Raw genomic sequence first — 225,263 nt, forward strand, 5'->3', positions numbered from 1 at the left:
GTCGGTGATTGCCTCCACCGTGCTCATTACCTATGCGTGGATGACGCTGCAGTGGTGGCAGGGGCTTGGTGTAACTGTTTACGGAGTGGGGCTGGTCGGGCTTTTCGGCGTCTCGGCGCTCTACCACCGCTACCCCTGGGCTAGTGCGCGTGCCGTGCAGTGGTGGCGGCGAGCGGACCACGCGACCATCTCGGTGTTTATTGCCGCGACATATACGCCGCTGTGCCTCATCGTGTTATCGCCGGTTCAGGCGGCATGGATGCTAGGCGTTGCCTGGGGTGGGGCCATTTTGGGTGCGGTGCTCAACTTGGTGTGGATTAACCACCCGCGCTGGTTGGACGTGATGGTCTACCTAGCGCTGGGCTGGCTGGTGCTACCGCTCTTGCCCACGCTGTGGACGCAGGCTGGTGCGGCCGTCGTCTGGCTGCTCTTCGCCGGCGGCGTGGTGTACTCGCTAGGCGCGCTGGTCTATGGCTTTAAGTGGCCAGGCCGCAATGCGCGTTACTACGGCTACCACGAGCACTTCCACACCGCGACCATCGCGGCGGCGGTGGTGCACCTTGTCGCGGTGTGGATGGTCGTGGTTCAGGGGGCTGCTTAATCGATGTGCTGATTCGTCGGCGCCACCACTAGCGGCTTCGGTGAATACTTGGCGCGCAGCCCGCGCAGGAGAGTGGCGTGCTCGGCCAGGCGCTTGTCTTCCTCGGTATGCGGGTGGAAGGGGCGGGCCACCTGCGGCTGTCCATCGTGGTCCAGGGCGATATAGGCTACGGTGGCATGAATGGCGGTCTGCAGGTTATCGCGGCCGCCGCGGGGGTTGCCCGAGCGGACGTGGATGGACATCTGCATGGAGCGGGTATCGGTGCGCATCATGCGGGCGTCGACCTCAATGAGGTCACCGATGGAAATCGGGCGGTAGAAGCGGATGCCGCCGGCATAGACGGCTACGGTGCGCTCCGCGGACCACTCCATGGTGCAAGCTGCACCGGCCTCATCGATCCACTGCATAGCCGTGCCGCCGTGGACCTTGCCGCCCCAGTTGACGTCGGTGGGCTTGGCCAGGAAGCGGTTGACCATGCGCGGGGCGTCGGAAGGCCCGTTGTAGGTTTGCTTTTCCATCTCCGCCTCGATGGCCTGGCGCAGCTCAATGCGGGACTTGGCGGCCTCCTCGACGCGGCGCTGCTCATCGGTCTCCGGAACGAAGGGCGGCACCGGGGTGGACTTGCCGGTGGCAGGGTCCTTGGCTACGAAGATGACCAGGCAATCGCAGGCGCGGGTAAAAATGCCTTCGCGCGGGTCGGCAGAGAGCACTTCGTTGACGATGTGCATGGAGGAACGGCCGGTCATGGCGATGCGGGAGCGTACCTCCACGATGTGCCCGGAAGGGATGGGGCGGGTGAAGTGAATATGGCCCACATATGCGGTCACGCAGTATTGGCCGGACCACTGCACGGCGCAGGCATAGGCGGCCTTATCAATCCATTCCAAGACGCGTCCGCCGCTGATGCCGGGGGCGCCGGCCATGGTGACGTCGGTTGGCGATGCCATAAAGCGCAGCGTCAGCGCCGGCGATTTCTGATTTTCCGCAACGGAAGGCGTAGGTGACATAAACAACAAGATAACAGTAGCTATGATGTAGCTATGAAAAAGCCCGTCGATCCCGCAGCCACCCGCGCGGCCGTCATGGCCATCAAAGACTGGATTGCCGCCCCGGCGGAGCACGATAAGCCTGGTAGGGCCCTGCTTGCCGACGCCGTCCGTCGCACCGCCCGCACCCTCGAGGCTGACGCGCCGGGTCACTCCGTGGAACTGCGCGTACCCCCATTTGTTGCGGTGCAATGCATTGAAGGACCCCGCCATACCCGCGGCACCCCACCCAATGTGGTGGAGACCGACCCGGAAACCTGGCTGCGCCTTGCCACCGGATTGGCGGACTGGGAAGAGGCCGTAAACACTGGTCGCGTCGATGCTTCCGGCTCCCGCGCGGGCGAAATTGCGCAGTGGTTGCCGCTTATTCCGTTAGTTTCCGGCGGCGCGACAGGCTAATATAAACGCCGTGGTAGAAGTACATACTCCTAGTATCACCAATCTTGACGATCATAATGAGCAGGAGCCCCGCGAAGAGTGCGGCGTCTATGGCGTGTGGGCTCCCGGGGAGGAAGTCTCCAAGCTGACCTATTTTGGTCTCTTCGCCCTGCAGCACCGTGGCCAGGAGGCTGCCGGCATTGCGGTGGGCGATGATGACCGCATCGTCGTCTTCAAGGACATGGGCCTCGTAGCCAATATCTTTGATGAGTCCACCCTGTCCGCCCTCCAAGGAAACGTAGCGGTGGGCCACACGCGCTATTCCACCGCCGGCGGCAAGGAATGGTCCAATGTCCAGCCGATGTTTTCTACCTCCTCGACTGGGGTAGACATCGCCCTTGGACACAACGGCAACCTGATCAACTACCTGGAGCTGCGCGAAGAAGCCGTGCAGCGCGGCTTGATTAAGCCCCATGAGGAGTCCGTATCTGACTCCATGTGCTTGTCTATGCTGCTTGCTGACGGCGTGGATGAAGACACCTCCGTCTTCGACTCCGCCCGTGACTTGCTCCCGCGCGTTAAGGGCGCATTCTGCCTGACCTTTACCGATGGTCACACCATGTACGCCGCGCGCGACCCGCACGGGGTGCGCCCGCTGGTCCTCGGCCGCTTGGCTAAGGGCTGGGTGGTGGCCTCCGAGACCTGTGCGCTCGATATCTGCGGCGCTCAGTTCATCCGTGAGATTGAACCTGGCGAGCTCGTCGCCATCGATGAGGCCGGCATCCGCTCCGTGAACTTTGCACCCGCCAAGCGCCATGGCTGCGTCTTCGAATTCGTCTACTTGGCCCGCCCGGATAGCGATATCAAGGGCCGCTCCGTCAACGCCTCCCGTGTGGACATTGGCCGCCGCTTGGCCCGCGAATACCCGGCCGAGGGCGCGGACCTGGTCATCCCGGTTCCCGAATCCGGCAATCCGGCAGCCGTGGGCTATGCCCGCGAATCCGGCATCACCTTCGCCCACGGCTTGGTCAAGAACGCTTATGTGGGCCGCACCTTCATCCAGCCCACCCAGACCCTGCGCCAGCTGGGCATCCGCTTGAAGCTCAACCCGCTGCGTGAGGTCATCAACGGCAAGAAGCTCGTCGTGGTGGATGATTCCATCGTCCGCGGCAATACCCAGCGCGCGCTCATCCGCATGCTGCGCGAGGCCGGCGCCGCCGAGGTGCATGTGCGCATCGCCTCCCCACCAGTGAAGTGGCCGTGCTTCTACGGCATCGACTTCGCCTCCCCGGGCGAGCTGATCGCTAACGCCAGCCCCTCCGACGATCCGGAAACCGTCTGCGCCACAATCTGTGACACCATCGGCGCCGATTCCCTGGGCTTTGTCTCCATTGAGGAGATGGTGGCCGCCACCGAGCAGCCCCGTTCCGAGCTGTGCACCGCCTGCTTCTCGGGCGAGTACCCGCTTGGCCTGCCCGCCGGAAACTCCAATGCAGACGCCGTGCGCACCCTGCTCGGCACCGAATAACAAAGGACACCTGAAACCATGAGTGACAATACTTACGCAGCAGCCGGCGTCAGCATCGAAGAGGGCGACCGTGCCGTTGAGCTTTTCGCCCCGCACGCTAAGCGCGCCACCCGCCCTGAGGTTCTGGGCGGTCTTGGCGGCTTTGCCGGCCTGTTCAAGCTCGGCGATTACAAGGAGCCCATCTTGGCCGCCGGTTCCGACGGCGTCGGCACCAAGTTGGCCGTGGCCCAGGCCATGGATAAGCACGACACCATCGGCATCGACCTCGTCGCCATGTGCGTGGACGACCTGGTTGTCTGCGGCGCGGAGCCACTCTTCCTGCAGGACTACATCGCCGTGGGCAAGGTCGTGCCGGAAAAGGTAGCCGAGGTAGTCAAGGGCATCGCCGAGGGCTGTGTGCAGGCCGGTGCCGCGCTGCTGGGCGGCGAGACCGCCGAGCACCCCGGCATGATGGAAGAAAACGAATACGATGTTTCCGCCACCGCGGTCGGCGTCGTTGAGGCCGATGGCGTACTTGGCCCAGACAAGGTTCGCGATGGCGACGTGCTCATCGCCATGGGCTCTTCCGGCCTACACTCCAATGGTTACTCCCTGGCCCGCCACGTCCTGCTGGAGCAGGCCGGCATGCCTCTCGACGGCCACGTGGAGGAGCTTGGCCGCCCCCTCGGTGAGGAGCTGCTGGAGCCTACCCGCATTTACGCCAAGGACTGCCTGGCTTTGGCCAGCGAGTGCTCCGTATCCACCTTCTGCCATGTCACCGGTGGTGGATTGGCTGGCAATCTCGAGCGCGTCATTCCAGAAGGCCTAGCGGCCGATATTAACCGCGCCACCTGGACCCCAGGCCAGATCTTCAAGCTCATCTCCTCGGTGGGCAAGGTGGAGCTGGCAGAAATGGAGAAGACCTTCAACATGGGTGTCGGCATGATTGCCGTAGTCAATCCCGAAGACCGTGACCGTGCCCTGGCAATGCTTACCGCACGCCACATCGATGCGTGGGAGCTGGGCACCGTCCGCTCCGCTTCCGGCGAGGAGCCGCGCGTGGTCATGCACGGCGAGCACCCCAACTTCTAGCAGGGCCCTGCCCCTGCCAGGGGGGAGGGTATGAGGAAGGGCCCTAGGAGATTTCCTAGGGCCCTTGAGCTATCCGGCGGCGAGCGGAAGATTAGCGTTCGTCGCGGTCGTCATCGTCCCATTCGTCGACGTAGTCGGCGTATGGGTCATCCTCTTCATAATCGCGGGAGTCACCCTCTTGCTGTGCGGCGAGTTCCCGTTGTAGGGACTCGATATCCATCTCGGGTGAGTTGTACTTGAGCTGGCGTGCAACTTTGGTCTGCTTTGCCTTTGCGCGTCCGCGTCCCATGTGCATGACCCCCTTGGGTTAGTAGGGCGCGCCAGGGATTCTTGGGCGCCCCATCGACTTGTCTATTGAGTATCTTCCTGTAAGACACAATAGCCTGTGTGACGAAAAAATTCCGCACCGCCCCCTAGCTAGTGGGAGATCTAACGCCCGCGCAGCCGGTTTACTGCCTCGCGCCCAGCCTTGGGGCCCTCATCCTCGGGGATGGAGGAAGGATCGATAGACGCCGCGGTATCGCCCACTTCTAGGGTGCCGGCGTCCAGCGCAGAGCGCTTCACTAGGCCTAGGGCGATGGGGCCGAAATCGCAGTCATCCACAATCGTGCCGATGCGGCCTACCTTACGTCCATTGAAAGTAATGTCATCGCCCACATTTGGACGTTGTGGCGCGGAGCCGTCGAGGTGCAGCTGCGCCAATAGGCGAGGGGAGCGGCCCAGATTTTCTACGCGCGCCACCGTTTCCTGGCCGCGGTAGCAGCCCTTATTGAGGTGAACGTGGGCCGGATTAGCGGCGCTGCGGCTGATCCACTGCGGCACCTCGTGGGGGATGGACTTATTATCCAGGTCCGCTGCCAGCTCCGGCTCGCGGGCACGCACGCGCTCGGCGGTAAACGCCATGAGCCCCGCTAGCCGTGCACCGGATTCCTCCAGGTGTTTCGTTGCCTCGACCAAGGATTCGCGCGGAATGCCCAGGTCAACGCGCTTGATTCCCGGCCACTGGACCTGGCGGGAAAACTCCACCATGGGTGGCAGCGAAACATCGGCCTCACCCAGGAGGGTAAGGATGGCGATATCGGCTTCCTCTACGGTGACCTCGGACCAAAAGACCATCATGGTGAGGAACTTAAAGAGGGAGTCGAATTGCGCCCCGGGGACGTCAATAAGAAAGGCGTCGTCGGTCCGCACGATATCCATGTGGTGGAGGATGTGGCCTTGGATGTCCAGGTCGAGGGCGCCGGCGGTGAAACCCACGGGGGCGTCGTCAAGCTTCTGTGAAAGCAGATTATTCAGAAACTCGGCGGCATCCTTGCCGCTCACGCGAATGACGCGGCGCTGGGAGCGGTCAATGACGATGGTGCCGCCATCGGCGGCCCGTTGCTCGCCCAGCGGATTGCCATAGTGCCAGGCTACGCCCTGGGCATCGAGTACGGTCGCGTCCTGGTGCTCCGCGGCACCGGCGCGCTGCAGAAGAGGCGAAGAATAACTCACAACTACCGATGGTAGGGCATAATCAAAAGTATGAAGTTTTCGCCGCGAAAAGAGCCGGTCATCTACGTTGTGGAGCCCTTTGGAGGGTCGGTACGCAGGCACATGCCCACGCTGCCTCTCATCTATGCCGACGATGCCGCGGTCACCCGCGGCGACGGCATCTTTGAATCCCTGCTCGTGCGCGGAGGCAAAGCCGCTAACCTGCAGCGCCACGCGCAGCGCTTCTGCGATTCAGCTCGCACGATGAACCTGCCGGAGCCGCCCATGGACAAGTGGGAAGAAGCCACCCGGCTCGCCATCGCGGACTTCTGCGGGGACGAGCAAGGCGATGCTAAATGCACGTGGACCTATACCCGCGGGCGCGCTTCTACGGGGCGGCCGAGCGCGTGGGTTGTGGTGCAGCCGATTGAGGAGAAGGTGCTAGAGCAGCGCGCCCACGGCGTCGCCGTCATGACAAGCCCCCGCCTGTGGCACGTAGCGGAGGAATTGCCCGCCAAGACGCTCAATTACGCGGCCACCATGGCGATGCTGCGCATGGCGCGGGAGAAGGGCTTTGAGGATCTCATCCTCACCGATCCGGACACCGGAGAAATTCTCGAGGGCGCCACCTCTACCGTGGTGGCCGTCAAGGGCGAGAAACTGCGCACCGCGGCCGGGCGCGGGATCCTGCCCGGCACCACGCAAGCGGCGCTCTTCGCCCATGCCAAAGAGAAAGGCTATCGCTGCAAGGCCAAGCCGCTGACCGTGGAATATCTGGAAAAGGCGGACTCGGTGTGGTTGGTGTCCTCGGTGCGCGTTGCCGCGCGCGTAACTAGGCTCAATGACAAAAAATTAAAGGCCCCGGACAACGTGGACGTCATCCGAGACCTTATTGATGCAGCGCTTGGAGTTTAGCCTGCGATGCGGGTGAGCTCCGCCGACATGTAGGGACGCATCTCGCCATCAACCATGCGCTCGTCTACCCAGCCCAGGTTGTTATTGGGCATGAGGCCGTACATGCGCTTGCCTGGGCCTAGGTTCTTCGGGCCGGTTTCAGTGACCATGGTGGAGGCGGATTCCAGCTGCCATGCGCGGTCATTGAAGGGTTCGCCGTAGAAGATTTCCACGATGCCGGTAGAAGAGGTGTAGGTGACCTCGATTTCATCCTTTTCCGAGATGCGCCAGAAGCCGGTCTCGCGCACGGATGGGCCTTCCGGCTTGCCTTCGGTATCGATCTTCCAGGTGCGGGAGCTAAAGGTCAGGTAATTCTCGCCGTCGTGGGCGATGACCAGCTGCTGGCCAAAGGTGTATTCCTGGCCCTTCGTATCGTGGGCTTGGCCCTCGCCCTGCCAGACGCCCACAAGGGGGAGTAGTCCCAGCAGGCCGTCGTGCAGCGATGGGCCCTGGCGCAGGTTCGCGGTATCGTCCGGTACCGGGGTATCGCCCAGCTCGAGAGCGGGGATATTGCGGCTAGCGGCGTCCTTCCACTGCTCGGCAGCCTGGTTCACGGCATCGTTGCCATTGAGTTTTCCTGGATCGTTTTCCGGGTGGGAAGCCGCGGTGGTCTCGATGTTTTCAGGGGTGGTTTCATTATTATTTTCGCTCATGGGCGTCCAGCCTAGTCGTGCACCCGCCTTTTTAACTACTAGACTTGGACCTCGTGCACGCATTGATGATCTCGAATCCAAACTCGACCTCACAAACCAACGCCCTCTTCCGCCAAATCGTTCCCTGCCTACAAGCGGTAGAGGGCCTGCACCTCAAGGTGCAATTTACGCATTACCCTGGCCATGCAGAAGAGATGGTCAAGGGAATGACCAGGGATGACTACGACGTCATCATTGCTGTGGGCGGAGATGGAACCGTCAACGAGGTAGTCAACGGGCTCCTCGGTCCGGCGGATGAGCAGCGTCCCGATCCGCAGTCCATCCCGGCGCTGGCCGTAATTCCTACCGGCTCCGCCAATGTCTTTGTGCGCGCTCTAGGGTTCCCCAACACCCCAATGGAGGCCACCCATGTGCTGGCACGCATGCTCGACCGGGATCTGCGCCGCACCATTTACCTAGGAACGTGGAACGAGCGGTGGTTTGCCGTCAATGCCGGCTTCGGTTTGGACGCGGATGTCCTGGCCCGCGTGGATCGTGCCCGCGAACAGGGATTTTCGGCAACTCCGCTGCGCTACCTCAACGTCGCCATTCGGGCCTGGAGCCGTGCGCGGAAGAACCCACCGCATATCGCGGTAACGGCCGAATCCAGCAGCGGCGATCAGCTGCACAAGGACGATGTGCCACTGCTGTTTACCTCCAATACCAACCCGTGGACCTTCCTAGGCCCGCTGCCGGTAGTAACTAATCCGCGCAATTCCTTTGACGAGGGCCTTGCCCTCTTTGGGCTGGAGGAATTTAGCGGGCTCGGTGGCGTCGTCGGCCTGCTGCACCTCTTCGGTGCCGATAAGCGCGGATGGCTCAATAAGCTCACCAAGGAAAAGACGGTGGCCTTCGACGATGCCATGCGGGTAGAGCTCGTCTGCCGCGAACCGCAGCGCTTCCAAGCCGATGGAGAATCGGAGGGGCGCTTTGATGCGGTCACCTTGGCCTCCGTGAAGGATGCCATCGAGGTATTCGCCCCGCAGGATAGGCGGGAAGCCCATCAGCGCACGATGAAGGAAGTTCTCCGGGACTTTATTCGCCTGCGCTAGTCTGCGGCGCGGGGCCGACCCGGTGCTTGGTATCGGCGGCCTTCTTTTCCGCCTCTTCTACGGCCTTTTGCTCCGAGCCTTCAATCTCTAGCGGGGAGAGCTGGGCCAGCTGCACCTTAATATTGCGGCGCTGTACCTCGAAGGAAATGGTGCCTCCCTGCATCTTTACCGCGGTCGCTTGGGCCGGAAGCGGTAACTGCCGGGTATCGAAGTTGAGGGAAAAGGCCTTTTGCAGGCGCTCATCGTCCGTGTCATAGACCTGCATGCGAAACTCCGGACCAACCAGGCGGAGGGTGACCTTGGCGGTGGACTTGTGGGCGTCGCCAGGCAAGGTGCCCGTTAGCTCTGCTTCTGCGGAGGTGCCACCGGAGGGGGAAATATCGTCCGGGTTGGCAATGGAGAGGTCGGTGATCCCCAGCAGGCGGCCCAGCGCCACACCATCCAAGGAAATGCCGCGCGAGTAGGTGGAAACCGGCGCGCCCTCAATATCGCCGTTCATGACCTGCTCTGGGGTGACGGTAATATCGCGCAGCACGGTCGAAGCATTGACCATGCCCAGCTTGGGCACCTCCACGTCCAGGGCCTTGACCTCGAGATAGGGGATTTCCTTCGAAGCCGCCGCCCACACGTAGGGGGTGCCGCCGATGAAGACATCCGGCGTATTATCCAGCCGCGAATTGGCTTTCACGGCTTGAGCCACCTTGTGTTCCGTGTGCATAGCCACGCAGGCATCCGCCACCCAGGCCGCAATCAGCACGCACACCACGAGGAGGACGTGCACGATGCGCCGGTCAATCTCTAGAACACTCACCCTTTCATTCTTACCCTACGTATTCTGGGGCCTATGACTAGCAATGCCTTTAAGATTACGGAAGAAAAACTGCCGGACGCCCCGGAGCTGGCTCGCCGCGTAAAAGCGCTGGCTGAGCAGGCCGAACGCCAGGATGGGATGGCGCCGCTGTCGGAGCAATTCCTCAACGGTCTTAGCGATTCCCGCTTGCAGCACCGCCACTTGGTGGCCTGGGTAGGGGAGGAGCCGTGCGGCGTAGCCGGTCTGGAGGGCTCTACCGCCGAGCTATTCATTGCCCCCGATTACCGCGGGCAGGGCTATGGTGCCGCGCTTTACGACGCCGCCGCTAAGACCCCCAACCTCCACGCCTGGGCCCACGGGAACCTGCCGGCGGCACAGGCGCTGGCGCACTCCCGTGACCTGCAGGTCACCCGCAAGCTGGTGGTCATGGGTATCGGGGGAGAAGAGCTCGCAGCGGCCGCCCGCCCCGAAGGCTTGCCACTGACCGCCCTGAATTACACCGAGGCGGTGGATAAGTGGGGCAAGGACTTTGTGGAAGAGCAGTGGCTCAAGGTCAATAACGAGGCCTTTTCCTGGCATCCCGAGCAGGGCGGCTGGGATCTCGATCGCCTGCACCGCGGCATGGAGGCAGACTGGTTCGACCCCGCAGACCTGCTTTTCTTGTGGGATACGGCAGATGAGCCGGCTCTGGCCGGCTTCCACTGGACCAAGTGGCATGCGGAGGAAACTCCGGGCTTCGGTGAGGTCTACGTGGTGGGCTTGGCGGAAGACTACCGCGGCAAGAAGTTGGGTGGTCCGCTGCTGCAGATTGGCCTGCGCCGCATGGTGGAAAAGGGAGCTCAGCGGGTAATTCTTTATGTAGAAGCGGATAATGATCCGGCGCTAAAGGCGTACGAGCGCCTAGGCTTTGAGGTTGATGAAGAACACGTCGTTTGGGGCGTGTGTGACTAACGTCATGGGGTGTACGACGTTTGTTCACCCAGTGTTCACCTCTTGGCACCCTTTTGGTCAGATCCTGCGGATAGCTTTACACCCTGTGAGTTAACCGCACCTGTGCGCCTGCATCTCGCCCCAGAAGGCGGAGCGGGATGCAGGAAGTATCTCTCTAGGAGATGCGGTTTCCTCGGACAATCAATCTCTGATCTGCACCGGAAAGGGTTTTCCCGTGATTCGCAACTTCAAGCGCACTGCCGCAATCTTCGGCATCGTAGCCGCAACCTCCACCGCTCTCGTAGCTTGCTCTGAGGAGTCTGGCTCCTCCTCCGATTCCGCTGGTGGCGAGGACGTCTCCGGCGAGCTCGTCGGTGACGGCGCATCCTCCCAGCAGAACGCAATGTCCTACTTCCAGACCGCGTTCTCCGAGGATCACCCAGACGCTTCCCTGTCCTACAACGCTTCCGGTTCCGGCGCCGGCGTTGAGGCCTTCACCAATGGCCAGGCTGACTTCGCTGGTTCTGACTCCGCTCTGAAGGAAGACGAGGGTGAGGTCGAGGCTGCTGCTAAGCGTTGCGATGGCAACGAGGCATGGCACCTGCCAACCACCATCGGTCCGGTTGCAATCGCCTACAACCTGGGTGACACCGAGATTAACCTCTCCACCAAGACCCTGGGCAAGATCTTCAAGGGCGAAATCAAGAAGTGGAACGACAAGGCCATCGCTGCTGATAACGAGGGCACTGACCTGCCGGACAAGGACATCACCGTCATCTTCCGTTCTGACGAGTCCGGTACCTCCGCAAACTTCCAGAAGTTCCTGAAGGCCGCTACCGGTGACTGGGACTCCGAGGGCAAGCAGTTCCCAGACTCTGTTGGTGAGGGTGCTAACGGCTCCTCCGGCGTTGCTGACCAGGTTGCAAGCATCGATGGTGCTATCACCTACGTCGAGGCTGGCTTCGCAGACCAGAAGGAAGGCGAGGGCGTCAAGAAGGCCAAGATCGACTTCGGCCACGGCCCGGTTGAGCTGTCCACCGAGTCCGTCAACAAGGCTCTGGAGAACCTGGAGTTCAAGAAGACCGACTCCGAGCACAACATGGTTGTTGACTCCGAGGCACTGTTCTCCTCCGACAACGAGGGTGCATACCCGCTCATCCTGACCACCTACAACATCGTCTGCTCCAAGGGCTACGATGAGGAGACCTCCAAGCTGGTCAAGTCCTTCTTCACCACCGTCCTGGATCACCAGGATGACCAGCTGGCTGAGCAGGGCTTCATCCCAGTTGAGGGTGCTCACCTGGACAAGCTGAAGGCTGCTGTTGACGCTCTGCAGTAAGCGCTAAAGCTGTAAAAGCTTAATACCTCCCGCCCCCACTGCCGCACACGATTCGCGCTTTGGGGGCGCAGGTATGTAACGATATTTTCCATTCTTAACGCTGAAAAGGATTAACAGTCTCATGGCAGACAATAATCTCACCACGGCTCCAGAGCAGACGGATGCAAACGCCACCTCTGCCGAGCGAGTCTCCAACAGCGGACACGACGAGGTAGCTACCACCAGTTCCAATAGCGGCGTTAAGCGCCCAGGCGACCGTGTCTTTGAATTCCTGTCCACTGCTTCGGCAACCCTCATTACCGTTATGATTGCCGCCATTGCCGCCTTCCTGCTGTGGCGTGCGGTGCCCGCATTGGCCGTTAATGACGGCGGCATCATGGGCTTTTTCACCTACGGCGGCCGCTGGGAGACCACCGATACCTCTGCGATGAAGTTCGGTATCCCGACCATGTTCGGCACCACCGTTCTCATCTCCGTCTTCGCCCTTCTGCTGGCTATGCCGGTGGCCCTAGCCATCGCCATCTTCCTGTCCAACTACGCGCCTGCCCGCTTGGTTAAGCCGCTCGGCTTCCTCGTGGACATGCTCGCTGCAGTTCCGTCCATTGTTTATGGTCTGTGGGGCTGGCAGGTTCTTGGCCCGGCACTGTCCGGCTTCTACTCCTGGATGGAATCCTGGGCGGGTGGCTTCTTCCTGTTCCACGTCTTCGATAACTCGCCGTCCTTTGCAACCGGCCGCAACCTGTTTACCGGTGGCATCGTGCTTGCCGTGATGATTCTGCCGATCATCGCCGCTACCGCGCGCGAGGTCTTCGTGCAGACCCCTCCGGGCCAGGTGGAATCCGCCCTGGCTCTGGGCGCTACCCGTTGGGAAGTTATCCGCATGACCGTTCTGCCGTTCGGTATGTCCGGCTACATCGCCGGCTCCATGCTCGGCCTGGGCCGTGCACTGGGTGAGACCATGGCGCTGTACATGGTTGTCTCCCCGTTGATCGACTTCCGCTTCTCGCTTTTCGACGGCGGCACGACCTTCGCCACGGCCATCGCCTTGGCATCTGCCGAGTTCGGTAACGAGATGCGCGCTGGTGCCTACATCGCCGCCGGCCTCATGCTGTTCTTGCTGACCTTCGTGGTCAACGCCATTGCCCGCGCCATCGTGAAGAATAAGTAAGGAGGGGAGGATCAATGACTACGACTACTAATGCCAAGCCTGCCTCCCAAGGCGGCGCGACCTTCCTGGACATCTCCAGCTCCCGCAAGATGACCAATAACATCGCCACCGCGGTGGTCTGGGGCGCAATGATTCTGGCCATGGTTCCGCTGGTGTGGGTTCTGTGGGAACTCATCGCCCGCGGCAGTGGCGTCATCCTCAACCCTGAGTGGTGGACCGCCTCCCAGCGCGGCATCATGAATAGCTCTTCCGGCGGCGGTGCCGCTCACGCCATCGTGGGTACCTTCGTCCAGACCATTCTGGCCTCCGTTATCTCTATCCCGATCGGCATCTTTACCGCCATCTACTTGGTGGAGTACTCCAAGGGCGGCTGGCTCGGCCGCATCACCACCTTCATGGTGGACATCCTGTCCGGTGTGCCTTCCATCGTTGCGGCCCTGTTCATCTTCGCCATGTGGATCACCCTGTTCGGCTTCGGCCGCTCCGGCTTCGCCGTGGCGCTGTCCCTGGTGCTGCTGATGATTCCGATTGTGGTGCGCAATACCGAAGAGATGCTGCGCGTGGTCCCCATGGACCTGCGTGAAGCGTCCTACGCACTCGGCGTTCCGAAGTGGAAGACCATCGCTCGCATCGTTCTGCCTACCGCCCTGTCCGGCATCGTCACCGGTATCATGCTGGCGATTGCCCGCGTGATGGGTGAGTCCTCGCCGGTGCTGGTCTTGGTTGGTTCCTCTTCCGTCATCAACTGGGACGCTTTCAAGGGCTCTCAGTCCTCGCTCCCGCTGATGATGCTGGATATGTACAAGGCCGGCGCACAGCCCGCCGTACTGGACAAGCTCTGGGGAGCAGCGTTGACGCTGGTTATCCTCATCGCCGTCCTCAACATTGCGGCCCGCATCGTTTCCGCGAAGTTCTCGGTTAAGAAGTAAACGCCGTACCCACTCGATTCCGCCATACACTTGCTAGAGGAGAAACTCCCAAATGTCTAAGCTCGCGCTCAATGACGTGAACATTTTTTACGGCGACTTCCACGCCGTGCAGAACGTGAATATGCAGATTCCGGCCCAGGCCGTGACCGCATTCATCGGCCCTTCCGGCTGTGGTAAGTCCACCGTGCTGCGCACCATCAACCGCATGCACGAGGTCATCCCCGGCGCCTACGTTAAGGGCGAAATCCTGCTCGATGGCACCAATATTTACGGACCGAAGGTCGACCCGGTATCCGTACGCAACACCATCGGCATGGTCTTCCAGAAGGCTAACCCGTTCCCCACGATGTCCATCGAGGACAACGTCGTGGCAGGCCTGAAGCTGTCCGGTGAAAAGAACAAGAAGAAGCTCAAGGAAGTCGCGGAGAAGTCCCTGCGCGGCGCCAACCTGTGGGACGAGGTTAAGGACCGCCTGGACAAGCCAGGCGGCGGCCTCTCCGGTGGTCAGCAGCAGCGTCTGTGCATCGCCCGCGCTATCGCCGTGGAGCCAGAGGTGCTACTCATGGACGAGCCTTGCTCCGCACTGGACCCGATTTCGACCCTCGCCGTGGAGGACCTCATCCACGAGCTGAAGGAAAACTTCACCATTGTCATCGTGACCCACAACATGCAGCAGGCAGCCCGCGTGTCCGATAAGACCGGCTTCTTTTCCCTAGAAGCAACCGGCAAGCCGGGCCACCTGGTGGAGTTCGACGACACCACCAAGATCTTCGAGAATCCTTCCCAGAAGGAGACCGAGGATTACATCTCTGGACGCTTTGGCTAAAGAGTAAGAGAGATTGTCCGAGAGAAGGGGGCCGGTTCGAAAGAACCGGCCCCCTTCTTTGGTGCTTAAATCCGTCTAACGGCGGAATTGACGCTCTAGATCTGCCATCCGTGCTTCAAATTCGGCGTCCTTCTTGTCCTCTTCTAGTTTCTTGGCATAGTCATTGGGCAAAAGACCCGTGGTCAGATAGATGATGTGGCCGGCCACGGAGACGCAGTGGTCTGCATAGCGCTCGTAGTAACGCGTAATTTGTGAGGACTCAACTGCTTCACGCACGCTGCCTTCCCATTCGCGCTGAGTCAGGATGCGCAGAATATGGGAGTTGATATCATCCACCGCATCATCGTCGGCACGGAGGTTGACGGACAAATCCGCATCAGGGGTGACGAGGATATCGTGCAGGACCGACCCCATTTCTTCAGTGAGACGGTACATTTCCTCGAAGTAGCCGATGTAATTCGCCGGTACCACGGCGTCAGGGTGGCGGCGGCGCGCGGAGTCCGCGATGTGCTGGGAAAGCCGGCCCATCCGGTAGAGATCCTCCACGATATAGATGGAGGAGACAACCTGGCGGAGATCCTGTGCCATGGGGTTTTCCAGGGCCAAGAGTTTTACGGCACGCTCAGAGCACCGAGCGCGGATCTCATCTAGCTCCTCAGCCATGGTGAGAGCATCTTCCGCGGAGTCCAAGGCGCCTTGCAGCAGCGCCAGGGAGGCCTTATCCATGATGTCGCGTACGGTATCGCACATCACGATGAGGTCGTGGGAGAAATTGTCTAGGTGTTCCCTGTAAGCGGCACGCATGCCAAAGATAATAGCGAAAAATTTCGGCGCTTGCGCAACTTAAGTAGAGCATAAATGCAAGTTTCCTGTGTGCCCCTAGCTGCTCTTATACCTTTGTTAGATTATCCGCCGGAGTTCATAATGTCAGCGGCAACCGGAACGCAGTCGTCTTCTGGATCGTCGAGCCAACCATCCGGCAAAGCCACCTTGGATGGCGAGCCCTGGCGGCCGCGGGCTCCGTCGGCGTCGGCAGCCAGGGCGTCGGACTCTGCCCAAGGTGCAAGGAGCTCACGCAAGGCATCGAGGGAATTGACCTGGGCTAAGCCCGCGCGGACCTGGCCACCAACCGGGAAACCACGCAGGTACCAACCGATGTGCTTGCGGATATCGCGGGAAGCATTGTCCTCGCCATCGTGCTCCGCCAGTAGCTCTGCGTGGCGGAGGATTACCTGGGTGACCTCGCCCAGGGTGGGCTCTGCCGGAATGGACTCGCCGCGCAGTGCGGCGCCGAGCTCGGCAAAAAGCCACGGACGGCCGAGGCAGCCGCGGCCTACCTGCACGCCGTCGCAGCCGGTTTGTTCCATCATGCGGCGGGCATCCTCGGCACGGAAGATATCGCCATTGCCCAGCACTGGCACGCCAGTATCTGCCAGATGCTCTTTGAGGCGTGCGATTTCGTCCCATCGTGCTTCGCCGGAGTAGCGCTGAGCGGCGGTGCGGCCGTGCAGGGTAACGGCGGCGGCACCGGACTCGACGGCGATGCGCCCGGCGTCGAGATGCGTATGGTGCTCGTCGTCAATGCCCACGCGCATCTTCACCGTGACCGGGATAGTGGTTCCCTCGGTGGCCTTGACCGCGGCGGAGACGATATTGCCAAAGAGGCGTCGCTTATAAGGCAGCGCGGAACCGCCGCCGCGGCGGGTCACCTTGGGAACCGGGCAGCCAAAGTTCATATCGATGTGGTCCGCCAGGTTTTCGTCGACGATCATCTTTGCGGCTTTGTAGGTATATTCCGGATCCACCGTATAGATCTGTAGGGAACGAGGATCTTCCTGCGGCGCAAAGGTGGTCATGTGCAGCGTCTTTTCATTGCGCTCCACCAAGGCGCGGGCGGTGACCATCTCGCAGACATAGAGGCCCGACACCGTGCCGGTGCGTTGCAGCTCCTGCTCTCGGCACAACGTGCGGAAGGCAACGTTGGTTACCCCCGCCATCGGGGCGAGGATGACGGGGGAGGAGAGAATCGTAGTGTCCAATGCGCAAATTCACGCCCCAATTGTGCTAGTTAACGGGGGAAAATAGCAACCGGGCCCACAGTGGCGACGTACCCTCTTTTGGCTTTATGGGGTAGGGGTCACACAAAAGTGGTGGAAATCTTGCAAAGATTCGCTAATGTGGGCTGTGTAACTATTTAGGACGGCCGTTATTTTGGCTGGCCCCTTAATGAAGGAGGATTACCCTTGTCCGAGAGAATCGCGTACGCCCCATTCGAGAAGCTCGTAGTTTCCGCAGAAGAGGCTGCTCAGCACGTCAACCACGGTGACCGCGTGGGCATTTCCGGCTTCACCGGTGCTGGCTACCCCAAGGGCCTGCCCACCGCCATTGCAGAGAAGGCCAAGGCTCTTCATGAAAAGGGCGAGGAATTTAAGATCGACGTCTTCTCCGGTGCTTCCACCGCCCCGGACTGCGATGGTGTTCTGGCGGAAGCTGAGGCGATTCGCTTCCGCTCTCCTTATAACTCCGATCCCACCCTGCGTAAGCAGTTCAATGATGGCACCGCGCTTTACCAGGATATCCACCTGTCTCACTCGGGCCAGCAGGTAGAGGAGGGCTTCTATGGTGACTTCCAGGTAGCCATTATTGAGGCGGTCCGGATCACCGAAGGAGGCCACGTGGTGCCGTCCTCCGCGGTGGGCAATAACCTCGAGTTCATCGAGGCTGCCGATAAGATCATCATCGAGATCAATGAGTGGCAGTCCATCAACCTCGAGGGCATGCACGATATCTACCGCATTGAAAAGCTGCCTAACCGCCAGCCAATCCCTATCACTAAGCCGGGTGACCGCATTGGTACCACCTACATGGAGGTGCCGGAGGACAAGGTTGTTGCAGTGGTCAAGACCGATGCCCCAGACCGCAACGCACCATTCAAGGAACCGGACGAGGTTTCTGAGAAGATCGCTGCCAACTTCATCGAGTTCCTCGAGGGGGAGGTCGCTGCGGGCCGCCTGGAGTACGACAAGTTCATCATGCAGTCTGGCGTGGGCAATGTCCCCAACGCCGTGATGGCCGGCCTGCTGGATTCCAAGTTTGAGAATATTCAGGCCTATACCGAGGTCATTCAGGACGGCATGCTCGATCTCATCGATGCGGGCAAGATGACCATGGCTTCCGCCACCTCCTTCGCGCTGTCCCCGGACTACGCGGAGAAGATGAATGAGGAGGCGGAGCGCTACCGCAAGCACATCATCCTCCGCCCGCAGCAGGTTTCCAATCACCCAGAGGTCATTCGCCGCGTCGGCCTGATTTCCTCCAACGGCATGATTGAGGCCGATATCTACGGCAATATCAACTCCACCAACGTATCCGGCTCCCGCATCATGAACGGCACCGGTGGCTCGGGTGACTTCACCCGCAATGCTTATATCTCCACCTTCGTTTCCCCGTCCGTGGCCAAGGACGGCGCAATTTCCGCGCTGGTTCCGTTTGTGTCCCACACGGACCACACCGAGCACGACACCATGGTCATCATTACCGAGTACGGCGTGGCTGACCTCCGCGGCCTGGCGCCGAAGGAACGCGTGGAGAAGGTCATCTCCGTCGCGCACCCGGATTACCGTCCGTTGCTCGAGGAGTACTTCAACCGTGCCAAGGAAAACAAGTTCCAGCACACCCCGCACGACCTGAAGACCGCCTTTGACTTCCAGGTCCGCTTCATGGAGAAGGGCGATATGCGCGGCTAATCTAGCCACGCCCCGGCAGGCGCTCAGCGGCGAGCTGGGCGCCTTTCGCTTGCCGACGCCCCCTAATTAGGACTTTGCAAATACCGCAAGCTAAAATGTAGCGACGTTGGGCCTTTAGCTCAGTTGGTAGAGCTACGGACTTTTAATCCGCAGGTCGTGGGTTCGATCCCCACAGGGCCCACAACTGGAGCCACCTTTTCGGGTGGCTCCTTTTAGTTTTTCACCATCTTCTTAATGGCGCGCATAGCCTCTTCTAGCTTCTCGGTGGCTACCTCGCCATCCTCGGCGGCGGCACCGGCCACACAGTGCTCAATATGGTCTTCTAGGAGCGCTAGCGAGACATTTTCCAGCGCCGACTTCACCGCCGAAATCTGGGTGATGATGTCGATGCAGTATTGGTCTTCCTCGACCATCCGGTGGATGCCGCGAGCCTGCCCCTCAATGCGCTTGAGTCTGGCGAGGTAGCGATCCTTGCTCTTAGAATCCGCGTTATATCCGTGCACGTGCGGCTCGTGGCAGGAGCACGTTTGATGCTGGTCAGACATGGTTCCTAATCTTTCTGGGGGAGCGATTTTGTAACTCGGTGAGGTCTCCAGTATATTTCTAGAAGTCGCCTTAGCGCGACGGGCCCCCATCGTCTAGCGGCCTAGGACACTGCCCTTTCACGGCAGCGGCACGGGTTCGAATCCCGTTGGGGGTACCAACACGAAAGTGTTGGTTCGAATTGAATATTCGATTGGCCTTGTGGCGCAGTTGGTTAGCGCGCCGCCCTGTCACGGCGGAGGTCGCGGGTTCAAGTCCCGTCAAGGTCGCAGAATGAGCAGCAATCGCTTCGGCGGTTGCTGCTTTTGGTTTTGTTAGGCTGGCGCCATGGAACCATACGTCGGAATCGCTGTCTTTGAGCTCGCCTCCGAAAGCTCGGAGCATTCTAACTTCTTCCGAGAGGACTTCTTTCTCATCTATGCAGATTCGGATGAGGAGGCGCACCGCAAGGCCGTTGAATGGACTCGCGAGCAGGAATATGAGGGCCTGAAGCTGCGCCACATTGTCGACGTCGCACCCGCCCTCTACGGCCATGTGGATCGAGATTGTGACCTCTATTCGCGGCACTTTTCCTCGCTGGAAGACTACAAACGATTCGAGATGAACTTGGGCGGAAACGATCCGCTTTCACCGCCTAAATAGCGTTCTGACGTGCTGATTTGGTGAGTCTTGGGAGTCTTCTGTAAAGTATCTATCCGTGCCCAAGAGCACACACATAATTAAAAATGGCCCTGTGGCGCAGTTGGTTAGCGCGCCGCCCTGTCACGGCGGAGGTCGCGGGTTCAAGTCCCGTCAGGGTCGCGGAAACCTTCGGGTTTCTGGCCAGATAGCTCAGTCGGTAGAGCACACGCCTGAAAAGTGTGGGGTCGCCAGTTCGATCCTGGCTCTGGCCACAATAATGGCTCCTCGTAAGAGGGGCCATTTTTGCTTAGTATGGGCACATGGAACATGCTATTGCACACCAGACAGATAAGTCCCGCTACGTCCTTACCGTGGACGGTGTCGAGGCGGGCGCGTGTTACTACGTAGATGCCGGCACGACCCGCGAGTTCAACCACACCGTCATCAAGGATGCCTTCCGCGGCCAAGGATTATCGGCGCCGCTGATTAAGGCAGCGCTTGACGACGTCCGAGGCGTCGGCAAGCAAGTCATTGCTTCCTGCTCCGCCGTGGCGCACTTTATCGAAAAGAATCCCGAATACCGCGACCTGCTGCGCCCAGAAGGCATATAAAAAGCGGCCCGCAGTTGCCTGTGAGCCGCTGGGAGAGAATTTAGATGTAGTAATCAGGGTCGACCAGTTTGATGCGCTCATTCGGGTTGCGCGGACGGTTCTTGGCCGGAATGCCCACCGCGATATTTTCGGCCGGAACGTCCTTCGTCACCACGGCATTGGCGCCAATGGCCGATCCTTCACCGATCGTAATGGGACCGAGCACCTTGGCGCCCGCACCGATGGTCACATTGTCTTCGATAGTGGGGTGGCGCTTGGTCTGGGTAAGCACCTGGCCGCCGAGGGTGACACCGTGGTAGAGCATGACACCATCGCCAATCTCTGCGGTTTCACCAATGACAATGCCCATGCCATGGTCAATAAAGAAGCGGCGGCCGATTGTGGCGCCCGGGTGGATCTCCACGCCGGTAAAGAAGCGGTTAATCTGCGCCAAGATGCGCGCGGGCCCGCGCAGCCCACGCTTCCACATCCAGTGCGAAATGCGGTGAGACCACACCGCGTGGAGGCCGGAGTACACTACTGCATTTTCGACGTCGCCACGCGCGGCCGGATCGTGATCTCTTGCATTTGCTAAGTCTTCACGGATGTAGCTCATAATGTTCATGCCCACATAGTACTGGCATAAAAAAGGCACCCGCCAAGGTTGGCGGGTGCTTTTATTCAAGCGAAGTAATTTAAGCTTCGCGGATGTCCTCGAAGAGGATGGTGGAGACGTAGCGCTCACCGAAGTCCGGCAGGACAACCACGATGGTCTTGCCCTCGAACTCTGGGCGCTCCGCCAGCTTCAGGGCTGCGGAAACGTTCGCGCCGGCGGAGATGCCAACCAGCAGGCCTTCCTGGGTAGCCAGGTCGCGGGATGCCTTGATGGACTCCTCGGTGGTGGCGGTAAAGACTTCGTCGAGAAGCTCGCGGTCAAGCACCTCAGGAACGAAGTTGGCGCCGATGCCCTGAATCTTGTGCGGGCCAGCGTGGCCTTCAGACAGGACAGGGGAGTCGGACGGCTCGACCGCAGCCAAGTGCAGGTCTGGGTTCTTGGACTTCAGGAAGCGACCCACACCGGTAACGGTGCCGCCGGTGCCTACGCCAGCAACGAAGGCGTCAACCTTGCCCTCGGCGTCTTCCCAAATCTCTGGGCCGGTGGTTTCCTCGTGAATCTTCGGGTTCGCCTCGTTAGCAAACTGTGCGGCAAGGATGGCGTTATCGGTCTCGGCGACAATTTCATTCGCCTTGTCGACGGCGCCCTGCATGCCCGCAGCGCCCGGGGTCAGCACGATTTCTGCGCCGTAGGCACGCAGCAGCACCTTGCGCTCATTGGACATGGTCTCCGGCATGGTCAGGATGACCTTGTAGCCCAAGGTGGCGCCAGCCAGGGCTAGGGCGATGCCGGTGTTGCCGGAGGTGGCCTCCACGATGGTGCCGCCTGGCTTGAGCTGGCCGGACTTTTCAGCGGCCTCAACGATGGCCTTGCCGATGCGGTCCTTCACGGAGTTAGCCGGGTTAAAGGACTCGACCTTGGCAAGCACGGTGGCGCCCTTGCCCTCGGTGAGGCGGTTCAGGCGGACCAGCGGGGTGCCGCCGACGGTTTCCATAATGTTGTTGTAGACAGCCATTCTGTGGACTCCTTCAGGAATCAGATTTGGGTTCAAATCGCGTACAACGCAAGCGTACACTACACAAGTAGACCAGTCAGTATATACATTCTAGACCGGGCATTCGGGCATTCCATGTGGGATTGCAGTGCCGGATAAGCCGAGGGCGATTTCGAATTACCCCCACATGCTGTCTATACTTCCACTCAGTTGCCCGCTGGTCCCCAAATTCCCGGGGGAGGACGGGTACACCTGCTTGGTTACCCCCGACGAGGAAAGAGTCTCATGGAGTCGCATCGCCTCAAAGATGATGAAGAATCCGTACGCGCGGCCCTGTCGTCCCTGAAGACCGCTACAGGTATTCCGGTGACGATGTACGCCACGCTGCTGCCCGATAATCGCCTGCAGATCACACAGTGGGTGGGGCTACGCACCCCAGCGCTGCAGAATCTGATCATTGACTCCGGCGTCGGTGTAGGTGGCCGAGTGGTCAGCACTCGCCGTGCGGTAGGTGTATCCGACTACACGCGTGCCACCACCATCTCGCACGAGAACGACCGCGTAATCCAGGACGAGGGCCTGCACTCCATTGTGGCCGTGCCCGTTACTGTGCAGCGCGAAATTCGCGGCGTCCTCTACGTAGGCGTGCACTCCCCAGTTCGTTTGGGCGACAAGGTCATTGAAGAAGTGACGATGACCGCGCGCACCCTCGAGCAAGACCTGGCCGTTAATTCCGCCATGCGACGTGCCGATGGGTCCAAGGGCGGAGCGGCTCGCGGCCACGTCATGAACGGTGCCGAGTGGGAACAAGTGCGCTCCACCCACTCCAAGCTGCGCATGCTGGCCAACCGTGTAGAAGACGAAGAGCTGCGCAAGGAGCTAGAGACGCTGTGTGACCAGATGGTCTCGCCGGTGCGCGTGAAGCAATCCACCAAGCTCTCCGCCCGCGAACTCGACGTTCTCTCTTGTGTGGCCCTAGGCCACACCAACGTAGAAGCGGCCGAGGAAATGGGTATCGGCGCAGAAACCGTGAAGTCTTATTTGCGCTCGGTAATGCGTAAACTCGGTGCGCATACCCGCTACGAGGCGGTTAATGCCGCCCGTCGCATCGGCGCGTTGCCTTAAGAACCGGTAGCGTAGGCAGTTGTGAAAGATCAGTTTATTGTTTCCGGCGGTGCCCGCCTGGAGGGCACCGTTAAAGTAGATGGCGCGAAAAATAGCGTCTTGAAGCTCATGGCCGCATCCTTGCTGGCGGAGGGCACTACGACGCTGACCAACTGCCCAGAAATTCTGGACGTCCCCCTCATGAAGAAGGTCCTCGAGGGGCTCGGCTGCGAGGTAGTCATCGAGGGCTCTGAGGTCCGGATTACTACCCCTGCACAGCCGCAATCCAACGCGGATTTTGATGCGGTCCGCCAATTCCGCGCATCCGTCTGCGTGCTTGGTCCTTTGACCTCTCGCTGTGGCCACGCGAAGGTAGCGTTGCCCGGTGGGGACGCGATTGGTTCGCGCCCGCTCGATATGCACCAAACCGGCCTAGAAAAGCTCGGCGCCACCACCCGTATTGAACACGGTGCCGTCGTGGCAGAGGCTACGCACCTGCGAGGTGCGAATATCCGCCTGGACTTCCCGTCCGTAGGCGCAACCGAAAATATTCTTACCGCTGCGGTCCTCGCCGAAGGGGAAACCGTTCTCCATAACGCGGCTCGCGAGCCGGAGATCGTCGATCTGTGCACCATGCTCAAGTCCATGGGTGCCGATATCGAGGGCGAGGGAAGCTCGGTGGTAACCATCCGCGGCGTCGATAAGCTGCAGCCCACCCAGCATGAGGTTATTGGTGACCGAATTGTGGCCGGCACGTGGGCGTACGCTGCTGCCATGACCCAGGGCGATATCACCGTGGGTGGAATTTCCCCGCGCCACCTGCACCTGCCGCTGGAAAAGCTGAAGTCTGCCGGTGCGGAACTAGAGACCTATGAGAATGGTTTCCGCGTGCGCATGGATCAGCGACCACAGGCTGTGGACTACCAGACCCTGCCATTTCCGGGATTCCCCACCGACCTGCAGCCGATGGCTATTGGTATCTCTGCCATTGCGGACGGAACGACCGTCATTACGGAGAATGTCTTTGAATCCCGCTTCCGCTTTGTGGATGAAATGCTGCGCTTGGGTGCCGACGCCCAGGTTGACGGTCACCATGTAGTAGTCCGCGGTAAAGAACGACTCTCTTCTACTCACGTGTGGAGTTCCGATATTCGTGCGGGTGCGGGTCTTGTACTTTCTGCACTGTGCGCGGATGAGACCACTACGGTCCACGATGTCTTCCACATCGACCGCGGATACCCCAACTTTGTAGAAAACCTGCAGCGCCTCGGCGCCACAATTGAAAGAACTCAAGAAGAAGAGCTCTTTTAACGACGCCCCCAGCACACCGTTTTCCGTCGTGTGCTGGGGATTTGTCATTGTTGGTGGGGTTGGACTACATTAATCCAAGTCGCCGCGAGGTAGCCGGTTGGTTACGTTTGAGCGAATTTCGTGCGGACTTGGTTCAAGGATTTGACAGGGTTCATTGAGTTGAGTAAGTTTGTACGAGCCGCCAACGAGAGGTTAACGGTAGGTTAATTTTCTTGTGGTGTGCGGATGATGTTTGAGAACTCAATAGTGTGCCAATGTACTTTTTATTTTTTGTGTGCATGGTTGTGTGTTGATTGGTTTGTCTGCCAACAGGCCTAGGTGGTTTGTTGGTTGGTGTGTGCCGGTTGGGTATGTGGAACACGTACTCATTTGAATGCTGTTTGGTGTTTCGGCTGCATTGAGATGGATTGGTTGGCATGTGATTGTGTTCAACTTTTTTGGTTTCCTCTTTTTGACCCCGTCGGGTTGAGGGAACTGTATTTTTTCTTTGTAGTAATTTTTTGGACGCCAGCATGGGCTGCATTTTTGTGTGGTTTGTGGTGGTTTGTTCTTTTGTTAGGTTTCGGGCTTTTCACGGCCTGTTTCGGATGTTGTTCTGAAATTTTTTTGTGGAGAGTTTGATCCTGGCTCAGGACGAACGCTGGCGGCGTGCTTAACACATGCAAGTCGAACGGAAAGGCCCTGCTTGCAGGGTACTCGAGTGGCGAACGGGTGAGTAACACGTGGGTGATCTGCCCTGCACTTCGGGATAAGCCTGGGAAACTGGGTCTAATACCGGATAGGAGCCATTTTTAGTGTGATGGTTGGAAAGTTTTTTCGGTGTAGGATGAGCTCGCGGCCTATCAGCTTGTTGGTGGGGTAATGGCCTACCAAGGCGGCGACGGGTAGCCGGCCTGAGAGGGTGGACGGCCACATTGGGACTGAGATACGGCCCAGACTCCTACGGGAGGCAGCAGTGGGGAATATTGCACAATGGGCGCAAGCCTGATGCAGCGACGCCGCGTGGGGGATGACGGCCTTCGGGTTGTAAACTCCTTTCGCTAGGGACGAAGCTTTTTGTGACGGTACCTAGATAAGAAGCACCGGCTAACTACGTGCCAGCAGCCGCGGTAATACGTAGGGTGCGAGCGTTGTCCGGAATTACTGGGCGTAAAGGGCTCGTAGGTGGTTTGTCGCGTCGTCTGTGAAATTCCGGGGCTTAACTCCGGGCGTGCAGGCGATACGGGCATAACTTGAGTACTGTAGGGGTAACTGGAATTCCTGGTGTAGCGGTGAAATGCGCAGATATCAGGAGGAACACCGATGGCGAAGGCAGGTTACTGGGCAGTTACTGACGCTGAGGAGCGAAAGCATGGGTAGCGAACAGGATTAGATACCCTGGTAGTCCATGCCGTAAACGGTGGGCGCTAGGTGTGAGGGTCTTTTCACGACTTTCGTGCCGTAGCTAACGCATTAAGCGCCCCGCCTGGGGAGTACGGCCGCAAGGCTAAAACTCAAAGGAATTGACGGGGGCCCGCACAAGCGGCGGAGCATGTGGATTAATTCGATGCAACGCGAAGAACCTTACCTGGGCTTGACATACACTGGATCGGGCTAGAGATAGTCTTTCCCTTTGTGGCTGGTGTACAGGTGGTGCATGGTTGTCGTCAGCTCGTGTCGTGAGATGTTGGGTTAAGTCCCGCAACGAGCGCAACCCTTGTCTTATGTTGCCAGCATTTGGTTGGGGACTCATGAGAGACTGCCGGGGTCAACTCGGAGGAAGGTGGGGATGACGTCAAATCATCATGCCCCTTATGTCCAGGGCTTCACACATGCTACAATGGTCGGTACAACGCGCAGCGACACTGTGAGGTGGAGCGAATCGCTGAAAGCCGGCCTTAGTTCGGATTGGGGTCTGCAACTCGACCCCATGAAGTCGGAGTCGCTAGTAATCGCAGATCAGCAATGCTGCGGTGAATACGTTCCCGGGCCTTGTACACACCGCCCGTCACGTCATGAAAGTTGGTAACACCCGAAGCCGGTGGCCCAAACTTGTTAGGGAGCCGTCGAAGGTGGGATCGGCGATTGGGACGAAGTCGTAACAAGGTACCCGTACCGGAAGGTGCGGGTGGATCACCTCCTTTCTAAGGAGCTTTTATTTTTCGGGTGCAGTTGCACCCTGTGGTTGGTTGAGTATGCGAGTGTCATGCTGCCAACTTTTATTATTGAAAATTGTCCGGGTGAAACACACGCTCAAGAGACGAACTAAGTGTTTGAATGGCGCTTTGTGACACACGTTGTCCGTGCACAGTGAAAAGTAATTGTTGTTTGTATGTTGGTGCATTGTTGGGTGTCTGGGGCATTATCCCCTTTTTTGTGCCTGACCATAAGGCTTGTTGACATTTTTTGTGTTGGCAGGGTGTGGTTGGGGTGTTGTGTGAGAACTGTATAGTGGACGCGAGCATTAAACACACTAGATAGGCTGCTTTTGTGGTTTGTTTGTGTGTGTTTGTGTGATTTCTTTTTTCTTTAATCAATTTTTGTCAAGTTCACTTGTGTGGCCACCCGCATGTTTGTGTGTGGTGGTTTGTGTGTTCGTTATTAAGGGCGCATGGTGGATGCCTTGGCATGCTGAGCCGATGAAGGACGTGAAAGGCTGCGTTAAGCCTCGGGGAGTTGTCAATTGAGCGTTGATCCGAGGATGTCCGAATGGGGAAACCTGGCCCTGGTTATGTGGGGTTACCCTTCAGTGAATTCATAGCTGTTGTGGGGGTTTACGCGGGGAAGTGAAACATCTCAGTACCCGTAGGAGGAGAAAATAATAATGATTCTGCTAGTAGTGGCGAACGAACGTGGATGAGGCTAAACCGTGTGCATGTGATACCTGGTAGGGGTTGTGTGTGCGGTGTTGTGGGCCCTAATTGACGGTGACTACCATCATCGTGCTCGTGTGTTGTTGTTAGGTGAAGTGGTTTGGAATGGCCTGCCGGAGAAGGTGAGAGTCCTGTAGTTGAAGACAATGGCATGTGGGTTGTTGGGTTGCCCGAGTAGCAGCGGGCTCGTGGAATCTGCTGTGAATCTGCCGGGACCACCCGGTAAGCCTAAATACTCAGTGTGACCGATAGTGTATGAGTACCGTGAGGGAATGGTGAAAAGTACCCCGGGAGGGGAGTGAAATAGTTCCTGAAACCATGTGCTTACAATCCGTCAGAGCACCGTTTGTGTGTGATGGCGTGCCTTTTGAAGAATGAGCCTGCGAGTCAGCGGCATGTCGCGAGGTTAACCCGTGTGGGGTAGCCGTAGGGAAACCGAATCCTAATGGGGTGTATAGTGGCATGTCCTGGACCCGAAGCGGGGTGATCTACCCATGGCCAGTGTGAAGCAGCTGTAAGAGGTTGTGGAGGCGCGAACCCACGTAGGTTGAAAACTGCGGGGATGAGCTGTGGGTAGGGGTGAAAGGCCAATCAAACTCCGTGATAGCTGGTTCTCCCCGAAATGCATTTAGGTGCAGCGTCGTATTATAGCTTGGTGGAGGTAGAGCGACTGGTTGGTTGAGCGGGACTACAATCTTAGCAATGTCAGCCAAACTCCGAATGCCACTAATTGTGTTGTACGGCAGTGAGACTGTGGGGGATAAGCTTCATAGTCGAGAGGGAAACAGCCCAGATCGCCGGTTAAGGCCCCTAAGGGTGTACTAAGTGGAAAAGGATGTGGGATCGCGAAGACAGCCAGGAGGTTGGCTTAGAAGCAGCCATCCTTGAAAGAGTGCGTAATAGCTCACTGGTCGAGTGGTTCTGCGCCGACAATGTAGTGGGGCTCAAGTACACCGCCGAAGCCGCGGCAAGCATTTTTTGTTTGGGTAGGGGAGCGTCGTGCATGGGTGGAAGCGTTACCGTAAGGAGGCGTGGACTGTGTGCGAGTGAGAATGCAGGCATGAGTAACGAATTGATAGGTGAGAATCCTATCCGCCGGATGACTAAGGGTTCCTGGGTCAAGTTCGTCTTCCCAGGGTGAGTCGGGACCTAAGGCGAGGCCGACAGGCGTAGTCGATGGATAACCAGTTGATATTCTGGTACCCGTACATGCGCGCCCATGATAAAGCACTGATACTAACCACCGCGGATGCACTACTAAGACTCTTTGAGTGTTGGTGGTGTTGATGTCGTGGGGCCTGATGTGTGGTTCAAGTGATGGGGTGACGCAGTGAGGTAGCCACGCCACTTATTGGATTGGTGGTGTAAGCGTGTAGATCGTGTGGTAGGTAAATCCGCCGCACATTGTGGTTGAGACGTGATGCGTAGACCCATTGGGGTTGATGGTGGTGATCCTGTACTGTCGAGAAAAGCCTCTAGCGATGTGTGTGTATGGCCCGTACCCTAAACCGACACAGGTAGTCAGGTTGAAAATACTAAGGCGTTCGGGTGAACTGTGGTTAAGGAATTCGGCAAAATGCCCCCGTAACTTCGGGAGAAGGGGGGCCTTACGACGTGAAGGCCCAAGCGGCTGGAAGCGTTGTGGGGTCGCAGAGAATAGAGGGAAGCGACTGTTTATCAAAAACACAGGTCCATGCGAAGACGTTAAGTTGATGTATATGGACTGACGCCTGCCCGGTGCTGGAAGGTTAAGAGGACCGGTTAGTCAACTTTGTTGGCGAAGCTGAGAATTTAAGCCCCAGTAAACGGCGGTGGTAACTATAACCATCCTAAGGTAGCGAAATTCCTTGTCGGGTAAGTTCCGACCTGCACGAATGGCGTAACGACTTCTCTGCTGTCTCAACCACAGGCCCGGTGAAATTGCACTACGAGTAAAGATGCTCGTTACGCGCGGCAGGACGAAAAGACCCCGGGACCTTCACTATAGCTTGGTATTGGTGTTTGGTTCGGTTTGTGTAGGATAGGTGGGAGACTTGGAAGCTATCACGCTAGTGGTGGTGGAGTCGTTGTTGAAATACCACTCTGATCGGATTGAGCATCTAACCTTGGCCCATGATCTGGGTTGGGGACAGTGCCTGGTGGGTAGTTTAACTGGGGCGGTTGCCTCCCAAAATGTAACGGAGGCGCCCAAAGGTTCCCTCAGCCTGGTTGGCAATCAGGTGGTGAGTGTAAGTGCACAAGGGAGCTTGACTGTGAGACAGACATGTCGAGCAGGGACGAAAGTCGGGACTAGTGATCCGGCACCTACTTGTGGATGTGGTGTCGCTCAACGGATAAAAGGTACCCCGGGGATAACAGGCTGATCTTCCCCAAGAGTCCATATCGACGGGATGGTTTGGCACCTCGATGTCGGCTCGTCGCATCCTGGGGCTGGAGTAGGTCCCAAGGGTTGGGCTGTTCGCCCATTAAAGCGGCACGCGAGCTGGGTTCAGAACGTCGTGAGACAGTTCGGTCTCTATCCGCCGCGCGCGTTGAAACTTGAAGAAAGCTGTCCCTAGTACGAGAGGACCGGGACGGACGTACCTCTAGTGTGCCAGTTATCCCGCCAGGGGTATCGCTGGTTGGCTACGTACGGAAGGGATAACCGCTGAAAGCATCTAAGCGGGAAGCCTGTTTTAAGATGAGGTTTCGTTAAGGTCCCCTAAAGACGATAGGGTAGATAGGCCAGACCTGGAAGCACTGTAAGGTGTGAAGGCTACTGGTACTAATTGACCACAACAAACACCAACACACTCGGTGTAACACAACAAAAAAGTAAGAAGAAGAAACAGTCACTGTCGTGACCGCGTCCACTATGCAGTATCTGACACAACACCCGAAAGCACACCTAAGGGTCTGAATGCTTCGTATGTTTGTCGGTGGTCAATAGCTGCAGGGAAACGCCCGGTCCCATTCCGAACCCGGAAGCTAAGCCTGCACACGCTGATGGTACTGCAACCGGGAGGTTGTGGGAGAGTAAGTCACCGCCGACACCAAACAACAAACACAACAAAATACAACAAGAAGAGGACGGCACACCACCGTCCTCTTCTTTCGTTTTGCTAGCCTCGCCGGCTGGTACAAGCCGTAGGAGCCGGCTTAAGGGACATTTCGTGTGGATTTAGGCGCGTCCGGCCCAGCCTTTTCTTATGCCTAAGCTGGGGTTCCATTCGCTGTCGATGTGGGTGTCATATGTGGCTGGTCGCCCGTCTGGGTGGCCGTGTCGTTTAGGCTCTTCTTTCGCCCAGGCTGCGCGTGCGGCTTTTTCTCCTTGGCGTCCGAAGTCTTGTTGCTTGGCTATATCCAGTGGCGGTACAGGGTCTTCGGTGTGGGACCTGACCCCCATGTGGTGGACACCTGATATCCAGCCCAGTCGAGCTGGGAAGAAAGGTAATCTACCACCATGTCCAGGTACTCCGAACAGTTCAAACGCGATGCCGTAGCCCTCTATGAGAACAACGAGGATCTCTCGCTGAACTCAGCATCAGCTGAGCTCGGTATCAACCGTACCTCGCTACATTCTTGGGTCAAAAAGTACGGCACTGGCAAACGTGCCCGCACGAAGGCCGTGCACGATCAAGCCCAAGCGGCGAATGATTCTGGTTGCGTCCCCTAACGTGGTGTATCTGTAGCCCGCGGTAAGTCTTGTGCCGGTGTGCATGAAGGCGACCATCGCGGGTACCTTTCGAATCAACTCTTACCTATCCTCGAAAGGAAGTACCCTGCGATGGCCGCTGACCCTCATCATATCGATCCGACCGCGTATCTCGAAGAGCTACTGACTCAAGCGTCCCCAGATTTGATGCGCCAAATGCTCACTGACTTCATCAACCAGATTCTTTCCGCCCAAGCAGACACCGTCTGCGGGGCTGATTACGCCACCGTGTCAGCCGAGCGCACCAACACACGTAATGGCTACCGTCATCGCCAACTTGATACCCGAGTCGGCAGCATTGATGTGGCAATCCCGAAGCTACGCACCGGCGCATTTTTCCCTGACTGGCTGCTAGAGCGCCGCAGCCGCACCGAGCGTGCCCTGACCACAGTCATCGCCACCTGCTACCTGAAAGGAGTCTCCACTCGCAGGATGAACGACCTGGTGGCCACCCTTGGGATCAACAACTTGTCGAAGTCTCAGGTCAGCCAGATGGCCAAAGAACTCGATGACATGGTCGATGACTTCCGCACCCGCCGGCTTGACCAAGGCCCCTACCACTTTGTCTCCTGCGACGCGCTGACAATGAAGGTGCGGGAAGGCGGACGTGTCGTAAAGACCAGCGTGTTGCTGGCCACAGGTGTCAACGCTGACGGCTACCGAGAGCTTTTGGGCATGCAGGTTGCCACCGCGGAATCTACCGCGTCGTGGACCGGGTTCTTTCGGGACCTCATCGCCCGTGGCCTGACCGGGGTATTCCTCGTTACTAGTGATGCCCATCTTGGTATTCAAGCAGCCGTGGGTGACTGCCTGCCGCAGGCTAGTTGGCAGCGGTGTCGAACACACTTCGCGAAGAACCTCTCGGCCCAGGTTCCCAAAACCCAATGGCCGACTCTGTCAGCGATGTTTCACACAATCTTTCAGCAACCCGATGCCGCTAGTGTGTGGGCCCAAGCTCGTGAGGTTATTGAATTCTGCCAGCAGAAATTCCCTCACGTTGCCACCTACCTCGAGGAGTGTCTCGACGAGCTGTTGGCGTTTACCGCTGCGCCGAGAGCGGTGTGGACCAAAATCTGGTCGAATAACCCCACTGAACGGCTCAATAGGGAGATCCGCCGGCGTACCGATGTCGTAGGAATCTTCCCAAACCGAGACGCTGTTGTGCGCCTTGTTGGGGCGGTTTTGGCCGAACAGCACGATGACTGGATCCAACAGAAGCGTTATATGTCACTGACCAGCCTGGCACAGACCAAAGAGATCATCGCCGCTGGGGTCATCGACGAGGACCGCGACAACAACCAGGAGATCGCCGCGTGAATACCCTCACCCCTTATCCCCGAGATGGCCCCTAAACCACCGCCATGAAACTAACCCCAGATTCGAAAACAGATACACCACTACCCAGGACTTGACCATGATTCTGCGCGAATCCGTCAGCTGGAAAAAGAAGTCTCTAAGCTGCGCGAAGAACGCGACATCCTGCGTAAGGCCGCGAAATATTTTGCCGAAGAGACTCACTGGTGATCCGCTTCCAGTTTGTCGATGACCACCGAACCGAGTACTCGGTTAAGCGGATGTGCGATGTGTTAAAGCTGAATCGTTCCTCGTTTTACAAGTGGGTGAGCACCCGTAAAAACGCTGGTTAAAGATGTATTCTGATGCCGTTATTGGTGCAAGAATCAAGACCATCTTCGATGATGAGCACGGGCTTTATGGTGCTAAACGCATCGCCGCAAGCCTCAAGGAGGACACGACGTATACCCCGATCAATCACAAGAAAGTTGCACGCATCATGAAATCCATGGGGTTAAAAGGCTTTAGCAAACGGCGTCGATGCATTACTACCAGGCGTAAGCCTGGTCACCGTGTCATGCCAGATCTAGTAGGCCGCAAGTTCACAGCTGGCGAGCCAAATCGTGTGTATGTCGGTGACATTACTTACCTGCCGTGTAGGGGAGGCAAAAACATGTACCTTGCCACAGTCATTGACACGTATTCACGTAAACTTGCAGGTTATGCACTCGCAGACCACATGCGGGTCTCACTAGTTATCGATGCTCTAGCCCACGCACACGGCGTGCGCGGCAGTCTTGACGGGACTATTTTCCATTCCGATCACGGCAGCGTGTACACCTCACAAGCCTTTAGGAACTACTGCTCGTCGTTAGGTGTGCGCCAGTCCATGGGCGCGGTTGGAACGAGTGCCGATAATGCCCTGGCAGAATCCTTTAACGCCACCTTAAAGCGGGAAGTGCTGCGTGATCGGAAAGTCTTTGACAACCCAATTAGCTGTCGTCAAGAGGTCTTCCGGTGGTGCATGCGCTACAACACGCGCAGGCGGCACTCCTGGTGCAATCTCGTAGCTCCTGATGTCTTTGAAGCCGAGACTTCGGCTATACTGACCACAGCAGCATAGCTAGCCCCCGATGTGTCCACTTTCCGGGGGTCGGGCCCAACTCATCTAGCTGGCGGTTTTGCCAGACCATGACCTCATCGAGCACGGCGTCAGTAACCGCAGAAATCGTCTCATGGGAAATATCAACACGCATCGCCGTTGCCATATGGTGCTGGATGTCCCTAATTGTCATCCCACCGGCGTACAAGCTGACGATCATGTCATCAACATCGGTCAATCTCCTCGAGCCTTTAGGGACCATAGTCGGCAAGAATGTTCCAGCCCGATCTCTCGGCACATCAACGGTGACTGGCCCGTAGTTAGAATCCACGGTCTTTGGATACGATCCGTTGCGGTGATTGTCTGTTCCAGCAGCAGCTTTAGCGCTCCTGTCGCCAGACTCGTAGCCCAAATGGGCATCCATTTCAGCGTTGAGTCCCCTGGTAATCGAGGCCTGTAACATGCCGCGAACCAGGTCATTGGCATCCGTTGTGGACGTGCCTAGGTCATCAATCAGTTTCGCGATTTCAGGGTTAGCAAGAAGCTTCTTTTCAATCGCATCAATCTTGGCCTTATCAGCCGGATCTCGTCTCGCCACAGTAGTCATTCTGGTTCATCTCCTTATGCGGGTTAGGTACCCACACACAAACCATCAGACACTCTCCGGCCGTCGTGTGACATGTGCGGCCACGGACTGGTTAAGAACGGCAAGACAGCTGCAGGAACCCAACGCTGGCTGTGCCCGCAGTGCCAAGCATCGTCGATTAATACTCGCGCGCACACCAGCGAGATTCGGCACTTTAAAATCTTTATCGACTGGATTCTTTCCGGCGAATCCGCAGACCATCTCGCCACACGTCTCGGGGTAACAAGGCGCACTTTGACCCGGTGGTTCACACTGCTGTGGTTTATCACCGTGCCCACAGCAACAGATCCCCATCGTGTGTATGACCAAGTCTTTATCGACGGCACCTACTTTCACAAAAAATGCCTGCTTGTAGCCTGCACCCAAACACACGTCATCGCCTGGCATTGGTGCCTGCGCGAAAGCTCGTATGAGTACCTGAAACTGCTCGACAAAATCGCGCAACCACTCGTTGTCACCACCTGTCGATTTGGGGTAGTTGGTACCGCGAGTCTGCGTAGTTGGTACCGGTGTTCCGCGTACCCGGTACTGCAAGGGGTTTTCTTTCATAGTTGATGTTGGCGACACCACAATCCGCTGGTGTTGCGTCAACTTCTACTTGGAAGGAGCCGGTCCTTGTGGCTAACTTCAAACAGATCATCGCGATGTGCCTTGATGGTGCTAGCTACGCGCAGATCACACATGCATTGGGATGTTCACGACGAGAAGTATCCCGAGCAAAGAAAGTCATCAACGATGAGGCACTAACTCCAGAGCGTTTCCGTCAGCTCCCACCGGGATGGTTCGATGATCGATTCAGTGATGGCCGGAGTAAGCGGTCGTTGCCCTACGACCAGCCTGATTTTCATGCTCTTGCACGCAAGCTGAAAGGTACGAAGCATGTGACCAGGCATAAGCTGTGGATGGACTACGTGTCGAAGCCTTGTCCGACGGATAAGACAAAGTACCAGTACTCCCAGTTCTGCAGTGGGCTCAATGAATTTCTGCGTGCCAACGATCTCGTCGAAGTTATCACCCATGAGCCAGGGCAAGAGCTTTATGTCGACTGGGCCGGTGACAAAGTGCCTGTAGTAGATCAGGCCAGTGGTGATACCGTGTTCAAGGCGTCATTGTTTGTCTCGGTCAGCCCGTACTCAGGGCTGATGTACGTTACTGCTGCTGCGAATGAGAAGATGTCGGCGTGGATTGAGTGCCATGTTAAGGCGTTGAATTATCTTGGCAAAGTACCAGCAATCATCGTGCCAGATAATGCTTCTACGGCGACTTATCGGCCGAAGAAGACCTCTACATACCGGATGGTCACTGACCGCTACGCAGCGTTTGCTGACTATTACGGGGTCACGATTGTGCCGACTAGGCCCGGCAGGCCTCGTGACAAGGCAGCGGTAGAGCGTGCCGTGAAAATCGCCTACACCAAAATCCTGGGTTACTTTAGCAACGAGGTCTTCTATAACCTTGATGAGCTTAATGAGGCGATCGCTTGCCGTCTTGCTGTTATCAACGGCGCAATGACGCGGCCTGATGGCTCAACACGGCAGATGCGCTTTGATAAAGAAGAAGCACCAATGATGCGGGATCTTCCGCCGACGCCGTTTACGGAAGTGTCTTATAAGCGGCTTAAAGTCGATCGCAACTGGCACATCACCTGTGACTACCAGTACTACTCAGTGCCATTTCAGCTGGTAGGAGAGTCGGTAACAGTCAGGCTCACCCCGCAACTGGTGAGCGTCTTCAACGGGGAGCAGCTTGTTGCTGAACACACGCGCCTTCACGGATTCAAATACCGGTATTCCACCAACCCTCAGCATGGGCCGCGTGGCGATGATGAAGGCCACAAGGCGCTTACCCGTGATGAGCTTTTGGCCTGGGCCTCGTCGTTTGGGGCAGCAACGCACGCAGTCATAGCGATGATCCTCGACCGCAATAGTGCCGCCGTACCCCGCGGACTCATCCAGGCACGCAACGTGTTGGCCAACCTGGGCAAAAAGCACAACAAAGCCACCCTGGAACCTGCCTGCCAGCAGGTCGTGGACAAGAAGCTGGCCCCAACGATGGCAGTGATCAAACGCCTCCAGACTGACATTGCCCACGCCCAACAACATCCCGGGGAACCAGGGCCAAAAACACAGCCTGTGGCCAAGCGCCAACCACGCCCAAGTACCCCGCTTACCGGCGACGTGGCCGATGCCGTCTTTATCCGGCCTGCTGACCACTACGAAAACTAGAAGGAGTGTGAAAAATCATGAGCAGCATCGACGACGAGATTGTGCGGGCAAAAATGCGCAAGCTTCGTGTATCAACCTTCGCTGACATCTTCTACGAGGTTGTCAACGACGAGGCCTATGCGGATGCGCTACCAGAAGACATCTTCCTCGCCGCAGTCGAAGAAGCCTACACACAACGCCAACAGCGCAATATCGCCAAGGCCATCACCCAGGCACAATTCCGATACCCGGATGCAAGCCTGGCTGAAATCACCCGGGCAGAACAACGTGGTATCAACATGCGCCAGCTGAAACGAATCGCAGCAACCAACTGGCGGGAAAACCCGACCAACATACACATCCTCGCACCGACCGGAACAGGCAAGACATACATTGCCTGCGCCATCGGCATCGCCGCATGCAAAGCCGGATATTCCGTGGCGTACTACCGGCTGGATCAACTTGTAGACATGCTGGCGGTCTTCTCACCGACTGACCAAAACTACCTCGATAAGATGCGGAAACTGATCAACGTCGATGTCCTTATCATCGACGACTTTATGACCATCAGCATCAACCAGCGCGGGCAAGAAGACCTAGCCAAGATCATATTCGACCGCGACGGAAGGCTCCCAACACTGATCTCTTCCCAATCAGCTGCCGCCTACTGGGTTGAAACACTGCCAGACAGAGTCGGAGCCGATTCACTCGTAAGCCGCCTCAACAACGGCCACCGAATCCATATCGGAGACTTCGACATGCGTAAAGCCACCGCCCCGACCACCCCAGACGACTAAGACTAACGGCCCGGGCCGACGTACCCCTCGGCCCGGTACCAACTACCCGGAACACGACAGTACCGAGTCCCCAGAACACCGGTACCAAAAACTCGCATCTGACACCCCACCGACGGAGCAGGTGGAGCCTTAAAAGCACTACAGGCTAAATGGCCCGATGTGACCATCCAGCGATGTCTTGTTCACGTCCAGCGCAACACCTTCGCCGACATCAGCCGCAATCCGATTCATCCAGCACATAAAGCAATCCGGAAACTGGGCTGCATGCTTGTTAAGGTATACAGTCCCGAAGATGCTGCACGGTTTACCACTGCAGTCCACCACACCCGCATCACCTTTGCTGATTGGCTTAAAGAGCGAACCTATCGCAGCACCATACCGCCAGGCCAAGTACCCAAATGGGTCAGCCCTAACCAGAAATGGTGGTACACCCACCGCAACGCCCGCAGGGCCCTCAAACGGTTAGAGAAACTCATCCACGCAAGACAACTATTTGTCTTTCTTACCCCGCCTGGTGGTGTCACCCAGGACTTAAAATCCACCACGAACCTGCTGGAAGGCGGCATCAACAAACAGCTTAAAGACTTAGCAGGCAATCATCGTGGCATGTTCGATGAGCATCAGCGCATCACCATGGACTGGTGGCTTTTCACCCACGGGCCCGACCCCCGGAAAGTGGACACATCGGGGGCTAGCTATGCTGCTGTGGTCAGTATAGCCGAAGTCTCGGCTTCAAAGACATCAGGAGCTACGAGATTGCACCAGGAGTGCCGCCTGCGCGTGTTGTAGCGCATGCACCACCGGAAGACCTCTTGACGACAGCTAATTGGGTTGTCAAAGACTTTCCGATCACGCAGCACTTCCCGCTTTAAGGTGGCGTTAAAGGATTCTGCCAGGGCATTATCGGCACTCGTTCCAACCGCGCCCATGGACTGGCGCACACCTCACGACGAGCAGTAGTTCCTAAAGGCTTGTGAGGTGTACACGCTGCCGTGATCGGAATGGAAAATAGTCCCGTCAAGACTGCCGCGCACGCCGTGTGCGTGGGCTAGAGCATCGATAACTAGTGAGACCCGCATGTGGTCTGCGAGTGCATAACCTGCAAGTTTACGTGAATACGTGTCAATGACTGTGGCAAGGTACATGTTTTTGCCTCCCCTACACGGCAGGTAAGTAATGTCACCGACATACACACGATTTGGCTCGCCAGCTGTGAACTTGCGGCCTACTAGATCTGGCATGACACGGTGACCAGGCTTACGCCTGGTAGTAATGCATCGACGCCGTTTGCTAAAGCCTTTTAACCCCATGGATTTCATGATGCGTGCAACTTTCTTGTGATTGATCGGGGTATACGTCGTGTCCTCCTTGAGGCTTGCGGCGATGCGTTTAGCACCATAAAGCCCGTGCTCATCATCGAAGATGGTCTTGATTCTTGCACCAATAACGGCATCAGAATACATCTTTAACCAGCGTTTTTACGGGTGCTCACCCACTTGTAAAACGAGGAACGATTCAGCTTTAACACATCGCACATCCGCTTAACCGAGTACTCGGTTCGGTGGTCATCGACAAACTGGAAGCGGATCACCAGTGAGTCTCTTCGGCAAAATATTTCGCGGCCTTACGCAGGATGTCGCGTTCTTCGCGCAGCTTAGAGACTTCTTTTTCCAGCTGACGGATTCGCGCAGAATCATTCGCCGCTTGGGCTTGATCGTGCACGGCCTTCGTGCGGGCACGTTTGCCAGTGCCGTACTTTTTGACCCAAGAATGTAGCGAGGTACGGTTGATACCGAGCTCAGCTGATGCTGAGTTCAGCGAGAGATCCTCGTTGTTCTCATAGAGGGCTACGGCATCGCGTTTGAACTGTTCGGAGTACCTGGACATGGTGGTAGATTACCTTTCTTCCCAGCTCGACTGGGCTGGATATCAGGTGTCCACCACATGGGGGTCAGGTCCCATCGATGCCATGCTTGCTGCCATCCACGAACAGACCGTATCCATTGCCGGCGCAGAATACGCCGAACTTGGCGTAGCAATGTCCGCCACAGATGCACTAACCAAACTCGAGCATCGTAAAGAAATCGAAGCGCAGGTACTCAAGCTGATTCAGGACATTCCGCAGACCGAGATTCTTTTATCCATGCCTGGTATCGGCCCGCGTAGCGCAGCGCAGATCCTCATGACTGTTGGCGATATGTCCGACTTCCCCGATGCAGCGCACCTAGCATCCTATGCAGGGCTATCACCGCGGACGAATCAGTCAGGAACGTCTATCATGTCGAATTCGCCTAACCGGGCTGGCAACAAAAAATTAAAGAACGCCCTATGGCAATCGTCTTTTGCATCGATCAGATTCCACGAGCGTTCCCGGCAATTCTATGAACGAAAACGCAAAGAAGGCAAAAGACACAACGCCGCAGTCGTCGCACTCGCACGCCGGCGCCTCAACGTTCTCTTCGCCATGATGCGAAACGGCGAGCTCTACCGAGACATCTCCACAGTCCAGGAGGCCGCAGCAGCCTAGAACCAACAGACCCTCACCTCAAGCCGATTGCACAGCAAGCCCAATCGGCTCCTCACCGTGCCCGAAAACAACATCCACAAGGAAAAGCAGAAACCCTTCACACCCCCCAACAAACTCACCCACGGAATTGACAAACTATATAGGAACACCTCCCTGGGCGATGGTGCAGGCGCGGAGAGCGCCGCTGTTGCCGATGCCGCGCCCAACACCGCGACGGTAGTAGAGTACCCGCTGCCGGTGCAGGAGTTTGCGGTGACCCGCTACGATTTGCCCGCCGGCACCACGGTTTCCACGCAGCTTCCCGGACCGGCCATCGCCCTGGCTACTTCTGGTGTGGTCACGGTAAACGACCTGGAGCTAGCCCCGGGCGAGGCCGCCTGGTTGCCGGTAACCGGCGGCGACACTACCCGCCTTAGCGCGGCCGCGGGTAAAGATTCGCAGCTCTTTATCGCGGCGGCGCGCCCTGCGCGGCAAGTAGCGCTACCGCGCCGCTGGGGACGCCGCCGCGCGACAAGTAGCACTGTCGCGCTAACCGGCGCTATTTACGACATGGTGGGGCGGCGGAACGCAGCTGCGGCGGCTAGCAGCACTACGGTGAGTGCTACCATCCAGGCCACGAAAGCCCAGACTGCGGTGCCGGGCTGGCCGGTGACAAGGATTTCGGCGCTTGGCGTGCCGTCGATGGCGGCGCCGGCGCGGGCGGCGAAGGTAAGCGGATTCCACCGGGCGATGGGTTGAACCACACCAGCGAATTGCTCCACGGGCACGAGGCCGCCGTTAAGTGCCATGGCCGCCATGATGATGGGGGCCGGGCCAATGGCGGCCTCCGGGGTGGCGCACATCGCGCCCACCATGGCCGATAGCGAGGCGGCCACCACCGCGCCGAAGATGATGACTAACAGCACCCAGCCAAACCCGGCCAGCGTGTGAATACGCAGGCCAGAAGCCACGGAAGCCAGCAGCACCGCGCAGCCGGAGATAAGGCTGCGTAAGGAATCGAAACACCAGCGGCCGAAGATCTCCGGGCTGGTGCCGTAGCGCGTGGTCGCGATGCGGGTGGTGATACCGCGTTGGCGTTCCTTAATTATCTGCGCGGCGGCGGAGGTGCCATTCATCAGTTCGCTGGAAAGGATGAGCGCGATGGTAAGCGGTAACGCGTCGAGCGTGGCAGAGCCTTGCGAGGCCGCCATGAGGTCGCCAAACAGCCACCGCATGACCAGGAACATCAAAACGGGACCAGCCACGGTATTGGTAATTACCGCGCTATCGCGGCGGGCGGCGCGCAGGTGCCTTCCAAAATGCGTGGCGACAGTGGACAGCCAGGTGGTGTCGTGCGACACGGTGGCGGTGGTGTGGTTAGTCATGTTTCCTCCCCTGGAAAGCGGTGATAAAGCCCCATACGCCAACGACGGTCATGGCGATGAGCCAGCACAGTGCTTCGACTCCGCGCGCCCCCAGGGCAGCGCCACCTAGTAGGTTGCGGGCGGTGTCCAAGATGGGAGATAGCGGTACGTGCCGGATGATGGGGCCAATGCCGCCGGGCAGCGCATCCGCAGGCACGAATGCGGTGGAGAACATCACCATGACCAGCACGAGGTTTTGGAAGAGCAAGGACGCCGAGGTGGGCTTGGGGGCCAACAGGCAGGAGCCATCGATAAACGCGGAGAGGATGATGGTGAGGGCGGCGAAAAGGGCGATGGTAAGGATAATACGACCCGGTCCGGCAGCGTAGCGGGCACCGAGCAGGATCGTGGTGAGGACGACGATGCTGCACGACCACGCGGCGCGGGTGAGATCTGCCAGCAGCCGGCCGACGACCGTGGCCCAGGCGGGCGTCCCGGTGGCGCGGATGCGGTCGTGGATGCCGTTTTCGGCGTCACGCGTAATCGCCAAGGAGGAGCCCCCGGCGGCGAACACAATCGCCTGAATAACGCCGGCGGGCAGGAGGAAGGCGGCGTAATCGATGCCGAGTTCCGTCGAAGCCTTGGCGAAGGTGGCGTAAAAGATGACCATGAACAGGCTGGGTATTGCCACGGCGGAAACCATTACGGCCTTGTTGCGGACGGTGCGCAGGACATTGCGGTGCCACGAGGCAGCGACTGCTCCGAGCGCGTTCACTGGGAGCCTCCACCGGTGTGGGGAGCCTGCTGCGCGATGTCGCCGGACCCGGCGATAGCGAAGTAGACATCGTCCAAGGAGGGCGGAACCAAGGAGACGTCCGCGACCGAGGTGTCGTCGCCATCCCACAAGGCCAGCGCCCGGACTAGGGTGCGGTGGCCATCGGGCGCATCGACGCGCAATACGGTGTCCTCTTGGCGGCAGTCGATGCGGTGTTCTTGCAAGGTGTGGGTGAGGCGTGCGGCATCGTCCGGGCTAGACATCGTGATGAGGCACACCGTGGTGCCATAGCGGTCCTTGAGCTCGGCGGGGGTGCCTTCGTCGAGCACCTTGCCTCCGGCGAGCACGGCGACGCGGTCTGCGAGCTGGTCAGCTTCTTCCAGGTATTGGGTAGTAAGCAGGATCGAGGTGCCGTCGGCCGCCAGCCCGCGGACGGTATCCCACACGGAGCTGCGCGCGGCGGGGTCGAGGCCCGTGGTCGGCTCGTCGAGGAACAGCAGCGCGGGCGGGACAGTGAGGGAGGCGGCGATATCTAACCGCCGGCGCATGCCGCCCGAGTATGCCGAAACCAGGCGGTCGGCGGCGCCAACCAGATCGAAGCGCTCAAGAAGTTCCGCGGCGCGGGCCTTCGCATCGCTAGCTTTAAGCCCTGCCAGGCGGCCAAAGAAGATGAGGTTTTCCTTGCCGGTAAGCTCCTCATCCACTGCGGCGTATTGCCCGGTCAGCGCGATGGAAGCGCGCACCTTGGAAGGATCCGTGGCTAAGTTGTGGCCATCGATGATGGCGGTTCCGCCCGTGGCGGGCAGCAGCGTGGAAAGGACATTGACCAAGGTTGTCTTGCCGGCACCATTGGCGCCTAGGACGGCGAGGATGCCCCCGCGCGGAATGGCGAGGGTCACACCGCGCAGGATTTCCGTTCGCTTCTTGACTTTTCCCAGGCTACATCGCAGATCTTGGACATCAAGCACCAGGTCGCGGCCTTTTGCGTGGGCGCTGGTTGAGGGGACTGCGGTGGCGCTGGGGTCACCGCTAGCGGTTGCCGTGGTGGGGGTTTCTTTCATGATTCATCCCTGGATATACGTCAACGGTCTATTAGACGGCGCACCGATTCTCCTACCGCAGAAGGAAAACCGATTATTGCCCGCGAACGATGGATTGTGGTCCACGGAGCAAGCGCCTGGGGTAGTGCCAACTAATCCTTAGAAAATGATGTATGTCTAGCGGCACCGGGTCGTGCACAGCGCCCCGCAGGAGAGGGCTGCACAGGTCGGCTGATCGGCGGCGACGCTGCAGGTTGCTGCAAAGTTGAGCATACCATAATTAGGCATGGCATGCTTGACAATTAAGTCGAAGGCCTGTAAGATACCAAGTGTGAGCTAAGAATCTGGGTATTCCGACTAGTCAGGGTCAAACCGCGTGGCTGACCGTAATTCGTATTGTGGCCCGCGCCTCTCAAGCACAAAGGAGTATCCATGGATTCTCGAGAGCAAATCGAAGATAAGATTCTCTGCGGTCAGCCCTTCCGCCCTATTGAGGACCCGGATCTCTATTACGAGATGATGGAGGCGGCGGAGAAGTGTCACGATCTCAACCAGCTTCGTCCACTTCAAACAGCGGAGAAGCAGGCAGTGATGGCAGACCTGCTTGGTGAACTGGGGGAGCGCTTAATGGTTTTCCTGCCATTTCATGTCCAATATGGCTCGAAAATCAAGGTCGGAGATGGCGTGACCTTCAATCGAGGAACGACGGTACTTGATATGGCCCCGGTGACATTTGGCAATGAGGTCATGGTTGGTCCATGGTGTTCCTTCTTTGCTGGCAATCACGCCTTAGACCCCGTAGAGCGGCAATACATGGTGTGTACCGGGGGTGCGATCACCATACAAGACCATGTGTGGCTTGGTGGCAATTGCACGGTAACTGCGGGTGTCACGATTGGGCATGGTGCAGTAATTGGTGCTGGCAGTGTTGTGACAAGAGATATTCCGCCCATGGTACTCGCAGCCGGTAATCCGTGCCGAGTCATTCGTGATATTGGCCCGGAAGATAAGCTCATGGGGGAGTCTTGGGTTCCTGAGTGGCCTAGTTGGATTACGGATTGAGACGGCTGTGAAAGTTCTCGCGGTCGTCCTGGGTTCTGAGGGTGATATGCTGCCATTTGCGCACCTTGGTGTCGCACTTCGAGATCGTGGCCACCAGTTTGTTTTGGCTGGGTTTAGCGAATTCGGCGGGAGTTTTCGTGCAAACGGGGTGGACTACATCGAGTTACCCGGTGATTACCGGGCGTTAATGAAGCGCCTTTTGGGCGATAGTAAAGGCATGATGGACACTGTCTTAGGTATCCGTGAGATGATATCTGACGCCCACGTTTTCGATGTGTTAGAGCATGCCATGGATGGCGTTGACGTGGTCATGTACACCCAATTCAGTGAAGTTGCTCGGTTGTTAGGGGCTGCACGCGGAGTCCCCAGCGTTCGGGTGCAGGTTTTCCCTACCGAACCCTGCCTCCGTTACAGCCTCGTGGATCCGCGAAAACTGGACGGCTCTGTCGGAGCTCTGGTCACCCACTGGATGTCCAATACTCTGATGGCTTGGGCGATGCGCCCAGTGATAGCGGCATGGCGCCGTAGGTTGGGGCTGCGTCAGCGAGCGCTCTCCTCTCCACCAACCACGATCTACCAATTCAGTCCCGCGTTGAGTCCGCCGGCGCCGGAATGGAAAAACCACATTCACGTCACTGGCGAGTGGCTTGACCCGCACCACAGTGAACTCGCCCTAGACCCAGCAGTCGAGGAGTTTGTGGCTGCCGGCTCGGCCCCGGTTCTGGCAAGCTTTGGGAGTATGGTCTCAGATCGCGTTTATGACCTTCAACGATGGACTCGAGACGCGTGCATCGAGCATGGTCTGCGGGCGATAATCGTCGATCCCGATCATGAGCCTGGTGTGAGAGAAGGAATCCTCACCGTCGCCCGGGTCCCGTTCGCGACTGTGCTTCCGTGGTGCCGTGCAGGCATCTACCACGGCTCACTGGGCACCACCGGGGCGATCCTGCGCGCCGGCAAGCCGTGCCTTGCGGTTGCATTCGGTGGTGACCAACACTTCCATGCCAACGCAGTTTGTCGAAACGGTGCCGGGCCGAACTATATTGACGCCCAGCGAGGCGAACTGAGTGCCCAGTCCCTGGCCGCCGGAATTGCCGATTTGGTAAGTGGAGCATACGACTCCGCAGCCCGCAGGATGCCCGAGTTGCTTGCCACAGACCCGGGTACCGTCGCAGCAGTAGAAATCGTGCTTAATCAGTCCGACCTAGCGAAAGGCGAAAAATGACAGAAATCAGCTGCGAGGGAGTCTTTCCGTTTGTGGCCGGACATCGCACTGGAACCCTCTTGTTTTGCTTCCATCACGCAGGAGGCAGCGCTTCCGTCTATCGTGGATGGGTGGGGGTCAACCCAAGCATTGACGTGGTGCCGGTGGAGCTTCCCGGAAAGGCAACCCGTCGCCGAGAGAAATGGGTAAGCGACTTTGACAAGCTCGCCGATATGTGCGCAACCGAGATAGTAGATCTGGCGGCGGGCGCGCCGATTGCGTTGTACGGCCACTCCATGGGGGCAGCGCTGGCCTACCAGGTTGCTGCCTGCCTGCAGCAGATGCATCGGCCCACTATACCGGAAGCCGTGGTGGTGGCCGCACGGCAGGCGCCCGGAGAAACCGTGCCTGGGGAATACCACTCGTCAATGGGGTTCGGTGCGCTGCGCAGGGAGTTTGAGAAGGTAGGTGGCACACCACCTGAGATCCTTGCCAATGATGATGTGATGAAGCTGCTGCTCGCTGACATTCGTCGCGATTATGTGTTACACGAGGGCTTTCACCATGCAACCACGGTGCTTCGCTCTCCTGTGCTGGCATTGGCGGGGGATAGCGACCCAGCTGTCAGCCCAGAGATGCTTTCCCGGTGGGAAAATTTTACCAGCGGTAGTTTTGAACTGAAGGTCCTGCCGGGTGGGCATTTCTTCCCGCTCGATACTGGAACCGAGTTCCTCGACCTGCTTGCCGGTTTTCTAGCGGGAATTACTGGGAACACTGCCTGGTTAGCGCGGAACAATGCGTGATTGTGACTGTTAAGTAAAGAGGCCCCGATGACCGAACAAAAACCACCCATTACATTTAGGCAAATATCTCAACCTGCCCACCGGCAGATCACGGTGTCGCTGCTATTGGCGGTGCTGGCGGCGGTTTTGTCGCTGGTGCCGGTAATCGTGCTGGTTGAGCTGGTGCGCACCGTAATGCTGTCCTTCCAGGGAGAGCCGATAGATGCGTCAAAGCTGTGGCTGCTAGTCGCGGCGCTCATGGTGGCCACCGTCCTACATGGACAGGCAACCGTGAAGAGCCTCCAGGTAAGCCACCAGGCCGACGGCCTTTTGGGCGAGCACTTACGCCAGCAGCAGATTACCAAGCTGGGTAGGCTCCCGCTGTCTTGGTTTACGCGGACACCTTCGGGGACTGTGAAAACCTACATCGAAGACGACGTCACCAAGATCCACCAGCTCATCGCCCACGCGCCGCACGATTATTCGGCCGGTGTACTCGTACCGCTATTGAGCCTGGGATACATGTTCGTGGTGGACTGGCGGATAGGCCTGCTGGGCCTGGTACCACTGCTGTTGGCAGTGGCCACCATGCCGTTTATGATGCGCGAGTTTCAAGAAAAGGCGGAGAAATTTAAGTCCAGCCAGAAGCAGCTAGACGCCGCCGTCGTAGAGTTGGTGCGCGGCATCCCGGTTATCAAGGTGTTTGTTCCGGAAGGCTACGACGAGAGCATTTTCCTTAGTCGTTCCCGGAGTTTTGGTGGGTTCTATCGCGAGTGGTTGCACGCCACCGTACACCCCACCGCTTTGATGAAGATCTTCACCTCCACCGGGTTTGGCCTGCTGGTGGTAGCCGCGGCCAGCCCGTGGCTCATCACGTCTGCGGGCGTACCAGTGGCCGATGTGCTGGCAGCGTTTTTGTTCATCAACAACATCGCCGCGCCTCTGCTTATGCTTTCGCGCACTAACATCATGTTTTCGGAGGCGAAGGCTGCCGCGGCGGATCTCACCGAGTTCTTCAACATCCCGGTATTGCCGCCCGCTGCTGGCGGCAGGGAGCCTGCAAACGCCGGAATTGAGTTGAAAGATTTAAGCTTCTCCTACGTGCCGGACACCCCGGTGCTTTCCGGCATTAACCAAAAACTTACCGCCGGCAGCATCACTGCGGTGGTGGGACCTTCCGGCTCGGGGAAGTCCACGTTAGCCGCGCTCATCCCCCGGCTATTAGACCCCACGGAGGGGTCGGTGCGCATTGGTGGCGTCCCTAGTACTGATCTCCGATCTGACCAGCTCTACCGTAGGGTAGGGTTCGTCTTCCAGGACCCTTACCTTATGCGGATGAGCGTGCGGGATAACATTCGCCTCGCTCACCCGGAGGCCACCGACGCAGACGTGGTTCGCGCCGCCCGCGCCGCCCAGATTCATGAGCGCATTACCCATCTGCCGCGCGGCTACGACTCGGTGGTGGGAGAGGACGCGCAGCTTTCCGGTGGCGAGCAGCAGCGGCTGGCTATTGCCCGGTCCATCTTGCTCGACGCGCCGATCCTCGTGTTGGATGAGGCCACCGCTTTTGCGGATCCGGACTCCGAGGCCGCGATCCAGCGGGCCATTACCGAGCTGGTGGCCGGGCGCACGCTAGTAGTTATCGCACACCGGCTCCACACGATCACCGGCGCTGACCGGATCCTCATGCTGGAAAACGGTGAGGTCACCGAAGCAGGCACTCACGAAGAGTTAGTGGCGGCAGGCAAGGGCTACGCCACGATGTGGGCACGCTACCAAACCGCGCAGGCGGGCATCCAAGGGGAGGAAAATAATGATCCGCACGCTCTATTCACTGGGCAGTCCGGCTGATCGTCGCCGTCTGGTGCTGGTCCTTACGCTAATTGGGATTTCCGCGGTGGCGTTGGCCATTGGCCTTATCCTCATTGCACTGTTTTTGGACACGCTGTTTAGCGAAGATCCCGCGCAGGCCGCAGCATGGTTGCCCTGGATCATTATCTCCGTCCTCGTCTACGCCGCCGCAGACTGGCCCACTGAGGTTATTGCCCAGGACCTGGGGCATGATTACGTGCTGCGCATCCACCGGCTTATCGCCGATCGCACGGCACAGCTACCCCTGGGCTATTTTGAAGAAGATCGCGCCGGCCAGATCGGTGTTGTAGCCACCAGCGGTGCGCTGTTTGCCGCTAACGCGCCGGCAATGATGCTGCGGCCCATGCTGCACGGTGCTGCCTCGGCCGGTTTGGCTTGCGTGTTTCTCATCGCCGTGGACTGGCGGCTGGGGCTGGTTACCGTTGCAGTGGCTGCCGTGGTGTGGTTCGCCTATAACCGCCTAATGCGGCAGTACCGCGTGGCAGAGCGCCAGAAGGGCGAGCGCAACGAGCACGGCGCCGCGGAGGTGCTGGAGTTCGCCCAGGTGCAGCCGGTGCTGCGCATGGCTGGGCCGGATTCGCTGGGGGAGCGCGCCGTGCGCGCCTCGATTCGAGAGCAGCTTAGCGCCCAGCAGCACACCCAGAAGACAGGTGAGATGATCATGGGTCGTCTGGCTTTAATCATCATGGTCGGTACCGTGGTCATTGATGCCCTGGCCACCGTGCTACTTCTCAACCACTGGCTAGAAGCAGGCACCTACATTGGCGTCATTGTGTTGGTGTTCATCCTGGCTCGCGTTGCTATGTCGGGCATACCCTACGGCGAGGGCTTGGAATCCGCGCGCAATACCTTAGATGAGATCCAAAAGATCCTCGATGCGCGGGTGTTGCCGGAGCCTGCGGTTCCGGCGGCGCCACGCGACTATGGCATCGAGTTCGATGGGGTGGGCTTTGGCTACGAACCCAACACCCCAGTGGTCCGCGACGTGAGTTTCCGCGTGGCGCCCGGAACTACTACTGCGTTGGTGGGTCCCAGCGGCTGCGGCAAGAGCACCTTGCTAAAACTTGCGGCACGCTTCTATGACGTTGACCAGGGGACCATCCGTATCGGTGGTGTGGATATTCGCGATCTTGGCTCCCGGGCGGTGTTGGATTCGCTGGCTATGGTGTTCCAATACGTGTACCTCTTCGAGGACACACTGTATGAAAACATCCGCCTGGGCTGCCACAATGCAACGCGGGAGGAGGTGCTCCGCGCAGCGGAGTTGGCCGGTGTCACCGAGATTGCCCGGCAGCTGCCGCAGGGGTTTGACACCCTGATTAGCGAGGGCGGGCAGAATCTCTCCGGTGGTGAGCGTCAGCGTGTCTCCATCGCTCGTGCGCTACTGAAGGACGCGCGGATCGTGCTGCTTGATGAGGCGACTAGCTCTCTAGACGTGCAGAATGAGCACCTTGTGATGCGCGGTATGAAAACGCTTTCTGCCGAGCGCACCATCGTCGTCATTGCGCACCGGCTGCACACCATCCGCGACGCGGACCAGATTGTGATGATGAGTCCCTCCGGCACCGTGGAGTCTATCGGCAACCACGAGGAACTCATGGAGAGTTCCCCACGCTACCGCAGCTTCTGGGGTGAAAAGAGCGACGCCACCAGCTGGAAGCTGTAGGGACTAGCTGTCGCGGCCGCGTAGATACCGCACCGTGCGCGCCAGTGCGAGATCATCGCACGGTTCGCAGGCGGTAAGGCGGCCTTTTTCCACGCGCAGGAGAAGATCGCAGCACCGCGCCACCAGCTCCATGTCATGGGTTACTACCAAAACGGTCTTGCCCTGCCGGGCTAGGGCGTCTAGCAGGTGGGCCACCCGGTGCATGCGGCACAGGTCCAGCCCGCTGGTGGGTTCATCGAAGACGATTACCTCGCGCTCACTTAGGACTGCTGAGGCGATGGCCACGCGCTGGCGTTCGCCGCCCGAAAGCGACATCGGGTGCCGGGCCCGCTTGTCCGCGAGATCAAGTGCACCAAGCACCTCGGTAAGGCGCGCTTCGTTTTTCCCATCCGGTCCACTGGTGCCGATGATTACGTCGGACTCCACGCTCTCCCCGAAAAGCTGGTGGTTTACGTCCTGCATTACTAAATAGGACTGGCGCAGGCGCTGCCGGGGACCCGAGAGCGAGCGGTTATTGATGTCCACCACGCCGGTGGCCTTAGATTCCAGGCCAGTCAGAACGCGCACAAAGGTAGATTTTCCGGCCCCGTTGCGTCCTACCACGCCGATGACTTGTCCTTGCGGCAACTCCGTGTGGCTGATGCTCAGGGATGGCTTTGTAGCCTTGGGGTAGGTGAACTGTAGCTTTTTGAGCACCATCGTGCCACTTGAAGGGCGTGGCTCGCGGGTCACCTCGGGGACCTGCTGCGCTGAGCGCAAGCCCATGCGGTACAGTTCGGCCTTGTCTAGGGTGCGAAACTCCGAGCCGCTGAGATCATGAGCGATCTGCCCGTCCTGCATAACCAGCACTCGGTCCACGATGTCAACTAGGTAGGAAAGCCGATGCTCAGCGATCAGGACGGTGCGGCCCTGTGTCTTCCACTGCGCGACGATGCGGCGCAGCTCATCGACGGCGGCGAGGTCGAGATTTGATGATGGTTCGTCTAGTAGTAGTACCTGTGGGTGCATCGCGGCCACTGAAGCGCATGCTATTTTTTGTTTCTGGCCGCCGGAAAGTGTGAACAGGTGCCGGTCGAGGAGATGAACCATGCCGAAATCTGCGGAAAGTTCCCCAATACGCTGTCGAATCTCGTTGGGCGCCACGCCGAGGTTTTCGCAGCCAAAGGCGAGTTCGCTGGCTACTTCCAGCGTGAAAAATTGCGACTTGGGGTTTTGGAACACTGAGCCTACGCGTTCGGCGATGTCGTGTGGGTGGGCATGAGTGATGTCTTCGTCGTCCAGCAGCACCTCCCCCGAAATCTGGGCGTCGCAGAACGTGTGCGCCACGCCGTTTATCAGGCGTAGCAGGCTGGACTTACCGCAGCCTGATTCGCCACACACTAGAACTAGTTCGCCCTTCGCCACGGTGAGATTTACGTGGTGCAGCACCGGCTCCGCTGTGTTTTGACCATAGGATAGTGACACATCGTGCAGCTTTATCACGGCAGCATCACTATATTTACCAGTAGTAGGATCAGGGACACGACGAGCACGCTTATGACTATTGCGTCGCCTACGCGGAAGCCTATCTCGCACAGCGTGGTTCGTCGGCGAGGCGAGCCCAATCCGCGGGTCACTGCAGACATAGCCAGCTCGTTGCCGATGCTCACAACGGACGCCAACAGTGGCACAAAGCGGTATTCGAGCATAGCGATCGGGTTGCGCAGGCCCGAGATGCCACGCATCTGCATGGCGGTGCGGATATCGCGGTATTCCTCGAGAATCGTCGGGAAGAACCGGAACATGATGGACGTGGGGATGGTCAGGGCGTCGGGGCTCCGCATGCGCTGCATCGCGGCCATGAATTCGCTGGCCGAGACGGTGCGTAGTAGGTACCAGCAGCACGTGATGCCAGGGAGGATGAGCGAAAGCCCTGCGAACCACGTAGCGCACACGTCCACGATGATGTGGCGCTCGGGCAGGGCCTGTACCACCACCGCAGGAAAGCCGGCGAGCACCGCGAAGGTGAGTGCGTATCGCAGTGCAGCGGCCACCATGCCGGAGGCGAGGAAAAGTGCCCCGGGAACGGCAATGAGCATCCACCGGGCGGTGCTGCCCAGCGCCCCACTGGACCCGGCCGGTGAGATGAGCACCGAGGACACCACGAGGATGACCAGCACCGTGGTGCGTGGGTCCAGATGGAGTCCCGCTGTGTGCGTGCCTGATCCGGGCAAAGTGGGCGACATCAGGCGATTCCTGCTCGCTGGAAGTGCTTGGTGAAGATGCGCCGGCCGAGGATCCCGCCGAGGATCCCGCAGACGAAGGTTACTATCACAATGATGAGGAATAGCCAAGTCATCTGGCCAATAGAGGTGAGGCCATCCGCGAAACTAGCACCATATTTGGTCTGCATGCCGCTGCTCTCTATGTAGCGCCGAGTGGTGAAGAAAAGCGGAATATATGATGCGGTGGGTGACACTGCTATAAAGGCATAGGCGATCACACTGTGTATTGCGCTCGTATACTTGCCGGCGCGCAAAATTAACTCGGCAAACACGGCCATGACCAAGCTGAGCAGCAGTGGCCATATGTCTAAACCAAGCAGCAGGCTGGCGAGGCCGCTGAGAAGAAGGAATATGAAGACCATGCCGGGCTTGTGCACCTTGGCCAAGAACAGCATCATCGGGATGCCCAGGATGAGGGCCTGAACGCTGGTGATCATCACGTAGGTGATGGGGGTGATGCCGATGAAGGCGATGGCCACGCCGGCTACCAAGTTGATGACGAAGAAGATGCCGATGTTCATCAGGTCGGTGATGTTCAGCCGTCCTGCTTTTGCATCTTTCGGGGTGGTGTGGGGAGTACTGGGCATGATGTTTCCTTTCAGATTAGGCTGCTTGTGCGTAGCACTGGGTTGGGGGCAAGTGGCTTGTCAGGTGAGTGAAACAGGTGTGGCATGAACTCTAAATTTCGCCTTCTTCTACGTCGCTGCCGACGATGTCGGCGATCAGGTCGGACAATTCTCGGACCGTTGGATGGTTGAATACGTCACGTATGGAGATCTCTACTGACATTTCTCGACGAATCGAGTTAGTAAGCCGCACGGCCGTGAGCGAGTCGGCACCGATGGTGAAGAAGTCATCGTCGATGCTGATCTCCTTGGGCCCGAGGAGTTCTTGCAAGATGGTAATGATACCCGAATCTCGGTGATTACGAGAGCGTTCCCTTGTTTGTGGTTGTTCAAAGGTTTTTCCTTCTAAACTCTTGCGATCAATCTTGCCGTTCCAAGACCGTGGTAGCCCATCAATGCGTGATATCACGCGTGGACGCATATAGGCAGGGAGAGACTCGGCGAGGTGGTTATTGAGTGCTGCCATGTTAAAGCCCTCATGCGTAACAACGTAGAGAACAATGCCATGGTCGTTGACAGCGACGCAATCGCGGAGTTCGTTGAATTTTCGTGCTGTTGACTCGATCTCACCGAGTTCGATGCGGTAGCCGTTGACCTTAACCTGACCGTCCTCGCGCCCCAGGAAGATGATGTGACCAAGGTGATTGTAGAGGGCCTTGTCGCCCGTGCGGTACATTCGTTCGCCGGTGCGGGGGTGGGTGATGAATGATGCTGCGGTCTTCTCTGGGTCCTTCCAGTACCCCATGGCCAGGCCACGTCCGGCAATGTAAAGGTCTCCCGGCACATGCGTGGGTCGGGGGTTCAGGGCCTCATCGAGGATGTACATTCGCTGATTTGCCAGCGGCGTTCCATAGGGAATGCTGGTACGCGAGGCATCATCGACGCCTACCTCGTACCAGTTTGACCATATCGATGCCTCGGTAGCACCCCCAGCAGCGAAAACTGTGCAGTCCCGGAAGAGGGTGCTGACCTGGTAAGCGATATTTACAGGTATCCAATCTCCGCTGAGTAGTGCCGACCGTACGGAGGAACCAATGAGGCTCCGTTCGCGGAGGTGTTCCACGTACATCGAAAAAAGTGCTGGCACAGAGTTCCACAGCGTCACCGAGTGCGTAGTTACGGCATCTGCCCAGCACTGCGGATCACGTTTGTCTGCTGGAGATGGCAACACCAAGGTAGCACCCCGCGCGAACATCCCGAAGATGTCGTATACCGATAGATCGAAGTTTAGCTCTGAAATCCCCAATATCCGGTCGGTCGGAGTCACCCCGAGGCGTTCGTTGACATCGACAATCGTATTGACCGCCGACTCGTGGGTGATGGCTACTCCTTTGGGAGTGGGACCTGACCCCCATGTGGTGGACACCTGATATCCAGCCCAGTCGAGCTGGGAAGAAAGGTAATCTACCACCATGTCCAGGTACTCCGAACAGTTCAAACGCGATGCCGTAGCCCTCTATGAGAACAACGAGGATCTCTCGCTGAACTCAGCATCAGCTGAGCTCGGTATCAACCGTACCTCGCTACATTCTTGGGTCAAAAAGTACGGCACTGGCAAACGTGCCCGCACGAAGGCCGTGCACGATCAAGCCCAAGCGGCGAATGATTCTGCGCGAATCCGTCAGCTGGAAAAAGAAGTCTCTAAGCTGCGCGAAGAACGCGACATCCTGCGTAAGGCCGCGAAATATTTTGCCGAAGAGACTCACTGGTGATCCGCTTCCAGTTTGTCGATGACCACCGAACCGAGTACTCGGTTAAGCGGATGTGCGATGTGTTAAAGCTGAATCGTTCCTCGTTTTACAAGTGGGTGAGCACCCGTAAAAACGCTGGTTAAAGATGTATTCTGATGCCGTTATTGGTGCAAGAATCAAGACCATCTTCGATGATGAGCACGGGCTTTATGGTGCTAAACGCATCGCCGCAAGCCTCAAGGAGGACACGACGTATACCCCGATCAATCACAAGAAAGTTGCACGCATCATGAAATCCATGGGGTTAAAAGGCTTTAGCAAACGGCGTCGATGCATTACTACCAGGCGTAAGCCTGGTCACCGTGTCATGCCAGATCTAGTAGGCCGCAAGTTCACAGCTGGCGAGCCAAATCGTGTGTATGTCGGTGACATTACTTACCTGCCGTGTAGGGGAGGCAAAAACATGTACCTTGCCACAGTCATTGACACGTATTCACGTAAACTTGCAGGTTATGCACTCGCAGACCACATGCGGGTCTCACTAGTTATCGATGCTCTAGCCCACGCACACGGCGTGCGCGGCAGTCTTGACGGGACTATTTTCCATTCCGATCACGGCAGCGTGTACACCTCACAAGCCTTTAGGAACTACTGCTCGTCGTGAGGTGTGCGCCAGTCCATGGGCGCGGTTGGAACGAGTGCCGATAATGCCCTGGCAGAATCCTTTAACGCCACCTTAAAGCGGGAAGTGCTGCGTGATCGGAAAGTCTTTGACAACCCAATTAGCTGTCGTCAAGAGGTCTTCCGGTGGTGCATGCGCTACAACACGCGCAGGCGGCACTCCTGGTGCAATCTCGTAGCTCCTGATGTCTTTGAAGCCGAGACTTCGGCTATACTGACCACAGCAGCATAGCTAGCCCCCGATGTGTCCACTTTCCGGGGGTCGGGCCCTCACCACAACATCAAAACCGACCGTCGAGTCCACTACATCCTCGACCCCATCACCGGTACCATCGCCTGGCTCCACCGAGACGGCACCTACCAACTAGACCACGCCACCGGGCCCCTAGCCACACCCCAAACACACTGGAACCACACCTGGGCACAATACCTCGCACTACAACAACAGAGAACAAAAAGAGGAACGGCAACAGATTAGGTTGATGGCAACCGGAGTACGGCTCCATGATTGATCTCGCCATGCCTTAGTGTGCCGTTTTCCTCCTCTGGGATGATGCTTGCCGTCGTTCATGGTAGCTAAACTATAAGAGGTAATTTCCCATTTACAAGGAGAATTTGTCTCATGACTGATGCTGCGGCTCGCGCCGTTGACTTGTTCAAGCAATACGGAAGCGACGACACAGCCGTTGTGGCCCTGGATCATGTATCCATTGAATTCGGCAAGAACGAATTCACTGCGATCATGGGTCCATCGGGCTCCGGTAAGTCGACGCTAATGCACACGATGGCTGGTTTGGATTCCGCGACTTCCGGCTCGGCGTTTATCGGCGATACCGATATGTCGGCGCTCAACGACAAGGACATTACGGCGCTGCGCCGTGATCGGCTGGGCTTTATCTTCCAGTCCTTTAACCTTGTTCCTACGCTGACTGCCGCGGAAAACATCACGTTGCCGACCGACATTGCGGGTAAGGACGTCGATAAGCAGTGGTTCGAAGAGGTAACTCGCCGTCTAGGCTTGGCAGAGCGCTTGGAGCACCGACCGGCTGAGCTATCAGGCGGCCAGCAGCAGCGCGTGGCCTCTGCCCGCGCGCTGGTTTCCCGTCCGGAAATTATCTTCGGCGATGAGCCAACCGGCAACCTGGACTCCAATTCTTCGGCCGAGGTGCTCGATATTTTGCGCACGGCAGTGGACAAGGATGACCAAACCGTGGTCATCGTGACGCACGATGCGAAGGCAGCGTCGTACGCGGACCGAGTGGTTTTCCTTGCTGACGGCAAGCTTGTCAACGAGTTGCACAATCCGACGATGGAGGCCATTCACCAGGTAATGGCGGAGATTGAGGGCTAAATGGCACGCGGAAATGCAATGCGCAGGGTGTCCCTGCGCAATATCGTGGCGCATAAGTTGCGCCTTGGGCTGACAATTCTCGCGGTGGTCTTGGGCACGGCGTTTATTGCCGGCTCGTTTATGTTCACCAATTCGCTGAAGTCTACTTTTGACTCCGCCGTGGATAATGAATTTCGTGGCGTGGATGCGGTGGTGAGCCAGAAGGACGACAATGGCGCGAAGCTGGATGAAAAGCTTCGCCAGAAGTTGGCCGATGATGAAGATGTCAAGAACATCAACATCGCGGATTCGGAGACCGTCGTCGCAGCCAATGAGAACTCGGAGGCCTATCAGACTCAGGGCGGTACGGCTAGCGTTGTCCCGTTCTATCCAGAGGATAAGGTCGTTGGTGGTGCCGATAAGCTGAAGGAGGGCGAGGAGCCGAGCGGTAAGGACGAAGTCCTTGTCAATTCCTCCGCGGCGGATAAATACGGAATCTCCGTGGGACAAAAGCTCATTGTGGTTCACCCCGATGAGCAGGATACGGTTACCGTTTCTGGTATCTCGGAGCCCGCCGTCGACCAGGGCGATAGCATCGTGCTGAGCATGGCCGAGAAGGACTACCTGGAGCGCTACGGCGATCCGAGCCAGCTCAAGGTTTCTGCGGCCGAAGGCGTGGATGCGAACGCCTTGGTGGATCACCTAAATGACAAATATGACGTCAAGGCGGAGTCGGGCGAGCGCCTGGCGGAGGAAACCTCTGAGATGATGTCCTCCGCCTTGAAGTTCATTAACTATTTCCTCATTGCATTCGGCTTGATTGCGCTGCTGGTGGGCACGTTTATCATCGCTAATACCTTCTCCATGATTGTCGCCCAGCGCACCAAGGAATTCGCACTTCTGCGTGCGCTGGGTGCTTCCCGCCGCCAGATTACGAACTCGGTGGTAGTGGAATCTGCCATCGTGGGACTTCTGGGTTCTATTGTTGGCGTCGTTGCCGGTATGGGCTTGGTGGCCATCATTAAGGCAGTAATGAGCGCGAAAGGAATGCCGTTCGACGGTGGCTTGGGCCTGAGCGTTTCGGCCATCGTGGTCCCGATTATTTTGGGCACCATCGTGACGGTCGTATCCGCGTGGGCCCCGGCACGGCGCGCAGGTCGCGTGCAGCCGGTTGAAGCGATGCGCACCACCGAGTCTGCTTCTGCAACGTCCCTGAAGGTCCGCACGATTTTTGGTGCCATTATTTTGCTGGTTGGCATTGTTGCGGCGTTGGCAGGCGTGCTTTCCGACGGCGAGACGAACGTCCGCGCCGTCCTCGTCGGTGTGGGCGCGTTCGGGGTCATTGTCGGTTTCTTCTTGGCTGGCCCGGCCTTGTCGCTGCCTTTGGTACCGACAGTAGGCAAGGTAATCGGTGCGCCTTTCGGTGCTATCGGTTCTTTGGCGGCGACGAACTCTCGTCGCAATCCACGCCGCACGGCAGCTACTGCATTTGCCCTGACCCTAGGCGTGGCCTTGGTGACGGCTATTGGCATGCTTGGCGCGACGATGAAGTCCTCCGTGGCCGATACCGTGGAGCAGAACATCACCTCCGATTATCTCCTTTCTGGCCCTAGCTCCGGTGAATTCCCAACACCGAAGGACACTGGTAAGCGTGCGGCTGAGGCTGAGGGTGTAGATAAGGCCATCACCATTGGTATGGCCCCAGTAACCGTGGATGGTCAAGCATCGATGGATTATGGCCCACAATTCCAGCAGACGATGACCGCGGATGGTGATCCATCGTCGATGATTGCGCTCGACATGGTCGAGGGCGATGCCAACTTGGAGAAGGGCTTCATTGCTACCGAGGACTTTGCCAAGGAACACGGCTGGAAGGTAGGAGAGACCTATAAGGTAGCTTCTGCGGAAAAGGACAAGAAGGCCGAGGCCAAATTGGTCGGCATCTTTAAGTCCACCGATGTGGTGCAGAATATGGTGCTCTCGCAGGAGGTAGCTGAAAAGGTTGCACCGGAGAAGTCCTTTACCGTCCAGATGGTGGGCGTCTTGGGTCAAGAAGGCTATGACAAGGAAGAACTGCGCCATAACCTGGAGGATTCGGTCAAGGATTTGGTCGTGGTTCAGGTTAATTCTGGTGAGGAGTATGCGGGCCAAGCCGCCGGATTCATCGACCAGATGCTTTCCATCCTGTATGGCCTACTTGCCCTAGCGGTGATTATTGCCGTGCTGGGCATTGTCAATACCTTGACCTTGGGCGTAATCGAGCGCCGCCAGGAGATCGGTATGTTGCGGGCTGTGGGCACACAACGCCGCCAGATCCGCACGATGATTACCCTGGAGTCCGTGCAGATCGCGCTCTTTGGCGCGGTGATGGGCATCCTCATTGGGCTCGGCTTGGGCTGGTCCTTCATCAAGATCCTCGGCGATGAGGGACTAGACTCTGCGCAGATTCCGTGGGCGATGGTGCTCATTATGCTTGTGGGCTCGGCCCTCGTCGGCATTATCGCGGCAGTATGGCCGTCGCACCGCGCGGCGAAGACGCCGCCATTGGAAGCAATCGCCGACTAGCTGCCTAGTCTAAGGCCTCCCCTCATCACACGTTGAGGGGAGGCCTTAATGCTTTTACGCGGCCATCCATGCCTTGACTGCCGATACCGCATCCTTGGTCTTCATATCGGGCAGGTAGGCGTGCATGGTGGCCAGCGCGATGGAAGGAAGCTTCAATTCATCGTGATAGCACAGGTACCACGGGTGCTCCTCGGGTTGGAATTTGCGCTTGCTGGCCGCTAGAGTGCGGAATCCATAGAGCGGTTCGACTTCCTCACCGATGCGGTTGAGGGCGACGTCGAGCCAGCTAGGCTCGTCTGGTTGTCCGGCAAGTGGGGCGCCGGAAAGGGAGATCCAGCCGAGGTCTTCGTCATGAGCGATGAGCATCGCTTCTGAGATGAGGAGCTCGATGACGCCTTTGAAGCCGTGCTCATTGCGGCGCATGACGTCGAGAACGTAGCCGACAATGGCACCATTTTCGTATACCGGCATCCAGCTGGTGACACCGTGTAGAGTGCCGTCGGCGGACTCAGCCAGCAGGAGCCGAGTGCCGTCCACCATCATTTCCTCAAGACCGCCGAGGGTAAAGCCCATTTCAGGGAGGGCTTTGTCAGAGACCCAGTCCTCGCTCAGCGCGGTGATGCGGGCGATGGAGGCGATATCCAGCTCCTTCCAGGTGGTCCACCGTGTCGTGATGCCTTCCTTTTCTGCTTTGTTTCGTGCGGTGCGCACGTTTTGGAATTTCTTCCCCTTGAACTCTACGGATTCGCAGTTGAGTACGGCTTCTTCTGCGACCTGGAGGCGTTTTAGCTCCGGGTGCGCGTCAGCGAATTGTGCATTGACGGAATACCACGCGACGGCCCAGCCTTGCTCGGCGGCGAATTGTTCAAATTCGGAGCTGATATCGAGGCCGACGGGGGCGCCCAGCGTGAGGGCAATGCCATTGGAAACCCGGTACGCCACGTAGGAATCACCGTGGAAGAAATACCGGTTGGATTTCCACAGGGTCATAAAAGATAGGTGATCGCCGGTACCGGCTTCGAGTAAGCGGCGCGCGGTGTCGCGGTCGGACTCTTGGGCTGGGTCAACAGGACGGGAAAATCCGAGGTAGAGCCGTATAGCTACGAGGAGCCAGAAAGCATTTCCTACCCACTCGTAGATGAACCAAGAAATCATGGTTGCTGGTGCGACGTGGTGGGGGAGGATGAGCGCGACGACGGCCGGTACGAAGCGCAGTGGGGTTTCTGCAAGGATCGCCGCGAGGTTCGCCGGGGGTACGGTGTTGTGCAACGAGGCGGTGAGGATCCACAGGCCCGCGCCGATGGCGGCGGCAAGTATGGCGAGGGTGACCGTCCGAGTGAAGAATGCGCGGTTTTCGTGGGTGTGAAACAGTGAGCGGTTAATTAGCAGCATGAACAGTGTCAGTAGCCAAGGCAAGAGGACGAGCACGAGGTTGGGCAGGAGATAACTCAGGCGGGCGTCATCCCAAAGCTGGTAGGTCAACAGGGTGATGGCAAGTACCTGGGTAATGACCGCCATCCACCACGCGAGCACGCGGCCGCGGGTAAGACCAAAGCACACCACTAGCTGGATGATGAACGGCATGATATTGGCTACCACGGCGCCGATGCCTTGGGCGCGGGCGAGATCGACTGCCGCGGTGCAACTGGCAGAAGTGACCGAATCCGCGCAGGACTGGGTGGCCTCCAAAGCGGATAGATGTGGGGTCCACAGGAGCTGCGTGATTTGGGAGAACGGGCCTTCTGCCATTGGATCGAGGGCTACGAACGCAGGCCCGATGGCCACGCAGGCGACGCCAACGGCGAGGAGCACTCGGCGCTCCCTGATGGAAGGCGGTGCGGGTTCGGGCTTAAAGAGAAGTTGGCCCGCCGTAATGGAAAGTGCGGCGGCAACGATGCCGAGGACATCGGACATGGTGCCGGAATAGAGCACAAAGGTAGCGGTAAGCACGATAAGCGAGATGCGTAGCCGGCGGCGCCACAGGCGGGGTAGTAGGGCGGAAGCAAAGCCGGCGGCACCGGCGATGAAACCGATTGGGGTGAGGAAGGTATCGCTAAGGAGATCATTGCCCCACCGGTTCAGGCCTACGGTCTCGATTCCGCGGGCAAGGACGATGGATAGAGGCACAGTAATGAGCTGAGAGATAATTCCAATCGCCAACGTGCGCAGGGAGCCCAAGCGCCATTCTGCGGGAACGAGCCACAACAAGATAAGGACCGACAAGATGATAGCGCCGCCAGGGTGCGCGGTAGTCAGCGCCAACCAGTGAGAGGTGGGGAAGTCCACTAGGTGGAGCGCCCACATGATGACTAAGACGGCCAGGGAAACAGGAAACCTGGTCAGGATGGTTTTAAGAACGGACATCGTTGGCTCCAATTCCGTCGAAGGGATCCTTAATCGCGGTCATGCCACCGCGACGGGCGGCCCAAGCGAAAGATTCGCGCAGGGCTGGGCGCCACACCTGGAAGGAGTGGCCGCCGGGGCGGGTGCTGAAGTAGGTTTTCATGCCGGCGTTGCGGGCGGCGTCGGAAAGCGAGTACAGGGCGTTGACGGAAGCTGTGTCCTTATCGCCAGCGATGAAGATGGCCTGGGCGGAGTAGTGCTTGTGGGCGAGCAAGTGTGCGGGGTCCTGGTCATTGAAGGCTGACTCGTCGCCAGCGAAGAATTTCTTCACCGTGGCCGCGTGGTTGCCAATTGTGGGCTCGGCCTCGCCGGAGATGTCGATGATTGAGCCATAGGCTTCGGGGCGGTTGGTAGCGATCTGCAGAGAACAGGTGCCGCCGTAGCTTAGGCCGCCGACGGTCCAAGTGCGCTGATCCGGGTTGACCTTGAACTTCTGCTTGATAGCTTGCGGCACGTCTTGGCTGAGGTAGGTCATGACCTTGGCCTGGGTGCTATCGGCGCAGATGGGATTGGCTGTTTCAGAGCCGGTGGCGTCCACGGCAACGACGATAGGGCTGCGCCCTCCATTCGCCGCCTGGAATTGGTCTGCGGTTTCGGCCGCTTCACCCGAACCGAACCATTGCTCTGGGCCACCTGGGTTGCCGTGCAGGAGGACGATGACAGGAAGGGTGTGGTCCGTCCAGTATGCAGGCGGGATATACGCCGTAGCTTGGCGAGCGGAGAAATGGGAGGTGGTGCCCGGAAGATCGACGTGGACGATCGCTGCACCGGAATTGGTGTGGGAAAACTCCTCGTAGCTCATTTCTTTTGCCACGGGGCGTGGGTCTAGGGAGGCAATATCTGGGTAGGTTTGGTACTCCATGTTGATGATGCCAACGGTGGCGAGGAGGGAGAAGACTCCGGCCGCAATCGTGACAGTTTTGGGCTTGCGGAGAAACGCCGCCACGGGGACGAAAGCTGCGAGGAAGATATACCACGGCACTTGCCAGTGCTGGAGAAAGTACCAAGCGATGACGCACAGCAGGGCCGCGATGACCAGCGGCCACACCTTGCGTTGAAGGAGAATGATGATTCCTGCAATCGCGAGGATGGCGTAGAAAATCACGCCGTTGATGGGATCCGCCAAAGGCAGATTCAAAAGGAAACTCACGCGGAAAACATTAGGCCTGTGCAGGGCAAAAGTAACTGCTAGTTAGCTGGGAGTTTGCCCCTTAAACCCCGTGATAAATGCGGGCCGCCCAGATGGTGCCGCGCCAGGCTAGAACGATGCCGAGGCCAATGGTCCAGAAGAGGTACTTACACAGTCGCCACCACTGCTTGCGTTTGGTCATCTCGCCCAGTTCCTTCGCCAATGTGGACCAGGTAGATAGGCCACCGGCGAGGCCGAGGGCGAGGAAGGGGTGGAGAAGGGGGACGTCGGCAAGCTGGGTGAAACCATAGGCCAGGCCAAGGGCTAGGGAACCCAAAATATTCGCCACGAAGGTGCAGTAGGGGGCGGGGATAAGCCGGGTAAAGCCATAGCGCAGGCTGCCGCCGATGAAGCCGCCGAGAAGGACGCAGAGAAGATTCATCGCAGCTTGTCACCTGCCAGGTAGCCGCCCACGCAGCCGATGATGGTGGCAAGGACATAGGCCAGGGCCACGGTCCAATGGGCCTCGGAGGTCAGGAAAGCGAAGGTGGCGAAGCTGGTGAAACCGCCGAGCACGCCGGTGCCCCAAAAGGGGCCGGGGCGGAAGTAGCCCATGAGGGCACTGCCGAGGATATTGATGACGAGCAGCGGGAGCATGCCGCCGCCGAGCGCGGCGGAGAGGAGGTACCTGGCTACCGCGCCGAGCGCAGCGCCAGCACCCACGACGAGGAACTGAGGCATGCGGCCTATGTTACTTCCAGTCCATCCCCTGGGACTTTACGAACACGCGCACCTCATCCACTGGCTTATTGAGCTTGGGGTCAAAGGCTAGGTAGGCCTTGGTTTCGCGGGCCACGAGGCCGGAGAGCAGGAGCAGGCCAATGAGGTTCGGGATGGCGATGAGGCCATTGGCTAGGTCGGAGAAGGTCCAAGCGAGCTCAAGCTCCGAGACGGAGCCGACAAAGAGGAGGCAGGCGAAAAACATGCGGTAGGGGATAGAGGCCTTGCGGCCGCAGAGGGACTCCAGGGAACGTTCGCCGTAATACGCCCAGGCCATGATGGTGGAAAAGGCGAAGAAAATAATGGAGAGCGAAACGATGGTGCCGCCCCAGTCGCCGGGCAGCACGCGGGAAAAGGCCTCGGCCGTCATAATTCCGGCCTCGTCACGGCCCATATCCCAGGTACCGCCCACAACAATGACCAAGCCAGTGATGGTGACCACGATGATGGTGTCAATGAAGGTCTGCGTCATCGATACCAACCCCTGGCGCGCTGGGTGCGGGGTCTTGGCAGCCGCGGCGGCGATGGCGGCGGAGCCCATGCCGGACTCATTAGAGAAGATGCCGCGGGCAACACCGTATTGAATGGCCATCATGATGGTGGAGCCCACGAACCCGCCACCCGCGGCGGTGCCGGTGAAGGCATCGCTGAAAATCATCGCAAAGGCGGCGGGGATCTCCGCGGCATGCGAGAAGATTACATAGAGCCCGCCCAGGACGTAGACGATGATCATCAACGGGACGAAGGCGGCGGTAATGCGCCCGATGGCGTGGATTCCGCCGAGGAGTACGGATCCCACCAAGACGAAGAGGATTGCACCGGTGGCCGCTGGGGCGATGCCGAAGGTTGATTCCATATTGGTGGCCACAGCATTGGCTTGGGCGAGGTTGCCGATGCCAAAGGAGGCGCAAATTGCAAAGATGGCAAAGAATACTGCGAGTACCGATCCGAGTGGTCCGGGGATGCCACGCTTTAGGTATTGCTGCGGCCCGCCGGACATCTCGCCCTTGGAATCCGTGGTGCGAAAACGCACACCCAGGTAGGCCTCGGTGTACTTGGATGCCATGCCCACGAGGCCGGTAATCCAGATCCATACCAGTGCGCCAGGGCCGCCGATCGACAACGCGGTGGCCACGCCCACGATGTTTCCCACGCCTACGGTAGCGGCAAGGGCGGTGGTCAGCGCCTGATAATTGGAAATATCACCCTCGGTGGACTGTTCGTCAGGGTCTGTGGCAAAAACGTGACGCGTCGCGCGGCCCAGCGCTCGGAATTGGAGTCCTCCCAAACGAATGGTCAGCCATAAGCCGGTGCCTAACAGGAGGGGAATGAGGATGAATGGTCCCCACACCACGGTGCTGATGGCGGAGAGGATGGAATTAAGCGAGTCCATTCTGTAAATCTAGCGAACTATAGAAATGGAGTAAATTTGCCCATACCCCCAGCCGGGGGAATATTCGTCCTGCGCAACCACGGGAGAGCAGGCAAGCTGGAATGACATACCACCCCAACCCTTCAAGGAGCACGCCATGGCCCACGAGCGCGCCGGCACGCTGGCACAGCCCACGGATCTTATTGATATCGCAGAATTGGTCACCGCCTACTACACCCGCACCCCGGACGCCGATAACCCGGATCAGCAGGTGTCCTTCGGTACCTCAGGCCACCGCGGCTCCGCGCTGGATCGAGCCTTTAATGAGGCTCATATCCTAGCGATTACCCAAGCCATTGTGGATTACCGCGCGGAACAAGGCATTGCTGGGGCGATTTTCATCGGCCGAGATACCCACGCGCTGTCCGAACCTGCCATGGTCTCCGCCCTTGAGGTGCTGCTGGCCAATGGGGTGGAGGTTCGCGTCGATGAGCGCGGCCGCTACACGCCGACCCCGGCGGTCTCCCATGCCATCCTGACCCACCCTGGCACCGATGGCATTGTGATTACCCCGTCCCATAATCCTCCCCGCGATGGCGGCTTCAAATACAACCCGCCTACCGGTGGACCGGCCGATGCTCAGGCCACCGATTGGATTGCTGGCCGCGCGAACGAGTACCTGCGCGCCGGGCTGGAAGGCGTGAAGCGGACATCTGTCGCGGGCGTGCTGGACGAGCGCTGCGTGAAGCACGACTACGTGCACAACTACGTGGCTGACCTTAAGAATGTGGTGGATATGCAGGCCATTAAAGATTCCGGCCTGCGCATCGGCGCTGATCCCATGGGTGGCGCCTCCGTGGATTATTGGCAGGCCATCGCTGACCACTACGAGCTCAACATGACCGTGGTGAATCCAGAGGTGGATTCCACTTTCCGCTTTATGACCTTGGATACGGACGGCAAGATCCGCATGGATTGTTCTTCGCCGGATGCTATGGCCTCGCTTATCGACGCCCGCTCTAACTTCGACCTTGCCACCGGCAACGACGCCGATGCGGACCGCCATGGCATTGTCACTCCCGATGCCGGCCTGATGAACCCCAATCACTACCTTGCCGTGGCTATCGAGTACCTCTTTAGCCACCGCCCGCACTGGGGGAGCGCCGGTGTGGGCAAGACTTTGGTGTCCTCCTCCATGATCGATCGCGTGGTGACAAGCCTGGACCGCGAATTGGTGGAGGTACCCGTCGGCTTTAAGTGGTTTGTGCCGGGGTTGGTCGAAGGCGCCATTGGTTTCGGTGGCGAGGAGTCCGCCGGTGCATCCTTCCTGCGCTTCGATGGCTCCGTATGGTCCACCGATAAGGACGGCATCATTATGGACCTGCTCGCCGCGGAGATTACCGCCGTCACCGGCAAGACTCCGTCCCAGCGTTATGCAGAACTGGCGGAGAAATTCGGCGCCCCAGCCTATGCTCGCACCGACGCCCCCGCTAACCGCGAGCAGAAGGCCATTCTTAAGAAGCTGTCTCCTGAAAAAGTTTCCGCCACGGAACTGGCGGGCGAGGAAATCGTGGCCAAGCTGACGGAGGCGCCCGGCAACGGTGCGGCCATTGGCGGCCTGAAGGTGGCGACGGAAAATGCCTGGTTCGCTGCTCGTCCTTCCGGCACGGAAGATAAGTACAAAATCTATGCCGAGTCTTTCTTGGGTGAGGAACATCTCAAGCAAGTGCAAGCAGAAGCACAGGGAGTTGTTTCCCATGTTTTAAAGGGTTAACGCTAAACTCATCCTCGTGAGTAGCAAGATTAATGGGAAGCTGGTGCTCGACGTCATCAGCTTCATCGCCCGCTTTTTTATGGCTTGGGTGTGGATTGACGCCGGTGTGCATAAGCTCGGCAAGACTCTAGACATGACCCAGGCCATCAAGGGCTATGACATCTTTACTCCCGATTGGGCTGGCTACCTCGCCATTGTCATTGGTCCGCTCGAAATCATTGGCGGCGTACTGCTGCTGCTCGGGCTATTCCTGCGCCAGTCCTCCATCGTGGCTACCTGCGTGTTGCTGCTCTTTATGGTGGGCATCGCACAGGCGTGGGCACGTGGATTGGATATTGACTGTGGCTGCTTTGGCTTTGACGCCCAAAATCCTGACCGAGGAATGGATTATGCGAAGACGCTGCTGCGTGACGCCGGATATCTATTCCTGACCCTATGGACCATCAAGCGCCCCTTCACCAAGTTTGCCCTTCACCCCTAGTAGTTGGGCAAGGTAGGCTGATCGAGTCCGAAGAATTGCAAAGGCAAGGTTCAAATGAGCAAAGTATCTGACCCGAACGCCAAGGGTGGCAACGGATTTATTTGGGGAGTCGGCGTGCTCCTCGTCATTATTGCCGTTGTCATTGGCTACATCGTGTGGAACGGTAAACAGTCCGATGACGGCATCGAAGACGTCAATATGACCATGGAGTACAGCGACGGCGCTATCACGCTGAAGGGCGAGAATGCTACGGACGATACCCCTGAGGTAGATCTGTACGAAGATTACTCCTGCCCGCACTGTGCTGAATTGGCTGCAGCTACCGACGGTGACATGAAGCAGGCCATAGAAGATGGCAAGCTGATCGTCCATGTGCGCACCCTCAACTTCCTGGATGGCAAGGATATTGAAGGCCAAGACGGCTACTCCACAAAGGCGGCAGCCGCTATGTCGGAGTTGGCAAAGTCCGGCGACGTCAAAACCTACTGGAATTTGCGTGACTTCCTCATGCAAAATCAGCAAAGTGTTGCTAATAAGTGGGAGACCGGAGACATCGCTGACCAAGCCAAGGAGCTTGGCGCAGAAGACGATGTTGTTGAGTCCATGAAGGACGTGGATATCAAGCAGGGCAATAAGGTGGCAAAGACCAACTATGACAAGCTCGATAAAGAAACCGGCTCGGTCTCTTCGCCGCGCATTGTCCAAAATGGCAAGGATGTTCCATCCGAAAAGGATCAAAAGGCCGGCAAGAACCTGGGTGACTGGGTAGAGATCGTCACTAAGTAGCAGGCGATTTGGAGAGTTAAATACCCTCCATGTATATTTAAGCGAGTTGCAGCCCACAGGGTTGCACCTCGTTTGAGGGGCTATGGCGCAGCTGGTAGCGCACCACACTGGCAGTGTGGGGGTCACGGGTTCGAATCCCGTTAGCTCCACAATATAAAGGAGAGGAACATTAGTTCCTCTCCTTTTTCTTTGTTGCGGTGGGCTAGAGCTCCGCTAGATCCTCATCGAGCATGCGCTGATCGATGGCGATGCCGACGGCCGCGCCGCTGCCCATGGCTTGCGAGACCTGGTCTGGGGAGCTGACCACATTGCCCGCCGCCCACAGGCGCGATACCGAGGTCTGGCCACGCTCTACGCTGATCCAGCCATCTGTTGATTCGCAGCCGGCATCCCGCAGCAGTGCGTCATTGGGCAGAAAATCGGGCCCAGTAAAGCAGGCTTCGTAGGTGTCTTCTCCAGTGGAGCTTTGCACTACAACGCCGGTCGACGATGCCTCCTCTGGCCGGACTTGTGTCACTTGTGCATCGTTTACCTCTACTCCCAATCCGGCGAGTTGGGTGCGATCGAGACCGGTGAGCTCAAGGCCGTTGGGGTAGAAGGTCAGCGTGTCCGTCCACGTGGACAGCAGCTTGCTAATCCGGATGGTAAAAGGCGGATTCGCGCCACCGATGAGCGCAACCTTCTTCCCGGTGACTTCGTAGCCATGGCAGTACGGGCAGTGAAAGACCCTGGTGCCCCACAAATCGCGGAGCCCGGGGACGGCAGGGAGCTTGTCCGTGAGCCCCGTCGCGATGAGAACGTGGCGGGACTCGAGAACCTCGCCGCTGGCAAGTTTTGCCTGCCAAGGCTCGTGCTCGGAAGTGCGGGTGAGTTTCTCCACCGAGCCCTGGGTAATGGTTCCGCCGAATTTCTTGACCTCCGCGTGACCGCGCTGAAGCAATTCGGCGGGAGCCGCGCCATCGAGGCCAAGGATGCCGTGGGCATGTTCGCTGAAGCGATTGCGGGGAGCGCCGGAATCGATTAACTGAATATTTCGGTTAGCGCGGGCCAAGGTGATGGCCGCAGCGGTGCCGGCAAAGCCACCGCCGATGATGATGACGTCCGAGTACATTGCTCCTCCTTTATAGGAAGTGGGTAGCATGGTGCGCAGCCGAGTATATGCAGTCAACATCGAAGGGGCTCGCGCACAGAATGACTGATGATTCCATGGGGTTCTTTACACGCGAAGCGCTCTATGGGGCCTCACCTGTACAGGCGGTGGGCAGGTTCTTTGTAAAGTACTTCAACTTCCGTGGCCGAGCGTCCATGAGTGAGTTTTGGTGGGTCTTTGGTTTCCTCGTGCTGATTTCTGTGGCCATCGGCATTATCGATCGGCACTTTGGCGTGGATATTGAGACTATTGCCGAGGCGGTACTTGTGATTCCAGTCGTTTCCTTGATATGCCGGCGGCTGCACGATTCCGGGAGGACAGGGCTGCTATGCCTGATTGGGTTCATTCCCGTGTTCGGTGGAATCGCGTTGCTCTTTATGATGGCCCTGCCCACGCGCGAGCACGCGGCGCTTTAAAAATTTCCTTGCCTGATTAGGCTGGGCGGCATGCAGACTTTTTCAAAGCGAGTACGCGACACGGATCAAGCAGGTGCCGAGGCGGCTGGATTGCGGTGGCTCGGGGAGGCCACCGACGCGGTGGTCAACGTCGTGAGTGCCGACGGGCTAGAAATCGTTACCGAGCGCGTAGACGAGGTCATGCCCACGCCGGAGGCGGCCCGCAAGTTTGGTGCAGAGCTGGCGCGCATGCACCGTGCGGGAGCTGAAGGCTTTGGCACGCCTCCTACCGAGTGGGAAGGCAAGAACTTCATTGGCAGCATCGAGCAAGACTGCATCCCGACGGATAATTGGGGCGAGTTCTATGTTGAACAGCGAGTGCTGCCCTTCGCGGAACTGGCAGGGATTAGTGCGGCGCAGTTGGACTTGGTAAGGCGTGCTTGCGATGCCATCGCCGCGCGCAGTTGGGATGTGGCACCGGCGCGCATCCACGGCGATCTATGGGCGGGCAACCTGCTTTTTGGAGCGGATGGCGGCATCATGATTGACCCCGCCGCCCATGGTGGACACCCGCATACGGATTTGGGGATGTTGGCACTTTTCGGGGCACCGTACCTTGAGGAGATTTTCCGGGGCTATGGTGCGCCGAAGGACATCGAGAAGTGGATTCCCATGCACCAGCTGCATCCGTTGGCGGTGCATGCGCTGACGCACGGCGCCAGCTATAACCGGCCGCTGGAGCGCGCGGCGGCCGCGACCTTGGAAGTGCTGGGCTAAACGTTCGGCCCCTGCGGCATGATGCGCTTGTGAGCACCGCGGCGCCATAAGGTTTCGATGCGCTCGCGGGCGGCGTCGGGAACCGCCTTGCCCTCTAAGTAGTCATCGATGTGGGCGTAGGTGACGCCGAGGGCTTCTTCGTCGGGAAGCTGGGGCTTATCGTCCTCCAAGTCCGCGGTGGGAACCTTTTCCCAGGTAGAGCGCGGGGCACCGAGGTGCTCTAGGAGGGCGGCGCCCTGGCGCTTATTGAGGCCGGCCAAGGGGAGGAGATCCGCCGCGCCATCGCCCCACTTGGTAAAGAAGGCGGTGACGTTTTCTGCCGCATGGTCGGTGCCGATGACTAGCGCGCCGACCTCGCCGGCGATGGCGTATTGGGTGGTCATGCGCAGGCGGGCTTTGGTATTGCCACGGTTGAAATCGGTGACGTCGGCAAGCTGCAGCGCATCCGCCACTTGCTCATCGAGGGCGAGGGTGGCCGGCTTGATATCGACGGTGGGGCGGTGATCGGGCTGGATGAAATCCAGGGCAATCTGGGCATCGTCCTCATCGGCCTGCACGCCGTGGGGCAGGCGCACGGCCCAAAACTCCGCGCCGTCGACGCGCTCCACCGCCAGCTGCGCAAGCTTTCCCGCCAAGGTGGAATCCTGGCCGCCGGAAATACCCAGCACGTAGCCTTTAGCGCCGGTGGTGCGCAGGTAATCAACCAGGAAGTCCACGCGGCGCTGCACTTCCGCTTCTGGATCGATAAAGGGGCGCACACCCAGGGCTTTTATGATGGTTTGCTGCAGGTTTTCGGCATCATTCGACATGACGTTCATGGTAGCCGCCTGACACAATATTGTGCTGTGAATAAGGAAGTTTATGTCAAGGTAGTAGCTGGCATAGCGGCCCTGGGTGGGCTGCTATTTGGATACGACACCGGCGTGATGTCCGGTGCCTTGCTTTTTATTAGCCCCGCATTCGACATGAGCGCGCACCAAGAGGGCTGGGTGACCTCGATGCTGCTCGTGGGTGCTGCAGTAGGGGCGCTGACGGCCGGGCGCATCGCCGATAGGTATGGGCGCCGCTTCACGCTGATTGCAGGCGGCATCATTTTCGTGCTGGGTTCCATCTGGTGTGCGCTTTCCGGTTCGGTGGGGATGCTGGCCACGGCGCGCACCTTTTTGGGCTTTGCCGTGGGTGCAGTGTCCATCGTGTCTCCCATGTACATCGCGGAGATCGTGCCCGCCAAGGTGCGCGGGCGCATGGTCTCGCTCAATACCCTGGCGATTGTGGTGGGTCAGTTGATGGCCTACCTGGTCAACTCCGCGCTGGCCTCTACCGGCAGTTGGGAGTGGATGCTGGGCCTAGCCGCAGTGCCGGGCCTGGCGCTGGCGCTCGGAATGGCTTTCCTGCCAGAGACGCCGGTATGGCTGGCCACTAACGGGAAAATGCCCCGCGCCCAGGAGATCGCCGGGCGCGCCGGGATGGATATCTCGGAGCTGACCTCGCAGGAGACCGCGCGAAAATCCAGCGGATCCGAATGGAAGGCGCTGAAGGCCAATCGGTGGATGCAGATTACGGTGCTGCTTGCCATGCTGATGGGCTTGACGCAGCAGATTACCGGCGTCAACGCCATCGTGTACTTCGCGCCGACCATGATGAACCAGGTGGGGATTTCCACGGCCAACTCGGTTTATACCTCCATCGTTATCGGCACGGTATCCGTGTTGGCCTGCTGGGTGGGGCTCAAGGTCGTGGACCGCATTGGGCGAAAGCGATTGTTGCTGATCGGCCTGACCGGCAACGTGGTCTCGCTGTTTATCCTCTCCTTTGCCTATTCTCATGCGCAGGACTCCACCGCTATGGCCATGGTCTCGTTGGTATTCATGGCGCTGTTTATCGCCTTCCAGCAGGCTGCAGTGTCGCCTACGACGTGGCTGCTCATTTCCGAGCTGGTGCCACTGCAGGTGCGCGGCCTAGGCATGGGCATTGCGGGGCTCTCGCTATGGGCCACCAACTGGGCCGTGGCGCAGTACTTCCTGCCGCTAGTGGAGTGGCTGACCGGCCCGGTGGCGTTTATCGTCTTCGGAGTCTTCGGCCTCATCGCCATCGGCTACACCAAGGTTTTGGTTCCAGAGACTATGGGACGTAGCCTGGATGAGGTAGGCGAGGAAATGAAGTCGCGCTACGAGCGCGAGTCCGCACCCGTGAAGCCTTAGTGTTTTGGTATTGACGGCCGTGTGAGGTAACATTTTTCCTCGTGTCATGGCTGGGGATTCCCAGTCCGTGCTTTACTTATTCAACCGCATGTAGATTGCGCATAACGAAAGGAGCGCCCGATGAAGGTCCGTAAGTCCCTTCGGTCGCTGAAGAAGAAGCCGGGCGCCCAGGTTATTCGCCGCCACGGTAAGGTCTTCGTGATCAACAAGAAGGATCCCCGTTTCAAGGCTCGTCAGGGCTAATTGAGACGCGATTCCATCCGCTCTCTCCGGCTTTCCGGAGTGGGGCGGATTTTTTCATGCGTGAGCTCTGGCACAAAAGGATACATTCTCTTCAGCCTCGGTGAGCATAAAGGCAAATATATGAATATAATTATTTTGTCTATTCATGTCGTGAGAAAGAAGACTAATGTCCCAGCGAATCGTTGCCGCGCTCACTGCCGCCGCACTCGGATTGTCCGCCCCAGTGGCTCATGCCGCAGAACCACAGTGGGAATCCTCTGCACCGGAGTCCCTTGGCATCAATGACCCGTCCTGTGTGCCTTCAGGGGACATCACTGAGCCCGTTGTGCTGCTGCATGGAACCTCGAATAATGCTTCCGTGTGGGGAAATTTGGTCCACCTCTTGCAAGATCAGGGGGCGTGCGTGTGGGCCTTTGACTACGGCGCCGATGATGTCACCTTGCAGAATATGATTCCAAGCGTCAAAGCCATCGCGGACTTGGATGATTCGGCCGCGGAAATTGCGGATCAGGTGGACTATGTCCGCGAGGTCACTGGCTCGGACAAGGTGAACTTGGTGGGCCATTCCCAGGGCGGTATGCACATCAAGACGTATACACAGATGCATGATGGGGCGGGTCATGTGTCCCATGCGGTGGCGCTAGGTGGCAACTTCCACGGCACCACGCTTAACGGGCAGGGGGAGACACTATCTAAAATCATTACCTTCGCACCGCACCTCGCCGCCTTCCTGGCTAGTACGGCCGGCATCCAGCAAGTAGTGGGGTCGGAGTTTATTAAACGGCTCAATGCGCTGCCAGATACCGCGCCAGGCGTGCTTTATACCTCCATTTACTCGCCGGGGGATACGACGGTGACTCCGAATAGTTCTTCGCAGCTGGCGCTTGTCGACGGCGCCGATGTGGTCAACCTCGACCTAGGCGAGGTCTGCGGCGTGGCTCCTCGGCACGACAAGCTGCCGACCAACCAGACGGTGTTGAGTCAGGTCATTTTTGGCCTGAAGCGCGCCCCGGGGGAGCGGCCGGACCCGTCGACCTGCGTCTCTGAGGGGGCGCCGGCAAGCGGGGCCTAGAGTGGGCCGCCGGCCCCTTAAATGTGAACTTTGACACACAAAATGGTGAACGCCAGGTAAACCTGCAGGAATCCCATTGGTGTAGTTTCATGGCTGTCCGTAGGTGTGGTCAACATGTGGGGTCCAGGGGTGTGCCATCCTGGGAATACCATGACTGTAACTACTACATATTGTGTTAGTTGCGGGTATTTCCCCCAAAGTATAGTGTCGTTGATGTTGCTCAGAGCGGCGCAGGAAGCGCCCGTTTAGGCGGGAAAACGCTCCCCGCTCTGACGAATTTTTCAATGCAGGAGCTTTAAGGATCTATATGTCTATCACCGTTTACACCAAGCCAGCATGCGTCCAGTGCAATGCCACCAAGAAGGCCCTCGACCGCGCCGGTCTTGAGTACGACCTCGTCGATATCTCGGCCGATGAAGAGGCTCGTGACTACGTTATGGCACTGGGCTATGTTCAGGCCCCAGTAGTTGAGGCTAATGGCGAGCACTGGTCCGGTTTCCGCCCTGACCGTATCAAGGGCTTGGCTTCCTTGGCCGCATCCGCTTAGGGGAGTAGGGGAGGCCAGTAGCGATGTTGGTCGTGTATTTTTCCTCCGCGACGGAAAATACGCACCGGTTCGTGCAGAAACTGGGCTTTCCTAGCGCGCGCATCCCGCTGCGCCGCACGGAGGAGCCCCTCAAGGTCAACGAACCCTATGTTTTGGTGTGTCCCACTTACGGCGGGGGTGCGTCCATTAGCCACCAGAACTCCCGGCCCGTGCCCACGCAGGTAATTAAGTTCCTCAACGATGAGCACAACCGCAGTTTCATTCGCGCGGTAATCGCGGGTGGCAATAGCAACTTTGGCGCCGACTTTGGCAAGGCTGGTGACGTCATCAGCGCCAAATGTAAAGTGCCCTATGTATATCGTTTCGAGTTGCTGGGAAACGAAGACGATATAAAAATTTGTCGTGAAGGCTTATTGGCTAACGCCGCCGAGCTTGGGCTCGAGGCTGCGGCCTAGCGCCTACCACGACTTAAATAAAGATCCTGATTTTTAAGAAAGGCCTTGTCAGCTGTGAGTACGCAATTGGGGAAGACCGTCGCCGAGCCAGTAAAGCCAGAAGAGCAATTGGATTACCACGCTCTGAACGCGATGCTGAATCTCTACGATGCTAATGGCAAGATTCAGTTTGAAAAGGACCGCGAGGCCGCTAACCAATTCTTCCTGCAGCACGTTAATCAAAACACGGTCTACTTCCATGATCTGGAAGAAAAGATCGATTACCTGATTAATAACAAGTACTACGACCCGCAGGTCATTGAGCAGTATGATTTCTCCTTTATTAAGGAGCTATTCAAGCGCGCTTATTCCTATAAGTTCCGCTTCAAGTCCTTCCTGGGTGCGTATAAGTACTACACCAGCTACACGCTGAAGACCTTTGATGGCCGCCGCTACCTCGAGCGCTTTGAGGACCGCGTGTCCATGACGGCCCTGTTCTTGGCGGACGGCGACGCAGGCTTGGCCGAGCACCTCGTAGACGAGATCATGACCGGCCGCTTCCAGCCGGCTACCCCGACCTTCCTCAACGCCGGCAAGGCCCAGCGCGGCGAGCTCGTCTCCTGCTTCCTGCTGCGCATCGAGGACAACATGGAGTCCATCGGCCGCTCCATCAACTCCGCGCTGCAGCTTTCCAAGCGCGGCGGCGGCGTGGCCCTCCTGCTGTCTAATATCCGCGAGTCCGGTGCACCAATTAAGCACATTGAGAACCAGTCTTCCGGCGTCATCCCCGTGATGAAGCTGCTGGAGGATTCCTTCTCCTACGCCAATCAGCTCGGTGCCCGCCAGGGTGCCGGCGCGGTCTACCTCAACGCGCACCACCCGGACATCATGAACTTCCTGGATACCAAGCGCGAGAACGCGGATGAAAAGATCCGCATTAAGACCCTCTCGCTGGGCATCGTCGTGCCGGATATCACCTTTGAGCTGGCTAAGCGCAATGATGATATGTACCTCTTCTCGCCGTATGACGTCGAGCGCGTCTATGGCAAGGCCTTCGGTGACATCTCCGTCACCGAGCACTACGAAGAGATGGTGGAAGACCCACGCATCCGCAAGAAGAAGATCAACGCCCGCCACTTCTTCCAGACCGTGGCCGAGCTGCAGTTCGAGTCCGGTTACCCGTACATCATGTTCGAGGACACCGTAAACCGCGCGAACCCGGTGAAGACCTCGTGGATCAACATGTCCAACCTGTGCTCGGAAATCCTGCAGGTCAACTCCGCATCCGAATTCAACGCGGACCTGACCTACGAGGAGCTGGGCAGCGATATTTCCTGCAACTTGGGTTCCCTGAATATCGCAATGACCATGGATTCGCCGGACTTCGCCAATACGGTGGAAACCGCCATTCGTGGCCTGACCGCCGTGGCGGATAAGACCTCCATCGATTCCGTGCCGTCCGTGCGCCGTGGTAATGACGAGTCCCACGCCATTGGCCTGGGCCAGATGAATCTGCACGGTTACTTGGGCCGCGAGCATATCGAGTACGGCTCGGAAGAGGGCCTGGACTTCACCAACGCCTACTTTGCGGCCGTGCTGTATGCGGCGCTGCGCGCCTCCAATAAGATCGCCCGCGAGCGCGGCGAGTACTTCACGGAGTTCCCGCAGTCCGAGTATGCCTCCGGCGAATTCTTTGACCGCTACGATCCGGAAGAGTTCAAGCCGAAGACCAAGAAGGTGCAGGAGCTTTTCGACGCCTCTTCGATCCACACCCCGTCCGCCCAGGACTGGGAGGATTTGAAGCAGGACGTGGCCAAGTACGGCCTATACAACCGCAACCTGCAGGCGGTGCCGCCGACGGGCTCGATTTCCTATATCAATAACTCCACCTCGTCCATCCACCCGATTGCCTCCAAGATTGAGATCCGCAAGGAAGGCAAGATCGGCCGCGTCTACTACCCGGCGCCGCACATGGATAATGACAACCTGGAGTACTTCAAGGACTCCTATGAAATCGGCTACGAGAAAATCGTCGATACTTATGCCGTAGCCACCAAGTATGTGGACCAGGGCCTATCGCTCACGCTCTTCTTCAAGGACACCGCGACCACTCGTGAGGTCAACCGCGCGCAGATTTATGCGTGGCGCAAGGGCATTAAGACCTTGTACTACATCCGCCTGCGCCAGATGGCGCTGGAAGGTACCGAGGTCGAGGGCTGCGTATCCTGCATGCTCTAAACCGGTGGTAGGGTGCCTCGATGCACGTCGCGGGGAAGGACGTGCATCGAGGCGTTTAGCCGTTTTCGGCCCTAGTGCGGTCGAGAATGGTGCGGGAGGTTTCTTCGGCGGCGTCGGCAAGCCCGGCATCAATGGCGCGGGCCAGTTCCATGTGCAGCTGTGTGGTGCCGCTGATGGGGTCGCGTTTGCGGGAGCCGAAGACGGACTTGCCCTTGAGCATCGCCACTAGGGAGGGGGCGAGCGCGGCGAGCATTTCATTGCCGGAGGCCCGCAGGATGAGGGTGTGGAAGCGCAGATCGGTTTCCAATTCTTCGCCTACGCGCGGAGACGGGGTGGATTCCAGCTCGGCCAATCGCGCGGCGAGGCGCAGCAATTCCGCCCGCTGCTGGGCGGTGGCGTTGCCGGCAGCCAGACGCGCGGCCACCGGTTCGATGCCAAGCCTTAGCTCGTTGAGCCGGGCCACTTGCTGCCCGCACGTTTTATCGTTGTCTAAGCGCCAGGCAATGATCGCTGGGTCATATACCGCCCACTTCTCCATCGGTAGCACCGTGAGGCCCACGCGGCGCCCAGAGCTCACCATGCCGAGATGCTCCAAGGCACGCATGGCCTCGCGGGCCACGGTGCGGGAGATGCCAAAGCGCTTTTCGACGTCCCCCAGCCGGAACCGCTCGCCCTCCGCGAGGTCTCCGCGTACTATATCCGCGCCGAGTTGATCCACCACGGAACCGAGTAGGGGAGGGGTAGCGCTCATGGTGGGGGAATCCTCTCTGTGCAGGCACTCGGAATAGCTGGGATCAGTATAGGCATGAGGCATCCACCACAATGATTTAGAGGGCGGGCGAATTGGGTATGCTGGGGAGCTAAAAGTGTCCGTTTTGAGTATTGGAGTGACGCCGCGTGTCGCACGAGTATGATGACTACGTTTCTAGTCATGAAAAGCCAGTTAAGGCCATTAACTGGAATAGCATCCCGGATGAAAAGGACCTCGAGGTATGGGATCGCCTCACCGGTAATTTCTGGCTGCCGGAAAAGGTCCCCGTCTCCAATGACCTGCCTAGCTGGAAGACGCTGACGGAGAAGGAAAAGGAAACCACCATGCGGGTCTTTACCGGCCTGACGCTGCTGGATACCATCCAGGGCACCGTGGGTGCGATTTCCCTCCTTCCGGATTCCCAGACTCTGCATGAGGAAGCGGTCTACACCAATATCGCCTTCATGGAGTCCGTGCACGCCAAGTCCTATTCCAATATCTTTATGACCCTGGCGTCCACGCCGATGATCAACGATGCCTTCCGCTGGTCCGAAGAAAACGAGAACCTGCAGAAGAAGGCCAAGATCATCTTGTCCTACTACAAGGGCGATGATCCGCTGAAGAAGAAGGTGGCGTCCACGCTGCTGGAGTCCTTCCTGTTCTACTCCGGCTTCTACCTGCCGATGTACTTCTCCTCCCGTGCGAAGCTCACCAACACCGCCGATATCATCCGCCTGATCATCCGCGATGAGGCTGTGCATGGTTACTACATTGGTTATAAGTTCCAGCAGGCGTATAAGCAGCTGGATGAAGAGCACCAGGCAGAGCTGAAGGAATACACCTTCGACTTGGTCTATGACCTCTATGACAATGAGATCGACTACACCGAGGATCTCTACGATGACCTGGGCTGGACCGAGGACGTTAAGCGCTTCCTGCGGTACAACGCCAATAAGGCACTGAATAACTTGGGCTTTGAGGGGCTCTTCCCAGCCGATGAGACCCGCGTTTCCCCGGCTATCTTGTCCTCGTTGTCGCCAAATGCCGATGAGAACCATGACTTCTTCTCTGGTTCGGGTTCGTCCTATGTCATCGGCAAGGCTGAGGACACCACGGATGATGACTGGGACTTCTAAGCATTCCCGCTGATCAGCGTGGTCTTGCAGCACACCTTCTGCTCGAACTCAACCGAAAGGTTGATAACGAGCGGGGGTGTGTTTTTGCGTTTTGGGGCCGCACAATTCGGCGCGGCTGTGACATATAGCACGGTGTATTTCTGGCGAAAACCGTAGGTGGAAATAGTGGCCGCGCCACGTGCAGGGGCAATGTGGCAGATGTGGTCAATGGTGAGGCGTGTCTTCGCATCCGAGTATTGGGGGAAGCTGGAAAGAACAGGGGAAAATGGCCTAATATAAGGCGAGTAAACCTAGGTGTAGGTGGAGTCTGTCCACAGACACTTTGTTATTCAGGAGGATTTTATGACCGCTGTGGCGCCACGGGTCGACGATTACGTCGCCCCCACACGTCCAGAGCCAACCGGTAACGCGAAGACCGGTTCAAAGGCTTGGGTATTTCTAACCACCACCGACCACAAGCAGCTGGGCATCATGTACTTGATCATGTCCTTCAGCTTCTTCTTCCTCGGTGGCTTTATGGCACTGTTGATCCGCGCGGAGCTGTTCACCCCGGGTCTCCAGTTCTTGTCCAATGAGCAGTTCAACCAGCTGTTCACCATGCACGGCACCGTGATGCTGCTGCTGTTTGCGACCCCAGTCGTGTGGGGCTTTGGTAACTACATCCTGCCGCTGCAGATTGGTGCGCCGGACGTGGCCTTCCCTCGTCTAAACGCCTTCGGCTTCTGGGTTACCCTGCTGGGCGGCACCGTGATGCTGCTGGGCTTCGTAACCCCAGGTGGTGCGGCTGACTTCGGCTGGACCATGTACATGCCGCTGGCTGATGGTGTCCACACCCCGGGCATCGGCGCGGATATGTGGATCGTCGGCGTGGGCGCTACCGGTGTCGGTACCATTGCCTCCGCTGTCAACATGATTACGACCATCCTGACCCTGCGCGCACCGGGCATGACCATGTTCCGTCTGCCGGTCTTCAGCTGGGCTGTGTTTACCGCGTCCGCCATCGTGCTGATGATCTTCCCGCTGCTGACCGCTGCAGCACTGGGCGTTCTGTATGACCGCAAGCTGGGCGGCCACATCTACGATTCCGCTAATGGCGGCGCCATCCTGTGGCAGCACCTGTTCTGGTTCTTCGGCCACCCTGAGGTCTACGTCTTGGCACTGCCATTCTTCGGCGTTATCTCTGAGGTCGTTCCGGTCTTCTCCCGCAAGCCGGTCTTCGGCTACATCGGCCTAGTCTTCGCACTGCTGGCCATCGGCTCCCTGTCCATGGCTGTGTGGGCACACCACATGTTCGTCACCGGCGCTATCCTGCTGCCGTTCTTCTCCTTCATGACGTTCCTGATTGCGGTTCCAACCGGTGTTAAGTTCTTCAACTGGGTGGGCACCATGTGGAAGGGTCACATCACCTGGGATACCCCGATGATCTTCGCCATGGGCTTCATGGCTACCTTCCTCTTCGGCGGCATGACCGGCGTTATGCTGGCATCCCCGGCACTGGACTTCCAGCTGGCTGAGTCCTACTTCTTGATTGCGCACTTCCACTACACCCTGTTCGGTACGGTTGTGTTCTCCGCCTTCGCCGGCCTGTACTTCTGGTTCCCGAAGATGACCGGCCGCATGCTGGATGAGCGTCTGGGAAAGATTCACTTCTGGTTGACCTTCATCGGCTTCCACGGCACCTTCTTGGTTCAGCACTGGGTCGGCAACATGGGTATGCCGCGTCGTTACGCTGACTACCTGGAGTCCGATGGCTTCACGGTCTTCAACCAGATTTCCACCATCTTCTCCTTCGTCCTTGGCGCTTCCGTTATCCCGCTGGTGTGGAACGTATTCAAGTCCTGGCGCTATGGCGAGATTGTCACCGTGGATGACCCATGGGGCTACGGCAACTCCCTCGAGTGGGCAACCTCCTGCCCGCCGCCGCGCCACAACTTCGTGTCGCTGCCGCGTATCCGCTCCGAGCGTCCGGCCTTCGAGCTGCACTACCCGCACATGGTTCAGCGCATGCGCGAAGAAGCACACGTGGGTAGCCACTAAAGCGATATAACTCGCTAAAGCACTCCTGACTTAAGCCGCCTCCCAGCCCACCAAGGGCCGTGGGAGGCGGCTTTGGCGTATCTTATTTGCCCCACGTGCGATAATGGGCGGCGTGAGTCCCCAAACTGATACCTATGCCGTCATTACCACCACTGGGCCGGACAAGCCTGGGGTCTCGGCGGCCTTCTTCCGCGTGTTGGCGTCTTATAGCGCCGCGCTTATCGACGTCGAACAGGCCATCTTCTCCGGCCGCATCACCCTCGCCGCCCATACCCGCATTCCCCGTACGCGCGCCGAGCAGATTGAACAAGGTTTGCGCAATACCTTGAGCATCTACGGGCAGCAGGTATCCGTGGACGTGCGGGAGGAGGAATCTAGCGCGCGAGCTCGCTCCACGCATGCGGTGGTCCTCATGGGAACGGAAGTAACCGCCCACCACGTAGAGGAGGTCGCCCGCGTATTGGCCAATTTCGATGCCAATATCGATCGCATCCGCGGGCTTTCCACCTCCCCGCTGACCGGGCTGGAGCTGTTCTTGTCCCTCGATGGTTCCGCGGCACCTGTGCGCCAGGCGCTGGCAGAGCTGGCACAGCAGATTGGCATCGACATTGCCATTGAACCTGCGGGTCTGGGCCGACGCTCCAAACGCCTCGTCTGCTTCGACTGCGATAGCACCCTCATCCAAGGCGAGGTCATCGAGATGCTAGCCGCGCACGCCGGCAAAGAGGAAGAAGTTGCCGCCATCACGGCCCGGGCTATGCGCGGCGAGTTGGATTTTGAGGAGTCCCTACGCGAGCGCGTGGCCGTTCTGGCCGGCCTGGATGCTTCCATCATTGATGAGGTGGCCCGCGAGATTCAGCTGACCCCCGGTGCCCGCGAGACCATTGCCACGCTCAACCACATCGGTTATCGCACCGCTGTGGTCTCCGGTGGGTTCATCCAAGTTCTGGAGGACCTAGCCGCAGAAATGCACTTAGATTACGTCCGCGCCAATACCTTGGAGATCGCCGATGGCAAGCTCACCGGCCGCGTCACCGGCAAGGTGGTTGACCGCAAGGCCAAGGAGGAATTCCTGCGGGAGTTCGCCGCGGATTCCGGCGTGAGCATGCGCCAGACGGTCGCCGTGGGCGACGGCGCCAATGACATCGATATGATTACCGCCGCGGGGCTGGGCATCGCCTTTAACGCTAAGCCGGCGCTGCAAGAAGTGGCGGATACCTCGGTAAATCACCGGCGGCTGGATGAGGTACTACAGATCTTGGGAATTCCGGCCGAGGAGGTTGTTCGTGGATAAGTTTGAAGTAGCCCACCAGCGCTTGGTAGAAGCCTGTGATTCGCGTTCGTGGCGCGATGACCCAGAAAACCCCGACGAGCCCGCCACCATCCAAGCGATGCAGATTGCGCTTAACCTGCCAAAGCAGGAGCCGCCGGCGCGCACGGAAGTGCTAGAGGCGGCCGCCAGCGCCGTTGTGGCCGTGTGCTTGGACGAGCGCGCGGGGGAGGACGGGGCCTTCGCCCACGCCCTGGGACAGTGGTATGGCCACCGCATCCGCAAGATCGCCCGTCGGGCGCGCAATAAGGCCTGGCGCGATGTGCAGAGCCTGCCCGGCGTGACCGTGGCGGACCGCGCTCGAGCCTTCGCGCCTTCGGCCGTGGGGGAGGTGGATCCGCTCATCGCCAAGCTGCAGATCGGTCACACTGACCTTGCCTATGATGAGCCGGGAGACCCGCTTGGCGACGCCCCCGTCATCTACGTCGACCGCAGCCTCGACATGTCTGCCGGCAAGGCCGCAGCGCAGGTGGGCCACGGTTCGATGATGCTCGCCGCGGCGATGTCGGTGGAGGAGGCTCGTGCCTGGGCTGACACGGGTTTTGAACTTTCGGTGCGCGAGGTGTCCGGCGAAGATTTTCGCACCGCCTGCGCGCAGGATGGCGCCGTGGTCATCGTGGACGCCGGGTTCACGGAGATTGCGCCGGACTCGGCTACCGTGTGCGCCCTGCGGCGACCAATCGCTTAAGCGCGCCGCGCACCGTATCCGCGTCGGTGGTCTGCCAAAAGCGTGGCATGGAGGCCTTGAGGAAGCTGCCGTAGCGCTTATACTCCAAGCGGTTATCGAGCACGGCCACCACGCCGCGGTCGGTCACGTGGCGCAGCAGGCGGCCTGCGCCCTGTGCCATGAGCAAGGCGGCGTGGTTGGCGGAGACCTCCATGAATCCGGAGCGGCCCGCAGCATCGGCCGCTTGGGCGCGCGCCTGCATCAGGGGATCGTCCGGCCGGGGGAACGGGATGCGGTCGATGATGACCAGCGAGCACGCCGGCCCCGGCACGTCCACGCCTTGCCACAGGGTAAGCGTGCCGAAGAGGCAGGAGTTTTCCTTCTGAGAGAACTTCTCCACCAGGGCGCCGATGGAATCCTCGCCTTGTGCGAAGAGGTCAAAGGGGATGCGCGGCTTGAGGGCGGTGGCTGCCTCTTCCGCCGCGCGGCGGGAGGAGAACAGACCAAGCGTACGTCCGCCAGCAGCCATGATGAGCTCGTAGATCTCATCGATGGTTTCTTTGGGCAGGCCATCGCGGCCCGGCGCGGGCAGGTGCTTGGCGGTGTACAGGATGCCGGATTTGGCTGGGTCGAAAGGCGTGCCCGCGTCCAAGGTGTCGTAGGTGCCGCTCGGCATGCCCCACTGGGCGGCCATGGCATCGAAGCGTCCACCGAGGGCGAGGGTGGCCGAGGTCAGCACCACCGTCTGCTCCCCAAAGAGGTTTTCGCGCAGCATGTGGGCGATGGAGAGGGGCGCCACGGCAAGGGTCTCGGCGTCGCTGCGCGGATCGCGCTCGAGCCAGACGACGTCGTCTTGCTTGGCTGGGTCATCGGTGGCGAAAACCTCCAGCATGCGTGCCACGGCCTGCGCGAGGTCGGAGAGGTGGTTGCTCAAGTTTTGGCGCTCGGCGTTTTTCTCTGGGTCGTCGGTCGCTTCGCCTTCTGGTGCGCGAGAAATGAGGGACTTAACCCGCAGGAATTCGTCGGCAAGCGCGCGCAGATGCCCCTGGGAGGTTTCATCCAAGTCGGTCCAACGGCCGGGCTCTTGGATTTTCATCAGGTCATCAAATTCCTCGGCCAAGTCCGAGAGGCTGCCGGCATTTCCCAGCGACTTCGCGCGGTTGGCGGCCATCTTGATGGCGCGGGTAGTAATCTCCGCGGTGGACACGGAGGTGATGCGGCCGTCGAGCTCGTGAGCCTCATCGATAATGGCGACGTCGTGCTCCGGCAAGATATTTGCTTCAGAAACCGCGTCGATGGCGAGCATGGCGTGGTTGGTGACCACGATATCGACGTCGGCAGCCGCCCTGCGAGCCTCTTCCGCAAAGCAATCCGGCCCGTGCGGGCAGCGCGAAGCACCTAAGCACTCGTTGGAGGTTACCGATACCGCCCGCCACACTAAGTCCGGCACGCCCGGCTCTAGGTCATCGCGGTCACCGGTGTCGGTTTCCTGCGCCCACTCGTGGATACGGCGCACGGCCTTGCCGCGGTGGGAGATCTCGGATTCGTCGATAAGTGCTTCTGGGTCATCCGGGGTAGCCGCAATCTTATTCATGCACAGGTAGTTATTGCGGCCCTTCATGATGGCGAAGGTGGGCGTACGCTCCATCACAGGGGCGAGCGCCTCAGTAAGCCGCGGCAGATCGCGCTCCACCAGCTGGCGCTGCAAGGCTAGGGTCGCGGTGGAGACGATGACAGTGGACCCCGAGTTCATCGCATGCCGGATAGCCGGGACCAAGTAGGCCAGGGATTTACCGGTACCGGTACCGGCCTGCACAGCTAGGTGACGCTCCTTTTCGAGCGCGGCCGAGACGGCGGTGGCCATGCGCACCTGGCCTTCGCGCCGGCTGCCGCCCAGCGCGTCTACGGCCTTGCCCAGCAGCGTTTCCGTGTCGAGGTTTAGGGGCTCATCTGCGTGCTCACTCACCCCACACAGTCTAGCGGCCTACTTTTTAAAGCCCACCATCCGCGTGGGCACGGCCGCTTCATCGCGGGAGAGTGCCAGGCCTTCCCATGGCAGGGTCTTGCGGGCCTGAGCTAAATACTCGCGGGAGGAATGCAGATCCGGCAGTCCGTCGACGATGTGGCCATCGCGCATGAGCGGAATGGTCATGTCGCGGGTATCGAGCTGGCCGGTATCCGGCGCTGGTGCGTCGAAGGGGTAGACGATTTCCTCCACGGCGACGCCGGAGGAGCGGTAGGTGCGCAGTGCCCGCTTGGCGCCACCCACAGAGCGCTTGGAGGAAGAGCGCTTTGCCACCGGAATGCCGTCTACCTCTACGACCTTGTAGACCATGCCGGCGGTGGGCGCACCGGAGCCAGTAGCTACGGACGTGCCGACGCCGTAGACGTCTACTGGATCGCCGCGCAGGCCGGCAATGGCGAACTCGTCGAGGTCGGAGGAGACCACGATATTGGTGTTGTGATTACCCAAATCATCCAGCTGCTTGCGCACGCGGCGGGTGAGCGCACCAAGGTCACCGGAATCGATGCGAACGCCGCCGAGCTTCGGGCCGCCTACCTTCACTGCGGTCTCGACGCCCTTGGTGATGTCATAGGTATCGACCAACAGCGTGGTGTCCACACCGAGGGTGTCGATCTGGGAGCGGAAGGCGGCCTCTTCGTTCGGGGTGCCATCCGGGTTGGTATGCGCCAAGGTCCAAGAGTGGGCGGCAGTGCCGGAGACCGGAATGCCGTAGCGGTAGCCCGCCTCCAGGTTGGAGGTGGCATTGAAGCCGGCCAGGTAGGCCGCGCGGGCGGAGGTTACCGCCGCATACTCGTGGGTGCGGCGCGAGCCCATCTCGATAATGGGGCGGCCGTCGGCCGCCGTGACCATGCGGGAGGCGGCCGAAGCCACCGCGGAATCGGCGTTCATGATGGACAAGATGACGGTCTCCAAAATCAAGCATTCCCCAAAGGTGCCGCGCACCGTCAGAATGGGGGAGTTGGGGAAATAAAGCTCGCCCTCGCGGTAGCCGTCAATCTGCCCGGAAAAGCGATAGTGGCGCAGATACTCCTTGGTCTGCTCATCCAGGAAGTCCATCTCCGCTAACTGATTGGCCGAAAAGCGGAAATCCTCCACTGCGCGCAGGACGCGTTCGGTGCCGGCAACGACGCCATAGCGGCGCTCATTGGGCAGGCGGCGGCCGAATACCTCGCAGGTGACCTGGCGGTTTGCCGAGCCATCGCGCAGCGCGGCCTGGAGCATCGTTAGCTCATATTTATCCGTGAGCAGTGCAGTAGAGCGATCATTAGGGATAGCTTTGTCATTCACGGGAGTGATAATACCCACTGACTAGGTGCTTTTCAGGGGTTTAGATTCTTTGGCGCCGGAATGTTTGAAGCCAGATTGCGCGGGCCCACAATAAATACCCAAATATGGTTAGGCTAGAAAGCATGAAGGCGCAATTTCCTGTAGTCCGGATGAGCTCTCCGATGGCTACGCCCGAATTGGATGAAGAACTCGACGTAGACGTAGCCACGAGCGAGAACCTGCCGTGGATGTGCATCGTGTGGGATGACCCCGTCAATCTGATGAGCTACGTGTCCTATGTATTCCAAACCGTGTTGGGATATGACAAGAAGCGGGCCAATGAACTCATGATGCAGGTCCACACCGAGGGCAAGGCCGCCGTGTCCAGCGGCGAGCGCGACAAGATTGAAGCGGACGTGAAAAAGCTCCAGATCGCCGGTCTGTGGGCAACGATGCAGCAGGCAGGTTAGATAGATGCAACCGTGGAAGAAAAAGAAGTCCCTCATGCGCGCGCCGAAGATCACGGCCGTATTCGAACCAATGGAGCGCGAAGTACTGGGCGATCTCACCGCCACTGTCTCCGAGGCGATCATCAAGCGCGCCCAGTCCGCGCCTAAGGACGAGCTGGCGGAAATGCTGGACATGCCCACCGGCCACACCGAAGCCCCGGACGATCCCTCGCTGGCCCGTCTCTTCCCGGACTTTGAAATGCCCGGCGATGAGGAATATGAAGGCGATGCATCATTGCTGCGTTCCCTGCATGAAAACGACATTGCGCGCGCAAAGCTGGAAAACCTGCAGGTGATTGGCTCTGCCCTCGGACCTACCGGTGGGGTAGAGGTCACCATCAACGAGCAAGAGGCCCAGGCCTTCGTCGCCGGCCTCAACGACCTCCGCCTCTTTGTCGCGGCGGGCGATGTGGCCGATGACAACCTGATGTCTGACCGCGATAGCCTCGTGGAATGGCTGGCTTTTTGCCAGGATTCGCTGCTGCAGGTGCTGATGGACTAATGCTGGACGGGATGAGCATCGGGCACTATAGCGGCACCGATACCGGAGTCACAGTGCTCTACTGCGGGCCCGGCGGAGCGCTCGGCAGCGTCGACGTGCGCGGCGGCGGCCCAGGCACCCGCGAAACGGACCTTTTACAGCCGCATAATACGGTCGAGCGCGTCCACGCCGTGGTGCTGGCAGGTGGCTCCGCCTTTGGCCTAGCCGCTGCCGACGGCGTGATGAATGAGCTGGCAGAGCAAGGGATCGGCTTTCCCGTCTTCGGCGAGGATAAGCCCGGGCCGCGCGTTCCCATCGTTCCCGGCGCCGTCATTTTTGATCTGCTGGTCGGACCTTCCCGTCCTGGGCCGGAGGAAGGCGCAGCCGCGCTGCGAGCCGCGCTCATAGGCAGCGACGAATCAATGGGTTCGGTGGGAGCCGGCGTGGGTGCTACTGCTGGCAAAGTGCGGGGTGGCTTCGGGCTGGCCACGCGCCGGGTTCGTGACTACGAGGTCAGTGCCGCGATGGTTGCCAACCCCGTGGGCGAGGTCATCGAGCCGCAGTCCGGCCGGCTGTACGGCGCGCCGGGGCGCACCCCGGTCAATGCTGCCGCCTACCGCGCCTTGCCGCACCCAGCGGAGTCCAAGCTCAATACCACCATCGGCGCCGTGCTTACCGACGCCCCCGTTACCACCGCCCAAGCCCAGCGCCTGGCCATGACTGCCCACGATGGCATCGCCCGTGCGGTACGTCCTGCGCATTCGCCACTGGATGGGGACACGATCTTTGCCCTGTCCACCGCCAAGCGCCCAGCCGAACTGAGCACGCAGGTGGTGACCCAGCTGTGCGCCGCGGCCGCCGATGCCGTGGAAGAAGCCATCGTCAACGCGGTCACCGCCGCCGACCCCGGCCTAGGCTTGAGCGCGTACCGCGATCTGCTGGACTAAGATAAGGCGCATTATGACTTCAGGTGGAACATCTAACTACCAGCCGGCGCCCACGGGCCAGGTCAATCGCGGCGACTCCAAGAACTACACCCGCAGTGGCCGCATCACCACCGGCTTTTCCATAGCCATTGGCTTTCTCGTGGTGGAATGGGCGGTCCACATCATCAACGCCTTCCTGTTTGGTGGCCAGCTTTCTAATTACGGCATTCGCCCACTGGATTTCAATGGCATCTGGGGCATTGTCACCGCCCCGCTGCTGCACGCGAACTTTGAGCACTTGATGTCCAACTCGGTGCCCGGAGCCATCTTCTGCTTCCTCATCGGCCTTTCCGGCCGCAAGGCCTGGTGGGAGGTCACGCTAATTACCACGCTGGTTGCGGGCCTTGGAACCTGGTTCATTGGTGGCCCCGGTACCTCGCATATCGGTGCTTCCAGCTTGGTCTATGGCTGGCTGGCGTATCTGATTGTGCGCGGAATTTTTAACCGTTCGCTCATCCAGACCATCTTGGGCATCGTGCTCGGCTTCGCTTACTCCGGCTTGGTGTGGGGCGTGTTGCCCGTCTACGAGGGCGTAAGCTGGCAGGGCCACCTCTTCGGCGCCATCGGCGGAATCCTCGCCGGCATGACCATTACCTCGGACGACCCGGTTAAGGCAGTGAAGCGCTAATGCCAACTGCGACCTCTCCCATCGGCATCTTTGATTCCGGCGTGGGTGGGCTCACCGTGGCCCGCGCGGTGATGGAACAGCTGCCGCACGAATCCGTCATCTATACCGGCGATACCGCCCATAGCCCCTACGGTCCGCGGCCCATTTCTGAAGTCCGCGCCTTTTCCCAAGACGTGGCCGATCGGCTGGTGGAGCGCGGCTGCAAGATGCTGGTCATTGCCTGCAATACCGCCACCGCTGCCTTCCTTCACGATGCGCGCGAGCGCTACGATATCCCCATCGTGGAAGTCATCCGGCCCGCGGTGCGCCGCGCCATGTCCACCACGCGCAACGGAAAAATCGGCGTCATCGGCACCGAAGGCACCATCAAATCCGGTGCCTATCAAGACTTATTTGCGCTCAACCCCAAGGTGCAGGCCTTTGCCACCGCCTGCCCGGATTTTGTTCCCTTTGTCGAGCGGGGCATTACCGCCGGCCGCCAGATTCTCGGCGTCGCCGAGGGCTACCTGGCCCCGCTGCAAGCGCAGGGGGTAGACACCCTGGTCTTGGGCTGCACGCACTATCCGCTGCTGACCGGCATTATCCAGCTGGCGATGGGCGAAAATGTCTCGCTGGTGACCTCCTCGGAGGAAACCACCAAGGACGTGATGCGGATTCTCACGGAAACGGATATGTTGGCCCCCGCAGAGAATCAGCCGGTCCACACTTTTGAATCCACCGGCGATCCGGAAGCCTTTGCCCGCCTTGCCACGCGCTTTCTCGGCCCCCAGATTGCATAAAGAAGTGCAATTTCTCCCCCGTTTGCACGTTGAGTACGCATGCGGGGCGAATTCATGGAACTATTGAGCCCATGAAGCTGACCATCCTAGGCTGCTCCGGTAGCGTCCCCACCGCCCAGAATCCCGCCTCCGGCTACTTGCTGTCTTTCGATAATGCGCCGTCCATTGTCCTCGACATGGGCCCTGGTACCTTGGCGCAGTTGGAACAGCAGCAGGATCCTTGTGATGCGCACGTGGCCTTTAGCCATCTGCATGCCGATCACTGCCTGGATTTTCCTTCCTTGATGGTGTGGCGCCGCTTCCATCCCACGGCGCCGGCGGCTTCGCGCAATATGTGCTTCGGGCCGAAGGCTACGCCTACGCATCTGGGCCGCCTGTCCTCCGATGAGGTCGATGGCATCGATGACATGTCCGATACCTTCGCCTTCAGCGCCTGGGAGCCGGGCGAGCGCCAGCTCGTGGACGATGTCTATATCACCCCCTTCCCGGTAAATCACCCGGTAGAGGCCTATGCCTTGCGCGTGGAGCACACGAAGACGGGCCAGACTATTACCTATTCCGGTGACTCTTCTTATACGCCCGCGCTTGTCGAAGCCGCCCGTGGCGCCGATATCTTCCTCTGCGAGGCGGCCTGGGGCGAGACCTCTGAGGGCAAGGCGCCGGACATGCACATGTCGGGCGCGGAAGCCGGTAGGGCGGCACGCGAGGCGGGTGTGGGCAAGCTGGTGCTCATCCACATTCAGCCGTGGGGCGATGCGCAAGCAACTTTGGAGGCGGCCCGCTCCGAATTCGATGGCGAGATTGTCCTCGGCGCCGCGGGGATGGAGTTCTAAGATACGCTGGACGGCATGACTGAATTTACTCGTGCCGATGGGCGCGCGCTGGACCAGATGCGCAGCGTCCGCATTACCCGCAATTTCACCACCAACCCGGCCGGCTCGGTGCTGGTGGAGTTTGGCAATACCCGCGTCATGTGCACCGCATCCGTGGAATATGGCGTGCCGCGCTTCAAGCGTGATTCGGGCGAAGGCTGGCTTACCGCCGAGTACGCCATGTTGCCTTCTGCCACCCATGACCGCATGCCGCGCGAATCCATGAAGGGCAAGGTCAAGGGCCGCACCCACGAGATTTCCCGCCTCGTCGGCCGCTCCCTGCGCGCTGCGGTGGACTTGGAGGAGCTGGGCGAGAACACCATCCAGCTCGACTGCGACGTCCTGCAGGCCGATGGCGGCACCCGCACCGCCTCTATCACCGGCGCCTATGTTGCGCTTGCCGACGCCATCGCACACCTCAAGGCCGAGGGCGTCGTCCCCGGCGAGCCGCTGCTCGATCCCATCGCTGCGGTCTCGGTCGGCATCATTGATGGCGAAATCTGCCTCGACCTGCCTTATGAGGAAGACTCCCGCGCCGAGGTCGACCTCAACGTGGTGATGCAAGAATCCGGCGATTTCGTAGAAATCCAGGGCACCGGCGAGCACGGCCTCTTTGGCCGCGAGGAGCTCAACGAGATGTTGGACGTAGCGCAGAAGGGCTGCCGCGAGCTCATCGCCGCACAGAAGGCGGCGCTGGGGTGGTAATTCTCGTCGCGTCCAATAATCCGAAGAAGCTCGCGGAGCTCGAGCGCATCCTGGCCGATGCTGGCATCGAGGGCGTCGAGCTGCGCCCGCTATCCGCAGTGGAGCCCTACCCAGAGCCGGTGGAAGACGGCCGCACCTTTGCCGATAACGCGCTTATTAAGGCCCGCGCTGGCGCGGCCGCGACCGGCTTTGCTACCGTCGCGGATGATTCCGGCTTGGCCATCGAAGAGCTCAACGGCATGCCCGGCGTACTTTCCGCCCGCTGGTCCGGCCAGCACGGCAATGACCAGGCCAATAATGACCTGGTCTTGGCACAGATGGCCGATGTCCCCGATGAGCGCCGCGCCGCCGCCTTTGTCTCTGTCTGCGCGCTCGTGACTCCCGATGGCACCGAGCACGTGGCCGAAGGGCGCTGGGAAGGCCGCTTCCTGCGCGAGCCGCGCGGGGACAACGGCTTTGGCTATGACCCGCTCTTTCAGCCAGAAGGCGAGTCCCGGTCGGCCGCGGAGATGTCCCCAGAAGAAAAGAACGCGGTCTCGCATCGCGGCCGCGCTCTAAGTCAACTAGTCCCCGCCATCGCGGAGCTGGTTCGCAGTTCCTAGAGCTGGAACTCCTCCTTAATCTCCTTGCGGCGCTTGTGCTCCATCCAGAAGGACAGGAAGGGCACCACGCCGGCAAGGGCGGTGGTAAAAAGCTTGCCTACTGGCCACAGCGCGCGCGGGCCGAGGATAAGGATGGACAGCAGGTAGGTCATGTACGCGATGCCGTGCACGATCGCGATATAGGTGGCCCACTCTGGGATCTCCATGCCGATGAGGTACTGGCAGACCATGCGGATGACCAGGATAATCAGGAAGATACCGGTCACGGTGGCCGCGATGGAGAAAAACTTCAAAGGTCCGCGGATGCGGGCCTGGCGGGCGGGGTGAACTTTGTTGGTCATAATCAGCTTTCTTCATTCTCGCCGCGCCGGCGGCGCGGGGTATTCATGGCGTTGAACGTGTCCACATCTATTTGAGGCCGCTGGGGCAGGAAATCCTCATCGATTTTGGTGTTCGCCTGCGGCTGTGCGGGAGACTCAGCCGGGGCCTCAGTGGTGGTGCTATCCATGTCGCGGGCTTCTTCCTCGGCCGCGAGGCGCTCGTTTTCATAGCGCAGCGTGGTGCGATAGGCATAGACCACGAACACGGCGAACAGTGGCCACTGGAAGGCATAGCCCAAGTTTTGGAAGGTGCCCGAGCCGGAGCGGAAGCGCGTCCATTGCCAATAGGCCAGGAATAGGAAGAGCACGACGAAAAACGCGATGAGGAGGATGTGCCACCACCGCACCTGCACGCGCTTGTTCTTCTTTTCCTCTTGAGTGCTCACGCGATCCACCCTACCCACCAGCGGCCGGAAAACAGAACACCCCTGGTTTCTGGATTGCCGGCGTGCCGTGTACACTATGGCAAGTCCCCCGCGCCCGTGGCGGAATTGGCAGACGCGCTAGATTTAGGTTCTAGTGTCTTATGACGTGTGAGTTCAAGTCTCACCGGGCGCACAATCGGCGCCGCTGGCTCTCGAAGCCGGCGGCGCTTTCGCATATCACCGCCCGCATAGTCGCCCTAAGATGGTCATCATGAAAAAGCTGCTTTCCACCCTTATCGCCGTCATTCTCATTGCCGCCGTGGCTGCCGCCGCGGTGTTCATTTGGCAGGTGCGGGAACCGGTGGAGGTGGAGACCGAATCGAGTAATACCAAGGTCATCAAGGCCGTGGAGCGCGAAGAGCAGGTGGTGCTCGTCTCGCTGGGCATCGAGGGCCTATCGGAGGAATCCGCTACCAGCAAGCTGTGGAATTGGCAGGTCCCGGGCAGCGAGCGCACCCAGTACATCAAGTACTCCTACCGTGCCAAGCTCGGCATCGAAGGTTCGCAGGTGCGAGTGGAAGAAGAATCCCCGCACCACTTCCGCGTGGAGATCCCCGAGTTCATATTCATCGGGCACTCGGATGAGAATTTCGAAACCGCGGTGGAAGACAACGGCGCGTTGAGCTGGATTACCCCGGATATCGATAAGGCGGAAACCATCACCAAAATCCTCAACGAGGACAAAAAGAAAGAGGACATCGCGGATAATCGCGATGTCCTCCAATCCCAGGCCAAGCAGTTCTACACCGGCATCATTTCCGGCGTGGACCCAGAGGCCGAAGTGGACTTTTCCTTTCGCTAACTAGTCCACCTCGGTGAACTTGCGGTCCCACGAGGAGCGGACCGGGTTGGCATCGGCCAGCAGGATATCGAAGCGGTCGTTGGCAATTTCTACGATTTCGCCCAGTGCGGTGCGGTTCTCCTGCTCGGGGGAGTTGGCTAGGCGGCGCACGCCGGCATCAATGACGCGGTCGACGGTGTCATTGGTATCCAAATAGGCCACAAAGGGCATGCCAAAGCGCTCGCGGTAGGCGGCGGAAAGCTCGGTGATGCGCTCGGTCTGCACATCATCCAGGTCGGTTAGGCCCAGGGAGCCGCGGTCGGCGGAGATGGTGGCGGCCTCGTCGGCGTCGGCAAGCAGCAGCTCATCCATGGCCGGATAATCGTGTATGAGCGCGGCGCGGCGGGAATCATCCGCGGTCAGCACGGCCACCTGAATGGCCGCGCGCAGCTCATTAACATCGCCGAAGGGCCGCGACTCCCACGCCAGCTCCAGCGGCCAGGTCTCGTTATTAAACAGCGGGCGCAGCGCGGAGACGAATTCTTCGCGGGAAGCGCCGTTGATCTGCTGCAGGCTCACGCTCTTGCCGACGGCCCGAGACACTTGCGTTCCCTGCTTGCCTCCTGTGTGGAAGAACAAAAGGTTGAGCACAATGGCGGTAATCGCGCCGATGGACATGCCAGAAGAGACGAAGGTTTGCGCCCACTCCGGGAAGGCGGTGGCGATATCCGGCTTGAAGGTCACCAGCATGGCCAGCCCCAGCGCGGAGGTGACGATGACGGAGTTGCGGCCATCGGAAAGATCGGCCTTGGCGATGGTCTGTAGGCCCACCCACGCCACGTTGGCAAAAAGCGCCAGGGAGGCGCCGCCGAGAACGGGGGAGGGGATGGAGGCTACGACCGCGCCGGCCTTGGGCAAAATGCCCAGCACCATCATGAACCCGGCGGCGGCAACGGCCACCCAGCGCGACTTCACGCTGGTCAGGCGTACCAGGCCAACGTTTTGGGCAAAGCAGGTATAGGGGAAGGAGTTCATCACGCCACCCACCAGGGTGGACAGGCCATCGGCGCGAATGGCACGCACGACATCATCGCGGCGGATGCGCTTTTTTACGATCTCGCCGGTAGCAAAGACGTCACCGGTGGTCTCCACCATGGTGATGATCATGACGATGATGAGCGAGAAGATAGCCACCAGGTCAAACTTCGGCATACCGAAGTAGAACGGGGTAGTAATGCCGAGGGCGGGGGCGGAGGAGACCTCGTCAAAGGAGGCGTCGCCAAGCACGAGCGCCACGCCAGTGCCCAGGACTAGGCCGATGAGCACGGCCAGGGTGCCCAGGAAGCCGGAGGAAAAACGCTGCACCAAGATGATGACCGCGAGCGTGCCAAAGCCATAGAGTAAGTCGCGGGTGGCCGGCACGCCCTCGGCGTAATTGACAAAGTCATTGGCCGACACCCCCAACAGCGACGTACCCATGACCAGTAGGACCGAACCGGTGACCACCGGCGGAAAGAAGCGCAGCACCTTGCCAAAGACCGGCGCCGCGAAGAAGGTAAAAAGGCCGGCGACAATAATGGCGCCATAAATGGTTGGCAGCGAGGCCACCCCACCCGCGCCGTCGGTCGCGCCCAGGCCAATGGCAATAATCGGGGAGACGGCCGTAGTAGTCACGCCCTGCACGATGGGCAGGCGCACGCCAATGCGCTTGCCGACGCCCATGGACTGAATGATCGTTGCAATGCCACAGGTCAACAGGTCCGCATTAATGAGGTGGATGGTCGTTTCCGCATCCAGATTGAGCGAGCCGGCAATAAGCAGCGGGACGATGACTGCGCCGGCATAAAACGCCAGCACATGCTGTAAACCCAAGGCGGCTAGTTTGGGGGCGGGCGGGACGATATCTACTGGATGCTTGGGCTGCGAAGCCACGAAGTCCTCCTTTGTGCGGAAGCGAAGCTGAACGGGATTAACAGTAGAGGTTCGCGCAGGTAGCGGCCAAAAATTAGTGGTGATGCGGAACACGTTCGGGGCTATTTCACCCCCGATGGAAGACGTACGTGCGTACTGCATAAAATCACTCACCTGCGAAACAACACGACCGGTTTATTACTTAGCTTTCAAACGTTTGCGAGACTTGTTATTACCAGGGAATTGGTCAACAATTGAGGCCAGAGGGGCTTGGTGCTGTGGCTCGAAGAAAGCGGCATTTATCCCCTGATAGCAATTCGCCCGAGAGAAGGGAATTATGACTACCGCAACGCAGCCTCAACAGTTTGAAGCTTGGAAGGGATTTGAGTCCGGTCCATGGACCGAGGGCATTAACGTCCGCGACTTCATCCAGCGCAACTACACGCCGTACGACGGTGACTCCAGCTTCCTGGCAGGCCCGACCGAGAAGACCAAGCGCGTCTGGGACACTCTGGAAAAGAAGTACCTGTCCGTCGAGCGCGAGCAGCGCGTTTACGACGTTGACACCCACACCCCGACCGATATCGACGCCTTCCCGGCCGGCTACATCTCAGAGGACGACGACGTCATCGTCGGCCTGCAGACTGATACCCCGCTGAAGCGCGCCATGATGCCGTTCGGTGGCTGGCGCATGGTCAAGCAGGCTATCGCCGAAGCGGGCAAGGAAGTAGATCCTGAGGTGGAGAAGATCTTCACCCGTTACCGCAAGACCCACAACGATGCGGTCTTCGATATCTACACCCCGCGCATCCGCGCTGCTCGTTCATCACACATCATCACCGGCCTGCCGGATGCTTACGGCCGTGGCCGCATCATCGGCGACTACCGCCGTGTCGCACTGTATGGTGTGGACTACCTGATCGAGGAAAAGCAGGCTTCCCGCGATTCCGTCGCAGATGCTGGCTTCTCTGAGCACTGGGCACGCTACCGCGAGGAGCACTCCGAGCAGATTAAGGCCCTGAAGAAGCTCAAGAAGATGGCCGAGTCCTACGGCTTCGACATCTCCCAGCCGGCCAAGACCGCTCACGAGGCAGTACAGTGGACCTACTTCGGCTACCTGGCTTCCATTAAGTCCCAGGATGGCGCCGCAATGTCCATCGGCCGCCTGTCCGCCTTCTTCGATTGCTACTTCGAGCGCGACCTCGCCGCTGGCATCATCACCGAGGAAGACGCCCAGGAGATCATCGACTCCCTGGTTCTCAAGCTGCGTATCGTTCGCTTCCTGCGCACCATCGACTACGACCAGATCTTCTCCGGCGACCCATACTGGGCAACCTGGTCCGACGCTGGCTTTGGCAACGACGGCCGCCACATGGTCACCAAGACTTCCTTCCGTCTGCTGCAGACCCTGGTTAACCTTGGCCCATCACCTGAGCCAAACATCACCATCTTCTGGGATCCGAAGCTGCCAGAGGGCTACAAGGAATTCTGTGCCCACATCTCCATTGAGACCTCCTCCATCCAGTACGAGTCTGACCGCCAGATTCGTGAGCAGTGGGGCGACGACGCCGCAATTGCTTGCTGTGTCTCCCCGATGGAAGTTGGCAAGCAGATGCAGTTCTTCGGCGCTCGTGTGAACGCCGCAAAGGCTCTGCTCTACGCCATCAACGGTGGCCGCGATGAGGTATCCGGCAAGCAGGTTGTCGAAGGCTACGAGCCCATCAAGGGCGACGGCCCGCTGGACTTCGACGAGGTATGGCAGAAGTACGAGGAGATGCTGGACTGGGTTGTTGGCACCTACGTAGAAGCCCTCAACATCATCCACTACTCCCACGACAAGTACGCCTACGAGGCAGTCGAGATGGCGCTGCACGATTCCAATATCGTCCGCTCCATGGGCTGTGGCATCGCCGGCCTGTCCATCGTCGCTGACTCCCTGGCTGCTATCAAGTACGCTAAGGTCACCCCGGTACGCGACGAGACCGGCTTGATTACGGACTACGTCACCGAAGGTGACTTCCCGTTCTACGGCAACGATGATGACCGCGCCGATGATATCGCCGCTACCATTGTCCACACCGTGATGGAAAAGATTAAGGCCATCCCGATGTACCGCAATGCCATCCCAACCCAGTCCGTGCTGACCATTACCTCGAACGTGGTCTACGGCAAGGCAACAGGCGCCTTCCCGTCGGGCCACAAGGCCGGCACGCCGTTCTCCCCAGGCGCTAACCCTGAAAACGGTGCTGACAGCCACGGCATGGTTGCTTCCATGCTGTCCGTCGGCAAGCTGGATTACAAGGACGCCTTGGACGGCATCTCGCTGACCAACACCATTACTCCTTCCGGATTGGGCCGCACCCCAGAAGAGCGCATCAATAACTTGGTGGGCGTTCTGGATGCCGGCTTCATCATGGAGAAGTAAAAACCACTAACCCCCCCTCAACCATCTCGAAAAGGAGAAAATCATGGCAACCCCAACTTTCGAAGACCGCATGTCAGCAATGAAGGCAAACCGCGATGCACACCAGATGAACTCTGGTCTGTACCACGCAAACATCAACGTGCTGGACAAGTCCACCCTCGAGGACGCCGTTGAGCACCCAGAGAAGTACCCGAACCTCACCGTTCGCGTCTCTGGCTACGCTGTCAACTTTGTCAAGCTGACCAAGGAGCAGCAGCTCGACGTTATCTCCCGCACCTTCCACCAGGGTTCCTAATCATGGCAGATGGCGTTACTGGTGTCGTTACCCTCTCTCCTGAAGAGGGAGAGCGAGTCCGCGGCGCGGCCGCGGGCCTGGGAGACGACGCTCAATTCGATGACATTACCCGCCCCGAACTCATGGAGGCGCGCCGTACCGGCGATATTGCCCTCGTGCACTCTTGGGAGCTCGTGACCGCCGTCGATGGCCCGGGTACCCGCATGACGATGTTCATGTCCGGCTGCCCACTGCGCTGCCAGTACTGCCATAACCCAGACACCTGGGAGATGAAGACCGGCACGCTAGAGCGGGTCGAGGATGTGGTCAAGCGCATTAAGCGTTATAAGCCAATCTTCAACGCTTCCGGTGGCGGTCTCACCATCTCCGGTGGTGAACCCCTCTTCCAACTTTCTTTCACGCGCCGCGTGCTGAAGGAAGTTCACGATGCGGGCATCCACACCACCATCGATACTGCCGGTTATCTCGGTGCGCGTTTGCGTGACGAGGACCTGGACAATATCGACCTCGTGCTTCTCGACGTCAAGTCGGGCGACGAGGAAACCTATCGCAAGGTCACTCAGCGCGAACTCCAGCCCACGCTGGACTTCGGCGACAGGCTAAACAAGATGGGCAAGGCGGTGTGGATCCGCTTCGTGGTGGTGCCAGACCTCACGGACTCGCCAGAGAACGTGGAAAATGTGGCCAACATCGTGGCGCGTTGGAAATCCAACGTTGAGCGCGTTGAGGTCCTGCCTTTCCACAATATGGGCAAGGACAAGTGGGATAACTTGGGTATGAACTACCAGCTAGCTGACACGAAGCCACCAAAGCCGGAGGATGTGGAGAAAATCCGCGACGTCTTCCGCTCGAAGGGTCTGGAAGTCCACTAGCCTGGGAGGACATGACCTCCTATCGCCGCTTCGGCCACACAATTAAAGAGCACCACCTAGAAGTCCCGTGGGATTATTCCAATCCCCACGGGACTTTTGGGCTTTACGCCCGCGAAATAATCCCTCCCGGCGGCGAGGACCTGCCCGCATTGCTATACCTGCAGGGCGGTCCCGGTTTCCCGGCACCTCGGCCGCTGGCGCCTACGGGGCTGATTGGCAAGGCGCTAGAGCGCTACCGCGTTTTCCTCATGGATCAGCGCGGCACCGGCCGCTCAAACCGCATTGACGCGCTTAGCCCGGCCGCAGAGCGCACTGCAGGGCACTTGGCGTTGCTGCGCCAAGACAATATCGTCCGCGATGCCGAGCGCCTGCGCGAGCACCTCGGACTCGAGAAATGGTCGCTGTTCGGCCAATCCTTCGGCGGCTTTTGCATTACCGCCTACCTATCCCAGGCACCCGAGCGCGTCGAGCATGCCTTCTTCACTGGCGGCATCCCTACGCTGAAGGGCGCGGATGAGCTCTACCGCGCTACTTTCAGCAAGCTCAAGGTCCGCCAACAGCGCTTCTACCGCGAATTCCCGTGGGCACAGGGCCGTATCGAGGAGATCATTTCCCACCTGGACAATTCTGATGAGCGGCTTCCTACCGGTGAGCGCCTGTCTTCACTGCGGTTTCGCACTATCGGCATCGAGCTCGGCCGCGGCACCGGCTTTGATTCGCTGGCCTATCTGCTGGAAGAGCCCTTCCGCACCGTGGCGGGGGAGAAGCGGTTGCGGGGTGATTTCCTGGCGGACGTCGGCCAGCGCGTGAGCTTTGCGGACGCTCCGTTGTATGCCGCAATCCATGAGTCGATTTATGGCGGCGCCGGTGGCCAGGCCGCTACGAACTGGGCGGCGCACCGGATGCGCGAGGAATTTCCGGAGTTTGCTGAGGGCGGCACCTGGCTGACCGGCGAGCACATTTTCCCCTGGCAGTTCGACGAGGACCCGGCCTTGCACGCGTTTGCCGACGCCGCCCATGGCCTCGCCCGCCACGAATTCTCCCCGCCCTATGCGCTGGGCGAGGTACCCACCACGGCCGCGGCCATCTACGTCGATGATATTTTCGTCCCGCTCGAGGAGTCCTTGGCTACGGCCGCGCACCTGGGAGACCTGCGGCCGTGGATTAACAATGAATTCCAGCACAACGGCATCCGCGAGGATGGTGCGACCATCTTGGGGAAGCTCTTTTCGCTTATTGACGATCACTAGCATTTCGCTATTTCCTATGCGAAAATATTAGTGATCATCACGACATTTAGGGAGATTCAATGATTGCCACCATAGTAATAGTTTTTATCCTGCTGATTATCTTGGGAACGCTTTTCGATGGCTATTTCATCGTTCGCACTCGCGAAGCTGCCATTTTGGAGCGTTTGGGCAAATTCCAAAAGGTGGCGCATGCTGGCCTGCACTTTAAAATGCCGTGGATAGACCGCGTCCGCGATAAGATTTCGCTCCAGGTGCGGCAGCTGGACGTGATGGTGGAGACCAAGACGAAGGACAATGTCTTCGTCCAAATCCCTGTTGCCGTGCAGTACGAGGTAGTCCAGGGCCGTGAGCGCGAGGCGTACTACATGCTCTCCAACCACGAGCAGCAGATTGTGGCCTACGTGCAGGACAATGTTCGCTCTTCCGTGGCGAATATGAACCTAGATGATTCCTTCTCCTCCAAGGACACCATCGCCCGCAATGTTGCGGCCTCCCTGCGCGACAACATGGCCGAGTACGGCTGGAACTTTGTCAATACTCTGGTCACCGATATTCGCCCCGATTCCCGCGTGCGCGAGTCCATGAACTCCATTAACGCGGCGCAGCGCGAGCGCGAAGCGGCCGTCGCCCAGGCAGAGGCTGAGAAGATCCGCGTGGTCAAGGAGGCCGAGGGCGCGGCCGAGGCGAAGAAGCTGCAGGGCCGCGGCGTCGCCGACCAGCGTAAGGAAATCGTCGAGGGCATTGCCCAGCAGTACGAGATGCTTCGCGACGCCGGCGTGGAAGAATCCCCCGAAGCCCTCATGCTGGTTTCCCAGTACCTCGACGCAATGGTCGACGTCTCCCATAACGGCCAGGCGTCCGTTCTTTACATGCCTTCCAACCCGCAGGGGATGGGCGATCTTTTCAGCGGCATGCGCGACGTGCTCATGGCCAACCGCGCCCTCGACTCCGCCGAGGAGCCGTCGCAGCGCCGTCGCCCGCAGCCTAAGAAGCCTTCCCGCGCCGAAGAAATCGAGCGCGAATCTAAGCGTCAGGCCGAACGCGCTAAGCGCGAAGCCATCGCCGCTTCCCAGCGTGCTGAGCAGCAACGCTCCGAGAACCAGCAGGAAGTGCCGCAGCCGCAGCAGGGCCAACACTCCACCGCGCAGCCCCAGGCTGCCCGCGAGTACTTCCAGCAGCTGCGCGAGCAATTGAAAAACGAGGACTAGTCCTGAGCATCGATAACCTCTTTGATGCCTATACCGCGCAGCGTGGCATAACCCGCCGCGCGGAGGTAATCCCTGATCACGAGTGCCAGGTATTCGCCAACGACGGCCATCCTGACTCAGGTCGTGATGCGTTAAGCGCCGCGCGCGACCTTGTCCACGACGTTCTTATGGCCGATGACACGCCGAGTAGCGCTACCTCGCAGAGGCAGCGCTAACGAACCCAGCGGACCTTGCCATTGACTCGGGCAAGGCGCCCGCGCAGCGGCGGGGCATTTGGATCATCCTGGTTGACCCCGTTGTGGTAGGGGCAGCACACCGTCAGGTTCTCCATATTGGTCAACCCGCCGTGTTTCCACGCCTTGAGGTGATGGATCTGGGCCTTGTCCGCCGGATGGTTGCACGGCGGCCACGGGCAGGTGGGATTTTCGGCCGCGGCCATCTGCCGCTGTTTCTCGGTGGCGTAACGCGATGTGCGATACAGGTTGACGGGGCCCTTGACGGGGTGGATTAGCGTCGCAAGGCCGTGCTCGGTGAAGGTGCGCTCGACGAGCTCGGCGCCGGAAATGGTGGCGCCATTGGTAAGGCGCAGCGTGACTTCCTCGCCGTCGCCGTCCAGGATTTGGTCTAGGGCGTTGAGCGGGATGATGACGTTAGTGGTGGTGCGCGCGGAGGGCGCGCCGGTGCCGCGAAGTAGGTCGCGGAGGGAATCGAGTGGGCGGTCGGGGTCGAGCGCGGCGTCGAATTCGGCAAGGAAGGCCGAGGGTGCGGTAATCCGCATAGTCCACGGTCCGTTCGGGCGGCGAAGGAGTTGGACGCCTTCGCGGGGTGGCATGCGGCGCGGGCGAAGTTCGCGCAGGCGTTGCTTAGCGCGGCGGGCGATTTCAGAAGCCGGCCCACGCAGGCGGCACAGCTCCACGCGCAGGTCCCACGCCTCACGCTTAGTGCGCACCCGGGAGACGTACTTTTCAATCAGCTTGAGCGTTACGAGGTCGTGGTGCCGGGCGGCTGCGGCTGCGTGGCGTTGCTTGCGGCTGAAGCCGGTCGGGCCGAAGTAGACCGCGGCCAGCGCGCGGAGGTCGCGGGCCTCGACATCCGGCAAGCCCAGCTCGAGAAGGGCGCGTTCAGACATGCCGTGGGCCTCGGCGAGGATGTCCATCGCCGAGGCTATGTGGGTGGCATAGGCCTTCAGTGCGCTCATGGCTGCAACTTTAAGCAGAGCCGGCGGGTAAGCCGAGGCGAAGACGTCCGCAGCTGTGGATAACTTGTTTAAGCGTCAACTGCCCCAGTGGGCCGCAGTGGAAAATAGATACGAAACGAGCATGCGCTTAATCTCTACGACCACAGCATCAAAGCCACTGGGGTCGCCCGCAGTTGCGTAATTGAGCTGCGAGACCACGCTGTGGATAAGGAAGCCGGCCAGGTCAATGCGTTCGTCATCGCTCATGGACGGCGCGAGTGGGGAGAGGATTTCTGACAAGGGGCAAAGCAGCTGACGCTCGGTATCTGCGGCTGTCGCGCGGGTGGCGGGGGTGGATTGCACGGCATGCCACACGGCGCGCCGGGAAGGATCCTCGCGCCACATGCGCGCCAGGTGATCGATGGTTTCATCCAGCACATCGGGCCACTGCACGTCCGGGTCGCGGCGGGAGAAGCGCTCGATTTCGGCCCGGCTGGCGGCCGTGTCTTGGCGGTCGAGCTCGCAGACGAGCACGTATTTATTGGCAAAGAACTGATACAGCGTGCCGATGGGCACTCCGGCGCGGTGGGCGACTTCGTCGACGGTGAAGGATTCAAAGCCGACGTCGACAAGCAAAGTGCGCGCGGCCTGCAGAATGCGCTCGAAGCGCTCGCGACTGCGCGCCTGCGCTGGCCGACGCCGCGGTAGCAGAATCTCTCCCACGCGCTAGCTAAGTCCCTTCATCACGCGGGCGACGTGGCCGGTGGCCTTGACGTTGTAGTGCGTCTGACCGATGGTGCCATCCGGCTCGACCAAGAAGGTGGAGCGGATAACGCCTTGGACCACCTTGCCGTAGTTCTTTTTCTCACCAAACGCGCCGTAGGCGGTCATGACGGACTTATCTGGGTCCGAGAGCAGCGGGAAGTTCAGCTCGTGGTCCACGCGGAACTTTGCAAGCGCCTCCGGCTTATCGGGCGAGATACCCACGACGGAGATATTGAGATCATTGAGCTGTTCCAGGGAATCGCGGAAATCGCAGGCTTCCTTGGTGCAGCCCGGGGTATTGGCGCGGGGGTAGAAGTAGACCAGTACGCGCTGGCCTGCGTAATCGGCGAGGGAAACGGTGTTTCCGGCGTCGTCGGCAAGCGCAAAAGCAGGGGCGGTATCTCCAACGTTCAAACGGTTTTCAGTCATGGTTTCCACCTTACTTACCGCCCGGGCTGCACGCTTTTGGGGCGGCGGGGTAGAATGACCCCGTTAAGAGCGAACCTAAGTTAAGAGGAGAACTTCGTGGCACGCAATATTGAAGACATTCAGCGCGATATCGAGCGCACCCGCCGCCAGCTGGCCGGCACCCTGGACGAGTTGGCACAGCGCAGCAAGCCGCAGAACTTTGCCAACGAGGCTAAGACCGCGGCCACCGATAAGCTGCAGGACCGCAACGTGCAGATGGCCCTGGGTGGCGTCGGCGCCGCTGTGGTTGGCCTGATTGCTTTCTCGGTCTTCCGCTCTCGCCGCCGCAAGAGCGACCTGAAGGAGCTGCAGCGCCTGCTGTCCGAGCGCCACTAATTGTGAAGTCCCCGCACACCGCGGGGACTTTTTTCGTAGGCTGGGTTGGGATGAAGACACCAATCCCTTTTTATTTGCAGGAAATCCTCACCAAGGTGCGCGATAATCGCGACGGCGCCGTGGCGGACTATATTCCGGAGCTGGCTAAGGCGGAACCCGAGTATCTCGGCGCCGCGATGTGCACCACCACCGGCCACGTTTATTCTGCGGGCGATGATGAGGTGGAATTTACCCTTCAGTCCTTGTCCAAGCCTTTTGTTTATGCGCTGGCTCTCCAGGAGCTTGGTCTTTCCGCGGTGCGCGACATCGTGGGCATGGAGCCTTCGGGCGAGGCCTTCAACGAGCTTTCGCTCAACCGCGATGACCATCGGCCGGTCAACCCGATGATTAATGCGGGCGCGATTGCGGTCACGCAGCTGATTAATGGCGTGGATTCGGAGCCTGCCGCGCGCGTGGAGCGCCTGCGCACCTATTTTTCGCGGCTGGCGGGGCGCGATTTGCTTATCGACGACGCCATGCGTTCCTCCGAGCTGGAAGTCAGCGAACGCAACCTCTCGCTGGCGCACATGCTGCGCAACTACGACATCATCCAGGACGAGGCCCACGACGCGGTGTCAACGTATATTGAGCAGTGCTCGATTGTAGTGACGGTGCGGGACTTGGCCGTGATGTCAGCAACGCTGGCGAACGGTGGCGTGCAGCCGGTGACGGGCGACAAGATTTTGGACGCGGATGTGTGCCGGTTGACGCTATCGGTGATGAGCTCGGCCGGCATGTATGACGGCGCCGGCCGGTGGATGGCCGAGGTGGGCATCCCGGCGAAGTCGGGCGTGTCGGGTGGCCTGCTGGGCACGCTGCCGGGCCAGTTGGGCGTGGCGACATTCTCGCCGCGACTGAACAAAGAAGGCAACTCGGTGCGCGGGGTGGATGCGTTCAAGCTGCTGTCGAAGGACATGGGCCTGCACCTGATGTCTACAGACGAGCGCTATGGCGTGAACCCAGTGCGCAAGGTGGAGCAGGATGCGGAGCTGACCGTGATCTACCTGCAGGGCCTAATCAACTTCAACGCGGCCGAGACCATCTTGTACGAGTTGATGGAGTCGGATTTTGGCGAGGGCACGGTGGTGCTCGAGCTATCGCATATTACGGGCACGAACCGCATGGGCCGGCGCATGCTGAAAGAAGGGCTGCGCCGAATTCGCGAGTCTGGCTTCGATATTGCCATCGTGGATCCGGATGGAGAGCTGGAAGATCGCACCATGTCGGACGGCACCGAGGTGCCCAAGGGCGAGCCGGAAGACTACGCGATCAACGGCGAACCCGTTTAGGTTTGGGTTACCTTACTTAGTCAGGTTAGGATGTCCTATGTAAGGCCCTTTGCGTTAACTGCGAGGGCATCCAACGACCAAGGACTAAAAATGGCTCATACCCCCTTCAAGGTAATGGCGGTTGTGGCGGCATCGGCAACCGCACTCGTCGGCTGCGGCGCAGCTGAGGAAGTAACTGGCGGCTCCAGCGGCGATGCTGAGTTCTCCTTCACCGATATCATCGGCCGTGACGTGGAACTGGATAAGGCTCCCGATCGTGTGATTTTGGGGGAGGGCCGATCGATTTTTGCTACCGGTGTACTCGACCCCGATAATCCACTGGACAAGGTCGTTGGCATCGGAACGGATCTCAAGCAGACCGTGCCGGATTACTACAAGGCGCTGGAAAAGGAACTGCCGTCCGTAAACGAGGTTCCAGAGATCGGCGGCTTTCCCAAGGGCGATGTCACCGTGGAAAAGCTTGTGAGCTTGGATCCGGATCTCATCGTGCTGTCGCTGGATGAATACGATGCCTCCCGCGAAGCGGGCCTGACCGACAAGATGGAGCAGGCCGGCCTGAAGTACGCGGTGACCGATTTCCGCCGCAAGCCGCTGGAGGATACGCCTAAGACCATGGACATCTTCGGCGAAATCTTCGGCCAGGAGGACCGCGCGGAGGAATTCAACGCGGATTGGCAAAAGACCGTGGACTTGGTGGAGGACCGCGCGGAGAAGGTTAAGGATAAGCCGCGGACCTTCGTCTGGCGTTCGGCCGGCGTTTCCGACTGCTGTGGTTCGTGGAACGATTCCAATATCTCCCAGCTGGTCAACGCGGCCGGTGGCGAGAATGTCGGCGATAAAGTCATTCCGGGCGAGTCTGGCACGATCACCCCGGAAAAGGTCCTGGAATCTGACCCGGATATGATCATCGCCACCGGTGGCGATTGGTCTGAGATGAAGGACGATGAAGGCCACCCTGTCGGATACGCTGCAGTGGGCTACGGCATCGATGAAAAGGAAGCCAAGGGCAGTGTGGCTAAGCTGCCGGGTAAGCAGGCTGGCTTCGATAAGCTGCGTGCGGTCAAGGAACACCACTTCCACAGCATGTGGCACCAATTCTATAATTCGCCGTTTAATTACCTAGCGTTGCTGCAGGTGGCCGAGTGGATCGACCCGGAGGCGTATGCCGATATGGACGTCGCCAAGCAGTGGATGGATGCGCAAGAAAAGTACTCGCCGGTTTCCGGCGAGGGAACCTTCTTTAGCACCAACTAATGGAGGGCGCAGAGGTAGCCGCGCTGGCGCGGCAGCACAAGAAGTTAACGTGGCAACGCATCGGCATTGTTGCGGGCCTGACCCTGATCGCAGCCGTGGCTTTTATTATCAGCAACTTCGTGGGTGCGATCGATATCAGCCCGGGCGAGGTTATGAAGGGCATAGTCAATCCCGCGGGGCTGGATGACCAGACGCGCACGGTGCTATGGCAGCTGCGCCTGCCTATGGCCGTGATGGCCGTGCTCATTGGCATGGCGCTGTCTATGGCTGGCGCGGAGATGCAGACCATCCTTAATAACCCGCTAGCCGAGCCCTTCACGCTGGGCATTTCGGCGGCCGCCGCGTTTGGCGGCGCCAGCTCCATCGTGCTCAAATGGCAGCTGATTGCGCAGCCGCAGTTCAATCTCGCGTTGGTGGCGTGGCTTTCGGCCGCGGTAGCCACTGCGATCATCGTGATTGCGGCCGTTATTCGCGGCGCTAAGGCGGAAACTATGGTGCTGCTGGGCATCGGCCTGGTGTTCTTCTTCCAAGCCATGCTGGCGCTTATCCAATACCGGTCTTCGGCCGAGGCGCTGCAGCAGATTGTCTATTGGTCCATGGGTTCTCTGACTCGCGCCAACTGGGCGGCCAATGGCGTGCTGGCGGCCGTGCTCATTATCGCCCTGCCTATCCTGTGGGTGCTGGGCTGGCGCCTGACGGCCTTGCGGCTTGGCGACGCCCGCGCTACCGCCATGGGCATCAATACCTCGCGCCTGCGCGTAGTGGTGCTTATCGTGGTCTCGCTGGTCGCGGCGACGACCGTGGCCTTCGCAGGCATCATCGGCTTCATTGGCTTGGTGGGCCCGCACATCGCCCGCATGCTGGTAGGCGAGGACCAGCGTTACTTCCTGCCGGCCTCCATGGCGGCGGGCGCGGCCGTGATGTGCGCCGCGCATGCGGTCAGCCTGATGATTAAGCCGGGCCTGGCTATTCCCATTGGTATCGTTACCTCGCTTCTGGGCGTGCCATTCTTCATTGCCATCGTTATGACCCGAAGGAGGGCACTGTGGACGTAGAACTGACTATTTCCGGGCTGAGTGCGGCCTATGGCAAGCACCGCGTGCTGGAGTCCGTGGATGTGGAAAAACTCCACGGCGGGCAGCTGGTGGGATTGTTGGGGCCGAATGCATCCGGCAAGACCACGCTCATTAAGTCCCTGGCCGGCGTGCACCGCGGCTGCGACGGAGACGTGGCTTTCCGCGTCGATGGCATGGCCCCGCGCGGCAAGCGCCGCCGGCAGCTCATCGGCTACGTGCCGCAGGATCTCACTAGCACGGCCGCGCTGCGGGCCTTTGAAGCCGTGCTGATTTCCGCGCGCCGGGAGGCCTGCGAAGACCCGATTACACGCACGGGTGAGGTGCTGCACTCCTTGGGGCTGGACGCGATCGCTTCGCGCTACCTCAATGAGCTCTCTGGCGGCCAGCGCCAGCTTGTGGCGGTGGCACAGATGCTGGTGGGCAATCCAGGCCTCATGCTTCTCGACGAACCCACGTCCGCCCTCGACCTCCATCACCAGATCTTTGTCTTGGATGAGGTCCGTGCCAAAGCGCAGCGCGATGGCAGCCTGGGACTTGTGGCCATCCATGACATCAACCTGGCCGCGCGCATGTGTGACCAGCTGGTGGTGCTTAAAAAGGGTCATATTCGCGCTCAAGGTAGGCCTGCGGACGTTCTCACGGGGGAGCTCGTGGAGGGCGTGTATGGGGTAGAGGCGGACGTCGTCCAGCATGGCGGCGCTCCACTCATTGCCCCGTTGCGGGTGAGATAGCACAGGGCCGGGTAATCACCCGGCCCTGTTTTAGTGGTGAGCCATCAGGCGTCTGGTTTCTTGGCGCTGTGAGCACATAAGTCATGCGCAGCGCGGTGACAGGGACTGGCTCGTAAAAAGAAAAATCTCGAGGTATCGTTCTAAGAACAACGCCTCGAGATTTATATTGTGCGCCATCAGGGAATCGAACCCCGAACCCACTGATTAAGAGTCAGTTGCTCTGCCAATTGAGCTAATGGCGCATTGTTGACTTCCTGCCGTGTGGCTCTCTGTGCAACGAGTAGATACTCTAGCAGCCATTCTTTAAAAGTGTAAAATCGCCTGGTCAAAGCGGTTTTTGAAGGGTGTATAACAAATTGGTTAATGCCTGAAGTGGCTTCTGGTAATTGGCGAAGGGAGACGCTAATCTATGTTGGTCTTTGAAAGCAGCAATTACGTGTCTAAGGGCAACTCAGTGAAAAATTCCCTCCCTATCGCGCGCCGTCTCGTAGCGGCCGCAGGCGTTGCGTGCATTTCCCTAGCCGCCGCCTCCTGCTCCTCTGATTCCTCAGCCGAGAATCAGGCTGCCGACCAAGAATCCACCGCCGCCGCACATGCGGATGGAGACAGGGACGGCGGCAAAGAGTCCGAGAAAAAGAAAGGCGGCCTTGTAGCCTCCGTAAAGGACGGGGCGACGGATGTAGATCCGTCCAAGCCAGTCACCGTGGAGACCACGGGCAAGCTCAAGAGCGTCACCATGACCAATGAAATGGGCGTGGAAGTTAAAGAAAAGCTCTCCAAGGATGCCAAGACGTGGTCTACTGCGGAGGACTTGGGCTATAACCACACTTATTCCATCGTGGCCTCCGATGTAGATGGCAACAAGAAGAACCTCAGTTTTTCCACTCCGCAAGCAGCGGGTGTTGCCGAAGTCTCGCTTTCCCCTATCCCGGATTCTGAAGTCGGCGTCGGTCAGGTTATTGGGGTGAATTTCGGTGTGCCAATTACGGACCGGAAGGCGGCTGAAAAGACCATTACTGTGAGCACTAACCCCAAGGTGGAAGGTGCTTTCCACTGGGTCAATAACCAGGAGGTGCGCTGGCGTCCGAAGGATTACTGGGAGCCGGGCACTAAGGTTGAAGTAAAAGTGGACCAGTATGGCAAGGACCTAGGTGGGGGAATCTATGGCGGTGAAAACGCCAAGACGAATTTCACCATCGGTGACCGCACGGTGGCCATTATTGATAACGTCACCAAGACGATGAAGGTCTTTAAGAATAAGAAGTTCTTGCGTGCCATCCCGGTCTCGCTTGGCCGCGATTATCAGTACGATACGCCCAATGGCCGCTACGTTATCGGCGATGAGCACCCGCAGCTAGTCATGGACTCGGAGACCTTCGGCCTAGCCCATGACGCTGGCGGCTACCGCACGACTGTGGACTGGGCTACCCAAATGTCTTATTCCGGCATCTATGTCCACTCCGCTCCGTGGTCCGTGTGGGCACAGGGAAATACCAATACGTCCCACGGTTGCGTCAATGTGACGCCGGAGGCTGCGCAGTGGTTCCAGGAGACGATGAAGCGTGGCGACGTGGTGCGGGTATTCAACTCCTACGGCGAGACGCTTAATGCGTTGGACGGTCTCGGTGACTGGAATATGTCCTGGGATGAGTGGTCGAAAGGTAACGCGGACGCTAATCAGTAGCGCCTGACGTCCGCACAAGGCACAAGCGCATGGCTACAGTGGTGGCCATGCGCTTTTCTGTTTTAGACCGCGGGGCGGCCGGGCCGTTGGACCAGGTAGCTGAGCACGCGCGGCACGTGGAGCGGCTTGGTTTCCGGCGATTTCTGGTGGCCGAGCACCACGGCGTGCCAGGCATTCCGGCGGGGCAGCCGGGGATGTTGGCGGCCCACGTGGCGGCGCGCACGCAGCGCATTCGGGTAGGCACGGCCGGCATCATGCTGTTAAATCACCCGCCGTTTCTGGTGGCGGAGCAGATAAACCTCCTCGAGGCGTTGTATCCCGGGCGCATCGATATTGGGATTGGCTCCTCCGTCGGCTTTACCGGCCCGGTGCGGCGGGCGCTGCGCCAGGGCGACCCGGCGGTGGCGAAGCAGCGCTTTGAGGCGGAGCTGGCAACGCTGTTGCGCTACCTGCGCGGCGAGGAGGCGGTGACGGTGCGGCCGGAGTATGCGGGCACGCCGATCTACGTGTTGGCGGGCTTTCGATCGGCCATGGTTGCGGCCAAGATGGGGCTCGGCGTCATTTTGGGCGGCCCGGTGGCCACGCAGGAGGCGGCCGCGCGGGTGTATCGGGAGCATGCGCTTGCCGACGCCCCGCCTATCATCTCCTCGCTCAATATCGCCGTTGCCGATACGCCCGCGGTCGCCCGTGACCTGTTGTTACCGGAGGCCTATGCCAAGGTGCTCGCGCAATCTACCGGCGAGTTCGGGGCCCTGCGGCCTGCAGGAGAGCTGGATATGGATGCGCTCACGGGGCAGCAGCGCCGGCGCATTGGGGAGACGCTGGCCCATGACGTGTGGGGAACGGTGAAGGAAGTGGGGGAGGAGCTAAGGGGCGTCGGCAAGCGGCTGGGCGTAAGCGAGTTTGTGGTGACCGGAGACATGCCAGATGTGGCCGGTCGGGCACGTTCGGAGGAGCTGCTGGCGAGCCTGCAGGCCGAAAACTGAAAAAGCCCGAGCGCAAGGCTCGGGCATTTGGGGTGGCTGACGGGACTCGAACCCGCGACACCCAGGATCACAACCTGGTGCTCTACCAGCTGAACTACAGCCACCATCGCTGCGTGAAAGCAACGAGATATAGGTTAACTCACGCCGCCTAAATTACAAAAACGCCTGGTAATCTGCGGTGGTTTCGGCCTTGATCTCCTCCGCTTCGGGGGAGGTGGGGCCCTCGTCGGTGCGGAAGACGCTGCGGCGGTAGAAGTCCAACTCGCGGATGGATTCGATGATGTCCTGTAGTGCGCGGTGGGCCATGCCCTTATCGGGCTGGTTGAAGTAAGCGCGCGGGTGCCACCGGCGGGCAAGCTCCTTGATGGTGGAGACGTCGATCATGCGGTAGTGCAGGGCGCTATCGAGCCGCGGCATATAAGCGCGGATGAAGGTGCGATCTGTGGCGATGGAATTGCCGGCCAGGGGAGCGGGGTGCTCAGGATCGCAATGTTCATTGATGAGCGCGAGTACGGCATCCTCGGCTTCTCCGATGGAGGTGGTGGACTCGCGGATTTCCTTATCCAGCCCGGACTTAGCGTGCATCTGCGTGACAAAGGAATCCATCTGTGCCAGCTCATCCTCGGTGGCGTGGACGACGAGGTCGATGCCTTCGCCCAGGATGTTGAGGTTGCCATCGGTAATGACGGCAGCGACCTCAACGATGACGTGGCGCTCGGGGTCGAGGCCCGTCATCTCCAAATCGATCCAGACGAGGCGGTCGTGTTTTGCGGCTATCTCGGAATGTGGCATGCGGCCCATTCTACGCCCGCGTGCCTTTACCCCTGTATGGGGTGCGAGACGGGCTGCCCTGGAGGGGCGATTACTACTGGACAACGCCAGCTTTCAGTAAGTGTGGCGCCATACTGCATAAAATTAATTGGTGATTTGCCTCACTCTAGGATGTGAGTTAGGGCATACTCTGGTTAATCGCTCTTCATTCGGGAGGTGCGACAGACTTAGGAGAGACCAGATGGCAAACTTCCTCGATGCCCTCAATACCGTAATTTGGTCCCCCGTCTTGGTGTTTTTATGCCTCGGCGCGGGTATTTATTTCACCGTGGTGACACGCGGCCTGCAGGTGCGCTGCATCCCGGACATGCTCAAGCAGATCGTTAACGGAGAAAAGTCCGCAGATGGCGTTTCTTCCTTCCAATCCTTGATGGTTTCGCTCTCCGGCCGCGTGGGCGTGGGCAATATCGCCGGCGTGGCCACAGCCATCGCCTTCGGTGGGCCTGGTGCCGTGTTCTGGATGTGGGCAGTGGCGCTGTTGGGCTCGTCCACCTCGTTCATCGAAAGTACGTTGGCGCAGATTTACAAGGAGAAGGACCAGGACACCGGTGAGTACCGCGGCGGGCCCGCCTATTACATCGAAAAGGCCTACAAGCACACTAAGGCGGCGCCTTTCATGGTGGTCTACGGCATCGTGTTTGCCGTCGCCATGATCTTGGCTACCAGCTACTTCCTGCCGGCAATCCAGGCTAACGCGGTGGCCGCCGCGGCCGATACCGCCTGGGGCATCAACTCCACCTGGGCAGCCGTCGTCTTGGCGGGCATTCTGGCCATCATCATTATTGGCGGCGTGAAGCGCATTGCGACCTTCGCCACCATTGTCGTGCCATTCATGGCGGTCATTTATATCGTGATTTCCGTGGTGGTCATGTGCATGAACTTCTCGCAGATTCCGGAGGTCTTCGGGCTCATCTTCAGGTCCGCATTCAATATGGAAGCCGGATTTTCCGGCATGCTGGGCGCGGCCATCATGTGGGGCGTTAAGCGCGGAATCTACTCCAATGAGGCTGGCCAAGGTACCGGCCCGCAGTCCGCTGCAGCCGCCGAGGTTTCCCACCCCGCTAAGCAGGGCTTTGTGCAGTCCTTCGCGGTGTACGTTGATACGCTCTTTGTCTGCTCGGCTACCGCGTTCATGATTATTTCTACGGATATGTACACCGTCTTCCGCGGCAGCTCCGAGGACGGCGAAGTGGTCTACAACGGCTCGCTTCCTGATGACGTCGAGGTTGGCCCTGGCTACGTGCAGTCCGGTCTCGATAGCGTCTTCGCCGGCTGGGGCCCAACCTTCATTGCCGTTTCCATTGCCTTCTTCGCCTTTACGACAGTCCTGGCGTACTACTACATGTCTGAAGTTAACCTGACCTACTTCAACCGTTGGGTTCGCTCGCGCACGGCCCGCCGTGGTCTGATTTGGGTGCTGCGCGCGCTGATTATTATTTCCGTCGTGGTTGGCGCCACCACCACTCCGGGTGCGGCGTGGGCGCTGGGCGATATCGGCGTCGGCACGACGGCATGGCTCAATATCATCGCCATCCTCTTCCTGCAGGTTCCCGCCATCAAGGCGCTCAAGGACTACGAAAAGCAAAAGAAGGCCGGCAAGGATCCGCAGTTCGACCCAGAAGCTTTGGGCATTAAGAATGCGGACTTCTGGGTGGAGCGCAAACGAGCACGCGGCGAGGGCAGCGTGCTCAAAAACAAAGACAAGGACTTAGAAGGCGCCGGGGCCTAGCCCATCTTGGCGTAGAAGCTGCCTACCAGCGGTGCAATCACCGGGGTGGGCAGCACTTGGCTGAGGGTATTCATCGCCTTAGATAGCGGGCCGGGCACCACGCGGCGCTGGTTGCGGCGCATGGCCTCGATGGTTTCTTGGGAGCAGGACTCGTAGGTGGTCCACAAAAAGTCCGGTACCACCTTGTCCACGATCGACTGGTCTTCCTCTGCGATGGTGGCCTCGCGCACGGGGCCGGGGGCGAGCAGGGTGCACGAGACGCCGGAGCCCTTCAGCTCGTAGTGCAGGGCCTCCGTAAAGGCATTGACGCCCGCCTTGGTGAAAACGTAGGTGGCGTTATTAGGGATGGGGATATTGCCCGCGGCAGAGCCGACATTACAGATAGCGCCGCTGCGGCGAGGCAGCATCTGCTCCAGGGCGGCTCGCGTGAGGTGGTGGACGGCAGTTCCGTTGAGCTCGAACTGGGTCGTCTCGTACGACCAGTCTTGGTCCATGAAGGGGCCGAAGCTGGCGATGCCGGCGGAGTTGACCAGGATCGACACCTCGCGGGTGGTGATGGTCTCGGCCACACGGGCGACGTCGTCAGCTATCGCTAGGTCCGCCGGCAGGGCAATGGCCTCGATATTATGGCGCTGCTCGAGCTCGGTGGCGATGGACTCCAGGACCTCGCGGCGGCGGGCCACAAGGATGACGTTATAGCCCAGGGCTGCGAAATCCTGCGCCATGGCCTTGCCAATGCCTTGGCTGGCGCCCGTAACGAGGGCGTAGGACGTGCGGGAAGGAGCGGGAAGTGACATGGTTAAGCCTTTCCGGAGTGGGGGCATGGTGAGTCCTAGCGTAAACAAAAAGCCTTGAAGCGGCGAGAAACTCGGCGCCTCAAGGCTTTCGCGCGGTGCCCCCAGCAGGATTCGAACCCGCGACACATGGGGTAGAAACCCACTGCTCTAATCCACTGAGCTATGGGGGCTTACAACGCACTCATAGTAGCCCACGAGGGCGGGGAAACCTAAGCCAGGGTGCGCTGCGGCGTGCGCAGGATGTCCACCAAGTCTTGGGCAGCTGCGGTCAGCTCGCGATCCGTGCGGTAGGCCACGATGGCGTAGTAGCGCGGCAGGTCATCAGCAATGGGGCGGGTGATGATGCCGTTCGGCTGCACAGTAGGTGCGCAATTGGGCACGATGCTGACGCCGAGACCACTGGAGACCATAGGAATTGCGCTATTGAGGCTGGCGACCTCCTGGGTCTTTTTCGGCTTGAGGCCCGGTCGGCTATTCCAGAGGTCGTGATAGAACTCGGCCAGTTCAGGAAGTTCGCGGCTGCGCGGTGGGACAAGCCAAGTTTCCTTCTTTAGCTCGGCGAGGGAGACGGGGGATTCCAACTCGGCGAGGCGCTGGGGAAGGGCGACGGAATAATCGAACGTGGCCACCTGGTGGACGGTGAGCTCGGGGGAGTAGCGGCGAATGAAGGCCTTCGGATCGGACGTCGGCAAGAGCGCTAGGTCCACCTGGCCATCCAGCAGGTGCTTGATAGCGGTGGCCGGTTCGGCGTCGTCCAGCGAGATATTGGCGGTGGGGTAAATCCGCTTGAGCTCGGCCAGGGCGGAAGGGGTAAATTCCCAGTTCAAGATGGCGCCGGAGGCTAGCGACACGGTGCTTGCCTTGTCGCCGGTGATTTCGCTGATATGGCGCTGGGTTTCGCTCAGCAGCGCATCAACCTTGACGGCCGTTTCGTAGACATAATCGCCAGCCTCAGTGGTGGAGACACCGGAGCGACCGCGCGAGAGCAGCTGGGCGTTGAGCTCCTTTTCTAGCTTCCGGATGGAAAGGCTCAGAGACGGCTGGGTCATATCGAGGGATTCGGCAGCGTGCGTGAAGGAGCCATTGTCTACAACGGCGCGAAAATAAAGAAGTTGACGGGTGTCCATAAGCTCCATAATGACACATGTAAAGACAAAATGTGTGTTAGGTGAGAAACTAGGTCGCGCTATACAATGCGCACTATGGCAAATGAGCAGGTTAATAGTGTGAACGCGGCGGGTAAGAAGCCCCGCCCTTCCTGGGGAATTTATATCGCAGCGATGCTAATTGCCGGCCTGATCGCCGGTTTTATTTCCCTGTTCCTCCTGGCCGATTCCCTGGCGGCCCTGGGCATCCCGGACCCCGGCCGCATAACCACCTTTGGCCTGCCGCTCTTTCGAGGTGTGGCGTGGATTCTCATGGCTTTGTCCGTGGGCTCATTCTTGGCCTCGTCCTTCCTCATCGCTCCGCGCGGTGACAATGCCACGCTTATCGATGCCCCCTTGTCCGTCGACGGCCACATCGCCGCGCGCACCGGTACGTGGGCTTCCTTTGGCATGGCGGCCGTGGGTCTCGTGGAAATCCCGCTCATTATGTCCGACCTCACCGGCGCGCCCTTTTCCCAGGTATTCGAGCCTTCCATCATGAAAATGGCGCTGACGGAAATTTCCACCACCATCGTGTGGGCAATCTCCGTGCTCATCGCCCTGGTAGTGGGCATTCTCGGACTCGTGGGCCGTGGCTGGTCCATGCAGCCGGTCCTACTTTTCTTGTCCATAATGCAGGTCGTACCCATTGGCATGGAAGGCCATTCCGCGGCAGGCGGCGACCATGATTACGGCACCAATTCGCTCCTGTGGCACTTGGTCTTTGTCATGCTTTGGGTAGGCGGGCTTATGGCGCTTATCGCCCATGGTCGGCGCCTTGGCCCCAACCTCGCCTTTGCGGTGAAGCGCTACTCCGGCATCGCCTTTATGGCCATTGTGGTGCTTGCTGTTTCGGGCTTGATTAACACGCTCATCCGCATGAATATCTCCGATCTGGTGGATTCTGCGTACGGAATCATTCTGATTACCAAGTTCGTGTTGACGATTTTGCTGGGCATTCTCGGCCTCGCTCACCGCGAGCTCACCATCCCGCAGCTGGGCAAGAATCCGCGCCTTTTTATTCGCATTGCCATCGTGGAAGTAGCGGTGATGGCCGCCACCATTGGCGTAGCCATCACGCTGGGCCGCACTGTGCCGCCCGCACCGCGGGATCCCAACCTCAACTCGATGCAGATTCTGATGGGCTATGAGCTGTTTGAAAAGCCCACGGTGCTCAACGTGTGGACCATGTTCCGCTTTGACATCATGTTTGGCACCATTGGCCTGCTTTTGGCTGCGGCCTATGGCTACTGCGTCTACCGCGTACACAAGCGCGGCCTGACCTGGAGCAAGGGGCGTACCGCATGGTTTATGTGCGGTGCGCTGGGCCTGACCATTGTGATGTCTACCGGCATGGGTCTCTACATGCCGGCGATGTACTCCATGCACATGCTGGTGCACATGATTTTGTCGATGGCGGTACCGCTCCTGCTCGTCCTGGGGGCGCCACTGACCCTGCTCATGGAGGCCTTTGAGGCAGGACCGAAGGGGAAGCCCAGCCTGCACGACTATGCGCTGGCAGCCACCCAGTCCAAGATCGTCGCGTTTATTACCAATCCGTTTGTCAACCTCGTGCAGTACCTATTTTTCCTCTACGTGCTGTATTTGTTCCCGGGTCTCTATCAATTCGCTATCTCCGAGCACGCCGGCCACCTCATTATGAACTTTACGTTCATCATCTCCGGCTGCTTCTATTTCTGGGAAATTATCGGGCCGGATCCACTTCCCAAGCGGCACTCCACCCCGTTCCGATTGGCTGTGCTGTTCCTTTCCATGCCATTCCACCTCTTTGCCGGCGTGTACCTGATGCAGCTGCAAAGTGTGCTGGGTGCAGACTTCTACCAGTATTTGGAACTGCCCTGGGATCAGGATCTGCTCCAAGATCAACGCGTGGGCGGCGGCATCGCGTGGGGCTTTGGCCAGTTCCCGCTGGTCATCGTCTTTGGCAAGCTCTTCCTGGATTGGCTCAGCGATGATCGCGCTACGGCTCGCCGCCATGACATGCAGGCGGATGCGGACGATGATGCCGAACTGGAACGCTATAACGCGATGCTGCAGGATATGGGCCACGGCGATGAATCGAGCTTCCGCGGGCGCTAGCCTGTGGATAACTGGGTAAAAATCACCGCAAATCCCGAGTTTTGTTGACGGGTACAACAAGTTATCCACAGGGGCGGGGTTGTCGGCATGGTGCGGCTTGCGCGCCGGTATCAGCATGTGGAAGCGAGCGAGGAAAACCGAACTCGCCTATCCAACTATCCAGCAAAGGATTTTCTAGCACCATGTCCCAATACCCAATTACCTTGACCGGTCGCCTTACTCGCGATCCCATCCTGACCAAGACCTCAACTGGGGCCTATAAGGCCAAACTGCGCGTTGCGTCCTCGCGCCGAATTCCGGACCGTCAGGTCGATGCCGGCGCCAATGATCCGGAAGGAAACAACCCCAAGGCCCCGCAGTGGCGTGACGTGGACCACCTCTACATCGACGTCGAAATGTGGAATCAATTCGCCATCAATGTGCGCAAATCCTTGGCTAAAGGCATGCCACTGGTCATCGTGGGATCCTTAGTGACAGAACAATGGCGCGATGACCAGGGCACCGATCACTTCCGCACGTTCATTAAGGCACAGTATGTGGGCCTGGACCTGAACCGCCACGTTATCGGTACCAAGCGTCTCGCTCCGCAGTACAACCAGGAAAATATTGCGGTCCCAGAACTGGGGGACAACGCCATCGAACCGGACGTGGACCACAGCCTGCCGTCGCAACAGGCGGGTCAGGGAGATACCGCTGCCGATACCGCGGCGGACCGCTATCTAGCCGAGCGCGCCGCAGCCGCACGAGGTGGGGAAGAAGATTCCTTCGACGACGCCGAGGTGGAAGAGGAGGCTGCCGAGGCAGAATCCGCCACAGTGAACGCTTAAGCGTTTCCCCACCGGCTTGATCGCCTCGGGTGTACCTGACCCGAGGCACTTGGGCGGTGGTTCTGATGTAGTGTTTGTGTAGATAAATACGTCTCCCAAATTTTTGCAAAGGGGTAAAAGTGGGCGAATTCATCTACACGATGAAAAACGTGCGCAAGGCAATTGGCGATAAGGTCATCCTTGACGATGTAACAATGGCGTTCTACCCAGGTGCCAAGATTGGTGTGGTCGGCCCTAACGGTGCCGGTAAGTCCTCCATTCTGAAGATTATGGCCGGCCTGGATCAGCCTTCCAACGGCGAGGCCTTCTTGGATCCGGGTGCCACCGTGGGCATCCTGCAGCAGGAGCCGCCGCTTAATGACGAGAAGACCGTACGCGGCAACGTCGAAGAGGGCTTGGGCGATATCTTTGAAAAGAAGCAGCGCTTCGAGCAGATCGCCGAGGAAATGGCCACCAACTACAGCGACGAGCTCATGGAAGAAATGGGCAAGCTGCAAGAAGAGCTGGACGCCGCCGATGCTTGGGAGGTTGATTCCAAGATCGAGCAGGCCATGGAAGCTTTGCGCTGCCCGCCTTCCGACGCCCCAGTGACCAACCTCTCTGGTGGCGAGCGCCGTCGTGTAGCGCTGGCTAAGCTCCTGCTCACCGAGCCGGACCTGCTGCTGCTCGACGAGCCTACGAACCACCTGGACGCCGAGTCCGTGCAGTGGCTGGAGAAGCACTTGGCCGATTACCCGGGTGCTGTTTTGGCCGTGACCCACGACCGCTACTTCCTTGACCACGTCGCGGGCTGGATCTGTGAGGTTGACCGCGGCAAGCTCTACCCGTACGAGGGCAACTACTCCACCTACCTGGATAAGAAGCAGGAGCGCCTCGAGGTTGCTGGCAAGAAGGACGCGAAGCTGCGCAAGCGCCTGAAGGACGAGCTGGAGTGGGTACGCTCCGGCTCGAAGGCCCGTCAGGCCAAGAACAAGGCTCGTCTGGAGCGCTACGAGGAGATGGCTGCCGAGGCCGAGAAGTACAAGAAGCTCGACTTCGAAGAGATCCAGATTCCTACTCCGCCGCGCTTGGGTAATAAGGTTGTGGAAGTCAAGGACCTGCAGAAGGGCTTCGATGACCGCGTCCTGATTAAGGACCTCTCCTTCACCCTGCCTCGCAACGGCATCGTGGGCGTTATCGGCCCGAACGGCGTGGGTAAGACCACCCTGTTTAAGACCATCGTTGGCCTGGAACAGCCGGATGCCGGTTCCGTCGAGGTGGGCGATACCGTCAAGCTGTCCTACGTGGACCAGAACCGTGAAAACATTGACCCCGAGGCAACCGTCTGGGAGGTTGTCTCCGGCGGCCTAGATTACATTCACGTTGGTCAAAACGAGATGCCATCGCGTGCTTACCTGTCCGCGTTCGGCTTCAAGGGCCCGGATCAGCAGAAGCCATCCAAGGTGCTTTCCGGTGGTGAGCGCAACCGCCTGAATCTGGCGCTGACCCTGAAAGAGGGCGGCAACCTGATCCTCCTTGACGAGCCGACCAACGACTTGGACGTGGAAACCCTCGGCTCGCTGGAAAACGCGCTGGAGAAGTTCCCGGGCTGCGCCGTGGTCATTTCCCACGACCGCTGGTTCTTGGACCGCACCTGTACCCACATCCTGGCCTGGGAAGGCAATGTGGAAGAAGGCCAGTGGTTCTGGTTCGAGGGTAACTTCGGCGATTACGAGAAGAATAAGGTCGACCGCCTCGGTGAAGAGGCAGCCCGTCCTTCCCGTGTGACCCACCGTAAGCTGACCCGCTAAGAAGCTGACGCCTTAACTGAGGAGAAAAATGGCAACCCCAAGCGTGCACACGTACCGTATTCAAACCCGCTGGTCGGACTTTGATATGTACGGCCACATGATGAACGCAAACTACATCGAGCTTGCCCAGGAAGCGCGCCTGGCCTTTGCGAAGGAACATATCTATTCCAAGGGCCTCGACTTCATTGCGTTCGTGCGCCACCTCGATGTGGACTTCCAGCGCCCGATGGAGTTTAAGGACACCACTACGGTGGAGGTAGAAACTACCATTTCGCAGATTGGCACCACCTCGTTTACCACTACCCAGCAGGTCAAGGATGACCAAGGGGAAGTTGCGGCAACTGTGGAGTGCGTGCAGGTAGTCATCGATCGTCAGCAGCAGACTCCTCGTCCGCTGACGGAACAGGAAAAGGATATTCTGCACAATACCGCTGCCAACTAGCAGCGGGGCAGAGCACAGATTAGAAAGGCAGGGCCCGAAGGTATGGTCACCGAGACTCTAGAAATTGGAAGCGGTGGACCTGGCCTTCGGGCCCTTGTCACGCGCGCAGTCGGCTTGGATGCGGGCGCTTCGGTGCGGCTGCGCCAACTGACTGACGACGTCGTCGATGTCTTTGTCACCACTCCCTTCGAGGTGGTTGCCTCCCGCCGCGTGCAAGGCGTCGCGTCCCGCGATGGGGCTGTGGTTTCCGCGGCCACGCTCGCCGAGCAGCTCAAAGAGCATGAATCTAGCGGCACGTTAGATTTGGGTCCTGCTCGCGATCCATCCTGGCCGGGAGCCTTGCCGCCGGCCACTGGCTACAGTGTGGTCGATACCTTGCCGGTTACCGTGGTGCGCGATCTTTCCGATAAAGGTCAACAGCTCACCCGGCAATTTTCTGGCCCCATGGGCCCGCCGTCCAGCTTGTTGAATCAAACCGTTGTCACGGTGGAAGGCGATGGCACCACGGTCGAAATCCCCATGCGCATGATCTTTGCCTGCACCAACCTGGGGCTTATCCCTGGATTTTCCGCCCCGATGGACGTGCCGCGGCACCTGCGGGTGGCTCAGCTCGGCCGGTGGGTGCGACTCGACGCCCCCTTTGGCAGCATTTACCGTTCCACCCGCTTGTCCTTGTTCTAGCTTTCGCCGCCAGGGCGCACACCCTGGTGTTCAACAATCTCGGCGTACCAACGCCCCATAATGGGCGACATTGCCCGAAAAGTAGTCTGCCTGAGGGGTAGGGGGACCCTGGCGTGGTAGCCTCCCAACCCCTGTGAACAGCATGTTTAACGGGGGTGTTGGAGTAATGCTACCCCCGCAGTGTGAATTAGCCAGCAGAGCGCCGCGCGCAAACGTGTCCTGCGTTACTCTTACATGGTCGATGTAATTTCCTGCACTCACAAGGAGACTATGTAATGCGTATTGCTGTGCCAAAAGAAATCATGAATAACGAGAATCGCGTGGCTCTTACCCCGAGCGGCGTACAGACCCTCGTTCAGGATGGCCATGAGGTCCTCATTGAGACTGGTGCCGGTGAAGGCGCTTCCTTCCCGGACTCCGAGTACGAGGCTGCCGGTGCCAGCATCGTTGGCACTGCCGAAGATACCTGGGCACAGGCAGAGCTGCTGCTGAAGGTGAAGGAGCCGCTCGAGGCTGAGTACCAGTACCTGCGCCCAGACCTCACCGTCTTCACCTACCTGCACCTTGCGGCGGATCGTCCGCTGACTGAGGCACTTGTCGACGCCAAAACCACCGCCATCGCCTATGAGACGGTCACTGACCGCCACGGCACCCTGCCGCTTCTCACCCCGATGTCCCAGGTAGCTGGCCGCCTTGCTGCTATCGAAGGCACTCACCATCTGTTGTCCACCCAGGGCGGCCGCGGCCTGCTGGTCTCCGGTGTTCCGGGCACCCAGCCGGCACGCGTCGTAGTTATCGGCGGCGGCCAGGTCGGCGCGTCCGCTGTTGCAATGGCCCACGGTCTGCGCGCCGAGGTGACGGTGCTGGACCTCGATCCGCACGTCCTCCAGCGCTTCGATGACCAGTACGCCGGTGGCGTGCGCACCCTGATCTCCAATCCAGCCACCATCGATAAGGAACTGCAGGAGGCCGATCTCGTCATCGGTGCCGTCCTTATTCCGGGTGCCGCCGCGCCGAAGCTGGTGCGGGAGGAGACCGTAAAGAAGATGAAGAAGGGCGCGGTGCTCGTCGACGTGGCCATCGACCAGGGCGGTTGCTTCGAGAACTCCAAGAAGACCTCCCACGATGACCCCACCTTCAAGGTGCATGACACCCTGTTCTACTGCGTGGCGAATATGCCGGGTGCGGTGGCCAATACCTCCACCCGTGCGTTGTCTTCTGCGACCCTGCCGTACATCCGCGCGGTAGCCAATGACAGCCTGGACGCCGCCATCAAGCGTTTCCCGGGCCTGGAGGGCGGCGTCATGACTCGCGGTGGCCGTCTGGTCTCCGAGCCTGTGCGCAAGGCCTTTGACTGGGAAGACTAGTCATCCCCCGGCGTGGTCTGCGCTAGATACACCACAAGCCCGGCGCCCCGCTAGAAACGGGGCCCGGGCTTGAGTTATCTGCGCTGGAGGGGTGGCGTGGTTACGGGGCCTTGTTGATCATCATGGCGGCAACGCGCTGCATGTGATCCCAGATCATTTCGCGGTAGGCAGGTGGGATGGTTTCCTCGTCGATGTCCGCGAGGGAGTTGCCCATAAGCTCAAGCCACCGGTCGTGCGCGGTGATATCGATGGGGTAGGGGGCGTGGCGCATGCGCAGGCGCGGGTGCCCTCGGTTTTCAGAAAATAGCTGCGGGCCGCCCCAGTATTGTGCCAAGAACCAGGTAAGGCGCTGTTCGGCGCCTTCCCAGTCGTTATCGGGGTACATCGGGCCAATGACATCGTCCCCTTTGACCTGGGAATAAAAGCCGTGGACGAGGCGCTCAAAGGTCTCCATGCCGCCGATGGCCTCATAGACAGAATCCATTTACTCTTCTTCTTCCTTGCGGGGATCGGCAATGCCGATGCCGTGCGGGTAGGGGGTGGTAATACCTTTAGTGTGCATGACATTGAGCACGCGGGACTGTAGGAAACGCTGCACGTCCCACTGCTTGCCCGGCAAGGTCTTGGTCGAGACACGGAAGGATACATAATCCGGCTCAAAACCAGACATGCCGTCCACTCGGGGCGTGCTGAGGATGAGCTTGCGCACCTTATCGTCCTGCGCGGCTTCTTTCACTGCGTCCTCAATGACTTCGCCAGCAACCTCTGGGTCATTAGAAAGGCCTACCGGAATCTGGATGCGGGCAACGGAGTACTCATCGGAGTGGTTGGCCACCTGGAGAATTTCACCATTGCGCACGTACCACAGGGCGCCATCGATATCGCGGACCGTGGTGATGCGCAGGGAGATGGACTCGACATCGCCAAAGACGCCATTGCCCAAATCAACCACGTCACCAATGCCGTACTGGTCCTCAATGAGCATGAAGATGCCAGAAAGGAAGTCCTTCACCAGCGCCTGTGCACCAAAGCCGAGGGCAACGCCGATGACACCGGCGGAGGCGATAAGCGGTGCTACGTTGACCTCTAACTCATCCAGGATGGCAATAACGGCCCACACCCAGACGAAGATGGCGGCGGCGGAACGGGCTACGCCGGCAAGTGTCTTGATGCGGGAGGCGCGCCGGGTCTCGCGGGTTTGGCGCATGGCCTCTTCTTGTTGGCTGAGCTCGGGGCGATTGGCGCGGCCCTTGAATTTCCCGCGCAAGCGCTGCTTATCTAGCCCGGAGGACTTGATGCTATTTTCGGCCACTTTGTTGATAACTCGGTGGAGGAGCCAGTGGGCGATAATGGCCAGGATAAGGATGATAGCGATGCGAATCGGGCGCTCGATAAGCCAGCTTTGTACCTTCTCGTCATTCCAAAAATTGGACACGGACTCGATGGCCGAGTCCGTGGTGGAAGCGGCGGATGCTAAGAATTGCGTATTCATCATTCTTTCTTAGTCGAGGACAAAATGAACTGCGCCCATTGTAAGGGCAGAGGCTGAAAGTGCGATGAGTCGTGGGTGTCCGAGAGTGTGAAAATAAATACCCATCTCTCGGTTGGAAATGAACAGCTTGGTCTAGACTGTGGTGCTATGACTGAACGCAGCACGCAGAACCTCGCTCAAGGCTTTACGTCCCGTTCCATCCATGGCGGCTATCACCCGGATCCGCACATGGGCTCTATCAACGTGCCCATTTATGCCTCAACCACGTTTGCACAAGACGGCTTGGCGCAGCTGCGCGGCGGATTCGAATACGGCCGCGTGGCCAATCCGACCGTGCGCTCGCTCGAGCGCACCCTAGCGGCATTGGAGGGCGCGGAGTATGCGCGCGTGTTTTCTTCCGGCATGGCCGCCGCCGATACGCTGATCCGCATCTTGGTGCGCCCAGGAGATCACGTCATTTTGGGCAATGACGCCTACGGTGGTTCCTACCGCCTGCTCAATGATTTCACCGAGTGGGGCGTGGAGATGTCCATCGTGAACACCAGTGATACCGCTGCGGTTGCGGCCGCGGTTCAAGAGAATACCAAGCTTATCTGGCTAGAAACGCCCACTAATCCGGCGCTAAATATCACCGATATTGCCGCGGTGGCCAAGATTAAGGGCAACGCGCAGGTGTTGGTGGACAATACTTTTGCCACGCCCTACCTGCAGAACCCGCTGGAACTCGGCGCCGACCACGTGCTGCACTCGACCACCAAGTACCTAGGCGGGCATTCCGATGTGCTCGGTGGCGCGGTAGTTACTAATGACGCCCACGTGGACGAGCGCCTGCTCTACTTCCAGGGCAATGTGGGCGCGGTGAGCTCGCCTTTCGACGCCTACTTAACCGCCCGCGGTATTAAGACGCTGTCCGTGCGCATGGACCGCCACTGCGCGAATGCGCAGCGAGTAGCGGAATTCTTGCAGGCGCGACCCGAGGTCAAGCAGGTGCTCTACCCGGGGCTCAAGGAGCACCCAGGGCATGAACTGGCGGCACAGCAGATGCGTGGCTTCGGTGGCATGATGTCCGTGCGCTTCCACAGCGCGGAGCATGCCAAGCAGATCTGCCTCAATACGCGGCTTATCTGCCTGGCAGAATCGCTGGGCGGGGTGGAATCGCTCATCGAGCATCCAAAGAATATGACGCACGTATCCGCGGAAGGGTCCGAGCTGGTGCCGCCGGAGGATTTGGTGCGCATCTCCATCGGTATCGAGGACATCGATGACCTGCTCGCGGACTTGGAGCAGGCCCTCGACGCGCTATAGGCCGCGGCACTGGGCCCATAGCGCAGGTGCGGTGGCTAGGAGCGCACCACGGCAAGGAGGGAACCGGCGGCTTTGTCGGTTTCCTGCAGCATGAGCGGGTCCGTGCCCGGCATGGGGGAAATGGTGGTGTCCGGCCACTGGGAATAGGTGGGGATGCCCACGATGTGCAGGCGTGCATCCAACTCACCGTCCGGGTGAACGGTGCGGCGGGTGGCCCCATCCGTTTCCGGCGAACCGGTGGGCTGGCCGTGATCGGGGAAGGGGCGCACGCGGGCGGAATCTACCAAGCAGCGCGTCATGGCATCGCCGGCGGTGCGGATATCGGGGCGGTGCATAAAGGCGTCGACAAGCGTGGGCGCCGAAGCCGAGCGCGGGCCGGAGGTCAAAGTGAAGTGATCGGCCTCTATGGACACGGTGGGGTGATCGCCTAAGAAGTGGGCCAGGCCGGCGTCGACAAGCGCGAGCAGCTGGCGCACGCGGAAGAGCGGCGGGCCGGAGCCGATCATCTGGCCAAAGGACATGACCTGGCCGTAGCGGCCAGTGCGGGATTCGCGGGTGTAGCGGCCCTCTGCGCCGAGGATGGAGGCCGGCTTGCGCGATTGCGAAAGCGACCACAGCGCGGCCTTGATAGGGGAGTCGTGGCCGGCGGCGGCCTCCCGAATATCGCCTTCCATGGACTGGGCAATGTGCTCGGTGAGCTCAGCGATGTCCCCGGTAAACCCGGCAATCTGGTACATGAGATCGTTCATGTCCCACGGCTCGGTGACCATGGGCGCAATGGCTGCGCCCAGCTCATCGGGGGCGGTGGCATCGATGACCTCGAGGATTTCTGCGCGTGGGCGCAGGAGGGAATCCGGGCGCACGCGCTCCAAGGTGGTGATATAAGCCTCGTAGCTATCGCGCGCAATGGCAGGCCAAACCTGGGCGTCAAAGTCGATGTCCTGGGTGCCACTGAGCTCCGCAATGACCTTCTTCAGGCGGCGGCGCGGCATGGTAGGCGGCAGCTCGCCGTACTCGGACTTGGGGTGGTAGGGGTAGCCGCGGCCGGAGGAAATGATGAAGTTGGGCTCCTGGCCGCAAGGCTCATAGCGCAGGCCGGAGCGCGCAGAAGGATCCTCTACGAATGTGCCGCCGCGCTCGATGGTGGTCAGCGCCATGATGTCATAAAAGCCCATGCCCAGACCGCGCACCAGTACGTCTTCGCCGCCCGGAATGGCAGCATAGTCCTGCTCTACCGGGTTATTAGGGGCGATCCAGTTCAAACCGGAAGCGGCCAACTGCTTTTCTTGTTCGTTGTATTCCGGAATCATCCAGCCATAGGCCAGCACCGTGGCATCGGCGCGCACCTCTGAGCCATCGGCCAGGTGGAGGACGTCTTGGTGACCGTCCTCATTGATGGTCTCCAACCGGCTGAAGTGATTCACGGTGGAAATGCTCTTGGGCAGGCGCGCAATGACCACGTCATAGACCCAGCGCAGGTACTCGCCATACAGTGCGCGCGAAGGGTTGGACTCGGGGCGGGTAGCCGCGAGCTCTTCGCGGTAGTCCTGGGCAATATGTGTGGCCGGTGGGTGCTGCTCAAAAAGCTCGCGCTTGGCGGCGGAGATATTCTCGCCATCGCCGCGCAGCAGCTGAATCCACTCGTATTGAATGGGGCCCTCGAGCACAGGGGCATCAACGGTGGAGCCGGGCTCGGTAAAGAGGGTGACCGCGCCGGCGCGAGTATTCATGCACAGCGTCTTAGTTTGGTCCGTTTCCCAGATGCGGCCGGCGCCATGTTGGGCGTCATCGATGAGGTGGACGGTAATGGGGTCGCTGGAATCGTCCATGCGGGCAGAGAGGCGTTCCAAGATGGAAATGCCGCGCGGGCCCATGCCGACGATCGCGATTGCTGGAGTAGACATACCTCCTATCGTGCCACATTCAGGCCCTTTCAGGATCATCGGACCTGGCAGTAAGAATAAAATAGACTAGGTGGTCTACCGGATTCTTGTTGTGTCGCCGTTTTGGCTGGTAGTAAGGTAGACTGGCCAGTCTTGTATTTCTAGGTATGAGTGTGGTCTAATGGGCGAGTACTACTTTAGACTTAAAGGAACTCGAGCTTTTATGAAGCAACTTTCTCGGCTCCTGCGGCCCGTGGCCGCGGTCCTGGCCAGCGGCGCGCTAGCTCTCTCGCTTACCTCGTGCGCCTCTACTTCCCACGCCGCGGAAGATGGCATGGTCACCTATGTCGAGCCCAATATGTTCAACAACCTCTATCCGCCCTCCGGCGGCTATTACCCCAACGGTGGTGTGCTCAATAACATCACGGACCGCCTGCTCTGGCAGGACCCGGATACCCTCGAGCTGCACCCGTGGATTGCGGAGGAAATGCCTAAGGCGAACAAGGACAATACTGAGTTCACCTTCAAGATTCGCAAAGGCGTGACCTACTCTGATGGCTCGCGCTTAGATGCCGCGAACGTGAAGAAGAACTATGACCTTTATGCCTTGGGCGACGAGGACCGCATGCTCACTCCATCGGAGCAGCTGCCCAATTATGAAAAGTCCGAGGTCATCGATGACTACACGGTAAAGTTCTACTTCAGCGAGCCTTCCCCAGGCTTCCCGCAGTCCACCTCCGTGATGAACCAGGGCCTGCTGTCTAATGCCACCCTGGATTTGGATGACACCGGCTTCGCGCCGGGCAACGCCACCGCGATTTCCGGTTCTGGTCCCTTCGTCATTGAGGAAGAAGAGCTGGGCACCAAGCTGGTGCTCAAGAAGCGCGAGGATTATGACTGGGCGCCCCCGGCCCGCAAGGACCACCAGGGCCCGGCCGATATTGAGGGCATCAATATCGTGCTCGCGGCCGAAGACTCCGTGCGCGTGGGCTCGCTTGTAGCCGGCCAGTCCGATGTCGCGCGCCAGATCGAAGCCCCCGATGAGAAGCACCTGAAGGATCAAAACCTGCAGATTTTCGCCGCCCCCACCCGTGGCGTGAACAATAGCTTCCACTTCCATTTCCGCCATCCACTCTTGGAAGACAAGCGCGTGCGCCAGGCCATCATCCACGCCATTGACCGCGATAACATCCTGGACACCCTCTTTTCTGATTCCTACCCCAAGGGCACCTCGATCCTGGCCAAGACGGCTATTGGCTATAAAGATCAGTCCGCGAACTATGCCTTCGATCCAGAAGAATCCAAGCGTCTGCTCGATGAGGCCGGTTGGCGCCCAGGAGAAGATGGCATTCGCGAAAAGGACGGCAAGCGCCTGGCCGTGACCTTCAATGAAGCCGTCCCACAGCCGCGCTCTAAAGAGATGTTCACCAAGGCCCAAGAGATGCTCAAGAACGTCGGCATTGAGGCCAACCTCAACCCGGGTGACCGCTCTGCGCAGCAAAAGGCCATGAAGGACCAAGACACCGTGCAGGTACGCCACACCATGACCGGCCGTGCCAATGTGGACACCTTAGCCACGTGGCTGGATGGCACCGGGCGCAATTCTTTCCTCAACTATGACGAGAAGACCGATAGCTTTGGCGATGAGAAGCTGCAGAAACTGGTGGAGGATTACTTCAACCTCAGCAGTGAAAAGGATCGCCTCGCCATGACCGGCCGCATGCAGGACTACCTGTCCGAACAGGCCTATATCCTGCCCATGTTTGAAGAGCCGCAGGTCTATGGTTTCCAGCCCTATATCGAGGGCTTTAGCACCGAGGCCATCGGCCGCCCATCGTTCTATGCGGTAGACATCAACCCCGCAGGAGGGGAGGACTAAACCATGAGTCTGAAAACTATTGCCTTGCGCATCGGCCAAGCCGTGCTCGTCATCTGGGCAACTTTCACCCTTTCTTTCATCCTCCTAGCAGCACTGCCTGGTGACGCCGTCGCGACCCGCTATGACAACCCCAACTTGGGGCTCAACGCCGAACAGCTGGCCGCCATCCGCGAGGTTTATGGCGCCGATGAGCCGATCTTAAGCCGCTACTTCAGCGCGCTCGGCGGATTCCTCACCGGTGATTTCGGCTTTTCCGTCGCCACCGGTACCGCCGTATCGGAGATGCTGGCAGATGCCCTTCCCTCCACGCTGGCGCTGGCGGTCTTCGCCTTCCTCGTAGGCGTGGTTCTGGCCTTCGTGGTGGCTATTGTCTCCACCTTCGGCCCATTTTCTTGGCTGCGCAGTTTCTTCCGCAGCCTGCCTTCCGTGATGGTTTCCCTGCCCACCTTCTGGATCGGCATCATTTTGATCCAGATTTTCTCCTTTGGCTTGGGCTGGGTGCCGGTCATCGGCGCGAGCGACGCCCAAAGCCTCATCCTGCCGGTAATTACCCTGGCTATCTTCGTGGCCGCGCCGCTGGCGCAGGTGCTACTGCGCTCTATCGATGAGGTAATGGATATGTCCTTCGTGCAGGTTGTGCGTGCCAAGGGTGCTAGCGGTGCCTGGTTGTTGTGGCGCAACGTCCTGCGCAACGCGCTGCTGCCGGCGCTGACCATGGCCGGCCTTACCTTTGGTGAGCTCGTCGGCGGTTCCGTGGTGACGGAGGCGGTCTTCGCCCGCCACGGCATTGGCGCGCTGACCGTGGATGCGGTGGCTAATCGCGATACCTCGGTGCTACTGGCCATCGTGGTGCTTGCCGCCGCCGTCTTTGTCCTTATCAATCTGATTGTGGACCTGCTCTACCCAGTGCTTGACGTGCGCCTGCGCGAGCGCGAGCACGAGACTGCATCTAGCTCCGCCACCGCTGCCACCACCGCCGATACCACCGCAACGAACGAGAAGAAGGTCCAAGCATGAAGCTTAAATCCACACAGCTGAAGCTCACCCCGGGCACCATCATCTCGCTGATTGTGCTGGGCCTGGCGGTGCTCTGCGCGCTGTTCCCCCAATTATTTACCTCCCAAGACCCTAATCAGGGCGGGGACACCACGGCACTATTACAACCCAGCTTCCAGCACTGGTTCGGCACCGATGCCGTCGGCCGCGATCTCTATACCCGCGTGGTCTATGGCGCGCGCCAATCCCTACTCGGCGCGCTGCTGGCCGTACTTTTCGGCCTCATCGTCGGCACCATCTTGGGCATCATCGCCGGCGTGCGCCGCGGCTGGGTCGATGCCGTCATCATGCGCATCGTAGACGTGCTGCTGTCCATCCCCGGACTCTTGCTCTCCCTGTCCGTCATCATCGTGCTGGGCCACGGCATCTTCAATGCCGCCATCGCCGTAGGTATCACCTCCGTGGCCACTTTTGCGCGCCTTGCACGCTCCCAGGTGCTTAGCGTTGCCGGCTCCGATTTCGTCGAGGCCGCCTATGGCTCCGGCGGTTCTTCCTTCCAAGTGCTCGTGCGCCATATTCTTCCCAATTCACTCACCGCGGTTTTCGCTGTAGCAGCCCTGCAATTTGGCCTGGCCATTTTGCAGCTAGCCACCCTGGGCTTCTTGGGCTATGGCGCACCGCCCCCAACCCCGGAATGGGGTCTTCTCATCTCTGAATCGCGCGATTACATCGCCACGGCCGGCTGGTTGACCATCGCCCCGGGCATTGTGATCGTCGCCGTGGTCCTCGCGGCCAACCACCTCAGCCAGACACTGCGAAAGGCGGCCTAATGTCCCTGCTTAGCATTAGTGATCTATCCATTACCTACCGCACCGCGCACGGTGAGGTAGAAGCGGTAAGCGGCATTGAGCTCGAGGTAAACCCTGGCGAGATGACCGCCATCGTGGGCGAGTCCGGTTCCGGCAAGTCCACCTCCGCCATGGCCGCTATTGGTTTGCTGCCAGACAACGCTTCGATTGTCTCCGGCACCATTACTTTCGACGGCCGCGACGTCACCCAGTACTCCCAAAAGCAATGGCGGGAGCTGCGTGGTCGCCGCATTGGTTTGATTCCGCAGGATCCCAATAACTCGCTTAACCCGCTCAAGACCATCGGCGCCTCGGTGGAGGAGGGCATGGCCATCCACGGGCAGGGCGATAAGGCCTCCCGGAAGAAGCGTGCACTGGAGCTTTTGGAGCGCGTGGGCATTGATGATCCGCAGCGCCGCTATCACCAGTACCCGCATGAGCTATCCGGCGGCATGAAGCAGCGCGTGCTCATTGCCGCGGCCGTGGCATTGGAGCCGGAGCTCATCATCGCCGATGAGCCTACCTCCGCGCTTGATGTCACCGTGCAGAAGATCATCCTGGACCTCCTGGATGAGATGCGCGAAGAGCTCACCATGGGCATCCTTTTCATTACCCATGATCTGGCCGTGGCAGGCGACCGCGCCAATAACATCGTGGTGATGGAAAAGGGCACCGTCCGCGAGTCGGGCGTTGCTGCCCGCGTCCTCACCGATCCCCAGCACGCCTACTCCAAGCGCCTGCTTGCCGACGCCCCCTCGCTCACCGCCCCCACTTCCTCGCAGGCCGCAGCTCCTGTGCGGGCCGCCGCGCCCGCGCACCGCGAAACCTTGCTCGAGGTGGAAGGGCTGAGCCAACGCTTCGGGGATTTCACCGCGGTGGAGGACATCAACTTTTCCGTAGCCCGCGGCACCACCCATGCATTGGTGGGGGAGTCTGGCTCCGGTAAGACCACCACCGGCCGAGCCATTTCCTTGTTGAGCACGCCCACCTCCGGCAGCATTCGCTTGGGCGGGGAAGACATTAGCACCGCCCGTGGCAAGCGCCGTCGCGAGCTGCGCCGTTCGATCCAGATGGTTTACCAAAATCCTTTTGGCTCGCTGGATCCGCGCTTGAGCATTGGCGATACCATCGCCGAACCGGTGCGCAATTTCACCGGCGCTTCCAAGCGGGATGCGCGTGCCAAAGCACGCGAATTTCTTGATTTGGTGGCCTTGGATTCTTCCATGGCTTCCCGCCGTCCCCGCGAGCTCTCCGGTGGTCAACGCCAGCGCGTGGCCATCGCCCGCGCCATGATCATTGAGCCCGATCTCGTGGTGCTCGATGAGGCCGTGTCCGCGCTCGACGTCACCGTGCAGGCGCAGATCCTGCGCCTGCTCGACGAGCTGCAGCGCGAGCTGGAACTTACCTATATCTTCATCTCCCACGATCTGGCGGTAGTTAATCAAATTTCCGATACCGTTTCCGTGCTCTCCCACGGCACGCAAGTGGAATCCGGACCTACCGCGCAGGTTTTTGCGCATCCGGAAACCGAGTACACGCGCCAACTAATTGACGCCATCCCTGGCTCCCGCTATCGTGCCGGAGACCTAAACTTGGGGCTATAACCGCGCCCCAGAAAGGTTGGACTGAAAATATGACTGACATTATTAATGAGCTCTCCCACGCCAGCGCCGAGGTGCAACAGCTGCGCCGTGCGCGCCATGATGCGCAGGACAATGCGCAACTGAGCTTTAGCGCTTTGCTCGAGCCAGCAGAGCCAGGCGAGTTCTCCTATACGGAGCGCTATGCCGTAGCGGCTTTTACCGCTGCAATCTACCAGGCGAGCGAGGCTGCGGATTTCTACTTCGACTTGCTGGAAGATGAGGCCGACGAGGACCTTGTTGCCGCCGTGCGCGCCGCGAGCCAGCGCGGTGTGTCCACCGGCCCGTATCACCAGGGTGATTTCCTTATCTTCGGCGATACCTCCGCGGAAGCCGCGCTGGGCACACGCCTAGCTGCGGCCTTTGATTGGGCGCACCTTCTGGCTTTCCACCCTAAAGACGCCTCCCCGCAGGCCATCGGGCACCTCGATGCCGCAGGATGGTCCGCTACGGATATCGTCAGCCTGTCCCAGCTGGTGGCATTTTTGGCCTTCCAGCTGCGCGTGGTCCACGGCCTGCGCGTACTTTCTGGCGAGGAGCCCGCATCCCACCCCGCAGCCGAGCGCGCCGCCGGCGTGGCCGATCCGGGTTGGGAGGTTACTGCGAATACGCTGCAGCCCAATACTGTGCTGCCGGACCACTTTGTCAACCACTCCCTGGGCTGGAAGCCTTGGGTAGAGGCGCTGGCGAAGGAGGATTTCACCGCGGTGCATACCGATGCCCTCATCAAGCCTGAGCGCATCGATTCCGAGTACTTCCGCTTGCTCGCCCGCGACCCTGCGGCCTTGAAGGCGCGCACGCTGACTGACCTGGACATTTTCTATAACACCGAAGGCGGCCTCTCCCGTGCGGACCGCGAGCTCGCCGCTACTGTGGCCTCGCGCTACAACGGCTGCGAGTACTGTGCCTCCGTGCACCAGGCGCGGTGCGTCCAGGAGGGCGGCGACCGTGAAATCGTAGACCGCCTCTTGGACGAGGGTATCGACGCCGACCTTGGCTCAAAGGAATGGGATCTTATCCGTCGTGCCGCCGTGGCGCTGACGGAATCCCCGTTCGCCTTCGATGCGGCACTATGCGCAGACCTGCGTGCGGCCGGATTCGATGATCAATCCATTCTGGACCTCATCTACGCTTCCTCCTTCTTCAACTGGGCTAATCGTTTGATGCTCACCCTGGGCCAGCCGGACGTGCCTAAGCGCTTCCGTTAATCGGCTACCGCCGGTGACTGGTTCGGAGCGGCGCTGAAGGCGAAGGATCCCTAAGATGGGGCGGCATGACTGATACTAAGAACGTCACCGCATCAGCACACTCGGAGAGCGAAGCCCCGCAGAAAGTCGCCGTCGTCACCGGCGCTACCGGCGGCATGGGTCGCGAAATCATCGCTGACCTGGCCGGTGATTACCATGTGTATGCACTGGGGCGTAGCGCAGCGGATCTGCCCGAATCGGACTCCATTACGCCGGTAGCCATCGACCTCGTCGCCGGCCTCGATGAAGGCATGAAGCTGCCGGAGCTAGACCGCGTGGACGTGCTCGTCCACGCGGCTGCACGAGCTACCAAGTACTCCGTGGAGGAAGCCACGCCCGAAAATTGGCGCGCGCACATGGACCTCAACGTGCATGCCCCTGCTGAGCTGACCCGCGCCTTGCTGCCGCAGTTGCGCAAGGCGGAGGGCACCGTGGTCTTTATTAACTCTGGCGCAGGACGCCACAGCTACGGCGATAACGTCATCTACGCGGCGACCAAGCACGCGTTGTATGCACTCGCCGATGGACTGCGCATCTCCGAGCCGGGAATCCGCGTATCCACCGTGGCTCCGGGGCCTACCGATACCCCGATGCTTAAGGGGTTGCAGGATTATGATCCCTCCCAGGTTATTGCCCCGGCTGAGGTGGCTCGTGCCATTCGTACCGTGGTAGAGGCAGGCCCTACCACCCAGCTGACGGAAATCCAGGTCAGGCCGCGAATCGAGTTACATCTGCGCAAGTAGGAACGCAAGTAGTGGTAATGGACATCACACATTAATGGGGTTGGTTTCCAGGGGTGTCCATTACACTCGGGGGCTGTGACTTCCCAAAGCCGAAAACGGCCCGCCTATCTCCGTATCTCGGATGCCCTACGCGACAAGATCGAACGCAATGAATTAGAACCCGGTCAGAAATTTCCTACCGAACGCGAATTGGTCCGGCAATTTCATGTTGCGCGCATGACCGTGCGCCATGCCTTAGACATTTTGGAAGTCGAAGGCCTCATCGACCGACGCCGCGGGCGCAGTGGTGGCACCTACGTGCGCACGGTTCCCCCTACACTGAGCCTGACCAACAAGGACAATATCGTCACCCAGCTGCGCGAGCGCGGGCACGACACCGCCGTGCGCGTGGTCTCCGTTAACAAGGCCCACGTGCCCAAGCATGTGGCAGCGGTCCTGGATGTTAGCGATTCCACCTTTGCGTGGGACATCAAGCGCGTCTATACCGTCGATGGCAAGCCCGTCATTCTTTCGCGCTACACCATCCCGGTAGAGATGGCTCCCGAACTCAATCAGCACGATCTGCGCGAGCCCATCATGGAAATCCTGGCTGGCTATAGCCTCAAGCCAGTCTTTAAACGCGAGAGCATGCGTGCCGCTACCGCTCGTACCGAAGAGCAGAAACTTTTGCACGTGAGCCGATCGCACCCGCTGCTTCGGTTCGTGCGGCTGCTAAAGACTAAATCGGGAGCGGTCTTTGCCTATATTGAAGAGTCGCTGCGCTCTGATATCGCCAACGTCGAAGTGGTCTTGGGTGAGGATCCCGCGCCGCAACCCCTACCGGGCAAGGGCAACGGTGCGGGAAAGCTGGCTTAGCTAGCGTCGACCTGGCGGTTGCGCAGCGCGCGGGCCACGCGGTCACGCTGCTCGGTGACCGTACGGCGCAGACCACCCGGCAGATCCTTCTTCAAAAAGGCATCGGCGCGCTCCAAGCCCTTGTGCGTGATATCCCAGGAAGGGAAGAGACCCGTCACGGTGGTCAGTGCCACCTCGGAGGACTGGGAAGACCACACCTTTTCCGCGATGTCGAAGAATTCCGCGGTGGGTAGGAACTCATCGCTATGCGGGTAGAGCAGGCCTTCCAGCTTGGAGGTGAGCTCGCGGTTGGTGAGATTTCCCGCCACGATTTCTTTCCATACCGCGCGCTTGTTCTCGACGGTTGCCACGGCTGCGCGGGCACGCAGGGAAGAGTAGTAGCCGGTGGCGGAGTTATCGCGCTCGAGTTGCGCGTCCGCGGCAGCGGGGACGTCCTCTACCGCGCCATCGGCGGCGAGTGCCGCCAGTGCGGACCAGCGCAGCCCCGCATCCGCGGAGGACTCGAGCACGCCGCGCAGATAGTCGCGCGCGCTATCGTGCAGGCGAATCTTCGCCAGTGCCTGGGTGCAGATGATGGAGCGCTGGGCATCGGGGCTGTGGGCGCCGTCAAGGAGGGCGTCGGCAAGCAGGGTGCTCTGAGCCGCCCACTGTGGATCGGCATAGTTCTTCAGCGCGCTAGAGGCCTGCAGGACAATGCGCTCGAGGACGGCGAGCTCCGTCTCCGCCTGCATGCCGCGGGCAACCAGCTGGATAAAATCGCGGGCGCGCATAGTGCCGGCGCGGGTCATCTCCCAAGCGGTAGACCAGCACAGGGTGCGGGCCATGGGATCGGCGAACTTATCAATATTATCCAGCAGGAACTGCAGGGAACCCGGATCCAGCTCGATGAGGCAGTAAGTCAGGTCGTCGTCATTAGGTAGCAAGAAGTCAATGTCTGCCAACTGGCGGCCGATGAGCTCTGGAATCTCGGAGGAGGCGCCATCGATATCCATCTCGATGCGATCGGTGCGCACCACCTTGCCATCCCGCAGGTTATACAGGCCTACCGCTACGCGGTGGGTGCGCAGGGTATCGCCGCTCTGGGTGAGATAGGCATGAGTGATGTTGCCGGATTCATCCGCATTGAGTGCCACGCTGAGCGTATTGATGCCCGAGGTCTTGAGCCACTGTTGCGCCCAGAAGGAAAGGTCGCGGCCGGAGGCCTCTTCCAGGTGGCGCAACAGATCATCAAAGGTGGCATTGCCCCATGCATGGGCGGCGAAGTGGCGGCGCACACCAGCCAGGAAGTTGTCGCGGCCGACATAAGCCTGCAGCTGCTTCAGCACTGAAGCGCCCTTGGCGTAAGTGATGCCATCGAAGTTTTGCTCCACCGTTTCGATATCGCTGGCATCGGTGGAAATCGGGTGGGTGGTCGGCAGCTGATCCTGCTGATACGCCCAGGACTTTTCCACATTGGCAAAGGTTACCCACGCGGTATCGTATTCGGTTTCCTCCGCCTGGGAGATGGCGGCGGACCAGGTGGCGAAGGACTCATTGAGCCACAAATCGTCCCACCACTGCATGGTGACCAGGTCACCGAACCACATATGCGCCAATTCGTGCAGGACGGTATCGGCGCGGCGCTCGTACTTATAGTGCGTGGCCTGGGAAGTAAAGACGTACTCATCGCGGATGGTGACGCAGCCGGCATTTTCCATCGCGCCGGCGTTGAACTCCGGCACGAAAATTTGGTCATACTTGCCAAAGGGGTAGGGGAAACCGAAGTTGCGGTGGTAGAAATCAAAGCCCTGCTTGGTCTCCGTGAACAGGCGCTCGGCATCCAGTGCGTGGGCGAGCGAAGCGCGGCAGTAGATGCCGAGTGGCACCTCGAGCTTTTGGGCCGGCTTGCCCTCTGGGTGTGCGGTCAGCTCGCCGCGCCAGGTATCGGTGACCTCGTGGTACGGGCCGGCGCACAGGGCTACTAGGTAGGTCGATAGTGGGTAGTCGATGGCCGTGCTGGCTACATCGCCTTCCCAGGTCACCGGGCCATTGCTAATGATGGTCCACTCTTCGGGTGCCTTGAAATGCAGCGCATAGGTGGCCTTCATATCCGGCTGGTCAAAGCAGGCGAAGACGCGCTTGGCATCGGCGGTTTCAAACTGGGTATAAAGGTAGACCTTGTCGTCGGCGGGGTCTACAAAGCGGTGCAGACCCTCACCGGTGCGGGAGTACGGGATCGTGGCGGTGACTTCTAGCGTGTAATCGGCTACCTGGAGGCCAGACAGGGGAATGCCGTAGGTGGGGTTATAGGACTCAGTGGGCAGGGGATTGCCGTTGAGGCGTACCTCCTGGATTTCCTCGGCGCGCAGATCAATAAAGGTGGAGCCGATCTCCTGCGAGGTGAAGCTCACCTTCGTGGTGGACAGGAAGTGGGTATCCGAATACTTGAGGTCTAAAGTGACATCGTAGTGGTCCACCTCGATCATTCGGGAGCGCTGAACCGCTTCCTCACGAGTCAGGTTTATAGAGGTCATAGCCTATATTCTCCTTCTAAGCTGAAAAATAGTTCTGCATCCACAGTAGTCGTGCACCTAGGCTGGTGGGGCAAACTTTTTCAATCAGAGGAGTATTTATGGCTGACGCAGTAAAGTTCTGGTTCGACGTATCCTGCCCCTTCGCGTGGGCCACCTCGCGTTGGATCAAGGAAGTAGAAAAGGTGCGCGATATTGAGGTCGAATTCGAGCCGATGTCTCTGTCCGTGCTCAATGACGGCCGCGATCTGGACTCCAACTACATGGACATGATGAAGGCTAACTGGGGCCCAGCCCGCGTCTTTGCCAAGGTCAAGGCCGAGCGCCCTGAGAAGGTAGACGAGCTCTACACCGCAATGGGCACCCTGATTCACGCCAAGGGCAACGGTATGCGCACCGGCTTTGGCGCCTATGATGACATCATCGCCCAAGCCCTAGCGGAGGTGGACCTCCCAGCAGAGTTCGCCGAGGTAGCCAATACCGAGGACTATGACGAGAAGCTGCGCGAGTACCACCACAACGGCATTTCCGCTGTGGGCGATGAGGTAGGCACCCCGGTTATCAAGCTGGGCGAGACCGCCTTCTTTGGCCCAGTTATTACCCGCATCCCTACCGGGGAAGAAGCAGGCGAGCTTTTCGACGCCTCCCTGCGCCTTGCCCAGTACCCCTACTTCTTCGAGCTCAAGCGCTCCCGCACCGAGATGCCCCAGGTGGAGGAGAACTAAGCGCTTTTCTCACGTCGGCGCAGCTGAATTGCGGCGCCGACACACAGCGCGATGGTCAGCGGGGTCAAGATGAATGCCGGCAGACCTGCGATATTGATAGAGGGAAGTTCCATGCCGGCCCGAAAGTCGTCCCACGCGACTAGCGCCCAGGATGCCCACGAGGCACCGGCAAGAAGCGCGATAATGCCGGCCGCAATTGCGCCCCCGTTGGACCTCGGTTTCCCGCGCACCTTTTGCGCAATCCACCACACTCCCAGGCCCAGGTGAGCCAAAGTGGCAAGAATGCTTGCGATAAGCGGGAGGAGGAAGCCGCCGCCGCCGGATACCATAACGCCCAGCATAATGAGGAAGGCTAGAAGGCTTCCGCCGTATAGTGCGAGGACTGGTTTGGTTATAGGCATGGCTTTCCTCCTTTATAGCGATAGTGGTTGCCCGCGAGCTTATCAGGAAAATGTAATACGAAACAGGGTGCGAGCTAAGTCTCCTCAAAGCGCGCCGGGCCGGTAGGATATGGGCCATGCGCGTATATCTAGGAGCAGACCACGCAGGTTTCGAAACCAAGAACCTGATCGTTGAACACCTCACCAAGCAGGGCCACGAAGTCATTGACTGCGGCGCCCATACCTACGATGCCGAGGATGATTACCCGGCCTTTTGCATCGAAGCGGCACAACGCACCGTCAATGACCCAGGTTCCCTGGGCATCGTGCTTGGCGGCTCCGGCAACGGCGAGCAGATTGCCGCGAATAAGGTCAAGGGTGCCCGCTGCGCACTGGCGTGGTCCGCAGAGACCGCCCGCCTTGCCCGCGAGCACAACAATGCCCAGCTCATCGGCATCGGTGGCCGCATGCACACCGAGGAGCAGGCACTGGAAATCGTGGACGCCTTCCTAGACCAAGAATGGTCCCGCGCGGAGCGCCACCAGCGCCGCATCGACATCTTGGCGGAATACGAGCGCACCGGCATCGCCCCGGAGTTGCCAGAGGCCTAAGCCACGCAAAACGCCGCGGACCAATGGTGGTTCCGCGGCGTTTCTGTGTGCGCACCGGCCGGGTCGGCCGAGACGGGCGCTAAGCCTTAGGCGTCATTCATGTCATTCGGGTGCGGACCGCCACGTCCCTCTTCGCCCTCATCCAAGGCGGTGATGGCAGCCATCTCGTCCTCGGTGAGCTCAAAGCCAAAGACGTCGAAATTCTCCGCGATGCGCGAGGGCGTGGCGGACTTAGGGAAGAGGATGACGCCATTTTGCAGGTGCCAGCGGATGACGACCTGCGCTGGGCTGACATCGTGCGCTGCAGCGGCGTCGGTGACCTCGGGGGCATCCAAAATATCGCTCTTACCCTGGCCCAAAGGCCCCATGCCTCAATAGCTACGGTGTGGGCGCGGAAGGCGTCCAGCTCGCGCCAGCGCTGCAGGTAAGGGTGAAGCTCGACCTGATTGACCGCCGGCTTAACGTCGGTCTTGAGCTCCAGCTGGTCCAGGTGCTCGAGCTCGAAGTTGGAGACGCCGATGGACTTTGCCTTGCCCTGCTTCTGCAACTCGATGAGCTGCTGCCAGGCTTCGACGTAGGTTCCCTTCGCCGGGGTCGGCCAATGGATGAGGTAGAGATCCACATACTCTAGGCCGAGCTTGTCCAAAGACTCATCAAGCGCTGCGGCGGCATCGGTCTGGCGGTCATTCCACAGCTTGGTGGTGACAAAAAGTTCCTCGCGCGGAATGCCGGACTTGGCAATTGCCCGGCCCACGCCTTCCTCGTTGCCATAGATAGCGGCGGTATCGATATGGCGATAGCCCACGCGCAGGGCCTCGGCTACCAGCTCTTCGGTCTTATCCGGATCCATTTGGAATACGCCAAAGCCCAGCTGCGGGATGGTATTGCCGTCATTCAGGGTGATGTTAGGTACGCTCATGCGCCCCAGACTACCTGCCTACTGCAGTGGGCCGAGCGTGATGAATTTATTCCACGTCTCCCACTCATCTTGCAGGCGGGCGCGCTCGTGGGGTGGGGTAGCGGTGCCGTCGATAAGCGCGGCGTCAATCATGCGCACGCCATTGTCAAAGAACAACGCGGCGTGCCCCGAGGCGCCATGGCGCAGTACCGGAACCAAGTTCAACCCATCGAAGGACAAGCGAGCATTGGGCCGCACATCCAGCCCGGCAATGGCGGCGAGGGTAGGAGCCAAGTCAATAGGGGAGACCAGCTCGTTATTCTCCCCGTTTTCCGCCACGCCCGGCCATAGCACCGACATCGGGGCATTTCCTCCCAGCAGGGAGCAGACGGCAATAACGCCTTCAACTTGGTCGAGTTCCTCCGGGCTGGGCTGTTCTAGCAGGCGAAAGACGTCTTCACCGGCAGGCTGCGTGTCTTCGCGGACCTCATAGCCCACCCCAGCAAAAACCTCGCTGATGCGCGTGGTGGCTTGGCGCTGCGGGTACTGGCCGGTCAGGGTGCCGCGGCGGGAGTCCGCGTACGTTTCCGAAGGCACCCACGTGTTATTAAAACGAACGCCGCGCAGTGCGGTCTCCGGCGCATGGTCAAAGGTCGCAAGAGTGATATCCATGGACTCAATTCTATGCTTGCCGACGCCCCCTTCGGCCAACTTTGCCCACACAAATCACCGCCGCAGCTTTAGTCGAGCTCTAGACCCTCGATGCCGTGCACCGTTACGGTCTCTGAGAGCGGCGCGCGGCCCGGAGCCGTGTTAAAGACTGGGCTAGATTCATCGGCCGTACCAAAGGTAATGGCGGTGACCAGTTTGTAGTCCTCGTCCACGCCGAGGAATTCACGTGCGGTTGGCGCAATCAGGGAAATCATGCCCTGCGGGATGCCGTGATAGCCGTGTGCCTCCAGGGAAAGCAGGAAGTTTTCGGTGTAGGTTCCCTGGTCGAAGGCGGCGCGGATGCGGTCGCCCATCGGCGGGATAAAAAGCAGTACCGCATGGGGCGCGCCAAAGAAGCGCAGGTTTTCGCGGATGAATTCCATGCGGCCTTCTTTATCTTCGCGCTTAATGCCAAGCAGCCCGTACATTTTGGCGGCCAGCTCCTGGGAGCGCTGGGGGTGGATGCCCTCACCATAATCTGTGGTGAAGTCCGGGCTAAGGCCGTTGGTATCGAATTCCTTAATCAGCGCAGCGCTGAGCTCCTTGAGCTTTTCCCCGCCCACTACGTGCACGTTCCACGGCTGGGTATTGGAGTTGGACGGTGCGGATTGAGCGTCCTCCAAGACCTGCTTGATGTCTTCAACCGGCATAGGCTCCGGCAGGAACGCGCGGGGAGAATGGCGGTTGCGGATGAATTCGGAATACTTATTGGATGAAGTCATGCGCGCCACCCTACACATCACCGCATGTGTCTGCCTTAAACCAAGCGTGGCCAGCGCGGGTGAGCGGGTCTGGGGTAGGTAAAACGAAAAAATCGCCCACCTGAACGATGGGCGAAAGTGGAGGGAATGACGGGAATCGAACCCGCGTCTTCAGCTTGGAAGGCTGAGGTATTAGCCACTATACGACATTCCCACAGAGCGCTATTGAACGCTGCGCCATACTTTAGCGCACGCGGGGGCAAAAATGAAAATAGGGAACTAGGGTGGCGCTTGAGCCGTTGTTAAAAGAGAAATGGCCCTATCTATAGAAAGCGATGATCGTAGTGGGAATTTTGCTCCTTGTGCTGGTAGTCGGCGGAGGCGCGTGGTTTATGTCTTCGCACAACTCCCAAAAACGCCGCGAGGAACGAGAAGCACAGCAATTGGCCGATGCACAAGCTGACGCTCGCCGGTGGATTGAACGCCTGGGCGGCCAGGTAATGCAGATTTCTGGCACAGACTCTGCCTCCCAGCAGGCAATGGCCGATGCGTCCGAGCGTTTCACGGCAGCTAACTCGGCGATTTCGCGCGCCGCCACCGCAAAGCAGGCAAACCTAGCGCGTGAGTCCGCTCTGGAAGGCATGCACTATGTGAATGCCGCGCGCGAGATTATGGGCATGAACCCGGGACCAGAGTTGCCACCGCTCGAGGGGCAGCGCGCCGCCGGCAAGGTGACAGAAAAGCGCACGGTGGAAGCGAATGGCCAGCAGATCACTGCCTCGCCGTATGCCTCCGCGGATACCCCGAACTACTACCCAGGCGGAACCGTTGCAGGGCGCCCAGTTCCGGCGGGTTGGTACTCGCGTCCGTGGTGGGCGGATGCGTTGCAGACCGGCGTGTGGATGGTTGGCTACTCCATGATGTTTAATGCCCTGTTCTCCGGCATGTCCGGCATTGGTTATTCCGCAGCTGCCGCAGAAAGCGGCGACTGGGGTGGCGGTGATGGCATGGGCGATGCTGGCGACATGGGTGGTGACGCTGGCGATGCTGGTGACGCCGGTGACATGGGCGGCGGCGATGACGGCGGCGGCCTGTTTGATGGCCTTGGCGATGGCGACGGCGGCGGATTCTTTGACGGAATGTTTGATTTCGATTTCTAGCCGCTAGACTGTCAAAAGTGGCCTCTGTGCTGCGTTGATTCCATTAAGTGGGGGTCCGTTTAGGAGATTTAAAACGGACACGGTACACTGTCTCAGGTATGCAACGCAGCCAAGGCAACTTGGTGGCCTACATACGGGGCGTGGCGCAGTTTGGTAGCGCACCTGCTTTGGGAGCAGGGGGTCGCAGGTTCAAATCCTGTCGCCCCGACGTATGGGGGTCTGGAAATGCCCTAATAAGGATTTCCGGACCCCCTTTAAGTTTATGTACGTAAAACAATGAAGCCAGGGAGATTCACTCGTGAAGACCACCGTAGACAAGCTGAGCGATACCCGCGTTAAGCTCACCGTCAACGTTCCGTTTGCGGAGCTGGACCAGGAAATCGATCAAGCTTACGCGGCAATCGCGCAGCAGGTTTCTATTCCAGGTTTCCGTAAGGGCAAGGCACCGCGCCAGCTTATTGACGCTCGCTTCGGCCGCGGCCCCATCCTGGAGCAGGTTGTCAACGACATGCTGCCTTCCCGCTACGAGCAGGCAGTCAAGGAAAACGATCTGAAGGTCATCGGCCAGCCGGACGTTGACATTTCCAAGATCGAGGACAAGGACTTCGTGGAGTTCACCGCCGAGGTTGATATCCGCCCTGAGTTCGAGATTCCGGACTTCTCCAAGATCTCCGTTACCGTCCCGGCCCTGAAGGCTGACGAAGAGGACGTCGACAAGGCTCTGGAGGAGCTGGCAGAGCGCTTCGGTGAGCTCAAAGACACCAAGCGCAAGATGAAGACCGGCGACTACGCCATCATCGACATCACCGCTGAGATCGACGGCGAGAAGATTGAAGACGCTTCCACCGAGGGTCTTTCCTACCGCATCGGTGACGATGACCTCATCAAGGGTCTGGATACCGCCCTGCGCGGCATGAAGACCGGTGAGGATAACGAGTTCACCTCCACCATCCAGTCCGGCGAGCACAAGGACGAAGAGGCCACCATCAAGGTCCACGTTCAGCAGTCCAAGGAGCGCAAGCTGCCGGCTATGGACGATGAGTTCGCTCAGATGGCTTCTGAGTTCGACACCATGGACGAGCTGCGTGAGTCCACCAAGACCCAGGTGGAGGAGACCAAGAAGGCTGAGCAGGCTGCACAGATCCGCGATGAGGTTCTGAAGTCCGCACTGTCCGAGGTTGAATTCGAGCTGCCGCAGTCCGTAGTGGACGAGCAGGCTCACTCCCAGCTGCACCAGATCCTGGGCCAGCTGGCTCACGATGAGAAGGCACTGGCTCAGCTGCTTGAGGCACAGGGCACCTCCCGCGAAGAGTTTGATAAGCAGACTCGCGAGCAGGCAGAAGAGTCCGTCCGCACCCAGCTGTTCCTTGACGCTGTAGCAGAGAAGGAAGAGCCGGAAGTTTCCCAGCAGGAGCTGACCGACCACATCCTGTTCACCGCTCAGTCCTACGGCATGGACCCGAACCAGTTCATCCAGCAGCTGCAGTCCAACGGCCAGATCGCTAACCTCTTCTCTGACGTGCGCCGTGGCAAGGCACTGGCTGCCGCTATCTGCCGCACCACCGTCAAGGATGAAGAGGGCAACGACGTAGACGTTGACCAGTACTTCGGTGAAATCGAAGAAGAGGACGCTGCAGAAGCTTCCGAGGAGAAGTAATCTCCCGCTTGTAACGCGCTGCTGCCACATGTGTGGTGGCGAGCGCGCATGAAACCCCGGATTCAGGTAACTCAAGGATGAGCCTGAATCCGGGGTTTGTGTCATTGTGAACGCCCTCTAGGAGTCTTTGAGTACTTCGAAGAGGGCGTGATGTGTGTTGGCTGGGGATACCGCTAGCCGTTCTTGGCTCTAAAGGCCTCGTCGGTCAACTGCAGGAAGCGCATAACGTAATCCTTGACAAAGTCTGCGGTACGTTGATTGAGATGTCCGGACTCTTCGAAAAGGGTGGGGGATTGGCCCAGAAATACTTCGGGCTGACCAGGGAGCGGCATGTCGAAGTAGGACAGAGCGAGGCGAAGGTTCTTCTGTGAACTGTAGCCGCCCATGCGGCCTACAGAGTGGCTAATGATACCTGCGGGAAGGTTCTTCCACGCCACATCTGAGTTGGGTTTAGAGCCGATGTCCACTGCGTTTTTGAGGCAGGCAGGGATAGTGCGGTTGTTCTCTGGCGTAATGAAGAGGATCCCGCTCGAGTTCTTGATGGTCTCGCGAAAGGTGGTGTACTCAGCCGGAGTGGGCTTGTCCGTGACGGCGGGGTCATCGTAGTCGAAGTCATAGAGCGGCAAGTCACGGATTTCCACGATGTTTGCCTCGTAGCCTTCAGGGATCATCGTGAGCACCTCGTGTGCAATCTTGCGTGCAAATGACTCTCGGCGCAGGCTGCCGACGATAACGCTGATACGTGGGGTGGTCATGGTAAACCTTCTTTCTTAGTTGGGTGTAGGGAGACGTGGTCAAGGGAGAAAAGGCTTGCAGCCAAAGGCCGGTGGTGGGCCGGCAGCGTGGGCGGCGGTGAGGAAGCCATCTACTTTGTCTCCTTCTTCATGGCGGAAGTACAGATCGATGAGTCCTAGAAGCCCCCCGAGGACGGCCTCTCGTGCGGCGGATGTATTCAACAGCCGCATGGCTGCGGGTTGGTTTCCTTCGCGGATGGCTTCAAACAGCGCGATGGTCTCAAGCCAGCTTCCTTGGTCCGGTCGCGGAAAAGGTTTAGAAATCCCAGTCATCATCACTCGTTTCTTCAGCAGTACCAATGACATAGGAGGAACCAGATCCGGAGAAGAAGTCATGGTTCTCATCTGCTCCGGGGGCTAGGGCCGCGAGGATTTCTGGGTTCACTTCCGTTTCTTCGGGCGGGAAATAATCCGGGTAGCCCAAATTCATGAGTGCCTTATTGGCGTTATAGCGAACGAACACGGCTACATCATCCATGAGTCCCAAAGGCTCATATAGCTCGCCGGAATAGTCCAGCTCTAGTGCATAAAGCTCTTCGAGCAAAGAAATGGTGAAATCATGCATCTCCTTCTGCCGTAGCGGGGTCGTGGATTCCAGACCGCGCTGATATTTGTAACCCGAGTAGTAGCCGTGCACTGCCTTGTCACGCAGAATGAGGCGGATCATGTCTGCCGTATTTGTCAGGGTGGCGTGGACAGAAAAGTGCAAGGGAAGATAGAAACCCGCGTAGAGAAGCAGCGAGGAAAGCAACGTCGATGACACCTTGCGTTTGAGTGGATCCGGCCCAAAATAGTGCGCGAGAACTTTCTTGGCGCGTGCCTGGAGAAGGTCGTTATTCACCGCCCAGCGGTATGCTTCATCAATTTCCTTTGTACTGCTCAGGGTAGAAAACACTGAAGAGTATGAACGGGCATGGACTGACTGCATGAACGCGATGTTGGTATACACGGCCTCCTCGTGTTCGGTGCGGGCATCTTGAATCTGACAGATTTCACCCACGGTGGCCTGGACAGTATCCAGGGTGGTGAGTCCCGTGAACACCCGCATGGTGAGGTTGCGTTCCTCGGGTGTCATCTTCTGCCACGCCGGGAGATCATTAGAAAGCGGGACCTTCTCTGGCAACCAAAAGTTGGTGGTTAGACGGTTCCACACTTCAAGATCCTTGTCATCGCTCACCCGGTTCCAATTGATGGCGCGGATGCGGGCTGAAGGATCATGCCGGTAGCTCGGCGGAGTAACTGAAATGCTGGTTAGTTCAGCACTATTCGATGTTGACGACATAGCTTCTTTCTTTCTGAGTGAATGGTTGTGGACAAGGGGGAGGACCGTGCTCCTACAGAGCACAGGAGACGCAGCCTTCGACCTCGGTTCCTTGGAGCGCGGATTGGCGTAAACGGATGTAGTAGAGGGTCTTGATTCCGGCTTTCCAGGCATAGATTTGTGCCTTGTTGATGTCCCGCGTGGTGGTATCAGCGGTAAAGAACAAGGTCAGGGAAAGCCCTTGGTCCACGTGTTGGGTGGCCATGGCGTAGGTGTCGATGATTTTTTCGTATCCCACGGCGTAGGAGTCATCGAAATACTCCAGGTTGTCGTTGGTCATTTCCGGCGCGGGGTAGTACACGCGCCCCAAGCGGCCTTCCTTGCGTATTTCAATTTTGGAGGCAATTGGGTGGATGGACGCGGTGGAGTCATTGATGTAGGAAATTGATCCAGTGGGTGGAACTGCCTGCAAGTAGGCGTTGTAGATGCCGTCTTGCATCACTTGATTCTTGAGCCGTAGCCAATCCTCGCGTTGAGGGATCTGCACGCCTGCTTCGTGGAAGAGCTGTTTTACGTGTTCAGTGGCTGGCGCCCAGTCTTGGTCGACGTATTTGTCAAAGTAGGCGCCAGTGGCATAGGTGGATTCTTCGAAGCCTGTGAATCGTTGACCTTTTTCAACCGCGAGTGCATGGGATGCGCGGAGCGCATGGTAGGTCACCGTGAGGAAATAGATATTTGTAAAGTCCAGTGCCTCGGCGCAGCCATAAGGAATACGCTGTGAAGCAAGGAAGCCGTGGAGATTCATTTGGCCCAGACCAATGGCATGCATGGAAGCATTTCCGTGAGCGATGGAGGGAACAGCTTCGATATTCGTCAGGTCTGAAACCTTCGTGAGGGCACGCACTGCGGTTTCGACGGTCTCCCCGAAGTCCGGCGATTCAAAAGCCTTCGCAATGTTGAGCGAACCTAGATTGCAGGAAATATCCTGGCCAACAGTGGTGTAGTCACCCGAAGCTCCGTAGGTCGATGGCGTGTTGACCTGGAGGATTTCGCTACACAGGTTGGACATATTGATATGTCCTTTGAGGGGATTAGCGCGGTTGACCGTATCCTCAAAGAGGATGTAGGGGTATCCGGATTCAAACTGAAGCTCAGCCAGCGTGGTGAAAAACTCGCGGGCCTTAATGGTCGTGTGAGAGATTCGCGGATTGGCAACCAGCTCGTCGTAGTACTCGGTGATGGACATGTCAGACATGGCTACGCCGTACTCGCGAGCGATGTCATACGGGCTAAAAAGATGCATATCCTTGTTCTCTTTGGCCAGACGGAAGGTTATATCTGGAATAACAACCCCCAGCGAAAGAGTCTTGATGCGGACTTTCTCATCGGCATTTTCCCGCTTGGTATCCAGGAAGCGAAGAATATCTGGATGGTGCGCATGCAGGTAGACGGCTCCAGCGCCCTGCCGGGAGCCCAATTGGTTGGCATAGCTGAAGCTATCTTCGAGAATCTTCATGACTGGGACTACGCCGGAAGCCTGGTTCTCAATCTTTTTGATCGGGGCTCCGGATTCGCGCAGATTGCTCAGCAACAGGGCCACTCCACCACCGCGCTTTGATAGTTGCAGTGCAGAGTTCACGCAGCGGCCAATGCTCTCCAAATTGTCTTCGATTCGCAGGAGGAAGCAGGAGACCAGTTCGCCGCGCTGGGCTTTGCCTGCGTTGAGAAAAGTAGGGGTGGCGGGCTGGAAGCGTCCGGTCATGATGTCATCCACCAGCTTTTCTGCGAGCTCTTCGTCGCCCTGTGCAAGGTATAAAGCTGTGGTGGCGACGCGTTCTTCGTAGCCTTCTAGGAATCGGGAGCCATCAAAGGTTTTCAGTGCATATGAAGTGAAGAACTTAAATGCGCCGAGGAAGGTGCGGAACTGATGCTTAACTCGATGTGCTCTGTCGTACATGGCGCACAGAAAGGCGTCATCATAAAGCTCAAGGAAATCCCGCTCGTAGTACTCGTTATCAACCAACCATTCCAAGCGCTGCTTGGTGGAATCGAACTGATGCATGCGGGGAGCGACATGGTGTGTGACATAGTCTTGTGCTGCCTGAATGTCCTTGTCAAACTGGATTTTTCCAGAAGCGTCGAACAAGTTCAGCTGCGCGTTGAGTGCGTGGTAGCTCTTGCGCTTGCCGACACCGCCGGCATTGTCTGCTGAAGCGGTGCGGGGCGTAGCGCCAATAGTCTGTGTGGGGGTGGCATCAAGAGGCCACATTGTGTTTTCCAATCTGTGTGATGCGGATGTGTTCTTCATCTTGTGGGGGATTAATGGGGTGTCATCGTTAGCTGCTTTTGCTGCTCCCAAAACTTCTGAAGGCCCTGCTTTACGGCGGCGATGTCCTTCTGGGTGCCGAGAAGCTCGAAGTGATACAGCTCCGGTACGTGGCACTTGGCGGAAATGATGCGTCCGGCGACGCAGTAAGCACTTCCGAAGTTGGTATTCCCTGAGGTAATAACGCCCCGGATAAAGGAGCGGTTGATTGGGTCATTGAGGAAGTCGATGACCTGTTTGGGGACTGCGCGTTTGAGCGAGCCGCCGCCGTAGGTGGGAACGATGAGTACGTACGGGTGTGAAACCTGGATCATCCCGGTTTTCTTGGGGCGCAGTGGAATGCGCACCGCGGGTCTATCTAAGCGTTCGACGAATCTTTTCGTGTTCTCTGAAACGCTGGAAAAGTACACCAAATCTGGTGAGTCTGACATGGCAATCCTGCTCATCCTGGCCTTAGCCATAAGTGGGGTAGGTGATATTCGAAAAGACTAACTACGTAATGCCGTAGTTGCAACTACGGTCTAACGTAGTTTTGAAAAGGGCAGGTGAGAGCAGGATTAATGCAAAGGGGAATGTCTAAAGGTTGTGGTGTGCTACAAACACTGCGTCGGTAGCTGGGCGTCCAAGTACTACCCACTGAGTGCCGCCGGCCACCTGTATTTCGAGAGAATCTGAAAAGGGCGCTCCCTCGCGCGTGCTAAGAACAGCCCCAGTGACAATGCCGCGCTCTTCAAGGAACTTCAGCAGTTGTGGGTCGGAATCAGAAATGCGTTCCACGGTCACCTGCGATTGTGCACCGCTGTCGGTGAGGCGATGCGCACTGGGGATGGTGATCTGTCCATCAACCGTAGGGATAGGATCGCCGTGCGGATCCCTAGTGGGGTAATCAAGGAACTTATCCACACGTTCTATGAGCATGTCAGACACCGCGTGTTCGAGATTTTCGGCTTCATTATGGACTTCGTCCCAGGTGTAGCCCAATGCTTGAACCAAAAAAGACTCAAGCAATCGGTGACGGCGCACCATGACCAATGCGTACTGCCTGCCAAGTTCGGTTAACTCCACAGAGCCATAGGGCGTGTGTGACACGAGCCCTTGCTTCGCCATTTTGCGCACTGCATCGGAAACCGAGGAGAGCTTGAGTCCCAGCTGTTTCGCTATAAGCGTGGCGGTAACGGGCTCGGATGACCATTCCTTTAGCCCCCAGATAGCTTTCAAATAGTTCTGGGTACTGGTGGACAGCTCGGAAACAGACATGAGTAAATGTTAACCCAGCTTCCGTGTGCGCCTTTGGCGCTGTGGCCCAACGCTCATAGCGAACAGGGGCCAAGTTTGAGAGGAATGCCGGTAAGGTGGGGCCAGTTAAAGCATTCTTCACTTGAAGGAGAACCACTAATGTCTGAGAAGATTTCAATGAACTCGTCGTCTACGGGTATGAATCTGAGCGATAGCGTGTACGAGCGCCTGTTGCGCGAGCGCATTATCTTCCTGGGAACCCAGGTCGATGATGAGATTGCGAACAAGCTGTGCGCCCAGATCCTCCTGCTGTCCGCCGAGGACCCCACTCGCGACATTTCGCTCTACATCAACTCCCCGGGTGGCTCTGTCACTGCGGGCATGGCTATTTATGACACCATGAAGTACTCGCCGTGCGATATTGCCACGTACGGCATGGGCCTGGCTGCCTCCATGGGTCAGTTCCTGCTTTCCGGCGGCACCAAGGGCAAGCGCTACGCTCTGCCGCACGCGCGCATTATGATGCACCAGCCTTCCGCTGGTGTCGGTGGTACCGCTGCGGATATCGCGATCCAGGCTGAGCAGTTTGCTCAGACTAAGCGCGAGATGGCCGAGCTCATTGCAGAGCACACCGGCCAGACCTTTGAGCAGATCACCAAGGACTCCGACCGTGACCGTTGGATGACCGCCCAACAGGCCAAGGACTACGGCATTGTTGACCACGTCATTGAGTCCGTTAACGGCCCGCTGAGCAACTAGGGAATAAGGAGAAAATCACTATGAATCAGTCCCAGATGCCAAGTTCCCGCTACGTTCTGCCGTCCTTCATTGAGCAGTCCGCACAGGGCACTAAGGAAACCAACCCATACTCCAAGCTTTTTGAAGAGCGCATCATCTTCCTGGGGACCCAGGTGGATGATACTTCCGCCAATGACATCATGGCGCAGTTGCTAGTCCTGGAAAGCCAAGACCCGGACCGTGACATCACCATGTACATCAACTCGCCGGGTGGTTCCTTTACCGCGCTGATGGCTATTTATGACACCATGCGCTACGTGCGTCCTGACGTTCAGACCGTGTGCTTGGGCCAGGCTGCTTCCGCAGCAGCAGTGCTCCTAGCTGCGGGGGCACCGGGCAAGCGCGCAGCGCTGCCAAACTCCCGCGTGCTTATCCACCAGCCGGCGACCCAGGGTACCCAAGGCCAGGTTTCTGACTTGGAGATCCAGGCCGCCGAGATTGAGCGCATGCGTAAGCTGATGGAAACCACCCTGTCTGAGCACACTGGTCGTACCGCTGAGCAGATCCGCATTGACACTGACCGCGATAAGATTCTGACCGCTCAGGAGGCCGTCGAATACGGCATCATCGATACGGTCTTTGATTACCGCAAGCTCAATGCATAATTTGGAATAACGCTTTCCACGTGGCCCCTGCCATTCAACCGGCACTCCGGTTGCATGGCAGGGGTTTTCTGCTTTTAAAGCAGAGAAGGGGTGTCCTGTTGGCTCGCGCTGCACCCGAAGGGGGGGTATCTCTCTTCATACAATTTCTGCAGGTCGTTAGGTTAATTTCTATCGTGCGACACTAAACCTATAATGGTCGATTTGTGATTTAGACCTCTAAGTGGTCATATATTTTTATGGAGAAACACACATCTGACGCGGCGGCCCAGGCTGCTGCGCCCACACCGCAGAGCGGCGAACGTACATTCTTTGGCCACCCATGGGGCTTGGCCAACCTCTTTGGCGTGGAAATGTGGGAGCGATTTAGCTTCTACGGTATGCAGGCACTTGTCTTGCTGTACATGTATTACGCCACTACCGATGGCGGTCTTGGTCTAGACCGCGCGGACGCGACGTCCATCGTGGGTGCCTATGGCGGCTTGGTGTACATGGCTTGCTTGTTGGCTTCCCTTGTTGCCGACCGAGTCTTGGGTGCAGAGCGCACTTTGTTTTATTCGGCCGTTCTGGTCATGGCTGGTCACCTCGCCTTGGCATTTATCCCCGCGGTAACTGGTTTGGCCATTGGTCTTGTCCTCATTGCGGTTGGTTCCGGTGGCGTTAAGACCACTGCGCAGGTTGTGCTTGGCTCCATGTACTCCCGCGATGACCCGCGCCGCGATGGTGGTTTCTCCATCTTCTATATGGGCGTTAATATCGGCGCGCTTGTTGGTCCGCTGCTCACCACCGCGCTGTGGGGCTGGCAGGGTTTCCATTGGGGTTTCGGTATTGCAGCAATTGGCATGGCGCTCGGCCTGATCCAGTATTCGCTCATGCGCAAGACCACCATTAAGGATGCGGGGCACGAGGTTCCAAACCCGGCTAGCCGGAAGCAATTGCTCATGGGTGTGGTGGTAGTTGCAGCCATCATCGTGGTTATGGTGGTGGCATTGGCTACCGGCGCTATTCAGGTTGATTGGCTGTCCAATATTGTCACCGCGGTTGCTCTGGTTGCAGCAATCTATCTGTGGGCACAGATGTATACCTCGAAGTTGGTGACCCGCGAGGAAAAGAACCGCCTGTTGGGCTTTATTCCGATGTTTATTTCCGGTGTTTTGTTCTTCGGAATCTTCCAGCAGCAGTTTACGGTGATGACGATTTATTCGGATGTGCGCCTGGACCGCCACATGTTTGGCTGGGAAATCCCGCCATCACTGGTGCAGTCCATTAACCCGATCTTTATTGTTATTTTCTCCGCTGTCTTCGCAACGATGTGGACGAAGCTAGGGGATAGGCAGTGGTCCACCCCAGTAAAGTTCGGCGTAGCCAATATCGTCATCGGCATCTCCTTGTTCTTCTTCCTTCCTTTCTCGGGTGCGGAAGCGAACTCCACCCCGATGTTTGTCATCGTTTTCATCCTCTTCCTTTTCACCATGGCGGAGCTCCTTCTTTCGCCGGTGGGCAATGCGCTTGCCACCAAGGTGGCGCCGGTGGCATTCCCGTCCCGCATGATGGCGGTGTGGATGATGGCGGTGGCTATGGGTACCTCGCTGGCCGGCTCCTTGGCTAGCTTCTATAACCCGGATGATGCAGGCGCGGAGAATACCTTCTTCATCTCCCTTGGTGTTGTATCCATCGTGTTGGGTGCCATCCTGCTTGTTCTAAGCCGCTGGGTGGTAAAGAAGTTCTCTACCTTCCGCTAGGCGCTGTAAAGCACCCTTAAATGGGAGGTATGTCGGCGTGATGTTGGCATACCTCCCTAAGTGGTTTTATCACTCGGGTTAAGCGGGGGCAGGTGGGGGTATTTAATTGGCATTAGCTGGGGAATTTTTATCCCTTCGGAATCCTCTTGGGCTCGATTCTGAGCCCCAGCAGGTTAACAAAAGGTTAACCAAAGGAAATATTAAAGAAAAGCAATTGTCTGCGGATAGGCGCAGGGGTAATCTGCATTTCGTCCGCGACGCGTGAAAGCGTCGTAGGTGCGTACCGTGTTCATCTGTTTTCTTTCCAAGGGGCCAACGCTGTGACAGCGACTCTGATTATCCTCGGCATTGTGGTGGTAACCGCCCTTGCCTTTGACTTTACGAACGGATTTCATGACACTGCCAACGCGATGGCTACGTCCATTGCCACCGGTGCTTTGAAGCCTTTTACTGCGGTGGCAATCTCCGCAGTCCTCAACCTTGTCGGTGCTTTCCTTTCGGTCAACGTTGCTGCGACCGTGGCAAAGGGCATCGTTAACCTTGATTCCTACGACCTGTCTGGCGCCGCCGCTGACACCGATGGCCAGGCGCTTTTGATGGTCGTCTTCACCGGCCTTATCGGCGGCATCATCTGGAACCTGTTCACCTGGTTGCTGGGTATGCCGTCCAGTTCCTCCCACGCCTTGTTCGGTGGCCTCATCGGTGCCGCCTTCGCTGCGATGGGCTCGACTGGTGTGGAGTGGTCTTCCATTGCCGGCAAGATCATTATCCCAGCCGTTGCCTCGCCTATTATCGCGGCGCTGGTTTCGGCGTGTGCCACGTTCCTTATCTACTGGGTAACCAACACCATCCCGAATAAGGCGAAGAACGAGCACTTCCGCCACGGTCAGATCGTCACCGCCTGCCTGGTGTCCCTGGCGCACGGCGCTGGCGATGCGCAGAAGACCATGGGCGTTATTTTCCTGGCACTGGTTGCCTCTGGGCATGCGGTTGCCGACGCCCGCATTCCTACCTGGGTTATCGTTTCCTGTGCTGTGGCTATCGCGGCCGGCACCATGTCCGGCGGCTGGCGCGTTATCCGCACCCTGGGCAAGGGTCTGGTGGAGATTGAGTCCCCACAGGGCATGGCCGCTGAAGCTACCTCTGCAGCCATCATCCTTACCTCTGCTACCGGTGGTATGGCACTGTCCACCACCCACGTGTCCACCGGTTCCATTTTGGGCACCGGCCTGGGCCGTCGCGGTGCTGAGGTTCGCTGGGGTGTGGCCATGCGCATGGTGTCCGCATGGCTCATCACCTTGCCGTGCGCTGCGTTCGTGGGCTTTGCTACCTGGTGGTTGGCACACGGCGTCTCCTCCTTTACCAACGTAGCAACCGGCGCCATCGTGGACTTCGTCTTGCTGCTGGCAATGGCCGCACTCATCGTGGTTCGCTCCCACATGAACCCGGTGGATGCTTCCAACGTCAACAATGATTGGGACCCGAACTCCGAGTCCGTGGATTCCTCCATGGGGGCAGGTTCCGACAGCAAGGAGCCGGTTGCTGCCGGCGCCGCACCAGTGTCCGCAACCAAGGCGGAGGATGTCTCCGCGCCGTCTACTGCTCAAGAGGAGCGCTAAACCATGACTGCTGCAGAAATCTTCCAGTCCCTCATTCACGTTGCAGGCTTGGCGCTGGTTTTCGGCGCTGGCATTCCGCTCCTGTTCTCTCTGGGCATGCGGTGCATGACCGGTGACCCAATTCGTGACGACAACGGCGTTGTCGTGGGCGATACTCCGGCAAGTACGCAGATGAAGGTACTGGGCTGGACCGTTTATGCGGTGTTGGCCGTAGTCATTCTCGTGGCCATCATGTGGATTGCTCGCGATACGCTGGACCACTACTTCGGCTTTACGCCGTTCGGTGACCTATAAAGAATCCTCTTGCCCGAGGGCAAACCTTCCGTGTGATGCGCGGCACACTTTTCCAAAGTTAACAAAAGGTTAACTTTAAGCGACCTAGGGGTTGCTTAGTGGAAGTGTGCCGCGTATATTCTTCTCTATCAAACAGAGAGAAAGCCACATGGAGGTGTGAGAAATGAACAAGATGCGTACTTTGATGGACGGCATCGCTGATGCGTTCAAGGGCTCCACCACTGGAACCGGCCTGGACACCGTTTCAGAAGCTCCGGTTCGCGCTTTGGTGGCAGAAACCCTGCTTGACGCTGATAAGACCCCTGCTACTACCAAGGACGTAGCAGAGGCACTAGAAACCGTCACCGGTCATGCTCCGGATGAACACGAGATGCTCGATGCAGAACTTTTCCTGCTCGACTTCGATTGGCTGCAGTAAGCAGCAACTGAATGAAATCCCCACGAGGCCCCTTGCCGCACACTGTGTAGCAGGGGGCTTTGTGCTGCGTGGGGCACACGGGGGCGTCGGCAATCGCGGCTAATCGCGCGGCGGCAGGATGGCCTCAGGGGTTTCGGGCAGGAGCTGGCCGCCATCGATAATAAGGGTTTGGCCGGTGATATAGCCTGCCTCTTCCGAAGCCAGGAAGGCCGCTGCGTTGCCAATATCGCGTGGGGTGCCCAGGCGGTGCAGCGGTACCGAGCGCGTCATTTGATCGAGGTACTCCTGGCCTTGGGCCTCGAGGCCCTCGGTGAGGATATTGCCTGGGAGGACGCCGTTGATGGTGATGCCATCGCGGGCCACTTCGAGCGCGGCCGAACGCATAAAGCCTTGTTGCGCGGCCTTGGAAGCGCCGTAGTGGGCCCAACCGGGAAAGCCCGTGTGCGAGCCGGTGATAGATGTGGTGATGACGATGCGCCCATAGCGGCGTTGCTTGAGGTAGGGGAGCGCCTCCTGGACCACCTTGAAGGTGCCGTGGGTGTTGATGGCAAACATCGCCTCCCACTTATCATCGGTCATCTCTGCCAGCGGACAGTTGGGAAAGACGCCAGCATTGGAGCACACAATGTCGAAGCCGCCGTGCTCGGCAGTGACCTGGCGGTACATGTCCTTAACCGAAGTGCGGTCGGTGACGTCCACGCGAATGGCGCTGGCACCCAACTCCTTAGCGGTAGCGGTGGAGTGGTCTAGGTCGATATCGGCGATGACAACGGTGGCGCCGGCCTCTCGCAGTGCGGCGACAATGCCGCGGCCAATGCCGGAGGCGCCGCCGGTGACAACGGCTACCCGGCCTGTGAGATCGAACATGATGCTCCTGTTCCTAAAAGGGGTGGGATGAGGGTGATTTCACCTTCTAGTTTAGGCCGCAAGAGCAGGAAAGGCCTGGGAAATTCGCCACGCGGGAGGGAATGAATGAAGGGCCTGTCGGGTTGATTTACTAAGGTAGAAACAGATGAAGATGAAGCCGCTCGGAAGGGTAGAATCGTCCTTCCAACTGTGGATAGCGGTACGAAAAGCGAGTGTGAAAGAACTTAATGGCACGTATGCAAGAAAGCGCTGACCTGCTCAAGTGTTCCTTTTGTGGCAAGAGTCAGAAGCAGGTGAAAAAGCTCATCGCCGGCGGCGGTGTCTACATCTGCGATGAGTGCATCGAGCTATGCAATGAGATCATCGAAGAGGAACTGGGCCAAGAGCAGGCGCAAGAATCCTCCGATGCGGAGGTGCGCCTGCCTCGACCCTCGCAGATTTCCGCCTTCCTAGACAAGTATGTCATTGGCCAAGACAAGGCCAAGCGTGTGCTGTCTGTGGCGGTCTATAACCACTACAAGCGCATCAAGGCCGAAGAGTCGGCTGCGTTGGAGGCCCGCCGCAAGAAGGCCGAGGGCGATGAAGTAGAAATCTCTAAGTCCAATATCTTGATGTTGGGCCCCACCGGTTCCGGTAAGACCTACCTGGCGCAGACCTTGGCCCGGCTTCTCGATGTCCCCTTTGCCATCGCCGATGCCACCAGCCTCACCGAGGCCGGCTATGTGGGTGAAGATGTGGAAAATATCCTCCTGAAGCTGCTGCAGGCCGCGGACTTTGACGTGGAGCGTGCCCAGCGCGGCATCATCTACGTTGATGAGGTGGACAAGATTTCCCGCAAGTCCGAGAACCCGTCCATTACCCGCGATGTCTCCGGTGAGGGCGTGCAGCAGGCGCTGCTGAAGATCCTAGAAGGCACCGTGGCGGCCATCCCGCCGCAAGGCGGCCGCAAGCACCCGAATCAGGAGTTTATCCAGCTGGATACCTCCAATATTTTGTTCATCGTCGCCGGCGCTTTCGCTGGTCTGGACCAGGTCATTGCGGATCGCGTGGGCAAGAAGGGCGTGGGCTTTGGCGCCAACCTGGATACCAAGGACGAGCGCGAAAAGGTTGACCTCTTCTCCCAGGTGCGCCCCGAGGACCTAGTGAAGTTCGGTCTTATCCCCGAGTTCATCGGCCGCCTGCCGGTCGTGGCCACGGTGGATAACCTGGACCGTGAATCCCTGGTCAAGGTGCTCACCGAGCCCAAGAACTCCCTGGTTAAGCAGTACAGCCGCCTCTTTGAGATGGATGACTGCGAATTGGACATCGAGCCAGCGGCATTGGATGCCATCGCGGAGCTCGCCTTGGAACGCAAGACGGGTGCGCGTGGCCTGCGCGCCATCATGGAAGAGCTTTTGGTCCCAGTCATGTACGACCTGCCAGACCGCGAGGATATTGCCACGGTACACATCACGCGGGAGTGCGTGACCGAGGGCGCGGAGCCGCAGTTTAGCTACAAGGACGAGGCCAAGGAATCTGCCTAGGCCTTAGCTGCCACAGCGCCTACTGGCGGGCTGTGGCAGGGTGGGGCGTGGGCCGGAGGGCCCGCGCTATTACTCCTCGCTGTAGATATCCTGCGGGGAGGCCTCGTCGCCTTCTTCGGTATCGAACGAGGACGAGGTGAGGTAGGACTCGTGGCCTGAGTCCGGAATATTGGCGGTCAAAAACGCCAGCACAGCATCGACGGTGAGCCTATGCATGCCGTCGATATTTTCTTGGGTATTGAAGTTCACGCCCAGCATGTTTTCCACCATCACCTGATTGGTCACGCGGTAGACCGTCAACGAGGAAATCAGGGTGAAGATGTCATTGGCGGAAATGCCCGGGCGGAAGGCGCCGGCGTCTTGGCCCAAGAGCAGCAAGCGGTCAAGGTGGAGGGCTACCCCGGCGACGTCGGCAATAGCCTGCTGTGCTGGGTCCACAATCTGCTGGTTAGTTTCCCATACCAGCATGCGAATGGCCTCCGGGTTGGCTACGCGCTCGCGGAAGAGCCAATCCACCAACTTGCGCACGCCTTCGACCGGAACTGCGGTATCGATTTCCAGGGCATCCTCAGGCGGATTGAGGCGCTGCGCGGCGGTGCTCAGCGCACGCAGGTACAAGCCCTTCTTATCGCCAAAGTGGTAGTGAATCATGCGCTTGGACATGCCGGATTCTTGGGCGATGGTCTCTAGCTTGGTTTCAGTAAAGCCAAAACGGGAGAACTGCTTGATCGCAACGTCCACCACGGAGTCAATGCTGACGGATTCCGCGTGGGCAGCGTGAGGAGAATCCGCCTGGTCTGCAGCCTGCAGTGGGTCAGTATTCTCAGTGCTCATTGCGTAAGTCCTTAATCCTTGCGGCGCGGCGGTGGCGCGGTGAACTGATGTCTCATAGTGCGGGAGTTGGCAATCCCTATGCATTCTGGGTGTGCAGCGTGGGGGAGTGTCCCGCATTTCCTTTTCCTATCATGCCCGATTAATCACCCCGTGCGGGAGTATCTGGCCCATTGGGGGCGCTAATTTTGAGGTAAATGGGGGTAATTTAACGCAAGGACCCTAGATTTTCCCTCCAAAAGAGGGGGCCAGATTCACAGCGCGAATGCTGGCGGTGGGGCTAAGCTCGGTGATGGATTACATTCCGTGGCGGTGCGAGCAATCTGGCTCGCGTGTGCCGCCCATGTCACAGCCATTATTGAGGAGGCTTTACACCATGACCCAGCCCGTCAAGATCACTGTCACCGGCGCCGCCGGCAACATCGCGTATTCGCTGCTGTGGCGCATCGCTGCTGGAGATGTGTACGGCAAGGACACCCCGGTGGACCTGGCGCTGTTGGAAATTCCCGCTGCGGTGGAAAAGGCCCAAGGCGTAGCCATGGAGCTCAACGACTCCGCCCTGCCGTTGGTTAACTCCATTACGGTTACTGATGATCTCAAGGAAGCCTTTGAGAACACCTCCGCCGCCTTTCTTGTAGGCGCTCGCCCCCGCAGCAAGGGCATGGAGCGCGCCGACCTGCTGGAGGCCAATGGCGCCATCTTCACCAAGCAGGGCAAGGCCATCAATGACTACGCCGCGCGCGGTGTTCGCGTGCTCGTGGTGGGCAACCCGGCTAATACCAATGCCCTCATCGCTGCGAATAATGCGCCGGATTTGGATAACTCCCAGTTCAACGCTTTGATGCGCTTGGACCACAACCGCACCCTGAGCCAGCTAGCACTGAAGACGGGCAAGTCCACCACCGATTTCACCAAGGTGGCGGTCTGGGGCAACCACTCCGCCAGCCAGTTCCCGGATATCACCTACTCCAACGCGGAGGTGGATCAGGACTGGTACCGCGAGGAAATGATCCCCAAGGTGGCCAAGCGCGGTGCGGAGATTATTGAGGTTCGCGGCAGCTCCTCGGCCGCTTCGGCGGCGTCGGCAGCCGTGGACCACATGCATGACTGGATCCATGGCACCGAGGACTGGCGCACCGCGGCGGTGCCATCGGACGGATCCTACGGCGTCGACGAGGGCCTTATCTGCGGATTCCCCACGGTGAGCCGCAATGGCCAGTGGGAGATCGTGCAGGGACTGGAGCTCACTGAATTCCAAAAGGAGCGCATCGAGGCCTCTGTGGCCGAGCTGCGCGAGGAGCGCAAGGCCGTGGCGGACCTGCTCTAAAACCCGTTCGGTGCGCACCTCTTACTCGGTGCGCACCCTGCCTGGCTGAGCCGGTTGACGTGCAAGGTAGAATCGGCCAGGTGACTGAGCAAAATAATGAGCAATTAGTTGGTACCAACCGCGCCGATGCGCTGCCCAAGTCGTGGGAGCCGCAGGCCGTAGAGAAGGACCTCTATGAGGGCTGGGTAGAAAAGGGCTACTTCACGCCGGATGCGAATTCGGAGGCTGAGCCTTATTCCATCGTGCTGCCGCCGCCGAATGTGACCGGCCAGCTGCACATGGGCCACGCCCTAGACCACACGCTGATTGATTCCATTATCCGCCGCAAGCGCATGCAGGGCTACGCCACCCTGTGGCTGCCCGGTGCCGATCACGCCGGCATTGCCACCCAGACCAAGGTCGAGGCCAAGCTCAAGGAGACCGAGGGCAAGAAGCGCTGGGACTACGAGCGCGAAGAATTCATTGGCAAGGTCTGGGAATGGAAGGAGCAGTACGGCGGCACCATCCAGAACCAGATGCGCGCCATCGGTGACTCCGTGGACTGGTCCCGCGAGCGCTTCACCTTGGATGATGGCCTCTCCCGCGCCGTCCAGACCATCTTTAAGAACCTCTACGATGAAGGCATGATCTACCAGGCCAACCGCCTGGTGAACTGGTCGCCGGTGCTAGAGACCGCCGTCTCCGATATCGAGGTCGTGTACAAGGACGTCGAGGGCGAGCTGGTGTCCATCCGCTATGGCTCGCTCAATGACGATGAACCGCACCTCATCGTGGCCACCACCCGTGTGGAAACCATGCTGGGCGACGTCGCTATCGCCGTACACCCCGACGACGAGCGCTACGCCGACTTGGTGGGCAAGGAGCTGCCGCACCCGTTCCGCGATGACCTGACGCTCAAGATCATCGCCGATGATTACGTGGACATGGAATTCGGTACCGGCGCGGTGAAGATCACCCCGGCCCACGACCCGAATGACTACGCAATGGGCACCCGCCACAACCTGGAGATGCCCACGGTCATCGATACCACCGGCCACATTGCCAATACCGGCACCCGCTTCGACGGCCTGACCCGCGAGGAAGCCCGCGTGGAGATCCGCGAGGCGCTGCGCGAGCAGGGCCGCATTGTCAAGGAAATCCGCCCGTACGTCCACTCCGTGGGCCACTCGGAGCGCTCCGGCGAGCCCATCGAGCCGCGCCTGTCCCTGCAGTGGTTCGTGGACGTGGCCAAGATGGCCAAGGCCTCTGGTGATGCCGTGCGCGAGGGCGATACCACCCTGCACCCGCAGTCGCTCGAGCCGCGCTACTTCGAGTGGGTCGATGACATGCACGATTGGTGCATCTCCCGCCAGCTGTGGTGGGGCCACCGCATTCCTATCTGGTACGGGCCCGAAGGCGAGGACGGCCAGCGAGACATCGTCTGTGTCGGCCCTGATGAGGAGCCGCCGGCAGGATACGAGCAGGATCCGGACGTGCTGGATACCTGGTTCTCCTCCGCGCTGTGGCCATTTTCCACCCTGGGCTGGCCAGAAAAGACCCCGGATCTGGAGAAGTTCTATCCCACCAACGTGCTGGTCACCGCCTATGACATCTTGTTCTTCTGGGTGGCCCGCATGATGATGTTTGGCACCTTTGCCGGCAGCCACACCCCGGAGCTGTTGGGTGAGGGCACCGATGGTCGCCCGCAGGTTCCGTTCAAGGATCTGTACCTGCACGGCCTAGTCCGCGATGAGCAGGGCCGCAAGATGTCCAAGTCCTTGGGCAACGGCATTGACCCGATGGATTGGGTACGCGATTACGGTGCGGATGCCCTGCGATTTACCCTTGCCCGCGGCGCCAACCCTGGCGTGGACCTGCCGCTTGGCTCCGACGCCGCCGCGGCTGCCCGCAACTTTGCTACCAAGCTCTTTAACGCCACCAAGTTCGCGCTCATGAACGGCGCTGGAGTGGCCACGCTGCCGAACCGCGCGGAGCTTAGCGACGCCGACCGGTGGATCCTTGACCGCGCCGAAGAGGTCCGTGCCAAGGTGGATGACTACCTGGATGACTACCAGTTTGCTAAGGCCAACGAGCTGCTCTACCACTTCACCTGGGACGAGCTGTGTGACTGGTACTTGGAGATTGCCAAGACCCAGATCCCGCGCGATGGCGTAAGCGAGCAGGGCCGCAATACCCAGATCGTGTTGGGCCGCGTGCTTGACGTCGTCCTGCGCCTGCTGCACCCGACCATGCCATTCGTGACCGAGGTGCTGTGGAAGGCTCTGACCGGCGGCGAGTCCATCGTCGTTGCACCGTGGCCTACCGTTGCAGATACCAATGGTGGCGCCACCAAGGATGAGGTGGCCGCCCGCCGCATCGAGGACGCGGATAAGCTCATCACTGAGCTGCGCCGCTTCCGCTCCGACCAGGGCGTAAAGCCTTCTCAGAAGGTGCCGGGCCGCCTCGACTTCGCCGCAGCGGATCTCGCCGGCCAAGAGGAACTGGTGCGCAACCTGGCCAATACCACAGCCCCAGGCGAGGATTTCAATCCTTCCGCCTCCATCGAGGTGCGCCTTTCCCAGGCCACCGTGGAGGTCACCCTGGACACCCACGGCGCGGTGGACGTAGAAGCCGAGCGCAAGCGCCTGGAGAAGGACCTGGCCAAGGCCAATAAGGAACTGGAGCAGACCGGCAAGAAGCTGGGCAACGAGAACTTCTTGTCCAAGGCGCCGGAAGAAGTGGTCAATAAGATCAAGGAGCGCCAGCAGGTCGCCCGCGAAGAGGTCGAGCGCATCACCAGCCGTTTGGAGGGCCTGAAGTAGTGGCGGACAAGGACAAGGAGACTGAGGACTTCGAAATCGTCGATGCCCTCAAAGAAGGCACCGATGGTGGCCCGGTGGAAATCACCGAGTCCGGCCTGACGCTCAACTTGGGCATGGGCAGCGAGGACGAGTACAACGATGCCGCACCGCAAGAGGTGTCGGCCGAAGAGCTGCGCGCCCTCGCGGAGGTAGAAGACGAGCTCAACGAGCGCTGGCCGGAGACCAAGATTGAGCCTTCCCTCGACCGCATCGAGATGCTCATGGATCTGCTCGGCCACCCTGAGCGTTCCTTCGATGTCATCCACATTGCCGGCACCAACGGCAAGTCCTCCACCGCGCGCATGGTGGATTCGCTCCTGCGGGCCTTCCACCGCCGCGTCGGCCTGGTCACCAGCCCGCACCTGCAGCGCGTTACCGAGCGCATCGGCATCGATGGCCAGCCCATCCACCCGCGCGATTATGTGCGCATCTGGCACGAGATCAAGCCCTTTGTGGAGATGGTCGATGCCCAGTCGGACGTTCCCATGTCCAAGTTCGAGGTCCTCGTCGGCTTGTCCTATGCCGCGTTTGCCGACGCCCCCGTGGACGTCGCCGTCGTTGAAGTCGGCCTTGGCGGCCGATGGGATGCCACCAACGTGGTCAATGCGGACGTTTCCGTCATTACTCCGGTGGGCTTGGACCACACGGATTACCTGGGCGATACCCTCGCAGAGATTGCCGGTGAAAAGGCGGGCATTATCAAACCGCGTGAGGATGCCGATGACCCGCTGACCCCGAATGAAAATATCGTGGTCATCGCCGAACAGGACCCGGAAGCAATGCGGGTTATCCTGCAACAGGCCGTGGATGTGGAGGCGGGCGTGGCCCGCTCCGGTTCCGAGTTTGCCGCCCTCGAGTCCCGCATCGCTGTTGGCGGCCAGCAGGTCAATATCCAGGGCCTTGGCGGCCTGTACGAGGATATTTTCCTACCCCTGCACGGCGAGCACCAGGCCAAAAATGCCGCCGTGGCCCTTGCTGCGGTGGAGGCATTTTTCGGCGCCTCGGCCGGCCACCCGCTGGATGTTGCGACCGTGCGCAATGGTTTTGCCCAAGCGATTTCGCCCGGCCGCCTGGAGCGCGTGCGCACCTCGCCGACGACGTTTATTGATGCCGCCCATAACCCACATGGCGCCAAGGCCCTCGGTGCTGCACTGGACCGCGATTTCGACTTCGCCCGCCTCATCGGTGTGCTGTCCATCTTCGCGGACAAGGACGTTACCGGCATCCTTACCGCGCTAGAGCCTTACCTCACTGAGGTAGTCGTCACACAAAACTCCTCGCCGCGCGCCCTCGATGCCTACGACTTGGCAGAGACCGCCCGCGATATCTTTGGCGAGGAGCGCGTGCACGTAGCCGATAACCTGCCGGGCGCCTATGCCCAGGCCGTGGAGCTTGCGGAGGATGCCGAGGTCCAGTCCGGCTCCGGCATCATCATCACCGGCTCGGTCGTCACCGCTGGTGATGCCCGCGCGATGTTTGGAAAGGAACCTGCATGAGCCGCGACAATCACCACCCAGGCGGAGAGCGCCAACCTCGCCCGCCCCGACGCACCTGCGCCCGTGGCCGCGAGGAACAGGTCCCCGAAAGCGAGATCGGACCCCTCGGCATGGGCCAAGCCCCAGTCAAGGACCCGCTCAAAAGCTTCAACGGGATGGTCATTGCCAGCTCCCTGACCATGGAGGCGCTCGCCCTATCCTTCGCACTGCCGATGCTGTACAAGCTTTATGACGGCACCTTGTGGACCCCCTTTAACTACGGCTTTGTCATCGCCGCAGTGGTATTCCACCTCGTGATGATCGCGTTCATGAATAAGAAGTGGGCGCTGTCCGTCATTGTGTGGGCACAGCTGTTGTGCGTCATTGTGGGCTTTATGGTCCACTGGGCCGTGGCCGCCATCTTCATCATCTTTGGCATGGAGTGGCTGCTGGCCGTCTACCTGCGCAGCAACCTTATCGCCCGCATGAAGCGCGGATACCTCACCACGCAGCACCTCAACGAGAAATAGGCTCGATACCTCCGGCGGGTGGGGCAGACGCGATAGACTAGCGCCCATGCGCAATCTCTATCTCGTCCTTGCCGCACTCGCCTGCATCGCCGCGGTGGTAGCCCGCGCCGCTACGGGAACGCCATGGCTACCGCTAGTCGCCCTCATCATTGGTGGCGTTTTTCTGGTTTTGGCGCTGCGGAGCAACTTTGAGCCGGCCAAAGAAGCCACCTTTGAGGATTTGGATAAGGAGCAGCGCGCGGAGCTGCAACGACTGTTGGGCAATGGGCAGTTTGGCGCCGCAGTAGGCCAGGTACGCCTGTGGTTCAGGGGGACTTCGCAGGGGCGCGCTGAAGAGATAGTCAAGCAGCTCGCAGAGCATTAGACGCCAGATTTTTACCCCAACGGGATACCCCAGCGCGCGACGCATGCGTGCGGTTTCGGTACAGTGTGGGGCATGACTGAACGTACACTGATTCTCATCAAGCCGGACGGCGTAAAGAACGGCCACGTAGGCGAAATCATCTCCCGCATCGAGCGCAAGGGCCTGAAGCTGGCTGAGCTCGACCTGCGCGTTGCTGACCGCGAGACCGCGGAGAAGCACTACGAGGAGCACAAGGACAAGCCATTCTTCGGTGACCTCGTCGAGTTCATCACCTCCGCACCGCTTATCGCTGGTGTTGTTGAGGGCGAGCGCGCCATCGAGGCATGGCGTCAGCTGGCTGGCGGCACCGACCCAGTCTCCAAGGCCACCCCGGGCACCATCCGCGGCGACTTCGCTCTGACCGTTGGCGAGAACATCGTCCACGGCTCTGACTCCCCAGAGTCCGCTGAGCGCGAGATCGCTATCTGGTTCCCGAACCTCTAAACTTTTGCGCACTTAGCGCATCATTCAGCCCGAGCCTGTAGGCTCGGGCTTTATTTATTGCTTGATCCATAAGCCCAAGCGGAGAGCCGCATACCGAGTATCCGGCCCTACCTTGAATAAGTATTGAAACGGCAAAGCCGCAAATACGTAGAGAAGCAGAACTGGAGCAGGGGTTTTGTTTCGGGGCTGAAGGTGCTTAACGCGGCAGATCATTGCTGAGGATAATGCACGCGAGGTCATTCACATCTCAGACTAGGACTGGAGTTCTCCTAATCGAAGGAGAGTAACTGGCGCAGTGTTCGGAAGGCTTCCTTTTGCACTCGATGGGTAACGGTACGGCCCGATTGTTGCTTGATTAAGAGACCGGATTCCCTCAACTTGCCGAGGTGATGAGATACCGTCGGTTGGCTCAGGCCGGAAAGCGCGGTCAGCTCCGTAACACTCATCGGGCCGCAGCCCTCGTCGCACAATATGGATAGCAGGCGCAGGCGGGCTGGGTCAGCAAGTACTTTAAATTGCTGGGAAAAGCGGAGGGAGTCGCCTTGGCTGAGTGGGCCACTGCTCAGGGAACAGCACTGTGCATCTGGGGTGCTATCGGCATTGCTAGGGGAGGAGTCCATGCACACAGTATAAGGAGTCTGCCTCCCATTCCGTTATATTGACGAGTATCAATATGGGCGATTAAAGTACTGTTCGAAAGTTGAATTCCTCGGCGCACAAGGAGAGCCATGGCCGTTACGCAACGCCCAAAGTTGTCATTTCTCGATAGATTCCTTCCTGTGTGGATCATCATGGCCATGGCTGTGGGGCTATTGATAGGCCACTTCCTGCCAGGCATTGGAGAAGCACTGTCTGCTCTAGAGGTTGGCGGTATTTCTCTTCCAATCGCGCTGGGCCTGCTAGTTATGATGTATCCGCCCTTGGCTAAAGTTCGCTACGAAAAGACTCGAGACATTGCTGCCGATGGTCGCCTGATGGTGATATCTATCGTGCTGAACTGGGTGGTGGGGCCCGCGTTGATGTTTACCTTGGCGTGGATCTTTTTGGCAGACCAGCCGGAGTTGCGAACCGGCTTAATCATCGTCGGATTGGCGCGCTGCATCGCCATGGTCTTGGTATGGTCTGACCTTTCCTGCGCGGATCGAGAGGCCACCGCCGTTCTTGTCGCCATAAACTCTGTATTCCAGGTAGCCATGTTTGGCGTCATGGGTTGGTTCTACTTGCAAGTTCTACCTGGATGGCTAGGCCTAGACACCACCTCTGTTGAATTTTCTTTCTGGTCCATCGTCACTGCGGTTCTTGTGTTCCTAGGAGTACCCCTGCTGCTTGGTGTGCTCTCACGGGTGTGGGGAGAAAAGGTCAAAGGATGCGAATGGTTCGAAGACCGTTTTCTCCCGGCAGTCTCGCCTTTGGCGATGATTGGTTTGCTCTACACCATCGTGCTGCTGTTTTCACTGCAAGGCGAGCAGCTGGTAGCCCAGCCGACAGCCGTGGTGAGAGTGGCGATTCCACTGGTTATTTACTTCGTTGGAATGTTTTTCCTTGCCTTGGGCGTAGCAAAAGCCGGGGGAATGAACTACGCACAGTCTGCTTCCGTGGCTTTTACAGCAGCCGGAAATAACTTCGAGCTAGCCATTGCAGTTTCCATCGGCACCTTTGGCGCCGCGTCAGCACAGGCCCTCGCCGGCACCATCGGGCCACTGATTGAAATCCCAGTGCTCGTGGGCCTCGTTTATATAATGCTCTGGATAGGCCCGAAGCTCTTCCCAGGAGACAAAAGCTTGCCAAGTTAGCGCCGGCCCACTTGATACAGACAGCGAACCCCAGTCGGCGTGATGGTGATGGTCCACTTTGCGGGCGCGGTGCGCAGTCCCATGCGGCTCAGCTTCACCAGGTCCGCCTTTGCTAAAGCATCGAGCTGTTCGGATAGAGGGTCGAGGTCTACCTTCATGAACTTCGAGAGGGCAGTGGAATTAATCGTGTTTCCCTGCACCGCGCCGGCGGCGACGAGGGCGGTGAGGATGTCCGAGTGGGCGTCGGCAAGCTCCAAGCGAGCCTCCGTAACCCCGTCGAGCGGGTCTTTTTCAAGGATCTTGTTAATGCGGCGCCGGCCGATGCGGAAGGACTGGGAAAACATGCTCCAGATGCCCAACGGCAAGCCAAAGGCCCACCACGCGCCGGACAGCATCCCGGCAACGGGCGGGGCCAGCTCTACCTCTGGGAGCAGGTCGGCCGCGCTCAGTGGCGCCATGACCAATGGCGCAGCGATCGGGATAAACGGTGCGATATAGGCAATCGTGGGATAGTCACCATCACGGAATTCCTCTTGCGCAGCGTTGATGCCGCGTGGGTAATTGCGGATGAGGTGCACCAACCCCAGTACTGCAAAGACGGCAAAAACACCGGCTCCCATCAACATATAATCCACGCCCGTGTTGGCGAAGCCAATGGCAAAGCCGGCCGGTACGCCAAAGTAAAGTGCGGAGCGCACCGGGACTTCATTGCGCTGTCGGTACTGCGCGAGTTCGCGCGCGGGGATTCGTGCTAGTTCTGCCACCCCGCCAACATAACACCGCCTGCTAGCTTGGCCGCGGTTCTGTGACACAATGGGGGATAGCGCGTACGAGACGCGGCATAACTTCATATCCCACAAACTTTTATAGCGCGCACTATGCCTCGTGCGGCGGCGGTACGGTCTTCGGCCGTGCCTGCGCCCGAGGCCGCGCCAAATACAGACGATGTACAGGAGTAAGCCCAAACATGGTGGCACAGAACTCTCAAGAAACAACTGAAAGCCTCAAGGCAGCGGCGTCTTTGGCCCAGAACCTGGAGCGCAGCCAACTCAAGGACAAGACCCGCGTGTATTCCCTAGCCAAACAGCTGGGGCTTTCCTCGCGCGAGTTGGTGGCACAGCTTAAAGACATGGGCTTGAAAAAGAGCGCGCAAAGCTCCCTTTCCCGCGAGGAAGCAGGCCAGGTGCTCGATGCTGTGGCGAATGCCGCCGCGGTTGCCGACGCCCCCGCGGGCGATACCACTGAAGCGCCGGCTGAAGAGCCGGAGGAGAAGGCTGCCGCGCAACCGGAAGAAAACCCGGACGAGGAACCGGAAAAGAAGCCAGCGAAGAAGCGCGCCAAGCGCGCCCGCAAGGCCACCCGTAAATCCGCTGCACCAGCGCCCGAAGAGTCGGCAGATACCGCCGAGTCAGAGGAAGGGGAGCAGTCCACGGAAGACGAAGAACACCTGCGCCACCGCGTGCGCAAGAACGTGGATAATGAAATCTCCCAGATCGAAGACAAGGTAGAGGCATCGCTGGCCCAGGCCGCAGCCGAAACTGGCGCAGCCGCCGAGGAGCCAGAGGACGCTGAAGCGGAAGTATCCGAAGCGGCAGAACCCACGGATGAGGCGGACGAAGCACCGGCTAGCGCGCTCGATACCGGAACGGTTGATGCGGCGAAGTTGCACGAGGCGCTGGCCGAGGCCGGCGAGGACTTCGAGGATGACTACTACGCCCCGCACATCGTCCCGCGCGCGGAATCCGAGGAAGACTCTGGACACTATGACTTTGCGCCTATCTTCATGGCCCCGCAACAGGACGAGGCAGGGGCATTCGCACCGGCTGTAGATGCAGCGGAGGAGGACTTCTCTGCAGACGACTCCGCACGCGACGACGATGAGGGCGCTGCCGATTCCGCCGAAGATAGCCGCGAGCACTCCGGCTCCGGCTCCGACCGCGGTTCCGGAAAGTCTGAAGGCCGCCGCCGTGGGCGCCGCGGCGCATCCCGCGGACGCGGCGCGGGTTCGAAGCGTGAAGAGCAGGCAGACGAGCCCGAGCACATTGAAGAGCCGAAGGCCATCCGTGGCTCCACGCGCATTGAGGCTCAGAAGCGCCGCCGCGCGGAATTGCGCGAAAAGGGCCGCACCCGCCAGCACATCGTCTCCCAAGCGGAGTTCCTCGCCCGCCGCGAAGCCGTGGAGCGCACCATGGTGGTGCGCGATAAGGAGCGCGAGGACGGCGCCGGCATTATCACCCAGGTGGGCGTGTTAGAAGATGACCTGTTGGTCGAGCACTTCGTGACCACCGAGTCCCAGGCCTCGCTCATTGGCAATATCTACTTGGGCCGCGTTCAAAACGTGCTGCCGTCCATGGAGGCGGCCTTCGTGGACATTGGACAGGGCCGAAACGGCGTGCTCTACGCCGGTGAAATCGACTGGCGCAAGACCAAGCTGCACGGGCGTGCCCGCAAGGTAGAAAACGCCCTGAAATCCGGTGACCAAGTGCTGGTGCAGGTGGCTAAAGATCCCATCGGCCATAAGGGCGCGCGTCTGACCACCCAGATTTCCCTTGCTGGCCGCTACCTGGTCTACGTACCGGGCGGGCGCAGCGCCGGCATTTCCCGCAAGCTGCCTGCCCCAGAGCGCAAGCGCTTGAAGGATATCCTCGGCCGCGTGGTTCCAGGCGATGGTGGAGCGATCATCCGCACCGCCGCCGAAAACGTACCGGAAAAGGCAATCGCTACCGACGTCAACCGCCTGCACAGCCGGTGGGAGGACATCGTGGCACACGCTAAGAAGGAAAAGTCCTCCAAGGGCGCCAAGCCGGTGACCATGTATGAAGAGCCAAATATGCTCATCAAGGTGGTGCGCGATCTCTTCAACGAGGACTTCACCGAGCTCATCGTCGATGGCAAGCGCTCCTTCAATACCGTCCGCGCCTATGTAGATTCCATGGCGCCGGACCTTGCGGACCGCGTGGTGCGTTACCGCGCCAAGGACCACGGCGGGCAGGATGCCTTCGAGGCTTACCGCATTGATGAGCAGCTGCATAAGGCGCTCTCGCGCAAGGTATGGCTGCCCTCGGGCGGCACGCTGGTTATTGACCGCACCGAAGCCATGACTGTCATCGACGTCAATACCGGCAAATTCACTGGTTCCGGCGGCAACCTAGAGGAAACAGTTACCCGCAATAACCTCGAGGCGGCCGAAGAAATCGTGCGCCAGATGCGCCTGCGCGATCTCGGCGGCATGATCGTCGTGGACTTTATCGATATGGTCCTGCCAGAAAACCAGGATCTGGTGCTGCGCCGCCTAAAGGAAGCCTTGGGCCGCGATCGCACCCGCCACCAAGTATCCGAGGTTACGTCGTTGGGCTTGGTACAGATGACCCGCAAGCGCCTGGGTACCGGCCTAGTGGAGACCTTCTCCACCGAGTGCGAGTGCTGCAACGGCCGTGGCATCATCATTCACCAGTACCCGGTGGACGAGGCCGAGGACGATCAGCGCTCCAAGCATTCCGGCCGCAAGTCCAAGGCACACAAGAAGCACCACCACGATCCGCAGCAGCACCCGACTGCGGTGGCAATGCATAAGCACGAGCTTGACGACGCCCCCGAAAGCTCCTCCAAGCCCAAGCGCTTCAAGAAAACCCAAGCGCCGGTCTACGGTACCGAGAATGATGAGGCCGCACGGGAATCTGCCAAGACGTCGTTGGAAGACCTCGTAGCAAACGTCGTTGTGGACGAGCGCGGTCCGGCTCAGTCGCAGGCCGAATCGGAAGAGCACAGCGGAGACCACGACCGCAGCAAGGAGCGCGGACGTGGACGCGGTCGTCGCCGCGCGCGCAAGCGCACTCAGACTGAGGTTTCCGATATCGAGGCCATCGCGTATGCCGCGGCGGATAATGCGGCCGAGAGCGACGAGGTGCAGGAATTTAATTCCTATGTCCCCGATGCGGATACGGACGCGGACTCGGGTGCCGTTGCTCAGGCACACCCTGGTGCAGCGGCCCGCTCCAAGCGTGGCAAGAAGCCGCGCCGGGCGACGCGCCGGTCTAAGGCCACGCACACGGCTGCAGGCGGCGAGCAGAAGGCACTGGAAAAGGAAGCCGCTCCGGAGAAAATAGCTCCGGAGAAAGCAACTGGAAAGACCTATGACGAGGCAGTAGCCGAGTTTGAGGCTTCCCCGCGCCGCAAGCGCCGCACCCGCGGCAATTCGCGCTCCGATAGGCGCCCGCAGCCGCAGGATTTCGCGGTCGCCGGTGAGCAGGACTCTGCCGACGCCGACGGTAACGCTAGCGGGGCTGAAGCCCAGCACGGAGAGAAGACCTCGCGCGAAGAGCGCAAGGCTCGCGGGCGTGGCCGCCGTCGCTCAGTGCGCACCCAGCCGGCCAAGCGCCGGAGCACCTCGCGCGTGCCGCACGAGGTCAAGGAAAAGGCACAGGAGCACGGACACAAGCAGGCGGGCGGGTCCGCCGAGCAACGCCATGAAAAGGCCGCTGGCGCCGCGCGTGCGGGGCGCGCCGGTGGCAAGGGCCGTGGGCGTCGCCGTGCCGTGCGCCAGGCCGCTCCTAAAAAGGCGGTAGCAGAGAATCCGAAGGCAGCGAAGACCGCCCAAGGCCGTTCGACGCAGCAGGGTGGCTCGCCGGATCGTTCCGATGCTGGCCAGCGGGCGACCACGGGCGGTACCAAGGTGCTGCGCCGCGGAAAGAAGAGGGCGGTGCGCAAGAAGGGGGCGTCGGCAAGCGCCAAGGCCCCAAAGGCGCAGGATAATCCGACCCAGGAGCAGGCTTCCGCGAGCGGTGCGCACAAGGAAATGTCGCACGCAAAGTCTGGGCGTGACCGACGCCGCGTAGCACGGCGAAGCAAGTCTTAGGGCTACGCCACGCGGGCACAAAAAGCGTGGTTTGTATTTTGTGCCCGCTACGGGGTAGTCTTTGACAGTCGCTGTTTAGTACTCACGGCGCTGGATCAGTCCGACACTCACTTTGTGAGCTGTGCGGACATGTTCGCGCGGGAACTAAACGCAATGTGTAAGTGTCCATTCGGAACGCGGCCTCCCCGGTTGCTTCCGAGCGAGTTTAGATAAGGGGTAACCCTCTATGTACGCGATCGTCAAGACCGGCGGCAAGCAGTACAAGGTTGCTGAAGGTGACCTCGTCAAGGTCGAGAAGATCGAGGGTGAGCCAGGCTCTGCCGTAGCTCTCACCCCGGTTCTGCTCGTCGATGGCGCCGATGTTAAGTCCAAGGCTTCCGACTTGGAGAAGGTTTCTGTCTCCGCAGAAATCGTTGAGCAGGGTAAGGGCCCGAAGGTCGATATCCTGAAGTACAAGAACAAGACTGGTTACAAGAAGCGTCAGGGCCACCGTCAGCCTGTGACCACCTTGAAGATCACCGGTATCAAGTAAGCCTTAACCGGCTGTAATTATCCCTAAAGGAGGGAAAACCACATGGCACACAAGAAGGGTGCTTCCAGCTCCAGCAACGGTCGCGATTCCGAGTCCAAGCGTCTCGGTGTCAAGCGCTTCGGTGGTCAGCAGGTTAATGCCGGCGAGATCATCGTGCGTCAGCGCGGTACCAAGTTCCACCCAGGTGAGAACGTAGGCCGCGGCGGCGACGATACCCTGTTCGCGCTTGCAGCTGGCTCCGTTGAGTTCGGTATCAAGCGTGGCCGCCGTATGGTCAACATCGTTCCGGCTGAAGAGGTTGCTGCAGAGGCAACTGCCTAACTAAGGCCGCTGAGGTTAATCCTCGAGTCTGCCCCAGTGAGGGTGGCTCGAGGATTTTCTGGTTTTGTGGATACCGAAACGAGGCTCCACTCGGGTAATAGATACACCACGCTGGCGGACACAACCGATGGGATGGCCCACGAGGTAGGCCGTCTCTGTCAGCTGCGGTTGGAGTCCAGCCCAAGACACGCATTACACTGGCGGGGACAAAGATTTAACTAACGGAGGGTTTGACCATGGCACGTTTTATTGACCGCGTTGTCCTGCACCTGCAAGCAGGCGACGGTGGACACGGCTGTGTGTCTGTCCACCGCGAGAAGTTTAAGCCTTTGGGCGGCCCAGATGGCGGCAATGGTGGCCACGGTGGCGACATCATCCTCGAGGTTTCTGAACAAATCCATACGCTTATGGATTTCCACTACCGCCCGCATATTAAGGCGCAACGCGGCGGCAATGGCGCCGGCGATATGCGCAATGGTGGTCGCGGTGAAGACCTGATTTTGGAGGTCCCGGCTGGAACGGTGGTTCGCACCGAAAAGGGCGAAACCTTGGCGGACCTTACTGTTCCGGGAACGCGGTTTGTGGCTGCAGAAGGCGGGTTTGGCGGTCTGGGCAATGCCGCCTTGGCCTCAAAGAACCGCAAGGCACCGGGTTTCGCTCTACAGGGTGAGCCGGGTCAAGCACATGATCTGATCCTTGAGCTGAAATCTATGGCGGATGTAGGGCTGGTGGGCTTTCCATCGGCAGGTAAGTCATCCTTGATTTCGGTGCTGTCGGCCGCGAAACCCAAGATCGGTGATTATCCCTTTACTACGCTGCAGCCGAACCTTGGCGTGGTGGATATGGGAGATAGCTCCTTTACTATCGCAGACGTGCCGGGGCTTATCCCAGGCGCGGCCGATGGCAAGGGGCTCGGTCTAGACTTTTTGCGCCATATTGAACGCACAGCGGTGCTTGCCCATGTGGTGGATACCGCCACCATTGAGCCCGGCCGTGATCCGGTCTCTGATATTGAGGCGATGGAAAATGAGTTGGCAAAGTACCAGGAGGCTTTGCAGGAAGATACTGGTTTGGGGGATCTGCGTGAGCGCCCCCGCGTCATCATTTTGAATAAGGCAGATGTGCCTGAGGCCGAAGAGCTGGCGGAATTTGTCAAGGATGATCTGGAAGAGAAGTTTGGCTGGCCTGTCTTTATTATTTCGGCAGTCGCTCGCAAGGGTCTGGACCCGCTGAAGTTCCGGCTCATGGATATGGTGACCGAGCACCGCAAGGCCCAGCCGTTGCCAAAGAAGGATAAGAACCACACCGTTATCCATCCCAAGGCGCAGGGCCATAAGAAACATACCGGCGCGTTTGCTGATTTCACCGTGAAGCCTGATCCTGAGGTCGAGGGTGGCTTCATTGTTGAGGGCAAGAAGATTGATCGCTGGATTACCCAGACTGACTTTGAAAATGATGAGGCAGTGGGCTTCTTGGCAGACCGCCTGGCCAAGGCGGGCGTGGAAGACGAACTGCGCGAGCAGGGTGCAGTAGAGGGCTGCCCGGTAACCATCGGTGGCATCACCTTCGAGTGGGAGCCGATGACCGGCGGCGATCCAACGATGGCAAGCCGTGGCGAGGACGCCCGCCTGAAGGGCACGGGCCGTGTCTCCGCCGCGGAGCGTAAGCGCGCCTCCCAGGCGCGTCGCGGCCTTATCGATGAGTATGATTACGGCACCGATGAAGAGGTCACCCGCGAGGGCGCTAACCGCGATAGGTGGCAGGGCTAGTCCCCGGACCCCCTATTCTTGGGGTGTGCTGGAGGGTGGGCTTTGTAAACTCGGTTGGCATGTCTTCTGATGAACAGAAAGAACCCATCCTTCCGCTTCCGGTAGAGCCTTTTGACGGACCTACCGCTGATACCCCTTTCCCGGAGCCGCTCGATGAAAATCCGGTGGCGTCCGGTTTTGAATCGGATCTCCGCCACGACATCGCGCAGGCAAAGCGCGTGGTGGTCAAGATTGGTTCCTCTTCTCTCACGGATGAAAATTTCCGCGTTTCTCAAGAAAAGATCGATCACATCGTTGATGCCGTCCATGCGCGCATGGGCCGCTCCGATGTCATCATCGTGTCTTCCGGTGCGGTTGCCGCAGGTATGGGCCCGCTCGGCCTGCACCAGCGCCCCACCGATTTGGCTACTAAGCAGGCCTCCGCGTCCGTCGGCCAGGTGCACTTGGCCTCTGTGTGGGGCCAGTCCTTTGCACGCTATAAGCGCACCATCGGCCAGGTTCTTCTCACTGCCTCCGATACCGGCCACCGCGACCGTGCCCGCAATGCGCAGCGCACCATTGATCGCCTGCGTCAGCTGCGTACCATTCCTATCGTTAACGAGAATGACGCCGTGGCTACCTCGGAAATGCACTTCGGCGATAACGATCGTCTCTCCGCACTGGTGGCCAACCTGGTGGGCGCGGACGCGCTCTTCCTCTTCTCTGATGTACCTGGTTTGTACGATAAGAACCCCGCCGAGCCGGATGCCAAGTTCATCGATGAGGTACGCACCGGCAAGGACTTGAAGGGCGTTGTGGCTGGCGATGGCGGCAAGGTCGGCACTGGCGGAATGGCCACCAAGGTTTCCGCGGCCCGCCTGGCTACCCGCGGCGGCATCCCAGTGCTGCTGACCTCCACGGATAATATTGGCCCCGCGCTTGCCGACGCCTCCGTGGGCACCGTCTTCCACACCCGCGAGGAACGCCAGCTGTCTGCCTGGAAGTTCTGGGCTCTCTACTGCGCCGATACCGGCGGAGCAGTCCGCCTCGATGAAGGCGCCAAGGAGGCCGTCACCAAGGGCGGCACCTCGCTGCTCGCCGTTGGTATTACCGATGTGCAAGGCGAGTTCAACAAGGGAGAAATCATCGACATCCTGGGCCCGAATGGTGAGGTCATCGGCCGCGGTGAAGTGCGCTTCGATTCTGAGGAGCTGCACGCCATTAAGGGCAAGAAGATGGAAGAGCTTCCTGAGGAGCAGCGCCGTTCCGTCGTCCACGCGGATTATCTCTCCAATTTCGCCTCCCGCATCTAAACCCGAGTCCGAGATTCCCCGTATGGTTGGGGCATGAAGTATTTCATGGGACCGGAAACCTGGCAGCCGATGGTAGAAGACATCGATGCTGCCGGGCACCAACGCGTAAGCAGCATCGAGGACGCCGAGGTCTATATCAATAATGCGCCCAACCCGCGCCGCATCCCCGAGATGCCGGAGAATATCGGTTGGGTGCAGCACTGTTTTACCGGCGTCAATCAGCTCATTGATGCAGGCGTCATTACCCCAGACGGCGTGCCATGGTGCAACTCCGCCGGCGCCTTTGCCCAGCCAGTGGCCGAGTCCGCACTCGGGTTGGCGCTTTCCCAAGCGCACCACCACAAAGCCTTCGCCCAAGCCGCTACGTGGTCGGTGGCCAAGGAGCTGGATGAGTCCCAGGCCTGGCTCTATAACCAGCAAGGGCCGAAGGGGGTAGCGATCTTTGGCGCTGGGGGCATCGGCAAGCAGCTCATTAAGCTCCTGCGGCCCTTTGGCGTGCACATTACTGCGGTCAATCGCTCCGGCCGCGCGGTGGAAGGCGCCGATGAGGTGGTGCCCATGGATAAAGCCCAGCACGTGTGGGGCGAGGCGGATTTTATTTTCTGCATCCTCCCGGCGACCAAAGACACGGAGGGGCTTATCGATGCCGCCACTTTCCGCGCCATGAAGCCCTCCGCCATCTTCATCAACGTCGGCCGCGGCAGCACCGTAGTAACCGAGGACCTCGTGGAAGCCTTGCGTAGCGGTGAAATCGCCGGCGCCGGCTTGGAGGTTATGGATCCCGAGCCGCTGCCCGATGGGCACCCGCTTTATGACCTTCCCAATTGCACCATGACGCCGCACATGGCCGCCTCCGCGCACGTGGCGCAGTTTCACCTGGGCGCTATTTTCAACGCTAATGCCGCAGCGTGGGAGAGGGGAGAGGCCATGCCCACCCGCGTCGATGTGGAGGCTGGCTACTAATGAAGTACGCGATGCTGCCCACCCCGTGGGAGGAAACCCTGCAGGCCCTCGATGCCGCCGGGCACGAACGCGCCCCACTGGAGGAGGCCGAGGCCCTCATCTTCAACGGCGGTCCAGATGATTTCCCACAGCCCCTGCCGCCGAACGTGGGCTTGGTGCAGGTTCCTTTTGCCGGGGTGGACCATCTGCTCGAGGTCATGCGCGATACCACCGCTCGCTGGTCCAATGCGGCCGGGCTTTATGATGCCACCGTGGCCGAATCCACCATTGCGCTTCTACTCGCGCAGTTGCATGCGCATAAGCGCGTGGGCACGAGCTGGAATAACCGCGATGAGGTGGAGGCGCACACCAGCTTCCTTTTTGAGGACAAGACGGTTGCGGTGGTGGGTGCTGGGGGCATCGGCAAGCGGCTTATCCGCATGCTAGAGGGCTTTGGCCCGCGCATCATTGCGGTCAATCGCTCCGGCAATCCGGTGGAAGGCGCCGATGAAACCTTCGCCACGGCCGACATCGAGCGCGTGTGGCCGGCCGCCGATTGTTTCGTGGCGCTTGCGCCGCTCACGGACCAGACCCACCAGCTATTCGACGCCGCTGCCTTCCGCGCCATGCCCAGCCGCGCCGTGATTATCAACGTCGGCCGTGGACCGCTGGTGGATACCGACGCGCTTGTCAATGCCCTACGTGCCGGCCACATCGCCGGTGCTGGCCTGGATGTCACCGACCCCGAGCCGCTGCCCGATGGGCACCCACTGTGGGACATGCCCAACGTAGTCATCACCCCGCATCTGGCCAATCCGCCGTATTCGGTGCGCAGGCGTATCGGTGCGCATGCTGCAAAGGTCATGGAGCGCTTTGCCGCCGGTGAAGCAATCTCCACGGAAGTAGATATTGAAGCCGGCTACTGATGGATAGCCCCGGTAGCCGCGCTGACGATGGCCAGCTCAACCCCACCGCGGCTGAGGTCGCTGAAATGCGCCCGGCCTTTCGTTAGGCTGGTATGACATGAGCAACACTGAACGCGAAGAAGTTCTGTCCAAAGCCCGTGCTGCTAAGGACGTAGCGCCCGTCGTAGCGCAGCTGTCCACGCCGCGCAAGAACGAGATCTTGCAGCGCGCAGCCGAAAACCTTATCGCCCACACCGAGGATATCCTCGCCGCTAATAAGCAAGATATCGAAGCTGGCCGCGAGCGCGGCATGTCCGAGTCCCTCATTGACCGCCTATCCCTCGACGCCGCCCGCGTGGAGGGTATTGCTGGCGGCCTGCGCCAGGTTGCCGGCCTCCAGGACCCGGTAGGGGAGATCCTGCAGGGCCGCACCATGGACAACGGCATCCAGATGAAGCAGGTGCGCGTCCCGCTCGGTGTGATGGGCATGGTCTATGAGGCCCGCCCGAACGTCACCGTGGACGCCTTTGGTTTGGCCATCAAGTCCGGCAACGTGCCGCTGCTGCGCGGTTCCAAGTCTGCCCGCAACTCCAATGCTAAGCTGGTAGAAATCCTGCAGGATACCCTCGCCGAGTTCGATCTACCGCGCGAGGCCGTGCAGCTCCTGCCGTGCGAGACCCACGATTCCGTCCAAGACCTCATCACCGCTCGTGGCCTGGTGGACCTGGTCATTCCGCGTGGTGGCGCCAAGCTTATTGAAGCCGTGGTCACCGGCGCCACCGTCCCGGCCATCGAGACCGGCACCGGCAACTGCCACTTCTATGTGGATGCCTCTGCGGACCTGGACAAGGCTATCGACATGGTCATCAACGGCAAGACCCGCCGCACCTCCGTATGCAACTCCACGGAGTGCGTGCTTATCGACGCCGCCTTGGACGACTCCGCCAAGCTCCGCATCATCACCGCGCTGCAGGAGGCGGGCGTGACCATCCACGGCGACGTCGCTGGGCTCGAGGCCTTCGGCGTCAAGGATGCCGTGCAGGCCACCGAAGAGGACTGGCGCGAGGAGTCGCTGTCCATGGATATCTGCGCCAAGGTGGTCGACGGTGTCGACGGTGCCATTGCCCACATCGCCGAATTCACCACTGGCCACACCGAGGCCATCGCCGCGCAGGACGCCGATGTCCTAGTGAAGTTCGGCAACGAGGTGGATGCCGCCGCAGTCATGCTCAACGCCTCTACCGCCTTTACCGATGGCGAGGTCTACGGCATGGGTGCGGAAATCGGCATTTCCACCCAGAAGCTGCATGCCCGCGGCCCGATGGCACTTCCGGAGCTGACCTCTACCAAGTGGATCCTGCAGGGTACCGGTCAGACCCGCCCCTAGTAGTGCGACTATAATCACCACCCATGACTAGCCCACAGCGCATCGGCATCATGGGTGGCACTTTTGATCCCATCCACAATGGCCACTTGGTAGCGGCCAGCGAGGCTGCACACCGGTTTGCCCTCGATACCGTCGTCTTTGTTCCCACCGGCCAGCCGTGGCAAAAGTCCCACCGCGACGTCACCGCGGCCGAGCACCGCTACTTGATGACGATGGTGGCCACCGCATCCAACCCGCGCTTTACCGTCTCGCGCGTAGACATTGACCGCGAGGGGCCTACCTATACCATCGATACGCTGCGCGACCTGCGCGAACTCTTCCCGGAGGCGGAGTTTTATTTCATTACCGGTGCCGATTCGCTGGCATCCATCATGAGCTGGCATAACTGGGAAGAGATGCTGGAGATGGCGCACTTTGTGGGCGTTACCCGCCCCGGCTATGAGCTAAGCGCCGATATGCTGCCCTCCGATGCGCAGGAGGATATCGATCTTATTGACATTCCCGCGATGGCTATCTCTTCTACCGCTTGCCGCGAACGCGCCGCTCAAGGCCAGCCCGTGTGGTACCTCGTTCCGGATGGGGTGGTGCAGTACATCACCAAGAATAATCTCTACGGGCCCAACCCAGATAAGCCTTTGTAGAAACTTCCGCGGCCTTCCCAAGATTTTGGGCACGGGCCTGCTAAACGTGCAAGAATAGACTCTCAATAGAGATAGTTCATACCGAATATACTCAGACGCGAAAAGGGAATTTTTACACATTGTCTACTTCTGATCTCGCCCGCCGCATGGCAGAAACCGCGGCCCACGCCGCGCAAGAAAAGCTGGCCACCAATATCGCGGCCATTGATGTCTCCGATGTCCTCGCTATCACCGAGGTATTCGTGCTCGCTTCTGCAGACAACGAGCGTCAGGTCGGCTCCATCGTGGATGAAGTCGAAGACGAAATGACCAAGCAAGGCTTCGAGCCGCAGCGCCGCGAAGGCAACCGCGAGAACCGTTGGGTGCTACTGGATTATGGCAATATCGTCGTCCACGTTCAGCGCAATGACCAGCGCGAGTTCTACGGCCTAGACCGCTTGTACCACGATTGCCCAGCACTGGAGATCGAGGGCATCGAGGCCCCAGAGCGCCCGGGCGAATGGACCCATGGCGTCAACCCGCGCGAAGTTGATTCCATCGACGAGCTCCCCCTGGCCGATAAGGTCCCTGGTGAGGACGAGGAGCTTTAAACCCGCATGAGCCGCCGCCTGATCCTGATCCGCCACGGACAAACTACCTATAACGCCACCGGTCGCATGCAGGGCCACTTGGACACCGAGCTGTCCGAGCTGGGCTATGAGCAGGCCCGCGCCGCCGGGCGCCTGCTGCAGGATCAGGGCGTGTCTAAAATCGTCGCCTCCGATCTCCTCCGCGCGCGCGAAACCGCCCGCGTCGTCGCCGAGGCCCTCGGCGTGGAATTCACCACGGATGCCCGCCTGCGCGAGACACACCTAGGCCAGTGGCAGGGCAGAACCTCCGCCGAAGTAGATACCGAGTTCCCAGGCGCGCGTGCCATCTGGCGCCACGACCCCACCTGGGCGCCGCCGCAGGGCGAATCCCGCGTAGATGTGGCCGAGCGTGCCCGGCCCGTCGTCGATGAGCTCATGGCAGACTTCGCCGGCTGGGACCACGGCCCCGTCCTCATCGTGGCCCATGGCGGCGCCATCTCAGCGCTGACCTGCCACCTGCTGGGCCTCGACCACGCGCAGTACGGCATCCTTTCCGGACTGAAAAATACCCACTGGTCGCAGCTGACCGCCCGCCCGGACTTTAACCCGGAAACGCCGCTGTCCTCCCTGGAGTTCACCCCAGACAATGTGGGCAGCGCCCAGTGGTATTTCGACGGCTGGAATATGGGCGGCGAGGTCACCGGGGACGGCGGGGCGGATATCTAGTGACGGTTCGCGTCATTACGGATTCCTCCGCGGGCCTGCCGCCGGAGCTGGCGGAGCAGCTATCCATCACCGTCATTGACCTGCACCTTATGGAAAGCCACGGCAAGGATGGCCTGGAGCGCTCCACCTCGGGGCTGAGCGCGCTGGAGCTGGCCGCCGCCTACGGCCGCGAAATGGAGCGCGCCCAGGATGACGGCGTGGTGGCCATTCACCTGTCTAAAGAGCTATCTTCTACCTATTCCGCGGCGGTATCCGCCTCCGGCGTCTTTCCGCACACGGTGCGGGTTATTGACTCCGGCTCGGCCGGCATGGCCATGGGCGCGGCCGCCATGTCCGCGGCTAAGCTCGCCTCCCGCGGCGCCAGCTTGGACGAGTGCTACGCCGCGGCCGTCGATACCCTCAAGCGCGCGTCTACCTGGGTCTACCTGCATTCCACGGAGGACCTGCGCCGCTCCGGCCGCCTTTCCCCGGCCACGGCCGTGCTGTCTACGGCGCTGTTGGCCACCAAGCCGATTATGTCGATTACCCGCGGCAAGCTGGAGCTGGTGGGCAAGACCCGCACCCAGACCAAGGCTTTTACCAAGCTGGTGGACCTCATCGCCTCCCGCGCGGACGGCGAGCCGGCCTTCGTCGCCATCCAGCATAACCAGGCCGAAGATGCGGCTGCCAAGCTGGAGGCGCTCCTTGAAGCCGCGTTGCCGCAGGGGTCGTCCTTCATCTGCACTCCGCTTAACGACGTCCTCTCTGTCCACGCCGGCCCCTCCGCCATCGGCGTCTCCGCCGTGTTTAGCTCCGAGCCTCCCGCGGAACCAGCACATCCTCACACACGTGGTCGACCCCGCGCCTTCCCGCCGCGCCGATCTGTGGATAACTAGCCCCACCGCGCCGGGTTCGTTGACGCCCACAACAAGTTATCCACAGGCTACCTTCGCTCGACCTACCGCTTAATTGCGCCTGCGCTTAGCCTCAGCGCCATGGCGGCACCCAAGAATCAGCGAACGACTCCGCGAATTTACCCAACCCACCGGCGAGGAAGAGCTCCTCGCCGTCGATTACCCGCGCCCGCGACTGCGCATCAGCCCCTGGCAGGCCTGCGCCGTGGCGGTCATTCTCGTTATCGGCGTGGTGGTCTGGCTCGGCATCAATGCACGCTCCGAAGAATCTTCCGGCATGCCCGAGCCTGCAGCATTAAGCGAGGCCCCTAGCGAGGAACCCAGCGAAATCATCGTCTCGGTCATCGGCGAAGTTACAGAACCCGGACTGAAAACACTCGAGCCCGGCGCGCGTGTGGCCGATGCCCTCGCCGCCGCCCAGCCGCTACCAGGTGCCGAGACCATGGCGCTCAACCATGCGCAGCGGCTTTCCGACGGCCAACAACTCCACATCCTGCCCTCCGGCGCCGCCCCAGCTCCCGCACCCGGCGAACCTACCCCAGCCGGGGACAACCCCAGCAGTCCCGGTGGCAGCGCTAGCGGCAGCGGCGTGAGCCTCAATAGCGCCACCGCCGAGGAGCTCACCGAACTCAAGGGCGTCGGCGAGGTGACCGCGCAGGCCATCGTGGCCTACCGCGAGGAGCACGGCGGTTTCAAGGATGTAGAAGAGCTCCTCGAGGTCTCCGGCATCGGCCCGGCGAAGCTGGCGCAGCTCAAAGACCAGGTCCAGCTCTAACCCGAGCTCGAGCGTGCGATGCGAGAACTGCGGCTCGTCCCCGGCGCGGCCACCGCTTGGCTGGCCGTCATCGCCGTGCTGCTCGCCGGCCGCGGCTGGGCCATCGCACTCATCGCGGTCGTCGTCGCGCTGTGCCTCATTGCCCGTCAATGGGGCCAAGCGCTCTTTTGCGGGGCGGTCGCTGGGGGTGCGGCGCTCGTCGCCGCGGTGCGCCAGGCTCGCGCCGCCGCCTTCGACCTCGGCAGCGAAGTCACCGGGCGCCTTGTCACTGCACCAACGCAGACCAGTACGGGCGGCTGGCTGCTCAAGCTCAAGGTTCCGGGATACCCGACCCAGCTGCCGGTCTTTAGCCCAGAACCAGTCCCAGCGGCCGCTGGCGCCGAGGTTACGGCCAGGGTAAGGGTAGGGGAGTCGGATAGGGCGGGCGTCGGAAAGCTTAGCGCCAATGCCACCGACGTGCAGGTAACCGCCGAACCCGAAGGCCTGGCCGGCTGGGCGGCCGAGGTGGCCGAGAATTTCCGCGCGCTGGTCCTCGATACCGTCGGTCCTTCCAGCCAGGGCCTTATCCCCGGCATGGTACTCGGCGATACCGCGCTGCAAGATACCGCCGAGCGTGACCTGTATATCGCCACCGGGCTCTCCCACTTGAGTGCTGTATCCGGCGCCAATGTGGCCATAGTCTGCTCCGCCGCGGCCGTGGTCTGCGCCGCCTTCGCGCTCGGGCCCCGCGCCCGCGTGGCCGCTTCCCTGTGCGCCCTTGCCACCTATGTTCTGCTTGTGGGCTTCGAACCCTCCGTCCAGCGCGCGGCCGTCGCCGGGGTAGTGGGGCTGCTTGCTGTGCTCAATTCCACCCGCATGGAGCCCATCCATGCTCTCAGTCTCGGCATCATTGCGCTGCTTTTTGTGGATTCCGACCTCGCCGTGCACTTTGGTTTTGCCCTATCGTGCGCCGCGACGCTCGGCATAGTGGCGCTGAGCCCGCTCATCTACAAGCACTTGGCCGTGACCGGCTGGCCCGCCATCTTCCTGCGCGCGGTCGCTGTGGCCATCGCCGCCGATATCGTCACCCTTCCGCTGGTAGCACTCATGTCCGGTGAGGTCTCCGTGGTCTCCGTGCTGGCCAATATCCTCGTCGAGCCCGCCACCGTGCCGATTACCATCGTGGGGCTTATCGCCGCCATCTTTGCCCAGCTCGGCCCGCTCGACGTGCTGGGCGCGGGCTTGCTGCGCCTCATTGAGCCCTTCTCGTGGTGGATTAATACCATCGCCCACGGCGTGGCCCACCTACCCGTGGTCACCATCCCTGCCAACCCGCTTTTTACGCTGCTTGCCTACGCCTGGATCATCGCCGGCCTCCTCTATCACCGCCCGTGGCTCACCTTGGCGCTGACGCTGGCGGGCATCGCCTGGCTCGGCCTGGCCGCAAGCTAGAATGGCGGGCATGCCTCCAGTACACCTCATCCTTGGCGACGATGAATTCCTCACCGAACGCGCCCGCCTGCACATCCAGCGCGCCGCGGCCGAGGAGAGCGGATCTACCGGTGCCCGCCCCGAGCTGACCAAGCTCAAAGCCTCCGAGGTCTCTGAGGGCGAGATCCTCGAGGCCACCAGCCCATCGCTGTTTGGCGATAACCGCGTCATCGTCATCAGCGACTGCGAGCGCGCCGGCAAAGAAGTAGTCGATATCCTTCTGCGCGCCTGCGCCAATCCCGCGCCGGGCATGACCATGGTCATTATCTACTCCGTGACGGCCAAGACGCTGAAGAAAAAGAAGAAGCAGCCCGAGCTCGTGGCCAAGCTGCGCAAGATTGCGGAGGTCCACGAGGTCTTTTCGCTTTACCCCAATGAACTGGGGCAGTGGGCCACCCGCGAATTTTCCAGTCATGGTGTGCGCCCGACCCCGGACGTTATCCATGCCGTGCTCGAGGGCGTGGGCTCTGACCTGCGCGAGCTGGCCTCAGCCATCTCTCAGTTGGTCTCCGATACCGGCGGCAACGTTACCCGCGAAGCGGTGCAAAACTACTACGTCGGCGTGGCCGAGGTGGCCAATTGGGACATTGCCGACGCCGCCGTCGCCGGCCGCGTCGAAGCCGCCGTATCCACCTGCCGCCGCGCCCTCCAGCTGGGCGCGAGCCCCGTGGCGATTGCCGCCGCGTTGGCCAATAAGGTCGGCGCCGTCGCCCGCCTCTACTCCGCGCGCGGGGACCAATACTCGCTGGCGAGCCAAACCGGCCTGGCGCCCTACGTGGTCAAAATGACCCAGCCCGTGGCCCGCCGCTGGTCCGCCGATAATGTCACCAAGGCCGTCATCCTTGTCTCCGAGCTCGATGCCGCCGTCAAAGGCCAAGGCGGTGAGCCCGAATTCGCCATAGAGGCGGCCGTCAAACGCGTCGCGGAACTGGCGCGATAAGCTAGAAACCATGTCTGAGACGCAAGTGCAAGAATTCGCCGGTCGACTCTTCGACATGGCGCGCGAGGGCAACCTGGACCTCCTCGCCTATATCGACCACGGCGTAAATATCGACCTCGTTAACCACGAAGGCCAGTCCTTTATCATGCTCGCCGCCTATCACGGCCACGCCGAGCTGGTTACCGCACTTGCCCGCGCCGGCGCGGACGTCAACCTGCTCAATGATCGCGGCCAGTCCCCGCTGGCCGGTGCCATCTTCAAGAAGGAAGACGCGGTTGTCGACGCCCTCCTTTCCGCCCACGCCGACCCCACCGCCGGCCAGCCCTCCGCGCTGGATTCCGCCCGCCTGTTCGGCCACGAGGACCTCGTCCCGCGCCTCGAAAGCGAGGCGGGGGAGTGACCTGGACATCCTTTTTCACCCTCTTGCTGATGAACCTGGTGGGCGTCGCCTCGCCGGGGCCGGACATCATTTTGGTAACCCGCTACGCCACCCGCTCGCGCCGCCACGCCATCGCCGCGGCCGCTGGCATCCAGATCGGCGTGCTCTTTTGGTGCGCCGCCACCGTCTTTGGCGCCGCCGCGCTGCTGACCGCCTTCCCGGAAATCCTCGGCGCGGTCCAAGCCATCGGCGGCTGCTTCCTAGTGTTTATGGGAACGCGCGCGCTGCGCAGCGGCATCGCCCAGCGCGCCAACCCGCCCGTGGACTTAGAAGACGCCGCTGCCCAGCTCGGCCGCCTGCGCACCGCCTTCAAGGTCGGCCTGGCCACGAATATGTCCAACCCGAAAATCGTGCTCTTCCTCGCCGCGATGATCGCCCCGCTGCTCCCGGCTAGCCCACCCGTCTGGCTGGCGATTGCGCTGACACTCTCGCTCTCGCTGTCGGCCTTCCTCTTCTTCCTCGTCGTCGCCACGGTAATTTCCACCAACGCGGTGCGCCGCAAACTCATCGCCGCCGGCCCGTGGATCGACATCGGCTCTGGCCTCTTCTTCATCATCGCCGGCATCGTCCTCATCATCTCCGGCGGGCAGAACCTGCTGGCTTAAAACAGGCGCGGCGTACCCTCAGCTACCGTGTCCAGCACCCACTGGGTCCAGCGAGCGACGGTGGAGGCGCGCCGCCGGGACGTCGCCAAGCTCAGCCCCAGCCCCTCCATGGCCGCACAAATCTCCGCGGTGCTAGCCACCGCGCCGCGGGCCAAGCTGAGCTCCAGCACCTCGCGGAAAACCCGCCGCGCCGCCAGCGCCCGTATGAGCGCCGCATTCCGGGCGTCGCGCTGCGGTTGCTCGATAACCCGCCGCCCGTGCTCCGTCGGCTCCCACGCTTCCTCCACCGGCTCCGCCAGGCCCAGGTAGCGCGCGGCGTTGGCATAATAATCCGCCTGGCGCGGGTCGAAATCATAGCGCTGGGTAATCTCCGCCTTGCTTAGCGGCTGCAGGGCGATGAGCTCCAGCAGGTTGACCACCCGCTCAAAGCTATTGGCCTGGGGGAAGGGCACGGCCGGCTCGGGATCGGGCTCCACCGCCCGCACAATGTCGAGCGCCGCCTGCGCGTCCAGGGTCGAGGCGGACAGCGCGTAGCGGGCACTATCAACCAGCGCAATGCTGCGAAAATCCGCCGGGTCCCGAAATTCATAGCGGTACAGGTGGAAAATACCATTGGAATACACCAGGTAAACCGGCACGACATCCTTGGCCAGGCGCTGCTGGAACCGGCGATACGGAAAATATAGCTGCCGGATATTGAAATCGTCCGAAAGGTGGTTCTTCGCCTCCACCAGCACCAGGTGCTCGAGCGATTCAAAGCCGCCGTCGATCTCCATCTGCGCGCGGTCCACCGCCACATCCACGCCCAAGTCCGGCAGCCGCACCTTAAGCCCGCGCGTGGACATGCGCCCGGCCACCGTCGCCTGCAATGGCCCGCACCCCAGGAAGTCCTCTAGCATCCCGCTTGCCGACGCCCCATTTAACGCCACCGCCTCCGAGCTCACCCCCTCCAACGAGAGGGTGTCCAGCCCCGCGGGCAACTCCAGCGTGCGTACCTCGCCGCGCTGCGTTTCTGGAAACCGTTCGTAGAGGTTGAACCGGCCCACCAGGTATTCGCTGCGGCTGACCGGTACGATTCCCAGCTGGAGGCGCTGAAAGATCCACGGCCGCGACGTAGAAAAATCATGCTTGGCCATCAGCCGCGGCTGCCGGCCCGAAAGCCGTTCTAGCTCCCGCGCGCCGATATAGAAATACCCGCGCCGCTCCAGCTCCGCGTCGTATCCCGCCGCCAGGATGCGCAGCCACCCCCAGTCATTGACGCCGAGCTTCACCGACTCCGGCACACCAAAGCGCGCCCGCAGCTCCCGCGCTTCCGGCCCGCTAGTCACCGCGGACCTCGTAGTTGCGCACCAGGACCTCGTCGACCTTGCCGCGTTTCGAGCCAACGGAGTTAATCGCCCGCGTCGCGCCCACGATGCCTACTTCATAGTCCGCATAGAGCTCGCGGATGAACTCGGTAGCCGAATTAGACAACAGGAACTTCACCCCGCGCCTATCCAAGTCATCGCAGACCTCTTTGAGGCGCTCTTGCTCCGCACGGTCAAAGCCGCCCTTTTGGTAGCCGGTAAACGAACTCGTCACGTTCACCGGGTCATAGGGCGGGTCAAAGTAGACAAAGTCGCCCTCGCGCGCCTCTGCTACCGCCGCGGCGAAATCGCCCTGCGAGAAGGTCACATCATTGTCCGCAAAATAGCGGTGCACCGCGCGCAGCGTGTCCTCATCGCAGATGGTGGGATTCTTATAACGCCCAAACGGGGCATTAAATTGGCCGGCCGCGTTCACGCGGTACAGGCCGTTATAGCAGGTGCGATTCAGATACAACGTTCGCGCGGCGCGCTCGACGGGGGAGAGGGCGGCAAACTTGTGGGCATCCCGATCCACTGCGCGCAGCGCATAGAAAAACTCTGCTTCATTGGGGTAGCCCGCGAGTTCCTCAATGAGCTCATCGACGCCGCCGCGCACCACCTCATAGAGGTTGATGAGCTCACTATTGAGATCGTTGACCCGTGCGCTGGCCGGTTCGAGAGAGAAAAGCACCGCGCCGCCACCGATGAAGGGTTCATAAAATCGCCGCGGGGTCTCCGCCGGCAGGGCGGCGTGGATATGCGGCAAGAGCTGGCGCTTCCCGCCCGCCCATTTCACCAGTGGCTTAACGTTTTTCATCGTTGACTCATCTTAGCCGCCCCACCGGACACGAGCACCATCGGGCTTTCGAACGCACGAGCGGATAAGATGTGGGACCGGCCGCGCGAGCGTGGCGGCCTGGTTGTCCAACGTCACAGTTTTCCTGATTAGTGCCATGACGGGCGCAAACTCGCCGCCGCGCAGGCGGGGAATTCCCGCGAAGCGCATGGTGGTTTCCCTGACCGAATATAAGGTAATAAAATCGCCCCAAAATCCCTTAGTTTGTAGGCAAAATAGAATTTCCTCACAATTCCTTAGGGAGAAAGAAAAGATACTGAAGCTTAAAGGGCGTCGGGACAGAAAGGGGCATTTATGCCGCGTATATCAAAAATCCGAGTCGCTGCGCTCAACCTCGTCATCGAGAGAGGTTATGACGGGTTCACCATGGAGGAACTCGCACGCGAGGTAGGCGTTTCCCGCCGTACCCTCTTTAATCACATAAAAGACAAAGAATCGGCAGTTTTAGGCCCCGAAATGTCAGAGGAAGTGGAGAACCAGTTCCAGAATTTCGCTGCCGGCCTGCCCACCGGAAGCCTGCGCGAAGATTCCGAAATCATGGCCATGGCCGAATTCAACCGTGCCGTAGGCAATGAGTTCTTCCCCGAAATTTCCCAGCTCACGGCCCAGGCACTGGCAAAGGACACGAAGCTGCGCGCCCTGTACTGCCAGCGCAATAGCCGCATCATTCAGCGCGTCCGCCAGGCGGTACAGGCCCGTGAGGGTTGGAAGTCCTCCGATCCGCGCCTCACGCCGACCGTCAACATTATCTACACCCAGTTGCTGACCGCCTATGAGACCTTTGTGGAAACCCGTGGCGGCACTTCGCTTGCCGACGCCTTCCACAACGCCGGCGCCATCTTCGAAGACTACTTCAACGACGAACTGGCCTAAGCGCCCCGCCTAAGTCTCACCGGCCCTGCCTGCCGGTTCCGCCGCCCAAAATAAGCTAAGAAAATCCCCCGGGCGCGCTCCGTAGAGCGCGACCGGGGGATAATCTGTGCAATGGCTCTTAGTCCATCTTGTTGAACGCGGAAGCCATGCCGGACTTCTTGTTGGCTGCGGTGTTGCGGTGGAAGACACCCTTGGACACGGACTTGTCCAGGGCGCGGGATGCCACGCGCAGCTGCTTCTCAGCAGCAGCCTTGTCGCCAGCGGCAACGGTCTCGCGGAACTTGCGGATCTCGGTACGGACGGCGGAGCGAACGGACTTGTTACGCTGACGTGCCTTCTCGTTGGTGATAACGCGCTTCTGCTTGGACTTGATATTTGCCATGAAAAATACCTCTTAGTAATCGAAAGTGATTGACGTAGAAACCGACCTACTCGGACTACTCCCGCGGCCAGCAATTACTGGCGCGCTCGGCGCTGGTATTCGAAGAGCGAACCCAAGGTCCTGCCCGCCCCGACCAACGCGCCCGGCAAGTAAGTAACCAACACACAATAGCAGTACCGAACCCGACCTGCCAAAACTCTCCCCGTGGCCGCCGGCCGCGCGGCGGCTAGGCCCAGTGGTAGCGCGCCCGCAACCTATTCGCGATTCGTTCGAATCTGCGTTCCGGGAAAAGCGTGCCTTGCCGGCGCACCTGCTCCTCGGATACCTCGAGCAGGCGGTCGAGGCGCACCCAACAATCGCACCCGGATTCGTCCCACTCGCCGGAACCGATTTCCAGCCAGGCGTCGTCAAGCGCGTGCTTTGGGTTGGGGGAGATGAGCAAACCCATCACCGTGGTGCGGGTGCGGCCGACGACCAAAATGGCGCGCTCGCGCGGTGGCGCCTGCTTGCCTTCGGCCGGCACCCACACCCAGACCACCTCGCCGGAATCGGCCTGGCCGTCCATATCGGGGGTGAAAAATATGGACCGGGGGTGGGAGGCAGTGGCCTCTACCTGGATATCGGCGGCCTTTCGCGGCTCGTGGAACTCATCCGACCTATCCAGCCCCAACCGGGAATTAATGCGGCTCAGGCCGGTGTCTATCGGCTCGCGCTCGCTGATTCCCAGCGCTTGGCGCAGACGGGTGAGCATGGCGCTTTTCATGTCGACTATTGTAGACGTATGTCTGAAAACTTTGCGGCCACGACGTTTACGGATCCCGCCCGAATCCGAAACTTCTGCATTATTGCTCACATCGACCACGGCAAGTCGACGCTGGCGGACCGCATCCTGCAGCTATCCAAGGTGGTTGCGGAGCGCGATATGCGTGACCAGTTCCTCGATAATATGGACATCGAGCGCGAACGCGGCATCACCATTAAGGCGCAGAACGTGCGCCTGCCGTGGGTGCCCCAGTCCGGCACCGCGCAGGGGGAGCAGATTGTCATGCAGATGATCGACACCCCCGGCCACGTGGACTTTACTTACGAGGTCTCCCGCGCGCTCGAGGCGTGTGAGGGCGCTATCCTGCTTGTCGACGCCGCCCAGGGCATCGAAGCCCAAACCCTCGCCAACCTCTACCTGGCGATGGAAAACGACCTGGAAATCATCCCGGTCCTCAATAAAATCGACCTGCCGGCCGCCGACCCGGAAAAATACGCGCTGGAAATCGCCAATATCATCGGCTGCGAGCCGGAAGAGGTGCTGCGCGTGTCGGGCAAGACCGGCGAGGGCGTCGTCGAGCTGCTGGACAAAGTCTGCGAGCTAGTTCCGCCTCCGTCTTCTGAGTTCGACGCCGATGCGCCGGCCCGCGCCATGATTTTTGACTCGGTCTATGACACCTACCGCGGCGTGGTGACCTATATCCGCATGGTGGACGGCAAGCTCACCCCGCGCCAGAAGGTCACCATGATGTCGACCAACGCCAACCATGAGCTGCTGGAAATCGGCATCGTCTCGCCCACGATGCAAAAGTGCGAGGGCTTAGGGCCCGGCGAGGTGGGCTACCTCATCACCGGCGTAAAGGACGTCCGCGAGACCAAGGTGGGCGATACCGTCACCTGGTCCAACGGTGGCGCCGAAACCCCACTCAAGGGCTACAAGGACCCGGACCCGATGGTCTACTCCGGCCTTTTCCCCATTTCCCAGGCCGATTTCCCGGACCTGCGCGATGCCCTGGAAAAGCTGCAGCTTAACGACGCCTCCTTAACCTTCGAGCCCGAAACCTCCGTCGCCCTCGGCTTTGGTTTCCGCTGCGGCTTCTTGGGTTTGTTGCATATGGAAATTACCCGCGACCGCTTGGAGCGCGAGTTCGGCCTCGACCTGATTTCCACCGCGCCTTCGGTGACCTACCGCGTGGTGGCTGAAGACGGCGAGGAAAAGTGGGTCCATAACCCGTCTGACTGGCCGGAAGGAAAGCTTAACGAGGTCTATGAGCCCGTGGTGAAGATGACCGTCATCGTGCCCGAGCAATTCGTCGGCCCCACCATGGAGCTGTGTCAGTCCAAGCGCGGCCAGATGGGCGGCATGGATTACCTTTCCGAGGACCGCGTGGAGCTGCGCTACACCATGCCGCTCGGCGAAATCATCTTCGACTTCTTCGATATGCTCAAGTCCCGCACCAAGGGCTACGCTTCGCTGAACTATGAGGAGGCCGGCGAGCAGCTCGCGGACTTGGTAAAGGTCGACATTTTGCTCAACGGTGACCCGGTCGACGCCTTTTCTGCCATCGTTCACCGCGATTCTGCCCAGTGGTACGGCAATAAGATGACTAAGAAGCTCAAGGAGCTCATCCCGCGTCAGCAGTTCGAGGTGCCCGTCCAGGCGGCCATCGGCTCGAAGATCATCGCTCGCGAAAACATCCGCGCTATGCGCAAGGACGTGCTGGCTAAGTGCTACGGCGGCGATATCTCCCGTAAGCGCAAGCTGCTGGAGAAGCAGAAGGCCGGTAAGAAGCGCATGAAGACGCTGGGCTCCGTCTCGGTGCCGCAGGAGGCCTTCGTGGCCGCGCTGTCTACCGACGCCGACGATTAATCCACCCAAGCACGCCGAACCCACCTCGCAGCCGCGCCTTGGTTGCGAGGTCGAGTCCAGCGGTAGTCTTCTGCGGCAGGCTTGAGCGCCCACGCCGCACCCACGCCGCGCCCGGCCCGTACGGTCGGTTTACTGTGGTCGGTTTCCGCGGCCGGGATACGCGGTTGGGATACGTGGTAGGACTGGGGCTTTAGGCGAGTAGCTAGGTTGAATCGGCCCAGGGCGGGACCCAGACTATTCGGCCCTGCCGGCGCTCCAGCCGGCCGCGCACCGGCGGCGCGTGCGGATCGTCGTCGTTGACGCCGTTGTGATACGGGCACGCCACGCTGAGGTTCGCCATATTGGTCTCGCCGCCGTGTTTCCACGCCTGCAGGTGGTGGATTTGGCACTTATCCGCCGGATAGTTGCACTCGGCCCACGGGCAGGTGGGGTTTTCCGCACCTGCCATGAGCCGCTGCTTATCTGAGGCATGCCGCGAGGTGCGATACAGGTTCACCGCCCCCTCATAAGGATGGACTAGGGTGACGAGCCCGCATTCGGCAAGGCGCTTTTCTACCAGCTTCGCGCCGCTGATTTCGGCGCCATTGGTCAACCGCAGCGTGATTTCCTCGCCTCCGCCGCTTAAGATTTCATCCAATTCATCGAGCTGGATGATGATATTCGTTGTCGCCGCAGGCCGCGCCGTAGCTCCGCCGCGGAAGAAGATATTCTCCACGGAATCGAGCGGCTTCTCCTCGTTGATGCTGGCGTGCAGGTCAGCAATGAAATCGGAATCACCGGTAATCGAAAGCGTCGACGGCCCTCCCTTGCGCCGCGTCATCCGCACACCTTTTTCCGGTTGCTTTCGCGGATAAAGCTCCTTCAACCGCGTGCGCGCGAGCCGCTCCACGTCCTGGTCGGTCGCGCATAATTCAGCGCGCAGCGCCCACGCATCCCGCTTGGATTTCGTGCGCGAGACGTACTTTTCGATGATCTTCAACGTCGCCAAGCAATGCTTGGTCGCCCGGCACGAGCGCTGCCGGCGGGTGAAGGGGGTGGGGCCAAAGTAGACGTCGGCAAGCGCAAGCAGGCTCCGGGCCTCCTGCCGAGGAAGCCCCAGCCGCCGCAGGTCGGCCTCGCGCGCGCCAGAGACCTCGCCGAGAAGCTCCATCGGCGAGGCAAGTTGGCGGGCGTAGTCCTGCAAGCGGGTCATGCCGGTGAGCCTAAGGCACCCCGCAAGCCCGCGGTAGCCCACCCGCGCCCGCCTGTGGATAACTCGCCCCACCCGTCACACCAACCCCGAACCCGCCGGGCGCCCTGTGGATAACCTGCGGTACCCTCGAATAGGAAAGCGAGAAAAGGAGCTCCCCATGACTGACCCGACCAAGCGAATTCGCCCCACCAACCCCGGCCGCCTGGCAGCCCCGCGCCAGGCCCAGCAGCTGCCGCCCCTGCCGGTGACGCGGGCGCGCATTGGCGAGCGGGTAGCCACCGAGGTATTCCAGGAAATGGGCGAGGACATGCTCGAGGAGCTGCAGAACTTCCGCCGCGACCTGCACCGCAACCCGGAAATCGGCCTGGACTTGCCGCGCACGCAGAAAAAGGTTCTAGAAGCGCTGGAAGGCTTGCCGCTGGAGATTCACGTAGGCCAGGATTTGAGCTCGGTGGTGGCTGTGCTGCGCGGCGGCCAGCGCGGCGAGCGGCCGGTGTCGGTGCTTTTGCGCGCGGATATGGACGCCTTGGAGGTGCGCGAGCAGACCGGTAGCCCGTTTGCGTCGACGAATGGCTATATGCACGCCTGTGGCCATGACCTGCACACGGCCGGCCTGGTGGGCGCGGCGCGGATTCTGTGCGAGCACCGCGAGGAGCTGCACGGCGATGTCACTTTCATGTTCCAGCCCGGCGAGGAAGGCCCAGGCGGCGCGCTGCCGATGATTGAGGAAGGCGTGCTCGACGCCGCTGGCCGACGCCCCATTGCCGCCTACGGCCTGCACGTCGGCCCTCAAGACCGCGGCACCTTCCACTATGTGCCAGGCCCGATGATGGCCAGCTCCTCCAACTTGACCATTACGGTGCTGGGCAAGGGCGGGCACGGCTCCCGCCCGCACGATGCCATCGACCCGGTGGCGGCGCTGGCGGAGATTCAGATGTCGCTGCAGACCGCGCTGACCCGCCGTTTTGATGCGCTGGAGCCCATCGTGATTACCGTGACCAACTTGTGGGCGGGCGACGGCGCCTATAACGCCATCCCGGAGCGTGCGGCCTTGGGTGCTACGGTGCGCGTGCTGCGCGATGAAAAGATCGACGCCGTGCGGCAGATGATTACGGAGGTCTCCAGCTCCGTCGCTGCCTCGCACCGCTGCACCGCGCAGGTGGATTTCGAGATTTTGTACCCGACCACCAAGACCAATGCGCGCGAGAACCAATTCGCCGCCACCTTGTGGGGCCAGATGTTTGGCGCCGAGAACGTCCAGCCTTTCGACGCCCCGATGATGGCCTCCGAGGACTTCGGCTACGTCCTCTCCCAGGTGCCGGGCACGTTTATGTGGATGGGCACGGCGAATCCGGAAAAGCCCGAAAATCAGCGCGAGTGGAATCACTCGCCGATGATGCGCTTTGATGATTCCGTACTCGGCATGCAGTCCGCGGCGCTGGCGGCCGTGGCGTTTGAGCGCCTGGCTACCGAGAACGAGCATCCGTCCGCGCAGACGAAGGCCATGCGCGATGCGGCCGGGGTGCAGAAATAAATCATCCCTAGGGACTATGGCCGCGGGCTTAAGCTTGGGGCCATGGTCAGAACGAAGTGGAGTACGGCGGGCATTGTTGCCGCCTGCGCGGTGGCGAATTGGCTCGTCGGCATGGTGCTGATGAACCTCGATATTGAGGAGTACTCGCCGACATTTGAGGAGTACGGGCCCTATATCTGCACCGGGTTTGCGGTGGGCGTGCTGGGTATTATCGCCCTGCCCTTTGCGTTGGAGCACCAACCGCGCGAGCTTTCCGACGTCGACTATGCCGGCTCCACCCGCAGCTTCATCGCCGGTTGCATCGTGCTGCTGGGGTCCGGCTCCTATTTTGGTGCGGCTAGTGGAGTCGTGGCTTTCATTTCCTTGGTCTCGCGCCGTTCGACCTCGCGCTCGGTGGCCGCGGTGGCATGCTTTGTACTGGCGTTTGCGATAGATACTAGCTTCAACCCGTACCTAAGCTGGGACGAGATCGGATGGGTTGGGGCCATCTTCGTCGTGGTCGTGATGGTCGCGGGCTTGCTGGTAGGCCAAAAGCGCGGCAACCAGCGCGAAAAGCGGTGGCGCGTGGAGCAGCAAGCCCGGATGAACCGAGAAGAGATGCGCGCCAAGGTGGAACATGCAAGGCGAGAGGAGCGCGAGAGCATCGCGCGGGATATGCACGATTCGCTTTCGCATCGGTTGAGCCTTGTGGCTATTCATGCGGGAGCGCTGAGCTATCCGCGCGAGGGTGTGCCGGAGGAGTTTACGGAGGCTGCGCGAACCATCCGCGCTGAAGCCCAAAACGCGGTGGAAGATTTGCGCACCGTCTTAAGCGCCTTGCGCGAAGACCTTTCCCAGGACCCGCGCACCGGTGTAGAGGAGCTGGTCGCGAGCGCGCGGGAGGCCGGCGCAGAGGTAACGGTGGCCTACGCGGACGGTACCGACCCGGACGTTTTCGCCGGACTATCCACGATGGCACAGCATGCCGTGCATCGGGCAATACAAGAGGGCCTGACGAACGCCCGCAAGCACGCGCCCGGTCAGCCGGTAAGTATCACGGTGCGCGAGGCAGCCGGCGCGGTAGACATCGAGATGCGCAATCCGACGCCCTGCAATGACTCAGGAGCCGACGCGAACGGTGTCGAGGGAGGTGCAGGTGGCTACGGTCTAGTGGGACTGCGCGAGCGTGTGGAGCTTTCCGGCGGGCGCATGAGCATCGTGGCTAACCAGGAAATCCCAGAAGGAAAGGGAGGCGAGGAATTCGGATGGAGTATCCAGCTACCGCTAGCGCACAAGGAGGCCACACGATGAGCGAGATGAGCTGGCAACTGCGCCATCCCGAATACGGGCTCATGCGCATCGACCTAGAAGAAACCACGGCCCGCGAGGGGTGGACGGGAAAGTACTTAGACTTTAAGCGCAGTCTTTTTACCTCCACCGTCAACGGAACCTCGCGCAAGCTCAGCTATACCGATACCGATGACTCGGCCTATAGCCTGGAATTCCTGCGCGGGCACAGCGACGATAACGCGCCCAAAGACGCAGACCGCATCGAGCTGGTGGAGCGCCGCGGTTATGTCGTGCCGGAGTTTCGCGGGCAAGGCGCGAGGGTGCTGTTTGCGGCGGTGGGGAAGCCGGACGTCGATAAGCGGCTGCATCGGGTAAGCCTATGGACGTTGCTCCTGCAGGCTGCGCTGACATTCATCGCGGCCACACTAGTCATCGAATTTTTCCCCAAATTCTTCGAAAAGCTAAACGATATTCTCGTGCCCTCGTTCCTCAATGGCGTAGTGGCGGGCCACGCGGGAATCGTGCCCGTAGCGCTGGCGGCAGTGGTAGCGGTTACTGTGGCTTATACGCCCGTCGCATCGCAGTTGTGGCGCGCGCGGTGGAATCAACCAGTAGGAAAGGGAGCATGATGGCCGATGCCCTGCGCGTAGTGCTCGTTGATGACGAGGAACTTGTCCGCAGCGGCCTGCGTCTGCTGCTATCCAACGCGCCCGATATCGAGGTCGTGGCCGAGGCGAGCAATGGCCGGGACGCGGTGGCTACGGTGCTCGACGCGCAGCCCGATGTGGTGCTGATGGATATTCGCATGCCGGTCATGGATGGCATCGCGGCCGTGGAGAAGATTCTGTCCGTTCACGCAGTGCCGATCATCATGCTCACGGCCTTCGATACCGATTCCTTCATCCTGCGGGCTCTGCGTGCCGGGGCGGCTGGGTTCCTGCTGAAGTCGACGCCGCCGGAATCGCTCATGGCGGCCGTGCGTGCGGCCGCGGCGGGGCAGCCGTTGTTGAGCCCGCAGGTCGTCGACAAGCTGGTAAGCATGCAGGGGCCCGCGCTTGACGACGCCCATTCGCACCACACCCGCACCGCCCGCAACCGCCTAGGCGCGCTTAGCTCTCGCGAGCGAGAAATCGCCGAGCTGGTGGCGCAGGGCTTGAATAACCAGGAGATTGCCGACCGGCTCGTGGTGTCCATGGCCACGGTGAAATCGCATATGCAGCATATTCTGAAAAAGATCGGCGGTACCAGCCGCGTGCACATCGCCATTATGGTCTTAGAGGCGCGTGGCTGAGGACGGAGAATCCTCCCTGCGGGGGATACCGCAGGTGCGGCGGGTCGGCTTAGACTGGTGCGCGTTATGAAGTTGTTCCGAAAATCCGAGGCGTTGCTTAAGCGCCCGCTGTGGCAGAAAATTCTCATCGCAGTAAGCGTTGTCGTCGGCGACGTGCTGGTCTCGTTGATGCGACTAGCGGATACTGATGCCTCAGTAAATCGCATGCTTGTTACGGCCGCGGTGATGGTCGGCACCTGGATGCTTCTGCCTTTCGCCTTGCGCCATGCCGCCCGAGAGCGTGACCCGCGCAGCACGCAGCCCGGCCCGCGCAGTGCGTTGGTAGCCGCAACCATTATTTCGGCGACGGTGACGATTGCTGAGTACCGTCCTTCGGTAATGATAGCGGCGTTTTCTGCGGCCTCGCGCCGCAGCCGGTTGTGGATCGCGCTGGTATGCACGGCCATGGTGGCCTCGAAACTAGTCGACACTGATTTTTCCGGTGCTAAAGGTGCAAATATTCCGTTTCAGATGGGTTATTACGGCAGCCCGCTTATCCCGGCGCTGGTCGTACTGGTTGTTGGGCTGGTTCGCTCGAACCAGAAGGAGCGCACGATTGCGCTGCAGGCGCAGGCGGAGCTCACGCACGAGGAAATGGCCACGCGGGAGAATTTTGCGCGGCAGGAAGAGCGCGACCGGATCGCGCGGGATATGCACGATACACTCTCGCATCGGCTGAGCATGATTGCGGTCTACGCCGGCGGGTTGGCCTACCGCAAAGACCTAGATCCGGAAGAGACGCGGAAGTCCGCGCGCACGATTCGCGATGAAGCCGAGGCCGCCGTGGGGGATCTGCGTGAGGCGCTGCACTCGCTGCGCAGCGAGGGGCGCATCGATCCGCGCGAGGGCGTGGAATCGCTGGTGGACCGCTCCCGCCAGGCGGGCATGGAGGTGGAAGTGCGCTACCAGGCGGGCGCGGGGCCGCAATCGCTGGAGGAGCTGAGCACCATGGCTGGCCACGCGCTCAATCGCGCGGTCCAGGAGGGCTTGACCAACGCCCGCAAGCACGCGCCGGGCGAGCCGGTCACCATCACCATCGCCGCGCTTGCCGACGCCCTCTTAATCACCATGTCCAACCCCACCGCCCAGGCCAAAGAAAAGGGGAGTGGGAACAGTGGCGGGTACGGGATCGTCGGCATGCGCGAGCGCGCTAGCGTGGTGGGCGGATCATTACAGGTACAGGACGGGGAAGACAGCTTCTCGTGGACGCTGCGCCTGCCAAGGAAGGAAGAAAAGTGAGTGAAATTCGGGTGGTGCTTGTCGACGATGAGCCGCTGCTGCGCCACGGCCTGCGCATGATCTTGGAAGGCGCGCCGGGCATTAGCATCATTGGCGAGGCCGGCAACGGCAAGGAAGGCATCGAACTTATCCTGGCCGAGGAACCGGACGTGGTGCTGATGGATATTCGCATGCCGGTCATGGACGGCATCGAGGCGACAGCGCAGCTGCATTCGCTCGCCGGCGCGCGCGATATCCCGGTGGTGATGCTCACCGCCTTTGATACCGACGAATTCATCCTGCACGCCCTGCGCGCAGGGGCGGTGGGCTTTTTGTTGAAGACGACGGCGCCGGAGGCGCTGGTGGCGTCGGTAAGAGCGGCGGCTCAAGGCCAGCAGCAGCTCAGCCCGAAGGTGTTAGAAAACCTGGTGGGGCTGGCGGCCACACCGCCGCAGCCGGAGCAGGAGATGATTCAGCCCAGCGGGCTGGCCGAGCTGAGCGAGCGCGAAAATGAAATCGCCCAGCTGGTGGCCCAAGGACTGAGCAACGCCGAGATTGCCGAGCAGCTATTCATCTCCCTGACCACGGTCAAGACGCACATGAAGCACATCCTGGCCAAGATTGATGGCACCAACCGGGTGCACATCGCGATTGCGGTGCTCGGTGGCTAGTCGCGGCTGGGCTGGGCCGCTAGGGCCGGCGGAAAATGGCGGAGGCTAGGCCCACCAGCGCGATGACGCCGACGATAAGGGACGCCACCGGCCAGTACTGCGGGAAGTACTTGAGCGTGTAGCCGAATACTTGGCCGTCATCGAACTGCTGCCATAGCGCGAAGGGCATCCACCACAGCTTGCTCAGCGCCAGGAACGCTCCCACCAGGCCGGTGGCAACCCGCGCGCCCCCGCGCAGGAAGAAGCTCGCCGCAACCAGCAGTACGCCCGCAATGGTCAGGGCGAACAGGAGGGGAGTTTCGGTGCCCAGCGGAGAGCCGCGCAGCAGGAACTCGTGGTCGATTGCGTGTTGTTCGATGAGGGTATATCCATCGAGTACTACGTCATCTGGGATTCCCATAGGTTAATTCTCCTTAATCGTGCCCGGAGCGGCTGGGGCGCCTGAGGTGGCATAGGAAAGACCGACCGAAACGCGGAAATCTGCCACCCTAGAACCGGGTTGTACGTCAATTATAGACAATTCTGTCTTAGGTGTCGTAGGCTGAAGCCCTTAACTCGAAAAAGGAGAAATAGTGATTATTACCGGACTTCTCACTGGCATCGTCTTCGGCGCCGTGCTGCAGCGCGGGCGCTTCTGCGTAACCGGTATGCTGCGCGATATTTTCCTCAATAAGACGTGGCGCGGCTTTACCGCCCTGCTCATTTTGATTTCGGTGCATGCCTTTGGCCTGACGCTGTTGATTGGCACGGGCGTGCTTTCGCCGGAATTTAGCGATTTCAAGCCGGTAGCCGTCATCGTGGGCGGCTTCATCTTTGGTCTCGGCATCATCTTGTCCGGCGGTTGCGCGTCCGGCACGTGGTACCGCTCGGCCGAGGGCCTGGTCGGCTCGTGGATTGCGCTGCTGTTTTATGGGCTTTCGGCCGCGGCCATGAAGTCCGGCCCGCTGTCCGGTGCCAATGACTGGTTCAAGCAGTGGAGCCTCCCGGTCACCACCATCCACGGCGCGCTGCACATCTCACCGTGGATCCTGGTGGCGGTCCTGTGGGTCGTGACCTTCCTGCTGTGGCGCCACTATCGCGCCAAAGACTCCGGCCGCCCCAAGGTGGACCTGGGTCAGTCGTGGTACGCTAAGCCGCTGAATATGAACGTCGCGGCCGTGCTCGTTGGCATCATTGGCACGGTGGGTTTCGTGCTCTCTGCTGAATCCGGCCGCAACGGCGGCCTCGGCATCACCACACCGACCGCGGACATCGTGCGTTGGGCAGCCACAGGTGATTCCGCGCGCATGAACTGGGGCACCCTGTTGGTCATCGGCCTATTGGTGGGCGCTTTTATCGCCGCGAAGTCCGCCGGTGAGTTCCGCGTGCGTGTCCCGGATGCACAGACCGCGACCCGCGCTATTTGGGGCGGCATCATGATGGGCGTCGGTGCGTCGCTGGCCGGCGGCTGCACCGTGGGAAATGGCATGGTGGAGACCTCCCTGTTTAGCTTCCAGGGCTGGGTATCGCTGTTCTTTATGGCCCTGGGCGTAGGTGTGGGAGCGCGCCTGTGGCTGAAACCCAAGAGTGAGCCGCAGCAGCCGCAGACCTACTCCACCGAGGAATCCGTGGATAACTCGGTGGTCTCCGCCGAGGATAAGGTCCTGCCAAGCTTTGCCACTGCCACCGGGGCGGTAGCGCTCAAAACCAAACCGCAGGCGAAGGACAAGGCCCGCGCGCTGGGCGGCGGACGCTACGCGCTCGATACCCTTGGCGCGGTGTGCCCGTTCCCGCTGATTGAGGCCAAGCAGGTCATGGCGGAGCTGGAGCAGGGCGAGGCGCTGGTTATTGATTTTGACTGCACCCAGGCCACCGAATCCATTCCGCAGTGGGCGGCCGATGAGGGCCACGAGATTCGTGATTTCCAGCGCTCGGGCGATGCTGGTTGGCAGGTCACGGTGGTCAAGGGCGGATAATTACATCATTGTCAGCTACTATGTGGAGGCAGAAGAATCGAGCGTGATTCTTGTGCCTCCATTGTGGTTTGAAAGAAGTTATCGCATGCCCGAGTTTGATGATAATTCCACCGCTGTTGCGGATATTTTGCATGCCTTCGCCGTCTTTGAGCGCGAGGAAGAACACCTGCTGGACGCGGAACTGCGCCTCAATGTCTATGCCAGCTAGGCCATGATCCGCGTCTTTGCTGCGTTATTGCCCTCGGCCGCCGCGCGTGAGCATTTGGTGCATACGCTGCGGCCCATCCACGCGGCAACTACTAATGAGCTGCGCTGGACGGATCCGGATAATTGGCATCTGACCATGGCGTTTTATGGCGAGCAGCCCAATGATGCCGCGGCGGTGCGCGAGCACCTAGCCCACGCGGTGGCAGGGCGCGCGGCGTTGGATGTGCGTTTAAGCGGTGCGGGGAGCTTTGAGCAGCGCACGCTGTGGGTGGGCGTCGGCGGGCAGGCGCGCGGTGTGCGGGAGTTGATGGCGGAGTGCCAGCTTGCCGACGTCCCCTTTAGCCACCACCGCCCCCACCTCACCGTCGCGCGTGCCGGCCGGCGGACCCGTGAGCCGTGGGCGCTGGCGGATTATGTGCGCGCGTTATCGGTGTATCGGGGACCGGATTTTCGCGCCGACCGCCTGTGCCTGATGCAATCCCACCTCGGTGAGGGCCGTGGCGGCGGGCCGCGCTACGAGGTAATCGAGGAATACCCGTTGTTCTAGGCGGCGCGGGCCGTACGGACTTCGTGCACCAGGGAATCGAGCTCCGCGCGGGTGGCCGTGCGGTCTGGGTGGGTGGTGCAGAAATCTAGCAGGAAGTAGCCGGCGTGTTGTACGGCAATGTGCCGTGCCCAAAATCGGCGCACGGCATCGGGGTTATCCACGGCGAGTGACTGGATGGCGCGGCGCTCCGAGAGCAGCTCGTATTGCAGGTCGCGGCGTGCGGACAATACGGCATCTGGGGTATTGACGAAGAGCAAGCCGAGTAGGGTGGCCATGGACTCCATCGCGCGGACCTGCAGGCGGGCCTGATTGCGCACGGGGGCGCGGCGCTGCCACAGCCACAGCACCGCGGTGGCGATGAGGATGGACAAGATGATTTCGCCGCAGCGGGCCTGGATGGTCGGCCACAGGGGACGGGTGGCGGAATTGCCCATGAGGAGGGCGAGCGGGGTGGAGAAGATAACGCAGATGGCGTAGTTCTTGGCCACGAAGATTTCGGCGCAGAATTGGCACGCGGCCAGCGCGAGCAGGAGCGTCCACCCTTGAATGCCAAAGTAATGGAGGATAGAAAACAGCAGTACGCCGACGACGGAGCCGAGCATGCGGTGGATGCCGCGGACGGTGCCTGGCACGTGATCGGGTCCCCATTGCAGCATGAGGAAGGCAGAGACCACGCCCCAGTCCGGGCGGTCGAAGCCGAGGGTAAGGCCCACCAGCACGGTAATGGCCGCGGAAAGGACAATTTTTTGGGTGGTGACCATGGCGTGCGAATCCCGGACCGCGGCGCGGTACAAGCGGTAGCGGCCGGTGGGGCGGGTGTGCGGGATGGCGGTGCGATCCGGATCGACGTCGGTGACACTATCGGTGAGCTGATCCGAATCGGCGCCCAAATCCAAGGCGCGATTATGCGCCACGATGGTGTGTTGGGCCGCGAGGGTGCGCTCTACTAGGTGGGCGCCCTGGGAGTCGATGATGCGGCCGCCGCGGATGATGTGGGCGTCGGAAAGCGCCTGCCAGGCAGCAAAGAGCGCGGTCTGCGCCTGGTGGTGGCGGGCCAAGGAATCGTCGCGGTCATCTTTGAATGCGGCCGCGGCCTTTTCCAGTGCGGTGACCGCGCGGCGCTCGGGGCCGTGGGAGTCAATAAGCGCCGGCGCCATGCCGAGCACGAGGCTGGCTATCATGCCGGTCAGCGCCCAAAAGAGCAGCTGGCCCACGGTGACATCGGTGCGCGCAAGCATCACCGAACCGCCGCCAACCATGACCAAGAAGAAGGTGCCCGGCGGCGGCAAGCGCAGGGCATTTTGGGCAAAGCCGCACACGGCGGCCAATGCCGTGGTGTATAAGCCTGCCAGCAGCAGCCACCAATGGCCGTGGCCAGGCGCAAAGATGAGGTGGCCTACTAGCACGCCCACGGCCGCGACGGTAATGAGTGCGGTGCCGGCGGTGAGCATGACGCGGGGGCGGGTGCGATAAGGGTGGCCCTCGCCAAAGATGACGGTGAACGCGCCGGTGGAAATGAGCAGGATGGCGTAGTCGTGGCCGGTCAGCAGCGCGATGGCGCCGGGAATGAGAATCGCCAAGCCCGCGCGCAGGGCACTGGGCCAGCGCACCGAGGCGCTATTAAACGCGGTGAGCAACTGGGTGGTGCTGGGGCGCTGCGGGATGGGATAGTCAAGCTGGGTGGCCACGGAGCAGCAGGATCCTTTCTCGGCGGAGTTATCTGACCCGACTACCTTACGCCCGAAGCCACCCGCTTTACATGTCGGCGGCCGCGATGAGCCGGCGCGTGTAGTCCGTGCTGGGCGAGGCCCACACGGAGTCGGTCGATCCGTGCTCGATGAGCCGGCCGCGTTCAAGGACCGCAACGCTCTCGCACAGGTGGCGCACCACCGCGAGATCGTGGGTGACAAAAAGCAGGGTGAGCTTGCGCTTGGCGATGACCCCCGCCAATAACTCCAGCACCTGTGCGCGTACCGACATATCGAGGGCAGAGACTGCTTCATCGGCCAGTAAGATATCCGGCTCGCCGCACAGCGCGCGGGCGATGGAAATGCGTTGGCGCTGGCCGCCGGAGAACTCGTGCGGGAAGCGATCGAGGCTCTCGGCTGGCAGCCCGACCTCTTCGAGCGCGGCCGCCGCGCGAGCGCGCTTGTCGGCTTTGCCGAGGTTGCCAGGGATAGCCTCCGCAATGGATTTCCAGATTTTCAGGCGCGGGTTGAGCGAGCCCTGCGGGTCTTGGAAGACCATCTGCACGCGGCCGCGGACGTCGATGTCACCACTCGTGGGCTGGTCGAGCCCGGCGATGAGCTTGAGCAGGCTGGTCTTGCCCGAGCCGGAGCCGCCCACGATGCCCAGGCGCTCGCCGTGGTGCACGCGCAGGTCGATGCCATCGAGTGCGGCATGTGCGCCGTGGACCTTGCTGACCCCGCGTAGCGTTACCAACGCATCCTCCGCCGTGGCCGGAGAAAGGCTCAGCTCCGGCGGCCGCGAGGAGGCGATGAGCGTGCGGGTATAGGGATGCTCGGGGTGGACAAGTACGCGCTCGGTGGGACCGGATTCCACCACCGCGCCCTGGTGCATGACGAGGACGTTGGGGCACATGCGGCGAATGACGCCCAGGTCATGGGTGATGAAGACCAGCGCGGTGCCGCGGGCCTTGGTTACACGCTCGATGACGCTCAACACGCCATCTTGCGTGGTGGCATCCAGCGCGGTGGTTGGTTCATCGCAGATGAGAAGATCGGGGTGGCCGGCCATGGCCATGGCGATGAGCACGCGCTGACGCTGGCCGCCGGAGAGCTGATGTGGGAATCGGGAGGCACTGTCGGCATCAAGCTCCACCTCTTCGAGAGCGGTTGCGGCATCGCGCACCCCGGCTTGAGCCAGCTGCTTGCCCACGCGCATAAGCGGATCCAGTGCGCTCATCGGTTCTTGGAAGACCATGGCCATGGTTTTCCCACGCAGGGGGCGGATGCGGGCATCGCGTGCGCCGACTACCTCGTGGCCATCCACGGTGACGGAGCCGCTCGCGCGTACCCCATCGGGTAAAAGCCCCATGATGGATAGCGCAGTGAGCGATTTTCCGGAGCCGGATTCACCGATGATGCCGAGCTTTTCACCGGCCGCGAGCTCGAAGTTAAGCGGCCCCGCAAGGGCAGTGGTGGACCCGGTGGCGGTGACCGTCAGGTTATTTATGTGGAGCAAGCTCATCGCGCGGATCCTTTCAGGCGGGGATCGAGGAGGTCACGGAGGGCGTCGCCAAGCAGGTTAAAGCCCAGCACCGTCGCAGCAATCGCCAGTCCCGGCCAGAAGGCCTGCAGGGGAGCGGTGCCCAGCAGCGACTGGGAATCTTGCAGCATCCGGCCCCAAGAGGCCGCCGGTGGGGCAGTGCCCAGGCCGAGGTAGGACAGGCCGGCCTCAGCCAGGATGGCGAGGGCGAAGTAGACGGAGGCCTGTACGATGAGCAGGCCCGCAATATTAGGCAGGATATGGCGCCACGCCACTTTCCAGCCCGGAACCGCGGAAATGCGCGCGGAGGAAATAAAGTCCTGCGTGATAACCTGCAGCGTGCCTGAACGCGCCACGCGGGCAAAGGAGGGAATGCCGGCGATGCCGATGGCAACCATGGCCGTCAGCGTGGATGGGCCCCACACCGCGCCGGCAATGATCGCCAACAGCAGCGCGGGGAAGGCAAGCAGTAGATCCGCGCCGCGCATCACCAGCGCATCGGCCCACCTGCCGCGGCGCATGCCGGCGAGGATGCCCAAGGGCACGCCCACGAGGGCGGCGATGCCCACCGCAATCAGCCCGACAAAGACCGTAATCTGGGCTCCCGCCATGATGCGGGAGGCGGTATCGCGGCCAAAGCGGTCCGTGCCCAGGAGGTGCTCGGCGCTGGGACCGGCAAGGCGCACATCCGGGTGCGCCAGCGTCGGGTCATAGGGCGTCCACACCAGCGAAAGTAGCGCCACCAGCACCGTGGCGGCGACGAGGATGGCTCCCAGCCAGCCAGAAAAACGCAGCTTCATTATTTATCACCTGCCGTGATGCGCGGATCGATGAATCGGTAGGCCACATCCGTTAAGGCATTGACCACCAAGGCGAAGGCGACGAGCAGCATGACCAGGGTTTGTACCGTGGTCAGATCGCGCACCGATACCGCGTCCAAGAGCATGGAACCAATACCGGGGATGACAAAGACGGATTCGATCACCACGGCACCCACGACCATCGTGGTCAGCTGCACGCCGGCCACGGTAAGCACCGGCAGCGCCGCATTGCGCAGGCCATGGCGCTTGAGCGCCTCCCACGGGGACTGGCCGAGCGCACGGGCGGTACGGATATAGTCTTGATTCAGTACATCAAGCACCGCCGAGCGCACGTAACGCGTCAGCATTGCGCCCTGCACCACGGCCAGCGCAATGACCGGCAAAATAAGGTGGCGGATAAACTCGCCCGCGCCCTGGTTCGGCGGCACCCACCCATTGGTCGGCAGCCAGCCCAGATGGACGGCAAAGATGGCCACCAGAATGATGCCGAGCAGGAAGCTGGGCACCGCAATGCCCAGCTGCGTACCGGCCGAAACCACATCCGCGCCTCGGGTACGGTTGCGCAGGGCCAGCCACATACCCACCGGGATAGCCCCGGCCAGCGCAAGCAGCATCGCCAGGCCAATGAGGATGAGCGTGACTTGGGCGCGGTCTAGCACCAGCGGCGTAATATCCTGCTGCGAGGACAAAGACTGCCCAAAACTGCCGGTAAATAGGCCTTTTATCCACTCCCAATATTGCGTAAGCAGCGGGCGGTCTAGCCCCAGCTCGGAGCTGAGCTCGTCGACGGCCTCTTCGGTCGCATTCACCCCCAGCGCCACCCGCGCCGGGTTGCCCGGCACCGCGCGCATGAGCGCGAAAATGATGATGGAGGCTACAAAGAGCGTTAACGCAAAGCGCAGCAGCGGGCGCACGATGGCGCGCCCAGTATTGCGAAGGGAACTCATCGGGCCTCCTTGTCGGTGTTATCTGCGGCGGCAGCTTTGGCGTCCACGTCCGCGTCGGCAGAAGTCAGGTCGCGCAGGATGAGAGCGTCGGTGACCTGATCCGGATGCAATCCGCGCACGCCGGCGCGGGTGAGCACGATATTGGGCATATTCATCAGTGTCAGCGCGCCAGCATCCGCCATGATCTGATCCACGGCCTGTGCCATGAGCTTGGGGTAATCCTTCTCGGGTGCGGAATCGGCCTGGGCCAAAAGCTCGCGGGTGCGCGGGGAATCGTAGTTGAGGTAATAATCCGGATCGCCGAACAAGGTGGGCACATCGCGCGGCTCCACGTGGGAGATGAGCGACATCTGATAGTCCTTTGCTCCCATCACCTGGCCTAGCCACACGGCCGGGAATTCGGCGGATTCCAGCGTCACCTTAAAACCAACCTCAGTAAGCTGCGAGTACAGCAGCTCGGCGACGGTCTGGGCGTAGGGCCGCGTCGGTGTGGTCAGCGTGATTTCGGCCCCTTCTGCGCCGGCCTCCGTGAGCAGCTGGCGGGCCTTATCTGGGTCGTAGTTGTAGTAGTGCTTGCCCTCGAACCACGGGTCCGTAGGGGGGATCGGTGCGCCGCCGGTGTCCTTGGCCATGCCATTCCACAAAATGTCATTGGCCGCCTTGCGGTCTACGGCATAGGCGACGGCCTGGCGCACCCGTGGATCGTCGAAAGGCGCGCGGGCATTATTCATAGACAACAGCACCTCACCATTGGTGGTGCCGACCTCGGTAGCGATGCCCTCTTTGACGTCATCAAGAAGCTCTGGGTTTTGCACGCCCAAGACCACGTCCACGCCGCCGGCCTGCAGAGCATTGACCGAGGAGATGGTATCCGGGAAATAGCGCACCGTGACATCCCGCGCGGCGGGCTTTCCCCAATATTCGTCGCGAACGTGCAGCTCTACGAATTCCGAGGGCGCAAAGCGGGACACCTCATAGGGGCCGGTTCCCACTGGCTGCGCGGCGAGATTATCCATGCCGTGTGGCGTCATCATCGCGCCGGTGGCCGTTCCCATGGACCACAGCCAGCCATTGGAGGGCTGCTTGAGGTGTACTTTTAGCGTGTGATCCTCGGTTGCGGTGACCTTGTCTACCGGATCCATGGCGGCGGCGATGCCGTTGGTCCACTTCTCGCGCACGTAGTTAATGGAAAAGGCGGCGGTCTCAGCGTTAAAGGCATCGCCATTGGAAAAGGTGACGCCCTTGCGCAGGTGGAAAGTATAGGTGCGGGCATCGTCACTAATATCCCACGAAGTGGCAAGTCCTGGGGTAATGGAGCCGTCTTCATCGATGCGCACGAGGGTCTCGTACACGTTGTCCATAAGCACGGCGGGGATGGCGGCGCCACCGGTGGTGGTGAAATCCAGCGAGGTGGCGGCCGATGTGGAGGCCACGGTGAGGGCAGAAGGTGCGGCGTCGCTGCCTGTCTGGGTGGTATCAACCACCGCGGTATGGCCCGCGGAACATGCCGAGAGGGTTCCTACAGCGGCCGCCATGGTGAGGCTGCCCAGCGCCCTGCCGGCGCGAAATCTTCTCATAGAAAGCAGGGTAGCCGGTGGGTATAGCTGCCGTGAAACTTATGCAAAATTTCCAGGTGTGGGGATAACTTCTAGGGGTGAAACACCCCCGCGCACGCTATTCATTGCCAGCTTCATGCGGTCCGCTCGGTAGAGATAGACCGCCAATTCCACCGGTTCGCCGGAGTGGTTGGAAATCTCCATCTGCAGCCGCCACAGCGGGGTACCCGTAGCCACGCCAAGCGCTTCGGCGTCTTCGGCATTGGCTTCCTCCAGTGTGAGTTCGCGGCGCACATTATCAAAATCCACGCCGCAATCGCGCAGGTGCGCATGAATGGAGCCGGCATCCGCATCGAAGTCCAAAATGTGCTTTCCCACCACCATGGGGAAATACATGCGCTCGATGGCAATGGGGTGGTCTTCGGTATAGCGCACGCGGTGGACAAATACGACATTTTGTTCTGGGTCTACGCGCAGAAAGCGGGTGATATCCCGCGGTGCGCGGCGGCGAGCCAGCCACAGGGTGTGCTGCTGCGGATTCACGTCATATTCGCTGAGCCAACTGGAAATGGAATAGATGGACTCAAAAAGCTCGGCCTGGGTGGAGGCCAAAACGGTAGAGCGGCGCCCGCGGCCAGAGGACACCAGCCCTTCGGCCCGCAAAGCCGCTACTGCTTGGCGCACGGGTCCGCGGGAAGAAGAAAACTTCTCGCATAAATCTGCTTCACTAGGCAGAAAATCGCCTGGTTGCAGCACGCCAGAGCTGATCTGCTCTCGCAGGTAATCAGCGATCTTCTTATGCTGCTGTTTATCGCGTGGGCTCATTCAACCTTTGTCCTTAGTTTCTCCGGGGCATTTCCCAGCGGAGCGAAACACAGTAATGCTATTCCATTTTGCAAAGGCACGCTAATGGAACACCGCCACTGAGAAAACAACGCGTTGCCCGGGTAAAGGCATTCAAATAATAAATCACGCGCCGTTCGACCAGCGCCGAGATGCTAGGCGAGCACGCTAGGCTATGTGACCGTGGACGAGAGCACCGAAACGATTGAAGTACGCGCGGCTAGCGGCAGCGCGCGCCTGGGCAAGGCGATAGCGGTGGCGGTCATCATCGCCGTCGCGCTGCTGGTTATCGGTGGGGTGCTTATTTACTCGGCGTTGCAGGAACCGGCCGATTCGCGCCTGCATTCCGTTTATCTCATTGCCGCGCTCATGCCCCTAGGCGGGGCGCTGTGCGCCATGCTGGCGGTGGTGGCCTCCGGGCGGCGCCGGGCACGTCCGGTGCTGCGGATCGGCGAGGAGATTTCCTTGCCCCACCAGCGGACCAGTTTCGCCGCCTCTGAGCTAGAGCGCGTGCAGTTCTATTCGCTCGGGCCGGATCAGAATTTCCTTGCCCTGATTCCAGGCGGGGTGCGCGTTTCTACCTTGGACGAGGCCCAACGGTATTCGGCCCGCCTGCCGGAGCAGGCGAACCTGGGCCCGCGGGAACTCGAGGGAAAGCTCCGGGAGCGGTTCCCCGGCGTTCCCATTGACCACTTGGGCCAGGTGCGGACTGAAGACTAGCTCGGGGTGCCGGCTACGCGTGCCGGATCGAGCTGCCAGCCCTGCGCGAGCAGCTGCATATTCTTGATTACTTCCTCGTGCGAGCTGGACTGCAGCGAGACCATGAGCTCATCGGCCTTGGCGTGCTCTTGGAAGGTATCGAGGTAGCTGGCCACCTCATCGGCGGTGCCTACGGCGGAGTACTTCAGCATGTCTAGGATTTGCTGGCCCTGGTACGAACCGATGATCTGCTCTACCTGCTCATCGGTGAGGTGCTTGCCGCGGCCGGCGAAGGCCTTGACGCGGTTGAAGCACACGCGCTCGTATTCTTCCTGCGCCTCTTGGGTGGTATCGGCGGCGGTGACGTTGACGCCGGCGATGACATAGGGCTTGCTAAAGCGCTCGGAGGGCTGGAAGTGCTCGCGGTAGTAGGTGGTGGCCTGCTCGAGGTGCTGCGGGGCAAAGTGGGAGGCAAAGGCATAAGGCAGGCCGAGCTTGGCGGCCAGGGAGGCGCCGAACATGGACGAGCCCAAAATATAGATAGGCACGTTGGTATTCGCGCCCGGGATGGCGCTGACTCCCGGAATATAGGACTTGCCCTCGAGGTAGGAGTTGAGCTCCTTGACGTCCTCGGGGAAGCGCTCGGCAGAGTGGGCTTCACGGCGCAGAGCGCGGCCTAGGGTATTCATGTCCGTACCGGGGGCGCGGCCCACGCCCAAGTCAATGCGCTCGGGGTACATCTCCTCCAAAGTGCCGAATTGCTCCGCAATGACATAAGGGGAGTGGTTGGGCAGCATCACTCCGCCGGAGCCTAAGCGAATGCGCTCGGTCTTCGCACCGATGTGGGCGATGAGCACGGCCGGGGAAGAGGACATGATGGACTTCATATTGTGGTGCTCGGTGTACCACATGCGAGAATAACCCAGCTTTTCTGCTTCCTGTGCCAATTCCACAGAGCGGGCGATGGATTGTGCTGGGGTCTCGCCCTCATAGATGGTGCAGAAGTCCAAGACGGAAAGATGCGCGCGTTCGGTCACGGGGGAGCCTTCCTTTTGCTTTCGGAAAATTCTGTCTAAGTTCTCTTCTTCCAACGGTACGCGCCGCCTGACTATTCCGGGCGAGGCGATACCGCATCGCCGCCGAGACCTGCTGACATAAAAATCCCCTCCGCCTCGGCACCGTGGTTATGTGCGGAGGGGAGGGGTAAGGCAGGGCTAAGAGACTAAGACTCAGCGAGGGCCTCTGCCTCGGCCGGTTCTTCCGCTTGTGGGTTGGCAGCGGCGTGCTTCTCGCCGGCCTTGGTGGCGATATCGACAACGAGGCCGACGACTGCCGCGATGGCGGTAGGAACAATCCAGCCCAAGTCAACGGCTTGGCCAGGAGCCAGGCTCAAGAGGGGATCGAGCGCGTCGGCGCCCCAGCCCTGGGCGGCGATGACGGACAGAGCCGACCACAGCACCGATACCCACAGCGCCAGACGGTAGGTCCAGTAGAAGACAACGGACTTTTTCACCACCGGCTGGATCAGGGTGAGGACGATAAGGGAAATGGCCGGCGGATACAGGAAAGTGATGAAGGGGACTGCAATGGACAGCACCGTCTCCAGCCCTTGGAAGGCAAAGAGGATGGACAGTGCGGTAAAGAGGCAGGCCCAGACGTGGTACTTCACCTTAGGCACAAGCATTTCGAAGAAGGCTGAGGTGGAGGTGATAAGGCCCACCGCGGTGGTCATACAGGCCAAGATGACGATGGCAGAAAAGACGGCTTGGCCGATGGTGCCCATGGTGAGATTGGCGGCGTCGGCAAGCAGGGGCGCTCCTGACTCATAGGACTGGCCATTAGGAATGGTTTGGCCTACCCACGCCAAGCCCAGATAGATAGCGGCCAGCAAAGCGCCAGCAACCAGAGCGGCGGTGATGGTGCCGTTAACCAAGGACTTTTTGGTCTTAAACCCCTTGGAGCGCAAAGAGCCAACAATCACGATGGAAAAGGCCAAGCCCGCAATGGCATCCATGGTGTTATAACCCTCAAAAAGGCCGGTGACCATGGGCGAAGAAGCATAGTCCGTGGTAGGGGTCTGGGGATCGCGGGGATTGTTGAAAGCTGCCAAGGCGATGAGGATAACCAACAGCGCCACCAAAGCCGGGGTGAGGAACTTACCTAAGGTATCGATAATGGAATTCGGCTTCCAGGACAGCGCTAGGGCGATGAGGAAAAAGACCACATTGAAGATGCCATTGGCCATGGTTCCTTCCCAGCCCAGCAGTGGGGTGATGGCGGTTTCCATAGAAACGGCGCCGGTGCGCGGCAGGGCGTAGAAAGCACCGATGGCCAGGTAGGCCATCACGGAAAAGACCAGGCCGAAGAGGGCGCCGCCGTTGGAGCTCAAATCGCGCACGGAGCGGCCAGAAATGGCAACGGCAACAATAGCTAGGACCGGAAGGAGCACGCCGGCGGCAAGAAAGCCGAGGACGGCGGGCCAAAAGTTGGTGCCGGCCGAAACGCCCACCATGGGCGGGAAGATGAGGTTGCCGGCGCCGAAGAACATCGAAAACAGCATCAGCGACGCAATTACGATGGTGGCGCCGGGCTTAGAGGTGCTTGACGCAACTGGGGTAGCCATTGTGGCTCCTTAATTTTCCATGTACAGCTAGAATGCGGGGAAGCTTTCCCATTCCGCCGAGGGTGGTGGCGGAGGCGGGGTGCCTCGTCGCGGTCCGAGGTGGCGGGTCACGCCTGTTCGTGTAATGAGACATTACCGCCCACATGGTGAGAAATCAAAGCGTGGGGGTGACGCAGAATACATGGTGGCCCCAGCTGGGCTGGCCTAATCGAGGTCCGCGAAGGCGCGCTCCATGCGGTCGAGTGCCTCTTCTAAGATCTCGCGTGAGGTAGAGAAATTCAACCGTGCATGGCCCGGGCCGCCGGTGCCAAAGGTATCGCCCTCATTAAGCGCTACCTTCGCATTCTCCCGCAACCACTTGGCCGGCTGCGGGTTGCCGCCGATAGCGGTATCGGCAAAATCCAACCACAGCAGGTAGGTGGCATCCGGCTTGCTGGTCTTGAGGCCTGGGATGCGCTGAGGCAGCTCCTCCACCAACCAATCGCGGGTCTGCCGCAGGTACGCTATTTCTTCATCGAGGAAGTCGCCGCACTCGCGGTAGGCAGTCTCCGCAGCAAGCACGCCTAGAGTGCCCGTGCCATCCTTGGCCACGCCTGTAAGGCCATTCCACGTGTGTACGTCGGCCGTGTTGGAGAAAATGATCTGCGCGCACTTGAGCCCGGCAATATTAAAAGCCTTGGAGGTGGCGGTTACCGTGATGGTGTGCTCTGCGGCCGCCGCGCTAAGCGACGCCACCGGGATATGCCGCCCCTCATAGACCAGCGGGGCATGGATTTCATCGGCTAGGATGCGCACATCATATTTTTCCGCCAGTTCTACCAGGCCGGTAAGGAACTCCTCATCCAGGACACGGCCGAGCGGATTATAGGGATTGGCCAGCAAAATAGAGCCCGCGCCCGCCTGGAAGGCGCGCTCAATATCATCCAGCTCTAGGCTGGTCTCGATCTTTTCGCGGCCAGCGGCCCGTGGCAGCTCCAGCAGTGGAGGGTAGGAAGGCACTGGCACGATGACTGGGGAGCCTTCGCGGGTAAAGTACTGCACTCCTAGCAAAAGACCCCGCACTACGTCCCCGATCCAGAAAATATGTTCCGAGTTGGGACGCCAGCCATAGCGCGCGTCATAAAAATCAGCCACAGCCTCGCGTAGCCCCGAGGCCTTAGGCGCTGGGGTATAGCCAAAGGTTTCCTTATCCACCAAGTCTTCTAACGCCTTCTTGATGGCGGGCGCAGTGGGGAAGTCGGATTCCGCAATCCAGAGCGGCAGCACGTCTTCCTCGAAGACGGTCCACTTGCGGGTTCCGCGGGCTTGCAACTCTTCTAGGCTAGGAAACTCCATGGCCATAACCATAACGCGAAGCCCGCGGCCACCCCAGCGCTTTTATGCGCTTTTATTCATCTGCGTTGTCGGCCCAGCGGGAGTCCTCCTCCGCGTCCTCGGATTCGGAGGCAGAGCCGGAGACAAAGCCATACTTCTTCAACCGGCGGCGGTCTGCGGCCGAGGTAGATTGGGTGAGCTTGAGTAGCTCGGCATAAATGCCACCGGATTGCGCCAGTTCGGCCGGCGAGCCCATTTCATCTATGCGGCCGCGATCCAGGGTGATGATGGTATCCACATCCGCGATGGTGGACAGGCGGTGGGCAATAATGAGCGTGGTGCGGTCCTTCATCAGCTCATCTAGGCCGGCCTGCACGGCGCGCTCGGACTTGGTATCCAGCGCCGAGGTGGCCTCATCCAGGACCAGGATGGGCGCGTCCTTGAGCATGGCGCGCGCCACGGAAACGCGCTGCTTCTGCCCGCCGGAAAGCTTCAGACCGCGCTCGCCAATGACCGTGTCATAGCCGTCCGGGAAGGCTTGGATGAACTCATGGGCATTGGCCCGCTTGGCGACGTCCACGATTTCCTCCTCCGTCGCCCCCGGCTTGCCATAAGCGATGTTCTCGCGAATGGTGCCGGAAAAGAGGTAGGACTCCTGGAAGACCACGCCCACTGAGGCGCGCAGGCGTGAGGCGGTGAGATCGTCTACTCGGTGCCCCAGTACATCCAGGTGTCCGGCCGAGGGATGGTAAAGGCCTAGCAAGAGGTTGACCAACGTGGACTTGCCGCCGCCGGACTCGCCCACGAGCGCCACCTTGTGGCCCTCAGAGGCGGCGAAGGAAATATCCTCCACCACGGGCTTGCCCTCCTCGTAGGCGAAGGAGACGTGATCAAAGGAGAAGACCGGCGCGCCGGGTGTGGGCTCCAGCGGGCTGACCGGGGTGAGGTCGAGCTGCGGGGTATGCGAACCGGTGGTGGCCGCAACCAGCTCGCGCGGGGCGGTGGGCTCGAGCTCTTCTTCCATGACCTTGAAGTAGTCCTTGGAACCGGCGATGGCGCGCTGGGCGGTATCGACAATCCAACTCATCATAAAGACCGGCTGCTTCGCACTGGAGACCATCTGCAGCAACATGACCATATCGCCCAAGGAGAAATGCCCCTCGAGCGTGCGCCAGAAAATTACGCCGTAAATGCCGAGGAAGATAATGGCCATGGCTAGGCCACGGAAGGTATCCATCATGTGCCACCAGCGGGACTGCGGCTTGGTGGTATCGACCACGGTGCGGTAGCGCTTGGCAAAGTGGGAGAGCTCGCGGGTTTCGCTCACGAAGGACTTGGCCACCTTGACCTGGCCTATGACCTCTGCGAAGCGACCGTTGGCGAGGTCGATATTTTCGTTTTTGACCGCCTCAAACTTTTGCCAGCGCTTCGAGGTCAGCGCGGTAAGCCACATATAGACCGGGAAGAGCAGCGCGAGCAGGACGGCCAGCGGCCAGTAATACCACGCGGTAATGGCCAGCACCGCGAGGATCTGGATGATCATCGTGAAGAAGTTATTGGCAAAGGACTGCACGAACTGCGTGATATTGGCAATCGATCGATCCAGCCGGGCGATGATCGTGCCGGTGACCTGGTTATCGTAGTAGCCCTGCGGGAGGGCCAGCAGCTTGGCAAAGTAGCGCGTGGACAAAATCTCGCGCAGGCGCGAGACCATGACATCGCCGATGTAGCCGCCGATATTGCGGAAGAGGGCATTGGCGGCGTCGGCAAGAAAAAGCGCCACTGCCAGCAACAGCACCGTGCGCAGCGCATCGCCCAGTGGGGCGTCGTTCTGCAGGGCGCCCACGATGGTATCGGTAGCTTCGCGCGTCAAAAACGGCGAGATCAGTGCAACGACCGCAGTGATCGTGGCGGTCAGCAGCACGCCTAAATAAAAGGGCCACAGGGCAGAGGCACTGCGGGTAATGCGCAAAATGGAATTCATAAGTCGACCACACTCACTTCGAAACGGCGGTTAGTGCGCTGAATTAGGGAAAGGGGGGCGAGATTTAAGCGACTGCCCAGTATGCCACATGCGGCGTTAACGAGCGTAAATACTTAAGTTCAGGGAGGTTTAGGCTAAGGTACTTGTGCAGAAATACAACAATCTTCGCGTGCAAAGGATCCATCCACGGTGAAAATTTCCCACACACTCGGCGCGGGCGTAGTCAGCGTACTCGCCGTGACCCTGACCGGATGTAGCGTTCTCCAGCCGGAAGAAACCGGGCTGGGGGACCATATCACCGTCTCCAGCTCCGAAGAGGCCCCGTACGAGGCCAAGGACACCGATGATAAGGAAGTTACCTCCAACCTGGCCGAGCCGGTAGAGGATAAGGGCCTGGGTGTGAGCTGGGAGTTGCAGGGTGTGTATACCGATAGCAACACCGGTGGCACCGTAGTGACCATTCTGCTCAAGAATAAAAATGATGTGCCCCTGCCTGTCGACGCCTTTGAAGACCCCACCCTGGAGCGTGCCGACGGCAACGGCGGCTGGGCCAAGATCAACTCCTTGCCCTATGACAAGGAATCTGCCCCAGACGTGGAGCCCCCGGGACTCGATCTCCCGCTGGGTGCAGGCGCTTCGGTCAACCTGCAGTACCGCTTTGACGTGACGCCTGGCAACCTGTGGAATGCGCGCTTGCACATTGGCAACGTGACCTGGGTAGGAGACCTTAATCTATGACGGAACTTGTAGTCTTGGCCTCTGCCGAGGGCGAACCCATCGGCACCGCTCCCAAGGCCGAAGTTCATACCACTGATACCCCGCTGCACTTCGCCTTTTCTGCCTGGTTGACCTGCGGTGGCAAGGTGCTGGTCACCCGCCGCGCCCTGAGCAAGCGCACCTGGCCCGGCGTGTGGACCAATGCCTTTTGCGGCCACCCCGCACCCGGCGAGGAGACCGCGGATGCGGTGCTGCGCCGCGCTTCCTTTGAGCTGGGCATTGCGCCGGCGGATTTGTCCGCCCCGCGGCTTATTCTGCCGGACTTTTCCTATCGCGCGGTGGATTCCTCCGGCACGGTAGAAAATGAAATCTGCCCGGTATATACCGTTGAGCTTGCTGCCGACGCCACCTGGGAGCCTAACCCCGACGAGGTAGATTCCTACCAATGGGTCGAGCCAGAAAACCTCTTCGCCGCCGCCGATGCCATGCCCGGCGTCTTTAGCCCGTGGATGATTGACGAGCTCGCGGATAGCGCGCTGCGTGCCGCGTTGTAATTTTCGGCGCCCGCTACACCCCAAGCTCGTCGTCGTTATAGAAGGCCGCGGCCACATAGTCCAAGGTGGCATAGGCTAGCCGACGCTCGCCCGTATCCAGGTTGAATTCCAACACCTGGTGGTCATCGCCGTAGCCGGGGAATCCGGGCTCTCCCGTGGTGGCATAGTGGCGCAGCCACTCGTTGAGCTCGCCGGCCGGGGAAGCGTCGGCCTCCTCGCCTCCGCTGCCGCCAAAGAGCGGGTCCAACTCGGCGCAGTGCACCGCGGGGGCTTCGGTCCGGGTAAATTCCATCATCCAGGTCGGGCCTGGAGCCTCCTCGGCTACCTGCGCGGTCCAGCGGCGCACGGCGGCATCACCAATGAGCCGGCCCATCGGCCGCTGCGGATCGACGTAGTGTGCCAGCTGCCGCCACTGTTTGAAACGATCGTGTGACATCCCGAACTTGGGCAAGAGGTAGCTGGTAATAAAGCCGGCAAACGCCATCTTGTCTATGCGCTCGGCCGCGGGCATGTTGTAGAACTCATCGCGGGTAGACGTCACCACGATAGGGATATCCGCCAATTCTTCGGCGCGCAGTGGTGCGGGGCCCAAGGCGACGTCGAAGCGGTACTTCTTGCGGAATTTGGCATAGCCCTTGGCCAGTGATTCAGGATCCATCTTTTCCAGCGCCTGGCGCGTGACCGGCACGCCTAGGGCCCGGCGCAGGTCGGTGATGCGATGCTCAAAACGGTCGCGCGGGAATGCCGGCGAGAGCGCCAGCACGCGGCGGAACCCGCCCCGGAAATGATCGCGACGCGTCAGCCACAGGCTAATCGCCGCCCCGGCGGATTGGCCCACCAGGGTGATATTGGTCTTATCGCCGCCAAAGGCTTCGATATTGTCCTGCAGCCACTCCAAGGCCAAGAGGCAATCATCAATGCCGCGGTAGCGGTCCGCCTCGTCGCCGTCGAAGCGCGCAAAGCCGGCCAAGCCCACCCGGTAACCCACGTTGACCTGGACTACCCCATGACGGGCATTCTTCGTTCCCGTAAGCCGTGGGTCCTCGTGCGAGCCATGCTCAAAGCGGCCGCCGTGAATATAGACCACGACGGGGCACTCGGCGGCGTCGGCAGGCGCGGTAATGCTCAGCGCAATGTCATTTGGGCGCGGCTCGCGGGCATCCTGATCAAAGGCGCCATCCAGCGGCTCGGCAGGCGAGTAGGGGCTGGGGATGGTGCTATAGCGCACCGAGTGGAAGTAGTGCAGGCCATCGCGGCGCACGCCGGTGATTCGGCCGGAGGCGGTGGCGACGGTAACGGGAATCTGGGCGCTCGACATGTCAGCCAGATTACCGCGAGCAAGTAGAATAAGTAGCCATGGAGTGGTTGACGAGCTTGGGCAGCACGCTATCGCAATTGTTGGTGCAGGCGCCCGTGTGGATTCAAATGGTCATCGTGGTGGCCATCGCCGTGCCACTCATGGTGGTTATAGCCTGGTGCCTGATGTGGGCGGTTGACAGCGTGGCCAATCGGGCCGCCGGAGTGATTTCCCAGCAACGCAGCCGCAGCACTAAAGTAGACCACCATGGCTGAGGAAAATAACGAGCGCGCACGGCAAGAGCGCGCTGAGCTGCGCGCCAACCCCCGCGAGGGTCTGTGGGACCCCGAAGCCAAGCGCACCAGCCAGCCTTCCGCCCCGGCAACCACGCCCGGTGCCCAGCCGGCAAAGCGCAAGCGCGCCCTACCCAAGTCCCGCGTCTCTCTCACACTGTGGACGATGATCGCGTTGGTCATCGTCGTTGCCCTCATCGGCCTGTGGACCTAGGCGCGTCCACCGGCCGGCGAGGCCCAGGCCCAACGCTAGTCCTTACGGCTGGTTGCTGCTAAGCGCTGGAAGAATTCCAATCCGGGAAGATCCTCGATAAGCAGGGCAGTGCCGTTGGTATCGCATAGCGGCACGCACCAATTGGGATAAAGCTCGTGCGTGGTGCCCGGCTGATTTTGTGCGCGCACATCGCCCACCATGTCCACCAAGCTGGTGCACGCGAGAGCCGAAGGTGTACCTGCGATATAGCGATGCAGCGCTACGCTTATATCCTCCTCCGCGCCGCGGGAAGCACGCTCGTCCGGATCTACCAGGTAATCGCGCTGCGGCAAGAGGCCACGATCCGCCACGGTGCCGAGTACACGGGCCTGCCACTCGATGTCATCGCGCTGCTCGTCCTCGACCGAGCGGGTCAGCACGCCTAAGCGCGCGCGGAGCGAAATATGATCGCCGCGCAGGTACGCCAAGGTCGGCGGCAGATCGTGGGTATTGACCGAGGACAGCGCCAGCTGGCGGTACTTGTCCTGCGGCAGCGGGGAGTAGTCATCATCGTCGCGCTCAAACCACACGATGGAGGTACCCAGCACCGCCTTCTGCGCGAGCACGTCTTGTACCCACGGCTCGACGGTGCCGAGGTCCTCACCGATGACCACCGCACTGGCGCGCTGCGCCTCTAGCGCCAAGATGCCCACCATGGCTTCAAAGTCATAGGAGACATAGGTGCCCGTCAGCGGGCTGGCCATGCGCGGGATCCAGTACAGGCGGAAAAGCCCTAAGATGTGGTCCACGCGCACGCCGCCGGCATGGCGGAGCACGGTGGAGAGCATCTCGCGCCACGGGGCATAGCCCGCGGCGGCCAGGCGCTGCGGGTGCCACGGCGGCTGCGACCAATCCTGGCCCTGCTGGTTATAGTCATCCGGCGGGGCGCCTACCGAGCACTGCGGCGCCAAATACTCAGTGAGGTTCACGGCATCGGCGCCGCCTGGGTGCACACCCACGGCAAGATCAGTCACCAGGCCCAGGCGCATGCCGGCATCGAGCGCGCGCTGCTGCGCGGCGGCCAGCTGCTCATCGCACAGGAACTGCAGCCAGGAATAAAAGCGCGTGAGCGTGTCCATGTCCAGGCCTTCGGCATGGCGCTGGCCCGACTGTGCGGCGGCGTCTTGTTGCGCACACCAATATGCGAAATCGCGCAGGCCGCGGCCTTCCTCGCGGGCGTAGCGCACGAAGGCCTCTTCGCGCTCCGGGGAGGGCTGGTAGTTAAAGAGCTCGCGCAGCACCTGCAGCTTGGCCTCAAAAATGGTGTCGCGGTCAATCTCCTCGGCGCTGCGGTTGCGCTGGCGAAACTCCTCCGCCAGCTCGCGCACATCATCCTGTAAGTCCTCCGGTAGGAGCTTGAGCTCCGGGATGGATTCGATGTGCAGGTAGAGCGGGTTGATAAAGCGCCGCGTGGTGGGCAGGTACGGCGAGTCCTCGACCGGAGGCAGCGGCTCGGCGGCATGTAGCGGGTTGACCAGCAAAAAGTCCGCGTGCGGTGCGAGTGTTTCAGCCAGCTGCCCCAAATCTTGGAAATCGCCGATACCCCAAGAGGACTCCGAGCGCACCGAATACAGCTGCGCCATCACGCCGCTAATGGGGTGCTCTACAAACTCATCGGCCGTAGAAAGGCGCGCCGGGGTGATAATTAGCGGGCAGGCATGCTTGCCGATGCCCCCAGACTCCAACACCAACTCGTGGTACCCCATGGGCAGATCGCCGGGGATGTGGAAGCTCGCCTCGCCCCACAGGGTGCCATCAACGTCAGCATCCGGGGCGTCATTGGGGTCTTGGTAGACCTCGCGGGTGCCTCCTTCCTCCAGCTCAATGTGTACGTTGGCGGCATCGCCCGCGTGCACGTGGACCACGAACCCGCGTTCCTGACCCTGGGGCGCGACAACGCAGTGGGGTAGGGGCTGGGAGGAGCGGTCCAGGTAGTCGTCGTAAAGCAGCTGCGTCAGTGCGGCATCGTCTGGATTGTCATCGATGGCCACGCCCAAGGCGCGCAGGGTATAGGCAATAGTGTCTTCAGCGACGTGGACGGGGAAACCAGACTGGGAGGTATAGCTGGTGGCCACGCCGTGGCGCTGAGCGAGTTCTTCAAGCAAGTCGCGGGTAGTCACAGGCCACATTGTGCCACGGGGACAACGCACCTGCTGGGAAACAGATTGGTACAGTAGGCGAAGATTAATAATTAGCTGTTCGAAAGGACACCGCGTGACCCTGCAAGAAGTGCATACCCCGGCGCAATTTACTATCGAGCCGGGCGAAACCTGCCTGACCGCCCTCATGGACACCGCGAAGAAGCGCCCTCACGGCGTCATGTTCACCCGCCCGGCTAACTACGAGTGGGTCAACGTCACGGGTAAAGAATTCATCGATGAGGTCTTTGAAGTAGCCCAGGGACTTATCGCCCTAGGCGTGCAGCAGGGGGATCGCGTCGCCCTTATCTCTGCCACCCGCTATGAGTGGTCCCTGCTGGACTTTGCCATCTGGGCCGCCGGTGCCGCCTCCGTGCCGGTCTACCCGTCCTCGTCCGCCTCCCAGGTGCGTTGGATCATTGAGGACTCCGGCGCCGTGCTCGCCATCACGGAAACCCGCGAGCACTCCGAGCTGGTAGAAAACCTGGTGCTGCAAGAAGACGGCGAACCCAACCTCAAGGGCTCCCCATCGCAGCTGCGCCGCGTCCTAGAAATCAACTCCTCTGCCATCGATACCTTGAAGTTCGAGGGCCGCGGCGTGGCGGCCGACGAGGTCTACGCCCGCATCAAGGCCACCTCCACCGATGACCTGGCCTCCCTGGTGTATACCTCGGGCACCACCGGTCGCCCCAAGGGCTGCATCCTGACCCACCGCAATTGGCTGGCCCAGACCCGTGGCCTGTGCACCAACCCGATTGGCATCTTCGCCGTGCCGGGCAGCCACACCCTGACCTTCCTGCCGCTGGCCCACGTCTTTGCCCGCGCGGTATCCATTGCGGTGGCCATGCGCGGCGCCTCCCAGAATCACTGGTCGGACTTTTCCACCATCTCCATCGAATTCGCTCGCTCCCGCCCGAATGTCATTTTGGGCGTTCCGCGCGTCTTTGAAAAGGTGCGCAACTCTGCCGCCGCTAAGGCGGCCGATTCCGGCATCAAGTCCCTGCTTTTTGAGCAGTCCGAGAAAGTAGCCATCGAGTACTCCAAGGCTTTGGATAAGCCGGAGGGCCCGGACCGCCTGCTGAAGGCCAAGCACAAGGTCTTTGACAAGCTGGTGTACTCCACCATCCGCAAGGGCGTGGGCGGCAACGTGAACTACTGCATTACCGGTGGCTCGGCCATGGGCCATGACCTGCTGCACTGGTACCGCGGCATCGGCATCCCGGTCTATGAGGGCTATGGCCTGACCGAGGTCGCCGCCGCGGCCGCGGTGGACTTTGTGGATCAGTCCATCGGCACTGTTGGCCCGCCGATGGGTGGCGTGACCTTCCGCATCAATGAGGAAGGCGAAATCTGCATCAAGGGCGATATCGTCTTCCACGGTTACTGGAATAATCCGGAAGCCACGGCCGAGGCCCTCGAGGATGGCTGGTACAACACCGGCGACTTGGGTGAGATTGATGAAGACGGCAAGCTCGTTATCACCGGCCGCAAGAAGGACCTCATTGTCACGGCCGGCGGCAAGAATGTCTCGCCCGGCCCGATGGAGGATATCTTGCGCGGGCACCCGCTTATCTCTCAGGCCATGGTGGTAGGCGATGGCAAGCCCTTCGTCGGCGTGCTGCTGACCCTGGATCCGGATATTTTGAAGCGCTGGAAGCTGGACCACAACATTCCGGAGAATCGCTCCATGCGCGAGCTGGCTACCGATCCGACCCTGCGCGCGGAGCTGCAGGATGCCATCAACCAGGTCAATGCCACCGTCTCCCATGCGGAGGGCATCAAGAAGTTTTACATCCTCGAATCTGACCTTACCGAGGAAGAAAACGAGCTGACCCCCACCATGAAGGTCAAGCGCAACGTGGTTTCGCAGCGCTACGCCGCAGCCATCGAGCACCTGTACAAGCGCTAGTCTGCGCGACGGGTACACCCGAGGGAATTCCCTCGGGTGTTTCTTTTTGCCTTGCTTGCCGACGCCCCCTTCTGCAGCTCACCCCACCATCCTCACCTCAGTGCTAGCGAACCTGCCATAAACCTGTGAATGGCTTCGGAGTGTCGCGCGCTCGCGGCGGCGGATCTCGCATAAAGTCGTGAGGCGTTACAGCAAACCTCAACCTCTACTAGAGGTTAGAAATGGGACCGTGGAAGGAGTGGCTCGAAGCCAATGCACAAAATCGCCGCCGAGCTGCGCCACCGCGAGCTTACGCAAGAGATTTACAATATCGGCGACGAAGTCGCAGAGTACCTCGAGCACCTCATTGAAGCCATCGAGGATTGGGACGAAGAGCTGTGCATGGATTGCCTAGCTGAGCTGGGCGATATCGTCGAAGATGCCCGCGTTGACTCCGGCCGTTGTGTAGGCGAGCTGATGGGCCTGCGCCAAGCCCTTGTCTCCGGCGTGCGCTCGGGTACCATTTCCGCCGCTTCTTCCGGCGTGAACGACGTGGAAGAGCCGGAACAACTGACCCCGCGCCTGCTGGATGAGCGATTCCCCATCTCTAAGCCCATCGTGGTACACGAGCTGGCCGAGTCCCTGCGCTCTCGCACCCAGACCGTGGCGGATTACCTCCGCGAGGTAGTCGAGTACGTGCTCGCGCAAACCGACGCCGTGGCCCGCAACCTCGACATGGTCTCGCTGCCGCACTTGTATAAGCGCACCGGCGAGTCCGCCCTCATTGCGGTCCAAGCGTGGAAGCACACGGTGCTGGATACCCACCCGGCCTATGTCCGCACGATGCGCGGGCATAACCCACCGCAGTTCCTAGAAGAGCGCGCCCGGGTTGCCGCGGTGGTGGAAAAAGTCCGCGCTAAGCGCGAGGCGGCCCGCCGGGCTACAACTGCATAAACCACATAGACTTCCTTGTTTCACGCAAGGGGATGTTCACGGCCACCGAGATTCCCTCTCTCGGTGGCCGTTGAAGTTTTCTGCGCTAGGGTGCCCTAATTCGGGGAAGCATTTAGGGAAATTTTAGGTTAACGGCCGTTCCATATAATTTTTGTTATTCCTGTTCAGCGGCTTGGGTGCTGTATTCAGCGGTATTGTTGATGGGTCAACCTTAAGATCTAAGTAGAAAATGCTCTCAACGCGCTGTAGGGTATTTCCCGTCCAGGCGAACGCCGTGACCTAGCATCATCCACACGCGGCGCGCGCAATCACATTCTTTAACCACATCTACAGGGAGTTAAACCATGGGCGCACGCCGAACTTCTCGCCTCATTGCCAGCGCAGTGGCCGTAGCCACCTTCTCTTCCATCACTGTTGTGCCTAACGCCGTCGCCGCCGACGACACCACCTTTGTCGAGGAAAAGACCACCGACGGTACCGTAAGCCTCAACGGCATCGAATTCGATGAGGACGGCAACCTGCTGGAGGAAAACAACGCCGGCGATAAGGCGATGGAAGAACTCGACGCAGAAGAAGACGCCGCCGAGTCCATCACCCCGTACGCCGTAGACGGCGCGGAGGAGACCGCCGAAGCTCCGGCTTCTGAGGAGTCTGCAAAGCCAACCACCCTCGAGGAACTCGCACAGACTGAGGCCTCCAACGGCGACGTCAACGTCAAGGTGGTCAAGGATGAGCAGAAGGACAAGCTTGTTTGTGAGGT

Annotated in this window: 202 protein-coding genes, 12 tRNA genes, 3 rRNA genes and 10 pseudogenes (2 of these 227 running past the window's edge); 148 read left to right on the forward strand and 79 right to left on the reverse strand. The window is 60.1% G+C overall.

The annotated features are described in order from the left end of the window. On the forward strand, nt 1–601 hold the 3' portion of the coding sequence (locus tag ACKFRY_RS04565) for a hemolysin III family protein (protein ID WP_408923298.1). It extends 122 nt beyond the left edge of the window; only the last 601 of its 723 coding nucleotides appear in the window; its start codon lies off the left edge, out of view; it ends in the stop codon at nt 599–601. Here ACKFRY_RS04565 and ACKFRY_RS04570 read toward each other — a convergent pair. Continuing rightward, nucleotides 598–1,608 carry an acyl-CoA thioesterase gene (locus ACKFRY_RS04570; protein WP_408923299.1) on the reverse strand — a complete coding sequence of 337 codons (1,011 nt, stop codon included), beginning with the start codon at nt 1,606–1,608 and terminating at the stop codon, nt 598–600. The genes ACKFRY_RS04565 and ACKFRY_RS04570 overlap by 4 nt on opposite strands. A 33-nt stretch (nt 1,609–1,641) precedes the next feature. Here ACKFRY_RS04570 and ACKFRY_RS04575 point away from each other — a divergent pair, with 33 nt between their 5' ends. Genes ACKFRY_RS04575 through purM form a run of 3 tightly spaced genes read left to right on the forward strand, consistent with a single transcriptional unit; the run spans nt 1,642 to nt 4,624 of the window. Continuing rightward, entirely contained in the window at nt 1,642–2,046 is a 405-nt protein-coding gene (locus ACKFRY_RS04575) for a sterol carrier family protein (protein WP_086588954.1), read from the forward strand. A gap of 10 nt (nt 2,047–2,056) precedes the next feature. Beyond that, a complete protein-coding gene (gene purF / locus ACKFRY_RS04580; protein ID WP_408923300.1) occupies nt 2,057–3,553 on the forward strand; it encodes an amidophosphoribosyltransferase in 1,497 nt (498 codons plus the stop codon). An 18-nt stretch (nt 3,554–3,571) separates the two neighbouring features. Then, nucleotides 3,572–4,624, forward strand: a complete 1,053-nt coding sequence (gene purM, locus ACKFRY_RS04585) for a phosphoribosylformylglycinamidine cyclo-ligase (protein WP_239230571.1) — start codon at nt 3,572–3,574, stop codon at nt 4,622–4,624. 91 nt (nt 4,625–4,715) lie between these two features. Here the strand turns inward: purM and ACKFRY_RS04590 are convergent, their stop codons facing one another. Both ACKFRY_RS04590 and ACKFRY_RS04595 read right to left on the reverse strand, forming a co-directional pair. Then, nucleotides 4,716–4,913, reverse strand: coding sequence for a DUF3073 domain-containing protein (locus tag ACKFRY_RS04590; protein WP_005330028.1), 198 nt, complete (start codon nt 4,911–4,913; stop codon nt 4,716–4,718). Between the two features lie 140 nt (nt 4,914–5,053). Beyond that, the gene (locus tag ACKFRY_RS04595; protein ID WP_150850810.1) at nt 5,054–6,118 is read right to left on the reverse strand and encodes a folate-binding protein YgfZ; all 1,065 of its coding nucleotides are present in this window, start codon (nt 6,116–6,118) and stop codon (nt 5,054–5,056) included. Nucleotides 6,119–6,148: 30 nt separating this feature from the next. Here ACKFRY_RS04595 and ACKFRY_RS04600 point away from each other — a divergent pair, with 30 nt between their 5' ends. Further along, a complete protein-coding gene (locus ACKFRY_RS04600; protein WP_005325808.1) occupies nt 6,149–7,012 on the forward strand; it encodes an aminodeoxychorismate lyase in 864 nt (287 codons plus the stop codon). On the opposite strand, the gene ACKFRY_RS04605 is transcribed toward ACKFRY_RS04600, so the two are convergent. Further along, nucleotides 7,009–7,704: an FABP family protein gene (locus ACKFRY_RS04605; RefSeq protein ID WP_005325810.1), complete on the reverse strand. Its 696-nt coding sequence runs from the start codon at nt 7,702–7,704 to the stop codon at nt 7,009–7,011. The genes ACKFRY_RS04600 and ACKFRY_RS04605 overlap by 4 nt on opposite strands. A gap of 65 nt (nt 7,705–7,769) precedes the next feature. Between ACKFRY_RS04605 and ACKFRY_RS04610 the strand changes: the two genes are divergently transcribed. Continuing rightward, a complete protein-coding gene (locus ACKFRY_RS04610) occupies nt 7,770–8,795 on the forward strand; it encodes a diacylglycerol/lipid kinase family protein (RefSeq protein WP_408923412.1) in 1,026 nt (341 codons plus the stop codon). On the opposite strand, the gene ACKFRY_RS04615 is transcribed toward ACKFRY_RS04610, so the two are convergent. Further along, nucleotides 8,779–9,606: an LmeA family phospholipid-binding protein gene (locus tag ACKFRY_RS04615; RefSeq protein WP_250409060.1), complete on the reverse strand. Its 828-nt coding sequence runs from the start codon at nt 9,604–9,606 to the stop codon at nt 8,779–8,781. The genes ACKFRY_RS04610 and ACKFRY_RS04615 overlap by 17 nt on opposite strands. A 33-nt stretch (nt 9,607–9,639) precedes the next feature. On the opposite strand from ACKFRY_RS04615, the gene mshD reads away from it, so the two are divergent. The 5 genes from mshD (at nt 9,640) to pstB (ending at nt 14,798) form a co-directional block, all read left to right on the forward strand. After that, nucleotides 9,640–10,557, forward strand: coding sequence for a mycothiol synthase (gene mshD, locus ACKFRY_RS04620; protein WP_250409061.1), 918 nt, complete (start codon nt 9,640–9,642; stop codon nt 10,555–10,557). 214 nt (nt 10,558–10,771) lie between these two features. After that, nucleotides 10,772–11,875: a phosphate ABC transporter substrate-binding protein PstS gene (gene pstS, locus ACKFRY_RS04625; protein ID WP_179386949.1), complete on the forward strand. Its 1,104-nt coding sequence runs from the start codon at nt 10,772–10,774 to the stop codon at nt 11,873–11,875. Between the two features lie 121 nt (nt 11,876–11,996). Then, entirely contained in the window at nt 11,997–13,043 is a 1,047-nt protein-coding gene (pstC, locus tag ACKFRY_RS04630) for a phosphate ABC transporter permease subunit PstC (protein ID WP_150851604.1), read from the forward strand. Nucleotides 13,044–13,057: 14 nt separating this feature from the next. Beyond that, nucleotides 13,058–13,972, forward strand: coding sequence for a phosphate ABC transporter permease PstA (gene pstA / locus ACKFRY_RS04635; RefSeq protein ID WP_250409065.1), 915 nt, complete (start codon nt 13,058–13,060; stop codon nt 13,970–13,972). A gap of 52 nt (nt 13,973–14,024) precedes the next feature. Beyond that, on the forward strand, nt 14,025–14,798 hold the full coding sequence (pstB, locus tag ACKFRY_RS04640; RefSeq protein ID WP_005325820.1) for a phosphate ABC transporter ATP-binding protein PstB: 774 nt from the start codon (nt 14,025–14,027) through the stop codon (nt 14,796–14,798). Nucleotides 14,799–14,873: 75 nt separating this feature from the next. On the opposite strand, the gene phoU is transcribed toward pstB, so the two are convergent. Both phoU and dusB read right to left on the reverse strand, forming a co-directional pair. Further along, nucleotides 14,874–15,602 (reverse strand): phosphate signaling complex protein PhoU, encoded by a 729-nt coding sequence (gene phoU, locus ACKFRY_RS04645; protein ID WP_408923301.1) that lies wholly within the window; start codon nt 15,600–15,602, stop codon nt 14,874–14,876. A 101-nt stretch (nt 15,603–15,703) separates the two neighbouring features. Then, on the reverse strand, nt 15,704–16,795 hold the full coding sequence (gene dusB, locus ACKFRY_RS04650) for a tRNA dihydrouridine synthase DusB (protein WP_408923413.1): 1,092 nt from the start codon (nt 16,793–16,795) through the stop codon (nt 15,704–15,706). Between the two features lie 246 nt (nt 16,796–17,041). Here dusB and ACKFRY_RS04655 point away from each other — a divergent pair, with 246 nt between their 5' ends. Beyond that, the gene (locus ACKFRY_RS04655) at nt 17,042–18,544 is read left to right on the forward strand and encodes an acetyl-CoA hydrolase/transferase family protein (RefSeq protein ID WP_408923302.1); all 1,503 of its coding nucleotides are present in this window, start codon (nt 17,042–17,044) and stop codon (nt 18,542–18,544) included. A gap of 108 nt (nt 18,545–18,652) precedes the next feature. Further along, a tRNA-Lys gene (locus tag ACKFRY_RS04660) sits at nt 18,653–18,725 on the forward strand. A 31-nt stretch (nt 18,726–18,756) separates the two neighbouring features. Here ACKFRY_RS04660 and ACKFRY_RS04665 read toward each other — a convergent pair. Continuing rightward, nucleotides 18,757–19,089: a metal-sensitive transcriptional regulator gene (locus ACKFRY_RS04665; RefSeq protein WP_005325826.1), complete on the reverse strand. Its 333-nt coding sequence runs from the start codon at nt 19,087–19,089 to the stop codon at nt 18,757–18,759. A gap of 82 nt (nt 19,090–19,171) precedes the next feature. On the opposite strand from ACKFRY_RS04665, the gene ACKFRY_RS04670 reads away from it, so the two are divergent. The 6 genes from ACKFRY_RS04670 (at nt 19,172) to ACKFRY_RS04695 (ending at nt 20,319) form a co-directional block, all read left to right on the forward strand. Beyond that, a tRNA-Glu gene (locus ACKFRY_RS04670) sits at nt 19,172–19,247 on the forward strand. A gap of 35 nt (nt 19,248–19,282) precedes the next feature. Next, nucleotides 19,283–19,356 (forward strand) — tRNA-Asp (locus tag ACKFRY_RS04675). 58 nt (nt 19,357–19,414) lie between these two features. Next, complete coding sequence (locus tag ACKFRY_RS04680; RefSeq protein ID WP_200435779.1) at nt 19,415–19,729, forward strand: DUF4288 domain-containing protein; 315 nt, start codon at nt 19,415–19,417, stop codon at nt 19,727–19,729. A gap of 85 nt (nt 19,730–19,814) precedes the next feature. Then, nucleotides 19,815–19,888: transfer RNA gene (locus tag ACKFRY_RS04685), tRNA-Asp, on the forward strand. 19 nt (nt 19,889–19,907) lie between these two features. Continuing rightward, nucleotides 19,908–19,980 (forward strand) — tRNA-Phe (locus ACKFRY_RS04690). A gap of 48 nt (nt 19,981–20,028) precedes the next feature. Continuing rightward, nucleotides 20,029–20,319, forward strand: coding sequence for a GNAT family N-acetyltransferase (locus ACKFRY_RS04695; RefSeq protein ID WP_408923303.1), 291 nt, complete (start codon nt 20,029–20,031; stop codon nt 20,317–20,319). A 40-nt stretch (nt 20,320–20,359) separates the two neighbouring features. On the opposite strand, the gene epsC is transcribed toward ACKFRY_RS04695, so the two are convergent. Together epsC and cysK are read right to left on the reverse strand one after the other, a co-directional pair. Then, nucleotides 20,360–20,923, reverse strand: a complete 564-nt coding sequence (gene epsC / locus ACKFRY_RS04700; protein ID WP_034668818.1) for a serine O-acetyltransferase EpsC — start codon at nt 20,921–20,923, stop codon at nt 20,360–20,362. A gap of 70 nt (nt 20,924–20,993) precedes the next feature. Beyond that, complete coding sequence (cysK, locus tag ACKFRY_RS04705) at nt 20,994–21,929, reverse strand: cysteine synthase A (protein ID WP_408923304.1); 936 nt, start codon at nt 21,927–21,929, stop codon at nt 20,994–20,996. A 264-nt stretch (nt 21,930–22,193) separates the two neighbouring features. Here cysK and ramA point away from each other — a divergent pair, with 264 nt between their 5' ends. From ramA to rrf, 5 genes are all read left to right on the forward strand, one after another. After that, nucleotides 22,194–23,033: an acetate metabolism transcriptional regulator RamA gene (ramA, locus tag ACKFRY_RS04710; RefSeq protein ID WP_005325834.1), complete on the forward strand. Its 840-nt coding sequence runs from the start codon at nt 22,194–22,196 to the stop codon at nt 23,031–23,033. 21 nt (nt 23,034–23,054) lie between these two features. Next, nucleotides 23,055–24,323, forward strand: coding sequence for a UDP-N-acetylglucosamine 1-carboxyvinyltransferase (murA, locus tag ACKFRY_RS04715; RefSeq protein WP_005325837.1), 1,269 nt, complete (start codon nt 23,055–23,057; stop codon nt 24,321–24,323). Nucleotides 24,324–24,928: 605 nt separating this feature from the next. Then, nucleotides 24,929–26,446 (forward strand): 16S ribosomal RNA (locus ACKFRY_RS04720). Between the two features lie 447 nt (nt 26,447–26,893). Next, nucleotides 26,894–29,962 (forward strand): 23S ribosomal RNA (locus tag ACKFRY_RS04725). A gap of 127 nt (nt 29,963–30,089) precedes the next feature. Next, a 5S ribosomal RNA gene (rrf, locus tag ACKFRY_RS04730) occupies nt 30,090–30,207 on the forward strand. The 16S, 23S and 5S rRNA genes sit together here, the layout of an rRNA operon. Before the next feature lie 128 nt (nt 30,208–30,335). On the opposite strand, the pseudogene ACKFRY_RS04735 reads toward rrf, so the two are convergent. Continuing rightward, a pseudogene (locus tag ACKFRY_RS04735) lies at nt 30,336–30,548 on the reverse strand (IS256 family transposase); the annotation flags it as partial. A 69-nt stretch (nt 30,549–30,617) separates the two neighbouring features. Here ACKFRY_RS04735 and ACKFRY_RS04740 point away from each other — a divergent pair. The 3 genes and pseudogenes from ACKFRY_RS04740 to ACKFRY_RS04750 all read left to right on the forward strand — a co-directional run. Continuing rightward, nucleotides 30,618–30,782 (forward strand): annotated as a pseudogene (locus ACKFRY_RS04740) (transposase); the annotation flags it as partial. Nucleotides 30,783–30,941: 159 nt separating this feature from the next. After that, the gene (locus tag ACKFRY_RS04745) at nt 30,942–32,186 is read left to right on the forward strand and encodes an IS256 family transposase (protein WP_049377104.1); all 1,245 of its coding nucleotides are present in this window, start codon (nt 30,942–30,944) and stop codon (nt 32,184–32,186) included. An 84-nt stretch (nt 32,187–32,270) separates the two neighbouring features. Continuing rightward, nucleotides 32,271–33,285 (forward strand): annotated as a pseudogene (locus tag ACKFRY_RS04750) (IS3 family transposase); the annotation flags it as partial. Between the two features lie 31 nt (nt 33,286–33,316). On the opposite strand, the pseudogene ACKFRY_RS04755 reads toward ACKFRY_RS04750, so the two are convergent. Then, a pseudogene (locus tag ACKFRY_RS04755) lies at nt 33,317–33,871 on the reverse strand (transposase); the annotation flags it as partial. A gap of 72 nt (nt 33,872–33,943) precedes the next feature. On the opposite strand from ACKFRY_RS04755, the pseudogene ACKFRY_RS04760 reads away from it, so the two are divergent. The 4 genes and pseudogenes from ACKFRY_RS04760 to ACKFRY_RS04775 form a co-directional block, all read left to right on the forward strand. Continuing rightward, nucleotides 33,944–34,372 (forward strand): annotated as a pseudogene (locus ACKFRY_RS04760) (IS256 family transposase); the annotation flags it as partial. Between the two features lie 155 nt (nt 34,373–34,527). Next, entirely contained in the window at nt 34,528–36,135 is a 1,608-nt protein-coding gene (gene istA, locus ACKFRY_RS04765; protein ID WP_150851611.1) for an IS21 family transposase, read from the forward strand. A 17-nt stretch (nt 36,136–36,152) separates the two neighbouring features. Beyond that, complete coding sequence (locus ACKFRY_RS04770; protein ID WP_150851610.1) at nt 36,153–36,911, forward strand: ATP-binding protein; 759 nt, start codon at nt 36,153–36,155, stop codon at nt 36,909–36,911. Between the two features lie 108 nt (nt 36,912–37,019). Beyond that, a pseudogene (locus ACKFRY_RS04775) lies at nt 37,020–37,580 on the forward strand (transposase); the annotation flags it as partial. A gap of 26 nt (nt 37,581–37,606) precedes the next feature. Here ACKFRY_RS04775 and ACKFRY_RS04780 read toward each other — a convergent pair. Further along, a pseudogene (locus tag ACKFRY_RS04780) lies at nt 37,607–38,798 on the reverse strand (IS3 family transposase). Between the two features lie 73 nt (nt 38,799–38,871). Between ACKFRY_RS04780 and ACKFRY_RS04785 the strand changes: the two are divergent. After that, nucleotides 38,872–39,438: pseudogene (locus ACKFRY_RS04785) on the forward strand (transposase); the annotation flags it as partial. Nucleotides 39,439–39,980: 542 nt separating this feature from the next. Here ACKFRY_RS04785 and ACKFRY_RS04790 read toward each other — a convergent pair. From ACKFRY_RS04790 to ACKFRY_RS04800, 3 genes are read right to left on the reverse strand one after another with little or no spacing between them, the layout of a single operon-like run. Further along, the gene (locus tag ACKFRY_RS04790) at nt 39,981–40,802 is read right to left on the reverse strand and encodes an ABC transporter permease (RefSeq protein WP_408923305.1); all 822 of its coding nucleotides are present in this window, start codon (nt 40,800–40,802) and stop codon (nt 39,981–39,983) included. Next, a complete protein-coding gene (locus tag ACKFRY_RS04795) occupies nt 40,795–41,556 on the reverse strand; it encodes an ABC transporter permease (RefSeq protein WP_014303357.1) in 762 nt (253 codons plus the stop codon). Before ACKFRY_RS04795 ends, ACKFRY_RS04790 begins: the two co-directional genes overlap by 8 nt. Then, a complete protein-coding gene (locus ACKFRY_RS04800) occupies nt 41,553–42,617 on the reverse strand; it encodes an ATP-binding cassette domain-containing protein (RefSeq protein WP_200436317.1) in 1,065 nt (354 codons plus the stop codon). Before ACKFRY_RS04800 ends, ACKFRY_RS04795 begins: the two co-directional genes overlap by 4 nt. 411 nt (nt 42,618–43,028) lie before the next feature. Between ACKFRY_RS04800 and ACKFRY_RS04805 the strand changes: the two genes are divergently transcribed. From ACKFRY_RS04805 to ACKFRY_RS04825, 5 genes are all read left to right on the forward strand, one after another. Continuing rightward, nucleotides 43,029–43,658: a sugar O-acetyltransferase gene (locus tag ACKFRY_RS04805; RefSeq protein ID WP_014303359.1), complete on the forward strand. Its 630-nt coding sequence runs from the start codon at nt 43,029–43,031 to the stop codon at nt 43,656–43,658. A 418-nt stretch (nt 43,659–44,076) separates the two neighbouring features. Further along, complete coding sequence (locus ACKFRY_RS04810; RefSeq protein WP_408923306.1) at nt 44,077–44,883, forward strand: glycosyltransferase; 807 nt, start codon at nt 44,077–44,079, stop codon at nt 44,881–44,883. After that, nucleotides 44,880–45,665: a thioesterase II family protein gene (locus tag ACKFRY_RS04815; protein ID WP_023018093.1), complete on the forward strand. Its 786-nt coding sequence runs from the start codon at nt 44,880–44,882 to the stop codon at nt 45,663–45,665. Before ACKFRY_RS04810 ends, ACKFRY_RS04815 begins: the two co-directional genes overlap by 4 nt. A 93-nt stretch (nt 45,666–45,758) precedes the next feature. Further along, a complete protein-coding gene (locus ACKFRY_RS04820) occupies nt 45,759–47,495 on the forward strand; it encodes an ABC transporter ATP-binding protein (protein ID WP_408923307.1) in 1,737 nt (578 codons plus the stop codon). Further along, complete coding sequence (locus ACKFRY_RS04825; RefSeq protein ID WP_014303363.1) at nt 47,458–49,182, forward strand: ABC transporter ATP-binding protein; 1,725 nt, start codon at nt 47,458–47,460, stop codon at nt 49,180–49,182. Before ACKFRY_RS04820 ends, ACKFRY_RS04825 begins: the two co-directional genes overlap by 38 nt. 3 nt (nt 49,183–49,185) lie before the next feature. Here the strand turns inward: ACKFRY_RS04825 and ACKFRY_RS04830 are convergent, their stop codons facing one another. The 4 genes from ACKFRY_RS04830 to ACKFRY_RS04845 form a co-directional block, all read right to left on the reverse strand. After that, a complete protein-coding gene (locus ACKFRY_RS04830) occupies nt 49,186–50,646 on the reverse strand; it encodes an ABC transporter ATP-binding protein (RefSeq protein ID WP_408923308.1) in 1,461 nt (486 codons plus the stop codon). Nucleotides 50,647–50,660: 14 nt separating this feature from the next. Continuing rightward, the gene (locus ACKFRY_RS04835) at nt 50,661–51,407 is read right to left on the reverse strand and encodes an energy-coupling factor transporter transmembrane component T (protein WP_014303365.1); all 747 of its coding nucleotides are present in this window, start codon (nt 51,405–51,407) and stop codon (nt 50,661–50,663) included. Next, nucleotides 51,407–52,033, reverse strand: coding sequence for an MptD family putative ECF transporter S component (locus ACKFRY_RS04840; RefSeq protein WP_150850657.1), 627 nt, complete (start codon nt 52,031–52,033; stop codon nt 51,407–51,409). Before ACKFRY_RS04840 ends, ACKFRY_RS04835 begins: the two co-directional genes overlap by 1 nt. A gap of 91 nt (nt 52,034–52,124) precedes the next feature. Next, nucleotides 52,125–53,486, reverse strand: coding sequence for a non-ribosomal peptide synthetase (locus ACKFRY_RS04845; RefSeq protein ID WP_408921901.1), 1,362 nt, complete (start codon nt 53,484–53,486; stop codon nt 52,125–52,127). Here ACKFRY_RS04845 and ACKFRY_RS04850 point away from each other — a divergent pair. The 3 genes and pseudogenes from ACKFRY_RS04850 (at nt 53,485) to ACKFRY_RS04860 (ending at nt 58,339) form a co-directional block, all read left to right on the forward strand. After that, nucleotides 53,485–54,676 (forward strand): annotated as a pseudogene (locus tag ACKFRY_RS04850) (IS3 family transposase). The gene ACKFRY_RS04845 and the pseudogene ACKFRY_RS04850 overlap by 2 nt on opposite strands. A gap of 390 nt (nt 54,677–55,066) precedes the next feature. Beyond that, complete coding sequence (locus ACKFRY_RS04855; RefSeq protein WP_408923309.1) at nt 55,067–55,795, forward strand: ABC transporter ATP-binding protein; 729 nt, start codon at nt 55,067–55,069, stop codon at nt 55,793–55,795. Beyond that, on the forward strand, nt 55,796–58,339 hold the full coding sequence (locus ACKFRY_RS04860) for an ABC transporter permease (protein WP_408923310.1): 2,544 nt from the start codon (nt 55,796–55,798) through the stop codon (nt 58,337–58,339). 54 nt (nt 58,340–58,393) lie between these two features. Here the strand turns inward: ACKFRY_RS04860 and ACKFRY_RS04865 are convergent, their stop codons facing one another. The 5 genes from ACKFRY_RS04865 to ACKFRY_RS04885 form a co-directional block, all read right to left on the reverse strand. Beyond that, nucleotides 58,394–60,703 (reverse strand): bifunctional lysylphosphatidylglycerol flippase/synthetase MprF, encoded by a 2,310-nt coding sequence (locus tag ACKFRY_RS04865; RefSeq protein WP_408921904.1) that lies wholly within the window; start codon nt 60,701–60,703, stop codon nt 58,394–58,396. Further along, nucleotides 60,690–61,892 (reverse strand): alpha/beta hydrolase-fold protein, encoded by a 1,203-nt coding sequence (locus ACKFRY_RS04870; RefSeq protein WP_250409881.1) that lies wholly within the window; start codon nt 61,890–61,892, stop codon nt 60,690–60,692. The genes ACKFRY_RS04865 and ACKFRY_RS04870 overlap by 14 nt, the downstream gene beginning before the upstream one ends. Nucleotides 61,893–61,953: 61 nt before the next feature. Further along, entirely contained in the window at nt 61,954–62,313 is a 360-nt protein-coding gene (locus ACKFRY_RS04875; protein WP_408919631.1) for a fluoride efflux transporter FluC, read from the reverse strand. Further along, nucleotides 62,310–62,612 (reverse strand): fluoride efflux transporter family protein, encoded by a 303-nt coding sequence (locus ACKFRY_RS04880; RefSeq protein WP_005327346.1) that lies wholly within the window; start codon nt 62,610–62,612, stop codon nt 62,310–62,312. Before ACKFRY_RS04880 ends, ACKFRY_RS04875 begins: the two co-directional genes overlap by 4 nt. Before the next feature lie 10 nt (nt 62,613–62,622). Beyond that, on the reverse strand, nt 62,623–64,044 hold the full coding sequence (locus tag ACKFRY_RS04885) for a sodium:alanine symporter family protein (RefSeq protein WP_005323911.1): 1,422 nt from the start codon (nt 64,042–64,044) through the stop codon (nt 62,623–62,625). Nucleotides 64,045–64,180: 136 nt separating this feature from the next. On the opposite strand from ACKFRY_RS04885, the gene pgm reads away from it, so the two are divergent. The 4 genes from pgm (at nt 64,181) to ACKFRY_RS04905 (ending at nt 67,213) form a co-directional block, all read left to right on the forward strand. After that, a complete protein-coding gene (gene pgm / locus ACKFRY_RS04890) occupies nt 64,181–65,797 on the forward strand; it encodes a phosphoglucomutase (alpha-D-glucose-1,6-bisphosphate-dependent) (protein ID WP_198492005.1) in 1,617 nt (538 codons plus the stop codon). Nucleotides 65,798–65,813: 16 nt separating this feature from the next. Continuing rightward, nucleotides 65,814–66,278, forward strand: coding sequence for a MauE/DoxX family redox-associated membrane protein (locus tag ACKFRY_RS04895; protein WP_408923311.1), 465 nt, complete (start codon nt 65,814–65,816; stop codon nt 66,276–66,278). Between the two features lie 54 nt (nt 66,279–66,332). Then, nucleotides 66,333–67,064, forward strand: coding sequence for a thioredoxin domain-containing protein (locus ACKFRY_RS04900; RefSeq protein WP_005323917.1), 732 nt, complete (start codon nt 66,333–66,335; stop codon nt 67,062–67,064). A 76-nt stretch (nt 67,065–67,140) separates the two neighbouring features. Then, nucleotides 67,141–67,213: transfer RNA gene (locus ACKFRY_RS04905), tRNA-Ala, on the forward strand. A 53-nt stretch (nt 67,214–67,266) separates the two neighbouring features. Here the strand turns inward: ACKFRY_RS04905 and ACKFRY_RS04910 are convergent. Continuing rightward, complete coding sequence (locus ACKFRY_RS04910) at nt 67,267–68,175, reverse strand: NAD(P)/FAD-dependent oxidoreductase (protein WP_408923312.1); 909 nt, start codon at nt 68,173–68,175, stop codon at nt 67,267–67,269. Nucleotides 68,176–68,255: 80 nt separating this feature from the next. On the opposite strand from ACKFRY_RS04910, the gene ACKFRY_RS04915 reads away from it, so the two are divergent. Together ACKFRY_RS04915 and ACKFRY_RS04920 are read left to right on the forward strand one after the other, a co-directional pair. After that, nucleotides 68,256–68,630, forward strand: a complete 375-nt coding sequence (locus ACKFRY_RS04915; RefSeq protein ID WP_408923313.1) for a DUF805 domain-containing protein — start codon at nt 68,256–68,258, stop codon at nt 68,628–68,630. Between the two features lie 30 nt (nt 68,631–68,660). Further along, on the forward strand, nt 68,661–69,386 hold the full coding sequence (locus tag ACKFRY_RS04920) for a fructosamine kinase family protein (RefSeq protein ID WP_408923314.1): 726 nt from the start codon (nt 68,661–68,663) through the stop codon (nt 69,384–69,386). On the opposite strand, the gene nadE is transcribed toward ACKFRY_RS04920, so the two are convergent. Then, entirely contained in the window at nt 69,383–70,204 is an 822-nt protein-coding gene (gene nadE / locus ACKFRY_RS04925) for an ammonia-dependent NAD(+) synthetase (RefSeq protein ID WP_408923315.1), read from the reverse strand. The genes ACKFRY_RS04920 and nadE overlap by 4 nt on opposite strands. A gap of 27 nt (nt 70,205–70,231) precedes the next feature. On the opposite strand from nadE, the gene ACKFRY_RS04930 reads away from it, so the two are divergent. From ACKFRY_RS04930 to nrdE (ACKFRY_RS04955), 6 genes are all read left to right on the forward strand, one after another. Then, nucleotides 70,232–71,587: a sugar porter family MFS transporter gene (locus tag ACKFRY_RS04930; protein ID WP_005323927.1), complete on the forward strand. Its 1,356-nt coding sequence runs from the start codon at nt 70,232–70,234 to the stop codon at nt 71,585–71,587. 120 nt (nt 71,588–71,707) lie between these two features. Then, on the forward strand, nt 71,708–71,830 hold the full coding sequence (gene ykgO, locus ACKFRY_RS04935) for a type B 50S ribosomal protein L36 (protein ID WP_003847162.1): 123 nt from the start codon (nt 71,708–71,710) through the stop codon (nt 71,828–71,830). A 166-nt stretch (nt 71,831–71,996) separates the two neighbouring features. After that, on the forward strand, nt 71,997–72,902 hold the full coding sequence (locus tag ACKFRY_RS04940; RefSeq protein ID WP_408923316.1) for an alpha/beta fold hydrolase: 906 nt from the start codon (nt 71,997–71,999) through the stop codon (nt 72,900–72,902). A gap of 307 nt (nt 72,903–73,209) precedes the next feature. Continuing rightward, a complete protein-coding gene (gene nrdH / locus ACKFRY_RS04945; protein ID WP_150850755.1) occupies nt 73,210–73,449 on the forward strand; it encodes a glutaredoxin-like protein NrdH in 240 nt (79 codons plus the stop codon). A gap of 23 nt (nt 73,450–73,472) precedes the next feature. Then, a complete protein-coding gene (gene nrdI, locus ACKFRY_RS04950; RefSeq protein WP_408923317.1) occupies nt 73,473–73,904 on the forward strand; it encodes a class Ib ribonucleoside-diphosphate reductase assembly flavoprotein NrdI in 432 nt (143 codons plus the stop codon). Nucleotides 73,905–73,958: 54 nt separating this feature from the next. Beyond that, complete coding sequence (nrdE, locus tag ACKFRY_RS04955; RefSeq protein ID WP_198491998.1) at nt 73,959–76,121, forward strand: class 1b ribonucleoside-diphosphate reductase subunit alpha; 2,163 nt, start codon at nt 73,959–73,961, stop codon at nt 76,119–76,121. Nucleotides 76,122–76,176: 55 nt separating this feature from the next. On the opposite strand, the gene ACKFRY_RS04960 is transcribed toward nrdE (ACKFRY_RS04955), so the two are convergent. Continuing rightward, a complete protein-coding gene (locus ACKFRY_RS04960; protein ID WP_347950572.1) occupies nt 76,177–76,872 on the reverse strand; it encodes an FCD domain-containing protein in 696 nt (231 codons plus the stop codon). A 146-nt stretch (nt 76,873–77,018) separates the two neighbouring features. Between ACKFRY_RS04960 and nrdF (ACKFRY_RS04965) the strand changes: the two genes are divergently transcribed. The 4 genes from nrdF (ACKFRY_RS04965) to ACKFRY_RS04980 all read left to right on the forward strand — a co-directional run bounded on the left by nrdF (ACKFRY_RS04965) (nt 77,019) and on the right by ACKFRY_RS04980 (nt 82,063). Continuing rightward, a complete protein-coding gene (gene nrdF / locus ACKFRY_RS04965; protein WP_005323941.1) occupies nt 77,019–78,008 on the forward strand; it encodes a class 1b ribonucleoside-diphosphate reductase subunit beta in 990 nt (329 codons plus the stop codon). 342 nt (nt 78,009–78,350) lie between these two features. Next, complete coding sequence (gene ctaD / locus ACKFRY_RS04970; RefSeq protein ID WP_005327325.1) at nt 78,351–80,045, forward strand: cytochrome c oxidase subunit I; 1,695 nt, start codon at nt 78,351–78,353, stop codon at nt 80,043–80,045. 103 nt (nt 80,046–80,148) lie between these two features. Then, entirely contained in the window at nt 80,149–81,339 is a 1,191-nt protein-coding gene (gene serB / locus ACKFRY_RS04975) for a phosphoserine phosphatase SerB (protein WP_250409255.1), read from the forward strand. Beyond that, a complete protein-coding gene (locus tag ACKFRY_RS04980) occupies nt 81,332–82,063 on the forward strand; it encodes a peptidyl-tRNA hydrolase (protein WP_408923318.1) in 732 nt (243 codons plus the stop codon). The genes serB and ACKFRY_RS04980 overlap by 8 nt, the downstream gene beginning before the upstream one ends. Here ACKFRY_RS04980 and ACKFRY_RS04985 read toward each other — a convergent pair. Together ACKFRY_RS04985 and ACKFRY_RS04990 are read right to left on the reverse strand one after the other, a co-directional pair. Beyond that, complete coding sequence (locus ACKFRY_RS04985) at nt 82,029–84,008, reverse strand: ATP-dependent DNA helicase (RefSeq protein WP_408923319.1); 1,980 nt, start codon at nt 84,006–84,008, stop codon at nt 82,029–82,031. The genes ACKFRY_RS04980 and ACKFRY_RS04985 overlap by 35 nt on opposite strands. An 18-nt stretch (nt 84,009–84,026) precedes the next feature. After that, on the reverse strand, nt 84,027–85,355 hold the full coding sequence (locus tag ACKFRY_RS04990; protein ID WP_408923320.1) for a nicotinate phosphoribosyltransferase: 1,329 nt from the start codon (nt 85,353–85,355) through the stop codon (nt 84,027–84,029). A 122-nt stretch (nt 85,356–85,477) separates the two neighbouring features. Between ACKFRY_RS04990 and clpS the strand changes: the two genes are divergently transcribed. From clpS to rdgB, 8 genes are all read left to right on the forward strand, one after another. Next, nucleotides 85,478–85,804, forward strand: coding sequence for an ATP-dependent Clp protease adapter ClpS (gene clpS / locus ACKFRY_RS04995; protein WP_005323948.1), 327 nt, complete (start codon nt 85,478–85,480; stop codon nt 85,802–85,804). 4 nt (nt 85,805–85,808) lie between these two features. After that, nucleotides 85,809–86,345, forward strand: coding sequence for a DUF2017 domain-containing protein (locus ACKFRY_RS05000; protein ID WP_005323949.1), 537 nt, complete (start codon nt 85,809–85,811; stop codon nt 86,343–86,345). Beyond that, nucleotides 86,345–87,271, forward strand: a complete 927-nt coding sequence (locus ACKFRY_RS05005) for a P1 family peptidase (protein WP_250409312.1) — start codon at nt 86,345–86,347, stop codon at nt 87,269–87,271. Before ACKFRY_RS05000 ends, ACKFRY_RS05005 begins: the two co-directional genes overlap by 1 nt. A gap of 13 nt (nt 87,272–87,284) precedes the next feature. Beyond that, on the forward strand, nt 87,285–87,938 hold the full coding sequence (locus tag ACKFRY_RS05010; protein ID WP_250409258.1) for a rhomboid family intramembrane serine protease: 654 nt from the start codon (nt 87,285–87,287) through the stop codon (nt 87,936–87,938). Then, the gene (gene murI, locus ACKFRY_RS05015) at nt 87,938–88,717 is read left to right on the forward strand and encodes a glutamate racemase (RefSeq protein ID WP_200435276.1); all 780 of its coding nucleotides are present in this window, start codon (nt 87,938–87,940) and stop codon (nt 88,715–88,717) included. The genes ACKFRY_RS05010 and murI overlap by 1 nt, the downstream gene beginning before the upstream one ends. A gap of 71 nt (nt 88,718–88,788) precedes the next feature. After that, complete coding sequence (locus tag ACKFRY_RS05020) at nt 88,789–89,550, forward strand: MBL fold metallo-hydrolase (RefSeq protein ID WP_150850378.1); 762 nt, start codon at nt 88,789–88,791, stop codon at nt 89,548–89,550. A gap of 15 nt (nt 89,551–89,565) precedes the next feature. Next, nucleotides 89,566–90,294: a ribonuclease PH gene (gene rph / locus ACKFRY_RS05025; RefSeq protein WP_005323955.1), complete on the forward strand. Its 729-nt coding sequence runs from the start codon at nt 89,566–89,568 to the stop codon at nt 90,292–90,294. Next, nucleotides 90,288–90,896: an RdgB/HAM1 family non-canonical purine NTP pyrophosphatase gene (gene rdgB / locus ACKFRY_RS05030; protein ID WP_005327300.1), complete on the forward strand. Its 609-nt coding sequence runs from the start codon at nt 90,288–90,290 to the stop codon at nt 90,894–90,896. Before rph ends, rdgB begins: the two co-directional genes overlap by 7 nt. On the opposite strand, the gene ACKFRY_RS05035 is transcribed toward rdgB, so the two are convergent. After that, entirely contained in the window at nt 90,893–91,237 is a 345-nt protein-coding gene (locus ACKFRY_RS05035; protein ID WP_179386919.1) for a DUF3817 domain-containing protein, read from the reverse strand. The genes rdgB and ACKFRY_RS05035 overlap by 4 nt on opposite strands. A 2-nt stretch (nt 91,238–91,239) precedes the next feature. After that, complete coding sequence (locus ACKFRY_RS05040; RefSeq protein ID WP_250412429.1) at nt 91,240–91,662, reverse strand: hypothetical protein; 423 nt, start codon at nt 91,660–91,662, stop codon at nt 91,240–91,242. Between the two features lie 90 nt (nt 91,663–91,752). Here ACKFRY_RS05040 and ACKFRY_RS05045 point away from each other — a divergent pair. Both ACKFRY_RS05045 and ACKFRY_RS05050 read left to right on the forward strand, forming a co-directional pair. Further along, nucleotides 91,753–91,834 (forward strand) — tRNA-Leu (locus ACKFRY_RS05045). 78 nt (nt 91,835–91,912) lie between these two features. Further along, the gene (locus ACKFRY_RS05050; protein ID WP_250409264.1) at nt 91,913–92,503 is read left to right on the forward strand and encodes a hypothetical protein; all 591 of its coding nucleotides are present in this window, start codon (nt 91,913–91,915) and stop codon (nt 92,501–92,503) included. Here the strand turns inward: ACKFRY_RS05050 and ACKFRY_RS05055 are convergent, their stop codons facing one another. Continuing rightward, nucleotides 92,504–94,414 carry a solute carrier family 23 protein gene (locus ACKFRY_RS05055; protein ID WP_005327297.1) on the reverse strand — a complete coding sequence of 637 codons (1,911 nt, stop codon included), beginning with the start codon at nt 94,412–94,414 and terminating at the stop codon, nt 92,504–92,506. It abuts the gene before it with no gap. A 316-nt stretch (nt 94,415–94,730) separates the two neighbouring features. Here ACKFRY_RS05055 and pflB point away from each other — a divergent pair, with 316 nt between their 5' ends. From pflB to ACKFRY_RS05080, 5 genes are read left to right on the forward strand one after another with little or no spacing between them, the layout of a single operon-like run. Next, entirely contained in the window at nt 94,731–96,818 is a 2,088-nt protein-coding gene (pflB, locus tag ACKFRY_RS05060) for a formate C-acetyltransferase (protein WP_408923321.1), read from the forward strand. Between the two features lie 43 nt (nt 96,819–96,861). Continuing rightward, nucleotides 96,862–97,113, forward strand: coding sequence for an autonomous glycyl radical cofactor GrcA2 (gene grcA2 / locus ACKFRY_RS05065; protein ID WP_005323969.1), 252 nt, complete (start codon nt 96,862–96,864; stop codon nt 97,111–97,113). Nucleotides 97,114–97,115: 2 nt separating this feature from the next. Further along, nucleotides 97,116–97,985: a pyruvate formate-lyase-activating protein gene (gene pflA / locus ACKFRY_RS05070; RefSeq protein WP_005327293.1), complete on the forward strand. Its 870-nt coding sequence runs from the start codon at nt 97,116–97,118 to the stop codon at nt 97,983–97,985. Between the two features lie 11 nt (nt 97,986–97,996). Further along, nucleotides 97,997–99,235, forward strand: a complete 1,239-nt coding sequence (locus tag ACKFRY_RS05075) for an alpha/beta fold hydrolase (protein WP_408923322.1) — start codon at nt 97,997–97,999, stop codon at nt 99,233–99,235. A 59-nt stretch (nt 99,236–99,294) separates the two neighbouring features. Then, complete coding sequence (locus tag ACKFRY_RS05080; protein WP_408923323.1) at nt 99,295–100,443, forward strand: SPFH domain-containing protein; 1,149 nt, start codon at nt 99,295–99,297, stop codon at nt 100,441–100,443. A 211-nt stretch (nt 100,444–100,654) separates the two neighbouring features. Here ACKFRY_RS05080 and ACKFRY_RS05085 read toward each other — a convergent pair whose 3' ends face one another. From ACKFRY_RS05085 to bcp, 3 genes are all read right to left on the reverse strand, one after another. Next, nucleotides 100,655–101,641: an HNH endonuclease signature motif containing protein gene (locus ACKFRY_RS05085; RefSeq protein ID WP_408923324.1), complete on the reverse strand. Its 987-nt coding sequence runs from the start codon at nt 101,639–101,641 to the stop codon at nt 100,655–100,657. A 75-nt stretch (nt 101,642–101,716) separates the two neighbouring features. After that, entirely contained in the window at nt 101,717–102,343 is a 627-nt protein-coding gene (locus ACKFRY_RS05090) for a TetR/AcrR family transcriptional regulator (protein WP_408923325.1), read from the reverse strand. Between the two features lie 3 nt (nt 102,344–102,346). Continuing rightward, on the reverse strand, nt 102,347–102,814 hold the full coding sequence (bcp, locus tag ACKFRY_RS05095; RefSeq protein WP_408923326.1) for a thioredoxin-dependent thiol peroxidase: 468 nt from the start codon (nt 102,812–102,814) through the stop codon (nt 102,347–102,349). Nucleotides 102,815–102,910: 96 nt separating this feature from the next. On the opposite strand from bcp, the gene ACKFRY_RS05100 reads away from it, so the two are divergent. The 5 genes from ACKFRY_RS05100 (at nt 102,911) to ACKFRY_RS05120 (ending at nt 107,578) form a co-directional block, all read left to right on the forward strand. Next, the gene (locus tag ACKFRY_RS05100; RefSeq protein ID WP_005323988.1) at nt 102,911–103,189 is read left to right on the forward strand and encodes a DUF3618 domain-containing protein; all 279 of its coding nucleotides are present in this window, start codon (nt 102,911–102,913) and stop codon (nt 103,187–103,189) included. Nucleotides 103,190–103,239: 50 nt separating this feature from the next. Beyond that, nucleotides 103,240–104,517, forward strand: a complete 1,278-nt coding sequence (locus ACKFRY_RS05105; RefSeq protein ID WP_301714267.1) for a glutaminase — start codon at nt 103,240–103,242, stop codon at nt 104,515–104,517. Nucleotides 104,518–104,607: 90 nt separating this feature from the next. Next, nucleotides 104,608–105,771, forward strand: coding sequence for an ABC transporter substrate-binding protein (locus ACKFRY_RS05110; protein WP_408923327.1), 1,164 nt, complete (start codon nt 104,608–104,610; stop codon nt 105,769–105,771). Beyond that, nucleotides 105,771–106,826 carry an iron ABC transporter permease gene (locus tag ACKFRY_RS05115; protein WP_250411906.1) on the forward strand — a complete coding sequence of 352 codons (1,056 nt, stop codon included), beginning with the start codon at nt 105,771–105,773 and terminating at the stop codon, nt 106,824–106,826. Before ACKFRY_RS05110 ends, ACKFRY_RS05115 begins: the two co-directional genes overlap by 1 nt. After that, nucleotides 106,817–107,578: an ABC transporter ATP-binding protein gene (locus ACKFRY_RS05120; RefSeq protein WP_408923328.1), complete on the forward strand. Its 762-nt coding sequence runs from the start codon at nt 106,817–106,819 to the stop codon at nt 107,576–107,578. Before ACKFRY_RS05115 ends, ACKFRY_RS05120 begins: the two co-directional genes overlap by 10 nt. 169 nt (nt 107,579–107,747) lie before the next feature. Here the strand turns inward: ACKFRY_RS05120 and ACKFRY_RS05125 are convergent. Next, nucleotides 107,748–107,820 (reverse strand) — tRNA-Lys (locus ACKFRY_RS05125). 170 nt (nt 107,821–107,990) lie between these two features. On the opposite strand from ACKFRY_RS05125, the gene ACKFRY_RS05130 reads away from it, so the two are divergent. Further along, entirely contained in the window at nt 107,991–109,262 is a 1,272-nt protein-coding gene (locus tag ACKFRY_RS05130) for an Ig-like domain-containing protein (RefSeq protein WP_408923414.1), read from the forward strand. Between the two features lie 29 nt (nt 109,263–109,291). After that, a complete protein-coding gene (locus ACKFRY_RS05135; RefSeq protein ID WP_005327281.1) occupies nt 109,292–110,248 on the forward strand; it encodes an MsnO8 family LLM class oxidoreductase in 957 nt (318 codons plus the stop codon). 28 nt (nt 110,249–110,276) lie between these two features. On the opposite strand, the gene ACKFRY_RS05140 is transcribed toward ACKFRY_RS05135, so the two are convergent. Next, nucleotides 110,277–110,352, reverse strand: a tRNA-His gene (locus ACKFRY_RS05140). Nucleotides 110,353–110,401: 49 nt separating this feature from the next. Beyond that, the gene (gene orn / locus ACKFRY_RS05145) at nt 110,402–111,049 is read right to left on the reverse strand and encodes an oligoribonuclease (RefSeq protein WP_250411916.1); all 648 of its coding nucleotides are present in this window, start codon (nt 111,047–111,049) and stop codon (nt 110,402–110,404) included. A gap of 211 nt (nt 111,050–111,260) precedes the next feature. On the opposite strand from orn, the gene ACKFRY_RS05150 reads away from it, so the two are divergent. After that, nucleotides 111,261–112,808, forward strand: a complete 1,548-nt coding sequence (locus ACKFRY_RS05150) for an alanine/glycine:cation symporter family protein (protein WP_408923329.1) — start codon at nt 111,261–111,263, stop codon at nt 112,806–112,808. Here ACKFRY_RS05150 and cmrA read toward each other — a convergent pair. The 3 genes from cmrA to ACKFRY_RS05165 form a co-directional block, all read right to left on the reverse strand. Further along, nucleotides 112,805–113,605: a mycolate reductase gene (gene cmrA / locus ACKFRY_RS05155; RefSeq protein ID WP_250409280.1), complete on the reverse strand. Its 801-nt coding sequence runs from the start codon at nt 113,603–113,605 to the stop codon at nt 112,805–112,807. The two genes, ACKFRY_RS05150 and cmrA, sit on opposite strands and share 4 nt — an antisense overlap. Nucleotides 113,606–113,701: 96 nt before the next feature. Next, a tRNA-Arg gene (locus ACKFRY_RS05160) sits at nt 113,702–113,775 on the reverse strand. A 39-nt stretch (nt 113,776–113,814) separates the two neighbouring features. Further along, entirely contained in the window at nt 113,815–114,732 is a 918-nt protein-coding gene (locus tag ACKFRY_RS05165; protein WP_408923330.1) for a LysR family transcriptional regulator, read from the reverse strand. A gap of 66 nt (nt 114,733–114,798) precedes the next feature. Here ACKFRY_RS05165 and ACKFRY_RS05170 point away from each other — a divergent pair, with 66 nt between their 5' ends. The 6 genes from ACKFRY_RS05170 (at nt 114,799) to ald (ending at nt 121,957) form a co-directional block, all read left to right on the forward strand. Continuing rightward, entirely contained in the window at nt 114,799–116,850 is a 2,052-nt protein-coding gene (locus ACKFRY_RS05170) for a cytochrome c oxidase assembly protein (protein ID WP_408923331.1), read from the forward strand. 182 nt (nt 116,851–117,032) lie between these two features. Beyond that, a complete protein-coding gene (locus tag ACKFRY_RS05175; RefSeq protein ID WP_408923332.1) occupies nt 117,033–117,677 on the forward strand; it encodes a single-stranded DNA-binding protein in 645 nt (214 codons plus the stop codon). A gap of 119 nt (nt 117,678–117,796) precedes the next feature. Continuing rightward, complete coding sequence (ettA, locus tag ACKFRY_RS05180; RefSeq protein WP_005327274.1) at nt 117,797–119,467, forward strand: energy-dependent translational throttle protein EttA; 1,671 nt, start codon at nt 117,797–117,799, stop codon at nt 119,465–119,467. Between the two features lie 28 nt (nt 119,468–119,495). After that, a complete protein-coding gene (locus tag ACKFRY_RS05185; protein ID WP_408921925.1) occupies nt 119,496–119,909 on the forward strand; it encodes an acyl-CoA thioesterase in 414 nt (137 codons plus the stop codon). Nucleotides 119,910–119,951: 42 nt separating this feature from the next. Next, on the forward strand, nt 119,952–120,590 hold the full coding sequence (locus tag ACKFRY_RS05190) for a hypothetical protein (protein ID WP_150851296.1): 639 nt from the start codon (nt 119,952–119,954) through the stop codon (nt 120,588–120,590). A gap of 275 nt (nt 120,591–120,865) precedes the next feature. Beyond that, on the forward strand, nt 120,866–121,957 hold the full coding sequence (gene ald, locus ACKFRY_RS05195; RefSeq protein WP_408921926.1) for an alanine dehydrogenase: 1,092 nt from the start codon (nt 120,866–120,868) through the stop codon (nt 121,955–121,957). 100 nt (nt 121,958–122,057) lie between these two features. On the opposite strand, the gene ACKFRY_RS05200 is transcribed toward ald, so the two are convergent. Both ACKFRY_RS05200 and ACKFRY_RS05205 read right to left on the reverse strand, forming a co-directional pair. Next, nucleotides 122,058–122,441, reverse strand: coding sequence for a globin (locus tag ACKFRY_RS05200; protein WP_005324012.1), 384 nt, complete (start codon nt 122,439–122,441; stop codon nt 122,058–122,060). Further along, nucleotides 122,442–123,452, reverse strand: coding sequence for a mechanosensitive ion channel family protein (locus ACKFRY_RS05205; protein ID WP_408923333.1), 1,011 nt, complete (start codon nt 123,450–123,452; stop codon nt 122,442–122,444). 144 nt (nt 123,453–123,596) lie between these two features. On the opposite strand from ACKFRY_RS05205, the gene ACKFRY_RS05210 reads away from it, so the two are divergent. Then, entirely contained in the window at nt 123,597–124,754 is a 1,158-nt protein-coding gene (locus ACKFRY_RS05210; RefSeq protein WP_005327269.1) for a cystathionine gamma-synthase, read from the forward strand. 35 nt (nt 124,755–124,789) lie between these two features. On the opposite strand, the gene ACKFRY_RS05215 is transcribed toward ACKFRY_RS05210, so the two are convergent. After that, entirely contained in the window at nt 124,790–126,658 is a 1,869-nt protein-coding gene (locus ACKFRY_RS05215) for an FAD/NAD(P)-binding protein (RefSeq protein WP_408923334.1), read from the reverse strand. Between the two features lie 202 nt (nt 126,659–126,860). Here ACKFRY_RS05215 and ACKFRY_RS05220 point away from each other — a divergent pair, with 202 nt between their 5' ends. From ACKFRY_RS05220 to ACKFRY_RS05250, 7 genes are all read left to right on the forward strand, one after another. Next, nucleotides 126,861–128,516 carry a TIGR04028 family ABC transporter substrate-binding protein gene (locus ACKFRY_RS05220; protein WP_408923335.1) on the forward strand — a complete coding sequence of 552 codons (1,656 nt, stop codon included), beginning with the start codon at nt 126,861–126,863 and terminating at the stop codon, nt 128,514–128,516. A gap of 3 nt (nt 128,517–128,519) precedes the next feature. Next, nucleotides 128,520–129,533, forward strand: coding sequence for an ABC transporter permease (locus tag ACKFRY_RS05225; RefSeq protein WP_198491957.1), 1,014 nt, complete (start codon nt 128,520–128,522; stop codon nt 129,531–129,533). Beyond that, a complete protein-coding gene (locus ACKFRY_RS05230; protein WP_005324024.1) occupies nt 129,530–130,342 on the forward strand; it encodes an ABC transporter permease in 813 nt (270 codons plus the stop codon). Before ACKFRY_RS05225 ends, ACKFRY_RS05230 begins: the two co-directional genes overlap by 4 nt. Further along, on the forward strand, nt 130,342–131,964 hold the full coding sequence (locus tag ACKFRY_RS05235) for a dipeptide ABC transporter ATP-binding protein (protein WP_408923336.1): 1,623 nt from the start codon (nt 130,342–130,344) through the stop codon (nt 131,962–131,964). The genes ACKFRY_RS05230 and ACKFRY_RS05235 overlap by 1 nt, the downstream gene beginning before the upstream one ends. 29 nt (nt 131,965–131,993) lie before the next feature. Further along, nucleotides 131,994–133,208 (forward strand): alkylhydroperoxidase domain protein, encoded by a 1,215-nt coding sequence (locus tag ACKFRY_RS05240; RefSeq protein ID WP_179386895.1) that lies wholly within the window; start codon nt 131,994–131,996, stop codon nt 133,206–133,208. 65 nt (nt 133,209–133,273) lie between these two features. Beyond that, a complete protein-coding gene (locus ACKFRY_RS05245; protein WP_179386894.1) occupies nt 133,274–133,990 on the forward strand; it encodes an SDR family oxidoreductase in 717 nt (238 codons plus the stop codon). A gap of 75 nt (nt 133,991–134,065) precedes the next feature. Next, entirely contained in the window at nt 134,066–134,845 is a 780-nt protein-coding gene (locus ACKFRY_RS05250) for a GntR family transcriptional regulator (RefSeq protein WP_408923337.1), read from the forward strand. Here the strand turns inward: ACKFRY_RS05250 and pepN are convergent. Next, nucleotides 134,842–137,358, reverse strand: coding sequence for an aminopeptidase N (pepN, locus tag ACKFRY_RS05255; RefSeq protein ID WP_408923338.1), 2,517 nt, complete (start codon nt 137,356–137,358; stop codon nt 134,842–134,844). The genes ACKFRY_RS05250 and pepN overlap by 4 nt on opposite strands. Before the next feature lie 98 nt (nt 137,359–137,456). Here pepN and ACKFRY_RS05260 point away from each other — a divergent pair, with 98 nt between their 5' ends. After that, entirely contained in the window at nt 137,457–138,080 is a 624-nt protein-coding gene (locus ACKFRY_RS05260) for a disulfide bond formation protein DsbA (RefSeq protein WP_179386891.1), read from the forward strand. Here ACKFRY_RS05260 and ACKFRY_RS05265 read toward each other — a convergent pair. Further along, nucleotides 138,077–138,481: an MFS transporter gene (locus ACKFRY_RS05265; RefSeq protein ID WP_408923339.1), complete on the reverse strand. Its 405-nt coding sequence runs from the start codon at nt 138,479–138,481 to the stop codon at nt 138,077–138,079. The two genes, ACKFRY_RS05260 and ACKFRY_RS05265, sit on opposite strands and share 4 nt — an antisense overlap. A 116-nt stretch (nt 138,482–138,597) precedes the next feature. On the opposite strand from ACKFRY_RS05265, the gene ACKFRY_RS05270 reads away from it, so the two are divergent. Beyond that, nucleotides 138,598–139,071, forward strand: coding sequence for a ribose-5-phosphate isomerase (locus ACKFRY_RS05270; RefSeq protein ID WP_284788850.1), 474 nt, complete (start codon nt 138,598–138,600; stop codon nt 139,069–139,071). 86 nt (nt 139,072–139,157) lie between these two features. Here ACKFRY_RS05270 and ACKFRY_RS05275 read toward each other — a convergent pair. The 4 genes and pseudogenes from ACKFRY_RS05275 to ACKFRY_RS05290 form a co-directional block, all read right to left on the reverse strand. Next, a pseudogene (locus ACKFRY_RS05275) lies at nt 139,158–139,990 on the reverse strand (aldo/keto reductase). Between the two features lie 18 nt (nt 139,991–140,008). Then, complete coding sequence (locus tag ACKFRY_RS05280; RefSeq protein ID WP_150851828.1) at nt 140,009–140,641, reverse strand: hypothetical protein; 633 nt, start codon at nt 140,639–140,641, stop codon at nt 140,009–140,011. Nucleotides 140,642–140,709: 68 nt separating this feature from the next. Beyond that, nucleotides 140,710–141,402, reverse strand: a complete 693-nt coding sequence (locus tag ACKFRY_RS05285; RefSeq protein WP_250409298.1) for a nitroreductase — start codon at nt 141,400–141,402, stop codon at nt 140,710–140,712. A 118-nt stretch (nt 141,403–141,520) separates the two neighbouring features. After that, a tRNA-Gly gene (locus ACKFRY_RS05290) sits at nt 141,521–141,595 on the reverse strand. A gap of 121 nt (nt 141,596–141,716) precedes the next feature. Between ACKFRY_RS05290 and ACKFRY_RS05295 the strand changes: the two genes are divergently transcribed. The 3 genes from ACKFRY_RS05295 to tig all read left to right on the forward strand — a co-directional run bounded on the left by ACKFRY_RS05295 (nt 141,717) and on the right by tig (nt 144,198). Next, entirely contained in the window at nt 141,717–142,541 is an 825-nt protein-coding gene (locus ACKFRY_RS05295) for a DUF1542 domain-containing protein (RefSeq protein ID WP_408923340.1), read from the forward strand. 134 nt (nt 142,542–142,675) lie between these two features. Continuing rightward, nucleotides 142,676–142,749: transfer RNA gene (locus ACKFRY_RS05300), tRNA-Pro, on the forward strand. 90 nt (nt 142,750–142,839) lie between these two features. Then, complete coding sequence (tig, locus tag ACKFRY_RS05305) at nt 142,840–144,198, forward strand: trigger factor (protein ID WP_005324044.1); 1,359 nt, start codon at nt 142,840–142,842, stop codon at nt 144,196–144,198. 173 nt (nt 144,199–144,371) lie between these two features. Here the strand turns inward: tig and ACKFRY_RS05310 are convergent, their stop codons facing one another. The 6 genes from ACKFRY_RS05310 to ACKFRY_RS05335 all read right to left on the reverse strand — a co-directional run bounded on the left by ACKFRY_RS05310 (nt 144,372) and on the right by ACKFRY_RS05335 (nt 149,836). Then, on the reverse strand, nt 144,372–144,953 hold the full coding sequence (locus tag ACKFRY_RS05310) for an NADPH-dependent FMN reductase (RefSeq protein ID WP_005324045.1): 582 nt from the start codon (nt 144,951–144,953) through the stop codon (nt 144,372–144,374). Nucleotides 144,954–144,992: 39 nt separating this feature from the next. Next, nucleotides 144,993–145,298, reverse strand: coding sequence for a hypothetical protein (locus ACKFRY_RS05315; protein WP_150850435.1), 306 nt, complete (start codon nt 145,296–145,298; stop codon nt 144,993–144,995). Then, the gene (nrdF, locus tag ACKFRY_RS05320; RefSeq protein WP_005324047.1) at nt 145,249–146,274 is read right to left on the reverse strand and encodes a class 1b ribonucleoside-diphosphate reductase subunit beta; all 1,026 of its coding nucleotides are present in this window, start codon (nt 146,272–146,274) and stop codon (nt 145,249–145,251) included. Before nrdF (ACKFRY_RS05320) ends, ACKFRY_RS05315 begins: the two co-directional genes overlap by 50 nt. A gap of 52 nt (nt 146,275–146,326) precedes the next feature. Continuing rightward, nucleotides 146,327–148,522: a class 1b ribonucleoside-diphosphate reductase subunit alpha gene (gene nrdE / locus ACKFRY_RS05325; RefSeq protein WP_200435299.1), complete on the reverse strand. Its 2,196-nt coding sequence runs from the start codon at nt 148,520–148,522 to the stop codon at nt 146,327–146,329. Between the two features lie 50 nt (nt 148,523–148,572). Next, nucleotides 148,573–149,040, reverse strand: a complete 468-nt coding sequence (gene nrdI, locus ACKFRY_RS05330) for a class Ib ribonucleoside-diphosphate reductase assembly flavoprotein NrdI (protein ID WP_005324049.1) — start codon at nt 149,038–149,040, stop codon at nt 148,573–148,575. A gap of 115 nt (nt 149,041–149,155) precedes the next feature. Beyond that, nucleotides 149,156–149,836 carry a metal-dependent transcriptional regulator gene (locus ACKFRY_RS05335; protein ID WP_005324050.1) on the reverse strand — a complete coding sequence of 227 codons (681 nt, stop codon included), beginning with the start codon at nt 149,834–149,836 and terminating at the stop codon, nt 149,156–149,158. Between the two features lie 138 nt (nt 149,837–149,974). On the opposite strand from ACKFRY_RS05335, the gene ACKFRY_RS05340 reads away from it, so the two are divergent. From ACKFRY_RS05340 to ACKFRY_RS05365, 6 genes are all read left to right on the forward strand, one after another. After that, a complete protein-coding gene (locus ACKFRY_RS05340) occupies nt 149,975–150,574 on the forward strand; it encodes an ATP-dependent Clp protease proteolytic subunit (protein WP_005324051.1) in 600 nt (199 codons plus the stop codon). Nucleotides 150,575–150,594: 20 nt separating this feature from the next. Beyond that, nucleotides 150,595–151,218, forward strand: coding sequence for an ATP-dependent Clp protease proteolytic subunit (locus ACKFRY_RS05345; RefSeq protein ID WP_005324052.1), 624 nt, complete (start codon nt 150,595–150,597; stop codon nt 151,216–151,218). A 236-nt stretch (nt 151,219–151,454) separates the two neighbouring features. Next, nucleotides 151,455–152,957 carry a peptide MFS transporter gene (locus ACKFRY_RS05350; RefSeq protein WP_200435300.1) on the forward strand — a complete coding sequence of 501 codons (1,503 nt, stop codon included), beginning with the start codon at nt 151,455–151,457 and terminating at the stop codon, nt 152,955–152,957. Nucleotides 152,958–153,277: 320 nt separating this feature from the next. Further along, nucleotides 153,278–154,576, forward strand: a complete 1,299-nt coding sequence (locus ACKFRY_RS05355; RefSeq protein WP_408921938.1) for an anion permease — start codon at nt 153,278–153,280, stop codon at nt 154,574–154,576. A 3-nt stretch (nt 154,577–154,579) separates the two neighbouring features. Continuing rightward, the gene (locus tag ACKFRY_RS05360; protein WP_005324056.1) at nt 154,580–154,870 is read left to right on the forward strand and encodes a hypothetical protein; all 291 of its coding nucleotides are present in this window, start codon (nt 154,580–154,582) and stop codon (nt 154,868–154,870) included. A gap of 163 nt (nt 154,871–155,033) precedes the next feature. Then, entirely contained in the window at nt 155,034–155,288 is a 255-nt protein-coding gene (locus tag ACKFRY_RS05365) for a hypothetical protein (protein WP_005324057.1), read from the forward strand. Nucleotides 155,289–155,387: 99 nt separating this feature from the next. Here the strand turns inward: ACKFRY_RS05365 and fabG are convergent, their stop codons facing one another. Further along, nucleotides 155,388–156,155 (reverse strand): 3-oxoacyl-ACP reductase FabG, encoded by a 768-nt coding sequence (gene fabG, locus ACKFRY_RS05370; RefSeq protein WP_302258549.1) that lies wholly within the window; start codon nt 156,153–156,155, stop codon nt 155,388–155,390. 227 nt (nt 156,156–156,382) lie between these two features. Here fabG and clpX point away from each other — a divergent pair, with 227 nt between their 5' ends. After that, entirely contained in the window at nt 156,383–157,678 is a 1,296-nt protein-coding gene (gene clpX / locus ACKFRY_RS05375; protein ID WP_005324061.1) for an ATP-dependent Clp protease ATP-binding subunit ClpX, read from the forward strand. Between the two features lie 69 nt (nt 157,679–157,747). Here the strand turns inward: clpX and ACKFRY_RS05380 are convergent, their stop codons facing one another. Then, nucleotides 157,748–158,512, reverse strand: coding sequence for a TetR/AcrR family transcriptional regulator (locus ACKFRY_RS05380; RefSeq protein WP_250409303.1), 765 nt, complete (start codon nt 158,510–158,512; stop codon nt 157,748–157,750). Nucleotides 158,513–158,885: 373 nt separating this feature from the next. Between ACKFRY_RS05380 and ACKFRY_RS05385 the strand changes: the two genes are divergently transcribed. The 6 genes from ACKFRY_RS05385 to ndk all read left to right on the forward strand — a co-directional run bounded on the left by ACKFRY_RS05385 (nt 158,886) and on the right by ndk (nt 165,528). Beyond that, complete coding sequence (locus ACKFRY_RS05385) at nt 158,886–159,836, forward strand: malate dehydrogenase (RefSeq protein WP_150851039.1); 951 nt, start codon at nt 158,886–158,888, stop codon at nt 159,834–159,836. Nucleotides 159,837–159,916: 80 nt separating this feature from the next. After that, a complete protein-coding gene (locus tag ACKFRY_RS05390; RefSeq protein WP_408923341.1) occupies nt 159,917–162,637 on the forward strand; it encodes a valine--tRNA ligase in 2,721 nt (906 codons plus the stop codon). Beyond that, complete coding sequence (gene folC, locus ACKFRY_RS05395; RefSeq protein ID WP_408923342.1) at nt 162,637–164,172, forward strand: bifunctional tetrahydrofolate synthase/dihydrofolate synthase; 1,536 nt, start codon at nt 162,637–162,639, stop codon at nt 164,170–164,172. The genes ACKFRY_RS05390 and folC overlap by 1 nt, the downstream gene beginning before the upstream one ends. Continuing rightward, nucleotides 164,169–164,681 carry a DUF4233 domain-containing protein gene (locus ACKFRY_RS05400; RefSeq protein WP_408923343.1) on the forward strand — a complete coding sequence of 171 codons (513 nt, stop codon included), beginning with the start codon at nt 164,169–164,171 and terminating at the stop codon, nt 164,679–164,681. Before folC ends, ACKFRY_RS05400 begins: the two co-directional genes overlap by 4 nt. A gap of 46 nt (nt 164,682–164,727) precedes the next feature. Further along, complete coding sequence (locus tag ACKFRY_RS05405; RefSeq protein WP_250412467.1) at nt 164,728–165,045, forward strand: hypothetical protein; 318 nt, start codon at nt 164,728–164,730, stop codon at nt 165,043–165,045. 72 nt (nt 165,046–165,117) lie between these two features. Next, entirely contained in the window at nt 165,118–165,528 is a 411-nt protein-coding gene (gene ndk / locus ACKFRY_RS05410; protein ID WP_005324068.1) for a nucleoside-diphosphate kinase, read from the forward strand. A 269-nt stretch (nt 165,529–165,797) separates the two neighbouring features. Here ndk and ACKFRY_RS05415 read toward each other — a convergent pair whose 3' ends face one another. Continuing rightward, nucleotides 165,798–166,148, reverse strand: coding sequence for a metalloregulator ArsR/SmtB family transcription factor (locus ACKFRY_RS05415; RefSeq protein WP_040425217.1), 351 nt, complete (start codon nt 166,146–166,148; stop codon nt 165,798–165,800). A 108-nt stretch (nt 166,149–166,256) separates the two neighbouring features. Between ACKFRY_RS05415 and arsB the strand changes: the two genes are divergently transcribed. Continuing rightward, nucleotides 166,257–167,321 carry an ACR3 family arsenite efflux transporter gene (arsB, locus tag ACKFRY_RS05420; RefSeq protein WP_408923344.1) on the forward strand — a complete coding sequence of 355 codons (1,065 nt, stop codon included), beginning with the start codon at nt 166,257–166,259 and terminating at the stop codon, nt 167,319–167,321. Here arsB and ACKFRY_RS05425 read toward each other — a convergent pair. After that, nucleotides 167,318–168,085 (reverse strand): hypothetical protein, encoded by a 768-nt coding sequence (locus tag ACKFRY_RS05425; protein WP_408923345.1) that lies wholly within the window; start codon nt 168,083–168,085, stop codon nt 167,318–167,320. The two genes, arsB and ACKFRY_RS05425, sit on opposite strands and share 4 nt — an antisense overlap. A 203-nt stretch (nt 168,086–168,288) precedes the next feature. Here ACKFRY_RS05425 and ACKFRY_RS05430 point away from each other — a divergent pair, with 203 nt between their 5' ends. The 17 genes from ACKFRY_RS05430 to ACKFRY_RS05510 all read left to right on the forward strand — a co-directional run bounded on the left by ACKFRY_RS05430 (nt 168,289) and on the right by ACKFRY_RS05510 (nt 186,382). Next, on the forward strand, nt 168,289–172,176 hold the full coding sequence (locus ACKFRY_RS05430; RefSeq protein ID WP_408923346.1) for a translation initiation factor IF-2 N-terminal domain-containing protein: 3,888 nt from the start codon (nt 168,289–168,291) through the stop codon (nt 172,174–172,176). A gap of 226 nt (nt 172,177–172,402) precedes the next feature. Further along, a complete protein-coding gene (rplU, locus tag ACKFRY_RS05435; RefSeq protein ID WP_005324077.1) occupies nt 172,403–172,708 on the forward strand; it encodes a 50S ribosomal protein L21 in 306 nt (101 codons plus the stop codon). A gap of 42 nt (nt 172,709–172,750) precedes the next feature. Beyond that, nucleotides 172,751–173,029 carry a 50S ribosomal protein L27 gene (gene rpmA, locus ACKFRY_RS05440; protein ID WP_005324079.1) on the forward strand — a complete coding sequence of 93 codons (279 nt, stop codon included), beginning with the start codon at nt 172,751–172,753 and terminating at the stop codon, nt 173,027–173,029. Nucleotides 173,030–173,265: 236 nt separating this feature from the next. Continuing rightward, a complete protein-coding gene (obgE, locus tag ACKFRY_RS05445; RefSeq protein WP_408923347.1) occupies nt 173,266–174,798 on the forward strand; it encodes a GTPase ObgE in 1,533 nt (510 codons plus the stop codon). 59 nt (nt 174,799–174,857) lie between these two features. Next, on the forward strand, nt 174,858–176,090 hold the full coding sequence (proB, locus tag ACKFRY_RS05450; protein WP_408923348.1) for a glutamate 5-kinase: 1,233 nt from the start codon (nt 174,858–174,860) through the stop codon (nt 176,088–176,090). Between the two features lie 33 nt (nt 176,091–176,123). Then, nucleotides 176,124–177,053 (forward strand): D-isomer specific 2-hydroxyacid dehydrogenase family protein, encoded by a 930-nt coding sequence (locus tag ACKFRY_RS05455; RefSeq protein WP_302258512.1) that lies wholly within the window; start codon nt 176,124–176,126, stop codon nt 177,051–177,053. After that, nucleotides 177,053–177,958, forward strand: coding sequence for a D-isomer specific 2-hydroxyacid dehydrogenase family protein (locus ACKFRY_RS05460; RefSeq protein WP_408923349.1), 906 nt, complete (start codon nt 177,053–177,055; stop codon nt 177,956–177,958). The genes ACKFRY_RS05455 and ACKFRY_RS05460 overlap by 1 nt, the downstream gene beginning before the upstream one ends. Nucleotides 177,959–178,055: 97 nt before the next feature. After that, nucleotides 178,056–179,324, forward strand: a complete 1,269-nt coding sequence (locus ACKFRY_RS05465) for a glutamate-5-semialdehyde dehydrogenase (RefSeq protein WP_408923350.1) — start codon at nt 178,056–178,058, stop codon at nt 179,322–179,324. A 23-nt stretch (nt 179,325–179,347) separates the two neighbouring features. Further along, nucleotides 179,348–179,965 carry a nicotinate-nucleotide adenylyltransferase gene (gene nadD / locus ACKFRY_RS05470; protein WP_179386870.1) on the forward strand — a complete coding sequence of 206 codons (618 nt, stop codon included), beginning with the start codon at nt 179,348–179,350 and terminating at the stop codon, nt 179,963–179,965. A 146-nt stretch (nt 179,966–180,111) separates the two neighbouring features. After that, nucleotides 180,112–180,555 carry a ribosome silencing factor gene (gene rsfS / locus ACKFRY_RS05475; protein ID WP_250410221.1) on the forward strand — a complete coding sequence of 148 codons (444 nt, stop codon included), beginning with the start codon at nt 180,112–180,114 and terminating at the stop codon, nt 180,553–180,555. A gap of 6 nt (nt 180,556–180,561) precedes the next feature. After that, a complete protein-coding gene (locus ACKFRY_RS05480) occupies nt 180,562–181,260 on the forward strand; it encodes a histidine phosphatase family protein (RefSeq protein WP_250410105.1) in 699 nt (232 codons plus the stop codon). Continuing rightward, nucleotides 181,260–182,135: a DegV family protein gene (locus ACKFRY_RS05485; protein ID WP_408923351.1), complete on the forward strand. Its 876-nt coding sequence runs from the start codon at nt 181,260–181,262 to the stop codon at nt 182,133–182,135. The genes ACKFRY_RS05480 and ACKFRY_RS05485 overlap by 1 nt, the downstream gene beginning before the upstream one ends. A 73-nt stretch (nt 182,136–182,208) precedes the next feature. Continuing rightward, nucleotides 182,209–182,928: a ComEA family DNA-binding protein gene (locus tag ACKFRY_RS05490; RefSeq protein ID WP_408923352.1), complete on the forward strand. Its 720-nt coding sequence runs from the start codon at nt 182,209–182,211 to the stop codon at nt 182,926–182,928. Between the two features lie 18 nt (nt 182,929–182,946). After that, entirely contained in the window at nt 182,947–184,359 is a 1,413-nt protein-coding gene (locus ACKFRY_RS05495) for a ComEC/Rec2 family competence protein (RefSeq protein ID WP_408923353.1), read from the forward strand. Nucleotide 184,360: 1 nt separating this feature from the next. Beyond that, nucleotides 184,361–185,338, forward strand: a complete 978-nt coding sequence (gene holA, locus ACKFRY_RS05500; protein ID WP_250409413.1) for a DNA polymerase III subunit delta — start codon at nt 184,361–184,363, stop codon at nt 185,336–185,338. A 10-nt stretch (nt 185,339–185,348) separates the two neighbouring features. After that, entirely contained in the window at nt 185,349–185,738 is a 390-nt protein-coding gene (locus ACKFRY_RS05505) for an ankyrin repeat domain-containing protein (RefSeq protein WP_250409412.1), read from the forward strand. Next, nucleotides 185,735–186,382, forward strand: a complete 648-nt coding sequence (locus tag ACKFRY_RS05510; protein ID WP_150851841.1) for a LysE family translocator — start codon at nt 185,735–185,737, stop codon at nt 186,380–186,382. The genes ACKFRY_RS05505 and ACKFRY_RS05510 overlap by 4 nt, the downstream gene beginning before the upstream one ends. Here the strand turns inward: ACKFRY_RS05510 and ACKFRY_RS05515 are convergent. Together ACKFRY_RS05515 and ACKFRY_RS05520 are read right to left on the reverse strand one after the other, a co-directional pair. Continuing rightward, a complete protein-coding gene (locus ACKFRY_RS05515) occupies nt 186,379–187,710 on the reverse strand; it encodes a type II restriction enzyme (protein WP_408923354.1) in 1,332 nt (443 codons plus the stop codon). The two genes, ACKFRY_RS05510 and ACKFRY_RS05515, sit on opposite strands and share 4 nt — an antisense overlap. Continuing rightward, nucleotides 187,703–188,545 carry a DNA adenine methylase gene (locus ACKFRY_RS05520; protein ID WP_408923355.1) on the reverse strand — a complete coding sequence of 281 codons (843 nt, stop codon included), beginning with the start codon at nt 188,543–188,545 and terminating at the stop codon, nt 187,703–187,705. The genes ACKFRY_RS05515 and ACKFRY_RS05520 overlap by 8 nt, the downstream gene beginning before the upstream one ends. 333 nt (nt 188,546–188,878) lie before the next feature. Between ACKFRY_RS05520 and ACKFRY_RS05525 the strand changes: the two genes are divergently transcribed. Continuing rightward, a complete protein-coding gene (locus tag ACKFRY_RS05525; RefSeq protein ID WP_150851156.1) occupies nt 188,879–189,457 on the forward strand; it encodes a TetR/AcrR family transcriptional regulator in 579 nt (192 codons plus the stop codon). Nucleotides 189,458–189,575: 118 nt separating this feature from the next. Here the strand turns inward: ACKFRY_RS05525 and rpsT are convergent, their stop codons facing one another. Together rpsT and ACKFRY_RS05535 are read right to left on the reverse strand one after the other, a co-directional pair. Then, on the reverse strand, nt 189,576–189,839 hold the full coding sequence (rpsT, locus tag ACKFRY_RS05530; RefSeq protein WP_005324114.1) for a 30S ribosomal protein S20: 264 nt from the start codon (nt 189,837–189,839) through the stop codon (nt 189,576–189,578). Between the two features lie 226 nt (nt 189,840–190,065). After that, on the reverse strand, nt 190,066–190,602 hold the full coding sequence (locus ACKFRY_RS05535) for a type II toxin-antitoxin system PemK/MazF family toxin (RefSeq protein WP_200435326.1): 537 nt from the start codon (nt 190,600–190,602) through the stop codon (nt 190,066–190,068). An 18-nt stretch (nt 190,603–190,620) separates the two neighbouring features. On the opposite strand from ACKFRY_RS05535, the gene lepA reads away from it, so the two are divergent. Continuing rightward, nucleotides 190,621–192,471 (forward strand): translation elongation factor 4, encoded by a 1,851-nt coding sequence (gene lepA, locus ACKFRY_RS05540; protein WP_005324118.1) that lies wholly within the window; start codon nt 190,621–190,623, stop codon nt 192,469–192,471. Between the two features lie 202 nt (nt 192,472–192,673). On the opposite strand, the gene ACKFRY_RS05545 is transcribed toward lepA, so the two are convergent. After that, nucleotides 192,674–193,663, reverse strand: a complete 990-nt coding sequence (locus tag ACKFRY_RS05545) for an HNH endonuclease signature motif containing protein (RefSeq protein WP_408923356.1) — start codon at nt 193,661–193,663, stop codon at nt 192,674–192,676. Between the two features lie 157 nt (nt 193,664–193,820). On the opposite strand from ACKFRY_RS05545, the gene ACKFRY_RS05550 reads away from it, so the two are divergent. The 6 genes from ACKFRY_RS05550 (at nt 193,821) to ACKFRY_RS05575 (ending at nt 199,685) form a co-directional block, all read left to right on the forward strand. Continuing rightward, complete coding sequence (locus ACKFRY_RS05550) at nt 193,821–195,197, forward strand: M20 family metallopeptidase (protein ID WP_408923357.1); 1,377 nt, start codon at nt 193,821–193,823, stop codon at nt 195,195–195,197. Nucleotides 195,198–195,239: 42 nt separating this feature from the next. Continuing rightward, complete coding sequence (locus ACKFRY_RS05555; protein ID WP_408923358.1) at nt 195,240–196,487, forward strand: sensor histidine kinase; 1,248 nt, start codon at nt 195,240–195,242, stop codon at nt 196,485–196,487. Then, nucleotides 196,484–197,095 carry a hypothetical protein gene (locus ACKFRY_RS05560; protein WP_408923359.1) on the forward strand — a complete coding sequence of 204 codons (612 nt, stop codon included), beginning with the start codon at nt 196,484–196,486 and terminating at the stop codon, nt 197,093–197,095. The genes ACKFRY_RS05555 and ACKFRY_RS05560 overlap by 4 nt, the downstream gene beginning before the upstream one ends. Then, entirely contained in the window at nt 197,092–197,757 is a 666-nt protein-coding gene (locus tag ACKFRY_RS05565) for a response regulator transcription factor (RefSeq protein WP_005324135.1), read from the forward strand. Before ACKFRY_RS05560 ends, ACKFRY_RS05565 begins: the two co-directional genes overlap by 4 nt. A 66-nt stretch (nt 197,758–197,823) precedes the next feature. Next, nucleotides 197,824–199,035 carry a sensor histidine kinase gene (locus tag ACKFRY_RS05570; protein WP_408923360.1) on the forward strand — a complete coding sequence of 404 codons (1,212 nt, stop codon included), beginning with the start codon at nt 197,824–197,826 and terminating at the stop codon, nt 199,033–199,035. Then, nucleotides 199,032–199,685, forward strand: a complete 654-nt coding sequence (locus ACKFRY_RS05575; protein ID WP_408923361.1) for a response regulator — start codon at nt 199,032–199,034, stop codon at nt 199,683–199,685. The genes ACKFRY_RS05570 and ACKFRY_RS05575 overlap by 4 nt, the downstream gene beginning before the upstream one ends. A 19-nt stretch (nt 199,686–199,704) precedes the next feature. Here ACKFRY_RS05575 and ACKFRY_RS05580 read toward each other — a convergent pair whose 3' ends face one another. Next, on the reverse strand, nt 199,705–200,085 hold the full coding sequence (locus tag ACKFRY_RS05580) for a hypothetical protein (protein WP_408923362.1): 381 nt from the start codon (nt 200,083–200,085) through the stop codon (nt 199,705–199,707). Nucleotides 200,086–200,257: 172 nt separating this feature from the next. On the opposite strand from ACKFRY_RS05580, the gene ACKFRY_RS05585 reads away from it, so the two are divergent. The 3 genes from ACKFRY_RS05585 (at nt 200,258) to thpR (ending at nt 202,394) form a co-directional block, all read left to right on the forward strand. Continuing rightward, nucleotides 200,258–201,640: a YeeE/YedE thiosulfate transporter family protein gene (locus tag ACKFRY_RS05585; RefSeq protein WP_408923363.1), complete on the forward strand. Its 1,383-nt coding sequence runs from the start codon at nt 200,258–200,260 to the stop codon at nt 201,638–201,640. An 85-nt stretch (nt 201,641–201,725) separates the two neighbouring features. Continuing rightward, nucleotides 201,726–201,848, forward strand: a complete 123-nt coding sequence (locus tag ACKFRY_RS05590) for a hypothetical protein (protein ID WP_255342548.1) — start codon at nt 201,726–201,728, stop codon at nt 201,846–201,848. Between the two features lie 3 nt (nt 201,849–201,851). Further along, nucleotides 201,852–202,394, forward strand: a complete 543-nt coding sequence (gene thpR, locus ACKFRY_RS05595) for an RNA 2',3'-cyclic phosphodiesterase (protein ID WP_408923364.1) — start codon at nt 201,852–201,854, stop codon at nt 202,392–202,394. Here thpR and ACKFRY_RS05600 read toward each other — a convergent pair. The 6 genes from ACKFRY_RS05600 to ACKFRY_RS05625 all read right to left on the reverse strand — a co-directional run bounded on the left by ACKFRY_RS05600 (nt 202,391) and on the right by ACKFRY_RS05625 (nt 209,771). Further along, the gene (locus ACKFRY_RS05600) at nt 202,391–204,082 is read right to left on the reverse strand and encodes an FUSC family protein (RefSeq protein WP_408923365.1); all 1,692 of its coding nucleotides are present in this window, start codon (nt 204,080–204,082) and stop codon (nt 202,391–202,393) included. The two genes, thpR and ACKFRY_RS05600, sit on opposite strands and share 4 nt — an antisense overlap. Nucleotides 204,083–204,149: 67 nt before the next feature. After that, nucleotides 204,150–205,604, reverse strand: a complete 1,455-nt coding sequence (locus ACKFRY_RS05605) for an ATP-binding cassette domain-containing protein (RefSeq protein WP_408921966.1) — start codon at nt 205,602–205,604, stop codon at nt 204,150–204,152. Continuing rightward, complete coding sequence (locus ACKFRY_RS05610; RefSeq protein WP_408921967.1) at nt 205,601–206,422, reverse strand: ABC transporter permease; 822 nt, start codon at nt 206,420–206,422, stop codon at nt 205,601–205,603. The genes ACKFRY_RS05605 and ACKFRY_RS05610 overlap by 4 nt, the downstream gene beginning before the upstream one ends. Continuing rightward, nucleotides 206,422–207,390, reverse strand: a complete 969-nt coding sequence (locus ACKFRY_RS05615) for an ABC transporter permease (protein ID WP_337887684.1) — start codon at nt 207,388–207,390, stop codon at nt 206,422–206,424. Before ACKFRY_RS05615 ends, ACKFRY_RS05610 begins: the two co-directional genes overlap by 1 nt. Then, on the reverse strand, nt 207,387–208,967 hold the full coding sequence (locus ACKFRY_RS05620; protein WP_408921968.1) for an ABC transporter substrate-binding protein: 1,581 nt from the start codon (nt 208,965–208,967) through the stop codon (nt 207,387–207,389). Before ACKFRY_RS05620 ends, ACKFRY_RS05615 begins: the two co-directional genes overlap by 4 nt. Nucleotides 208,968–209,006: 39 nt before the next feature. Further along, entirely contained in the window at nt 209,007–209,771 is a 765-nt protein-coding gene (locus ACKFRY_RS05625) for a GntR family transcriptional regulator (RefSeq protein WP_408921969.1), read from the reverse strand. A 201-nt stretch (nt 209,772–209,972) separates the two neighbouring features. Between ACKFRY_RS05625 and ACKFRY_RS05630 the strand changes: the two genes are divergently transcribed. After that, nucleotides 209,973–210,509: a hypothetical protein gene (locus ACKFRY_RS05630; RefSeq protein ID WP_408921970.1), complete on the forward strand. Its 537-nt coding sequence runs from the start codon at nt 209,973–209,975 to the stop codon at nt 210,507–210,509. On the opposite strand, the gene ACKFRY_RS05635 is transcribed toward ACKFRY_RS05630, so the two are convergent. From ACKFRY_RS05635 to ACKFRY_RS05650, 4 genes are all read right to left on the reverse strand, one after another. Further along, a complete protein-coding gene (locus ACKFRY_RS05635; RefSeq protein WP_408921971.1) occupies nt 210,506–211,525 on the reverse strand; it encodes an LLM class flavin-dependent oxidoreductase in 1,020 nt (339 codons plus the stop codon). The genes ACKFRY_RS05630 and ACKFRY_RS05635 overlap by 4 nt on opposite strands. A 185-nt stretch (nt 211,526–211,710) precedes the next feature. After that, nucleotides 211,711–213,111, reverse strand: a complete 1,401-nt coding sequence (gene brnQ, locus ACKFRY_RS05640) for a branched-chain amino acid transport system II carrier protein (RefSeq protein ID WP_408921972.1) — start codon at nt 213,109–213,111, stop codon at nt 211,711–211,713. A 204-nt stretch (nt 213,112–213,315) separates the two neighbouring features. Continuing rightward, nucleotides 213,316–214,446, reverse strand: coding sequence for a MalY/PatB family protein (locus tag ACKFRY_RS05645; RefSeq protein WP_408923366.1), 1,131 nt, complete (start codon nt 214,444–214,446; stop codon nt 213,316–213,318). Nucleotides 214,447–214,498: 52 nt separating this feature from the next. Continuing rightward, nucleotides 214,499–216,409 (reverse strand): ABC transporter ATP-binding protein, encoded by a 1,911-nt coding sequence (locus tag ACKFRY_RS05650; protein ID WP_408923367.1) that lies wholly within the window; start codon nt 216,407–216,409, stop codon nt 214,499–214,501. Nucleotides 216,410–216,598: 189 nt separating this feature from the next. On the opposite strand from ACKFRY_RS05650, the gene ACKFRY_RS05655 reads away from it, so the two are divergent. Together ACKFRY_RS05655 and idi are read left to right on the forward strand one after the other, a co-directional pair. Continuing rightward, the gene (locus ACKFRY_RS05655) at nt 216,599–217,147 is read left to right on the forward strand and encodes a hypothetical protein (protein WP_005324173.1); all 549 of its coding nucleotides are present in this window, start codon (nt 216,599–216,601) and stop codon (nt 217,145–217,147) included. Continuing rightward, on the forward strand, nt 217,144–217,680 hold the full coding sequence (gene idi, locus ACKFRY_RS05660) for an isopentenyl-diphosphate Delta-isomerase (RefSeq protein WP_250412502.1): 537 nt from the start codon (nt 217,144–217,146) through the stop codon (nt 217,678–217,680). Before ACKFRY_RS05655 ends, idi begins: the two co-directional genes overlap by 4 nt. Before the next feature lie 13 nt (nt 217,681–217,693). Here idi and ACKFRY_RS05665 read toward each other — a convergent pair whose 3' ends face one another. Further along, complete coding sequence (locus tag ACKFRY_RS05665; protein ID WP_408923368.1) at nt 217,694–218,998, reverse strand: carboxylesterase family protein; 1,305 nt, start codon at nt 218,996–218,998, stop codon at nt 217,694–217,696. Nucleotides 218,999–219,036: 38 nt separating this feature from the next. On the opposite strand from ACKFRY_RS05665, the gene ACKFRY_RS05670 reads away from it, so the two are divergent. Both ACKFRY_RS05670 and ACKFRY_RS05675 read left to right on the forward strand, forming a co-directional pair. Further along, entirely contained in the window at nt 219,037–219,252 is a 216-nt protein-coding gene (locus ACKFRY_RS05670; RefSeq protein WP_023020988.1) for a hypothetical protein, read from the forward strand. Beyond that, a complete protein-coding gene (locus ACKFRY_RS05675; protein WP_023020989.1) occupies nt 219,245–219,484 on the forward strand; it encodes a hypothetical protein in 240 nt (79 codons plus the stop codon). The genes ACKFRY_RS05670 and ACKFRY_RS05675 overlap by 8 nt, the downstream gene beginning before the upstream one ends. Before the next feature lie 35 nt (nt 219,485–219,519). Here ACKFRY_RS05675 and malQ read toward each other — a convergent pair whose 3' ends face one another. Beyond that, nucleotides 219,520–221,643 carry a 4-alpha-glucanotransferase gene (gene malQ / locus ACKFRY_RS05680; RefSeq protein WP_408923369.1) on the reverse strand — a complete coding sequence of 708 codons (2,124 nt, stop codon included), beginning with the start codon at nt 221,641–221,643 and terminating at the stop codon, nt 219,520–219,522. A gap of 94 nt (nt 221,644–221,737) precedes the next feature. Here malQ and ACKFRY_RS05685 point away from each other — a divergent pair, with 94 nt between their 5' ends. The 3 genes from ACKFRY_RS05685 to ACKFRY_RS05695 form a co-directional block, all read left to right on the forward strand. Next, complete coding sequence (locus ACKFRY_RS05685; RefSeq protein WP_005326425.1) at nt 221,738–223,570, forward strand: long-chain fatty acid--CoA ligase; 1,833 nt, start codon at nt 221,738–221,740, stop codon at nt 223,568–223,570. Between the two features lie 252 nt (nt 223,571–223,822). After that, complete coding sequence (locus ACKFRY_RS05690; protein ID WP_005326429.1) at nt 223,823–224,503, forward strand: hypothetical protein; 681 nt, start codon at nt 223,823–223,825, stop codon at nt 224,501–224,503. Between the two features lie 344 nt (nt 224,504–224,847). Beyond that, a protein-coding gene (locus ACKFRY_RS05695; protein ID WP_408923370.1) for a hypothetical protein crosses the window boundary here: on the forward strand, nt 224,848–225,263 show its 5' end (the start). Its footprint extends 1,291 nt past the window's final position; 416 of the gene's 1,707 nt are visible here — the first part of the coding sequence; it begins with the start codon at nt 224,848–224,850; the stop codon falls past the right edge of the window.

Origin of the sequence: Corynebacterium tuberculostearicum, from assembly GCF_046097255.1 — a bacterium.
In the GTDB taxonomy this organism is placed as follows: Bacteria; Actinomycetota; Actinomycetes; order Mycobacteriales; family Mycobacteriaceae; genus Corynebacterium; species Corynebacterium tuberculostearicum_J.

What these genes read in the sequence shown, in the direction of transcription:
- ACKFRY_RS04570 (WP_408923299.1), bottom strand. Translation starts at nt 1,608, where the DNA reads ATGTCACCTACGCCTTCCGTTGCGGAAAATCAGAAATCGCCGGCGCTG.
- ACKFRY_RS04575 (WP_086588954.1), top strand. Translation starts at nt 1,642, where the DNA reads ATGAAAAAGCCCGTCGATCCCGCAGCCACCCGCGCGGCCGTCATGGCC.
- purM (WP_239230571.1), top strand. Translation starts at nt 3,572, where the DNA reads ATGAGTGACAATACTTACGCAGCAGCCGGCGTCAGCATCGAAGAGGGC.
- ACKFRY_RS04590 (WP_005330028.1), bottom strand. Translation starts at nt 4,913, where the DNA reads ATGGGACGCGGACGCGCAAAGGCAAAGCAGACCAAAGTTGCACGCCAG.
- ACKFRY_RS04600 (WP_005325808.1), top strand. Translation starts at nt 6,149, where the DNA reads ATGAAGTTTTCGCCGCGAAAAGAGCCGGTCATCTACGTTGTGGAGCCC.
- ACKFRY_RS04605 (WP_005325810.1), bottom strand. Translation starts at nt 7,704, where the DNA reads ATGAGCGAAAATAATAATGAAACCACCCCTGAAAACATCGAGACCACC.
- ACKFRY_RS04610 (WP_408923412.1), top strand. Translation starts at nt 7,770, where the DNA reads ATGATCTCGAATCCAAACTCGACCTCACAAACCAACGCCCTCTTCCGC.
- mshD (WP_250409061.1), top strand. Translation starts at nt 9,640, where the DNA reads ATGACTAGCAATGCCTTTAAGATTACGGAAGAAAAACTGCCGGACGCC.
- pstC (WP_150851604.1), top strand. Translation starts at nt 11,997, where the DNA reads ATGGCAGACAATAATCTCACCACGGCTCCAGAGCAGACGGATGCAAAC.
- pstA (WP_250409065.1), top strand. Translation starts at nt 13,058, where the DNA reads ATGACTACGACTACTAATGCCAAGCCTGCCTCCCAAGGCGGCGCGACC.
- pstB (WP_005325820.1), top strand. Translation starts at nt 14,025, where the DNA reads ATGTCTAAGCTCGCGCTCAATGACGTGAACATTTTTTACGGCGACTTC.
- phoU (WP_408923301.1), bottom strand. Translation starts at nt 15,602, where the DNA reads ATGCGTGCCGCTTACAGGGAACACCTAGACAATTTCTCCCACGACCTC.
- dusB (WP_408923413.1), bottom strand. Translation starts at nt 16,795, where the DNA reads ATGGCGGGGGTAACCAACGTTGCCTTCCGCACGTTGTGCCGAGAGCAG.
- ACKFRY_RS04665 (WP_005325826.1), bottom strand. Translation starts at nt 19,089, where the DNA reads ATGTCTGACCAGCATCAAACGTGCTCCTGCCACGAGCCGCACGTGCAC.
- ACKFRY_RS04680 (WP_200435779.1), top strand. Translation starts at nt 19,415, where the DNA reads ATGGAACCATACGTCGGAATCGCTGTCTTTGAGCTCGCCTCCGAAAGC.
- ACKFRY_RS04695 (WP_408923303.1), top strand. Translation starts at nt 20,029, where the DNA reads ATGGAACATGCTATTGCACACCAGACAGATAAGTCCCGCTACGTCCTT.
- epsC (WP_034668818.1), bottom strand. Translation starts at nt 20,923, where the DNA reads ATGAACATTATGAGCTACATCCGTGAAGACTTAGCAAATGCAAGAGAT.
- cysK (WP_408923304.1), bottom strand. Translation starts at nt 21,929, where the DNA reads ATGGCTGTCTACAACAACATTATGGAAACCGTCGGCGGCACCCCGCTG.
- ramA (WP_005325834.1), top strand. Translation starts at nt 22,194, where the DNA reads ATGGAGTCGCATCGCCTCAAAGATGATGAAGAATCCGTACGCGCGGCC.
- ACKFRY_RS04745 (WP_049377104.1), top strand. Translation starts at nt 30,942, where the DNA reads ATGGCCGCTGACCCTCATCATATCGATCCGACCGCGTATCTCGAAGAG.
- ACKFRY_RS04770 (WP_150851610.1), top strand. Translation starts at nt 36,153, where the DNA reads ATGAGCAGCATCGACGACGAGATTGTGCGGGCAAAAATGCGCAAGCTT.
- ACKFRY_RS04790 (WP_408923305.1), bottom strand. Translation starts at nt 40,802, where the DNA reads ATGACTAACCACACCACCGCCACCGTGTCGCACGACACCACCTGGCTG.
- ACKFRY_RS04800 (WP_200436317.1), bottom strand. Translation starts at nt 42,617, where the DNA reads ATGAAAGAAACCCCCACCACGGCAACCGCTAGCGGTGACCCCAGCGCC.
- ACKFRY_RS04805 (WP_014303359.1), top strand. Translation starts at nt 43,029, where the DNA reads ATGGATTCTCGAGAGCAAATCGAAGATAAGATTCTCTGCGGTCAGCCC.
- ACKFRY_RS04815 (WP_023018093.1), top strand. Translation starts at nt 44,880, where the DNA reads ATGACAGAAATCAGCTGCGAGGGAGTCTTTCCGTTTGTGGCCGGACAT.
- ACKFRY_RS04825 (WP_014303363.1), top strand. Translation starts at nt 47,458, where the DNA reads ATGATCCGCACGCTCTATTCACTGGGCAGTCCGGCTGATCGTCGCCGT.
- ACKFRY_RS04835 (WP_014303365.1), bottom strand. Translation starts at nt 51,407, where the DNA reads ATGTCGCCCACTTTGCCCGGATCAGGCACGCACACAGCGGGACTCCAT.
- ACKFRY_RS04840 (WP_150850657.1), bottom strand. Translation starts at nt 52,033, where the DNA reads ATGCCCAGTACTCCCCACACCACCCCGAAAGATGCAAAAGCAGGACGG.
- ACKFRY_RS04845 (WP_408921901.1), bottom strand. Translation starts at nt 53,486, where the DNA reads ATGGTGGTAGATTACCTTTCTTCCCAGCTCGACTGGGCTGGATATCAG.
- ACKFRY_RS04855 (WP_408923309.1), top strand. Translation starts at nt 55,067, where the DNA reads ATGACTGATGCTGCGGCTCGCGCCGTTGACTTGTTCAAGCAATACGGA.
- ACKFRY_RS04860 (WP_408923310.1), top strand. Translation starts at nt 55,796, where the DNA reads ATGGCACGCGGAAATGCAATGCGCAGGGTGTCCCTGCGCAATATCGTG.
- ACKFRY_RS04865 (WP_408921904.1), bottom strand. Translation starts at nt 60,703, where the DNA reads ATGTCCGTTCTTAAAACCATCCTGACCAGGTTTCCTGTTTCCCTGGCC.
- ACKFRY_RS04875 (WP_408919631.1), bottom strand. Translation starts at nt 62,313, where the DNA reads ATGAATCTTCTCTGCGTCCTTCTCGGCGGCTTCATCGGCGGCAGCCTG.
- ACKFRY_RS04880 (WP_005327346.1), bottom strand. Translation starts at nt 62,612, where the DNA reads ATGCCTCAGTTCCTCGTCGTGGGTGCTGGCGCTGCGCTCGGCGCGGTA.
- ACKFRY_RS04885 (WP_005323911.1), bottom strand. Translation starts at nt 64,044, where the DNA reads ATGGACTCGCTTAATTCCATCCTCTCCGCCATCAGCACCGTGGTGTGG.
- pgm (WP_198492005.1), top strand. Translation starts at nt 64,181, where the DNA reads ATGGCCCACGAGCGCGCCGGCACGCTGGCACAGCCCACGGATCTTATT.
- ACKFRY_RS04900 (WP_005323917.1), top strand. Translation starts at nt 66,333, where the DNA reads ATGAGCAAAGTATCTGACCCGAACGCCAAGGGTGGCAACGGATTTATT.
- ACKFRY_RS04910 (WP_408923312.1), bottom strand. Translation starts at nt 68,175, where the DNA reads ATGTACTCGGACGTCATCATCATCGGCGGTGGCTTTGCCGGCACCGCT.
- ACKFRY_RS04915 (WP_408923313.1), top strand. Translation starts at nt 68,256, where the DNA reads ATGACTGATGATTCCATGGGGTTCTTTACACGCGAAGCGCTCTATGGG.
- ACKFRY_RS04920 (WP_408923314.1), top strand. Translation starts at nt 68,661, where the DNA reads ATGCAGACTTTTTCAAAGCGAGTACGCGACACGGATCAAGCAGGTGCC.
- nadE (WP_408923315.1), bottom strand. Translation starts at nt 70,204, where the DNA reads ATGAACGTCATGTCGAATGATGCCGAAAACCTGCAGCAAACCATCATA.
- ykgO (WP_003847162.1), top strand. Translation starts at nt 71,708, where the DNA reads ATGAAGGTCCGTAAGTCCCTTCGGTCGCTGAAGAAGAAGCCGGGCGCC.
- ACKFRY_RS04940 (WP_408923316.1), top strand. Translation starts at nt 71,997, where the DNA reads ATGTCCCAGCGAATCGTTGCCGCGCTCACTGCCGCCGCACTCGGATTG.
- nrdH (WP_150850755.1), top strand. Translation starts at nt 73,210, where the DNA reads ATGTCTATCACCGTTTACACCAAGCCAGCATGCGTCCAGTGCAATGCC.
- nrdI (WP_408923317.1), top strand. Translation starts at nt 73,473, where the DNA reads ATGTTGGTCGTGTATTTTTCCTCCGCGACGGAAAATACGCACCGGTTC.
- ACKFRY_RS04960 (WP_347950572.1), bottom strand. Translation starts at nt 76,872, where the DNA reads ATGAGCGCTACCCCTCCCCTACTCGGTTCCGTGGTGGATCAACTCGGC.
- ctaD (WP_005327325.1), top strand. Translation starts at nt 78,351, where the DNA reads ATGACCGCTGTGGCGCCACGGGTCGACGATTACGTCGCCCCCACACGT.
- serB (WP_250409255.1), top strand. Translation starts at nt 80,149, where the DNA reads ATGGGCGGCGTGAGTCCCCAAACTGATACCTATGCCGTCATTACCACC.
- clpS (WP_005323948.1), top strand. Translation starts at nt 85,478, where the DNA reads ATGAAGGCGCAATTTCCTGTAGTCCGGATGAGCTCTCCGATGGCTACG.
- ACKFRY_RS05000 (WP_005323949.1), top strand. Translation starts at nt 85,809, where the DNA reads ATGCAACCGTGGAAGAAAAAGAAGTCCCTCATGCGCGCGCCGAAGATC.
- ACKFRY_RS05005 (WP_250409312.1), top strand. Translation starts at nt 86,345, where the DNA reads ATGCTGGACGGGATGAGCATCGGGCACTATAGCGGCACCGATACCGGA.
- ACKFRY_RS05010 (WP_250409258.1), top strand. Translation starts at nt 87,285, where the DNA reads ATGACTTCAGGTGGAACATCTAACTACCAGCCGGCGCCCACGGGCCAG.
- murI (WP_200435276.1), top strand. Translation starts at nt 87,938, where the DNA reads ATGCCAACTGCGACCTCTCCCATCGGCATCTTTGATTCCGGCGTGGGT.
- ACKFRY_RS05020 (WP_150850378.1), top strand. Translation starts at nt 88,789, where the DNA reads ATGAAGCTGACCATCCTAGGCTGCTCCGGTAGCGTCCCCACCGCCCAG.
- rph (WP_005323955.1), top strand. Translation starts at nt 89,566, where the DNA reads ATGACTGAATTTACTCGTGCCGATGGGCGCGCGCTGGACCAGATGCGC.
- ACKFRY_RS05035 (WP_179386919.1), bottom strand. Translation starts at nt 91,237, where the DNA reads ATGACCAACAAAGTTCACCCCGCCCGCCAGGCCCGCATCCGCGGACCT.
- ACKFRY_RS05050 (WP_250409264.1), top strand. Translation starts at nt 91,913, where the DNA reads ATGAAAAAGCTGCTTTCCACCCTTATCGCCGTCATTCTCATTGCCGCC.
- pflB (WP_408923321.1), top strand. Translation starts at nt 94,731, where the DNA reads ATGACTACCGCAACGCAGCCTCAACAGTTTGAAGCTTGGAAGGGATTT.
- grcA2 (WP_005323969.1), top strand. Translation starts at nt 96,862, where the DNA reads ATGGCAACCCCAACTTTCGAAGACCGCATGTCAGCAATGAAGGCAAAC.
- pflA (WP_005327293.1), top strand. Translation starts at nt 97,116, where the DNA reads ATGGCAGATGGCGTTACTGGTGTCGTTACCCTCTCTCCTGAAGAGGGA.
- ACKFRY_RS05075 (WP_408923322.1), top strand. Translation starts at nt 97,997, where the DNA reads ATGACCTCCTATCGCCGCTTCGGCCACACAATTAAAGAGCACCACCTA.
- ACKFRY_RS05080 (WP_408923323.1), top strand. Translation starts at nt 99,295, where the DNA reads ATGATTGCCACCATAGTAATAGTTTTTATCCTGCTGATTATCTTGGGA.
- ACKFRY_RS05085 (WP_408923324.1), bottom strand. Translation starts at nt 101,641, where the DNA reads ATGAGCGCACTGAAGGCCTATGCCACCCACATAGCCTCGGCGATGGAC.
- bcp (WP_408923326.1), bottom strand. Translation starts at nt 102,814, where the DNA reads ATGACTGAAAACCGTTTGAACGTTGGAGATACCGCCCCTGCTTTTGCG.
- ACKFRY_RS05105 (WP_301714267.1), top strand. Translation starts at nt 103,240, where the DNA reads ATGAAGACACCAATCCCTTTTTATTTGCAGGAAATCCTCACCAAGGTG.
- ACKFRY_RS05110 (WP_408923327.1), top strand. Translation starts at nt 104,608, where the DNA reads ATGGCTCATACCCCCTTCAAGGTAATGGCGGTTGTGGCGGCATCGGCA.
- ACKFRY_RS05115 (WP_250411906.1), top strand. Translation starts at nt 105,771, where the DNA reads ATGGAGGGCGCAGAGGTAGCCGCGCTGGCGCGGCAGCACAAGAAGTTA.
- ACKFRY_RS05135 (WP_005327281.1), top strand. Translation starts at nt 109,292, where the DNA reads ATGGCTACAGTGGTGGCCATGCGCTTTTCTGTTTTAGACCGCGGGGCG.
- orn (WP_250411916.1), bottom strand. Translation starts at nt 111,049, where the DNA reads ATGGGCCGCATGCCACATTCCGAGATAGCCGCAAAACACGACCGCCTC.
- ACKFRY_RS05150 (WP_408923329.1), top strand. Translation starts at nt 111,261, where the DNA reads ATGGCAAACTTCCTCGATGCCCTCAATACCGTAATTTGGTCCCCCGTC.
- cmrA (WP_250409280.1), bottom strand. Translation starts at nt 113,605, where the DNA reads ATGTCACTTCCCGCTCCTTCCCGCACGTCCTACGCCCTCGTTACGGGC.
- ACKFRY_RS05165 (WP_408923330.1), bottom strand. Translation starts at nt 114,732, where the DNA reads ATGGACACCCGTCAACTTCTTTATTTTCGCGCCGTTGTAGACAATGGC.
- ACKFRY_RS05170 (WP_408923331.1), top strand. Translation starts at nt 114,799, where the DNA reads ATGCGCACTATGGCAAATGAGCAGGTTAATAGTGTGAACGCGGCGGGT.
- ACKFRY_RS05175 (WP_408923332.1), top strand. Translation starts at nt 117,033, where the DNA reads ATGTCCCAATACCCAATTACCTTGACCGGTCGCCTTACTCGCGATCCC.
- ACKFRY_RS05185 (WP_408921925.1), top strand. Translation starts at nt 119,496, where the DNA reads ATGGCAACCCCAAGCGTGCACACGTACCGTATTCAAACCCGCTGGTCG.
- ACKFRY_RS05190 (WP_150851296.1), top strand. Translation starts at nt 119,952, where the DNA reads ATGGTCACCGAGACTCTAGAAATTGGAAGCGGTGGACCTGGCCTTCGG.
- ald (WP_408921926.1), top strand. Translation starts at nt 120,866, where the DNA reads ATGCGTATTGCTGTGCCAAAAGAAATCATGAATAACGAGAATCGCGTG.
- ACKFRY_RS05200 (WP_005324012.1), bottom strand. Translation starts at nt 122,441, where the DNA reads ATGGATTCTGTCTATGAGGCCATCGGCGGCATGGAGACCTTTGAGCGC.
- ACKFRY_RS05205 (WP_408923333.1), bottom strand. Translation starts at nt 123,452, where the DNA reads ATGATGAATACGCAATTCTTAGCATCCGCCGCTTCCACCACGGACTCG.
- ACKFRY_RS05210 (WP_005327269.1), top strand. Translation starts at nt 123,597, where the DNA reads ATGACTGAACGCAGCACGCAGAACCTCGCTCAAGGCTTTACGTCCCGT.
- ACKFRY_RS05215 (WP_408923334.1), bottom strand. Translation starts at nt 126,658, where the DNA reads ATGTCTACTCCAGCAATCGCGATCGTCGGCATGGGCCCGCGCGGCATT.
- ACKFRY_RS05220 (WP_408923335.1), top strand. Translation starts at nt 126,861, where the DNA reads ATGAAGCAACTTTCTCGGCTCCTGCGGCCCGTGGCCGCGGTCCTGGCC.
- ACKFRY_RS05225 (WP_198491957.1), top strand. Translation starts at nt 128,520, where the DNA reads ATGAGTCTGAAAACTATTGCCTTGCGCATCGGCCAAGCCGTGCTCGTC.
- ACKFRY_RS05230 (WP_005324024.1), top strand. Translation starts at nt 129,530, where the DNA reads ATGAAGCTTAAATCCACACAGCTGAAGCTCACCCCGGGCACCATCATC.
- ACKFRY_RS05235 (WP_408923336.1), top strand. Translation starts at nt 130,342, where the DNA reads ATGTCCCTGCTTAGCATTAGTGATCTATCCATTACCTACCGCACCGCG.
- ACKFRY_RS05240 (WP_179386895.1), top strand. Translation starts at nt 131,994, where the DNA reads ATGACTGACATTATTAATGAGCTCTCCCACGCCAGCGCCGAGGTGCAA.
- ACKFRY_RS05245 (WP_179386894.1), top strand. Translation starts at nt 133,274, where the DNA reads ATGACTGATACTAAGAACGTCACCGCATCAGCACACTCGGAGAGCGAA.
- pepN (WP_408923338.1), bottom strand. Translation starts at nt 137,358, where the DNA reads ATGACCTCTATAAACCTGACTCGTGAGGAAGCGGTTCAGCGCTCCCGA.
- ACKFRY_RS05260 (WP_179386891.1), top strand. Translation starts at nt 137,457, where the DNA reads ATGGCTGACGCAGTAAAGTTCTGGTTCGACGTATCCTGCCCCTTCGCG.
- ACKFRY_RS05265 (WP_408923339.1), bottom strand. Translation starts at nt 138,481, where the DNA reads ATGCCTATAACCAAACCAGTCCTCGCACTATACGGCGGAAGCCTTCTA.
- ACKFRY_RS05270 (WP_284788850.1), top strand. Translation starts at nt 138,598, where the DNA reads ATGCGCGTATATCTAGGAGCAGACCACGCAGGTTTCGAAACCAAGAAC.
- ACKFRY_RS05280 (WP_150851828.1), bottom strand. Translation starts at nt 140,641, where the DNA reads ATGGATATCACTCTTGCGACCTTTGACCATGCGCCGGAGACCGCACTG.
- ACKFRY_RS05285 (WP_250409298.1), bottom strand. Translation starts at nt 141,402, where the DNA reads ATGACTTCATCCAATAAGTATTCCGAATTCATCCGCAACCGCCATTCT.
- ACKFRY_RS05295 (WP_408923340.1), top strand. Translation starts at nt 141,717, where the DNA reads ATGATCGTAGTGGGAATTTTGCTCCTTGTGCTGGTAGTCGGCGGAGGC.
- ACKFRY_RS05310 (WP_005324045.1), bottom strand. Translation starts at nt 144,953, where the DNA reads ATGACCACCCCACGTATCAGCGTTATCGTCGGCAGCCTGCGCCGAGAG.
- ACKFRY_RS05315 (WP_150850435.1), bottom strand. Translation starts at nt 145,298, where the DNA reads ATGTCATTGGTACTGCTGAAGAAACGAGTGATGATGACTGGGATTTCT.
- nrdF (WP_005324047.1), bottom strand. Translation starts at nt 146,274, where the DNA reads ATGTCGTCAACATCGAATAGTGCTGAACTAACCAGCATTTCAGTTACT.
- nrdE (WP_200435299.1), bottom strand. Translation starts at nt 148,522, where the DNA reads ATGTGGCCTCTTGATGCCACCCCCACACAGACTATTGGCGCTACGCCC.
- nrdI (WP_005324049.1), bottom strand. Translation starts at nt 149,040, where the DNA reads ATGGCTAAGGCCAGGATGAGCAGGATTGCCATGTCAGACTCACCAGAT.
- ACKFRY_RS05335 (WP_005324050.1), bottom strand. Translation starts at nt 149,836, where the DNA reads ATGTCTGTTTCCGAGCTGTCCACCAGTACCCAGAACTATTTGAAAGCT.
- ACKFRY_RS05340 (WP_005324051.1), top strand. Translation starts at nt 149,975, where the DNA reads ATGTCTGAGAAGATTTCAATGAACTCGTCGTCTACGGGTATGAATCTG.
- ACKFRY_RS05345 (WP_005324052.1), top strand. Translation starts at nt 150,595, where the DNA reads ATGAATCAGTCCCAGATGCCAAGTTCCCGCTACGTTCTGCCGTCCTTC.
- ACKFRY_RS05350 (WP_200435300.1), top strand. Translation starts at nt 151,455, where the DNA reads ATGGAGAAACACACATCTGACGCGGCGGCCCAGGCTGCTGCGCCCACA.
- ACKFRY_RS05360 (WP_005324056.1), top strand. Translation starts at nt 154,580, where the DNA reads ATGACTGCTGCAGAAATCTTCCAGTCCCTCATTCACGTTGCAGGCTTG.
- ACKFRY_RS05365 (WP_005324057.1), top strand. Translation starts at nt 155,034, where the DNA reads ATGAACAAGATGCGTACTTTGATGGACGGCATCGCTGATGCGTTCAAG.
- fabG (WP_302258549.1), bottom strand. Translation starts at nt 156,155, where the DNA reads ATGTTCGATCTCACAGGCCGGGTAGCCGTTGTCACCGGCGGCGCCTCC.
- clpX (WP_005324061.1), top strand. Translation starts at nt 156,383, where the DNA reads ATGGCACGTATGCAAGAAAGCGCTGACCTGCTCAAGTGTTCCTTTTGT.
- ACKFRY_RS05380 (WP_250409303.1), bottom strand. Translation starts at nt 158,512, where the DNA reads ATGAGCACTGAGAATACTGACCCACTGCAGGCTGCAGACCAGGCGGAT.
- ACKFRY_RS05385 (WP_150851039.1), top strand. Translation starts at nt 158,886, where the DNA reads ATGACCCAGCCCGTCAAGATCACTGTCACCGGCGCCGCCGGCAACATC.
- ACKFRY_RS05400 (WP_408923343.1), top strand. Translation starts at nt 164,169, where the DNA reads ATGAGCCGCGACAATCACCACCCAGGCGGAGAGCGCCAACCTCGCCCG.
- ACKFRY_RS05405 (WP_250412467.1), top strand. Translation starts at nt 164,728, where the DNA reads ATGCGCAATCTCTATCTCGTCCTTGCCGCACTCGCCTGCATCGCCGCG.
- ndk (WP_005324068.1), top strand. Translation starts at nt 165,118, where the DNA reads ATGACTGAACGTACACTGATTCTCATCAAGCCGGACGGCGTAAAGAAC.
- ACKFRY_RS05415 (WP_040425217.1), bottom strand. Translation starts at nt 166,148, where the DNA reads ATGGACTCCTCCCCTAGCAATGCCGATAGCACCCCAGATGCACAGTGC.
- arsB (WP_408923344.1), top strand. Translation starts at nt 166,257, where the DNA reads ATGGCCGTTACGCAACGCCCAAAGTTGTCATTTCTCGATAGATTCCTT.
- ACKFRY_RS05430 (WP_408923346.1), top strand. Translation starts at nt 168,289, where the DNA reads ATGGTGGCACAGAACTCTCAAGAAACAACTGAAAGCCTCAAGGCAGCG.
- rplU (WP_005324077.1), top strand. Translation starts at nt 172,403, where the DNA reads ATGTACGCGATCGTCAAGACCGGCGGCAAGCAGTACAAGGTTGCTGAA.
- rpmA (WP_005324079.1), top strand. Translation starts at nt 172,751, where the DNA reads ATGGCACACAAGAAGGGTGCTTCCAGCTCCAGCAACGGTCGCGATTCC.
- obgE (WP_408923347.1), top strand. Translation starts at nt 173,266, where the DNA reads ATGGCACGTTTTATTGACCGCGTTGTCCTGCACCTGCAAGCAGGCGAC.
- proB (WP_408923348.1), top strand. Translation starts at nt 174,858, where the DNA reads ATGTCTTCTGATGAACAGAAAGAACCCATCCTTCCGCTTCCGGTAGAG.
- ACKFRY_RS05455 (WP_302258512.1), top strand. Translation starts at nt 176,124, where the DNA reads ATGAAGTATTTCATGGGACCGGAAACCTGGCAGCCGATGGTAGAAGAC.
- ACKFRY_RS05460 (WP_408923349.1), top strand. Translation starts at nt 177,053, where the DNA reads ATGAAGTACGCGATGCTGCCCACCCCGTGGGAGGAAACCCTGCAGGCC.
- ACKFRY_RS05465 (WP_408923350.1), top strand. Translation starts at nt 178,056, where the DNA reads ATGAGCAACACTGAACGCGAAGAAGTTCTGTCCAAAGCCCGTGCTGCT.
- nadD (WP_179386870.1), top strand. Translation starts at nt 179,348, where the DNA reads ATGACTAGCCCACAGCGCATCGGCATCATGGGTGGCACTTTTGATCCC.
- rsfS (WP_250410221.1), top strand. Translation starts at nt 180,112, where the DNA reads ATGGCAGAAACCGCGGCCCACGCCGCGCAAGAAAAGCTGGCCACCAAT.
- ACKFRY_RS05480 (WP_250410105.1), top strand. Translation starts at nt 180,562, where the DNA reads ATGAGCCGCCGCCTGATCCTGATCCGCCACGGACAAACTACCTATAAC.
- ACKFRY_RS05495 (WP_408923353.1), top strand. Translation starts at nt 182,947, where the DNA reads ATGCGAGAACTGCGGCTCGTCCCCGGCGCGGCCACCGCTTGGCTGGCC.
- holA (WP_250409413.1), top strand. Translation starts at nt 184,361, where the DNA reads ATGGCGGGCATGCCTCCAGTACACCTCATCCTTGGCGACGATGAATTC.
- ACKFRY_RS05505 (WP_250409412.1), top strand. Translation starts at nt 185,349, where the DNA reads ATGTCTGAGACGCAAGTGCAAGAATTCGCCGGTCGACTCTTCGACATG.
- ACKFRY_RS05520 (WP_408923355.1), bottom strand. Translation starts at nt 188,545, where the DNA reads ATGAAAAACGTTAAGCCACTGGTGAAATGGGCGGGCGGGAAGCGCCAG.
- ACKFRY_RS05525 (WP_150851156.1), top strand. Translation starts at nt 188,879, where the DNA reads ATGCCGCGTATATCAAAAATCCGAGTCGCTGCGCTCAACCTCGTCATC.
- rpsT (WP_005324114.1), bottom strand. Translation starts at nt 189,839, where the DNA reads ATGGCAAATATCAAGTCCAAGCAGAAGCGCGTTATCACCAACGAGAAG.
- ACKFRY_RS05535 (WP_200435326.1), bottom strand. Translation starts at nt 190,602, where the DNA reads ATGAAAAGCGCCATGCTCACCCGTCTGCGCCAAGCGCTGGGAATCAGC.
- lepA (WP_005324118.1), top strand. Translation starts at nt 190,621, where the DNA reads ATGTCTGAAAACTTTGCGGCCACGACGTTTACGGATCCCGCCCGAATC.
- ACKFRY_RS05545 (WP_408923356.1), bottom strand. Translation starts at nt 193,663, where the DNA reads ATGACCCGCTTGCAGGACTACGCCCGCCAACTTGCCTCGCCGATGGAG.
- ACKFRY_RS05550 (WP_408923357.1), top strand. Translation starts at nt 193,821, where the DNA reads ATGACTGACCCGACCAAGCGAATTCGCCCCACCAACCCCGGCCGCCTG.
- ACKFRY_RS05555 (WP_408923358.1), top strand. Translation starts at nt 195,240, where the DNA reads ATGGTCAGAACGAAGTGGAGTACGGCGGGCATTGTTGCCGCCTGCGCG.
- ACKFRY_RS05560 (WP_408923359.1), top strand. Translation starts at nt 196,484, where the DNA reads ATGAGCGAGATGAGCTGGCAACTGCGCCATCCCGAATACGGGCTCATG.
- ACKFRY_RS05565 (WP_005324135.1), top strand. Translation starts at nt 197,092, where the DNA reads ATGATGGCCGATGCCCTGCGCGTAGTGCTCGTTGATGACGAGGAACTT.
- ACKFRY_RS05570 (WP_408923360.1), top strand. Translation starts at nt 197,824, where the DNA reads ATGAAGTTGTTCCGAAAATCCGAGGCGTTGCTTAAGCGCCCGCTGTGG.
- ACKFRY_RS05580 (WP_408923362.1), bottom strand. Translation starts at nt 200,085, where the DNA reads ATGGGAATCCCAGATGACGTAGTACTCGATGGATATACCCTCATCGAA.
- ACKFRY_RS05590 (WP_255342548.1), top strand. Translation starts at nt 201,726, where the DNA reads ATGCCCGAGTTTGATGATAATTCCACCGCTGTTGCGGATATTTTGCAT.
- thpR (WP_408923364.1), top strand. Translation starts at nt 201,852, where the DNA reads ATGATCCGCGTCTTTGCTGCGTTATTGCCCTCGGCCGCCGCGCGTGAG.
- ACKFRY_RS05605 (WP_408921966.1), bottom strand. Translation starts at nt 205,604, where the DNA reads ATGAGCTTGCTCCACATAAATAACCTGACGGTCACCGCCACCGGGTCC.
- ACKFRY_RS05610 (WP_408921967.1), bottom strand. Translation starts at nt 206,422, where the DNA reads ATGAAGCTGCGTTTTTCTGGCTGGCTGGGAGCCATCCTCGTCGCCGCC.
- ACKFRY_RS05615 (WP_337887684.1), bottom strand. Translation starts at nt 207,390, where the DNA reads ATGAGTTCCCTTCGCAATACTGGGCGCGCCATCGTGCGCCCGCTGCTG.
- ACKFRY_RS05620 (WP_408921968.1), bottom strand. Translation starts at nt 208,967, where the DNA reads ATGAGAAGATTTCGCGCCGGCAGGGCGCTGGGCAGCCTCACCATGGCG.
- ACKFRY_RS05625 (WP_408921969.1), bottom strand. Translation starts at nt 209,771, where the DNA reads ATGAGCCCACGCGATAAACAGCAGCATAAGAAGATCGCTGATTACCTG.
- brnQ (WP_408921972.1), bottom strand. Translation starts at nt 213,111, where the DNA reads ATGGCTACCCCAGTTGCGTCAAGCACCTCTAAGCCCGGCGCCACCATC.
- ACKFRY_RS05645 (WP_408923366.1), bottom strand. Translation starts at nt 214,446, where the DNA reads ATGGAGTTTCCTAGCCTAGAAGAGTTGCAAGCCCGCGGAACCCGCAAG.
- ACKFRY_RS05650 (WP_408923367.1), bottom strand. Translation starts at nt 216,409, where the DNA reads ATGAATTCCATTTTGCGCATTACCCGCAGTGCCTCTGCCCTGTGGCCC.
- idi (WP_250412502.1), top strand. Translation starts at nt 217,144, where the DNA reads ATGACGGAACTTGTAGTCTTGGCCTCTGCCGAGGGCGAACCCATCGGC.
- ACKFRY_RS05665 (WP_408923368.1), bottom strand. Translation starts at nt 218,998, where the DNA reads ATGTCGAGCGCCCAGATTCCCGTTACCGTCGCCACCGCCTCCGGCCGA.
- ACKFRY_RS05670 (WP_023020988.1), top strand. Translation starts at nt 219,037, where the DNA reads ATGGAGTGGTTGACGAGCTTGGGCAGCACGCTATCGCAATTGTTGGTG.
- ACKFRY_RS05675 (WP_023020989.1), top strand. Translation starts at nt 219,245, where the DNA reads ATGGCTGAGGAAAATAACGAGCGCGCACGGCAAGAGCGCGCTGAGCTG.
- ACKFRY_RS05690 (WP_005326429.1), top strand. Translation starts at nt 223,823, where the DNA reads ATGCACAAAATCGCCGCCGAGCTGCGCCACCGCGAGCTTACGCAAGAG.